At 44.0% G+C, this 230,686-nt stretch carries 214 protein-coding genes and 9 pseudogenes (1 of these 223 cut by a window edge); 128 read left to right on the forward strand and 95 right to left on the reverse strand.

Going from position 1 to position 230,686, the window contains the following annotated elements; genetic code table 11:
* Positions 1-50: 50 nt before the first annotated feature.
* The 5 genes from VTAP4600_RS18620 to VTAP4600_RS18640 form a co-directional block, all read right to left on the reverse strand.
* A complete protein-coding gene (locus VTAP4600_RS18620; protein WP_102524294.1) occupies positions 51-815 on the reverse strand; it encodes a substrate-binding periplasmic protein in 765 nt (254 codons plus the stop codon).
* A 230-nt stretch (positions 816-1,045) separates the two neighbouring features.
* Positions 1,046-1,408: a glutaredoxin family protein gene (locus VTAP4600_RS18625; RefSeq protein ID WP_102524295.1), complete on the reverse strand. Its 363-nt coding sequence runs from the start codon at positions 1,406-1,408 to the stop codon at positions 1,046-1,048.
* A gap of 185 nt (positions 1,409-1,593) precedes the next feature.
* The gene (locus VTAP4600_RS18630; protein ID WP_102524296.1) at positions 1,594-2,661 is read right to left on the reverse strand and encodes a PLP-dependent cysteine synthase family protein; all 1,068 of its coding nucleotides are present in this window, start codon (positions 2,659-2,661) and stop codon (positions 1,594-1,596) included.
* A 125-nt stretch (positions 2,662-2,786) separates the two neighbouring features.
* A complete protein-coding gene (locus VTAP4600_RS18635; protein WP_102524297.1) occupies positions 2,787-3,725 on the reverse strand; it encodes an alpha/beta fold hydrolase in 939 nt (312 codons plus the stop codon).
* 236 nt (positions 3,726-3,961) lie between these two features.
* The gene (locus VTAP4600_RS18640; RefSeq protein WP_197708690.1) at positions 3,962-4,864 is read right to left on the reverse strand and encodes a LysR family transcriptional regulator; all 903 of its coding nucleotides are present in this window, start codon (positions 4,862-4,864) and stop codon (positions 3,962-3,964) included.
* 236 nt (positions 4,865-5,100) lie between these two features.
* Here VTAP4600_RS18640 and VTAP4600_RS18645 point away from each other — a divergent pair, with 236 nt between their 5' ends.
* Complete coding sequence (locus VTAP4600_RS18645; protein ID WP_102524298.1) at positions 5,101-5,994, forward strand: DMT family transporter; 894 nt, start codon at positions 5,101-5,103, stop codon at positions 5,992-5,994.
* 25 nt (positions 5,995-6,019) lie between these two features.
* On the opposite strand, the gene VTAP4600_RS18650 is transcribed toward VTAP4600_RS18645, so the two are convergent.
* Positions 6,020-6,901: a LysR family transcriptional regulator gene (locus tag VTAP4600_RS18650; protein ID WP_102524299.1), complete on the reverse strand. Its 882-nt coding sequence runs from the start codon at positions 6,899-6,901 to the stop codon at positions 6,020-6,022.
* Between the two features lie 112 nt (positions 6,902-7,013).
* Here VTAP4600_RS18650 and VTAP4600_RS18655 point away from each other — a divergent pair, with 112 nt between their 5' ends.
* From VTAP4600_RS18655 to VTAP4600_RS18675, 5 genes are all read left to right on the forward strand, one after another.
* Positions 7,014-8,429, forward strand: coding sequence for an MATE family efflux transporter (locus VTAP4600_RS18655; protein WP_102524300.1), 1,416 nt, complete (start codon positions 7,014-7,016; stop codon positions 8,427-8,429).
* Between the two features lie 257 nt (positions 8,430-8,686).
* Positions 8,687-9,544, forward strand: coding sequence for a carcinine hydrolase/isopenicillin-N N-acyltransferase family protein (locus VTAP4600_RS18660; RefSeq protein WP_102524301.1), 858 nt, complete (start codon positions 8,687-8,689; stop codon positions 9,542-9,544).
* Between the two features lie 6 nt (positions 9,545-9,550).
* Positions 9,551-9,823, forward strand: coding sequence for a hypothetical protein (locus tag VTAP4600_RS18665; protein ID WP_102524302.1), 273 nt, complete (start codon positions 9,551-9,553; stop codon positions 9,821-9,823).
* A gap of 312 nt (positions 9,824-10,135) precedes the next feature.
* Complete coding sequence (locus VTAP4600_RS18670) at positions 10,136-10,954, forward strand: GNAT family N-acetyltransferase (RefSeq protein WP_102524303.1); 819 nt, start codon at positions 10,136-10,138, stop codon at positions 10,952-10,954.
* 158 nt (positions 10,955-11,112) lie between these two features.
* Complete coding sequence (locus VTAP4600_RS18675) at positions 11,113-11,961, forward strand: AraC family transcriptional regulator (protein ID WP_102524304.1); 849 nt, start codon at positions 11,113-11,115, stop codon at positions 11,959-11,961.
* Between the two features lie 44 nt (positions 11,962-12,005).
* Here the strand turns inward: VTAP4600_RS18675 and VTAP4600_RS18680 are convergent, their stop codons facing one another.
* The 3 genes from VTAP4600_RS18680 to VTAP4600_RS18690 all read right to left on the reverse strand — a co-directional run bounded on the left by VTAP4600_RS18680 (position 12,006) and on the right by VTAP4600_RS18690 (position 14,771).
* Positions 12,006-13,106 carry a DNA alkylation repair protein gene (locus VTAP4600_RS18680; protein WP_102524305.1) on the reverse strand — a complete coding sequence of 367 codons (1,101 nt, stop codon included), beginning with the start codon at positions 13,104-13,106 and terminating at the stop codon, positions 12,006-12,008.
* A 95-nt stretch (positions 13,107-13,201) separates the two neighbouring features.
* Positions 13,202-13,993: a ribonuclease H1 domain-containing protein gene (locus VTAP4600_RS18685; protein ID WP_102524306.1), complete on the reverse strand. Its 792-nt coding sequence runs from the start codon at positions 13,991-13,993 to the stop codon at positions 13,202-13,204.
* A gap of 55 nt (positions 13,994-14,048) precedes the next feature.
* Positions 14,049-14,771 carry a pyridoxamine 5'-phosphate oxidase family protein gene (locus VTAP4600_RS18690; protein ID WP_102524307.1) on the reverse strand — a complete coding sequence of 241 codons (723 nt, stop codon included), beginning with the start codon at positions 14,769-14,771 and terminating at the stop codon, positions 14,049-14,051.
* A 95-nt stretch (positions 14,772-14,866) separates the two neighbouring features.
* Between VTAP4600_RS18690 and pdxR the strand changes: the two genes are divergently transcribed.
* The 3 genes and pseudogenes from pdxR to VTAP4600_RS18705 all read left to right on the forward strand — a co-directional run bounded on the left by pdxR (position 14,867) and on the right by VTAP4600_RS18705 (position 19,713).
* Positions 14,867-16,297 (forward strand): MocR-like pyridoxine biosynthesis transcription factor PdxR, encoded by a 1,431-nt coding sequence (gene pdxR / locus VTAP4600_RS18695; protein WP_102524308.1) that lies wholly within the window; start codon positions 14,867-14,869, stop codon positions 16,295-16,297.
* 221 nt (positions 16,298-16,518) lie between these two features.
* Positions 16,519-17,969: pseudogene (locus tag VTAP4600_RS18700) on the forward strand (tryptophanase).
* Between the two features lie 412 nt (positions 17,970-18,381).
* Positions 18,382-19,713, forward strand: coding sequence for a methyl-accepting chemotaxis protein (locus VTAP4600_RS18705; RefSeq protein ID WP_102524309.1), 1,332 nt, complete (start codon positions 18,382-18,384; stop codon positions 19,711-19,713).
* A gap of 42 nt (positions 19,714-19,755) precedes the next feature.
* Here the strand turns inward: VTAP4600_RS18705 and VTAP4600_RS26750 are convergent, their stop codons facing one another.
* Together VTAP4600_RS26750 and VTAP4600_RS18715 are read right to left on the reverse strand one after the other, a co-directional pair.
* Positions 19,756-19,974 (reverse strand): GNAT family N-acetyltransferase, encoded by a 219-nt coding sequence (locus tag VTAP4600_RS26750; RefSeq protein WP_102524310.1) that lies wholly within the window; start codon positions 19,972-19,974, stop codon positions 19,756-19,758.
* 20 nt (positions 19,975-19,994) lie between these two features.
* Entirely contained in the window at positions 19,995-20,246 is a 252-nt protein-coding gene (locus VTAP4600_RS18715) for a hypothetical protein (RefSeq protein WP_102524311.1), read from the reverse strand.
* Between the two features lie 798 nt (positions 20,247-21,044).
* Here VTAP4600_RS18715 and VTAP4600_RS18725 point away from each other — a divergent pair.
* The 5 genes from VTAP4600_RS18725 (at position 21,045) to VTAP4600_RS18745 (ending at position 25,544) form a co-directional block, all read left to right on the forward strand.
* Positions 21,045-21,710: a winged helix-turn-helix domain-containing protein gene (locus VTAP4600_RS18725; protein ID WP_102524313.1), complete on the forward strand. Its 666-nt coding sequence runs from the start codon at positions 21,045-21,047 to the stop codon at positions 21,708-21,710.
* Positions 21,703-22,152 carry a hypothetical protein gene (locus VTAP4600_RS18730; protein ID WP_102524314.1) on the forward strand — a complete coding sequence of 150 codons (450 nt, stop codon included), beginning with the start codon at positions 21,703-21,705 and terminating at the stop codon, positions 22,150-22,152. Before VTAP4600_RS18725 ends, VTAP4600_RS18730 begins: the two co-directional genes overlap by 8 nt.
* 77 nt (positions 22,153-22,229) lie before the next feature.
* Complete coding sequence (locus VTAP4600_RS18735) at positions 22,230-23,459, forward strand: DUF3440 domain-containing protein (protein WP_102524315.1); 1,230 nt, start codon at positions 22,230-22,232, stop codon at positions 23,457-23,459.
* The gene (locus tag VTAP4600_RS18740; RefSeq protein ID WP_102524316.1) at positions 23,449-24,075 is read left to right on the forward strand and encodes an IbrB-like domain-containing protein; all 627 of its coding nucleotides are present in this window, start codon (positions 23,449-23,451) and stop codon (positions 24,073-24,075) included. Before VTAP4600_RS18735 ends, VTAP4600_RS18740 begins: the two co-directional genes overlap by 11 nt.
* A gap of 170 nt (positions 24,076-24,245) precedes the next feature.
* A complete protein-coding gene (locus tag VTAP4600_RS18745; protein WP_102524317.1) occupies positions 24,246-25,544 on the forward strand; it encodes an aromatic amino acid transporter in 1,299 nt (432 codons plus the stop codon).
* 82 nt (positions 25,545-25,626) lie between these two features.
* Here the strand turns inward: VTAP4600_RS18745 and VTAP4600_RS18750 are convergent, their stop codons facing one another.
* Entirely contained in the window at positions 25,627-26,547 is a 921-nt protein-coding gene (locus VTAP4600_RS18750) for a GlxA family transcriptional regulator (protein WP_102524318.1), read from the reverse strand.
* Between the two features lie 116 nt (positions 26,548-26,663).
* Here VTAP4600_RS18750 and VTAP4600_RS18755 point away from each other — a divergent pair, with 116 nt between their 5' ends.
* Positions 26,664-27,182: a cysteine hydrolase family protein gene (locus tag VTAP4600_RS18755; RefSeq protein ID WP_102524319.1), complete on the forward strand. Its 519-nt coding sequence runs from the start codon at positions 26,664-26,666 to the stop codon at positions 27,180-27,182.
* A gap of 89 nt (positions 27,183-27,271) precedes the next feature.
* Here VTAP4600_RS18755 and VTAP4600_RS18760 read toward each other — a convergent pair whose 3' ends face one another.
* Positions 27,272-27,886, reverse strand: coding sequence for a LysE family translocator (locus VTAP4600_RS18760; RefSeq protein ID WP_102524320.1), 615 nt, complete (start codon positions 27,884-27,886; stop codon positions 27,272-27,274).
* Positions 27,887-28,017: 131 nt separating this feature from the next.
* Positions 28,018-28,932: a LysR family transcriptional regulator gene (locus tag VTAP4600_RS18765; RefSeq protein WP_102524321.1), complete on the reverse strand. Its 915-nt coding sequence runs from the start codon at positions 28,930-28,932 to the stop codon at positions 28,018-28,020.
* A gap of 191 nt (positions 28,933-29,123) precedes the next feature.
* Between VTAP4600_RS18765 and VTAP4600_RS18770 the strand changes: the two genes are divergently transcribed.
* The gene (locus tag VTAP4600_RS18770; RefSeq protein ID WP_102524322.1) at positions 29,124-29,414 is read left to right on the forward strand and encodes a putative quinol monooxygenase; all 291 of its coding nucleotides are present in this window, start codon (positions 29,124-29,126) and stop codon (positions 29,412-29,414) included.
* 181 nt (positions 29,415-29,595) lie between these two features.
* Positions 29,596-29,967 (forward strand): hypothetical protein, encoded by a 372-nt coding sequence (locus VTAP4600_RS18775; protein WP_102524323.1) that lies wholly within the window; start codon positions 29,596-29,598, stop codon positions 29,965-29,967.
* A gap of 91 nt (positions 29,968-30,058) precedes the next feature.
* On the opposite strand, the gene VTAP4600_RS18780 is transcribed toward VTAP4600_RS18775, so the two are convergent.
* On the reverse strand, positions 30,059-30,985 hold the full coding sequence (locus tag VTAP4600_RS18780; protein ID WP_102525445.1) for a DMT family transporter: 927 nt from the start codon (positions 30,983-30,985) through the stop codon (positions 30,059-30,061).
* A gap of 286 nt (positions 30,986-31,271) precedes the next feature.
* Here VTAP4600_RS18780 and VTAP4600_RS18785 point away from each other — a divergent pair, with 286 nt between their 5' ends.
* The 5 genes from VTAP4600_RS18785 to VTAP4600_RS18805 all read left to right on the forward strand — a co-directional run bounded on the left by VTAP4600_RS18785 (position 31,272) and on the right by VTAP4600_RS18805 (position 34,731).
* Entirely contained in the window at positions 31,272-31,586 is a 315-nt protein-coding gene (locus VTAP4600_RS18785; protein ID WP_102524324.1) for a hypothetical protein, read from the forward strand.
* Positions 31,587-31,624: 38 nt separating this feature from the next.
* Positions 31,625-32,326 (forward strand): helix-turn-helix transcriptional regulator, encoded by a 702-nt coding sequence (locus VTAP4600_RS18790; RefSeq protein ID WP_102524325.1) that lies wholly within the window; start codon positions 31,625-31,627, stop codon positions 32,324-32,326.
* A 129-nt stretch (positions 32,327-32,455) separates the two neighbouring features.
* Positions 32,456-33,394 carry a CDF family Co(II)/Ni(II) efflux transporter DmeF gene (dmeF, locus tag VTAP4600_RS18795; protein ID WP_102524326.1) on the forward strand — a complete coding sequence of 313 codons (939 nt, stop codon included), beginning with the start codon at positions 32,456-32,458 and terminating at the stop codon, positions 33,392-33,394.
* Positions 33,395-33,500: 106 nt separating this feature from the next.
* Positions 33,501-34,220 carry a substrate-binding periplasmic protein gene (locus VTAP4600_RS18800; RefSeq protein WP_102524327.1) on the forward strand — a complete coding sequence of 240 codons (720 nt, stop codon included), beginning with the start codon at positions 33,501-33,503 and terminating at the stop codon, positions 34,218-34,220.
* Positions 34,221-34,314: 94 nt separating this feature from the next.
* Entirely contained in the window at positions 34,315-34,731 is a 417-nt protein-coding gene (locus VTAP4600_RS18805) for a MarR family winged helix-turn-helix transcriptional regulator (protein ID WP_102524328.1), read from the forward strand.
* Between the two features lie 57 nt (positions 34,732-34,788).
* Here VTAP4600_RS18805 and VTAP4600_RS18810 read toward each other — a convergent pair whose 3' ends face one another.
* A complete protein-coding gene (locus VTAP4600_RS18810) occupies positions 34,789-35,682 on the reverse strand; it encodes a LysR family transcriptional regulator (protein WP_102524329.1) in 894 nt (297 codons plus the stop codon).
* A gap of 100 nt (positions 35,683-35,782) precedes the next feature.
* Here VTAP4600_RS18810 and VTAP4600_RS18815 point away from each other — a divergent pair, with 100 nt between their 5' ends.
* The gene (locus VTAP4600_RS18815; RefSeq protein ID WP_102524330.1) at positions 35,783-36,448 is read left to right on the forward strand and encodes an NAD(P)-dependent oxidoreductase; all 666 of its coding nucleotides are present in this window, start codon (positions 35,783-35,785) and stop codon (positions 36,446-36,448) included.
* A gap of 26 nt (positions 36,449-36,474) precedes the next feature.
* Here the strand turns inward: VTAP4600_RS18815 and catB are convergent, their stop codons facing one another.
* Positions 36,475-37,107: a type B chloramphenicol O-acetyltransferase gene (gene catB, locus VTAP4600_RS18820; RefSeq protein WP_102524331.1), complete on the reverse strand. Its 633-nt coding sequence runs from the start codon at positions 37,105-37,107 to the stop codon at positions 36,475-36,477.
* A gap of 311 nt (positions 37,108-37,418) precedes the next feature.
* Between catB and VTAP4600_RS18825 the strand changes: the two genes are divergently transcribed.
* The 6 genes from VTAP4600_RS18825 to VTAP4600_RS18850 all read left to right on the forward strand — a co-directional run bounded on the left by VTAP4600_RS18825 (position 37,419) and on the right by VTAP4600_RS18850 (position 41,370).
* The gene (locus VTAP4600_RS18825) at positions 37,419-37,895 is read left to right on the forward strand and encodes a hypothetical protein (RefSeq protein WP_102524332.1); all 477 of its coding nucleotides are present in this window, start codon (positions 37,419-37,421) and stop codon (positions 37,893-37,895) included.
* 30 nt (positions 37,896-37,925) lie between these two features.
* Complete coding sequence (locus VTAP4600_RS18830; RefSeq protein ID WP_102524333.1) at positions 37,926-38,405, forward strand: hypothetical protein; 480 nt, start codon at positions 37,926-37,928, stop codon at positions 38,403-38,405.
* A gap of 80 nt (positions 38,406-38,485) precedes the next feature.
* Positions 38,486-38,962 carry a hypothetical protein gene (locus VTAP4600_RS18835; RefSeq protein ID WP_102524334.1) on the forward strand — a complete coding sequence of 159 codons (477 nt, stop codon included), beginning with the start codon at positions 38,486-38,488 and terminating at the stop codon, positions 38,960-38,962.
* 30 nt (positions 38,963-38,992) lie between these two features.
* The gene (locus VTAP4600_RS18840; protein ID WP_102524335.1) at positions 38,993-39,469 is read left to right on the forward strand and encodes a hypothetical protein; all 477 of its coding nucleotides are present in this window, start codon (positions 38,993-38,995) and stop codon (positions 39,467-39,469) included.
* A gap of 30 nt (positions 39,470-39,499) precedes the next feature.
* The gene (locus VTAP4600_RS18845; protein ID WP_102525446.1) at positions 39,500-39,976 is read left to right on the forward strand and encodes a hypothetical protein; all 477 of its coding nucleotides are present in this window, start codon (positions 39,500-39,502) and stop codon (positions 39,974-39,976) included.
* Between the two features lie 248 nt (positions 39,977-40,224).
* A complete protein-coding gene (locus tag VTAP4600_RS18850; protein WP_102524336.1) occupies positions 40,225-41,370 on the forward strand; it encodes a site-2 protease family protein in 1,146 nt (381 codons plus the stop codon).
* Between the two features lie 51 nt (positions 41,371-41,421).
* On the opposite strand, the gene copI is transcribed toward VTAP4600_RS18850, so the two are convergent.
* The 6 genes from copI to VTAP4600_RS18880 all read right to left on the reverse strand — a co-directional run bounded on the left by copI (position 41,422) and on the right by VTAP4600_RS18880 (position 49,537).
* The gene (gene copI / locus VTAP4600_RS18855) at positions 41,422-41,961 is read right to left on the reverse strand and encodes a copper-resistant cuproprotein CopI (protein WP_102524337.1); all 540 of its coding nucleotides are present in this window, start codon (positions 41,959-41,961) and stop codon (positions 41,422-41,424) included.
* Positions 41,962-41,998: 37 nt separating this feature from the next.
* On the reverse strand, positions 41,999-45,127 hold the full coding sequence (locus VTAP4600_RS18860) for an efflux RND transporter permease subunit (RefSeq protein ID WP_102524338.1): 3,129 nt from the start codon (positions 45,125-45,127) through the stop codon (positions 41,999-42,001).
* Positions 45,124-46,629: an efflux RND transporter periplasmic adaptor subunit gene (locus tag VTAP4600_RS18865; RefSeq protein ID WP_102525447.1), complete on the reverse strand. Its 1,506-nt coding sequence runs from the start codon at positions 46,627-46,629 to the stop codon at positions 45,124-45,126. Before VTAP4600_RS18865 ends, VTAP4600_RS18860 begins: the two co-directional genes overlap by 4 nt.
* 3 nt (positions 46,630-46,632) lie before the next feature.
* Positions 46,633-48,006 carry a TolC family protein gene (locus tag VTAP4600_RS18870; RefSeq protein ID WP_172443229.1) on the reverse strand — a complete coding sequence of 458 codons (1,374 nt, stop codon included), beginning with the start codon at positions 48,004-48,006 and terminating at the stop codon, positions 46,633-46,635.
* Between the two features lie 126 nt (positions 48,007-48,132).
* The gene (locus VTAP4600_RS25995) at positions 48,133-48,531 is read right to left on the reverse strand and encodes a hypothetical protein (RefSeq protein WP_172443176.1); all 399 of its coding nucleotides are present in this window, start codon (positions 48,529-48,531) and stop codon (positions 48,133-48,135) included.
* Between the two features lie 115 nt (positions 48,532-48,646).
* Entirely contained in the window at positions 48,647-49,537 is an 891-nt protein-coding gene (locus tag VTAP4600_RS18880) for a LysR family transcriptional regulator (protein WP_102524340.1), read from the reverse strand.
* 128 nt (positions 49,538-49,665) lie between these two features.
* Between VTAP4600_RS18880 and VTAP4600_RS18885 the strand changes: the two genes are divergently transcribed.
* The 3 genes from VTAP4600_RS18885 (at position 49,666) to yghU (ending at position 51,460) form a co-directional block, all read left to right on the forward strand.
* Positions 49,666-49,971, forward strand: a complete 306-nt coding sequence (locus VTAP4600_RS18885; RefSeq protein WP_102524341.1) for a monooxygenase — start codon at positions 49,666-49,668, stop codon at positions 49,969-49,971.
* 9 nt (positions 49,972-49,980) lie between these two features.
* The gene (locus VTAP4600_RS18890) at positions 49,981-50,361 is read left to right on the forward strand and encodes a hypothetical protein (RefSeq protein ID WP_102524342.1); all 381 of its coding nucleotides are present in this window, start codon (positions 49,981-49,983) and stop codon (positions 50,359-50,361) included.
* A 241-nt stretch (positions 50,362-50,602) separates the two neighbouring features.
* The gene (yghU, locus tag VTAP4600_RS18895) at positions 50,603-51,460 is read left to right on the forward strand and encodes a glutathione-dependent disulfide-bond oxidoreductase (RefSeq protein WP_102524343.1); all 858 of its coding nucleotides are present in this window, start codon (positions 50,603-50,605) and stop codon (positions 51,458-51,460) included.
* Positions 51,461-51,507: 47 nt separating this feature from the next.
* On the opposite strand, the gene VTAP4600_RS18900 is transcribed toward yghU, so the two are convergent.
* Complete coding sequence (locus VTAP4600_RS18900) at positions 51,508-51,942, reverse strand: MarR family winged helix-turn-helix transcriptional regulator (protein WP_102524344.1); 435 nt, start codon at positions 51,940-51,942, stop codon at positions 51,508-51,510.
* Between the two features lie 161 nt (positions 51,943-52,103).
* Between VTAP4600_RS18900 and VTAP4600_RS18905 the strand changes: the two genes are divergently transcribed.
* Complete coding sequence (locus VTAP4600_RS18905) at positions 52,104-52,592, forward strand: DUF2798 domain-containing protein (protein WP_102524345.1); 489 nt, start codon at positions 52,104-52,106, stop codon at positions 52,590-52,592.
* A gap of 26 nt (positions 52,593-52,618) precedes the next feature.
* Positions 52,619-52,933, forward strand: a complete 315-nt coding sequence (locus VTAP4600_RS18910) for a DUF3861 domain-containing protein (RefSeq protein ID WP_102524346.1) — start codon at positions 52,619-52,621, stop codon at positions 52,931-52,933.
* A gap of 114 nt (positions 52,934-53,047) precedes the next feature.
* Here VTAP4600_RS18910 and VTAP4600_RS18915 read toward each other — a convergent pair whose 3' ends face one another.
* Together VTAP4600_RS18915 and norR are read right to left on the reverse strand one after the other, a co-directional pair.
* A complete protein-coding gene (locus VTAP4600_RS18915) occupies positions 53,048-54,043 on the reverse strand; it encodes a 2-hydroxyacid dehydrogenase (RefSeq protein ID WP_102524347.1) in 996 nt (331 codons plus the stop codon).
* 219 nt (positions 54,044-54,262) lie between these two features.
* Positions 54,263-55,822: a nitric oxide reductase transcriptional regulator NorR gene (gene norR, locus VTAP4600_RS18920; RefSeq protein ID WP_102524348.1), complete on the reverse strand. Its 1,560-nt coding sequence runs from the start codon at positions 55,820-55,822 to the stop codon at positions 54,263-54,265.
* A gap of 265 nt (positions 55,823-56,087) precedes the next feature.
* Here norR and VTAP4600_RS18925 point away from each other — a divergent pair, with 265 nt between their 5' ends.
* The 4 genes from VTAP4600_RS18925 (at position 56,088) to norW (ending at position 60,157) form a co-directional block, all read left to right on the forward strand.
* The gene (locus VTAP4600_RS18925) at positions 56,088-56,861 is read left to right on the forward strand and encodes a ferredoxin--NADP reductase (protein WP_102524349.1); all 774 of its coding nucleotides are present in this window, start codon (positions 56,088-56,090) and stop codon (positions 56,859-56,861) included.
* A 14-nt stretch (positions 56,862-56,875) separates the two neighbouring features.
* Positions 56,876-57,211, forward strand: coding sequence for a TehB family protein (locus VTAP4600_RS18930; protein ID WP_102524350.1), 336 nt, complete (start codon positions 56,876-56,878; stop codon positions 57,209-57,211).
* A 271-nt stretch (positions 57,212-57,482) separates the two neighbouring features.
* A complete protein-coding gene (gene norV / locus VTAP4600_RS18935; protein WP_102524351.1) occupies positions 57,483-58,988 on the forward strand; it encodes an anaerobic nitric oxide reductase flavorubredoxin in 1,506 nt (501 codons plus the stop codon).
* Complete coding sequence (norW, locus tag VTAP4600_RS18940; RefSeq protein WP_102524352.1) at positions 58,988-60,157, forward strand: NADH:flavorubredoxin reductase NorW; 1,170 nt, start codon at positions 58,988-58,990, stop codon at positions 60,155-60,157. Before norV ends, norW begins: the two co-directional genes overlap by 1 nt.
* Before the next feature lie 94 nt (positions 60,158-60,251).
* Here norW and trpB read toward each other — a convergent pair whose 3' ends face one another.
* Complete coding sequence (trpB, locus tag VTAP4600_RS18945) at positions 60,252-61,451, reverse strand: tryptophan synthase subunit beta (protein WP_462889673.1); 1,200 nt, start codon at positions 61,449-61,451, stop codon at positions 60,252-60,254.
* Between the two features lie 59 nt (positions 61,452-61,510).
* Entirely contained in the window at positions 61,511-61,699 is a 189-nt protein-coding gene (locus tag VTAP4600_RS18950) for a hypothetical protein (protein ID WP_102524354.1), read from the reverse strand.
* Positions 61,700-61,897: 198 nt separating this feature from the next.
* Between VTAP4600_RS18950 and trhO the strand changes: the two genes are divergently transcribed.
* From trhO to VTAP4600_RS18970, 4 genes are all read left to right on the forward strand, one after another.
* Positions 61,898-62,878, forward strand: a complete 981-nt coding sequence (gene trhO, locus VTAP4600_RS18955; protein WP_102524355.1) for an oxygen-dependent tRNA uridine(34) hydroxylase TrhO — start codon at positions 61,898-61,900, stop codon at positions 62,876-62,878.
* 122 nt (positions 62,879-63,000) lie between these two features.
* Positions 63,001-63,786 carry a GNAT family N-acetyltransferase gene (locus VTAP4600_RS18960; RefSeq protein WP_102524356.1) on the forward strand — a complete coding sequence of 262 codons (786 nt, stop codon included), beginning with the start codon at positions 63,001-63,003 and terminating at the stop codon, positions 63,784-63,786.
* Positions 63,783-64,253, forward strand: a complete 471-nt coding sequence (locus VTAP4600_RS18965; protein ID WP_102524357.1) for an ASCH domain-containing protein — start codon at positions 63,783-63,785, stop codon at positions 64,251-64,253. Before VTAP4600_RS18960 ends, VTAP4600_RS18965 begins: the two co-directional genes overlap by 4 nt.
* Before the next feature lie 14 nt (positions 64,254-64,267).
* Positions 64,268-64,717, forward strand: a complete 450-nt coding sequence (locus VTAP4600_RS18970; RefSeq protein WP_102524358.1) for an NUDIX hydrolase — start codon at positions 64,268-64,270, stop codon at positions 64,715-64,717.
* A gap of 83 nt (positions 64,718-64,800) precedes the next feature.
* Here VTAP4600_RS18970 and VTAP4600_RS18975 read toward each other — a convergent pair whose 3' ends face one another.
* The 3 genes from VTAP4600_RS18975 to ulaR form a co-directional block, all read right to left on the reverse strand.
* Complete coding sequence (locus tag VTAP4600_RS18975; protein ID WP_102524359.1) at positions 64,801-65,043, reverse strand: hypothetical protein; 243 nt, start codon at positions 65,041-65,043, stop codon at positions 64,801-64,803.
* Between the two features lie 81 nt (positions 65,044-65,124).
* Positions 65,125-66,192 carry an L-ascorbate 6-phosphate lactonase gene (gene ulaG, locus VTAP4600_RS18980; protein WP_102524360.1) on the reverse strand — a complete coding sequence of 356 codons (1,068 nt, stop codon included), beginning with the start codon at positions 66,190-66,192 and terminating at the stop codon, positions 65,125-65,127.
* Between the two features lie 227 nt (positions 66,193-66,419).
* Positions 66,420-67,175: an HTH-type transcriptional regulator UlaR gene (gene ulaR / locus VTAP4600_RS18985; protein WP_102524361.1), complete on the reverse strand. Its 756-nt coding sequence runs from the start codon at positions 67,173-67,175 to the stop codon at positions 66,420-66,422.
* 367 nt (positions 67,176-67,542) lie between these two features.
* On the opposite strand from ulaR, the gene VTAP4600_RS18990 reads away from it, so the two are divergent.
* From VTAP4600_RS18990 to VTAP4600_RS19025, 8 genes are all read left to right on the forward strand, one after another.
* Entirely contained in the window at positions 67,543-69,303 is a 1,761-nt protein-coding gene (locus tag VTAP4600_RS18990; protein ID WP_102524362.1) for a PTS ascorbate-specific subunit IIBC, read from the forward strand.
* A gap of 102 nt (positions 69,304-69,405) precedes the next feature.
* Positions 69,406-69,885 carry a PTS sugar transporter subunit IIA gene (locus VTAP4600_RS18995; protein ID WP_102524363.1) on the forward strand — a complete coding sequence of 160 codons (480 nt, stop codon included), beginning with the start codon at positions 69,406-69,408 and terminating at the stop codon, positions 69,883-69,885.
* Positions 69,886-69,916: 31 nt separating this feature from the next.
* Positions 69,917-70,609 (forward strand): L-ribulose-5-phosphate 4-epimerase, encoded by a 693-nt coding sequence (locus tag VTAP4600_RS19000; protein ID WP_102524364.1) that lies wholly within the window; start codon positions 69,917-69,919, stop codon positions 70,607-70,609.
* A 4-nt stretch (positions 70,610-70,613) separates the two neighbouring features.
* Positions 70,614-71,435: a Cof-type HAD-IIB family hydrolase gene (locus VTAP4600_RS19005; RefSeq protein ID WP_102524365.1), complete on the forward strand. Its 822-nt coding sequence runs from the start codon at positions 70,614-70,616 to the stop codon at positions 71,433-71,435.
* 4 nt (positions 71,436-71,439) lie between these two features.
* Entirely contained in the window at positions 71,440-72,108 is a 669-nt protein-coding gene (locus VTAP4600_RS19010) for a 3-keto-L-gulonate-6-phosphate decarboxylase UlaD (RefSeq protein ID WP_102524366.1), read from the forward strand.
* Between the two features lie 8 nt (positions 72,109-72,116).
* Complete coding sequence (locus VTAP4600_RS19015) at positions 72,117-72,992, forward strand: L-ribulose-5-phosphate 3-epimerase (protein WP_102524367.1); 876 nt, start codon at positions 72,117-72,119, stop codon at positions 72,990-72,992.
* 207 nt (positions 72,993-73,199) lie between these two features.
* On the forward strand, positions 73,200-73,634 hold the full coding sequence (locus VTAP4600_RS19020; protein ID WP_102524368.1) for a hypothetical protein: 435 nt from the start codon (positions 73,200-73,202) through the stop codon (positions 73,632-73,634).
* A gap of 21 nt (positions 73,635-73,655) precedes the next feature.
* Positions 73,656-74,165, forward strand: coding sequence for a hypothetical protein (locus VTAP4600_RS19025; RefSeq protein WP_102524369.1), 510 nt, complete (start codon positions 73,656-73,658; stop codon positions 74,163-74,165).
* A gap of 62 nt (positions 74,166-74,227) precedes the next feature.
* Here the strand turns inward: VTAP4600_RS19025 and VTAP4600_RS19030 are convergent, their stop codons facing one another.
* Positions 74,228-74,599: a YybH family protein gene (locus tag VTAP4600_RS19030; RefSeq protein ID WP_102524370.1), complete on the reverse strand. Its 372-nt coding sequence runs from the start codon at positions 74,597-74,599 to the stop codon at positions 74,228-74,230.
* A gap of 158 nt (positions 74,600-74,757) precedes the next feature.
* On the opposite strand from VTAP4600_RS19030, the gene VTAP4600_RS19035 reads away from it, so the two are divergent.
* From VTAP4600_RS19035 to VTAP4600_RS19090, 11 genes are all read left to right on the forward strand, one after another.
* The gene (locus VTAP4600_RS19035; RefSeq protein ID WP_102524371.1) at positions 74,758-75,627 is read left to right on the forward strand and encodes a LysR family transcriptional regulator; all 870 of its coding nucleotides are present in this window, start codon (positions 74,758-74,760) and stop codon (positions 75,625-75,627) included.
* Positions 75,628-75,753: 126 nt separating this feature from the next.
* The gene (locus tag VTAP4600_RS19040) at positions 75,754-76,356 is read left to right on the forward strand and encodes a LysE/ArgO family amino acid transporter (protein ID WP_102524372.1); all 603 of its coding nucleotides are present in this window, start codon (positions 75,754-75,756) and stop codon (positions 76,354-76,356) included.
* Between the two features lie 16 nt (positions 76,357-76,372).
* On the forward strand, positions 76,373-76,852 hold the full coding sequence (locus tag VTAP4600_RS19045) for a GNAT family N-acetyltransferase (RefSeq protein ID WP_102525449.1): 480 nt from the start codon (positions 76,373-76,375) through the stop codon (positions 76,850-76,852).
* Between the two features lie 14 nt (positions 76,853-76,866).
* Positions 76,867-77,259, forward strand: coding sequence for a GFA family protein (locus VTAP4600_RS19050; protein WP_197708694.1), 393 nt, complete (start codon positions 76,867-76,869; stop codon positions 77,257-77,259).
* 284 nt (positions 77,260-77,543) lie between these two features.
* Complete coding sequence (locus VTAP4600_RS19055; RefSeq protein WP_102524374.1) at positions 77,544-78,248, forward strand: hypothetical protein; 705 nt, start codon at positions 77,544-77,546, stop codon at positions 78,246-78,248.
* A 95-nt stretch (positions 78,249-78,343) separates the two neighbouring features.
* On the forward strand, positions 78,344-79,366 hold the full coding sequence (locus VTAP4600_RS19060; protein ID WP_102524375.1) for a DUF1214 domain-containing protein: 1,023 nt from the start codon (positions 78,344-78,346) through the stop codon (positions 79,364-79,366).
* Positions 79,367-79,749: 383 nt separating this feature from the next.
* Positions 79,750-80,679 carry a LysR family transcriptional regulator gene (locus tag VTAP4600_RS19065; RefSeq protein ID WP_102524376.1) on the forward strand — a complete coding sequence of 310 codons (930 nt, stop codon included), beginning with the start codon at positions 79,750-79,752 and terminating at the stop codon, positions 80,677-80,679.
* Positions 80,680-81,119: 440 nt separating this feature from the next.
* Positions 81,120-82,211, forward strand: coding sequence for a calcium:cation antiporter (locus VTAP4600_RS19075; protein ID WP_102524378.1), 1,092 nt, complete (start codon positions 81,120-81,122; stop codon positions 82,209-82,211).
* Positions 82,212-82,278: 67 nt separating this feature from the next.
* A complete protein-coding gene (locus VTAP4600_RS19080) occupies positions 82,279-82,929 on the forward strand; it encodes a DedA family protein (protein WP_102524379.1) in 651 nt (216 codons plus the stop codon).
* Between the two features lie 9 nt (positions 82,930-82,938).
* The gene (locus VTAP4600_RS19085) at positions 82,939-84,330 is read left to right on the forward strand and encodes a magnesium transporter (protein ID WP_102524380.1); all 1,392 of its coding nucleotides are present in this window, start codon (positions 82,939-82,941) and stop codon (positions 84,328-84,330) included.
* Positions 84,331-84,436: 106 nt separating this feature from the next.
* A complete protein-coding gene (locus VTAP4600_RS19090; protein ID WP_102524381.1) occupies positions 84,437-85,087 on the forward strand; it encodes a MarC family NAAT transporter in 651 nt (216 codons plus the stop codon).
* Between the two features lie 544 nt (positions 85,088-85,631).
* On the opposite strand, the gene VTAP4600_RS19095 is transcribed toward VTAP4600_RS19090, so the two are convergent.
* From VTAP4600_RS19095 to VTAP4600_RS19115, 5 genes are all read right to left on the reverse strand, one after another.
* A complete protein-coding gene (locus VTAP4600_RS19095) occupies positions 85,632-87,431 on the reverse strand; it encodes a mechanosensitive ion channel family protein (RefSeq protein WP_102524382.1) in 1,800 nt (599 codons plus the stop codon).
* A gap of 742 nt (positions 87,432-88,173) precedes the next feature.
* On the reverse strand, positions 88,174-89,115 hold the full coding sequence (secF, locus tag VTAP4600_RS19100) for a protein translocase subunit SecF (RefSeq protein WP_102524383.1): 942 nt from the start codon (positions 89,113-89,115) through the stop codon (positions 88,174-88,176).
* On the reverse strand, positions 89,102-89,980 hold the full coding sequence (secD, locus tag VTAP4600_RS19105; protein ID WP_172443177.1) for a protein translocase subunit SecD: 879 nt from the start codon (positions 89,978-89,980) through the stop codon (positions 89,102-89,104). Before secD (VTAP4600_RS19105) ends, secF begins: the two co-directional genes overlap by 14 nt.
* Positions 89,973-90,863: a preprotein translocase subunit SecD family protein gene (gene secD / locus VTAP4600_RS19110; protein ID WP_172443178.1), complete on the reverse strand. Its 891-nt coding sequence runs from the start codon at positions 90,861-90,863 to the stop codon at positions 89,973-89,975. Before secD (VTAP4600_RS19110) ends, secD (VTAP4600_RS19105) begins: the two co-directional genes overlap by 8 nt.
* Before the next feature lie 10 nt (positions 90,864-90,873).
* Positions 90,874-91,227 (reverse strand): DUF1214 domain-containing protein, encoded by a 354-nt coding sequence (locus tag VTAP4600_RS19115; protein WP_102524386.1) that lies wholly within the window; start codon positions 91,225-91,227, stop codon positions 90,874-90,876.
* 392 nt (positions 91,228-91,619) lie between these two features.
* Here VTAP4600_RS19115 and VTAP4600_RS19120 point away from each other — a divergent pair, with 392 nt between their 5' ends.
* A complete protein-coding gene (locus VTAP4600_RS19120; protein WP_102524387.1) occupies positions 91,620-91,982 on the forward strand; it encodes a hypothetical protein in 363 nt (120 codons plus the stop codon).
* A 108-nt stretch (positions 91,983-92,090) separates the two neighbouring features.
* Here the strand turns inward: VTAP4600_RS19120 and VTAP4600_RS19125 are convergent.
* Together VTAP4600_RS19125 and VTAP4600_RS19130 are read right to left on the reverse strand one after the other, a co-directional pair.
* A pseudogene (locus tag VTAP4600_RS19125) lies at positions 92,091-92,223 on the reverse strand (IS3 family transposase); the annotation flags it as partial.
* A gap of 245 nt (positions 92,224-92,468) precedes the next feature.
* Entirely contained in the window at positions 92,469-92,954 is a 486-nt protein-coding gene (locus tag VTAP4600_RS19130; protein ID WP_102524388.1) for a VOC family protein, read from the reverse strand.
* Between the two features lie 234 nt (positions 92,955-93,188).
* Between VTAP4600_RS19130 and VTAP4600_RS19135 the strand changes: the two genes are divergently transcribed.
* The 4 genes from VTAP4600_RS19135 to VTAP4600_RS19150 all read left to right on the forward strand — a co-directional run bounded on the left by VTAP4600_RS19135 (position 93,189) and on the right by VTAP4600_RS19150 (position 98,417).
* Entirely contained in the window at positions 93,189-94,601 is a 1,413-nt protein-coding gene (locus tag VTAP4600_RS19135) for an ATP-binding protein (protein ID WP_102524389.1), read from the forward strand.
* Positions 94,579-95,226 carry a response regulator transcription factor gene (locus VTAP4600_RS19140; RefSeq protein WP_102524390.1) on the forward strand — a complete coding sequence of 216 codons (648 nt, stop codon included), beginning with the start codon at positions 94,579-94,581 and terminating at the stop codon, positions 95,224-95,226. Before VTAP4600_RS19135 ends, VTAP4600_RS19140 begins: the two co-directional genes overlap by 23 nt.
* The gene (locus VTAP4600_RS19145) at positions 95,226-96,059 is read left to right on the forward strand and encodes a DUF2861 family protein (RefSeq protein WP_102524391.1); all 834 of its coding nucleotides are present in this window, start codon (positions 95,226-95,228) and stop codon (positions 96,057-96,059) included. The genes VTAP4600_RS19140 and VTAP4600_RS19145 overlap by 1 nt, the downstream gene beginning before the upstream one ends.
* Before the next feature lie 75 nt (positions 96,060-96,134).
* The gene (locus tag VTAP4600_RS19150; RefSeq protein ID WP_415239699.1) at positions 96,135-98,417 is read left to right on the forward strand and encodes a glycoside hydrolase; all 2,283 of its coding nucleotides are present in this window, start codon (positions 96,135-96,137) and stop codon (positions 98,415-98,417) included.
* 122 nt (positions 98,418-98,539) lie between these two features.
* On the opposite strand, the gene VTAP4600_RS19155 is transcribed toward VTAP4600_RS19150, so the two are convergent.
* The gene (locus VTAP4600_RS19155; RefSeq protein WP_231897972.1) at positions 98,540-99,040 is read right to left on the reverse strand and encodes a hypothetical protein; all 501 of its coding nucleotides are present in this window, start codon (positions 99,038-99,040) and stop codon (positions 98,540-98,542) included.
* Positions 99,034-99,390 (reverse strand): DUF805 domain-containing protein, encoded by a 357-nt coding sequence (locus VTAP4600_RS19160; RefSeq protein ID WP_102524392.1) that lies wholly within the window; start codon positions 99,388-99,390, stop codon positions 99,034-99,036. The genes VTAP4600_RS19155 and VTAP4600_RS19160 overlap by 7 nt, the downstream gene beginning before the upstream one ends.
* Positions 99,391-99,573: 183 nt before the next feature.
* Here VTAP4600_RS19160 and VTAP4600_RS19165 point away from each other — a divergent pair, with 183 nt between their 5' ends.
* A complete protein-coding gene (locus VTAP4600_RS19165; RefSeq protein WP_102524393.1) occupies positions 99,574-100,617 on the forward strand; it encodes a helix-turn-helix domain-containing protein in 1,044 nt (347 codons plus the stop codon).
* A gap of 30 nt (positions 100,618-100,647) precedes the next feature.
* Here VTAP4600_RS19165 and VTAP4600_RS19170 read toward each other — a convergent pair whose 3' ends face one another.
* Complete coding sequence (locus tag VTAP4600_RS19170; protein WP_102524394.1) at positions 100,648-101,562, reverse strand: LysR substrate-binding domain-containing protein; 915 nt, start codon at positions 101,560-101,562, stop codon at positions 100,648-100,650.
* Positions 101,563-101,674: 112 nt separating this feature from the next.
* Between VTAP4600_RS19170 and VTAP4600_RS19175 the strand changes: the two genes are divergently transcribed.
* Positions 101,675-102,988, forward strand: coding sequence for a 6-phospho-beta-glucosidase (locus VTAP4600_RS19175; RefSeq protein WP_102524395.1), 1,314 nt, complete (start codon positions 101,675-101,677; stop codon positions 102,986-102,988).
* Positions 102,989-103,020: 32 nt separating this feature from the next.
* On the opposite strand, the gene VTAP4600_RS19180 is transcribed toward VTAP4600_RS19175, so the two are convergent.
* Complete coding sequence (locus tag VTAP4600_RS19180) at positions 103,021-103,740, reverse strand: helix-turn-helix transcriptional regulator (protein ID WP_102524396.1); 720 nt, start codon at positions 103,738-103,740, stop codon at positions 103,021-103,023.
* Between the two features lie 86 nt (positions 103,741-103,826).
* Here VTAP4600_RS19180 and VTAP4600_RS19185 point away from each other — a divergent pair, with 86 nt between their 5' ends.
* Positions 103,827-104,771 (forward strand): alpha/beta fold hydrolase, encoded by a 945-nt coding sequence (locus tag VTAP4600_RS19185; RefSeq protein ID WP_102524397.1) that lies wholly within the window; start codon positions 103,827-103,829, stop codon positions 104,769-104,771.
* Between the two features lie 186 nt (positions 104,772-104,957).
* Positions 104,958-105,341, forward strand: a complete 384-nt coding sequence (locus VTAP4600_RS19190) for a YdeI/OmpD-associated family protein (RefSeq protein WP_231897973.1) — start codon at positions 104,958-104,960, stop codon at positions 105,339-105,341.
* A 150-nt stretch (positions 105,342-105,491) separates the two neighbouring features.
* Here the strand turns inward: VTAP4600_RS19190 and VTAP4600_RS19195 are convergent, their stop codons facing one another.
* Positions 105,492-105,893, reverse strand: a complete 402-nt coding sequence (locus tag VTAP4600_RS19195; RefSeq protein WP_102524398.1) for a YgiW/YdeI family stress tolerance OB fold protein — start codon at positions 105,891-105,893, stop codon at positions 105,492-105,494.
* Positions 105,894-106,356: 463 nt separating this feature from the next.
* Here VTAP4600_RS19195 and VTAP4600_RS19200 point away from each other — a divergent pair, with 463 nt between their 5' ends.
* From VTAP4600_RS19200 to VTAP4600_RS26410, 3 genes are all read left to right on the forward strand, one after another.
* Positions 106,357-107,601: an NADH:flavin oxidoreductase/NADH oxidase family protein gene (locus VTAP4600_RS19200; RefSeq protein ID WP_102524399.1), complete on the forward strand. Its 1,245-nt coding sequence runs from the start codon at positions 106,357-106,359 to the stop codon at positions 107,599-107,601.
* A 245-nt stretch (positions 107,602-107,846) separates the two neighbouring features.
* Entirely contained in the window at positions 107,847-108,548 is a 702-nt protein-coding gene (locus VTAP4600_RS26405; RefSeq protein ID WP_231897974.1) for a hypothetical protein, read from the forward strand.
* Positions 108,549-108,638: 90 nt separating this feature from the next.
* Positions 108,639-109,487 (forward strand): sensor domain-containing diguanylate cyclase, encoded by an 849-nt coding sequence (locus tag VTAP4600_RS26410; protein ID WP_231897975.1) that lies wholly within the window; start codon positions 108,639-108,641, stop codon positions 109,485-109,487.
* A gap of 366 nt (positions 109,488-109,853) precedes the next feature.
* Here VTAP4600_RS26410 and VTAP4600_RS19210 read toward each other — a convergent pair whose 3' ends face one another.
* Positions 109,854-111,101 (reverse strand): C45 family peptidase, encoded by a 1,248-nt coding sequence (locus tag VTAP4600_RS19210; RefSeq protein ID WP_102524400.1) that lies wholly within the window; start codon positions 111,099-111,101, stop codon positions 109,854-109,856.
* A 129-nt stretch (positions 111,102-111,230) separates the two neighbouring features.
* Here VTAP4600_RS19210 and VTAP4600_RS19215 point away from each other — a divergent pair, with 129 nt between their 5' ends.
* From VTAP4600_RS19215 to VTAP4600_RS19240, 5 genes and pseudogenes are all read left to right on the forward strand, one after another.
* Positions 111,231-112,142 (forward strand): LysR family transcriptional regulator, encoded by a 912-nt coding sequence (locus VTAP4600_RS19215; protein WP_102524401.1) that lies wholly within the window; start codon positions 111,231-111,233, stop codon positions 112,140-112,142.
* A 335-nt stretch (positions 112,143-112,477) separates the two neighbouring features.
* The gene (locus VTAP4600_RS19220) at positions 112,478-113,692 is read left to right on the forward strand and encodes a serine hydrolase domain-containing protein (RefSeq protein WP_172443179.1); all 1,215 of its coding nucleotides are present in this window, start codon (positions 112,478-112,480) and stop codon (positions 113,690-113,692) included.
* Positions 113,693-114,162: 470 nt separating this feature from the next.
* Positions 114,163-114,448: pseudogene (locus tag VTAP4600_RS26755) on the forward strand (type 2 periplasmic-binding domain-containing protein); the annotation flags it as partial.
* Positions 114,449-114,604: 156 nt separating this feature from the next.
* Complete coding sequence (locus VTAP4600_RS26550; RefSeq protein ID WP_269459955.1) at positions 114,605-114,727, forward strand: hypothetical protein; 123 nt, start codon at positions 114,605-114,607, stop codon at positions 114,725-114,727.
* A 332-nt stretch (positions 114,728-115,059) separates the two neighbouring features.
* Positions 115,060-115,509, forward strand: coding sequence for a GNAT family N-acetyltransferase (locus VTAP4600_RS19240; RefSeq protein ID WP_102524405.1), 450 nt, complete (start codon positions 115,060-115,062; stop codon positions 115,507-115,509).
* An 86-nt stretch (positions 115,510-115,595) separates the two neighbouring features.
* On the opposite strand, the gene VTAP4600_RS19245 is transcribed toward VTAP4600_RS19240, so the two are convergent.
* Both VTAP4600_RS19245 and VTAP4600_RS19250 read right to left on the reverse strand, forming a co-directional pair.
* On the reverse strand, positions 115,596-116,345 hold the full coding sequence (locus VTAP4600_RS19245) for a TerC family protein (RefSeq protein ID WP_102524406.1): 750 nt from the start codon (positions 116,343-116,345) through the stop codon (positions 115,596-115,598).
* Positions 116,346-116,765: 420 nt separating this feature from the next.
* A pseudogene (locus tag VTAP4600_RS19250) lies at positions 116,766-118,658 on the reverse strand (methyl-accepting chemotaxis protein).
* A gap of 371 nt (positions 118,659-119,029) precedes the next feature.
* Between VTAP4600_RS19250 and VTAP4600_RS19255 the strand changes: the two are divergent.
* Positions 119,030-120,913 carry a PLP-dependent aminotransferase family protein gene (locus tag VTAP4600_RS19255; protein WP_102524407.1) on the forward strand — a complete coding sequence of 628 codons (1,884 nt, stop codon included), beginning with the start codon at positions 119,030-119,032 and terminating at the stop codon, positions 120,911-120,913.
* Between the two features lie 64 nt (positions 120,914-120,977).
* Here VTAP4600_RS19255 and VTAP4600_RS19260 read toward each other — a convergent pair whose 3' ends face one another.
* Positions 120,978-122,306: a CAP domain-containing protein gene (locus VTAP4600_RS19260; protein WP_102524408.1), complete on the reverse strand. Its 1,329-nt coding sequence runs from the start codon at positions 122,304-122,306 to the stop codon at positions 120,978-120,980.
* A gap of 517 nt (positions 122,307-122,823) precedes the next feature.
* Between VTAP4600_RS19260 and VTAP4600_RS19265 the strand changes: the two genes are divergently transcribed.
* From VTAP4600_RS19265 to VTAP4600_RS19280, 4 genes are all read left to right on the forward strand, one after another.
* The gene (locus tag VTAP4600_RS19265; protein WP_102524409.1) at positions 122,824-123,486 is read left to right on the forward strand and encodes a response regulator transcription factor; all 663 of its coding nucleotides are present in this window, start codon (positions 122,824-122,826) and stop codon (positions 123,484-123,486) included.
* A gap of 4 nt (positions 123,487-123,490) precedes the next feature.
* Positions 123,491-124,753 (forward strand): sensor histidine kinase, encoded by a 1,263-nt coding sequence (locus tag VTAP4600_RS19270; protein WP_102524410.1) that lies wholly within the window; start codon positions 123,491-123,493, stop codon positions 124,751-124,753.
* A gap of 86 nt (positions 124,754-124,839) precedes the next feature.
* Positions 124,840-126,255 carry a flavin monoamine oxidase family protein gene (locus VTAP4600_RS19275; protein ID WP_102524411.1) on the forward strand — a complete coding sequence of 472 codons (1,416 nt, stop codon included), beginning with the start codon at positions 124,840-124,842 and terminating at the stop codon, positions 126,253-126,255.
* 69 nt (positions 126,256-126,324) lie between these two features.
* Positions 126,325-126,987: a GNAT family N-acetyltransferase gene (locus VTAP4600_RS19280; protein WP_102524412.1), complete on the forward strand. Its 663-nt coding sequence runs from the start codon at positions 126,325-126,327 to the stop codon at positions 126,985-126,987.
* A 307-nt stretch (positions 126,988-127,294) separates the two neighbouring features.
* Here the strand turns inward: VTAP4600_RS19280 and VTAP4600_RS19285 are convergent, their stop codons facing one another.
* On the reverse strand, positions 127,295-127,633 hold the full coding sequence (locus tag VTAP4600_RS19285; protein WP_102524413.1) for a hypothetical protein: 339 nt from the start codon (positions 127,631-127,633) through the stop codon (positions 127,295-127,297).
* Positions 127,634-127,692: 59 nt separating this feature from the next.
* Between VTAP4600_RS19285 and VTAP4600_RS19290 the strand changes: the two are divergent.
* Positions 127,693-127,999, forward strand: a pseudogene (locus tag VTAP4600_RS19290) (nuclear transport factor 2 family protein); the annotation flags it as partial.
* A gap of 72 nt (positions 128,000-128,071) precedes the next feature.
* Positions 128,072-128,491, forward strand: coding sequence for a VOC family protein (locus VTAP4600_RS19295; RefSeq protein WP_102524414.1), 420 nt, complete (start codon positions 128,072-128,074; stop codon positions 128,489-128,491).
* Between the two features lie 87 nt (positions 128,492-128,578).
* On the opposite strand, the gene VTAP4600_RS26000 is transcribed toward VTAP4600_RS19295, so the two are convergent.
* The 8 genes from VTAP4600_RS26000 to VTAP4600_RS19335 all read right to left on the reverse strand — a co-directional run bounded on the left by VTAP4600_RS26000 (position 128,579) and on the right by VTAP4600_RS19335 (position 139,259).
* Entirely contained in the window at positions 128,579-128,767 is a 189-nt protein-coding gene (locus tag VTAP4600_RS26000) for a DUF2860 family protein (RefSeq protein WP_172443180.1), read from the reverse strand.
* Between the two features lie 133 nt (positions 128,768-128,900).
* Positions 128,901-130,427, reverse strand: a complete 1,527-nt coding sequence (locus VTAP4600_RS19305; protein ID WP_102524416.1) for a carboxylesterase/lipase family protein — start codon at positions 130,425-130,427, stop codon at positions 128,901-128,903.
* 153 nt (positions 130,428-130,580) lie between these two features.
* Positions 130,581-132,629, reverse strand: coding sequence for a TonB-dependent receptor (locus VTAP4600_RS19310; RefSeq protein WP_102524417.1), 2,049 nt, complete (start codon positions 132,627-132,629; stop codon positions 130,581-130,583).
* 392 nt (positions 132,630-133,021) lie between these two features.
* A complete protein-coding gene (locus VTAP4600_RS19315; protein WP_102525452.1) occupies positions 133,022-133,834 on the reverse strand; it encodes an ABC transporter ATP-binding protein in 813 nt (270 codons plus the stop codon).
* 34 nt (positions 133,835-133,868) lie between these two features.
* Positions 133,869-134,927 (reverse strand): FecCD family ABC transporter permease, encoded by a 1,059-nt coding sequence (locus tag VTAP4600_RS19320; RefSeq protein ID WP_102524418.1) that lies wholly within the window; start codon positions 134,925-134,927, stop codon positions 133,869-133,871.
* 1 nt (position 134,928) lies between these two features.
* A complete protein-coding gene (locus VTAP4600_RS19325; protein WP_415239702.1) occupies positions 134,929-135,852 on the reverse strand; it encodes a FecCD family ABC transporter permease in 924 nt (307 codons plus the stop codon).
* Between the two features lie 117 nt (positions 135,853-135,969).
* The gene (fepB, locus tag VTAP4600_RS19330; protein WP_102524420.1) at positions 135,970-136,890 is read right to left on the reverse strand and encodes a Fe2+-enterobactin ABC transporter substrate-binding protein; all 921 of its coding nucleotides are present in this window, start codon (positions 136,888-136,890) and stop codon (positions 135,970-135,972) included.
* 89 nt (positions 136,891-136,979) lie between these two features.
* Positions 136,980-139,259 carry a penicillin acylase family protein gene (locus VTAP4600_RS19335; RefSeq protein ID WP_102524421.1) on the reverse strand — a complete coding sequence of 760 codons (2,280 nt, stop codon included), beginning with the start codon at positions 139,257-139,259 and terminating at the stop codon, positions 136,980-136,982.
* Positions 139,260-139,540: 281 nt separating this feature from the next.
* Between VTAP4600_RS19335 and VTAP4600_RS19340 the strand changes: the two genes are divergently transcribed.
* Together VTAP4600_RS19340 and VTAP4600_RS19345 are read left to right on the forward strand one after the other, a co-directional pair.
* Positions 139,541-140,395, forward strand: a complete 855-nt coding sequence (locus tag VTAP4600_RS19340) for an AraC family transcriptional regulator (protein WP_102524422.1) — start codon at positions 139,541-139,543, stop codon at positions 140,393-140,395.
* Positions 140,396-140,472: 77 nt separating this feature from the next.
* Positions 140,473-140,670 (forward strand): annotated as a pseudogene (locus VTAP4600_RS19345) (VOC family protein); the annotation flags it as partial.
* Positions 140,671-140,757: 87 nt separating this feature from the next.
* Here VTAP4600_RS19345 and VTAP4600_RS19350 read toward each other — a convergent pair.
* From VTAP4600_RS19350 to VTAP4600_RS19370, 5 genes are all read right to left on the reverse strand, one after another.
* Complete coding sequence (locus VTAP4600_RS19350) at positions 140,758-141,786, reverse strand: DUF2860 family protein (protein WP_102524423.1); 1,029 nt, start codon at positions 141,784-141,786, stop codon at positions 140,758-140,760.
* 111 nt (positions 141,787-141,897) lie between these two features.
* Positions 141,898-143,493 (reverse strand): ATP-binding protein, encoded by a 1,596-nt coding sequence (locus VTAP4600_RS19355; protein ID WP_172443181.1) that lies wholly within the window; start codon positions 143,491-143,493, stop codon positions 141,898-141,900.
* A 10-nt stretch (positions 143,494-143,503) separates the two neighbouring features.
* Positions 143,504-144,223, reverse strand: a complete 720-nt coding sequence (locus tag VTAP4600_RS19360; RefSeq protein ID WP_231897976.1) for a winged helix-turn-helix domain-containing protein — start codon at positions 144,221-144,223, stop codon at positions 143,504-143,506.
* A 343-nt stretch (positions 144,224-144,566) separates the two neighbouring features.
* Entirely contained in the window at positions 144,567-145,136 is a 570-nt protein-coding gene (locus tag VTAP4600_RS19365) for an NnrU family protein (protein ID WP_102524425.1), read from the reverse strand.
* Positions 145,137-145,275: 139 nt separating this feature from the next.
* A complete protein-coding gene (locus tag VTAP4600_RS19370) occupies positions 145,276-145,731 on the reverse strand; it encodes a MarR family winged helix-turn-helix transcriptional regulator (protein ID WP_102524426.1) in 456 nt (151 codons plus the stop codon).
* An 80-nt stretch (positions 145,732-145,811) separates the two neighbouring features.
* On the opposite strand from VTAP4600_RS19370, the gene VTAP4600_RS19375 reads away from it, so the two are divergent.
* The gene (locus tag VTAP4600_RS19375; protein ID WP_172443182.1) at positions 145,812-146,963 is read left to right on the forward strand and encodes an Acg family FMN-binding oxidoreductase; all 1,152 of its coding nucleotides are present in this window, start codon (positions 145,812-145,814) and stop codon (positions 146,961-146,963) included.
* Positions 146,964-147,001: 38 nt separating this feature from the next.
* Here VTAP4600_RS19375 and VTAP4600_RS19380 read toward each other — a convergent pair whose 3' ends face one another.
* On the reverse strand, positions 147,002-147,586 hold the full coding sequence (locus VTAP4600_RS19380) for a TetR/AcrR family transcriptional regulator (protein ID WP_102524427.1): 585 nt from the start codon (positions 147,584-147,586) through the stop codon (positions 147,002-147,004).
* A 155-nt stretch (positions 147,587-147,741) separates the two neighbouring features.
* On the opposite strand from VTAP4600_RS19380, the gene VTAP4600_RS19385 reads away from it, so the two are divergent.
* The 3 genes and pseudogenes from VTAP4600_RS19385 to VTAP4600_RS19395 all read left to right on the forward strand — a co-directional run bounded on the left by VTAP4600_RS19385 (position 147,742) and on the right by VTAP4600_RS19395 (position 150,779).
* Positions 147,742-148,290, forward strand: coding sequence for a carboxymuconolactone decarboxylase family protein (locus VTAP4600_RS19385; RefSeq protein WP_102524428.1), 549 nt, complete (start codon positions 147,742-147,744; stop codon positions 148,288-148,290).
* A gap of 206 nt (positions 148,291-148,496) precedes the next feature.
* Positions 148,497-149,451 (forward strand): annotated as a pseudogene (locus VTAP4600_RS19390) (LysR family transcriptional regulator).
* A gap of 317 nt (positions 149,452-149,768) precedes the next feature.
* Complete coding sequence (locus VTAP4600_RS19395) at positions 149,769-150,779, forward strand: alpha/beta hydrolase (RefSeq protein ID WP_102524429.1); 1,011 nt, start codon at positions 149,769-149,771, stop codon at positions 150,777-150,779.
* A gap of 135 nt (positions 150,780-150,914) precedes the next feature.
* Here VTAP4600_RS19395 and VTAP4600_RS19400 read toward each other — a convergent pair whose 3' ends face one another.
* Together VTAP4600_RS19400 and VTAP4600_RS19405 are read right to left on the reverse strand one after the other, a co-directional pair.
* Entirely contained in the window at positions 150,915-151,286 is a 372-nt protein-coding gene (locus VTAP4600_RS19400) for a hypothetical protein (RefSeq protein WP_102524430.1), read from the reverse strand.
* Positions 151,286-152,308, reverse strand: a complete 1,023-nt coding sequence (locus VTAP4600_RS19405) for a hypothetical protein (RefSeq protein ID WP_102524431.1) — start codon at positions 152,306-152,308, stop codon at positions 151,286-151,288. Before VTAP4600_RS19405 ends, VTAP4600_RS19400 begins: the two co-directional genes overlap by 1 nt.
* A gap of 502 nt (positions 152,309-152,810) precedes the next feature.
* On the opposite strand from VTAP4600_RS19405, the gene VTAP4600_RS19410 reads away from it, so the two are divergent.
* The 3 genes from VTAP4600_RS19410 (at position 152,811) to VTAP4600_RS19420 (ending at position 155,406) form a co-directional block, all read left to right on the forward strand.
* Positions 152,811-153,161 (forward strand): phasin family protein, encoded by a 351-nt coding sequence (locus tag VTAP4600_RS19410; RefSeq protein WP_102524432.1) that lies wholly within the window; start codon positions 152,811-152,813, stop codon positions 153,159-153,161.
* A gap of 87 nt (positions 153,162-153,248) precedes the next feature.
* Positions 153,249-155,006 (forward strand): class I poly(R)-hydroxyalkanoic acid synthase, encoded by a 1,758-nt coding sequence (gene phaC, locus VTAP4600_RS19415; protein WP_102524433.1) that lies wholly within the window; start codon positions 153,249-153,251, stop codon positions 155,004-155,006.
* Complete coding sequence (locus tag VTAP4600_RS19420) at positions 154,996-155,406, forward strand: MaoC family dehydratase (RefSeq protein ID WP_102524434.1); 411 nt, start codon at positions 154,996-154,998, stop codon at positions 155,404-155,406. The genes phaC and VTAP4600_RS19420 overlap by 11 nt, the downstream gene beginning before the upstream one ends.
* A gap of 46 nt (positions 155,407-155,452) precedes the next feature.
* Here the strand turns inward: VTAP4600_RS19420 and VTAP4600_RS19425 are convergent, their stop codons facing one another.
* The gene (locus VTAP4600_RS19425) at positions 155,453-155,668 is read right to left on the reverse strand and encodes a hypothetical protein (protein ID WP_102524435.1); all 216 of its coding nucleotides are present in this window, start codon (positions 155,666-155,668) and stop codon (positions 155,453-155,455) included.
* Here VTAP4600_RS19425 and VTAP4600_RS19430 point away from each other — a divergent pair.
* The 4 genes from VTAP4600_RS19430 (at position 155,663) to VTAP4600_RS19445 (ending at position 161,769) form a co-directional block, all read left to right on the forward strand.
* Positions 155,663-156,511, forward strand: a complete 849-nt coding sequence (locus tag VTAP4600_RS19430; protein WP_102524436.1) for an ABC transporter six-transmembrane domain-containing protein — start codon at positions 155,663-155,665, stop codon at positions 156,509-156,511. The genes VTAP4600_RS19425 and VTAP4600_RS19430 overlap by 6 nt on opposite strands.
* Positions 156,512-156,538: 27 nt before the next feature.
* Positions 156,539-157,693, forward strand: a complete 1,155-nt coding sequence (locus tag VTAP4600_RS19435; RefSeq protein WP_102524437.1) for an efflux RND transporter periplasmic adaptor subunit — start codon at positions 156,539-156,541, stop codon at positions 157,691-157,693.
* Entirely contained in the window at positions 157,690-160,767 is a 3,078-nt protein-coding gene (locus VTAP4600_RS19440) for an efflux RND transporter permease subunit (protein ID WP_102524438.1), read from the forward strand. The genes VTAP4600_RS19435 and VTAP4600_RS19440 overlap by 4 nt, the downstream gene beginning before the upstream one ends.
* Positions 160,768-160,854: 87 nt before the next feature.
* Positions 160,855-161,769, forward strand: a complete 915-nt coding sequence (locus tag VTAP4600_RS19445; protein ID WP_172443183.1) for a helix-turn-helix domain-containing protein — start codon at positions 160,855-160,857, stop codon at positions 161,767-161,769.
* 58 nt (positions 161,770-161,827) lie between these two features.
* Here VTAP4600_RS19445 and soxR read toward each other — a convergent pair whose 3' ends face one another.
* Both soxR and VTAP4600_RS19455 read right to left on the reverse strand, forming a co-directional pair.
* A complete protein-coding gene (gene soxR / locus VTAP4600_RS19450; protein WP_102524440.1) occupies positions 161,828-162,250 on the reverse strand; it encodes a redox-sensitive transcriptional activator SoxR in 423 nt (140 codons plus the stop codon).
* A 467-nt stretch (positions 162,251-162,717) separates the two neighbouring features.
* Complete coding sequence (locus VTAP4600_RS19455; RefSeq protein ID WP_231897993.1) at positions 162,718-163,674, reverse strand: transposase; 957 nt, start codon at positions 163,672-163,674, stop codon at positions 162,718-162,720.
* 373 nt (positions 163,675-164,047) lie between these two features.
* On the opposite strand from VTAP4600_RS19455, the gene VTAP4600_RS19460 reads away from it, so the two are divergent.
* A complete protein-coding gene (locus VTAP4600_RS19460) occupies positions 164,048-164,803 on the forward strand; it encodes a substrate-binding periplasmic protein (RefSeq protein ID WP_172443184.1) in 756 nt (251 codons plus the stop codon).
* Between the two features lie 27 nt (positions 164,804-164,830).
* Here VTAP4600_RS19460 and recQ read toward each other — a convergent pair whose 3' ends face one another.
* On the reverse strand, positions 164,831-166,636 hold the full coding sequence (gene recQ / locus VTAP4600_RS19465) for a DNA helicase RecQ (protein WP_102524442.1): 1,806 nt from the start codon (positions 166,634-166,636) through the stop codon (positions 164,831-164,833).
* A 274-nt stretch (positions 166,637-166,910) separates the two neighbouring features.
* On the opposite strand from recQ, the gene VTAP4600_RS19470 reads away from it, so the two are divergent.
* Positions 166,911-168,107: an MFS transporter gene (locus VTAP4600_RS19470; protein ID WP_102524443.1), complete on the forward strand. Its 1,197-nt coding sequence runs from the start codon at positions 166,911-166,913 to the stop codon at positions 168,105-168,107.
* Positions 168,108-168,274: 167 nt separating this feature from the next.
* Here VTAP4600_RS19470 and VTAP4600_RS26555 read toward each other — a convergent pair whose 3' ends face one another.
* On the reverse strand, positions 168,275-168,397 hold the full coding sequence (locus tag VTAP4600_RS26555; protein WP_269459956.1) for a hypothetical protein: 123 nt from the start codon (positions 168,395-168,397) through the stop codon (positions 168,275-168,277).
* 248 nt (positions 168,398-168,645) lie between these two features.
* On the opposite strand from VTAP4600_RS26555, the gene VTAP4600_RS19475 reads away from it, so the two are divergent.
* Positions 168,646-170,331, forward strand: a complete 1,686-nt coding sequence (locus tag VTAP4600_RS19475) for an SgrR family transcriptional regulator (protein ID WP_102524444.1) — start codon at positions 168,646-168,648, stop codon at positions 170,329-170,331.
* 33 nt (positions 170,332-170,364) lie between these two features.
* Here VTAP4600_RS19475 and VTAP4600_RS19480 read toward each other — a convergent pair whose 3' ends face one another.
* Positions 170,365-170,715 (reverse strand): helix-turn-helix domain-containing protein, encoded by a 351-nt coding sequence (locus VTAP4600_RS19480; RefSeq protein ID WP_102524445.1) that lies wholly within the window; start codon positions 170,713-170,715, stop codon positions 170,365-170,367.
* Positions 170,716-171,097: 382 nt separating this feature from the next.
* On the opposite strand from VTAP4600_RS19480, the gene VTAP4600_RS19485 reads away from it, so the two are divergent.
* Positions 171,098-171,760: a hypothetical protein gene (locus tag VTAP4600_RS19485; protein ID WP_102524446.1), complete on the forward strand. Its 663-nt coding sequence runs from the start codon at positions 171,098-171,100 to the stop codon at positions 171,758-171,760.
* Positions 171,761-171,770: 10 nt separating this feature from the next.
* Positions 171,771-172,091 carry a YMGG-like glycine zipper-containing protein gene (locus VTAP4600_RS19490; protein WP_102524447.1) on the forward strand — a complete coding sequence of 107 codons (321 nt, stop codon included), beginning with the start codon at positions 171,771-171,773 and terminating at the stop codon, positions 172,089-172,091.
* A 182-nt stretch (positions 172,092-172,273) separates the two neighbouring features.
* Here VTAP4600_RS19490 and VTAP4600_RS19495 read toward each other — a convergent pair whose 3' ends face one another.
* On the reverse strand, positions 172,274-173,854 hold the full coding sequence (locus VTAP4600_RS19495; protein ID WP_102524448.1) for an ATP-binding cassette domain-containing protein: 1,581 nt from the start codon (positions 173,852-173,854) through the stop codon (positions 172,274-172,276).
* Between the two features lie 377 nt (positions 173,855-174,231).
* On the opposite strand from VTAP4600_RS19495, the pseudogene VTAP4600_RS19500 reads away from it, so the two are divergent.
* From VTAP4600_RS19500 to VTAP4600_RS19590, 19 genes and pseudogenes are all read left to right on the forward strand, one after another.
* Positions 174,232-176,214: pseudogene (locus VTAP4600_RS19500) on the forward strand (type VI secretion system Vgr family protein).
* Positions 176,214-176,780: a DUF6931 family protein gene (locus VTAP4600_RS19505; protein ID WP_102524449.1), complete on the forward strand. Its 567-nt coding sequence runs from the start codon at positions 176,214-176,216 to the stop codon at positions 176,778-176,780. Before VTAP4600_RS19500 ends, VTAP4600_RS19505 begins: the two are co-directional and overlap by 1 nt.
* The gene (locus VTAP4600_RS19510; RefSeq protein ID WP_102524450.1) at positions 176,777-177,079 is read left to right on the forward strand and encodes a PAAR domain-containing protein; all 303 of its coding nucleotides are present in this window, start codon (positions 176,777-176,779) and stop codon (positions 177,077-177,079) included. The genes VTAP4600_RS19505 and VTAP4600_RS19510 overlap by 4 nt, the downstream gene beginning before the upstream one ends.
* A 223-nt stretch (positions 177,080-177,302) precedes the next feature.
* Positions 177,303-178,727: a type VI secretion system protein TssA gene (locus VTAP4600_RS19515; protein ID WP_231897977.1), complete on the forward strand. Its 1,425-nt coding sequence runs from the start codon at positions 177,303-177,305 to the stop codon at positions 178,725-178,727.
* 36 nt (positions 178,728-178,763) lie between these two features.
* Entirely contained in the window at positions 178,764-179,285 is a 522-nt protein-coding gene (locus tag VTAP4600_RS19520; protein WP_102524451.1) for an Hcp family type VI secretion system effector, read from the forward strand.
* A gap of 19 nt (positions 179,286-179,304) precedes the next feature.
* The gene (gene tssB, locus VTAP4600_RS19525) at positions 179,305-179,808 is read left to right on the forward strand and encodes a type VI secretion system contractile sheath small subunit (protein ID WP_102524452.1); all 504 of its coding nucleotides are present in this window, start codon (positions 179,305-179,307) and stop codon (positions 179,806-179,808) included.
* A pseudogene (tssC, locus tag VTAP4600_RS19530) lies at positions 179,808-181,285 on the forward strand (type VI secretion system contractile sheath large subunit). The gene tssB and the pseudogene tssC overlap by 1 nt, the downstream one beginning before the upstream one ends.
* A 40-nt stretch (positions 181,286-181,325) precedes the next feature.
* Positions 181,326-182,720, forward strand: a complete 1,395-nt coding sequence (locus VTAP4600_RS19535; RefSeq protein WP_102524453.1) for a type VI secretion system contractile sheath domain-containing protein — start codon at positions 181,326-181,328, stop codon at positions 182,718-182,720.
* The gene (locus tag VTAP4600_RS19540) at positions 182,720-183,142 is read left to right on the forward strand and encodes a GPW/gp25 family protein (RefSeq protein WP_102524454.1); all 423 of its coding nucleotides are present in this window, start codon (positions 182,720-182,722) and stop codon (positions 183,140-183,142) included. The genes VTAP4600_RS19535 and VTAP4600_RS19540 overlap by 1 nt, the downstream gene beginning before the upstream one ends.
* A complete protein-coding gene (gene tssF / locus VTAP4600_RS19545; RefSeq protein WP_102524455.1) occupies positions 183,135-184,886 on the forward strand; it encodes a type VI secretion system baseplate subunit TssF in 1,752 nt (583 codons plus the stop codon). Before VTAP4600_RS19540 ends, tssF (VTAP4600_RS19545) begins: the two co-directional genes overlap by 8 nt.
* Positions 184,887-184,950: 64 nt before the next feature.
* Positions 184,951-185,880 carry a type VI secretion system baseplate subunit TssG gene (locus tag VTAP4600_RS19550; protein ID WP_102524456.1) on the forward strand — a complete coding sequence of 310 codons (930 nt, stop codon included), beginning with the start codon at positions 184,951-184,953 and terminating at the stop codon, positions 185,878-185,880.
* Between the two features lie 45 nt (positions 185,881-185,925).
* Positions 185,926-188,538 carry a type VI secretion system ATPase TssH gene (gene tssH / locus VTAP4600_RS19555; protein ID WP_102524457.1) on the forward strand — a complete coding sequence of 871 codons (2,613 nt, stop codon included), beginning with the start codon at positions 185,926-185,928 and terminating at the stop codon, positions 188,536-188,538.
* 98 nt (positions 188,539-188,636) lie between these two features.
* Positions 188,637-189,335 carry a substrate-binding periplasmic protein gene (locus VTAP4600_RS19560; protein WP_231897978.1) on the forward strand — a complete coding sequence of 233 codons (699 nt, stop codon included), beginning with the start codon at positions 188,637-188,639 and terminating at the stop codon, positions 189,333-189,335.
* A gap of 3 nt (positions 189,336-189,338) precedes the next feature.
* A complete protein-coding gene (locus tag VTAP4600_RS19565; protein ID WP_102524459.1) occupies positions 189,339-190,283 on the forward strand; it encodes an FHA domain-containing protein in 945 nt (314 codons plus the stop codon).
* Positions 190,280-190,762: a type VI secretion system lipoprotein TssJ gene (gene tssJ / locus VTAP4600_RS19570; protein ID WP_102524460.1), complete on the forward strand. Its 483-nt coding sequence runs from the start codon at positions 190,280-190,282 to the stop codon at positions 190,760-190,762. The genes VTAP4600_RS19565 and tssJ (VTAP4600_RS19570) overlap by 4 nt, the downstream gene beginning before the upstream one ends.
* A 23-nt stretch (positions 190,763-190,785) precedes the next feature.
* Entirely contained in the window at positions 190,786-192,117 is a 1,332-nt protein-coding gene (tssK, locus tag VTAP4600_RS19575; protein ID WP_102524461.1) for a type VI secretion system baseplate subunit TssK, read from the forward strand.
* A 4-nt stretch (positions 192,118-192,121) separates the two neighbouring features.
* Positions 192,122-193,318: a type IVB secretion system protein IcmH/DotU gene (gene icmH / locus VTAP4600_RS19580; protein WP_102524462.1), complete on the forward strand. Its 1,197-nt coding sequence runs from the start codon at positions 192,122-192,124 to the stop codon at positions 193,316-193,318.
* Between the two features lie 4 nt (positions 193,319-193,322).
* Positions 193,323-196,730: a type VI secretion system membrane subunit TssM gene (gene tssM, locus VTAP4600_RS19585; protein WP_102524463.1), complete on the forward strand. Its 3,408-nt coding sequence runs from the start codon at positions 193,323-193,325 to the stop codon at positions 196,728-196,730.
* Positions 196,720-197,448, forward strand: a complete 729-nt coding sequence (locus VTAP4600_RS19590; protein ID WP_102524464.1) for a protein kinase domain-containing protein — start codon at positions 196,720-196,722, stop codon at positions 197,446-197,448. The genes tssM (VTAP4600_RS19585) and VTAP4600_RS19590 overlap by 11 nt, the downstream gene beginning before the upstream one ends.
* A gap of 36 nt (positions 197,449-197,484) precedes the next feature.
* Here VTAP4600_RS19590 and VTAP4600_RS19595 read toward each other — a convergent pair whose 3' ends face one another.
* Positions 197,485-198,693, reverse strand: coding sequence for a hypothetical protein (locus VTAP4600_RS19595; RefSeq protein WP_102524465.1), 1,209 nt, complete (start codon positions 198,691-198,693; stop codon positions 197,485-197,487).
* 269 nt (positions 198,694-198,962) lie between these two features.
* On the opposite strand from VTAP4600_RS19595, the gene VTAP4600_RS19600 reads away from it, so the two are divergent.
* Positions 198,963-199,976: a manganese-dependent inorganic pyrophosphatase gene (locus tag VTAP4600_RS19600; RefSeq protein ID WP_102524466.1), complete on the forward strand. Its 1,014-nt coding sequence runs from the start codon at positions 198,963-198,965 to the stop codon at positions 199,974-199,976.
* Positions 199,977-200,104: 128 nt separating this feature from the next.
* On the opposite strand, the gene VTAP4600_RS19605 is transcribed toward VTAP4600_RS19600, so the two are convergent.
* The 4 genes from VTAP4600_RS19605 to VTAP4600_RS19620 all read right to left on the reverse strand — a co-directional run bounded on the left by VTAP4600_RS19605 (position 200,105) and on the right by VTAP4600_RS19620 (position 202,653).
* Positions 200,105-200,749 carry a hypothetical protein gene (locus VTAP4600_RS19605; RefSeq protein WP_102524467.1) on the reverse strand — a complete coding sequence of 215 codons (645 nt, stop codon included), beginning with the start codon at positions 200,747-200,749 and terminating at the stop codon, positions 200,105-200,107.
* A 122-nt stretch (positions 200,750-200,871) separates the two neighbouring features.
* Positions 200,872-201,219, reverse strand: coding sequence for a hypothetical protein (locus tag VTAP4600_RS19610; protein WP_102524468.1), 348 nt, complete (start codon positions 201,217-201,219; stop codon positions 200,872-200,874).
* A 266-nt stretch (positions 201,220-201,485) separates the two neighbouring features.
* Complete coding sequence (locus VTAP4600_RS19615) at positions 201,486-202,373, reverse strand: FAD-dependent monooxygenase (protein WP_172443185.1); 888 nt, start codon at positions 202,371-202,373, stop codon at positions 201,486-201,488.
* On the reverse strand, positions 202,312-202,653 hold the full coding sequence (locus VTAP4600_RS19620) for an FAD-dependent oxidoreductase (RefSeq protein WP_102524470.1): 342 nt from the start codon (positions 202,651-202,653) through the stop codon (positions 202,312-202,314). The genes VTAP4600_RS19615 and VTAP4600_RS19620 overlap by 62 nt, the downstream gene beginning before the upstream one ends.
* 230 nt (positions 202,654-202,883) lie before the next feature.
* Between VTAP4600_RS19620 and VTAP4600_RS19625 the strand changes: the two genes are divergently transcribed.
* A complete protein-coding gene (locus VTAP4600_RS19625; RefSeq protein WP_102524471.1) occupies positions 202,884-203,519 on the forward strand; it encodes a lipase family alpha/beta hydrolase in 636 nt (211 codons plus the stop codon).
* A gap of 68 nt (positions 203,520-203,587) precedes the next feature.
* Here the strand turns inward: VTAP4600_RS19625 and VTAP4600_RS19630 are convergent, their stop codons facing one another.
* Positions 203,588-204,502, reverse strand: coding sequence for a LysR family transcriptional regulator (locus VTAP4600_RS19630; protein WP_102524472.1), 915 nt, complete (start codon positions 204,500-204,502; stop codon positions 203,588-203,590).
* A gap of 114 nt (positions 204,503-204,616) precedes the next feature.
* Here VTAP4600_RS19630 and VTAP4600_RS19635 point away from each other — a divergent pair, with 114 nt between their 5' ends.
* The 4 genes from VTAP4600_RS19635 (at position 204,617) to rsgA (ending at position 207,704) form a co-directional block, all read left to right on the forward strand.
* Positions 204,617-204,913: a putative quinol monooxygenase gene (locus VTAP4600_RS19635; RefSeq protein ID WP_231897994.1), complete on the forward strand. Its 297-nt coding sequence runs from the start codon at positions 204,617-204,619 to the stop codon at positions 204,911-204,913.
* Entirely contained in the window at positions 204,907-205,308 is a 402-nt protein-coding gene (locus VTAP4600_RS19640) for a RidA family protein (protein WP_172443230.1), read from the forward strand. The genes VTAP4600_RS19635 and VTAP4600_RS19640 overlap by 7 nt, the downstream gene beginning before the upstream one ends.
* Before the next feature lie 280 nt (positions 205,309-205,588).
* Positions 205,589-206,296 (forward strand): aspartate/glutamate racemase family protein, encoded by a 708-nt coding sequence (locus tag VTAP4600_RS19645; protein ID WP_102524475.1) that lies wholly within the window; start codon positions 205,589-205,591, stop codon positions 206,294-206,296.
* A gap of 349 nt (positions 206,297-206,645) precedes the next feature.
* Positions 206,646-207,704, forward strand: coding sequence for a ribosome small subunit-dependent GTPase A (gene rsgA / locus VTAP4600_RS19650; RefSeq protein WP_102524476.1), 1,059 nt, complete (start codon positions 206,646-206,648; stop codon positions 207,702-207,704).
* 114 nt (positions 207,705-207,818) lie between these two features.
* Here rsgA and ltrA read toward each other — a convergent pair whose 3' ends face one another.
* From ltrA to tssF (VTAP4600_RS19735), 17 genes are all read right to left on the reverse strand, one after another.
* Positions 207,819-209,102 carry a group II intron reverse transcriptase/maturase gene (ltrA, locus tag VTAP4600_RS19655; RefSeq protein ID WP_102521018.1) on the reverse strand — a complete coding sequence of 428 codons (1,284 nt, stop codon included), beginning with the start codon at positions 209,100-209,102 and terminating at the stop codon, positions 207,819-207,821.
* 795 nt (positions 209,103-209,897) lie between these two features.
* A complete protein-coding gene (locus VTAP4600_RS19660; protein WP_145958599.1) occupies positions 209,898-210,914 on the reverse strand; it encodes a hypothetical protein in 1,017 nt (338 codons plus the stop codon).
* A gap of 44 nt (positions 210,915-210,958) precedes the next feature.
* Complete coding sequence (locus VTAP4600_RS19665) at positions 210,959-211,222, reverse strand: hypothetical protein (RefSeq protein ID WP_102524478.1); 264 nt, start codon at positions 211,220-211,222, stop codon at positions 210,959-210,961.
* A 9-nt stretch (positions 211,223-211,231) separates the two neighbouring features.
* Positions 211,232-211,858, reverse strand: a complete 627-nt coding sequence (locus tag VTAP4600_RS19670; protein ID WP_102524479.1) for a protein kinase domain-containing protein — start codon at positions 211,856-211,858, stop codon at positions 211,232-211,234.
* Between the two features lie 57 nt (positions 211,859-211,915).
* Positions 211,916-212,917 carry a hypothetical protein gene (locus VTAP4600_RS19675; protein WP_102524480.1) on the reverse strand — a complete coding sequence of 334 codons (1,002 nt, stop codon included), beginning with the start codon at positions 212,915-212,917 and terminating at the stop codon, positions 211,916-211,918.
* A gap of 110 nt (positions 212,918-213,027) precedes the next feature.
* Positions 213,028-216,483 (reverse strand): type VI secretion system membrane subunit TssM, encoded by a 3,456-nt coding sequence (tssM, locus tag VTAP4600_RS19680; RefSeq protein ID WP_102524481.1) that lies wholly within the window; start codon positions 216,481-216,483, stop codon positions 213,028-213,030.
* A gap of 1 nt (position 216,484) precedes the next feature.
* Positions 216,485-217,627, reverse strand: coding sequence for a type IVB secretion system protein IcmH/DotU (icmH, locus tag VTAP4600_RS19685; RefSeq protein WP_102524482.1), 1,143 nt, complete (start codon positions 217,625-217,627; stop codon positions 216,485-216,487).
* A 7-nt stretch (positions 217,628-217,634) separates the two neighbouring features.
* Positions 217,635-218,951, reverse strand: coding sequence for a type VI secretion system baseplate subunit TssK (tssK, locus tag VTAP4600_RS19690; RefSeq protein ID WP_102524483.1), 1,317 nt, complete (start codon positions 218,949-218,951; stop codon positions 217,635-217,637).
* A gap of 2 nt (positions 218,952-218,953) precedes the next feature.
* On the reverse strand, positions 218,954-219,415 hold the full coding sequence (gene tssJ / locus VTAP4600_RS19695; protein WP_102524484.1) for a type VI secretion system lipoprotein TssJ: 462 nt from the start codon (positions 219,413-219,415) through the stop codon (positions 218,954-218,956).
* Positions 219,412-220,344 (reverse strand): type VI secretion system-associated FHA domain protein, encoded by a 933-nt coding sequence (locus tag VTAP4600_RS19700; protein ID WP_102524485.1) that lies wholly within the window; start codon positions 220,342-220,344, stop codon positions 219,412-219,414. Before VTAP4600_RS19700 ends, tssJ (VTAP4600_RS19695) begins: the two co-directional genes overlap by 4 nt.
* Position 220,345: 1 nt before the next feature.
* Complete coding sequence (locus tag VTAP4600_RS19705) at positions 220,346-221,053, reverse strand: substrate-binding periplasmic protein (RefSeq protein ID WP_102524486.1); 708 nt, start codon at positions 221,051-221,053, stop codon at positions 220,346-220,348.
* A complete protein-coding gene (locus tag VTAP4600_RS19710; RefSeq protein WP_102524487.1) occupies positions 221,050-222,192 on the reverse strand; it encodes an ABC transporter substrate-binding protein in 1,143 nt (380 codons plus the stop codon). The genes VTAP4600_RS19705 and VTAP4600_RS19710 overlap by 4 nt, the downstream gene beginning before the upstream one ends.
* Positions 222,189-224,387: an MFS transporter gene (locus VTAP4600_RS19715; RefSeq protein ID WP_102524488.1), complete on the reverse strand. Its 2,199-nt coding sequence runs from the start codon at positions 224,385-224,387 to the stop codon at positions 222,189-222,191. Before VTAP4600_RS19715 ends, VTAP4600_RS19710 begins: the two co-directional genes overlap by 4 nt.
* Positions 224,388-224,396: 9 nt before the next feature.
* Positions 224,397-225,551, reverse strand: coding sequence for a D-alanine--D-alanine ligase family protein (locus VTAP4600_RS19720; RefSeq protein WP_102524489.1), 1,155 nt, complete (start codon positions 225,549-225,551; stop codon positions 224,397-224,399).
* A gap of 132 nt (positions 225,552-225,683) precedes the next feature.
* Positions 225,684-228,296, reverse strand: a complete 2,613-nt coding sequence (gene tssH, locus VTAP4600_RS19725; protein WP_102524490.1) for a type VI secretion system ATPase TssH — start codon at positions 228,294-228,296, stop codon at positions 225,684-225,686.
* A gap of 1 nt (position 228,297) precedes the next feature.
* Entirely contained in the window at positions 228,298-229,284 is a 987-nt protein-coding gene (locus tag VTAP4600_RS19730) for a type VI secretion system baseplate subunit TssG (RefSeq protein ID WP_102524491.1), read from the reverse strand.
* A protein-coding gene (gene tssF / locus VTAP4600_RS19735) for a type VI secretion system baseplate subunit TssF (protein ID WP_102524492.1) crosses the window boundary here: on the reverse strand, positions 229,266-230,686 show its 3' portion. 361 nt of this gene lie beyond the right edge of the window; the window shows 1,421 of its 1,782 coding nt (coding positions 362-1,782); its start codon lies beyond the right edge, outside the window; it ends in the stop codon at positions 229,266-229,268. The genes VTAP4600_RS19730 and tssF (VTAP4600_RS19735) overlap by 19 nt, the downstream gene beginning before the upstream one ends.

Below are 230,686 nucleotides of genomic sequence, written 5' to 3' on the forward strand. Positions count from 1 at the left end.
TGGCACTTTCTTCAAATCAACCGCCATCAGCGCAAGCCATCAGCACAGCTTTAAGGCTTAATATAGTCCCCTCGTTGAGACTCCATAAAATACTGGTCGTATTTGCCACTTTGTTTGAGCTTTCTTAGACCACGGTTAAATACTTCAACTAACTGTTTATTTTTTTCTACTTTCTTAGACAACATCAAGTGCATGCCTGCGGTTTGTAGCATCTTAGGATGATAAGTCACCAACGCGATGTCTTCCGGATGAACTTGTTGCAACGCGTAGTACCCTTGGTCTATGGTCGAGAGCGCAATATCAATGCGATTTCCATGCGCTAATTTGGTCATGTTCTGTTGATGAGTGTTAACTCGCTGAGTAGCGATTAATCCACTGGCATCTGCCTCATCGAATTCGTCGCTGTACGAGTACCCACGCAAAGCACCGATTTTCAGGCCTTGTAGATCTTCCATACTGTTCCAATCAAAATCGGTGCTTTTCAAATGAAAGAATACTCGCTTCTTCTCGAAAACGGGGTCGGAAAAGTAAAAGTGTTCAAGACGAGAGGACTTTTTTGTTGCATAACCCACTCCATCCAACTTACCTGCCAGAATATATTTATACGCTCTTTTCCACGGCAAAAATTTATAAGTGACTTCAACCCCTTCTAACGCGAACGCTTCCGTAACGATACGTGACACTACGCCATAGTGTTTTAAATTAGGTGATTGGTAAGGTGGATAGTTACCAGCGGTAAGGGTGATAGACTTCTCGTAACCAAAACTAAAAAAAGCTAACAGACTAAGAAAAGCGACAATAATTGATTTAAGCATTCACACACTCCGCTACTTTAATTATTGTTTAACCTTAGCTCACCCGTCTTCACGAGGTGTTTATTTTGCAAAATATCAATAGCAATCTCATTATTGAGATTATTTGTCTTACTTGACTCGGGAATAAAAACAAAAAAATCGCGACCTTTTGCAAGACCGCGATAGTTGTTTAACTGCTGTGGAGGTCAATAAAACCTGACAATGCAGTCAGCACTGTGGTTTAGTAACCGTTAAGCAAATTCGTTTTCTAGGTAAGTAACAATATCAGATGACTCATACATCCATATTGTTTCTCCATTCTCTTGGTCGATACGTAAACAAGGTACTTTAATTGCACCTCCGTTCGTCAATAAATCATTTCGATGTACCTGATTATTTTTGGCATCTCGAAGATCAAAAGTAACCGATTGACGCTTCATCGCACGGCGCACCTTGACACAGAATGGACAGGCTTCAAATTGATACAGCGCCATCGATTTCGACCGTTCGTCTACATTTTTCTGCAGCTCTGTTGTGCGTTTTTTGCCCTTAGGACTGAAAACAAAATTCAGCGTCAAAATAACCTTTCCCAAAAACCATCGAATAAACGCCATAACTACTCTTTCTGATAATGTATAAAATTCACAATAGTGTAACAGCGTTATCATCGGGGAAACAAATGGAATTCACATAATGCCTCTATTTCCTGTCTGTTCTTAAGATTAAAAGCTAACTTTTTCTTCAAAATTAGACAGGTACGACTACGTCATGGCTAACAATCTCTTACGCCTTTTTTAAGCTAGGTCATTTTCCCTGAATCGTTAAAGCGTGCTAGTTGGGCGTCATATTCGTGGGTATCTCCAATATTCTCAGCAACCCACTTTGCATTCTGGTACGTATCTAGGTATCGCTCACCACTGTCACACAGTAACGTCACAATAGAGCCACCGCCTTGTTGCTGCAATTCACTCGCCAACTGCAAGACTCCATACATGTTGGTCCCTGTTGATGGGCCAACTTTGCGCCCTAATATCTTCTCTAGCCATTTCATGGTTGCAAGACTTGCCGTATCTGGCACCGTCGACATGGTATCCACGACTCCGGCAATAAAACTTGGCTCAACCCTTGGCCGGCCAATCCCTTCAATACGGCTTCCTCTGTCTCCCGTTAAACTGATATCACCACTTTTAAAGTAATCGTGAAACACTGAATTTTCAGGATCGACGACATGCAGTTTGGTCGAAAACTTCTGATAACGAATAAAACGTCCAATGGTTGCGGAAGTACCACCAGTACCCGCACTGATCACAACCCAACTTGGTAATGGATAGCGTTCATATTTCATCTGTTCAAAAATGCTGTTAGCTATATTGTTGTTACCGCGCCAGTCAGTCGCTCGTTCTGCGTAGGTAAACTGATCCATATAATGACCATTAAGCTCTTTTGCCAAACGGCGTGATTCGCTGTAGATCTGATCGGTTCGTTCAACTAAATGGGCTTGGCCGCCATAGAACTCTATCTGTTCTATCTTCTTCGCTGCGGTGGTTTTTGGTACCACGGCAATAAACGGTAAGCCAAGCAGTCGGGCAAAATAGGCTTCAGAAACCGCCGTGCTACCCGATGAGGATTCAATAATTGTCGTTTTTGGACCAACCCAACCATTACATAGGGCAAATAAGAACAATGAGCGAGCTAAGCGATGCTTTAACGAGCCGGTTGGGTGCGTACTTTCATCTTTAAGATAGACATCCACATCTGGCAGGCTAGGAAGACTCATTTTAATCAGGTGTGTATCGGCACTTCGTTGAAAATCGGATTCTATCTTACTGATGGCGTGATTAACCCACTCTCGATTACATGTCGGCATAGTGTCTCTCTTATCGTTTAGCTGAAATACATCGCTTTGTTATCAATACGTTATTTTTATCATTAAAAACTACCACCGAACCTAATAATAAGCCATCAAACATTTCCAAAACTGACTGGTAGATATTAAGTATTCAGCGACGTTAGCCAGCACTGAACATCTTTCATGATGCTTTCTCGGTTTGTTTCATTAAACAACTCATGCCTAGCATCTTGATACAAATAATACGTCGTTTTACTGCAACCGTGTTGGTTAAGCTTATCGACTAACGCGCTGGTTCCTACTCCATAGCGGGTAATTGGGTCAGCTTCTCCGCCGATGACCAAAATGGCGAGATCATTAGAAATAGCATCAAAGGCTTGGTCTTTACTTATCTCTGCCAACCCACCTAGAAAATCAATCCAAAACTGGGCGGTACAGGTAAAGCCACAATAAGGGTCTTGGATATAAGCATCGACCATGTTTTCGTCACGGCTAAGCCAATCTTGCTCCGTTCTCACTACGCGAATTCCCTTGTTCGCATTGCCGAAACTTAGCTTTTCAAGTAACGGGCTCGATACGTTGTTACCAATACGCCACGACTCAACTCTGGCCGCAATCCGCCCGATTTGGAACAGTAATGGTGATTGATGGTTTGATCCACACAGCACCAATCCCGACAGCTTTTTTCCGTTCAAAACAGCGTAATGACGAGCAATAAACGACCCCATACTGTGGCCAATGAGCACCGGGCGAGGGTCATCTATTTCCAATTCGGCTTTAAGAAGTGACAGTGCCTGAAACGCATAGTCAACCACACAGTCCAAATCATCCAACACATATTGCCAGCCGTTTTCGTTAGAGAAATGCCCCAGTTGTTCCGCTTCTTCCCCGTGTCCTCGGTGGTTAATGCCACACAGCAAAGTCCCCGTACGAGTAAACCAATTCGCCAATTCTTCATAACGGTCAATGTGCTCAGCCATACCGTGACTTAATACCACGGCTTGCTTTATTGGCCCAACAGGCCACCAAACTCGAACCCTTAATACTCGGCTATTTTTAGAATTTAAGCTTACTACTTCCATACATCAATTCCTTAGCAATAATTTATGCCTATCATTGCACAACAACCACCAAAAATAACAACGAATAGGTCACTGTTATTGACGGTTTCTACTCAGACCCACGAAACTCAATGACAACCATATTGCCACCAATAAAAAAGCACAAAGGCCTCCAACCCAAATTAGAAAGTTACACAGTCTGGATTCATTAGGGGTAAAACCTTACTCGGTCTCTCTTATTTACCTGAATATTGAAATCAATTAGCAGAGGCCTGAAACCATTGTGCGAGCCGATCAGATACCACTCTGGCCGCCGAACGCTCTGTTTCTGATTCTCGAACCAATGCCGACCAATCAAGAGTTAGTTTCTCTTTGCCTAATGACGCTGACATCACCTTGCCACTGTTGATTGCTGACTGAACGGCCCATTGAGAAAGAATACTGACACCAAACCCTGAGGCGACTAATTCAACAATGGCATCGGTCACTTCAACAACCGTCACCAAGTACGGCACAACACCTGAGGGGCGGATAAATCGCTCGTATTCAAAGCCAGGCTGAGCCGATTTACTATAGGTTAGGTAATCTTCACCCTCTAGATCCCGTGCTTCGATGAAGTTTTTCGTGGACAACGCATGCTGTGGATGAGAGATGAGAACCAACTCATCTTGAAACACCGGCGTAGAATCAACACCCGGGATGACCAAAAAACCAGGAGCGAGCACCACATCAACGGAGCCATCTTGAAGATTTTTGAGTGGGAATTGTGTTGCAGAGGCAACCAACTCTAATTGAATATGAGGCTCTTTTTTTGACATGACTTTCAAAAAGGATGGTAGCCAGTAATAACAGCTATAAGCCGCAACACCGAAACGCACCACCGTCTTTTCATTTAGCGCCATTTTTTGAAAGTCAAATTCTGCTCGTTGTAAAACGGGAATGACTTGATTAGCCGTTTGTATCATGGCTCGGCCTGCACTGGTTTGCTTTAGCCTGCGCCCTTCTCGTTCAAACAGTGGCCCACCTAAACGTCTTTCTGCTTCCGCCAAGCGGTGGCTCAATGCTGACTGAGTAATACCCAGTGTATGCGCTGCTTGCCTGAGGGTTCCAGCATCATCAATCGCTTTTAGCATTTCCCAGTGCTTTATATCTAACCTCATACTGCCACCGAAATCCTTCGTTGAAATAAACCATCTTTTATGTGAACGCTATTCGCCACACCGATGCACACTTTTATTGGTACACATCTCTACTGATACACATACCTATTGATATACACACCTATCGATGAGAATTATTAATCAATAAGACGAATAATTCATTATTTTTATAATCAATGACACGATATCGTTCACTCTCTTATTTTTAGAAAGTGAATTGAAGGTTCTAAACAAACGTGAAAAACAACTCCACAATCAATGGGCAGTATTTGGTTTTAGCGTCGGCGTTCTTCTACGGGCTCAACCCTTTTTTTGCTCAACTGTTATTTAAGGAAGGGATTGGGGCTGAATTGGTAAGCTTATATCGCTTTATTCTGCCTGCTGTTTTATTCATATTCTTCTTACGAACTCCAAGACAGAACTGGCCAGAAGCAACACGCAGCCTATTGTTAGGCTTGGTAAGCGGCATTGCTATTTTCAGTTATTTCTATGCTCTGGAAACCGTTTCTGCCGCCACGGTTATTTTAATTTACTACAGCTACCCATTTTTTAGCGTTTTGATCGGTTGGGCTGTTTTTGGTCGCATCCCTTCTCAAAACTCATTGGTTTCTGCGGTATTAGTCGCCATTGCTGCCTCATTAACCGTACGGCCGGATTACCTGCCAGAAGGCTCACTATTGGCCATCGGTGGCTGCTTTTTAGCGCCGTTAACGGTCGCCACTCAAGTGCAATATTTATCTCGACCGAACACCGTTATTCCAACGTTGAATAGAATGGGATGGATTACAATGGGACATGTGGCGGTTCTACTACCAATAACAATATGGAACAACCCGACTCAGCTATTGCCTCAGTCTTCCACAGGTCTGATGGCAATGTTGGGGATTGCACTATTTGCGGCGGCCATTCCCCAATTCTTGTTTATGGTAGGAGCACCGCGATCATGTGCGAATAAAAATGCGGTAACAGGCTCACTTGAGTTGATCGTAGCACTGCTCACGGGCGCTATATTGTTAGGTGAAGAGTTAGACCGATTGGAGCTAACCGCAATGGCGCTCATGCTGCTAGCGTTATTTATTAAGCAAGCGAAACCTGTTCACATCAAACAATCTACGCTGGATAATTCTTAACTGGTATACAAATTAGCGTCACTCACTATTGCTCTGAGAACATCCTAATCATGGTTTGGTACATCCACTCAGCAACGGGGCCTTCTCGGCTATCGCAGCGCTTCACCAAACCCATTTCAACCACAAGTGAGTTAGGAATATGCTTAGTCGACAATTGAACCAATCGGTCTGCGTACCAGTCATCGTTTGCGACATGCTCTGGTACTAGTGCCCAACCAATACCCACATTCACTAATGACGTAATCGAATAATAGCTGTCGGCAAGCCAATGCAAAGAAGAAATGGGGTTAGATTGAGACTCGCCCATGCGATCTCGGATCACTAGCTGTCGATATCGATTAAGGTCGGTAAAGGTTGGCACTGGGATTTGAGCGAGTGGATGATCCTTACTCACAATTAACGATTGACGAAAGTGGCCTATCGATACAAATTCTAAGCTGTCTGCCAATTCACTTAAATGGAATAGAAAACCAATGTCGGCTTTTTTCTCATCAACCCACTTGGCAATATCATCTTGAGAGCCGTTTATAATACTCACCCTTAACGACGGGTAATTCAGAGCAATTTCTGCAAACACTTTTTCTAAGAAGAAAATAGGCACAGCTTCGTCAAGGGCAATAGTTAATGCCAGCTCTTGCCCGCTACTTACCGTCATCGCACGCGATTCTAAACGCTGACATTGGGAAAGAACGGCCTGTGCTTCAATGTAGATATCTGAACCTTGTGGAGTCAGCACAGGTAACCTTGCTGAACGATCAAATAAATCAAAGCCAAGATCCGCTTCTAAATTAGCAATCGCAGTGCTGACCCGAGATTGAGCTTTGCCTAACTTGCGAGCCGCCGCCGAAAACGAGCCTTGTTTCACAGACATGACAAATGCTTCTAATTGATCCAATGTCCAATTCATATTCTGATTCTTCGACCCTTCCGCCCATCCGAAATACAGATAGATACTAACTTTCATCAATCTCAAAAACAAGGATAATACGAAGCAATCATTTTTGAGTAAAGCAAACACAATGCAAAACGACATCACACAAATCGCTGGCAACGAATCTATCTCTCGCACATTTTGGCGCTATGCCATTCCCTCGATTGCGGCAATGGTGGTGAATGGGCTATACCAAGTAGTTGATGGCATGTTTGTCGGCCACTATGTTGGATTTGAGGGCTTAGCGGGCATCACATTGGCTTGGCCAATCATCGGGTTGATTGCGGGTTTAGGGATTATGGTGGGTATGGGCGGCGGAAGTTTGGTTTCCATCTTTCGTGGCGAAGCCAAGCCGCAAAAAGCAAAGCTAGCACTATCGACGAGCCTATGGCTTGTGGCACTTTGTGGCCTTCTGGCAATGATATTTATCATTACGCTCGGCGACGATATCATCGCAATGCAAGGCGCATCAGGCAATAGCAAAATCTATAGCTTAGAGTACATACAAGTGTTTGCTTGGGGCACCCTATTTACTATTGGTGGCGCCGCTATTCCTATGCTGATCCGTAATGATAACAGCCCAAATGTTGCAACAAGCCTAATGACAATAGGCGCAATCATTAATATCGGCTTAGATTACTTACTTATCGGACAGTTTGGCCTACGTTTAGAGGGTGCGGCCATTGCAACGTTAATATCACAGTTTATCGTTGCCTTACTTGGTTTTGGTTACTTCTTTTCAAAGCATGCTGAAATTAAGCTTGATTTACGCCAATTCGCTTTTAATCCGACCATCGCCGGGCGTAGCATTGCACTCGGATCTTCTAGCTTGTTTATGTTCCTATATTTCAGTTTCATTGCGGCGATACATAACAAATTATTTATGACTTACGGCGATGCGGTGCAAGTGGGTGCCTTCGCAATCGTAGGCTATTTAGCCACCATGTACTACTTGGCTTCAGAAGGCATCGCCAATGGTATGCAACCCCCCGTGAGTTACTATTTTGGCGCTAAGCAAGTAGAACGCATTCGTGCAACAGTATGGTTGGCGTTAAAGGTGATTTTAATTTCCGGGATAGCCACAGTGGCGATTGTTAACCTCTACCCTGAGGCATTAATTGGCATGTTCAGTAATGGTGACCAAGCGCTATTAGACGCCACCAAAAATGGCCTCAGACTGCATCTATTTGCTCTATTTTTAGATGGCTTTATCTTCTTAGCATCGGTTTACTTTATGTCGGTTAACCAGGGCGGTAAGGCTTTAGCTATTTCCATTGGTAATATGGTGATCCAACTGCCGTTCCTTTATGTTCTGCCTAAAATCATGGGCCTGAATGGCATTTGGATGAGTGTGCCGATATCTAATATCGTCCTTACCTTGATCATCGTTCCGTTTCTTTGGCGTGATCTCAAAAACATCAGCAATCAAAACGACGGACAGTCCGTCGGTAAAGAAGCATCCGTCAAGGAAGAACGGCCAACAAAACTGCAAACCAATACGTAATCGTCACGACTGAAATGGTTTAAAGTACTAAACGCTGTATCAAGCTAACAACGCGCCACAACAAATGCATTATTAATAAAAGCATTGCTGTGGCGTTTTTCGTTTCTAAAGCTAAAATTTCGTTGGCCTCTAGATCCTATGATAAAACCATAGGAAACCTATTTATTGATTTGGAAAATTTAGCGGATAATTCAGTCATACCTCAGGGGATGAGGTGAAAAACCTTCACTACGAATCAATTAATGAGGCACCAAATTATGAACAAATCTATCCTAGCTATTACTTTGGCACTGACTTTTTCAGCGGCATCAAACGCTTCAACTAACGTTGCAGGCGATGACCTCTCTTTCTTTGACGGGCAACGTGAAGCGGTTCAAAAAGGAGCCATTATCATTGATGTGTCTAATCAAGGCCAAGAAGAGTTGGCAAAAATAATGGCGAACCAACCATTAGGTGAGTTCAGCCCTGAAGTACTCAAAGCCTCGGAAAGAGCCATTGAAAACAACCGTAAAATTGCACCAAAATACGTTGCAATGATGGAACAAGCTGCTCAACTGCGCGGTGTCCCTGTTGCTGAAGTGTTTGCTTCGGTATCTCAAGTCGATTACAGCGTTAACCAATCAATTAAAACAAGCATGGACGCAAATGAAAATGTAGAAGAAATGAAAGGCTGTACTTCTATTGCCTTCAATAACGGCATCGTGGGTCAAACAAATGATTTAAGCTTAGCCACCAGCCTCACAGACCACACGACGGTAGTCAAAACGGATGATTCAATTTTTGTTATTGCCGACGGCGCGCACTTTCAAGGCATGGGTAAAAACGTGGGTATCGTGATCAACTTTATGGGTCAACCTTCCGGTACAGAAGGTATAGACAACGACAACTTAGTCACGGTTGATGCGATCTTTGCAGCAGCCACGGCCGCAAAAAGCGTCGACGCGTTTATTGAAACCATCAAAGATGTCAAAACCATCATTCCGTTCAACTTCACCGTTGCCGATAATAAAGGCGGCCACGCGGCCATCGAAATCACGGTAGAAAATGGCTTAACCGTTATGCAACACTCAGAGCGCGGCTCAGTACATGCAAATCACTCTGCTGATTTCAAATAAGCCTTTTTGCAAACCCATACTGCACTAGAGGCAAATACCGCTTTCTTTAGCACATTTGCTCGTGAAGACGCGGCTGCCAACTTCTTAGACTATTCACCAGAACTTACGGTTGAATCTATGCAATGGTTGTTTAGTCAACGTCCTATCAACATGACCAAATACAACGGCAAAGACTTTGTAACGGTCGAAGCGATGATTTTCGATACGGTAGAAGGCTGTGCTTATGTAGCCGGTGATAACCCTAACTTTGCAGGTTATTCTCAAGTATGTTTTGACTAATACACTGCCTACTAATACGTTAATTAGTCACTCAAATTGACCAAATAATGCCTCAACACCTATGTGCTGAGGCATTTATTTTTTGTACTTAAAGCCGTAACGCAAATAAGAGCAGCAGTGGCTGATGGACTCAGACAACAAATTTGACGCGACCAATCTAAGTACACGTCCATTTGTCACTTGTGTCGTTTTTATTCAATCTTTACGTTTTAGCTTGCTCTATTCTGATAAAAATCAGCGGACATCGTGCATAAGCTGCGCAATTTATGTCCCTGAGTTTTACCATACAAACGCCTATTATGAGTAACAGCAATGCTTAACATTAAAAAACTTTCAACACTAAACGAATTACACGCGCTAAAAGCGCAGTATTTCTCTTCATCTACCGCACCTCTTGACGGCATGTGGCATTTTGGTTTTGTTCCGATGTCGCCGCATTTTGGGATTTACGAAGACAACACACTAGCCGGTTTTTTTGTGGTAAATGACGACGGTTATCTGTTGCAGTTTTACTTATCGCCAAGTGCAACCAGCGAAGCTTCGCTGGCATTCACCTCAGCATTACATAGCGATCTGGCTGATATTAACGGCGCTTTTGTTAGCACCGCCGAGCCTAATTTTTTGTCGTTATGTTTAGACAATACATCCACATTCGAGATCAACTCGATGATGTACCAACTTCAGGGTCAAACCCAGCATCAAGCTAACACTATGATTGAGATGCAACAGGTAACCCCAAACCAACTCAATGAATTGGTACAATTTGCCGCCACCAATATTGGCGCTCCAGAGCAATGGTTATCTGGCTACTATGGTCGTTTGATTGAACGCAACGAACTGTGGGGCTACTGGCTTAATAACACCTTACTCGCAACAGGTGAGTGTCGATTATTTGATGAATTTCAAACACAGTACGCTGATTTAGGCATGATTGTCGCTCAGTCAGAGCGCGGTAAAGGCATTGCGACACAAGTGCTTCAGTATTTAGTACATGAAGCTCAAAGCAAGGGTTTAACACCAATATGTTCAACAGAAAACAACAACATTGCGGCTCAAAAAGCCATTGGTAAAGCAGGAATGCGCTCATCAAACCGCATAGTTCAGTTTAAGTTCAGCCGCAGTTCACAATAAAAACACCTTAACCGAATAGGCCCGTTAGCTTTTCTAGCGGGCATATTTTAACAGCTAAGCATCAATAAGATGACTCAACGAGAAGCGAGCAAACGCTGCAAATGACGGGTGAATGACATATAGTAAAGCGAACAAACAAAACAAGCTCTGAGAAACTGATGCTCAATTGGATCCAACCCCCACACTGTCCTGTCATCGCTAAATACGTTGAATGCTACTGGCTAATTGAAAAGCCAGAAGGGGCAAATAGCCATCAGTTCCCTAAATTAAACCCAGATCCATCCGCTCATTTGATCTTATCACCGTCTCAACAGGCTTTTAGCTACGACTCTAAAGTTGAAATAAGCAAAGGGAGTGGAAGCCATTGGTTGTACCCGCATCATCACACTTTGCAACTGGATCATACGCACGCCTTTGTTCACCTTGGCATCAAATTCCACATTGGTGCCTTGTATTCACTTAGGCGAACTGACGATACACAGCCCTTATTAGATCTGGTAAAGACAACCAGCCTCGCTCGTATTTTAGAGCTCCCCTCATTAGATAACTCAGTATCCGAAACATTAATTAATCTAGGACGTACGGATAAGGAAAACTGCCGAGATCAGTTAGATGCAATTTTATTATCTTGGATGCAAGAAGCGAAAGAGGATCAACACAGCAAGCTTACACGAAAAGCACTGCCTTTGATTAAAACCCACGCCATTTCTGAAATAGGCGATCAGCTACATTGTTCACAAAGAACATTGGAACGAAGTTTTAGCCGAGTTACAGGCTTAACTCTTAAACAATGCCAAACAATGAACAAGCTTGAAGCCATTCTGGAGTATTTATACCAACACGAGATGCGCAGCATTGACTGGGTAGACGTGGCGTTACAGTTTGGTTTCAGCGACCAACCGCATTTGATCCGGCAACTAAAAAAGCAGATAGGATTAACCCCCAAAGCATATGCAAAACAAGGTGGATTAACCATAGATGTGTATGGAGGAGTGAGTGATTATTAACACTCCTGATTGTTACCGATGCGCTACTTACCTGAACTCAACATTCATGACACTAAGGTAAAATCGAGTTTTTCTAACTCACGCCCGTTAAGGATGATCGACACTTGATGCAAACCTACGTGAAACTTTCTTGTTGTGATCACTTTAAAGCTCTGCTTGCGATCCACCGGGTACACCTCACCTGCGGCAATGTCTCGCTCACTGATTTTAAATACCTTTCTTGCCAACGTGCCATTGTGTTTCTGATAATAAACGCCGTACTCAAGGCGCAGTTTTTTATCTTGATCGCTGCAATTGTGCACCGTAAAAGAGAACGCTAAAGCATCGCCAATAGTCACTATCGGCGTATGTACAGAAAAACCCGACATCTCAATATCTTGGCTATCAAAACCAAACAAAGCCAATGTATTGGGCTCAGCTTGCTTTAGTAGAGTTCGGCAGGCATGTTTAATCAACTTGTCGAGATCAGTGTTATCGCCAAAATAACGGTTAGAGAAATCAATGACAATCTCAGGATTGTCTTTGGCTATATCGTTAAGATTATTAGCCACACTGCGCCTAACCACTTCACATTCATCGTCTTTGAGTGCATCGATAATTGGCATGATCGACGTTGGATCTTTCTTCAACTTCGTAAGCGCCATTCCCCACGGTAAACGTGGCCTCGCTCCCTCACTGGCAAGGCGACGCACTCTGCGGTTCGGGTGCTTTGTCCATTCGAGCATTTGGTCAATCATTTGCGGGTATTTAACGATAAAGGGGCGCACAGCAAATTCGCACGTGATAAAGGGCGTGATCACTTCAAAAGCATTGACGGACAACGGGTAATCATCGATACCGTAGCGCTCAACGTATTCAGGAATGAACAAATATTGCAAACCGTCTTTCGCTTCCTCACTGGCTTCAAACGTTCTCACCATCTCGAGCAGGTATCTCGAACCTTCTGAAAATTCGACGGGCATAAACTCATGTAAAACTTCGCTAGTACGCGTAATCCTTTGTTTCATTTCTAACGATTCGAAGCCATCGGCGAGCACCTTCTCGACGAATACTTGCTCATCAAAATTCGGCAGAATCCCTTTCAGGGTTTTCGCTAACCCACGATAAAACGATTCATTAAATAGATCTTTAAACAATGTACTCATGTAATCCCTTACGGTCGTATTTTATGTTTGCTAAAGCATAGTTGAGATGACCAAATGCAAAAAACCGTCACTCATGATGACGGTTTAGTGTAATTTTACCCCCTTCTGAGAGCGAGTAACCCTGCTACATCTATCTCTTTGGTGAAGCGAGTAAAATCGGTTTCCTTGGCTTCAATGGCGAGTATTGACATACGATCAGCCAATTCATTGCCTTCGACACCAACGTGCCCATTCACGTGATGGATCGCGATCTTAGGTTCGATCTGTAAATACAATGCATACATGATCTTTATTAGTTCTAAGTTCTTGATCTCCCCAGTCGACTTCTTCCAACCTTTGGCTTTCCAACCTTTAGCCCACGTTGTCATACACTGAATCGAGTAGCTTGAGTCACTGTATATTGCAACGGTTTTACCATGTTCGATGAGCGCTTTAGCCAAAATAAATGATTGGTGCAGCGCATTCAGCTCAGCGGTATTATTGGTTCCCATCGCTTCATACATGCCATACCAAAGGGCATCGACTTTATTATCACGATACACCGCCATCCCTGCGCCCGCTTCACCAGGGTTAGGCTCACACGCACCATCGGTATAGATTTTATACTCGTAAGGCATTTGGGCAATTTTTTCATCAGTCAAAGGCGACGATTTCGGCTTCTTTTTCGAGAAAGAGCCTGCTTTAGCACCCGACCCACTCGGTTTGCTCGCCGAACCACTAAATGGCGTTGTTGATGCTTTGCCAAACGCTTGCTCTGCTTCGGCTTGAGTCGGAAACGATTTGTATCGAGCACCCGCAAATTGATCAACTTGCGCTTTACAATCTGCCCAAGAAGTAAATATACCGGGTTGTCTGCCTTTCCAAACTACATAAAATTTTTTCGCCATTGGTAACCTATTGCATTGTTAATCTGCTATTGCAAGGCCGCCAGTATCTCACTATTCACGCTTCTCGACACCACCCTTCACCATATGCTTGGCTGTAATCAGGGGTTTCTATTTCAGGATTTAAATCGTCTGTCGCTTTTAACGGGCCTACCACGGTTCTGTAAGGTAAATACCCGGCCCACGTTGGTAGGTTCATGTCCGCCAAATCGTCACTCACGTCGACATTGCTTATTTTAACCGATGCTTCGGTCAGCGGCATGGCAAGCAACATGGTGGCATTCAGTTCTTTCTGGTTACTTAATCTCGCTTCATCCGTTCTGCCCGGTGCAATTTGTTCCACGAAGTGATTCAACAAGCGATCCTTTTCTTGGTTATCGTCAACAACGTCAAACGCCCCAAACACAACCGCTGAACGGTAATGGGCACTGTGATGAAAAGCCGACCGTGCCAATACCCATCCATCAAACAGGGTGAACGTTAAACAAGTTTGCACACCTTTTTTTAAGTTCCTCAACAAGCGGCTGTTATTGGCTCCATGGATATAAACTTTATCTTCAACACGCCAAGCCAACATTGGGATCACAATTGGGCCCGACTCTTCAATAATTGCCATATGGGCAATCAGACTTTCATCAATGATTTGATTCAAAGCTTGTGGGTCAAAACTGGCTTTTTTTACGTTTTTCTTAATTGTACTTCTGCTCGTGCTAGAAAGTTGAATATTAGAAGCTGGATTATCCGTGTCTGGATTATTGGTGTTATTCGTCGATGAATTCATGGCTTGTCCCTAATTATCATTACCTGTTGATTGCAATATAGCGGCATACTGGTATGTTTTTTAGAACCAGTTTATTTAAATAGTTAGGGCCAGTTGTGCAATTAATCGATATCGGTGATTTAAAGCTAAGTGATGAAAAAGGCTCAAGACAAGGCAAGCTGTTCAACGCCATTAGAGATAAAATTGTTCACAACCTTTGGCCTAAAGGAGGAAAACTTCCATCAACACGTAAACTCGCGACTGAGCTATCGCTTGGAAGAAATACGGTCACTTCTGCTTATGAACAACTTGTTGCTGAGGGATATCTAGAAAGTCGCCAAGGCTCTGGTTTTTACGTTGCAGTCGAATTGCCCGAACACTACTTACCCGCTCATTCTACGAACAAAAAGACGGTTAACCTCGCCTCGGCTCAAGACATCAACCGTCCCTTCGCACCAGGCGTGCCAGACTTAGCCCAGTTTCCGGTCTCAAAATGGCAAAAGTTATTACAAAGACATGCTTCAAGAACCGTCCTACTGGGTAATCAAGATGTACAAGGGAGCCCTGAACTTAGAACCGCTCTTTCTGATTACCTTGCCACCAGCCGTTCTGTCATTTGCAATCCAAACAGAATCATTATTACTTCTGGTGCACAACAGGCGTTAAGCATCGCTTTAATGGCCGTGATGCAAAAAAACGACTCGGTTTTGATGGAGCAACCCGGTTATACCCAAATGCGAAAAATCATCGATTTATTGGGGCACCAACTGCGCCCCGTAGACGTTACTCAGCCGTTTCACGAACAACTCGACACCATATTGAAAAGTGATGCGCGCGCACTCTATATTACCCCCAGCAACCAATACCCAATGGGCACTTCATTAAACATTGAGCAACGGCTTCAACTTATTGAATGGGCTCACTCAAATAATCGATGGGTTATTGAAGACGATTACGACAGCGAGTTTCAATTTGCGCACCGCCCTTATACCAGTTTACAAGGATTGGCGGGGCAAATGGGTCGAGATGAACACGTCATTTATATTGGCTCGTTTAGCAAAACCATGTTTAACGGTATGCGGGTGGGCTACATGGTCGTCCCTGAATCACTTGTTTCACGCTGTTTAATGATAAAAGACGCCATCACAGGGGACTCCCCGCCACACACTCAAGCGGCATTAACCGACTTCATTTTAGAGGGGGATTTAATACGCCACATTCGCAAAATGCGCCGTTTGTACAAATCAAAACACCAACAAATGGTCACGTCGATAGATACCCACTTCGGCTCTTCAGTAAACGTCATAAGCCAAGCTGCAGGTCTGCACGTGACATTAAAATGGACCAACGGCATTAACGAGAAACTCTGGGTAGAACGCGCTCAAGCGATTGACATCATTATGCGCCCTCTACGCTATTACGAATTAGAGCATGGGCCCTCAAGAGAGTGGCAAAGCGTAATACTAGGGTTTGGCAATATCGCACTTAAGTCCATTGATGAGAACATCAAAAAACTCGCGGATGTGTTTCACGCGAACTCCGAGTAATAACGAAACGGTCTTAACTGCACTCCCCTTAATAAAGATTGTTAAAATCTCCGTTATTAATAATCTTTATTAATACATTATTTACAATGAATTTAGTTTTCTCGCCGCCCCTTTAGGCGCATCGTTTATCTGTGCTTAACTTTTTGTCTTGTCACAATATTTCACCTTTGTGGCGATGCAGTTTTCACATATTAATTAATGCAACTCTAGGAGCAACACTTATGTCTGGATCGGAAATTCACCGTAAGAAATCTATTGTGGACTCACACTACCTACCTGAACCATACAAAATTCGAGTCGTCGAACCACTAAAAAGGACGAACAGAGAAGAACGAGAAAACGCACTCATCGAAGCCGGATATAACCCCTTCCTGCTAAATAGTGACAAAGTCTTTGTTGATTTACTCACAGACAGCGGAACCGGCGCGATTACCCAAGAAATGCAAGCGGCAATGCTAAAAGGTGATGAGGCCTATAGTGGTAGCCGCAGTTACCGAACCCTAAGCAAAACAGTTCAAGACATCTTTGGATATCAATTTACTATCCCGACTCACCAAGGACGCGGAGCGGAACAACTTTATGTACCAACACTCATCAATAAACGTGAACGAGATAAAGGCCTCGAACGGGATAAAATGGTCGCTATATCAAATTATTTTTTCGATACTACGCAAGGGCATGCCCAATACAATGGTTGTCGAATACAAAATGTCCCCTCCCCCAACGCCTTTAATACCGAAGTCAAAGGAGACTTTAAAGGCAACTTCGACTTAAATTGGCTGATCAAAACCATCGAAAAAGTGGGAGCCAAAAATGTACCTTATATCGTCAGTACGATTACTTGTAATTCAGCCGGTGGGCAACCCGTTTCGATCGAAAACTTAAAGGCTGTTTACGAGATCGCACAAAGCTATGACATACCGGTTGTAATGGATTGCGCACGCTTTGCGGAGAATGCTTACTTTGTTAAACAAAGAGAAGTCGGTTATACCACGTGGACAATTCAAGAGATAACCCACGAAGCATTTAAATATGCCGATCTCTTTTCTATGTCAGCAAAAAAAGATGCGCTTGTCCCTATGGGAGGGCTACTTTCCTTTAAAGATGATCGCTATCTCGATGTGCAATTGGAATGTAAAACCCTATGTGTGTTACTTGAAGGCTTCCCCACATATGGTGGCCTAGAAGGCGGTGCGATGGAGCGCTTGGCGGTCGGCCTCTATGATGGAATGGATTACGACTGGCTTGCCTCTCGTGTTCAACAAATCGAGTACTTAGTCAACGGGTTAGAGTTTAACGGCATTCCTGCCAACAAGCAGGCGGACACGCTGCATTTATTGATGCTGGAGCATTATTGCCTCATATTCCGCCGGAACAGTTTCCAGGACATGCATTGGCTTGCGAGCTCTATCTGGTTGCAGGAATTAGAGGAGCCGAGATTGGTTCACTATTGCAAGGGTGCGATCCTGAAACAGGCAAACAGTTACCCTGCCCTGCAGAGCTACTTCGGTTAGCCCTTCCAAGAGCGACTTACACCCAAGCACACCTAGACTACGTCATTGCCGCTTTCAAAGAGGTTAAAGATCGAGCATCGTCTATTTCTGGCCTGAAATTCGTCTACGAGCCTAAAGTTCTAAGGCACTTTAACGCAAAGTTAGCCCCTATCTCATAACTTAACATCCTCCTCAAAATCTGCTTTTGAGGAGGTTTTTCATCATGCCACAGAAACGCTAACTTTGATTAATTACACATAATTAAATACGAAACGCCTCGACCTTTTAATATTATAAGTTGATGTACTATTTTGACTCTGTGCCTCTTTAGGGAAAGGATGAAGCGGTTATCAGATGATCAGTCCCTCTCGATCTCCCCATACAATCGAGCGTCGCTGATCTCTGTTGCCCACTGCTTGCTGTCGTCCTATTTTTTAATTTTAATCTATAGCGAAACTCGTTATTTCGTTATAAGCATACTTTCACGAAGTGCATATTCGTTCGAGAAAAAGGAATAATCTATTTTTAAAATTATTATGCCCCTTTTAATTCGACCAACTAGCAATCATTTAATTAGGAAATGGTGGCCCCATGCCCTGGAAAAATTTACCACTCACAGCGCAAATCCTTCAGCCCGCATTCATTGCACTCAGTTTGATGGTGTTAGCAACCATCGTTTCTCACACTATGCTGACAAGCGCTTTAGAGAAAGCGGAAGCTTCACACATAATGTTAATCGAGTATGAGAACACGTTCGGTGAGCTTGAGAAATTGGAACAGAAAGCGAGTGCCTCTCTCGCCATCGTTATGGAGCTGGTACACAAGACAAAACGGGTACTGATTGGAACAACAGGGATCGCAATATTGATGGCTCTGATTAGCAGCATTTGGGTTTCAAAACGTATTAAGTTCCATATTGTGACCCTAAGCCAGATCATCGGAAAAATGGCCACAGGGGAAAACTCCAGAGACAACGTAACAAGCCAAACTCAAGATGAAATAGGTGTGTTTTGTTCTTTGAATCGATATACCAATACCACCTTAGATATTTTCGAAACCCTAGAAATTTTCGAAACCAATGTGAATGACTACAAAACCCTCGCCACAAATTTCGCTCATTTAACCACTCAATCCACAGACTCGTTAACCGCTTTAGAGTCGGGGCTGATACGCCAACAATCCGAGATACAGGCCACTTTATCCTCATTTTCAAGCGTCAAAACCACTTCTGAGCGAGTTGAGAAAGACTCTGAAGAAACCATATTATACGCAGAAAAAGGGGCGATTATTGCTCAAGCTGGTCTAGAATCCGCCCTTGCTCGCGCCATTTTCTCAGATGAACTGACCGAAGAACTCAATCGAACAGTGGAAATAGCGAAAAATTTGCAAAACCTATCGACCAGAGTCAGCGAGTTTCTAGAATTAATAGAAAGCGTCGCAAAACAAACCAACCTATTGGCACTCAATGCAGCAATCGAAGCATCCAGAGCTGGCAGTCAAGGCAAAGGGTTCTCCGTCGTCGCTGATGAAGTTCGACTCCTTGCGCAGAAAACATCACAAAGCACCGTGTCCATTCAAGAATTAGTGAATTCATTACAAGAGGGGGCAAATGAAGCCGTAAACTCCGTGCATACCTGTTTAGAAAAAGTGGTTGAAAACGCTTCTCTAGCCAACCTAAATACCGCTGATATGCAGACGCTGTTAGAAGGGATTGAAGCAATGATCGAGAAAAATCGCACTATCGCTCATTTTGCCAAAAAACAGCGGGCATCGATGACATCGCTTGATACCAAACTCCATCAGATCAATATCTCTTTGGATAAAAATCTACTTTCTCTGCAACAATCTGTCGAAGCGACTTCTTTTTTATCCAAGCTCGCGGAACATCAACAAGACAAATTATGCTTTTTCAAGACACATTGATTTACCATCTTGCTACCTCACAGCTGAACGCTGTGAGGCCCTCTATTTTTTAGTTAAATGAGCAATACCTTTAATATCACTTCTGTTTGACCATTGATTTAACGCGCCAATTAAAAGCTTGCCCAAACTCATCCTTTGATAAGAAGGTGAAACAAAAAATCGATGGATGTATAAATGGTGACTGTTTTTCACCAGCTTAAGCACTTTCGGGTCTAACCCGTTTGTTTTTGTTACTTGTTCAGCTATCAGTAAAGCGACCAAGTCTTTGTTTGTATTTTGCTCTAAGACACAAAAAAGACATTCTCATTATCCAGTAGCTGCTTGTACTGAGCACGCCCCGGAGCCACATCAAGACAAAACGGCTTCCTTTGTCGGAGGCAATATCGAGACACCTTGGTAGACCAATAACTGAGCTTCTTGTAAACCAAACACTGATGCTGAGCTTGTTCTAAGCACAAATTACGTACCGAGCAGAAGTCAGCGACCACCGCTTTACGAGCACTAACAGAGCCAACCACCCTCAATTGATTCATGCCGCTATTCCTGTCGCTTAATATGACTATAAATGCTATCAGGTATTACGTTAACCAAAGAGTAAGTTAATAGTAAATAATCATAAGAAAACCGACTTTCGTTATAATAGCTTTCGTCATGATAAAAACGATCAGAAAAATAATTAATTAACCATTAATAACTACAAAAATCAATAAGTTCAGCAATAATAAAATTAATAATATTCACGATGAGAGATGCCATTTATGACGACGTTAATTTGCAGGTCCATGCAGTCCTTTTTAGATCTGTGCGACAATAAATTGATTCTCAATATCAATGTACATTGCACGTTTCCCACCAAACACACCAAATGGATGAATGAGTATTTTTTAAAAAAAGGTGGACATGAACTTTCATTCAGCCCTGAGAGCCTATTCGTTCACTCAATTGACCGGGAGTCTTGATAGGTAACCAGATAAAGTGCAATGCTTCCCCTTTCTTTATCTATCTATTTACCCCCTAAAAAATCAGAAGTAACAATACAAAAACCACGCCAAAAAAATCAGATCATCATATTTATTTTAATTCACTCAATTTATCACCTTAAAAGACTGAAACTAGTCTCAGAATTATCTTAAATATCAAGAAAAACTTCCGTCGCTCCGCTTTACATTTCATATAAATTATATAAATTATATAAAATAACCCTACAAATTTATCAATAAATAAACAAAGATAACAAGCGCACAACGATGATGCTGTCCGCTCTGATGCATAGAGCGGTTCTTACAAACGGAAATAGTCCGATTCGATAAAACAGTAGTGAGGAATGTCCAATGAGAAGAACTGAGCCATTGATGCACTTAGAGGTTCCCGTAGGAGACTATGTACTAAAAAGAACAGACGTCAGCGCTGAACTTGTCCTTGGCAACGGTTCATCCTTCTCTATCACCATTCCTGAAAGTTGCATACTCAACAAATTATTGCAAAACGAAAATAAAGTGGTCACTAAAGAATCCCTTATTCTAGAGGCTTGGGGATGTGCTGATATCATTGGACCAAATTCACTTCCAGTCGCGATAACGAACTTGAGAAAAATATTGAAACTTGCCAATGTGACGATTGTGAATATTCCGAGAAAAGGGTATCTAATCGAACTCCCTGATGTCTATATTAATGCGCCAGTCGAAAATTCATCACACAAGGTTCAAGTTAAAAGCGACCCGACAGAGCACTCACTAAAATATTCTTCTAAACAAACAAGCCATGATTACATTTCTTCATTCTCATTTTACTCATCGCTCGTAATTATTATGTTTTTGTTGTACGTCTTATTTTACATCAAGCTATCATGGGTAGAAGAAGAATGCATAATGTTTGACGAAGGCTCCGTCTGCTTTATAAAAGGCAATGGCCCGAATATGACGACCATCAACAAACAAAAGGGATCGTATTATTTTTCTCAATCGACAGGGATGATTAAGGATAGGTTATATGATTAGAAAATACACAGTAGTTTGTTCAGGTATATTAAGTGTGATCATGATAATACTGGTCTCTTTTTCTTTTATCAATGGTACAACCTGCAAATACACCTTATCAATAAACACAACTGAACGGGAAACATTCCTAACTTGTTATCGCGGTAAAGTTGTTGCCTTACACTCTAATATTAATGGTGATTTAGTATCAGAATGGAAAGTGGAAGCGAGACAGTTCATTTTTCTTGATCAACTCATTTATTTTGTTTATTCGAGAGAAATGATCGTCGACGATAGAAATGAAGGTCCAAACGACAAATTCAATAGAATCTCTTCTGGATATCGCTTCTTGTTCTACCGATATGAGAGAGAAGGCGATGACATTATGCTTATGCAAGAATTTCCAGAGCAAACCATTATCTTCGGGAAAATAACGGGCAGGTTAAGTTACTTTCAGAAATAAATTAGTGTTTATTTATTTGTACTGTCTAAGCCAAAAACTCAATCTGAAGGAAACTAAGCTAACTAACCGTACTTCTTATGAAAACAAAAGCCAAGGTAACTCTTGATTACAACGTCCTTGAAGGAGCGAAGCGTCGCATTTCCTACATTTTTGACCATTTCAACCACTTCTACGTTTCCTTCTCTGGTGGTAAAGACTCCGGTGTCTTACTCAATTTAGCCATTGAAGAAGCAGCGAAAAAAAACCGCCTTCCCGTGGATGTACTTATTGTTGACTTTGAAGCTCAGTATCAAGAAACCCATGCCTTTATCGAACGAATGGTTCTAACGGGAAAGGTAAAGCCGTACTGGATTTGTCTGCCACTAAGCCTGAGAAACTCAACCTCGCAGTTTCAACCTAAATGGTTATGTTGGGATGCGTCAAAAACATCTCAGTGGGTCAGAGCAATGCCGCAAGTCAATGGGGTAATATCGAATCCAAATTACTTTTCTTTTTTTTATTCTGGCATGGAATTCGAAGACTTCGTTTTCGAGTTTGCGCACTGGTTTAAACAACAAAAAAATGAGCCCATCGCGGTTTTAATCGGATTGCGCGCCGACGAATCTTTACACCGTTTCAATACCATTAAAAATCGTCATAAGAAGAAGTTTAATAATAAGTTTTGGACCACTCAAATGCAGCCCGACATCTACATGGCCTATCCACTGTACGACTGGAAAACTCAGGACATTTGGATTGCAAATGATCGTTTCCAGTGGGATTACAACAAAATCTATGAATTGATGCATAAGGCGGGAGTTCCTCTTTCTATGCAACGGCTCTGCCAGCCCTTTGGCGATGAACAAAGAAAAGGATTGTGGTTATATCAAATTTTAGAACCAAACACGTGGCAAAGGTTAGTCGCCAGAGTCGAGGGGTGTAATTTTGGTGCGCGCTACTCCAAAGAACAAGGTCGAATTCTGGGGTATTACCGATTCCAACTCCCCCCAGGCCTTAGCTATCGGCAATACAGCAAATACCTGTTAAAAACCATGCCCCCTCATATTGAACAGCATTATCGAGAACGTATTTTTAAGTTCTTGTTATGGTGGCGAAAAAACGGAGAGCAAAAAGGCATTACATCCATTCCCGATTTTGCGGACAGCAAGTTAGAATCCCGAAAGCAGGTCCCAAGCTGGAGGCGAATCTGCAAAGTCCTCATAAAAAATGATTACTGGTGTCGTGGGCTCTCTTTTGGTTACAACAAATCTGTTGCCAAGCAGTATCACGCACTCTATGGAGAAGGAAAAAATACAAATGGAAAATGAAACCCTACAAAATTCCCTATCATTTGAATCAGATTTGACGAACAATCAAAACTATATTGATGAAAAGGTAAAAGTATTTAATACCATTGTCGACTTACTCAATAATCAGATTATCGCTCTGCCTCCTGCTTGCAAAGTGAACTTACTTCCAATCCACAAAATTCACGCAAATCACTATAACCCAAACAAAGTCGCCCCTCCTGAGGCCACACTGTTAAAACACTCTATCGATCAAAGTGGCGTCACGATGCCAATCTTGGTCAATCGCCTTAGAGGAATTACTGACCAATACATTCTGATTGATGGATTTCACCGATATCAACTTCTTCTAAACAATCCTGAATTGCAATCCATCCCGGGTTACATTCCTTCTGTGGTGTTAACCCTGCCAGAACAAGACTGTATTTCCACTTCGGTTCGACATAACTTAGCCCGTGGTTCCCACCAAGTAGAGCTCACGGCAAATCTTGTTATTCAACTTAGAGAAATGGGATGGAGCAATAGCAAAATTTGCGCAGAACTTGGGATGGATCAAGACGAAGTATTGAGAATGCAGCAAGTAACAGGACTCGCGGCAGCCTTTAAAGATCAAGACTTTTCCATGTCCTGGAAATAGGGCGTTTAATGGCATCATTAGGCGAGCAACGCAATGAATTACCTGTTCAATATTTATACTAAATTAACACTTAATTACTGTTTTACTTATGTATTCAGACGATAGTATTCCAGCTCCATCGCGCTCAAAGCGCCTCATCGTCACTACAAAAACATGACAGGTAAAATACTATGGAAAGCACAGAAAAAGGGAATATAAAAAATAAAGCGATAGACAAATTACAATCAGAAAATCCGCCCTCCCTTGTAGGCGGCGCATGCATTGTTGCTTGTATTTGTGTCGGTGCGGGGATGCTGGGCCTACCAGCTGCCGGAGCAGGGTCTTGGACACTCGGAGCCATCGCGGCTTTGATATTTACGATGGTAGTCATGACAGCAAGTGGCTGCTTACTTCTTGAGGTACTAAAAGACTACCCATATCGCTCTTCATTTTCTTCCATTACGAAAGATCTACTCGGTAAAAATGTCAATATTCTGAATAATTCGATGATCTACTTTGTTGGTGGGATTTTACTTTACGCCTATATCACATCTTCTGGATTGATCATTAACGGATACTTTGGAATTAACCCCAAAATTGCTTCCATTATCTTTGTATTGGTCTTTTCATTGTTGGTCTGGCATTCCACCAAAATGGTCGACCGAATATCAATAATATTGATGTTATTTATGATTCTCAGCTTTAGCTTTGGGGTTGCTGGCCTCTGGTTTAATATCAAGCTAGGCGTGCTCTTTGATTCTTCCCAGCTCAGTGTTGAATACTCAAAATACATTTGGGTGTTTTTCCCGGTCGCATTAACATCGTTTGGCTATCAGCACAGTGTTTCAACATTACGTGATTATTACTTGGAAGCAAGGCGGGCGCAAAATGCCATCGTAGGCGGAATGCTCATCGCTTTATTTATTTATATCATGTGGTTAGTCAGCATTTATGGCAACTTGCCAAGAGCCGATTTCACGGCCATCATCGCGTCTGGTGGTAATATCGATAGCTTATTAAGCAGCCTTCGAAGTGTGTTGGAAGAAGAGTCGCTATCAACGATAATCAGCGCATTTTCAGCCGCCGCCATTTTATCCAGTTTCATTGGCGTAGGGCTCGGGGTCTTTGATTTTTTGGCTGACCTATTTCAATTTGAATCTTCACCAAAAGGGCGCGGCAAAACTTGGGCTGTGACGTTTCTTCCGCCGCTCATATTCTCTTTGTTATTCCCATTTGGATTCTTGGCTGCGATTGGCTATGCCGGGTCTGCGGCGGCAGTTTGGGCATGCATTATTCCCGCCCTTTTGGTGCGAAAAGCGAGGCAACTGAGATCAAAAGAAGGGCAAGATCTCGTTGGAAATACAGAACAATATCGGGTACCAGGCGGCAATTGGGTTCTGGCTGGTGTCGCCATTTATGGGCTAAGTATCGTTATCATTAGTTTATTAAACATATTGGAATTACTGCCGACATTTACTGGCGTTGAATAAACGCATCGAGTGAAGCCGCAGCATCATGTTGGCTTCACCTACCTCACCACAAACATCGTTCGCCAAACCAAGGTTAATTAAGCTAATTTCTTGTAAACCTCGTACGAAATTCTTTTGGTGTCAGTCCCATGGTTTTGATGAAAATCTTCCGGCAGGCGCTAGCATCTTCATAGCCGACTTTGTTGGCAATGGTTTCAAACGAAGCTTGTGTGCTCTCTAATAGATCACACGCTTTTTGAATTCTTAACCTCTGCAAATAACGATTCGGATTATCACTGGTGGCTTTTACAAAACGACGCTGCATTGTTCTAAGCGTTAAGTTGGCCTGAGCGGCAAGCGATTGAATCGTTATATTCTGCATGTATTGCACATTCATGATCTGCTGAATTCGAACAATGGGCTGATCACCGTGCAAAAGAGAGGGCGTGAATTGTTGATAAAAACGTTGTTCCCTCGGAGCGGTGTCTACCACCAGTTGCTTTCCAAGCTTTCTCATTACATTGGCATTAGTGTACTTTTTAATTAACTCAAAGCCCAAATCCACCCAAGACATCATGCCACCAGCGGTGATCACGTCTCCATGATCAATCAGGATTTCATTACTTTTAAGTTCTATATGAGGAAAGGTCTGATGAAATAGCTCCGACAGGCCCCAATGAGTGGTCACCGCGCGCTTATCAACCAAAGACGTTGCAGCTAAGATAAAAGCCCCCGCGCATGCCGAAGCTATTGTGGAACCCTGCCCATGCTGGGTAATTAGCCATTCGAGATCATTAGAATTCGCACTAAGATACGCTTGGCTTTGTAAACTAGGCGGCAGCAAAATAACGGCAAACTTTTGGTCAATCGGTGGCGGAGTTTCGAAGATCACAGGCATAAACTTGGTGCCCAATTTCTGCTCATCACAAATTTGATTCGCTAAAAAAAACATTTCTTCTAACCCGTATATGGCCGATTTTAAGGCATTGGTGTAGTGGTAAATACCGATTGAGATTCGTTTCATGCAGAGTACACCTTTGTCGCTTTTGACTCATAATATGTCATTTTAGACTCTTAAGCACACTCCTATCTTTGGCGATAATCATTCTATCGAACACAGCCTCTATTTAGGAGATCATAATGAACAAGAAAGCACTCATCGTCATCGATTTACAAAATGACTATTTCGCAGGTGGTAAATTCCCATTGTGGAATACCGAACAAACACTGACTAATGTGAAAACAGCCATCGAGCTCGCCAATAGCCAAAATATACCGGTTATTCATGTCCAACATATTGCTGATCCATCTAACGGTGTCGCTCCTTTCTTTAATCAAGGCAGCGTCGGGGCCGACATTCATCCTGAAGTGTTGGCACTAGCGCCTAACGCAGAAGTGATCATTAAAAATTTTGCTGACGGATTTGAAAGAACCAACTTGGATGAGGTTTTACAGCAGCATAATATTGAAGAATTAATGATTTGCGGCATGATGACCCAAAACTGTGTTGCGCATACTGCCATCTCACCTGCAGCAGACAAGTATTCGGTGTCTATTTTGGTGGATTGCTGCACAACCGTCGATGAGATGATCCATAACATCGCTCTGCATGCGGTCTCTCCCCGCGTCTCGCTTGTCTCAACTGAACAGGCACTTTAGTACTCCTACACCAAGGGACTCTATACACCAAGGGGCAATCAACATTGATTGCCCCTTGCTCGATCTCTCTATTTCAAGACGAAAATACGCTATATCGTCACAACAACACGAACGGCAAGCAGTATTAAGAAGACTCCTGACAAACGGTCGATCAATACGGCTCGCGCTCTGATCCGCTCAACCACACGAGAACTGGACAACACCAAAGTAATCAAGGTGTACCACAAGCCATCTAATAATAGTGGCGTCGCGACAATGATAAGCTGGTTGCTTAATTCATTTCCTAGAGCCACAAATTGACTAAATAGAGCAATAAAGAACAGAGCAATTTTGGGGTTTAATATTGAGATCAAAAAACCTTCTCGTGCCGATTGCATCACACTGGTCTCTTCTCCCCCACCTAGCTTAGCCGCAACACCGCCTTTTGAACGAAGCGCATTCACACCAAGGTAGGCCAAGTACACGGCGCCCGCCAAGCTGATCGATTTAAACAACAACTCGCTTTTCTGCAAGACAACCGCCAAGCCAACCAAACTGATTATTGCGTAAATACCAATTCCTAGCGCATGAGCCCAAGCCGCGGCGATCCCATTTTTTCGCCCTCCAGCTAAAGAATGTTTAGCGACAACGGACAAACTCGGGCCTGGTGACATCGCACCTAAAAGGCACACGATAAAAAGTGACAACCAAACTGTTAACGTCATAAAAAGCTCTCCTGTTTGAGCCTAATCTACCAACAGACGAGCCATGAAAGGAAATCACATTTACTCATGAAGGTCATGATTTTGAATCATAGCCAAAGATAATCGCAACGAGGCTACTATCAAATCGGTCGCTATCGAATCGAATACTCAGCCAAGGCCATCACCGCCCGAATTTCTTCTCGCAGCCATTTATGAGCGGAGTCACTGTCGTATTTGGGATGCCACATGAGCCAATATTGGTGCTTGGCCATATCAATCGGCAAGGATTTATACTTCAAATCCCAGTGTTTACTCAAATTCCTTGCTATGTGCTCGGGTACGACCATCAAGTGCTCACTGGATACCAATCGGTTAATGGCAGCAGAAAAGAAAGGGACTTTTAACGTAATATGGCGTTCCAACCCCAGATTCCTAAGCGCCAGATCGGTGTGCGAATCTTTATCGCCCCCTCCTGTCACCTTAATATGTGAATAACGTATCAAGTCGTTCACTTCAAGATCAGGGTTATCAGCCAAAGGATGACTCGCACTCATCAGACAAACTGAATAGTCAGACCCAATGTTTATGCTCGACACCCCTTCAGGTTTCTCAGGGTACATAGACGAAGCAATATGAATCCCTGTTTCATGAAGTTTGTCCAACTGATCCGGCTGCCAAAGCCGGTAAGTCATATCTAACTGAGGGGCAAGATCACTTAAATGCGCGGCGATATCAGGCAGCACATACTGCGCCACGTAATCACTGGAAGCCAGTACGACCTCCCCTTGCCAGTCACTAGGAGCAAACGGCTTTTCATCCAACAGGTGATCAAATTCAGAAAACAAAGCATCTAATTTGCCTCGCAAAACGAGAGCTCTTGGCGTCGGTATGAGCAAATTACCCTGACGCACAAGCAGCGGGTCAGCACACAACTCACGTAATTGAGAAAGTTGGCGGCTCACAGCAGATTGACTTATATTCAACCTATTCGCTGTTCGGCTCACATGGCACTCTTCCAACAACACTTGTAATGAGCGCAATAAATTTAGATTAATATTATTTAACATACGCTACCTACTTAACTAAGTGACCAATTAACGCGATTTCTTCAGCCTTAATTATCAAATTTATTTTGATAATATTTCAATCATTGCGCTGTTTTTGTTTTTAAGATTTACTCTATCATAGCGCTCAACAACACAAGAGCAATCAAGATATTCGGACATTTTTCCCGTCAAATTTAATGATAAGGCAAAACATGACAAAGCTAACCATCGTCGCTAACATCGTAGCAAACGAAGACAAAATCGAACTCGTTCGCACAGAACTGCTTAAGTTAATCGAACTTACTCGAGCTGAAGAAGGTTGCATTAACTACGATTTACATCAAGACAACGACAACCCAGCCCATTTCGTATTTTATGAAAACTGGACCTCACGCGAGCTGCTTCAAGCTCATCTAGCTAGCCAGCATATTGCCGACTACGTAGCCGCTACTGAAGGTAGTGTCGCGCAATTTACCCTTAACGAAATGACGCATATTGGCTAGACAGCCCCTCATTACCTAAGCGTTCTTAAAGCTGGGTATCTCACCAAATAAGTAACAGGATCACTGTAACGTTATTTTTTTGCTGTTGCGTAGCTTTACTTCAATCCAAACGTTGATGTTAACGCGAGATAAAGCGTACACTGGGCTTAGTGATGATACCTAGTAAAAAGGACAACCAGTAATGACTCATGAAACGAAAACAATGGAAGTACCTGTCGCAATAGCGGAACGAGTACAGGCTTTGATTGATTCCTACGAAGCCCAAGAGAAGTTTAAGGCTGAACGCAAAGTCGTTGTAAATAACTTTCTCTCTATGGACAACCTGAGTTGTGAGATGGGCGTTTATAGCTTGCCACAAGGTGAGCTGCTAGACACGCTTAGGTATGTTTACGAAATCTCTGGTACTAACAGTCGCTTTATCAAAAACATCCTGACTCAATCAAGAGAGAACCCAAAAAAGGTTTTATCTGATGCCCAACGATCATCAGCTAAAAGCTTACTATTCAACCTGCTTAATGACCCATCAGTCATTTCTGCGATGAAAGAGATGTAACCACTTTTACACCGAGACTAAGCCAAGTTGTCTCATATTGGGACAACTTGTATTTATCCTATCCCCCTCATATCGACATGCGAAACCGTCGTCATTCACTGGCTATTATCTTCGAACGACGCCACAAGCGACCATCAATTGCAGACAAACCCAGCGCAATTAATGCCATACCAACGAAGTGGATCGGTGCCAATGATTCATTTAAAAATAACCACCCTAGTAAAATCGCTGACACTGGCACCAATAACGTCACCAACAACACGTTTGTCGCCCCTGCTCGTTCTAGGATTTTAAAATACACTACGTAAGCCAACGCCGTAGAAAGCACAGCTAACGCGATCATTGACCACCAAGTTTCCGTGCTAATTCTCGCCATATCTATCGCTCCGTCGGTATACAAGGTAATAGGGATGAGCACCAAGGTCGATGCCGTCACCTGCCCTGCAGCAATGATTATTGGACTGACACCCATGGCTTTAAAACGACGCCCATAAACACCCGCAAATGCATAAGACAATGCCGCACCAATAATGGCAAACTGGGCAAGTAAATTTCCGCCACCCACTAAGCTGGGAACTCCAAGCATCACAACAACCCCTGAAAAGCCCGCCGCTACGCCGACTAATTTAAGTTTTGTTACTCGCTCGTCTGGCAACAAAGTGCCTGCTACCACAACTGCAAAAATCGGCGTGGCGGCGTTAAGAATAGACGCTAATCCCGAAGCTATTTGAGTTTGTCCCCACACAATAAACGTAAATGGAATAACGTTATTCAGTAACCCCATACCTAGGAAGGCCAGCCAAACACTCGGCTTCTTGGGTGGTTTCAACCCAATAAGCAGTGCGATTACCCACAATGTTACCGCTGCCAGCCCAACTCTAAAGGTCACGATCGTGAGAGGAGGCAGTTCCGATACCGCCACGCCAACAAAGAAAAATGATCCGCCCCAAAGAATAGAAAGCAAAATCAGCATAGCCCAAACAGAGGCACTCATCGCGTTATTAATAGAGGTGTTCATAATCAACTCTTTATTATTTTGAAGGCGTAATGGTAGTAATGTCGAGCGAATGCAAAGGCTCATTGTTCGTTGTCTTGTGGCGTCAACCTAAGTGAATTCCATTCGACTGGAACGGCTCCCATCCGTGTACTTTTTAATCAAGCTCTCTACTATGAGTCAAAGTACCACCAATGCCAAGTCTCTTAACTTGTGCGCTCACAACAAAGATCGAATCACTCCTGACAGGTTCTGACAATCCACTTAGGTATCCTTAACTCGACCTCAACAACACTAATAAGGACATACCATGCAACAAGTTATCGAAATCGTATCGTATAAAGCCAATGAAAATGTGTCAGAACAAGATATGATCGCAGCATCAGAGCAAAGCCATAAGTTCATTGCGAGTCTTCCGGGTTTCTTATATCGTTCAGTGAGTCATAATCCTGAAACTCAGTCTTGGACCGATGTCGTTTATTGGCGCAACCTAGACGACGCGAAATCCGCAGGTGAACAATTTATGCAATCTGCTGACTGCCAACCATTGGTTGCGCTGATCAGCCAAGAGAGCCTATCGATGCAGCACCAGTTCATTAAAATGAGCGGTGAATGCCAAGCTTAACTTCGTAATACAGCTTCTAAGCCAGCAAAGAGGAAAACATGAGTAAATCGGAACGTTTATTTGAATTGCTCACTTTGCTGCGCTCAAAGCGCTACGCTGTAACGGCTGTCGAACTGGCTAACCGAATGCAGGTTAGCGAGCGAACCATTTATCGCGATATTCAGTCGCTGATCCATTCCGGTGTTCCCATTCAAGGGGAGGCCGGAATTGGCTATATCTTACAAGCCGGGTCTCACCTGCCACCGCTTATGTTTACCGAAAAAGAAATGGTCGCTCTTGAACTTGGCATGCGAATGGTTCGCGCTTGGTCTGATGCTGAATTGGCCGATGCCAGCCGCTCTGCTTCCACCAAAATACTCTCGGTATTGCCAGATAAACAGAAGAGTCAGGTAGAGAGCTTTCCCATCCTGGTGCCTAACTTTCATATTCAAACTCAGGCTGCAAAGCGCGGTCAGATGTTACGCCACGCTACAGATAGCCAACTCAAAGTGCGCATCGGTTATGTAGCAGAACACGGTGATTCAAGCCAAAGGGTTCTTCATCCGTTAGGCCAGGTATTTTGGGGCAAAGTATGGACCCTCATCGCGTGGTGTGAACTGCGAGAGAGTTACCGTAATTTTCGCCTAGATCGGATCGAGAAATTAGAAGTGCTCGATGAGAGCTTTGACATCAGTGAAACGAAATCTCTTACCCACTATATGTCCATTTATATCCCACCTGAACATCATGGTTCTCAGTAACCTTTAACGTTACTGCCCCTATCTAGTTGCTGTTCTTATCACTGATGGCCCCCGTTTATTGACAAGCTTTGATTACCAAACTACATTAACAATCAAACATTTTGACAATCAAACTAAATAGGTCACCTTTTGCAATTCTCCTCTGAACACAGCCACAATTTTAGCGCTCATAATCAAAAAGGTGAGCAACGTACCGTCTATGTACTCATATTGACCGTCACAGCAATGGTGGCAGAAATCGTAGCGGGCACCGTATATGGTTCAATGGCTCTGCTCGCAGACGGCTGGCATATGGGCACTCATGCCGCCGCATTTTGCATTACATTATTTGCTTATCGTTACGCCAAAAAACACGAAAACAGTGGTAAATTCTCATTTGGAGCAGGAAAAGTCAGCGTTTTAGGGGGCTACACCAGTGCTATTGCGTTAGGGAACGTCGCGCTAATGATGGTCATAGAGTCTGTCAATCGACTCTTTCACCCTCAAGATATACAGTTTAATGAAGCCATTATGGTCGCTATTATCGGGTTAATTGTAAACGTAGTGAGCATGTACCTTCTGCATGATCATCATGACCACTCTCACCATCATGATCACCAGGGCCATACAAGCCTTGAGCACACGAACGATGAACATAGCCACGGACACCACGACCACAACTTACGCGCTGCTTATTTACACGTATTCGCTGATACGCTAACGTCTTTACTCGCCATCGTTGCGTTACTGTTTGGTAAGTACTTGGGATGGAACTGGTTAGATGCCGTTATGGGTATTGTGGGTGCGATTGTGATTGCTAAATGGACAATAGGCTTGATGAAACAAACCAGTCCTATCCTATTAGATGAGAGCGGCACTCATACACATAAGCAGAAGATCATCGATGCACTCTCCCCATGGGCAAAAATCAAAGACTTACATATTTGGAAAGTGAGCAGCCACCACTATTCAGCCGCCATCATTCTTGAATCTGATAGTGATAAAACCGTTCAAGATTTCAAAGACATCTTGGCTCGCTTCGATTCCATTCATCACCTCACTTTGGAGCTCAACCCACGACTAAGTTAGGTCTCCCATTTCAGGTGCATTCAAGCGTATTAATTGGGGCTCGAGTTACCGTTTTGTTCAGTTCTTCCTATACTGAAAGTTAACTTAACTCTACTCGGTATAAGTGATGAAAACTTTCGCTCTTGGATTAACGTTCGTTCTCTTTAGCGTATCAGCATTCAGTGCACCTGTTGTACTCACAACACACAATTTGTCACCTTATGGCAGCTACCCCAGCGATGCCGAAATTCGTAAAATCGCTGATCATCAATTTACGGGCGTAGCGATAGACAGGTTAAGATGTACGTTTGAACGTATGGGCCAAGAGCTACAGGTATTGGTGGTTCCGTGGAGACGAGCCCAACATATGGCAGAGGCTCATGAAGTTGACGGATTCTTTGCTGGCTCACAAAATGCCTACCGAGATAGCTACGCCGTTATGTCTGACGTACTCGCCAGCCAAAATTGGCAATGGTACTGGGTTCCCAGTAATGATAGGCCAGCCAATACCAAAGTGAGCCGAGACAACCTCGGGCGAATCGGAGCATTTCAAGGATCCAATATGGCCAAATGGCTAGAGTCTAACCTGTACCCGATTAATAGCCGCCCTAAAACCACAGAGCAGTTAATGCTCCAGTTAAAGATGGGGCGAATTGATACCATCATGGCGAACAATTTGGCTATGGATCAACTAAGTAGGCAGTACGGATGGCAGGAAGTATTCGCAACCGAAATTGCCAAAGAAAAGCCACTTGGGGTTTACTTCACTAAACACTTCTTAAAACAAAACCCTGAGTTTATGGCAAAATTTAATACAGAGCTTGCGGTTTGCAAGCGTGAAGAATAGCCCGTCATTAGGTAGGATGTACTGCAGTAGTTAAACAAAATTAGCAGAAGTTTGATAACATCGACTTTACTGTTTAATCTCCCCTTGGCCAGACATGCTACCTATTGAAAAACTGAATCAAGCTTTAACTGAGTTCTACGACAAAATGTCGTCTTGGGAACAGTCCGTTGTAAAAGAAACGGGGTATTCACTTGCGCAAGTACATACCATTGAAGTACTTGGTAATCACGGTGCCTTAAGAATGAAAGAACTGGCACAAAAACTCAGTATCACCACCGGAACGCTCACCGTTCAAATAGAAAAACTGGTTAAGGCTGAGCTCATTGAACGTCGTCCTCACCCTGAAGACCGTCGAGCTATTGTGGTGACTCTCACCTCTGAGGGCGAGAAGATTCACCGTCATCACAATCAATTGCATCTAAACCTAGTTAAAGAGCTCACTGCCAGTATCCCTTCAGATCAGAGCGAAATTTTATTAACCTGTTTAGCCAAAATGAATCAAGAATTCTGAGCTTGCTATAACAACTTAAGCAAACTGACCTGAATTGAAAATTGCTCCGTCAGTCCATCACTCTGGGGAACTGAACGCGAGTTTTATCTCATCTATTAGCAACTTAGTTCGTCTTGCCATATGTAGACGCGCCGGATAAAGCAATGAAATCGACATCGACTGATGGCTCCAATCCGGCAATACTGGAATTAGCCGCCCCTTCGCCACTAGCACATTGCCCGTGTGTTCAGTCATCATTCCAAGCCCAAAGTTTTGTTCAATAAGTGGACTATAGCTAGCAACACTACTGGCGACATGTTGGTAATGAGGCCATAGCGTAAATTCGCCTCCATTTTGGGAAACCAGCTTAAATTGGCTGACTTTGGCATCTTCACTCATGGCTATCCACCGATAATCATTTAACTGTTCTGGGCTATCAGGAAGTGAGTCTTTTAGCTCTGGGCTGGCATAGACTTTAAGGTGAGTTTTAGCTAATGGCAGAGAGATCAGTCCAGAATCAGGCAGTTCCCCTGAGCGAATAGCCAAATCAATCGAATCATCAATAATAGATAATGGCAGCTCTGTTATTTGCAGGTCTAGCTCGACTTCTGGGTAATTTTGGCAGAATCGCTTCAAAATAGGCAGTAATAAGTGCTCATAAAAATCATTGGTTGTGGTTATGCGGATCTTCCCTTTTACTTCTTCAGCAAAACTTTTTACTTCTTCAACTCCCTCAACGCCGTGGCGCATGATATGACACACATGCTGGTATAATGCTTGCCCTTCCGGCGTTATATTGACTTTTCTGGTGCTTCGCTGAAACAGTTTTACTTCAAGGTAGCTCTCCAAACGGCTGATCTGTTCACTCACTTTTCCTCGCGGCATACCTAAGCGTTTACCCGCTAAAGTGAAACTGCCCGTTTCAACGACGGCTGCGAATATCGCCATTGGTTTAAGATAATTAAGTAGCATTAATTGATACCGTTTTAGAATCAAAGATAACCAATACTACCCCCTAATCATACAGATGAACAAGTGACATACTGTTGTTAAACCAAATAAGGAAGAAGCTATGACAGTTAAAACACTCGCGATTCTAGGCGGAACAGGGCTCGTTGGACAACAAGTCGTTAAAGAGGCACTTGCACTGAATTACCACTTAAGAATATTAGCGCGCACCCCCTCTAAGGTAAGCGCACACCCAAATATTACCGTTATTAAAGGAGATGCAAGAGACGAGAACGCTCTCAATTCATTAGTCAAAGGTGTTGAAGCCGTCGTATCAACACTGGGGCCTGCCGGCATGAATAAAAGCATCAAAACGGCAAAATTATCGGCCAAAGAGATGCCCTGTTTTAACAGTACACAAGCCTTGCTGCCAATACTGAAAAAGCATGGCATCCGTCGATTCATACTCACTAGCGGCGTAAGCTCTCGCGTTTCTGGAGACGATAATAATTTTATTATGAAGATCTTATTGAATAAAATCGCCCCAGCACTATTGGGAGACATTTATATAGATCGAGAAAAAGAATACCAGTTGCTAGCACAATCGGATGTTAATTGGACAATGGCCCGCTGCGGCGCTATGGACACCAACCCACCCAGTTCCTCACTTAAAACAAGTAGCACCACATTTCAGGGTGGTAAAATCAGCGTTCAACTGCTCGCCCGGTTTTTATTAACTCAGGTGGATGATCAACAGTTTATTGGCAAAGGTGTCTACCTTGCCAGCTAAGCCAACATCGGTACAGTAGGTCAGAACTATTGGGTAATCGTACGCTGCCAGTACGCGTGCAAACCAGTAATATCCGACGAGCACATTAACGCCATCGCCCCTTTCAATTGCTCGTCGCTCCATTGCCACCACTGCATTTCCAGAAGCTGTGCAATTTCTTGCTCAGAAAATCGAAAACGAATGTGTTTTGCTGGGTTTGAACCGACAACAGAATAAGGCGCCACATCTTTGGTAACGACAGCTCGGCTTGCGATGATTGCCCCATCCCCTACCGTCACCCCACTCATGATCATGGCTTCGCTGCCAATCCAAACATCATTCCCTATCACAGTATCGCCAGCACGCTGGAAACCATCTTTAGCACCGATAAAGTTTTCGTTATCTTGGTAGAAAAATGGAAAAGTGCTCACCCATTTATTTTGGTGACCTTGATTGCCTGCCATCATAAATACCGCGCCCGAACCAACAGAGCAATAACTGCCAATGATCAACTTATCCACATCGTCTCTGTCGGAGATAAGGTATCGCGCACAATCATCAAAACTGTGGTTATGGTAATACCCTGAGTAATAGCTGTGTTTACCCACGACGATGTTCGAATTGGTGATTTGATCGGCGATAGATACCCCTTTAAACGGGCTCTCGAAATAGTTGTTCATTGCTATCCTTAAAACTGTTTTTACATTAAGAACCAAAACACTGAACAAGCATTTTATGCTCATTTAAGCTCACGACAACCCCAGTTTTTTCTTCTCACCTATTGAAGTGCTTCGCATATAACAGCGAATCGACGCATAAGTTTTATATAGACTGGAAGTGACTTCACATTCATTTCGCTCGTTTAAAAACAATCAATATTGATGTTTTACACACCGAATTTCAGCATGTGATTATTTCCCCTTTAAAGCAAGGATGCGCCAATTGTGCCTAACCCCAGTAAATCAGCGCTTTTGAAAAGGATTGAGGAAGAATGACAGAGGATTTTTTTGAAAAGCACGAGTTATCACTCTGGATTTTTGCTTGTGGCATATCAAATGTCATCTTGCTCTTACTTGGTGGAGGGGGAGCGTGCTTCGTAGTGATAATCTCAATTCAAACATTCACCGGAGAATTATCTACAGAACAATTTGGAATATCGTTGACAATAATAGAAGTATTAATGGCCCTAGCCATAACTTTATCTAATATTTTCATTTTTCGAGGTAAGCCAAGAGCCTTGGTGGTGAATAAACTCATTGCCTATGTCCAAATCACTAGTTATTTCTTATTCGCGATAATATTTGAACACGAAGATAAATGGCTAGGCCTATTTTTCGGCGTATTGCCTCTAATGTCACTTTGGTTAATGTCCACCTCAAAGCATCGTGCCTTTGTCGGCTACCATGAAGCGCTTCATAAAGACCCTGTCGGTTTTCGCCAAAAACTACTGGATAGAGCTCTTAGTTAACCATCAGGATTTATGAGGAACTCGGAATCCATGACAGATAATTTCTTTAAAAATCACGAACTATCGCTATGGATTTTTGCCGTTGGAGTGTTAGTAATTATGACTATATTGATTGGCGGAGGTATTGCTGTGTTTTTATTGACCATTATCCTCGAGCGATATGTAGGTTACTTTTCCATTATGGAATACTTCGCTCTTGCCGGTATATTTTCGATTCTAATGGTTTTAATTACCTCGATAGCAAACTTACTCATAATTAAAGGGAAACCTCGTGCTAAGCAATTAAATATTATTAACATCTATTTTCAAATTGTATGCTATCTATTGTTTGCAATGACCTTTGAACACGAAGATAAGTGGCTAGGAGTGCTATTCGGAGTATTACCTCTCCTGTCTCTTTGGTTAATGTCCACTCAAAAATACCACGCTTTTGTCGCTTATTACGAAGCACTTTACCAAGACCCAGCTGGTTTTCGAGAAAAGTTACTACAAAGACTCAATAACTCATAAATAGGAACCTTGATTGATATTCACGGAATGTAACACGTCCAAGACTCAAGTTATCAGTATAGTCGAAGAGCTTGGTAACAATGAAAGATGATTTTTTTGAAAACCATGAATTATCGATCTGGATTTTTTTTGTCGGTATCGCCGTTATCATATCCATGATGATAGGGGGAGGCGTTACCATACCTCTGTTGCTATTTACACTAGAGCAGCTCATCGGAGAATTCACGCCAAAAATGTATGGTATTCACTTTGTACTACTAGTGATCACAATGACTCTTTTCACTGTTGTACCTAGTTTATTCATTATTCGAGGCAAAAAGGCACTCGTTAAGGTGAATAAAATGACCATTTTTATTCAGGTCGTGATCTATTGTTTTGCTTTGGTAATCTATGAACATGAGTATAAATACTTTTTCCTAAGCTTCGTCAGTTTTCCACTACTGGCCCTATGGCTAATGTCCACTCCAAAGTATCGCGCCTTTGTCGCTTACCACGAGGCGCTTCATAAAGACCCTATCGGTTTTCGACAAAAACTACTGGATAGAGCTATTGGTTAATCATCAGGCTCTATGAGGAACTCAGAAACAATGAAAAATGACTTCTTTGAAAGTCACGAATTAACGCCCTGGATATTTGTTATTGGTATATCCGTAATTATGACTTTGATCATTGGTGGAGGAGCAGCTTGTTTCCTACTGCTATTAACTGTGCATCAAGTACTTGGGTATTTTACGATTGGAGAGTACCTTGCTGCGGGGTACGTACTTGGCATAGTGATGACTATTTCAACTTCAATTACGAATATATTAATCTTCAGAGGTAAACCTAAAGCTACTATTATCAATAAGATATATTTGTACTTTCAACTAGCCGGTTATTTTATAGTTCTACTTATTTTTGAAGATGATTATAAGTGGTTTTTCATGAGTTGTTCGATTTTCTCCATTCTGGCGGGCTGGCTCATATCGACCCCAAGGTATCACTCCTTTGTCGCTTTTTACGAAGCTCTTCATAAAGATCCTGTCGGTTTTCGCCAAAAACTACTGGATAGAGCTCTTAGTTAACCATCAGGATTTATGAGGAACTCGGAACCCATGACAGATAATTTCTTTAAAAATCACGAACTATCGCTATGGATTTTTGCCGTTGGTATCACCGTGATCATGTCGATTTTAATTGGTGGAGGCATTGCTGTAATCCTTCTGACCTTCGTTCTTGCGCAACATATAGATTACTTTTCAACTATGGAGTACTTTGTTTTTGCTGGAGCACTAGGCGTAATAATGTCTCTGACCACTTCGATAACAAATTTACTGATAATTAGAGGTAGAGCTTACGCAGTAGGAATAAATATAATTAACATTTATTTCCAGATTTGTTGTTATATTTTATTTGCTGTATTCCTTGAGCACAAAGATAAATGGCAGGGGTTAGTTTTCTCAATATTACCTTTTCTTTCTCTTTGGCTAATGTCCACTCCAAGGTATCGCGCCTTTGTCGCTTACCACGAGGCGCTTCACAAAGACCCTATCGGTTTTCGACAAAAGTTACTGGAAAGAATCAGTGGTTAGAAGTCTCATATCCGTTCTCGTCACACTTGTAGCACAGCACTTATTCGCTAATGGGTAAGTGCTCCTAAAGCGCTTTGAATCCATATTAGTAAACTCATTGTCGGCCTTTTTCATTCGAATGATAAGTCGCACTATTAAATTCAGTCGTCGCTTTGCTAGTACACAGGTAATCTGCACGCTAGAATAGCGCACACGACTCGCGGCATGAGGTCATCGGCTGCTTTGTTATCAAATAGAGTGAAAATACATTGGAATTACTAAATATCGACTGCTTAGGCAAGCCACTGCGCCTTGAAGGATCTATGGCGGGTTGGCAACAACTCTTTTGGGACAACCAAGTGGTTTCCGTCATTCATGCTTCAAGTGATTATGAAGGCATCAAAGAACATCAATTTTCTCTGAGTACACAACCGACACATACCTCCGGGAATCTAGATGCCAATACGTTAGGTGAAGCCGACGTAGCTCAGCAAACCCAAACCATTAACGTGCGCTTGGTTACAGACCTAACTTGGCAGCCCTTTGCGATAAGCTACCAGCTTTTTGTTAATGATGAAGCCATTGTCGACGGCAGTCGAAATACCAAAGACATCGAACAGCAAACGCCTGTCACACCGATTGAAAAGCAAAACAAACTCAGCATTATTGGCTTGGCTTCACTCGGGTTCAAACTACTAAAAAGCGCCAAAGTCATTAAAGTGGTGTTAATGGGGGCCAGTGTCGCCGCCTATTCTTGGCTTTTTTCGTTTCAATTTGCGCTCGCGTTAATCGCCTGTTTAGTGTTTCACGAATACGGCCACATTCGTGCGATGCAATATTTTGGCATGAAGACCAAAGGCATTTATTTGATCCCATTTATGGGTGGCTTAGCACTAAGTGACGAGCGAATTAATACACGCTGGCAAGATGTCGTGATTTCAATCATGGGCCCTACTTTTGGCCTACTGATGTCTGTTGCATCTTTGCTCGCATATTGGGTCACGGGATCAGATTTCTTTGCAGGCCTTGCTGCATTTAATGCGTTATTGAATTTGTTTAATTTGTTGCCCATCTTGCCACTTGATGGCGGCCACATACTTAAAAGTATCAGCTTTTCGATGAACTCTGTTGTTGGTTTATCACTGTGTATTGCTGGCGCGGCATTTGGTGTGTTTTTAAGCTATTCATTGAACCTGACGCTACTTGGTTTTATGTTGCTCATTGGTAGTATCGAAATCGTGGTGGAATGGCGTACACGTCACCATAGCCATCTACTGCCTTTGGATCGTTCAGGACAGATCTTTTCGGCATGTTGGTATATCGCGACGGTCGCCTGTCTAATCGGAATCATCTGGTATTTGGCGGGTACTGGCGACGACATGCTTGGCTTGCCGTTGAAGATTTTGCAAAGTTAATGCTTGTTGATGTCAGCAGTAACGCCACCGAGCTACTGCTGATTTCTTCAATTAAAGAACCAAACTTTTCACCATGCCCGCCTCTGCATGGCCGGGGATATTACATGCAAGCTCTACGTTATTATCACCATGAAAATGCCAAAGTAACTGCTTGGCCTTACCCGGTTTAACCGTCACTGTACTGTCAGAATCATGCGCATGATCCCCCATATTTTTCATCATCTCTCTACAGTCTAACTGCTCTTTGACCGACCCAATAGAAAATTCATGATCTATTTTTCCGGTATTCATCACCACAAATTGCACCACATCATTTGGTTCAATCGTCACTGGTTTTTTAAACGTAATCCGCATGTCGTCACTCAGTATTACCGCCACCACTTTGTCTGGCTTGGCTCCAGCGGCTGGCATACCGACATCAGACATTGCTTGCATGCTCATCATCCCGTCCATGTCCGAGTGATCCATTGACTTCATTTCCATCATACTGTGGTCCATTTTCGAAGGATCCATCTTGCTATGATCCATCTCATTCGCCACTGCGCTAAATCCCACGATAGCCAAAGTAAGTGTTAATAGTGTCTTTTTCATTTTTTCTTCCTTAATTGTGTTGTTAGCTAGCACTCATTTATTCGTGCGTTGACGTTTCTTTTTGTTTCCATAGTTTGAAGACGGCAGGCAACACCAGTAAGGTAAGCAACAAGGCAGAGGCCATCCCCCCAATCATTGGCGCCGCAATACGTTGCATCACTTCTGAGCCCGTACCTTCGCCATACATAATGGGAATAAGTCCGATAATGACGGTGAGTACCGTCATCATCACAGGCCTTACTCGCAGCCCTGCGCCTTCACGAATAGCAAGCGTTAAATCGCTCGCTCGTAGTGGCTGATTGTTCTCTTCCGCATGCAATTTGGCGCCATGCCACGCTTGGTTAAGATAAACCAACATAATGACGCCAATTTCGACCGCCACCCCGGCCAAAGCAATAAAACCGACTCCAACCGCAATTGAGAAGTTAAATCCTAAGTAGTGCATCAACCATAAACCGCCAACCATTGCGAGAGGCAAAGTGGCCATGATGATCAGCACTTCCCCTACACGGCGGAAGCTGAAATAAAGCAACAGCATGATGATGGCTAAGGTAATAGGCACAACGGTACTTAGCCGTTCTTTAGCACGCTCCATATATTCATATTGTCCTGACCAAGCGATTGAGTAGCCTGCAGGAAGCGATAGTTGCTCGGCGACCACTTGCTGAGCTTGCGCAACATAAGAGCCGAGATCTCGCCCTTCAATGTCGACAAACACCCAGCCGTTTGGTCGCGCATTCTCAGTTTTGATCATTGGCGGGCCATCTTCGTAACGAATATCAGCCACATCAGCGAGAGCAATACGCGCACCGTTTGGGGTAACTAAGGGTAAGTTTTGCAATTTCACCACCGAGTCACGAAAATCTTGCGGATAACGCACATTAATGGGATAACGTTCTAACCCTTCAATGGTCTCACCCACATTCATTCCGCCGACCGCCGTCGAAATCACTTGCTGGACTTCTTTAATACTCAAGCCATAACGCGCCGCCGCTCGACGTTTTATATCAACGGTGACATAGCGCCCACCAGCCACACGCTCTGCATAGACTGAGGCAGTACCAGCAATATCACTTAGCATAGGTTCAAGCTGTGCCCCTAATTGCTCGATCACTTTAAGGTCAGGGCCAGATATCTTGATGCCAATCGGCGTTTTGATACCGGTCGCGAGCATATCGATGCGGGTTTTAATTGGCATCACCCAAGCATTGGTTAAACCTGGAAATTGGATTAGCTGATCGAATTCCTTGCGAAGCGATGCACTCGTGACACCCTCACGCCACTGGTCTTTTGGCTTAAATTGAATAACGGTTTCGATCATCGTCAACGGCGCAGGATCAGTTGCCGATTCTGCACGGCCAATCTTGCCCCACACCGTTTTGACTTCAGGAACCGTTTTAATCAATTTATTGGTCTGCTGTAATAACTCCCGAGCTTTACCAATAGAGATCCCTGGATACGTCGTTGGCATGTACATCAAATCACTCTCATCCAAAGGAGGGATGAACTCACTGCCAAGCTGACTGGTTGGGTAGTAGGCCGATGCCATCAAGGCGATAGCAAATACAATCACAGACTTAGGGTACTTCAGGCTCATAGTAAGCAGTGGTCGATACAAAGCGACTAAACCTTTATTAATCGGGTTTTTATGCTCAGGGAGAATTTTGCCACGAATGAAATAACCCATTAATACAGGCACTAGAGTAATGGCGAGTATTGCAGAAGCCGCCATGGCATACGTTTTAGTGAAGGCCAATGGCGAGAACATCTTGCCTTCCTGCCCTTCTAGAGCAAACACAGGGACAAAGCTCAAGGTGATGATGAGCAGTGAAAAAAATAACGGCGCACCGACTTCTTCTGCTGCTTTACCTATGACTTGCCAACGATTTTTATCCGTCAAGGGTGTGCGTTCTATGTGTTTATGCACGTTTTCTATCATAACAATCGCACCATCAACCATGGCACCAATCGCTATCGCTATTCCTCCGAGTGACATGATGTTGGCGTTAATGCCTTGCCAATGCATAACCACAAAGGCCGCTAATATCCCTACAGGTAAGCTTATCGCGATAACCAAGGAAGAGCGGATATGGAACAAAAACAATGCACATACAACAGCAACAACAATGAATTCTTCCGCTAATTTGTTCCATAAATTGTCAACGGCCGCATTGATCAATGTCGAGCGATCGTACGTTGCGACTATCTCTACCCCGTCAGGCAAACTGCGCTGCAATTCGGTTAGCTTTGCTTTTACGTTTTCAATCACCTCACTCGCATTTTCGCCAAACCGCATCACAATCACACCGCCAACGGCTTCCCCTTCTCCGTTGAACTCGGAAATGCCTCGGCGCATTTGCGGGCCAATATTGATGTCCGCAATATCACCGAGCAATAGTGGTGTACCTTTATCGGTCACCTTTAATGGCAAAGAAGCAATATCATCGATGCTCGTTAAATAACCCGTGGTACGCACCATGTGCTCGGCTTCTGCAACTTCGATCACCGAGGCTCCAGTCTCTTGATTGCCATTTTGTATCGCCATGTTGATCTGTTGTAGGGTTAAGTCGTAAGCGCGTAACTTGGCCGGATCAATTTGCACCTGATACTGCTTCACCATGCCGCCAACCGTGGCAATTTCAGACACGCCATCAACGGTTTGCAACTCGTATTTCAAAAACCAATCTTGCAGGCTGCGCAGCTCGGCTAAATCATGTTGGCCTGTTTTATCTTGCAAAACGTAGCTATACACCCAACCCACACCCGTTGCATCCGGCCCTAATGTTGGCTTAGCATCCGGTGGTAACTTAGGGGCGACTTGGCTTAAGTACTCTAAAACACGCGAACGCGCCCAATAAATGTCGGTATCATCGTCAAAAATGATATACACGTAAGAATCACCAAAGAACGAATAGCCGCGTACCGTTTCTGCCCCTGGCACGGCAAGCATCGCAGTAGTGAGCGGGTAGGTGACTTGATCTTCCACCACTTGAGGCGCTTGGCCCGGGTAACTGGTTTTGATGATCACCTGAACATCCGATAGATCGGGCAACGCATCGACAGGCGTATTTTTAACGCTGTAAAGCCCAGCGAGTGTGAGGAACAAAGAAGCAATCAACACCAAAAAACGGTTGTGGATCGACCAACGGATAATCGCACCAATCATTGCTGACCTCCGTTTTGCTCAACGCCCGTGGCTTCAAGCTTTGTGAGATTATAATCGTCGCCCGTTTTCGCCACTAGAAACCGAACGGTTTGTCCCTCTACAAAGCCTTGCAATAGGGCATTGTCACTAACGGAAAAATTCATTTCTCCTGCTTGCCATTGCCATTCTTCTACTGGTTGGTGTCTTAATGTGATCATGCCAAAATCGGCCATCAGCATGGATATGTCACCCTCCCCCCATACCTGAGTCACAACGTTGCTTGGCTCATTGCTCCTATCAGTACTTGATTCAATTCGCGCTAAATCTGCGGTTTGGCTCGACTCAGAATCAAGCAGAAAGTGCGCTGACGTAACAATACGTTGCTGCTCAGTTAACCCAGCTAACACTTCAATCTTATCCCCCGCTTCTCGGCCGACATCAATTCTCGCAGAGCGGTATTTGCCTTTCCCTTCAGCAAGCACGACACGGGTCATTCCCCCAGAACGGATCACCGACGCTTTAGGAATGGTCAGTACTTTGTTATCCGTTATAGGCTGCAAAGCAATATTGGCAAACATATTGGGTTTTAACTCGCCATCAGGATTGGGAAACTTAAGGCGAACTCGTAAAGTACGTGTTTTCGGATCTAAGATCGGATAGACGTAGTCAATCACGCCTTGCCATTGCTTGGTTGGCAACGCATCCAGAGTCATGGTCGCGCTGCTGCCCGCTTTCATCCATTGGGCTTGACGCTCAAACACTTCGGCATCCACCCATACTTCATCTAATGGGCCGCCACTTATTACCGCTTGAGCAGGAGACAAATAGCCTCCTTCTCGAATATTCAAACTGGCAATCACGCCATCCGCCACCGCTTTAATATCAATGGTTTGGGACGCTTTTCCGCGTCTGATGATCTGTTTTATTTGCCCACGGTCGACGCCCAATACCACTAAACGTTCGGTCGCCCCCTTAACCAAGCCACTGCGGCCTGTACGTTTAGCATTCAGTAACTCTTCTTGCGCTTTAATAAGCTCTGGAGAGTACAAGCTAAACAGAACATCCCCTTTATTCACCTTCTCTCCAACGGCATTGATATGGAGTTTTTCGACCCAGCCAGCTACGCGGACATTGGTTTGCCATAATTTACTTTCATCGAAAGCAACGTAGCCCACACTTTCGATCCGAGGAGAAAGATTGTCTTTAATAACCACTGCCGTTTTGACACCCAGATTATTTTCTACCGCAGGATCGATAGTCACCGTTCCAGCTTTACTGCTTTGTGTTGGTATCTGTTCTGCATAAACAGGGATTAGATCCATCCCCATCGGCGACTTACCCGGCTTATCTCGTTGGTAATTCGGATCCATTGGAGCCACCCAATAAAGCGGCTCATTAGCCCCTAGAACCTTGGTCGCCGATGCCATCTCTGCCATATCATGGCCGTTTAAAAGTGTGTTCGCGCCAAAACCGATAGCGCCCCCTATCAGCAAAGCGATAGTGGTGATTTGCATTGTTTTCATCATTTACTTCTCGCTTACTAAAGAGTATTTGCTATCCATTGATGAACGCGTTCCGTTAGGCTCAAACCCATTCATTAGTGCCGCTAAATTGCTGCTAACTCGATTAAAATCAGTCAAGAGTCGCTGTTGTTCGAGCTCTAGTGCCAACTCATCGTTAGCCGCGCCTATTACATCGTTAAACTGCGCCGTATTATTTTGATAGCCGCGCTCTACCGCTTCGGTACGCGCTTTCGCCTGCTTTAACAAAGAGGATTGATAGCGGGTTAATCTTTGCGACAAGTTGCTCCTATCCACGAGTAAGGCATTCACTTTCGCATTCATTTGAGCAAGAAGGAGATCTTTGGACGATTTTGCTGCCCCCACTTGATACTGCGCAGCGGCATGGCTTCTATCTTGTCGATCTTCAGTAAAAAGAGGGATGTCGAGAGTAAGGTAAGCGCTTACCAAATCCGACGCGGGCTCCCCCATCATGTTGTTTGCTTGACGATGGGCATACATGACTTCCACGCCAAACTGCGGTTTGTATGCTTGCTCGGCGATCTCGACCTGAGTTTGATTACTTGAAATCGCCACATCCGCCATTTTTATCATCGGATGCTGGCTGAGAACGGCATAGTGCTTAGTGGCATTACTTTGTGTTATTTGATTCTCTAGCAAGCGCCAATTGAGTTGATTACTCGCCACTAGATTTTGCTCTATCGCCAACCAATCTCCGCCCAACCATTCAGATAGCTGAGACATAATCCGTTGTTGCATTTGGCTATTTTCTTGAAGCTTATCTTCTAATTTACTCACTTGCAGTTGAGCGTTGAGTAAATCTTGAGCTTCATTGGTGCCAATTGAATAATTGGTTTGAATAAAGCCTTCCAACTCTCTCAGTAACCGCTGCTTTTCAACCAAAATCCGTGCAACTTGCTGTTGATAGCCAAGTTCCAGCCATAATTGAGTCACCGCATTAATGACCTCTAACTTACGAACAGAAGCTTGCAGTTCAATGCCATCGGCTTGTTGATTGGCTTTCTTAGCTTGCAATGCCAGAGTTGATCCGCGCTCAAATTGCTGCATTAAACCAATAGAAATATTGGTCATCGGATCTTGATCAAATTTGAAGCTGTCGGTCGGTAAACCGCCAAAACCCACTTTAATTTTGGGATCCATTAAGGTGGCACTGGCCACCGCCATCTCACGTGTCGCTCGGGACTGAGCATAAGACTGTTGAGTGCTAGCATCGGTTGATAACGCTTGGTCTATCAATAGATAAAGTGTATTGGGCACTGGTGCAGTTACCGAGTTCTCTGGGGCTTTTTGAGCAGAGAACACCGGAGTGGCAGCCAGTGTCACAGCACTGATACACAGTGCTAAGAAACTAGGTTTTATCATTATTAAATCCAATTTGTACCTGTCTAAAACAGACACGAAAATACGCTTCACAAGGCTGAACGTATCTAAAGCTTAAGGTGAAAAGCTAAATACTCGGCTGTGAAATGAAATAAAAAATCAGATTTAAGCTATCGGGGGGCGGTAGAGGGATCGCGCTAATGCAATTGACCCATCTCGCGGCTCTAGGGGGATGAGCGCACGTTGCGTCTTTACATCAACAAGTTGATTAACAGGAGGAAAATAAGCAAAAACACTTAAGCATGCCGCACCACAGCAATTGTGCATGTTGTCAGGATCAGAATCACAATCAACGGAAGGCGGCGTAGGTAATGCATTGTGATTCTCAAAGGTATCACTCAACGCAGTGTCACCCATACAATGCTCTGCAGCCATACTCATGGAGGGAGACGTGCTGGTCATTTGTATGCGCATGAAAGGCGCACTAGAAACCAACTCAGCAGAAAGCAAAGCTAACATGCTAAAGAGAGTAATCCAGAATATGCGAGATGTTGAGAAACGCATCTGATGCCTTTGATGATAAACGAACGCCGAGCATAAAGCTTTCCCCTAGGGGAAGGTCAATAACATTTATTCCGGCGAAGACATGGCTACTTGCTTAAATTGGAATCAAGCCTCTCTATTTCGATTGAACATCTAATAGAGCTTGATATAGCTGCTGAGCGGCAGGCCCCGTATTTATGCCTTTTGGCAGCACTAAATGCAACGGCACATGGTACTGACTGTTGTGCTCTAAATTAAGTCTAACCAATTGACCATGGTTACGCTTTTTTAGGATGTGCTCTGGCAGGCGGCAAAACCCAACATTGTGCTCTAACGCTCGAAAGGCATGATCGAAATTATCAACAGTGACCCGCTGCTGAGCCTTAAGCCAACCTACATTTTGTTCGGGCGATGTTTGATTATTGTCACCTAAGTCTCGAACGACTATTTGGCACGTCGTTGCGAGCTCCGCCAAGGTGATCATTTGTTTTTCAGCTAACGAATGCGTCACAGAAACCACAGGGATCATGGCCGTCAACGAAAACGCTTCGGCTGGATAGTTCGTAATAGGCAAAGTGACAATAGCAATATCAGCCGCTTCATTGGTGACCATTTCCGTCGTTTTAGAGAGTGACGTTTCTATAACCTGAACAGAGGTCATTGAGTTGTGCTGTAGGAATTCAGCCATCGGGTGATACAACAAACTTGGGTCACATAAGTGATCCATCGCCACCACGATTTCAGATTCTGCTCCCAAAGACATTTGCTGACTGAGTAACTCAAGGTCTCTTGCTTGTTCGAGCATGGCAGACGCCCGTCTTAACAAACCTTGTCCATAGTTGGTCAGCGTGGCCTTTCGACCTTTCACTTCAAGTAAAGGCACACCTAACTGATCCTCTAACTTTCTGATGGAGTAAATCAAGGTTGTATGGCTCTTATTCAACGCCATCGCCGCCGCTTGTATGCTACCCGCTTTCTCTATCTCTCTGAGTGTAGCCCACTGTTCTAAGGTTGTTTTTAATCTCACGCCGTCATACCTGTCAGTTTTTTGCACATATACTGAGGAAATTATGAACTTTTCTGTCTAATTATTCTAGAGGATACTTACTCTCAACGAAGAGAGAGGCGGTTCTCTCTCAAGAATAGGTAATCACCATGAAATTATTACAAGTCGATTTTGGATTTAATGGCCCATTTGGCAAAGCAATGTCTGAAGGTCTGGTGGAGCTTGCGAACTCTATCAATCACGAACCAGGCATGAAATGGAAGATCTGGACTGAAAACGAAACGGGCCAAATTGCAGGCGGTGTCTATTTGTTTGACGATGAAAAAAGTACTCAAGACTACCTAGCCATGCACAGTGCTCGTCTTAAGAAAATGGGGATTGCAGAGATACGGGGTGTCATTTTTGATGTGAATCAGCCGCTAACGCAAATTAACTCAGGCCCCGTATTCGAGTAGGTATTAATCATGAAAAACCAAACTTTCTTAACCGTCCATGGCGTAATTTATCTTGGGTTTACATTAGCACTGTTTTTTATTCCGACACTTATGTGGCCAATCTATGGTGTTGAAATAAACGACCAATACGCGCTGTTTCTGTCACAACACACCAGCATATTTCTGGGTGGAGTGGCCTCTGTTAGCCTACTTTTACGTGCTGTTGAACATGCAGAAACAACGAGACAGTTACTAAAAGCACTTCTCGTGACCAACCTGCTGGGCGTTGTCATCACTACTTACGCAGGGATCACGGGGATTTTTGTGGGGCTAGGTTGGAGTGATCCTATCTTCTTCGCCTTTCTTTCAATGCTTACCTACCGACAACTGGCCAAGAATCAGGCCACATAAAATTCACCAGAATGGTGCTGCCTAAGCAGAATCGCACCCGCTTTTCTGCTTAATCAACACTTTTCCGCAAGCTTGCAATTCAAGCTTCCGACACAAATTCGTTATACCGCCTTAATCCTATCCATAACCAATGGTTATTACTCTTTTCACTCCCATCGGTTTTAAACTCAGAAAATGCCCCGATATAAGTATTACCAACTAAGGTTGGTATAAGCACTTCCACCAATAAAAAGGAATAACAATGGCTAACGAATACACTCCACCGAAAGTTTGGGTTAACGAAGCTAGTGGTGGTAACAAATGGGCGAACATCAACAGCCCTGAATCTGGCGCAAGATATGAAAGAGACCTACCGCAAGGCCAGCACGCGCTGCAGCTTTATTCTCTTGCTACACCAAACGGCCAAAAAGTGACGATATTGCTTGAGGAACTGTTAGCACTTGGCATTAAAGAAGCGGAGTACGACGCTTACTTGGTCAATATTGGCGAGTCCGATCAATTTTCATCCGGATTTGTTGGTGTGAACCCTAACTCGAAAATCCCCGCTTTGGTTGATAAAACGGGCGATGAGGCTGTTAACGTCTTTGAATCTGCGTCAATATTGGTGCATCTGGCAGAAAAATTCGGCCACTTCTTACCAAAAGAAGGCACTGCGCGAAGCCAAACATTTAATTGGCTGTTCTGGGCGCAAGGTTCAGCACCTTTCTTAGGAGGAGGCTTTGGTCATTTCTACGCGTATGCCGATGAGAAGTTTGAGTACCCGATCAACCGCTTTGCTATGGAAGCGAAACGCCAATTGGATGTGTTAGACAAACAACTTGCTGATAATACCTTTGTTGCCGGTGAAGAATATTCCATTGCTGACATGGCTATCTGGCCTTGGTACGGTAACTTGGTGTTAGGTAACTTGTATGAGGCAGCAGAATTCTTGCAAGTAGAGTCTTACACCAATGTCGTTCGTTGGGCAAAGTTGATCGAATCTCGTGAAGCGGTACAGCGTGGCCGTATCGTTAATCGCGGTTGGGGTGAAGAATGGGAACAAGTCCCAGAACGCCACTCCGCCGAAGATATCGATAGCGTGCTAAAGTCTCGCCCTTAGCCGAAACTTGATACGCTCCAAGCCAGCCTCACCGGCTGGCTTTATTCCTATTCGGTTTTCTTTTGTAAATTGTTCGCCATCACTTCTGACATTCTCATGAACTCTCTCACCTCTTCTTCGGATAAGTTTTTCATCATCACCTGAGCTGTTTTCGCATCAACATGGGCAAGCTGGGTAATGATTTGTTCCCCCGACTCCGTGATTTTAAGAAAGTGACTGCGCTTGTCATTTGGATTAGGTTGCTTAACCACTAAGCCGCTCTCAATAAGCGTGTTCACTAAACGTGTCACTTGCGCTTTATCTCTTTGCAGAAAATTTGCAATGTCTACCGCAGTGCATGGTTTTAGCTTATCGATGATCTTCATTGTTCGTATATGCATGGGGGCCATTCCCATATCTAGCTGGTCCATTTGTTCATGCAACTCACGCTTCAGCATATGTACTAACTTAAATAAACCCTCTAGTGATTGATGCTCCGACATAACTTCTCCCTTAAAATATAGTTGACTTTATCAATCATAAATATATAGTTGACATTATCAACTTAATTACTAACAACAGCAAGCACTATGTCTTTAATCAACATTAATTTGTGCACTGTCCTTCAATCAGGCAGTAAACCGAGTAAAAAGTGGAGCAACACATGAATTCCGAACTCACCATCGACATTGAAAAAAAACAGCAAACTAAAGTACCTCTTATTTACAAGATACTGATCGTATTAGGAATGATGAGTGTGATGGCCGGTTCACTAACCGGTGTTATGACTTACATGAACCTTGGTTACACTGACAGCTTTGCCGCCGATTGGTTAGGCTCATTTGTATCGGCCGTATGTGTCATGCCTTTTGGTTTTGCCCTCATGAGTTTAGTAACCAATCAGGTCAACCACCTAATGCCGAACACGAGTGAAATTCGACGCAATGTGATTACCGGCTTGATCATGGCTTGTTTGATGGAATCGATCATGGCTTTTGCGACAGCGACGAACAACATCGGCTTCTCAGAACCGTCGGCATTCTTGACTGGCTGGTTAAACGGATTCCTTGCGGCACTCCCGCTAGGAATGGTGTTAGTGATAACCATGTCTTTGACCATCAAGCCCAAGATCGAGCGCATTCTAAAAAGCTAACCACCAAAAAAAGAGAGAAAAACAATATGAAATCAACACGAAAAGACAACCAATATCGCGTGACAATTGAACAAATAAACGGCGAATCCGCAGTACACAACTCATTAGAGTTTGAATTTCAAGATAGGGAAGACCTATTCAAAACCGTTGAACGCCTTCAAATCGGCAGTGGTTTAGAGAAGGAAACCGCCACCAAAACTGCCGTCGCACTTCGTTTGTTAGGACCATTAATGATGGTAAATCGCAAGCACCCGTTGTTTATCGACTTCATGCCACACTTTAAAGCGTTCATGGTGAACTTAAAGTCCACCGTAAAAACCGCAATTCAAGACCAAAAATAGCGTATAGATAGAGGTGAGCTGTTTTGGAAGAGCCAGCATAGCTGACTCTTTATTTAGCCCAAGGAAGCGAGTTTTCTTACTCACCACCAAGTCTGGTGTCTTGATGAAAAGCGCTTAACCTAAAAAGTTGCCATTCAGGTTTTGGTTAGCAAAAGCATCAATGTTATCCAACGTCGTTTGAGCGATGTTTTCCAAAGCGTCGACGGTTAAGAAAGCTTGATGCCCAGTAAACACCACATTGTGACAAGCAGACAGACGACGGAAGACGTCATCAACAATCACATCATTGGATTTATCTTGGAAGAACAACTCTTTTTCGCTTTCATACACATCTAATCCTAGTGCACCAATTCGCCCCTGTTTAAGAGCATCAATTGCCGCCGCCGAGTCGAGCAATTCACCTCGGCTGGTATTGATGATCATCACCCCGTCTTTCATCTTGCTAAAGGCCGTTTGATTTAACAGGTGGTGATTCTCTGGTGTCATAGGGCAATGCAAAGAAATGATGTCAGAGTGCTGAATAAGCGTGTCTAAATCACAATATGTTGCCCCTAATGCTTCAACTGCTTCGTTTGGATAAGGGTCAAAGCAGAGCACCTTCATTCCCAGCCCTTTTAAGATACGTATGGTCGCGATGCCAATTTTTCCGGTTCCAATGATGCCCGCCGTGCGGCCATGAAAATTAAAACCAACCAAGCCTTCTAATGAAAAGTTAGCATCACGAGTTCGCTGGTAGGCCTTATGAAAACGACGATTCAGGGTCATCATTAAGCCAACTGCGTGCTCTGCAATGGCTTCAGGTGAGTAAGACGGCACTCGAGCAACCACAATGCCCAGTGACTTAGCGGCTTCCAAATCCACGTTGTTGAAGCCGGCGCAACGCATCGCAATCATTTTCACGCCTCGATACGATAACTGCTCCAGCACAGGGCGTGATAAGTCATCGTTAACGAAAGCACACACAACTTCACAGCCCTTGGCCATCTTGGCTGTTTTCTCGGTTAACAAGAAATCGTAGAAATGATAGCGAAATGCCTGATCCGCTTGTTTTGCCTGTTCAAAGGCCGCTTCGTCGTAAGATTTAGTACTAAAAAAAGCAATGTTGAGCATAATTTTTCCTCACCGCATAAATTCTTAGATCTTTATAACACGATTGATGAGGCCAATTACAAGCGATTTTTATTCAATACAGTAGACCATAAGTCTTTGTTTTATATAGCCATACAAAAAACATTGTCTTTTATCACTTCCTTAAAAGAGTTCTGGGAAGCCATTTTTAAACCAAAAACTGTCCAAGAAATAACAAGTTAACCTAAGATCTAGATCACATTATTTTAGGTTGAGTCGTTTTAGCAACCTATGCAAATTTGCAGGATACACCCCCAACTGATTCGCTGTTTCCGATAGCTTTTTATCATTGTCCATATACGCCTTTTCAACAAAATGATGTTTGAACGCCTCCGTGGCGTCTTTGAGAGTCATTTTATGGCTCGTTGACATAGCCGACATATCGAGTTCTGATGTTTGAATAGGTTCTGATACGGGATTAGAGACGGAGGTCAGGTTATCCCCTAATTGAAAATGATGAGGATGCAGAACCAGATGAAGTTGCTGACTTTCTGCCTTGGCAACCACAGCAGCTCGATTCATTGCATGCTCCAGCTCGCGCACATTCCCCTCCCATCGGTAATTAAGAAGCAGCCCATGAACGGAACGGTGCAATTGGATACTAGAAACATTCAACTTATGCTGACAGCGTTCCGCAAAAAAACCAGCCAACAGAATGACGTCTTTTCCTCTTTCTCTAAGGGGAGGAACAAATATCGGGAACACACTCAGGCGATGATATAGATCCGCTCTAAACTGCCCCGCCTTAACTTCTTCATGTAGCACCTTATTGGTCGCAGCCACAATACGTACATCTACTTTTATATTGCGATCGTCGCCAACTCGCTGAATGTCACCATATTGCAGTGCCCGCAGCAATTTCGCTTGCAGACCAAGAGACAGCTCTCCGATTTCATCAAGAAATAGTGTGCCCTTGTTTGCCAATTCGAATTTCCCTTTTCGATGACTGATCGCCCCTGTAAACGCACCTTTAATGTGGCCGAATAGCTCACTTTCAGCCACAGATTCAGGCAGCGCTGCGCAATTCAAATACACAAAGGCCTCTTTGCTACGTTGTGACTCAGAGAAAATAGCTTGAGCGACCAGCTCTTTACCCACTCCCGTCTCCCCCAAAATTAGAACAGATAGATCGGTAGAAGCCACCGCTTCAATGTGATTCTTTAACTCAAGCATTCCCGTAGATTGGCCTATCATGTCTTGCTTATTGGAGTTAAAACGTTTTGAACGCGCAGGTGCTGAATTCAAATCTGCTGCTTTTTCTAGCTTCTCCATCAACAGCGCGGTATGCAAGCTATTCGATGCCAATGCGCTAATAAGTCGAAGATTATCATCATCAAATTGATCAAATTGAACGGGGTCAAACGCATCAATGGTAACCGCACCAATAAGACGTTCATCATGTAACAAGGGCAAGCCCACACACGCATGGACTTCAAGGTTACCGTCGTGATTAGGGATCAAGGCATCGTAAGGGTCAGGTAAGTCACTGTCGCTTGGGAACCGAACGATGTCTCCAGCCCTTGCAATGGCTTCAAACCTTGGATGTTGCTCAATCGCGAATCGCCGACCTAAAACGTCTTCACTTAATCCGTTAGTTGCTAAAGGAATGAAGTTTTGATCTTTGTAAAGAAGTAGCGCAGACGCATCACACAACAGCATATTGCGAATAATAGAAAGCAGCCTCTCGAAACGATCTTTTTCGGAAATACCCGATGTAATATCCAGAGCCACTTGAAGCCATTCATTTTTATACTGTCCCATACTATTTCCCTTTCTTACCCACTCTTCGACCAATTTATTATCAAAAGGATAACTTATTATCAAATGAATAACGCAAAAAACACATCAATTGGATAAGTACCATACATAAAATTAATTAACTCTTTGATTTTTATGACTGATCATTTTGGCATAGGCTGTGCAGTATCTTATACGTGGATAAAGGCAAACATTTCGTCGTAAGATGGGTTATACCTGTTTGAAAAACAGCTGTACGCATATCTTCAATCCATAAGGAGAAGTCACAATGCTAAAACCTTATGCCGGTTTCAATCATGCCGTCGTTACCTCCCGTACCGACTGGACTGACAATGTGTTTTCATTGCGAGTCAGTGTCGCAAAAACGCCTTATGTTGCAGGACAGTTTGTTAAATTGGCGCTTTATAACGAACAAGGAGAGCTCATACGCCGAGCATATTCCATTGTTAATCACCCCCAAGATCATAAACAAAGTGGCGCCTTAGAGTTCTTGCTCATCACCGCAGAAGATGGACAACTGTCGCCAAAACTTCACCAGCTTCAAGTTGGTGATGAACTACTTGTGGGCTGTGACGCGTCAGGGTTCATGACTCTTGATGAAGTTCCTCACCACGCAAAACAACTTTGGCTACTGAGTACCGGAACGGCTATTGGTCCCTACTTAGCGATGCTAGAAGATAAAGGCGTCTCAGAAAGATTCGAACGTATCATCTTAGTCAACGCCACCCGTTACCAAACCGAGCAAACCTATCAAGAGGATATTGCCCAACTAGCACAACGCTTCCAAGAGAAGTTTACCTATGTCCCCGTGATTTCTAGAGAATCGGTCATCGGAGCGTTATCAGGAAGAATTCCAATGTTACTCGACACAAATGTTTTACAGGATCATGTTGGAACCGAATTTTCTGAACAAACCAGCTTCGTCTATTTGTGTGGCAACCCGGCCATGGTTAAAGAGACAAGCGAATCTTTAAAATCGTTGGGATTAAACAAGCATTTACGCCGTCAGGCAGGTCAATTTAGTAGCGAAAATTATTGGTAAGAGAGGCACTGTATATGACTCATTTAAGAATCCCAGCAAACTGGACAATTCAACGCTCTACCCCGTTTTTCACATCAGAAAACGTACCCAAAGCGTTACTCACCCATCACAACACCGCTGAAGGGGTCTTTGGTCAGGTATGCGTCATGGAAGGCACCGTAACTTATTATGGCTTTGCCAATGCCGAAGCCACCGAGCCGGAAACCACCGTTGTCATCAAGGCTGGCCAATTTGCCACCAGCCCTCCACAATATTGGCATCGCATTGAACTCAGTAACGATGCTCAATTCAATATCAATTTCTGGTCTGAAACCGATAAACGTAACGAAAAATTGTTCAGCACCAAGTAAAGCCTTCAGAAACGTCAATGAATACACGCCAGTAACGGCATGTAAAAAAACATACCTCACTTCGGTGGGGTATTTTTTATCTTAGGATTATCCTAAGGATAAAAAATTATCATTTAGATATAAAAACAATACTATCAAAACGATAAGAAATGAACAAACCCAAACTACAAACAAGGTAAAAACAATAAGTTAAGACACATTTAAAACTTGGCACAAGCAATGCAATAAAGGAAGTAATCTCACTTAATGACATAGATTAAAAGGCAGTACTATGACGATTCACGTTAAAAACAATATCCATTGGGTAGGGCAACGCGATTGGGAAGTTCAAGATTTTCATGGCACCGAATACAAAATCACAAAAGGCACAAGCTATAACAGCTACCTTATCCGTGAAGAAAAAACGGTACTGATTGATACCGTTGACCATCGCTTCAGCCACCAGTTCATCCAAAACCTAGAGATGGAAATTGACCTGAACTCTATCGATTATATTGTCATGAACCATGCTGAAGAAGATCACTCCGGGGCATTATCAGCTTTAATGGCACGCATTCCAAATACGCCCATTTACTGCACTGAAGCCGCGATTGACTCTATCGTTGGTCACCACCACCACCCTGAATGGAATTTCCAAACCATTAAAACTGGCGACTCGCTTGATATTGGTAACGGTAAACAACTGGTATTTGTTGAAGCACCTATGTTGCATTGGCCTGATAGCATGATGACCTACTTAACTGGTGATGCTGTGCTATTCAGCAATGACGCTTTTGGGCAACACTATTGCGACGAGCGCCTATTCAACGATGAAGTTGACCAAACTGAATTAATGGATCAATGCTTGCGCTATTACTCAAACATCTTAACGCCGTTCAGTAGCCTAGTAACGGCTAAGATCCACGAAGTACTGAGCTTCAACTTACCCGTTGATATGATCGCTACTTCTCACGGCATTGTATGGCGCGACAATCCGACTCAAATCATTGAAAAATACTTAGAGTGGGCAGATGCATATCAAGAAGATCGTATCACCATTTTTTACGACTCCATGTCTAACAATACCCGTATGATGGCCGATGCCATAGCTCAGGGTATTCACGATGTTGATCCTGGTGTTGCGGTGAAGGTATTCAACACTTCGCGTCATGACAAAAACGAAATCCTTGCCAATGTCTTCCGATCCAAAGGCGTACTAGTGGGTTCATCAACCATGAATAATGTGATGATGCCAAAAATTGCAGGCATGCTAGAGGAAATGACGGGCTTACGTTTTAAAGAGAAAAAAGCGGGCGCATTTGGCAGCTATGGTTGGAATGGTGGCGCAGTCGATCGCATTCACTCTCGTTTAACCGATGCGGGTTTTCAGATGACGGAAGGCTTAAAAGCCAAGTGGAGACCCGATGGCAAAGCGCTGCGTGTATGCCGAGAACACGGTCAGCGTGTTGCCAAGTTATGGGCGCTCAACGCTATCAATGTAGAGCCGATCAACACTGAATCGAATGTGGACTTGCTTAATAATCAAGAAGCAATGCATGTGCCTTCAGAAGTTAGTGATACAACCACTTCTATAGAGACAAAGCAAAGCCACAGCCCTGACTGCCAATGCATGATCTGTACCGTATGTAATTGGGTCTATGACCCAAAAGTTGGCGAACCAAACCAAGGCGTAGAGGTAGGAACACCATGGGCTGAAGTACCTGATTATTTCTTATGCCCTGAATGCAACCTTGGCAAAGATGTGTTTGTTCCCCATAGCAAAGAGGAAGTGGCATAATGGCGGACTGCAACCCCAAAGCAAATAGCACGCAAGATCCGATTGTTATTATTGGCAGCGGTTTTGCGGCTTATCAATTGGTGAAAGCGATTCGCCGCCAAGACAAAAACATCAACATTGCAGTCATCACGGCCAACGATGGGCATGATTACAATAAGCCAGACTTAAGCCATGTATTCTCGAAGAAACAGGCAATACAAGATCTCATTGTTGCATCAGGAGAAGAGTTTGCTAAACAATATGATATTCAGCTATTGAGCCATAAGAAAGTAAGCGCCATTAATACAGATGAACGATACATCTGCTTTGATGGTGGCCAAATGAACTATGCAAAATTGGTGTTAGCAACAGGCGCAAACACGTTCATTCCACCCATTCAAGGGAACAATGCCCATTCAATTGTTACGCTAAATAGCCTAGAAGAGTTTGCGACTCATGCTGAATCAATCACCAATGCAGACCATGTTATGGTGCTTGGCGGTGGTTTAATTGGGGTTGAAATTGCGTTAGATCTTGCCAATGCTGGCAAACGGGTCTCGCTAGTTGAGCCTGCTTCAACGCTGATGGCAAATCAATTACCTGAGCTCATCGCTCTGAAATTATCTTTGCACATGCAAAACAAAGACATATCAATCTACACCGAATCACGCATAGAACGCATAAATGCACACGAAACGAAATCCTCAGTTTTGCTCTCTAGTGGTAAAGAACTTCACGTTGACCAAGTCATTGCTTGCGCTGGATTACGAGCCAATACCTCTCTTGCACGGGAAGCGGGGCTTAAAATAAACAAAGGCATTATCGTAGACGGTGCTATGCAAACGTCCACGCGGCATGTCTTTGCTATAGGAGATTGTGCAGAATTTAAAGGCGAAGTGCGGGCGTATCTACAACCGGCGTTAATCAGTGCAAATACGTTAGCCAAAACACTCTTAGGTGATAAAGCCGATGTTGTCCTGCCAACGATGATGGTGAAAGTAAAAACGCCAAGCTACCCAATCCAGTTTGGCGGAATTACCTCCGGGCAAGGGGTTGAACGCTGGCAATTGGAAGTCACACCCGACGGGATCGTTGCCAAAGCAATCAATAGCGAGAATAAATCCATTGGTTTTGTAACGACGCAACGCATGGTGCCGCAATCCTTTGCTCTTTTAAGGGAAATCGCTTAAACCTGAAAGGGGACGTGTATAGATAGCCACATCAAAGAGAGCGATACCGCTAGCTGACGACTGAGCAACTAGCGGTATTGGCGTGTTTGTAAGGTTAAATTAGGCTTTCGATACCATAATCACTGCCATAGTTTTCAACAACAAAGTCGATATCTTTGTCACCACGTCCTGAAAGATTTAACAAAATCGATCCAGACTCACCTTGCTGTGCTAACTTAATTGCGTAAGCGACGGCATGTGCAGATTCAATAGCAGGAATAATACCCTCTAAACGCGAAAGCTCGAAGAAAGCATCAATAGCCTCTTGGTCGTTTATATGACCATAACGAACACGACCGCTGTCTTTAAGATAAGCATGTTGCGGCCCAACCGATGGGTAATCTAAACCACTGGCCACCGAATACACTTCTTGTGGTTCACCATTGGGATCGGTGAGCATGTATGACTTAAAACCGTGCATTACACCAGGTTGACCTAAAGTTAGCGTCGCGGCATGCTCGCCAATGGTATGCAAATCACGGCCAGACGGTTCAACACCATAAATATTGACCTGCTCATCCTCTAAGAAAGCGCTAAACAAGCCCATCGCATTCGAGCCACCCCCGACACAAGCGACCAAATTATCTGGCAACGTCTCTGTCATTTCTTGGAATTGAATACGAGCTTCATTGCCAATAATCGACTGAAAATCTCGTACCATCGCAGGGAATGGATGAGGCCCGACTACAGACCCGATGGCATAGAGTTGAGTATGAGGGTCTTTCATGTAAGCTTCAAATGCGGCATCTACCGCCTCTTTTAAGGTTTTACGACCGTGCGTTGCAGGGATAACATTGGCACCCAAAATTCGCATGCGCACTACATTTGGGTGCTCTTTTACAATATCCACTTCACCCATATAAATATCACACTCTAGCCCCACCAACGCCGCTGCGGTCGCAAGCGCCACACCATGCTGGCCTGCACCCGTTTCTGCGATGAGTTTCTTTTTACCCAACTTCTTCGCAATCAGTGCTTCACCTAAGCAATGGTTGATTTTATGAGCGCCAGTATGATTTAAATCTTCTCGTTTTAGATAGATTTGAGCACCATACTTGTTAGACAAATTTTGAGCATGAAATATTGGGCTAGGCCGACCAACAAAGTGCTTATATAAACGGGCAAGTTCTGTTTTAAATGCGGGATCTTGACGACATTCATCGTAAGCGGCTCCGATTTCATCCATGATTTTTTTGAGTTCTTCCGGAATGAAACTGCCGCCATACTCACCGAAATAACCATCTTCATTCGGCATCTTGTGCTCAAACGTATTTTCCATGATCTTACACCTTACGTGAATTTAGGGTTATTTTGTTATAACGCAATCAAACTCACATGCACATAAGCTCTTAACAGAGTTGTGACTAATGGTGTTTTCAAGATGAGTATCAAAGACTGTTTTGGGATCTTGTTACTAATGGTGTGGAATATATCAATGACAAAGTAAGTCCTGATAGCCGCTTCGTCGTAAGATTTAGTAATAAAAAACGCAACGTTGATCATTATCTGCCCCTCATTTAGAAAGCACTATTTTTGTTACCTCCTCACAAACTACGAACCTCCCCCGATTAATTTCCCCACAAACTGTCTGTATTTGTCGAGTTATTGCTCAGTTATACTCCCGCCACACTAAAAAGGCTCTAACAGCCATCGCTCAACTGCTCTGGATTTACGTTCCAGTTCGCAAAAGGAAAACTCACCATGACTCAATACGTCGTTTGTGCTCTGTACAAATTTGTAAAACTTGAAGACTATCAAGACATTCGCTTACCGCTCACCGACCTACTAGAAGACTTAGCGATCAAAGGCACGTTGCTTTTGGCCAGTGAAGGCATTAACGGCACCGTTGCCGGCTCTCGTGATTCTATCGACAAGTTGCTCGCTTGGTTCAAACAAGATGCCCGTCTAGCCGATGTGGTATATAAAGAATCATTCAATGAACAACAGCCCTTTAATCGCACCAAAGTGAAACTTAAGAAAGAAATTGTCACTATGGGCGTAGAAGGCATAGACCCACGTCATGTGGTTGGTACTTACGTAAAACCCGACCAATGGAATGCATTGATTTCTGACCCAGAGGTACTGTTAGTCGACACCCGTAATGATTACGAAGTAGACATCGGTACCTTCAAAAATGCCGTGAACCCAAATACAGACACTTTCCGTGAATTTCCGAAGTACGTTGAAGAAAACCTAGACCCGGCAAAACATAAGAAGGTCGCCATGTTCTGTACCGGTGGTATTCGTTGCGAAAAATCGACGGCTTACCTTAAAGAGCAAGGCTTTGACGAGGTTTACCACCTTGAAGGTGGCATTCTAAAATACTTAGAAGAAGTGCCAGAAGAACAAAGTATGTGGGAAGGTGACTGCTACGTTTTCGATGGCCGAGTTGCGGTTAACCATCAGCTGGAAAAAAGCGGCTATGACGTTTGTAATGCGTGCCGTTTACCTATCACCGAAGATGAAAAACAATCAGACCAATATGAAAAAGGCGTAAGCTGCCCTAAATGTATCGACCAACATTCTGATGATCAAAAAGCCCGTTTCCGTGAGCGTGAAAAGCAAGTGTCCCTTGCAAATCAACGCGGAGAAACCCATGTTGGCGGTGATGCTGGTAAGCTCATTGAACAGCGAAAAGCAGAGAAACAAGCGAAAAAACAACAACAGCGCACATCAAAATAGCATACTGTAACAATTTGAATTTACTGTGAAAAACTCATCTTGGTATGAAACTAATATCAAGATGGGTTACAATTCGCGCTTCAGATCTCAAAGATTTGAAACGCCAGTTGTAAGGAGCACACGTGAATAAACAGGACGTTATAAACGCATACAATTTATATGAAAGACAGAACCTAGACGTTCCAGGTTGTAAAAAGTTAACGACCCGCGAACTGACTCGTTTTGTTGCACCACAAGATTATGGCAGCTTCATTTCTTACCATCAGTTTGATGAGCAAAGCACAGCCGCCATCATTGAGCGTGAGATTGAATTTTTCACACAAGAAAAACGCAGTTTCGAGTGGAAAACCTACTTATCAGATACCCCGACTAACCTCACGAAACAGTTAATCGCACGCGGGTTTTGTGCCGAAGAAGCCGAATCTTTCATGGTCTTTGATCTCCCTAAGATTACCCAGCCACTAGAAACAAGAAACCTAGCGGTAGAAGTCGCTGATGAAGCGGGCATTCGTGATGCTATTGATGTTCAAGAGAAAGTCTGGGGCGGTGATCTCAGTGGTCACTATCATCACCTTGTCACGTCTAAAAAACATGATCCCGAAGCACTTAGGATCTACGTGATCTATCAAAATGGAGAGCCCGTTTCCTCAGCATGGATCGTTTTCAATTCAGACAGTCCATTTGCCGGTATTTGGGGTGGCAGCACGGTTGAAGCATACCGAGGCAACGGTTATTACACAGAACTTCTGCATATTCGCATCAACCTTGCGAAACAATATGGCCGAGAATATTTGATGATTGACGCTTCAAAAATGAGCCGCCCTATTGTCGAAAGGCACGGCTTCGTATTTATCGACCAAACGACACCCTACATTTACAACGTCTCTAAAACGGCAGAAATCAAATGAAACCAGAATATCAGGCTTACATTGAGCAGTATTTATCTCAGCTTTCAGAACAAGAACGTAATGCCGTTCCTCAGTTCACTGCCGAGCATTTTTGCGCGGATGAGTTCAATGCCAATGAGTGCGCACGTCTTATCAACCAACGCATTAAAACCGCGAGTTGCAGCCTAAAACAAGGTTACGACATCGACAACGAGCCCCTACCAGAAGTAGGACGGCTAACCTTAGTGCTCGATTGGCAGCAAGATCCTGTTTGCATTATCAAGGTGACGGAGGTCTCGCTTTGCCCATTTGATCAGGTCAGCGATGCATTCGCCTATGCCGAAGGGGAAGGAGACCGAAGCTATCAGTGGTGGCATAAAGCCCACCTAGACTTCTTTACCCAATACGCAGCAGAAGTCGGCGCCGATTTTCAGCCGGATTCAGAATTAGTCCTTGAGCGATTCGAAAAAGTTTTTCCACTTAATTAAATTGGTATAACCCTATGATCCCAGTAAATACTTCCGTTGTCTCAGGTGTCGCTATCTCAGAAATTGATGGCGAACCTAAAATGCTATTAATGAAACGCGTCAAAGGCAAATTTTGGTGCCACGTTGCGGGCTCTATCGAGGCTGGAGAAAAAGGCTGGCAAGCCATCATCCGAGAGTTTGATGAGGAAACTAAAATCCCACCTCACGCCCTTTATAACGCGCAATTTATGGAGCAGTTTTACGAAGCCAGCATCGAGGTCATCCAATTGATCCCAGTTTTTGTTGTCATGTGCCCAGCCAATCAAGAAGTGATATTGAATGAGGAGCACACCGAATTCCGATGGTGTACATTGGAAGAAGCGAAACAACTCGCGCCATTTCCTAATCAGCACGCTGTATACGATCACGTTTGGGCATGGTTCGTAAATAGACAGCCAAATGAACGTTTTAAGATGAAACTATAACAATTTGGTCTAAGTCTAAGTCTAAGTGGATTATTTTGGTTTAATGGCTTGAGTACATCTTGCCATTAAACCAAAATCTCGAATCAAGCCAGTGTCGTCTCTATGGCTGCACGGTTAAAGCCAATATCTTTAGCCGCATTCATCATGGCATGCTGTGTTTTAAATAACCTGGGCTTTAAGTCTCGACTATTTTCTAGAAAGCTATTTACGCCCCACTTTTTACTTTTAACCATTAAGTAATACCCGTCACCTTTGGCAGATGGAACCGCAATAACATCATCTAAGTTCCCTTGTTTATAATGAGTTTTAAATTCTCTAAGCAACACGACAAAATATCCTTATTATGTAAACGTCAGATATAAAAAAGGAGCGAATACGCTCCTTTTAATTTTATATGATATATCTAATTATAAAAACGCTTTATAAGGCAATTCTGGTTCATTTGTGAATACATCAGTAAAGCCACGGAAGTGCTGGTAGTGCATACGCCCTTTGTCTGTTGGGTACGTATATTTACCACCAACCTGCCAGAAGAACGGAGCAAATCCATATTGCAGACGATCTTTCTTCATGTTCCATAACACTTCAATTTCTCGAGGATCATTTTGGAAATTTGCCCAGATATCATGATGGAATGGCATGACTACGTTACAGTCTAGTGATTCACCAGCACGTAAAATATCAGAAGCCGTCATTTTATCGGTTACGCCTCTTGGGTTCTCACCAAATGAAAGTAATGCTACATCGATATCGTAGTCGTTACCATGTTTCGCGTAGTAATTTGAGTAATGAGAATCACCAGAGTGGTAAACAGACCCGCCGGTCGTTTCGATTAGGTAGTTGACTGCACGGTCATCCATGCCATCCAAAATCCCTTTATCATAAGAAGACGTGCCTTCAGGCAAAGTAACAAGAGCGGTACGATCAAAGGAGTCCAGTACGCGAATCTTCATGTCTCCCACTTCGAGGACATCACCGACTTTAGCAACCACACAGCGATCTTCAGGTACACCCCAACCCAACCACAAATTAACACATGCTTGTGGGCCGATAAATTTCACATGATCTCCACAATTTTGCAGAACCGCAGCAGCAACATTCACATCAATATGATCAGCGTGATCGTGAGAGGCCAATACAGCATCGATTTCTTTAATGCCAAATGGGTCAAGAGGGAAAATAGCAGTACGTAAATTTGGCTGTAGGTTTTCAACACCGCCCATGCGCATCATCTGATGTTGATTTTTCATGAACGCATTCTTTTGAGTTTTTTTACCCGTGCCACACCAAAAATCAATCGATATATTAGTATTGCCTTCAGACTTAAGCCAAATACCAGTACAGCCTAACCACCACATTGAAAATGTATCTTTTTCTACTTGGGTGTTTTCAATTTCTTCATTAAGCCACGTCCCCCACTCTGGGAATGTGTTTAAGATCCAAGATTCACGTGTGATTTCATTTACATTACTCATATTATTACCTCTTACTTAATAAGTTATTGGATTATTTAGGATGTAGGGATCCTAACGCCTTATTTTCACAAGTCGCTTTATATTAATTTGGGTTATTTAGGATGTGATGATCCTAGCGCATTATTTTATTAAGGCGCTTAATTGCTCTATTTGACTAAGAATAGTGATTAACCAAATATATCTGTTGCTAAGAGTATTTATTAGCTATCACTATTCTTTTTATTTAATTAAACCAGTAAAACTTCGACACCTTGAGCTCTCATGGATTCTATAACCTTAGGGTCGGCATCTTTACCTGTGATCACCATGTCAATTTTCTCGGTCGGACAAAATAGCATACCAGTAGACTGGCCTACCTTAGAACTATCCACGACCACCACTAATTTGCCTATTTGCTCTAGCATCTGTTGCTCTGCAATGGCTGTTAGCATATCACTCTTATACAAGCCGTTTTCCGTCAATCCTTTACCACTGGTAAACATCCAATGACCGGCATAGCCTCCCAACGAATTAGGCGTCGGATTCAAGAAAATGTTCTGTGTTTTATTGTACTGACCACCGATGATGATGACATTGTCATGCTCTTCATTGATCAAGTAACTCGCCAACGGAAAGTAGTTCGTGACGATGTGAATGTCCTGCCCGCATAACTCTTGGCCTAAAAGAAACGCCGTAGACCCGCAGTTAATCACGACACTTTCTCCATCACCACAAAGTGATGCTGCTTTTACCGCGATTCTGGATTTCTCGTGGTAGTGATCCGTGCTGTCTATGTTTAAGGGAGTCCATGCACGCTTTTTACTTTCAATTCTTTGTGCACCGTTGCGGACTTTCTTTAGCTTACCTAGCTCATCTAACTTTGAAATGTCTCTTCGAGCTGTTGCTGGTGAAATCTGAAATTTATCGATGATGTTCGATACATTGATCGTTCTACGCTCATCTAATAGAGACAAAATTTCATGGTGCCTTTGCACTTCGTTCATAAATTATCACCTTATCTTTTCATCAAGTGATTACTTGGTGATTAATATTGATTTGTTATGATTGTATTGATGATTAAAAAATATGTCAATTTTCCACAGGATAAAAATGAGGCATTGCGCATGATTTTTTATAAGCTATTGATTTAACTCTTATTATTATTTTTATCAGTGATCAGCTTATCAGTTTTGTTCCTACCACCACCTCAAAATTGATCTCGATCAATGTAATCACAAATGTGCATTGAATGATTACAAATGATTGGTATGGTTTGTTTTGTGAGCAAATCTTGAGTCGATATCAGAACAAAGAACAACTGAATCACTCTGTCCTACACATAACTAAAAACACATAGATAAGGGGTAAGATATGGAGTTTCTTTACGATGCTTTCTATATTTTTTACAGCCAAGTAATGACAAAAGCGCCGTTACTGCTCGGTTTAGTAACGCTGATTGGTTACTGGCTGCTGCGACGCGATATCACCACCATCATCAAGGGAACCATCAAAACCATCGTCGGTTTTATGTTGGTTCAAGTCGGTGCTGGCACACTGGTAGCAGGTTTCAAACCGGTAATAACAAAACTTTCTGAATATCACGGCCTAACAGGTTCGGTGATTGACCCTTACACCACAATGATGTCGACCATGGAAACAATGGGCGACAACTACTCTTGGGTTGGTTACACCGTACTGTTAGCCCTTGGTCTTAATATCCTTTTGGTGCTTTTTCGCCGAATTACCGGTATTCGAACCATCATGCTTACGGGACATATCATGTTCCAACAAGCTGGTTTAATCGCTGTTTTCTATTTCATTCTTGGTACCAGCATGTGGGAAACCATCCTTTACTCTGCCGTATTAATGGCATTGTATTGGGGTATATCAGCCAACATCATGTTCAAACCGACACAAGAAGTTACAGGCGGAGCGGGTTTTTCTATTGGTCACCAACAACAAGTCGCTTCGTGGATCGCCACTAAAGTTGCCCCTAAATTAGGTGACAAAAAAGACAGCGTTGACCATCTAGAATTGCCTAAATGGCTGCATATTTTCCACGATAGTATTGCGGCAACCGCCATTGTCATGACCGTATTCTTTGGCATCATCTTGCTTTCATTTGGTCTTGATAACTTGCAAGAAATGGCAGGAAAAACCCATTGGTCTATCTACATTTTAGAAACAGGCCTTAAGTTCGCGGTTGCGATTCAAGTCATCGTTGCGGGCGTTCGCATGTTCGTTGCTGAACTGTCAGAAGCCTTTAAAGGTATTTCTGAGCGTGTCATTCCAAACGCAGTATTAGCGATTGACTGTGCGGCTATCTACGCATTTTCTCCAAACGCAATGGTATTTGGTTTCATGTGGGGTGCGATTGGCCAATTCACTGCGGTTCTCGCAATGTTGGCATTTGATGCACCGATCATGATCATCCCAGGCTTCATTCCTATGTTCTTCTCGAACGCCACCATTGGTGTGTTTGCGAATCACTTTGGCGGCTGGCGTGCGGTAATGAAAATCTGTTTCGTTATGGGCATCATCGAAGTGGTCGGTTCTGCTTGGGCTATCCACCTGCTCACTCAGCAAGGTGCCGAGTTCAATGGTTGGATGGGTATGGCTGACTGGGCATTAGTATTCCCACCAATCATGCAAGGCTTGTCTATGTCTAACCTGTTCTTCTTTGTATTGCTTGCTCTGGCTGGTGTGTACATGTACTTCGCTTCTAAACAGCTTCGTGCAGAAGAAGACGCAGAAGGTCTAGTACAAATCAGCGAAGAGCCAGAAATCGTAGAAGCGGTTGAGCGTGCTATCTCACAAAGCGACGGTGTTCGTCCTGTTAGCATCCTAGCGGTATGTGGCAACGGTCAAGGTTCATCAATGATGATGAAAATGAAAATTGGTAAATACCTAGAGAAGAGAGGCATCCCCCATGTTATGGACTCGTGCGCTGTCTCGGATTACAAATCGAAACTCGCTTCTACCGATATCATCGTTTCATCTAAGCACTTGTCGGCTGAAATGACGCCAGGAGAAGGCAAGTTTGTACTCGGTGTGCAGAACATGCTTAACCCAAATAGTTTTGGTGACGAGCTGCTAGATATCATCGACAAAAACTTCGTTCCAACTAAGTAAATCGACAACGATTAAGTAAACCTAAACACCCTACATATAACTAGAAATACCGTGCCAGTTAATGCTGGCACAACAATCGAACGACTAACTGGAGATAGAGCAATGGGTTTTAAACAATCACTGATCGACAACAATTCCATCTGTTTACAAGCGCAAGCAGGCTCATGGCAAACTGCGATAAAAGTCGGAACAGATATGCTTATTGCCTCAGGCGCAATTGAGCCAAGCTATCACGAAGCCATTATCAATAGCATTACAAAGCTGGGCCCTTATATTGTCATCGCCCCTAATTTCGCCATGCCGCATGCACGCCCTGAAGATGGGGTAAACCGCACCGCTTTTGCTTTAGTCACACTCGCGACACCTGTTTATTTTGAGGGAGAGGACGAACCTGTAGATGTGATGGTCACTCTTGCAGGCAGCTCTTCTGATGAACACATGGAAGGCTTAATGGAAGTCACCACCGTATTAGATGACGAAGACAGTGAAACCGGCGTTGATTTAGACAAGTTACGTCGCTGCCGTAGCAAAGAAGACATTTTTAATGTCATTGACGAAGCGCTAGCCGCTACCGTCGCGTAGCCAATTCGTCCCAAATTAATCAGGAGGACCTATGTATCAAGCACTTAAACAACGTGTACTAGACGCTAATCTCAAATTGCCAAAATATGGTCTTGTCACTTTCACATGGGGAAACGTATCCGAGATAGATAGAGAGTTAGGCGTCATCGCGATTAAACCTTCGGGCGTAGAATATGATGTGATGACGGTTGACCATATCGTTGTGGTTGATCTTGCTGGTAATCAACTGGAAGGCACACTTAACCCTTCAAGCGATACCGCCACACACCTTGAGCTGTACAAAGCCTTTCCTAACATTGGTGGGGTTGTTCACACGCACTCACGCAGTGCGACCATTTGGGCTCAAGCGGGCATAGACATTCCCGCACTCGGCACCACACATGCCGACTATTTCTACGGGGATATTCCGTGTACTCGTAAACTCTCACAGGCTGAAATTCGTGAAGAATATGAGAAAAACACAGGCTTAGTCATCATCGAAGAATTCGCACAGCGCAAGGTTGATCCAAAAGCCGTACCGAGTGTGATTGTGTCTGGTCATGCACCATTTTCTTGGGGCAAAGATGCAATCGACGCGGTACACAATGCCGTGGTATTGGAAGAAATATCCGCCATGGCGCTGGCAACACGCTCACTCAATAGCGGCATAAAAATCCAACCTGAACTGTCCGACAAGCACTACCTGCGTAAGCACGGTGAAAATGCCTATTACGGCCAAAGGTGATCTTATGTACAAAGTGTTGGCTCTTGATCTCGATGGCACCGTTCTCACGGATGAACATACGATTAACCCTGAAGTAAAACGCGCAATTCAAGAAGCAAGGCAGCACTGCCATGTTGTGATTGTCACCGGCCGTCATCATACCGCAGCGAAACCTTACTACGAGGAATTGGGGCTAACTACGCCCATTATCTGCTGCAACGGCACGTACATATACGATTACCAGAATGATTGCGTTGTACAACATAACGCAATTAGCAAGCAAGACGCTTTGTCTTTTATCTCTCTTGCTCATGAGTACCAGATGAAAATGGTCATGTACGTTACCGACTCAATGACCTATTCATCACATAACCCAATAACGTACATGCAAGCACTTGAAAGTTGGGCCGATCAATTTGAAGGGAATTCAAAGCCAAAAATCGAGCGAATCGACTCCTTTAGTGATTTAGTCAACAAGACTCAATACGTGTGGAAGTTTGTTGTAGAAGGGCAACCAAGTTCAGTCGAACGATTGCTTGAGCACGATTACGTTAAACGTAAGTTCAATGGAGAACGATCTTGGTCTAACCGAATTGATTTTGCCGCTTTAGGCAACAACAAAGGCGCACTGCTTGCAGAGTATGTCACCAATCTTGGCTATCACGCCAATCACGTGCTTGCTGTGGGCGATAACCATAATGACATTTCCATGCTCGAGTATGCCGGTTTAGGTGTTGCCATGAAAAACGCAGATGACACGGTAAAAAGTGCCGCCAGATTAGTGTGTGAAACAAATAACAATGAAGACGGCTTAGCTCGTCTGATTCGAAATAAAATTAAAGGATAACATCATGACTGTAACATCAACCGCCACCAATAAACCTATGATTCAAATCGCACTTGATCAAACGGATCTTGCGTCGGCAATTCAAGTGGCCAACAACGTAGAAAGCTTTGTCGATGTGATTGAAATTGGCACGATTCTGGCGTTTGCCGAAGGCATGAATGCCGTTCAAACACTGCGTAAAAACCACCCAGACCACATCCTCGTGTGTGATATGAAAACAACCGACGGTGGTGCCATTCTAGCAAAAATGGCCTTTGAAGCAGGTTCCGATTGGATCACCGTATCCGCCGCAGCCCACATTGCCACGATTGCTGCATGTAAAAAAGTAGCCGACCAATTTAACGGTGAAATTCAAATCGAAATCTACGGCAATTGGACCATGGATGACGCACAAGCCTGGGTTGACCTTGGCATCACTCAAGCAATTTACCACCGCTCCCGCGATGCAGAGCTGGCAGGGGTTGGCTGGACAGAAGAAGATTTAGTCAAAATGCGTAAGTTGTCTGAGCTAGGTTTAGAGCTGTCTATTACCGGTGGTATCGTGCCTGAAGACCTGTACTTATTTGAAGGCATCAAAGCCAAAACCTTTATTGCTGGCCGCGCACTTGCCGGAGAACAAGGCAAACAAACTGCCGAAGCACTCCGCGCCCAAATTGACCGCTACTGGGTATAGGTGATCATATGTATCAACACTTCGAACGACACCGAGTCGGGCTTTACGAAAAAGCCCTACCCAACGACCTCAGTTGGGATCAAAAACTAGAAAAAACCAAACAACTCGGATTCGATTTTCTAGAAATTTCTGTCGATGAATCTGATGACAGACGTAGCCGCCTTGATTGGGACGACACCACAATTTATGAACTTAGGGATTTGTGTATCAAACATGCTATCCCTTTGCAGTCCATGTGTTTAAGTGCCCACAGAAAGTTCCCATTCGGTTCTGCAGATGCTGCAATACGAGAACAAGCCGTCATCCACATGGAAAAAGCGATCACGCTGGCTTTCAAGTTAGGGATTCGTAACATCCAACTTGCAGGCTACGACGTGTATTACGAACATGCAAACAAGGAGACGCACCAGCGATTCATCGATGGAATGCGCCATTGTGCCAAATTAGCTGAACGGGCCGGTATCATGCTTGCCGTCGAAATCATGGATACTGATTACCTCAACTCGTTAAGTAAATTTGAGATCTTAAAAAGAGAAGTACCATCGCCTTATTTCACTGCATATCCGGATATTGGCAATATTTCGGGGTGGAATTACGACGTATGCACTGAACTTGCACTGAGCATGCCGCATATTACTCAGATCCATCTTAAAGACACTTATAAAGTAAAAGATGGGCATGACGGCCAGTTCCGAGATCTCGTCATTGGTGAAGGCGAAGTCGACTTTGATGCCATCTTTGTCACGCTCAAAGAAACCAACTGTGTTGTGCCCCTCGTGATTGAAATGTGGGCTCAAGATGAACAGTGGGAACACAACATTAAACTGGCGAAAAAAAGGTTGAATCAATCCTGCTTACGTGCCGAACTGCCAGTGCTTTTTTAAACAAATCCATGCTCCTGATGCCTAATAATAAAACTTAAGGCGTCACATCCCAACGTGGATAGCGCAGCCAAATCTTCTCTCCCCCGGGGATGTTTGCTGCGCTTTTTTTATGCAAGCCCACTCAGCAACCCATGCGTATTTTGTTGACAACCTAAGCGCGTTGCAGCAGAGTTGTGCACCTCATTGTTTATCCATTTAAGTCGACTTATGAAGCTGCTTCACCTACAACTCTTTTGGTTTGAAAAGCATCACGTGCTACTCGAGTTAGAAGATCTACCTGAGCTCACTAACAGCCAGCAAGCAGAGCTACAACAATGGATAAAAAGCAGAAGAAAGCTACTCAGCTTTGAAGTGCACCAGCAAGTATGGGTCAAAGTAAATTCAGATGGTTTTTCTTCTGAATTGATCATTAAACCAAATGGTACGTTGGTGGAAAAAGATCTGTTCAGTGACAAGAAGCTTAACGGACTATGGCAAGTGGTTGATGGTTTACTCTTTCTGAAAATTGTCAGTGGCGAGTTCATCGTTGAATATCAAGTCGTGGGCCATAATCAAGATAACATTCACAGTGGCGTTGAGTACATCAATGGCAAAGTAAGTGCTCATAGTCGCTTCGTACAAAGCAGACCAACGTCTTTATAAACACATTCCGGAGGCAGGATCATGCGGTACGTTTCTTTTTTATTTTTCGTATTATTGGTTGGCTGCCAAACAACTTCAGCCTCCAATAACACGCCTATCGGTTATCTCGGCTTTGCCAATCAGCAATCTTGGGCTGTTCAATTTAACGACTGTACCGTTTACGACCAACAAGGCGCTCTTCCGTATCTATGGCTAAACCGAACGCTCACAACCATTAGTTGCTATCAAGTTCAATCAAGCGATTTATCCTCATTCGATACCCCTCAGATTGCGCTTTATGATGAACCACGTTTTGATGCCCAAGTAACAAATGTCGACACACTTGAAGAGCTTTTCATCTCGGAGTCTGGCTGGGGAACTTTCCCTTTCGTTTACCAAGCCCTTCCAAGTAACTGGATACAATTAAAGGAAGGGTGGATTCATCTTTCTTCTAATGATCTCAATGTCGTACAGCTCCATCACGGAAGCCAAGATGATACAGCCAAAGCCAAAGCCAAAGCCAAACACGATGAGTATTATTTAAACCATTGATATCCATCTCAGCCGTTCCATCAGCCAGTCGACACTAAAAATACGCGACGTCCAAACGACGACTATCTTTCACCTAGCATCTCAAAATGGTCGCTGGCCAATCGTGCTTTACCGTCTGCTTCTACAACCCATAACTCACGATGAACAACACCAAACGCTTTGTTCATCGTCCAGTTAGAAGACAAGATATAGCCATTATCACCGTGAGCTTCCCATTTCACATTAGTGTATTGTACGTCCGCGAAACCTTGGTCCATAAAGCCTTGCCAAAACGCTTGAATAACCTCATTGCCTTCAAACTGCCCCGCAGGGTCTGCAGTCATAACGCAATTCTCATTATATTGATCTGCGCAACCTTTCGCATCTTGGCTATTAAAAGCGTTTTGCCAAGCCGTTAGACCTTGCTTACAGATTTCTAATACTTCATTAGACATGCTTTTCTTCCTTTCTATCGTTCGATTTAAACTAGCCGGTATGGCTATCCAAAGTGACTTACTTCACTCAGTTCTATTGATAGGGCTAGATTAGCTCTATCAATAGAACTGAAAAACAGCTAGATTAGAAATAACTGTTTAGAAAAATGGAACAATAAATGAATCGCCTACGTCAGATGTCGGTATTTGCCCATATTGTCGAATCTGGATCGATGTCAGCAGCGGCCGATGCTCTAGACCTTTCAAAGTCGGTCATCAGCCAACATTTGAAAGCTCTGGAAACGGAACTCGGGATTACTCTGCTAAAACGCACGACTCGAAGACAGGTACTGACGGTTGAAGGCGAACGTTTCTACCAAAGCTGCAACAAAATCAACCTCCTTGCAGACTCAGCTTGGAGCGAGGCATTAGAGTCGATAGAAGAGCCTAAAGGCCGAATTCGAATCACCGCTCCTAACGCGTTAATGGAAACCCTCATTACCCCTGTCATTGGCGAACTGATGCAACTGTACCCACAACTGAAGCCAGAACTCATAGGCAGTGATGAAAGATTAGATTTTCTGGAGCATGATATTGATTTGGCTATTCGTGTTGGGCAATCTGAAGACAGCGCCATCATTCAAAAGCGACTGGGAGAGTTTAAAGACGTCTTATGTGGCAACCTAAGCGATGAGCAAAAAAACACACCTCAGGAGCTCAGCTACATTGCCAACGCTTGGCAAGGTAAACGCATTAGGCACGAATTTAGCGGCCAGAACACCCATGCGTTTGTCTATGAGGCAGACGCTCACTGCATCACTAATTCATTTCATAGTACCTTGGCATTGATTAAATCGGGAGCGGGAGTAGGCATCGTCCCAGACTTTTATTTACCCTTAATAAATACCAAATTAGAACCTGTATTTCCAACGTACTCTCTTAAGGCCACCAGCATTTATGCCTTAAACCCTTTTGGAAAGAAAACGCCGTTGTCGGTAAGAGTCTGCACTCAAGCGATCCAAGAAAAACTCTCTACTTTGGTGACATGAGCAGGAACTGGCGTGGCAATAGCCGCTGGGTTATTCTATTTGGCTTGCTGATCAATACGATGAGCAAGCCGCCGTTTAGGAATTGAAACGGAGCAACCATTTTCATTGCAGGGAGCAATAAGTTCTATGTCTACCTATCTCGCTGGTTTTTCTTTAAGTCTCTCTTTGATCCTTGCTATTGGATCTCAAAACGCGTTCGTCTTAAAGCAAGGTCTGAAAAATCAACATATCTTCGCTGTATGCGCCGTGTGTGCGCTATCCGATGCCATTTTAATATCCGTAGGCATCGCTGGTTTTGGTGCAATGGTGCAGCAATTTCCATGGATTGAAGTGTCTGCCCGATATGGCGGCGCGGCGTTTTTAACCGTTTACGCCTTGATTAGCTTTAAATCTGCCTTGACCACCGATCATGCCCTAAAAGCTGACCAACACACTCAAACCTCTCTGGCGAAAACCATTGGTATTTGCTTAGCCTTTACTTGGCTTAACCCACACGTGTACCTTGATACCATGGTATTACTGGGGTCTATTTCTACTCAGTATCACCCTTTTGAGTCTCAGTTTGCCATTGGCGCAATTGCTTCTTCTTTCGTATTTTTCTTTTCTCTCGGTTACGGTGCAAGACTACTCACCCCATTATTTAAAAAACCCAAAACGTGGAAAATACTGGAGTTTGTAGTGGGAACCGTGATGTTGTTCATCGCTATTTCATTAGTGTTTAATGCTTAAAAACGAGGTCATCAGTTTGGTACATTTAAGAGCCATGCGACAAGAGGAATACCCCGATTATTGCCAGTATTTCATCGCCGATTACAGCCAAGAAATTGCCACCAATTATGGTCATTCGATGGAAATGGCGATTGAACTAGCAAAGGCCGATTTGTTGCGCTGTTTTCCGAATGGCTTGGAAACCGCAGAGCACGATTTACTTTGCATCGAAATCAATTCAAACGACGTAGCAGTGCCAGTGGGCTATTTGTGGCATAGCATCAACCAACACGATCATTCGACCTTTATTTACGACTTCTTTATATCCGAAGAATATCGCGGAAAAGGGATTGGCAAATCAGCCATTGAGGCGCTGGAACGCCAGCTTCTCCCATTGGGAATCAAGCAAATTAAACTGCGAGTGGCTTATCATAACTCGCGGGCTCTCAAACTATACCAAGAAGTAGGCTTTGCCATAACGGGCTATAATATGGCAAAAACCATAACATCGAATTAAGGAATGATAAGATGATAAAGCAAGTTGGCGAGACCAAAATTAACCCAAAACACAAAGCAAGCTGCCACTGTGGCGCGGTAGAACTGGAACTCTCCCTACCGAATGGCATTGAAAACCCACGTCGTTGTGATTGTTCAATATGTCGAAGAAAAGGGGCGATGGTTGGTTCGGTTGATTTAAGCGGAATTCGCATTGTGAAAGGTGCAGATGTTCTTAAGCTGTATCAATTTAATACCAATACAGCAAAGCATTACTTTTGTTCCAATTGTGGCATTTACACCCACCACCAGCGCCGTTCTAACCCCCATGAGTACGGATTCAATATTGGTTGCCTTGAGGGTGTTAATCCGTTCGATCTAGGTGACGTTGTCACTAACGATGGCGTCAATCATCCTGCGGATCGATGATCCGCAACTTCTAGAGATAACAACATCGCCGCAATAGTACAAAGCCCCCAATCATCAAGCTGGGGCTTTGCGCATACAAGCTGTGTTAAAGAAAACAGGCTTTACCAGGGTAAACTTACAAAACCGTGGCCAATTTTAGTTGGCCACTTACATATTAATAAGCCTGTAAACTCAAAGGCTGAGTAATTATATCAATTCCCTCCAATTATGAATCTCTGTAATTCATAGATTCTGTTTGTCTTCCTCAATAACATGATATCAACAACATGAACTTGAGAAAAACAATGAACCATAAATCACTGATTTTAATGTCTATTTCCCTATCATTATCGACTTCCGTGTATGCTGAAAGTTCGATTAAAAACTCTAACGATATTATTGACTTTTCGGACCCAACCGTCATTTATTCTTCGGTCGAAGCTGCATACGGAACTGAAGGTGCGACTCTCGGTTTAGGCTTAGCTATACCAATTAACGAGTCATGGGGAGCACTCACAAAATATGAAGCAAAAGAAGACTTGAACCTCCACAGAATCCGAGCGGCGGCAACCAATACGGATATAGGAACAGGCTTTATGCTTGATTATATATGGGACACTAATTTTGCAGATCTAGGTGCTAGTTCTCATTCTCTTGTCCTCAACGGTTTACAAGTTGTACCTCTTAGCGAGAAATTACTATTTGTTCCTATGATAGGAGCGGGGTTCACCACCAATGATTTTGCAGAAAACCAAGCTGCGATAGGTATGCTCCAAGCCATGTTGGTATATAACGTCACCTCCGACGTTTGGGTCAACATAATCCCTCAATACTCTTACAGCTTTAATGATCTAAGACTTGAAAATACAGCAAAAAAAACGATCCGAAAGTACGAGTTTGAATCGGTTGTAGGTTATCGATTTAACAATAATCAGAATATTCGTCTGCTCTACAAATACAATGAAAATAAAGACCATGAGGCAACCATTAGCTATACCTATGCGCTCTGACCATTAACCAACAAATGTGATTTTCTTTAATCTGAGCATCTAGCCAATCTAGTCCATATTGTGTCAATACCAAATAAATTTGAAAGAGGAATATTATGAGCACTAAAAAACGATTAAAACTGTCGGCCATCGCATTATCCATTTCATCACTTTCTGTAGGGACAGCCCTTGCTGTAGAAAATGTTAATGTCGATAACTTTGCCCGAGCAGAAAGTGACTCCATGATACGCTCTCAGTTATCAGTCATTGGTGACATTGGGAAGTTATTTCACATGAGAGGACCAATACCGCTCGATCAGCAAGCAATTATTCGGATGAATATGGATACTCTTTACTCTGGTATAATCCTTGATTTGAGCGAACCAGCGGTGATCACGTTACCAGACGGTGGCGACCGCTATATTAGTATGCAAGTTATTAATCAAGACCACTACATCTATGGCAATACCGAAGCCGGTACATATACATTGACAAAGGAAAGTACCGGCAGTCGTTATGTAACAGTATCATTTCGAGTGCTGGCGAATGCGAATGATCCTACAGATATAATGCTGGCTAACCAGCTGCAAAATCAGATCTCGGTTAATACCCCATTCGTAGGTGTTGATCTTGAATTACCTGAATGGGATCAGCGCCAATTAAAAATAGCAAGAGATGCACTAAATACTCTCGCTCTACTGGGCCTTGATGCATCTAAAGGTTTAGGCTTAGAAAACAAAGTAGATCCTGTTCATCACCTACTTAGCACAGCATCTGGATGGGGAGGGTTACCGATTGAAAATGCTGCGTATGAAATACTCAGTGTCGAAAATAACGAGGCTGATACACCTTATCAAGTCACCGTTAACGATGTGCCAGTGGACGCATTTTGGTCAATTACGGTTTACAATCGAGATGGGTTCTTAGAAGCTAATGATTTAGGCGTTAATAGTTATAATAGCTTAACAGCTAAACCCAATGACGATGGAAGTATCACCATTAACTTTGGTGACTGCACACCAGAAAAACGAAACTGTTTACCAATAACGAATGGATGGAATTACCTAGTTAGAATGTATGAGCCCCAAGCAGAAATAATTTCTGGAGAATGGCGCTTCCCTGAGTTAATTAAGATTTAAGCATTCGCTGCACATTATCAAAACCCAGCTGAATTTCAGTTGGGTTTCTTTATTTAGTTAAAGCGCTCGATGCATTTCATCGGGCGTTTTACATTTTAAGGCAGTAGTTATTCTCTTTCCACTATAGATCTCCATTTATTTAGGATCATTACTGATCTAACTTAGTCTATTCTTAACATATAATTGAGGTCATTGTGTGGACAAGCCTGAAATGAAAATCATTATTTTTAATGTTAGAGAATGTTACTCAATCTTAATCGTAAGAGCCGTAACAATGATAAGGGCAAAGATCTGATTTGAGCGTTCAGCGTCTTCGGACAAAAAGTTTGCGTCACTGTCGTTGCACACTACAATGGAAGACTCTCAATAGTTAAGGGCTAACGATGAAAGAACTTCGCGATTTAGATTTAAATCTACTAAAACTATTGCAAGCTGTTGTAGAAACACGAAACACACATCAGGCCGCAGACAAATTGGGAATATCACAAACTAGTGTCAGCCGCGGTTTAGCTAAACTCAGAGAGACCTTTGGTGATCAACTTTTTATTCGTAAAGCTCATGGTGTTGAGCCTTCTGAGCTTGCTGAGAAACTTGCCGAAGCCGCCGATGAAATGTTTACACCTCTAGTAAAAGTCGTCGAATCTTATCAAAATTTCGACCCTCAGCAATTTAAAGGTGAAGTATCGATCGCAATGAACATCTTCATGCTTGAGCAATGGGGAGATGGTATTTTTAGTGCTCTAAGCGAGGCATTACCTGCTGCCAGTTTTAAATTAGTTTATTGGCAAGAGCAAAGCTTAAATGAAATACTTAATGGCCAAATAGATTACTTACTCCTTTTTTCTCAGTTCCAATTGCCACAAGAGATTTACCAGCACCATTTAAAAGAAATAAAACTCAGCCTGATTGCTCGTAAAGATCACCCTGTACTTAGTAAGAGTACTGCCCTAGAAGACATCCATCACCTTCCTATCACTCGGATACTCGCTGATGGGATTAACTCAAAACGCGCCCCGGTTGAAGACTTTTATTTAGCAAGAGGGTATAAAGCAAATATCGTTCTAACGACTCACAGTATTCGAGTTTTACTCAATAAATTAAAACATTCTGACGCCTTGTCTTTTGGCAGTACGTTGGTAACTGAGAATGAGCCCGAATTGAGTTGTTACCCTCTTCCTACTATTCCAAAAGAGATGAGAACGATTCAAATTAACGGTGGATACCTGCAATCTAAACGCGGTTTTCCACTAAACCAACTGCTGCACCAAACAATACAAAATTTCTTCGATAAGATGATTCAGCCAGAGAAGTAACTCTTTATTATCAAGCAACATCATGATGTTTATCTATTTTCGAGCCTCTCGGAAATTAAAGACTAATTGATGTTCTTCTTGAAGAGTAAACCGCTCTCTTTGAGTGCACCTCCCGATTCACGCAGATCTGGAACGAGTCCATTCATAGAATCTCCATGAGACAGGCCATCATAAACATGACGTTCAGTCTCAACATCAGTGCAGTCATTGATGCATTCGAGTAACACAGCGAAGCAGTACCTGTTAAAAATATCGTCGATGAAAAAATTCAGATCTGAGGTAAACATTGGCGCATTTATGAATTTCTCTAATTCATATTCAACCTCTCCCCACAACCATAAACTATGAGCAAATCACTACCTTATGGAGGGCGTAGTGAACATTCGCGAATCAACACGTTACTTGGACCTTACGGTGTTGGTATCAACGAGAAGCTCAAAATGTATAAGACTTTAAAACAAGAAAAAACGCTGCTCCTCGGTATTTTGACTGTAATATTCTTCAAGACTTTAGGTGAAAACATGCTTACCTCAAGTCTCTCAATTTTTTCTTATGTCATCACTACCGCCGTACTCTTTTATGTCGCAATGACCGCAATTTTTGCGGTGGTTCGCCACTCAGACTCCTTAGCAATTAAGTTGGGAGACCCTTTCGGTACCCTCATTCTGACATTGTCGGTCATCTCATTGGAAGTGATCATGATCTCCTCTGTCATGTTGACTGGCGATCCAAATCCAGTTCTTGCCCGAGATACTATGTTCGCTGTGATTATGGCGGTATTAAATGGCTTTGTCGGTATTACCTTATTAGTTGGTGGGATGAAGTATCACACCCAGTCCTACAATTTGGATGGCATTAAAGCGTATTTGGTTGCCATTATTCCTCTTGCTATGCTTTGTTTGATCTTGCCAAACTTTACCAGCAGTAGTGACAATGGAAACATGTCATTGAGCTTGATGGGCACATTGGTTCTCGCATCCATTGCGCTATATGGCGTATTTCTATTCATACAAACACGTAGTCATACGCACTTCTTCATTGATGCCGACAATAAAAGTGAACACGACCACCACGGCCCTGTAAGCAGCAACCTATTTCACACTGTCATGCTCATTAGCTACTTGCTCATCGTGATACTTCTAGCAAAAGGGTTAGCCATTCCAATTAACGACAGTATTAGCGTTATGGGAGCTCCGGCAGCCCTTGGCGGCCTTGTCGTTGCCCTTATTATTCTCGCACCAGAAGCCGTTGGTGCCGTTAAAGCCGCTCTTACAAACCAACTACAGCGTGCTATCAACCTGTTTTTCGGCTCGGTCTTAGCAACGATTGCACTGACCGTACCGGCTGTCTTATTGATCTCTGGTGTAATGGATCAGCCCTTGAAATTAGGCTTAGAATCCGCAGAAATGGTGTTGCTGGCCGCCACACTTCTCATGACCAGCGTTAGCTTTAGCAGCGGCAGAACCAACTCGCTAAATGGTGCGACCCATCTTGTTCTCTTCTTCGCTTATTTAATATTGATGTTCGACTAACACGAAGCACAACAGCCAGATCATTAGACCGGGCTGTTACGCCGTTTGATACCATTAAGGAAAGAGTATGAATGAAATATTATCCGCCATTTGGGTACAAGATTTTGACACGCTACTTGAGATCAACTCACTCCATATCTTGCTGCTACTGCTTTCGGTTGTGTTATTTCTAGAGTCGAGTTTTGTGTTTTTGCCTCTCCCAGGAGACGGGCTGGTCTTGTTTGTAGGTGGGCTTGTTGGATTAGGTGCTGTGGATTTTTATACCGCCCTGACTGCTCTCAGCTTATCAGCTTGTTTAGGTACGATTGTCGGCTATCTACAAGGGCGCTGGTTAGAAGGTTCACGCTTCATGAACAAAATTGACGTCGTACTGCCTGACGATTCATTACCTAGAGCAAGGCGCCTTCTCAATAAATTCGGGTTCCTATCGTTGTTCGTATCTCGCTTTATCCCATTCGTTCGTGTTTTAACCCCAATGCTTATGGGTATTGCACACCTCAGCTTTATCCGCACAGTCATGATCAGCATGACCAGTTCCATCGTGTGGGTGTTAACCCTGCTTTATGCAGGAAAGTCCATTATGCGTCACCCGTTTCTACATCAACATCAAGAACTCATCACCAAGTGGTTTCTCTTCACCAGCTTAATGCTGATGACAATTGCTTTTATCACCTTGTTTATCCGAATAATTCGCAAACGTAATCACATTGCAGTGTAGCCCATTATTATGACCTTAATAACCGTTCCATTACCTAACACTGACGCCGAGCTGCTGTACTCCGAGTTAATTTCAGCAATGCAGTCCGGGACTAGTGATGGCATTATCAAACAAATAGAAAGTGCTAACCTGACCGACCTTCCATTCGTGATTAGAAAATTCACCAACGCACAATGTGAACAGTTTTGGGCGTTGCTTTGTACTCAAAAGCCTAATCTGGCTGCTGACTTTCTGGATTACCTAACAGAGCCAGAGCGTGCACTCTTATTTTCAAACCTTCCTATCGACAGCGCGAAAGACATTCTTTTACATATGCGTTCAGATGTTCGCCGCTCTCTATTACGTAGCTTACCTAAACCACTTCACAAAGCCCTTGAATCCTCACTGCCCGAAACTTGGGAAAACGAAGAAAAAGCCGCAATGTCTTTTCCTAATGGCTCCGTGGGACGTATTTGCAAGAATGAGATCATTAAATTGGAAAGCTGGGCAACCACTTCAGACTTAGAGAACGTCTTGCGTGAAGGTGAGCAAAGCTCTGAACGAATTGAATGGCGCTACATTTATTTACACGACAAACGCGGTAACTACTTAGGTACAGTCAAAACTCGAGAACTGTTTCTCGCTCAATCTTGGGATAGATTGCTCGATCATATTGATACAAGTGTCCCCACCGTACCTGCGGATTTTGATCTCCAATCATTAAAAAGTGTGCTCGACTCTACCTCACACTCTACCGTTCCTGTTATCAACGAACATGGCTTTCAAATTGGCATTGTTGGTCATACCCAATTAAACCAGGCGTTATATGAGAAATCCGAACAACAACAACGTGAAGCCAGCGGTATATTTGGCGGCGACGAGTTTCGTACGATGCCGCTATTACAGCGTAATATCCGACGCCTCACCTTCTTGCTCCCATCAGTCATTTTGAGCTATGCCGCCGTATCGATCATCGCTTCTTTTGAACATATTATCGAGCAAGTAGCTGTATTAGCGGCCGTTTTGCCTTTAGTGGCTAACCTATCGGGCGCAGCGGGCAACCAATCCGTTGCCGTTTCTATTCGAGAACTATCGACTAAACATATTTCAGCCAAAGACTGGTTATTTGTCGTCGCCAAAGAGTTGCCTATTGGCGCTATCAATGGCCTTGCTATTGGCCTGGTTATTGCCCTGCTCATGTTGGTTGCCCATGGCCAGCCAAGTCACTTATTACCGGTACTTGTTGCGGCGGCCTACACAATATCGTCCACTCTCGCAGTCATGATCGGTGGCGCTTTGCCCCTAATTCTAAAACGCGTAAACCTCGACCCGGCGATGTTATCTAGCCCACTGCTCACCACATTAACCGATGCGATTTCATTCTTTAGTGTTCTGTATCTTGCGCAGTTAATGCTTCTTTAACCTAGTTAGCTTAGCCAGTCACTTAGCCAATAATTTGAATCAATATTAAATCCACATTTATTAATTTAACCGCCACCCAATCACACAAAAACCTTAAGGGAAACTTATGCATTTAGAAACTTTATTCACCTATTTGACTCTCACCGTTCTCGGCTTGTTGCCGATGATGAACCCGCCTGCCGCTGCCACCGTACTTCTTGGTTTAAGTAAGGGCCGAGACAAGAGTTACATCGTTTCACAAGCGAAAACTGTTGGGCTCTACCTGTTCATCGCCATGTGCATTACTTTTTTCATTGGTGCTTCTGTTTTAGAGTTATTTAGTATTTCAATTCCGAGCTTACGCTTGGGTGGCGGAATTATCATTTGTGCGATTGGCTTCAACATGCTGTTTCCAAAACCAGAAAGCCTGGATGGCAGTGTCGGACAAGATTCTATTGCTTTAGTGCCCCTTACGATTCCATCACTGTGCGGTCCCGGCACAATGGCACTGATCATTAGCCTTGCGGCTGAAATCGCTTCTAGTGAAGAAGAGCTAGAAAAAATAAGTATTTATACAGGCGTGCTTGGTGGGTTTGGTGTTGTGAGCTTAGTTGCCGCTTTTATTCTGAGCATGGCTTACCCGTTACTCAAAGCTCTGGGCCAAAATGGGATAAACGCGTTTACCCGAATCATGGGCTTTCTTCTTATCTGTATGGGTGTGCAATTCTTTACTATCGGTATTACAGAAATCGTACAAGACATCGGCGCATTGCTGTAATTTCTCAAATTATAACTCCACGCTATAAATTGCTTATTGTGTGGGGTTTATTTTTAAATAAAGGCCTCTAATTCCGATCCAACAGACCAAGACGATTCCTCTCAAAATACCCACTCATACATTACTAAATGTCCATGAGTCTTTGCCGTGACATTTAAAGCCCCCTTTACCCGTTAAAGGCTTGCGCCTTCATGCTACTAAATGTATCGATAATAGCACGCATCTTTAATCGAACTTTGTTGTTAAGTCGTTTATTTCTTAACGGTTAATACAAAAAAAACTGATACCAACATTGTGACATCAACTTTCTCGTGAACAGCGTTAATAACGTGGCAAACCAAAGTCCGAATATGATGCTCACACCCATCGACTGGAAGAAGTCATCAAATACCAAAGGGACATATCTAGTGTCGTGTTAATTACCGCCATGCAGGCAACAGATTGAACACCTTGTAAACATAAGTATGCGTAAAGGACGAACACGATGAATTAGGAGCCTGTAATTCAAATTCTTGAGAATCACCTTACGGTAAAGAATATTCTTTTACCCATTCCTATTTGCGCGAACCGCTGAACTTTTCGCTGGGTACATGATGCTATCTTTGATCCCATCTTTAAATTCATAGCTAAAGTCAGGGAATGGGTAATTATTGTTATCCTGCCACTGCTTTACTGTCTCGGTCGCTTTCTCTTTAAGTTCATCATCTATAGGGTTAAGTGCCTGCGTGAGTTGGTATTGATTGGAGAATGCCAACTGAGCGCCTACCGCTTCAATTTGCTGCATTACTGCAAACATCACATCCTCTTGCACTGCAAGAAACTCTTCATGATCTTTGCATATGATATAAGCGAGCAGATCGATGTTAATTGCAAACTCACCGACACCCACAAACCTTGCTCTCACTGGCTCTTCATCGAGTTTAGGATGTTGTAAAAGCAACCGCCTGATACCAACAACCAAGAGTTTGAGTTGGTCTTGAGTTAGTTCCGAGCGCAACCTCAAACGGTGACTCATCCGGCGCTTATCCCGACGTTCTAGATTGTCAATTTCCATGTTGGCAAATTCTGAATTAGGAATCGTGATTAAAGAACGTTCTAATGTTCTGATTCGCGTAGACCGTAACCCTATGCTCTCAATAGTACCCAGGTTATCGCCATAGCGGCAAAGTTCCCCAATTTTGATACCACCATCAGCATACAAGGTAAGCCCATTAATCACGTTTTCCAGTACCGGACGAATCGCGAGCGCTACCGCCAAACCACCAACCCCTAAACCCGTCACGATAGGCGAAATTGAGAAACCCATGAAATCGACCACATAGATGCCCAAAATAGCAATCGTGAGACCGCCAAAAATACGCGCGAGTACCGTAATTAAAGAAGAGTCGACATACTTACCTTCGTGTTTGTTAAACACATACAGTTCAGCGAAGTAATTAAAGATGGTCATGATCAACCAGGCCACGAAGAAAAACTGACCTATCAAGAATGAAGTCGACAGAAACTGATAGATCCCTCCGGTGATCCATATCCCGTCATCAATCACTTTTCGGGTAATAAAAAGAATACAGACGACCCCAATCAGAGATAACTGGCGGCCAACCTGCCATTTCAATCCATTTCGATACCAATGTAAGTTCCAACTTTCACCAAGAGAAAAGCTGACTTTAATCATAAATCGACATAACAAAAATACGCTCACCAAAGCGAACCATTGCCAAAGAGGAATCGATGCATATAAGTTATTGAAGCTTTCTGGTAAAGACTGAATCAGTGACTTCGGAAACAGTGGGCCAGGACGAATTAAAAACTCATGGTACAAGTCAACTTCATGTTCACTTTTCTCAATAGACGCTGATATCAGGCGATACCATTTTGAGAGGCTATTAACGGAAGTAGTCGTAAATAGATATTGGCCGATCTTCTGATCACTGGTCTGCCTAGCAATTAAGATGTCTGTATTCGCGAGACGCCATTGGTTGCCAGCGTCCCCCGTTGGTGACATTATTTCTGAAGGATGTAATTGAACGTCTTGCCCTAACCTATTAAGAATTTCATGCAGCAAAATAATCCTTTCCATCACGACCACAGTTCGACTGCGATTGGGAAGGTTTGACAAATCCATGGTACGCGTTACTTGGGTATAAGCATGCTTCGCTTCAGGTAAATGGAGCTGTTCAAGCTGCCAATACTTAATTACGAGTTCAGAGTACGTAACAAAACCAGACAAAGTGCTTTCAGGCGTCGCCGTGTCCACAAAATTGAGGTTTTCTTGGCCGTGAGTGAATGAACTAAACCAAACAATTTGGATTGAAAAGAAAAGCGTTAAAAGTCGAGCGACCATAATTGACCTTTGATTTAGTAGAGGAACTCTCTCAGAGAGCATACGATTCTTACTATCAACATAATTAGTTAGAAAATTAAGAATGATTCACTATCAACCAGGGGGATAATGAATTTCTCTAATTCATGTGCTTTGTGAAGAGTTTATGCGATAAATAATCATCAATAATCGATGGAGATAAACCATGAAATACATCCCACTTATTACCGTTATTCTTGGTTATTTAATTTTTATGTCACTCTTAACCCTACGAATGTCATCATAAATATACTTTACCTTTAACTATCGCATAGTAGACCACTTCACTATGCGATTAAACTGACCAATAAAAGCCATTTCATCTTAACTCATCACTCTTGCCATAGACAAAAAACCACACATAGCAATCACATAAAAAGTCAAACCAAAATAAATGTATTTGAAAGGTACTTTCCCGTAAAGAATTCTTGGTCGATCGGTTATATTTTTCATATATTTTCATGCCTATCATTTAATATTATTAAACACCATGGGTAACTAATAATAATTTTGGTAATTGATTATTGGTTGCTTCATGAGCTAAACATACGACTCATGAAGTAACCACAACCAAGTAAATCACTTAAATTCAGACGCTTAATAAAGTATAAACATTCCAGTTAATTATATCTAACCAGTTATTGTTTATGACGAATTACAGAACTTTAAAATAGAGATTACTGTAAATCATCATAAAAAAAACCTATTAACTATGCCACGTCAATTAGCTATGAATAGGATTGCCACCTTCATCTAACAAAGGCGCTTTTGGCTTATAATGCTCAGAAGACAAACCGATTCTTTCCGGTATTGCAGTACCAATCACTAATGAAGACCAAGTGCCTACAATAATCCCAGCAAACAATGCAAACGCAAATCCACTTAATGTTCCGCCTGCGATAAGGCCAATACTGCTTACCGTCAATAACGTCGTTCCAGAGGTCACTAGAGTCCTAAATAATGACGCTCGTATCGCTTGATCCGTAGATTCACTGGTACTCTGATTCGGCCTGCGGGCCAGGTACTCACGAATTCGATCTCCGATCACAATAGAGTCATTAAGCGAGTACCCCACCACTGCAAGTAATGCCGCAAGAGCGGTGAGATTAAATTCAATCGAAAACACGACAAACAATGCTAAAACCACCAGCACATCATGCAGTAGAGCAACAATCGCCCCCAGGGCTAATCGCCATTCAAAACGCACAGTTAAGTAAAACATAATGGCGATAGACGCAACAATCAGGGCCAAACCACCTTGCTCAAATAATTGCTCACCCACTTGCGCGCCAACAACCGAACTCGACACGAGATTAAGCGGATGCCCTAGCTCCAGTTCTACAGCTCTTAACCACTGCAACAACTCCAATTCACCCGCTCCGCCAATAGGAAACTGTAACTGCCAAGTTTGGTAAGTAACATCAGGCACCAGATTGGGTAATTCATCAAACACCGTCCTCAAGGCTGACTGCATCGCTTCCAAGCTAACAGGGACATCAGCATTGACGACATGAGAAATACCACCAGTAAACTCAAGCCCAAGAGTAAAACCTTTGGTTGCTATCAAGACAATTGATGTCAACATCAACCCTAGTGAAACTAATAAACCGTTCCACCTTACTTTGGACCACTGAATATCCGCGACTCGTTGGTTAAGCTTTGTCATTGTCGTGCCCCCAAAGTTTTGTCATCCACATTTGGCTAAACAGTAATCCTGTTAACATACTGGTTAACAGTCCAATTCCGAGCGTTATTGCAAAGCCCTTAACCGCACCATAGCCAATCGCAAACAAAATAATTGCTGTGATCAACGACGTCAGGTTTGCATCAATAATCGTACTTCTTGCCTCTTTGTAGCCTCTTGGTATCGCGCTCGCTAGCGGCCTTCCTGATCGCATTTCTTCTTTGATTCGTTCAAACACTAGAACGTTAGTATCAACCGCCATGCCCATTGTGAGTACAAGACCCGCAATACCTGGCAAAGTGAGCGTGGCACCCGGTATCAATGATAGAAAACCTACAATCATGACAATATTGGCGATCAACGCGGCACATGCGATAACACCGAACTTTCGGTACAAAACCAGCATCGACACAAATGTCAGAGCTAAACCAACCATCACCGCAAGAAAACCCTTTTGGATATTTTCTTCACCTAGGCTTGGACCAATCACTTGCTCATCAATAATGGTCACAGGTACGGTCAATGACCCAGAGCGTAGAATTAGCGCAAGGTCTTGTGCATCGGAAATTTGCCCGATACCCGTTATTCTAAAACGACTTCCTAATTGGCTTTGGATCGTAGCAATGTTGATCACTTCATGGCGTTGAACAAGTTGGTTGTTATGATCTTGATGATATTCGCTGTATAAGGTCGCCATAGGTTTACCTATGTTACTACGAGAGAAGTCAGACATTTTGCTGCCTCCCGCACTGCTCAACACTAGGTTCACTTCAGGTTGTCCAAACTCGCCAACCGATGCAGATGCACCAATAATGGACTCTCCAGTTAACACCGGTTGCCTAGACAAGCGTACAGGATTCCCCATCACGTGTAGTATGAACCTGTGCAGCTTGGATTGAATCAACAACCGTATGAAAAGAGATCGTTGCTGTTGCACCAATAACACGCTTCGCTACCTGAGGATCTTGAACGCCCGGAAGCTCTATCAATATACGATCAGCACCCTGACGTTGGGTGACAGCCTCAGTAATACCTAAAATTTCAATACGCTGGCGCATGATATTTAGGGTTTGCTGCATAGCGAGGCTTGCCTGCTCTTCTTTAATGCTTTCATCAAGCGTAAAACGTAATACATTGTTGTTTACATTGATTTTCCATTCAGAAAACTGTGAACGCATGTAGTCGGTTACGCTTTGAATACTGCTTGAATCATGACTACTTAAATTAGTAATAATGACTGAAAATCCATTGTTATCTATGTCAGTAATTCGACTGCGTATTCCTTCCGCACGAGCCACGTGACGAGCATTAACCGATGTCGCTTCTACCAAACTTTTCACGCTGTCATCTATTTCAACTTGCAGCATGAACTGCACGCCACCACGAAGATCTAATCCCAGGTTAATTGGTGTTAGCCCTACCTGACTAAATAGCTGAGGTGCTGCACTGACGAATGAAAAATGAGAATGAGTTAACGGAAACGCCAATGACAGTACCTGTTGCGCTTCTCGCTGTTCCTTTTTACTTTCAAAGATTAACGTAGTTTCGTCTTGTTGGTTCTCAACACCTAGCGGAGTTATCTGATTTTTAACTAATGTGCTTAACAAAGACTCAATGGGTAATGAACTATCAGCGTGGTTAAGAACCAATGCAGGCTTTTCGCCAAAAAAACTCGGTATAGCACTAATCAATAAGAGGATTAGCAGGAAATAGGCAAATATTTTTTTCATGCTCTCTACCTTATAAGTACACATACTTCACGAGATAAAAACTACCTTCTGGAGCCTGTAACCAGTTAGTCACAATCACATCATCAGGTCGGTACTTCGATATTTTTATAAGTAAGCTGCCATCGAGTTCTCGATGAAAGTTCATATTGTCGATATTGGTAATCAATTTCTGACCACCATCTACTATCTCATTATTTTCCCCATCCACGATCACAATCGACCATAAATCACTTTCGGCTTCTTCCTTTGTAATTCGATACGTCAGAGATTGATTCTTTCTGATTTGTTTGATGTCACTTGTCGCTTCAATTCGAGGTTCACTGTCATAAATAAGTTTGGCTATTGAAGAGACGTCATTCAACATCGAGCTCGAAGACCATGCAATACTTGAAAACAAACCACTTACAAGAAGGGAGAATAAAAAAAGATATTTATTGATATTTTTCAATTGATTAACAACTTTTGATTGATGCTGCTTAGATTCTTTTTTGAATCTGTCTCCTTTGCTTCATTAGGTTTCCTTTCCTAGAAAACCATGAATGCAGTGATCATAAATAACCAACCGTGTTCTGGATATGGTTTACAGAAATTCAAATATGACTTGAGAGATTCACATTTGAATTTCTCTAATTCTTTGAATCTTTAAGTGAAGTTAATCAAACTCAATTCAAACAACATTGAGTTAAAAATTAACGTCTAATCCCAACTCAACATTTTCATTTTGGCTGACTATTTAAATCCCGAGGAATCGATAACATGAAGTTCAATATTATTTATCTCAATGATCGACGCTATAAGATCTACGATATCGGAGAGGGCCAAAGTGTGATGTTTATTTTCCACAGAGAGAAAAGCACATCCGATTTAGAAGATATTGTAAGATTGAAGCTAAAAAATCATCAAAGAGTGATCATTGTCGATCTCAGTGATGATTTCCCTAGTGATATAGCAAAAGTGACTGAAGAAAATTGCCAAGCATTGATTGAAGATCTTCACCTGCTTGCCGATATCTACTGGCTTGACGACGTAGCAGTAGAAAGCGATTACATTAACAAACCAATGATCGCAACGTTGTCGACTCTGTTAGGTAACAGGTGCGTTGCTTTGACTACGTTATAGTTGTGTCGAGGGGGTTTAGATACTCTAGCGCACTGTGCCTTCTACTTTCATTGAGTTGAAGAAGCTTTCAACACAGGCGTTATCCCTGTAATTTTCCTTCCTACTGACGGCTTTACGCCATCCATGGATTTTAGATTCATACAACGATAGCGGCAACAGCGACACCGACTTTGTCTGCTAACTTAAGCGCTTCGGCTTTGAATTCAGGAGCATGCTTGATTCGTGTTTTCTTAGTTGTAATTGTTCACCTCGTTAGTGATTGTGCTCACGTAACTCAGTGTCCAAAACTGCTGGTGCGGATCATTTACTCTGGTCAACTCCAAACGTACATTTCCTTTAGAGAGTTTTCATTGTCATTTAACACATCTTTGTAAAATTATGATTAGCCTCTGCACTTCTTCCCAAATACAAAAAGAGGATGAGTATCTCTACTAATCCTCTTTAGGTCGATTGCCCTTCTACCTTAATGGCGGCAAGGGCTCACCGTTACTCGTAATCTGACGCGTACGTCTCTTCGTATGTGTGAGAGTAAAGCTCAAACAAGTTACCGAACGGGTCTTCTAGGTAAACCATTTTCGCTGGTTTGTTATCATCTTCTGGGTGGTAACGCATGATGTCCATACGCACTTTACCGCCAAATTTTTCAGTACGTTCGATCGCTGATTCGAAATCGTCCGTTTGAAGACAAAAATGGAAAATACCTAAGCGAGAGAAATCCACTTCGTGACGTTCTTGGCGCTCTTTCATTTCAAACAATTCAACACCGATACCATCAGTCGTTACCAAGTGAGCAATATTGAAACCTTTAAAGCCTTCACCGAATACCGCAATGCACATACGGCCAATCGCTGATTCGCGTTCTTCGATAACTTTGGTGTTATTCATCACGATTTTTAAGCCGAGAGCCTTAGTATAAAACTCGACAGCTTTGTCCATATCGCCAACCATGATGCCTACGTGATTCATTTTCATTTTGCTCTCCAAACTCGGTTAATTTGTCGTCTCTTGTTTCGATGAGGAGAGTATATTCAAAATCAATAATTACTAGAAATTATCATAATTTATTATTTTGATAATTTAAATTTATATCAAGACAGCCATTGTCCGGCGTCTTTCGTAACTCGCACCAGAATGTTGACATATAGATTACAAATCTCTGGAGAATCGTTCTAAAATTCTCACATCATGAAAAACAGAGTGTCACCAATGATTGGGCGTCTATACATATTGTGTCTGGCAAGTTTGTTTTCTGGCGTCACATTTGGCCAAAATTTGCAAAGCCAGTGGCAAGCGCTTTACCAGAATTTATGGCAAAAGACGCCGCTAACACTCTCACAAAATGCGATCAGCGAATATCCCAATGCACTATGGATGGATGCATCGCGTTACCCCAATTTCGAGAACATTAACTGGCATGACTTGCGAACTCTCAATAGTGTCGCATCTCAGTGTCGTCCAGTAGAGCAAGCTAACAACGCGCTGCAGCCAGCGATTGGCTTTGAACTGGCCTTATGTCGAGGAACGCCTTTAAGCGAAGATTGGTTTGCGATCAACGATGTTTTACACCCTGCAGGCGGGAGCTATGCCGATCGCTACCTTGCTAACCGTGGCAAGCTTGCGCAAAGTTCCTCAAATAAGATATTAAGATTCACCAGTATCTCTAACCCGCTCAACCCTCTTCATCACAAGCTTTCCTCCCTTTCTGAATCGGGTAAAGAAGCATTAATTAATGGCTATCGAGCCTGGATGGAAGGTGACACATTGTGGCTATCAGGTGAAAGCGGCTGGAAGGCGGTCCCCACTAACATTTGGCACCCGCTAGTAACGGAGGCAAACATAACACTCCAAGGTGACAGCTGCACTTTTACCTACAGCAATTTATGTATTAGCAAGAAACAACCCTTGGGTGTCTCGATACAGGTCTTACTGCTATTTCTCGGTTCAGTGCTGTTGGCTTTTTTATTGCGTCTTAGCTATTTGAAACACAAACAACGCAAAGAGAAGCGTTTCATTTTACAGTTGCTGACTCACGAACTGCGAACTCCCATTACCAGCTTGGGGTTAACCATTGATATGTTTCGTCACCACTTTGATTCGCTCGATGACGACGTACAAGACGTTTTTTGGCGGTTGGTCTCCGATTACCAAAGATTGTCGCAACTCACTCAAAACAGTAAAGCCTATTTAAGTGCTGAAAAATCTACTACTTTGCTGTATCAAACAGGCCCACTTGGTGATTGGCTGAGTCACCATTGTGATAAACATGAAGTGCAATACAGCCTGAATAAAGATGACGAGATAAGCCTGCCTTACTATTGGCTAGCGATCTGCTTAGAAAACTTAATCAGAAATGCAAAGCAACATGGTAAAGGCGTGGTCACCGTTACCGCGCATTTGACCACAACCTTAGTGATTGAAGTGAAAGATGAAGGCGAATTCCCCACCTTATGGCAAAAAATATTTCAACAACGAGAAGCCATTAAAAATAACGATAATATGGGCATTGGCTTAGACATTGTCGAACACTTAATACAGATGGTAAATGGCAAAATGACCATCCATCGCAACCCCACACGCTGTATTTTGGAGCTGCCGTATGAGCACAATTCTACTGATTGAAGACGATGAACTATTAGGTGAAGGCTTAGTCACTTTTTTCAAGAACAATAAATTTGACTGTGTATGGGCAACGAGCGCCAAACAAGCCACTAAGCTCTGGTATAAAGCTGATTTAGTCATTCTCGACCGACAGTTGAGCGATGGGGATAGCCTGCAACATTTAGCTCAGTGGTTACTACTCAAAGCGGTGCCTGTTATCGTTTTGACGGCCAAAATCGATGTTGAGCAAAGAATTGAAGGGCTAAAGGCCGGGGCCAAAGACTATGTCACTAAGCCATTTTCAAGTGACGAACTGCTTGCCAGAGTGAATACCCAATTGCGCCCATTAGGCTCGAGTTTACTAACGTATGCAGATATTGAAGTCGATTTAGGGCAGAGGATCGCTAAAGTGAACGAAGTAAACGTTGCTCTGAAACCTAAAGAATTTCAGCTTTTGTTGCTGTTTGTACAACACCAAGGTCGTGTGTTTCACCGTGATGAATTACTCAATAAAATCTGGGGCTACGAGGTATTCCCGAGCACGCGAACCGTCGATAATCACATTTTACACCTAAGACAAAAGCTACCCAGTTTGGCCATTAAAACCCACCGAGGTGTTGGTTATCGATTGTTAGAGGCCAAGTAATGAAAACCATCAAACAGCAACTAACATTGGCTTTTTTTGCGTGCACCCTACCTAACTTCGTGCATGCCAACCTATTTACCGATACGCCTTTGCAACATGCGTATCAGGCGCTGGCGACCAACCAGCCTCGGCTCGCTTGGCAGGAACTTAACTTGGCCCTTAATCAGCACACGATAAGCAGCCAACATTGGCAACCCATTAAGCGCGAGATCCTCAGTCAAACGGCATGTGGAACAGCCCTACCGCTAGAGGTCAAGCTTGATACAAAGCTACGGTTGAGTGTCATAAAACGCTCAGGGCTTACGTCTCAGGGCTACCAAGTTCGGCTTTCAACTGAAGCGAGCCCAGTTAGAGAAAAGATTTTATTAACCTCACCTAATGGCGTTGTGTTATTGGAAGGAAGTCTTGCAGCAAGCCGCCAATACCAAGAGCTTGAGAGCCCCGAACTTTTGCATAAACCAGCATCAGGGTTGTTTACGCTATCAGTAGGAGATAAACAAGTTACCCTGCTACTTTCAATGGACTTACTTTCAATGGACAGGCACACGTCATGGCTAACCCAAAGCCAACAGACCAATCGAGCACAAGTATCACTCGACTTACCAGCACATATCGACGGGTGCCCAGTTGCTGCGGCAAGTTGGCAATGGTTCGATAAAAACTACAACATGCTGGGTTCCAAAATCCCGTTTCAATACGCTCAAGAGAATCGCCCAACTGCTCTACCTATCGCCTCTAAAGCAAGTTACCTGAGCGCCAGTGTTGAGCTTGTCGAGTTTCAACAAAGTATTCGCATTGAATACGTTCAACGGCTCGCCATACCTTATCAATAAAATAGAGACATATAGGTGACATGACGGCTCCAAAATCCAGCTTAAATACCGCTAAGATTAATTTGGAGTTATCTCATGTTACATAGCAAAACTGAGCGACGAAACACCGCGACCCTACGGGTACTGATGATGTGCCCGTTCCTATTCTTTTCCGCAGTCAGCGCGGCAGACACCATTCAATTAAAGAGCGATCAAGACCAAATATCTATCTCTCCTAGCACTCTGGCTATCCGCTGGAATGGGCTATCTGTGAACGACGCGGCACTGACCATCAACTCACAAGCACAAAAAGACTATCGCATACTTGCGCAATCCGAAGATCAGATCAGCTGGGAAGTATTACCTAGTGGTCTACATATCACAGCGTCATTAACTGATAGGAAACTCGCACTGTCTTTAAAACCAAAACATGAACAGGTCATCTCTCGCCAGCAGCCTGCTACGGTAAATTGGTTCAATCTGAACGAAACCAAGAGCCAAACACTACTACTGCCTTTTAGCGAAGGCATGCGAGTGCCCGTTGTCCACCCTATTTGGGCCCAATTTCTTGCCAATAACTACTCAGGGTCTAATACGGCTCAAGATCTAAAAATGCCATTTTGGACCGTTGAACAAAATGGCACGTTTATCAATTATCAATTACTGGAAGCAACCAACAACCAGTTAACTTTTACCGACCAACAAGGCCGCGTGGATATGGCAGCAACGCATCAATTTACGCCGCTAAACCGCACCGAACCGTACAAGGTACAGATCGCTTTAGGAGGTAACCTTCTCAGTGGTGCTAAGCAATATCGACAGTGGCGAGAACTCAACAACCTTGCAGATCCTTTAAGCGCTAAAGCGTCTCGCAACAGTGAGGTTACGAAGCTAATTGGGGCAAGTCATGTGTACTTGTTTGGTAAAGACCCGCTCAGTCGTAGTGATGTCAAAGATTGGTGGGGACTAAAACACTGGTATCTTGAATTATCCGGCCTAACCATTGCTAAATCTGCAGCAAAGGAGTTGGCTGGTTTACACAAACAGCAAGGGTGGTTTAGCGCGTATCATAAACAACTGCTGCTAGAGTCGATTAATGCGTCTCTATCTTACCCATTCACAGTAGGTTATCCGACCTTAAGTGATAATACGATTGCCGCTCAATACCGCGCAGCTCAGTCTAAGGTCTCTTGGTTAGCCAAGCACGCAGGCGATTACTTAATTGAACCTAATCGTTGGGGGCAAGCACTTTCAATCGATATGCTCAAAAGCTTTAAACAGGCTGGGCTCAGTCGCCTATGGCTGGGTTTTGATAACTGGATGCCAAGCTTTTACAATACGGAAGTAATAGAAAAAGCCAAACAACAAGGCTATTTGGTTGGCGTGTATGATTCCTATAACACCGCAATTTCACCCGGCAGTAACGACAGCTGGTTAACGGCCAATTTGCCAAAAGAAATGCGCTTTGGCTGCGCTATCGAGATGGCGAGCGGCAAGAAAAAGTCTGGTTTTCGTAATAACGGCTACTACCTAAACCCTAACTGTCATTTGGATTATGTAAAACAACGAGTACTGGATATCGTCAAGTATGGGCGTTTTAACAGCCTATTTTTAGATGTTGATGCAACCGCTATGGCACGTGAAGACTATCGCGATAACAGCAGTGAAAATGACATGCTCCACGCGTTCAATCAACGTTTAGCTTGGCTTGGCGAGCAAACAGGCATTGTTTTGGGATCTGAAGATGGCAATGCCCTAACAACTAGGGGAATGGCGTTTGCTCATGGACTAGAAACCGTCGGCTTTGGTTGGACAGACGCAGACATGACCAAAAATAGAAAATCGAAGTATTATTTAGGCCGTTGGTACCCTGATAACAAGCCAGAATATTTCTTTAAATCCGCGCAAGTAAAACAGCCGTACCGTTCTCTGTTTTTTGCGCCACAATATCGCGTGCCTTTATACCAAGCAGTATTCCATGATGAAGTAATCAACAGCCACCATTGGCATACCGACAGCTTGAAATTTAGCGATGTAAAATCCAGCCGAGACCTCACCGCAATGCTGTACAACACGCCTGCGATGGTGCACCTCACCCGCGATGAAGCGCTGTCTTCACAAAGTAAGAGAGTGCAAGCGCTTAAACATTATCAAACAGGCTTTAAGCCAATCCATGAGCAACTCTGGGACAAAAAGCTAATGAGTTTCACATGGCTTGATTCTAAAGGATTCGTTCAGCAAACCACATTTGAAGATGGCAGCAAAATTATTGCCAATTTCTTAACTAAACCATACAAGCACAATGGCATCACCATTGATAGGCAATCAATTTACGCCAAGCTTGGTAACGGTGACACCATTCAATGGGCAAGCAAATAACCCCGCAAAGCAGAACATAATGAAAGGAAGAAAAGCCAACTCAGTGAACCGAACTCCAATCGTTGGCTTTTCTATTTCTCAATTCAAGCATCATATCGAATACGACGGTTCACAGGGTTATGTTATAAGCACACTTCACTCGACTTATCGTCTAACAACCAAGAGACCCAACGCCTTCTTGAATTAAGCACAAACCCTTCACTCGGCTCTAGCCCACTTAAAACGTAACCATCCGAATTGCTTACACCTTCATTTTGGCTAAAGACCCAATCGGTGCTATTAATTCGGCCGCCGCTGACCAGCTTTTCGCTTAACTCGGAATTGGTAATCACGATGGCGATTCCATTAGAAGAACGCACACTTATTTGAGCCTCTGAAAAGGCACCAATCGCAACAGGCACTTCTAGGGTACAATGTCGACCCTTCTCGTCGATACGGGTATATTTCCCTTCCCCTACCCGGCCTTTTAGCCACATGAGACGCCCTTCTGTCATGTGTTTTACAACCAAAATGCCGACGATTTTCTGAGATTGAAGATCGGCTTGAATGTTCTGTGCCAATGACAAGCCGCTCACCATAGCAAGCGCTACAGTTATTGTTTTTAACATAAGCGATTTCAACATGAGTACCCCCCCTCAACAATGGCATCTTCACTATGTTTGCATAACAAATAAATTAACCAGAAAGGCCCGATAATCGGCAGCAAGAATACCCAACCCCACCAGCCTGAATGACCGACATCATGCAAGCGGCGAACAATAAACGCGAACATGGGAAATAAGCTAATGATGCTATAAAACAGATCAAAAAAACCACCTGACAGCACCACCACATCCAAGATGATGAGCAGTAAGCTTATGACGAAATGGACGGCCATAAACATCCAGAACTCGTGCCTATAGGCTCGCCCTGAAAAGTCGAAACAGTGTCGCCATCCGCTTAGGTAACCAATCCAAAAATCATGTATCTTCATTAGGAGTCTCCATTTAAGTTGGTGAACCTAATATTGGTGTAAGCCAGAGTCAATAACGTCCTAATACCTGTTTTAGGACGTCCTGATACCCGTATTTGTTCGATTGGTGCTTTTTTGTATCGCTGCAAAACGTTAAGCTGATACTTCAATTTCCCCTTGGTTTCACAACAAGCAGATTTCTCTATGTTGGCTATACTGGTTCCTTTTGTTGTCTCAATGCTGCTGGCTCTGTTAGCCATTACTTTGTATTTTCGTTACGAAGATCGAGCGAAAACGGTCTGTTTGTTTTTAGGGTTGTGCGCATCAACAACGGCCATGGTCGGCCTAAGATGGACATTAAATATAGACGCCTTCGCAATTGCGCAGCCTATTCTGGCTTCCACCATTCCAATTGCTGCTTGGTATACGTTTGCTCATGCAAGTCAGGGGCAAGGCTTCTTACCATTTAAACACTTTATTGCACCTCTATTCGTCGTTATTAGCGCGACGACTCAACCTTGGTTAACTCTTCCGTTAGATGAAGTATTAACCTTGATTTACGTTGGTTATGGAGTGGCGCTCATTCGTTTTTCATCTAAAGAAACGCTGTTAATTAACGTCTCGCTTGGGAACTGGGAAGGCGTAAAAAAAGCAGAAAATGTTGCTGGGTGGATGCTGATTTTCTCAGCGTTTGTCGATACGTTCATGTCGTGGGATTTTACATTCAACCAAGGAGCGTTTTCCCTCTATATTCTCACGACAGCGCACTTAGTTCTTTTGCCGGTTTTATCATTGGCTGTGGTGGTCGCTGGTATCAATACGCCCGTGGCAGAGGAACCACAATCACACAAAAACGACATCAAAAATGAGGAGCCAGTCCACCCCACCACAATGACCAATGAACGAGCTCATGAAATTGCCACCATGCTAGATCAGAGAATTCGCCAAGACTCCCTATATCTTGATCCTGAGCTCACTCTTTCTAAGTTAACGCGTAAATTAGGCGTCCCTGCCAAGCAAATTTCAATTGCCGTCAATCAAGTCCATGAGCAAAATATTTCCAAGCTCATCAATGAATATCGTATTAATCACGCCAAACATTCTTTGCTCACCTCTAAAGACACCATTACTCAGATCTTCATGAATTCCGGTTTTCAGACCAAATCTAATTTTAACCGCGAGTTTTTAAGAATGACCAAAATGACTCCCAGTGAATTCAGAAAAAATAAAGCGGATCACATGGAGTAATGTTTACGCCTATGGTCAGAAACCTGACCTTCACAGCTGTGTTTCAAGCCACTCTATAAACGCCGCTATTTTGGGCCTGTGCTGCTGATCGTTTAAACAAATCAAATCATAACCTCGGCCAGAATCGACTCGCTCAAATGGGGCGACTAGCTCACCGTTAGCGATACTGCTGCGTACTAAAGACTCCCGTGCAATACCGATTCCCATGCCGTTTTTAGCCGCGGTCATCGCCATGTCTGAGTGATTAAATAAATAGGTTCTGTCCATCACGTTTAAAGGCTTAAAGGCCTCTTCTGTCTGATTTTCTAACCATATTTTCCATTCAAGATTTGGATCACTTGCTTCTAGGGATTCAGTACAGTGAATAAACGTTGCAGACGTCAATTGCGCGGCAAAACTTCTGCCACCAGCAAAGTGCGTGTCAAAATACTCGGGGCTACACACGGGCACAAGCTGCTCATCAAACAATCTTCGGTGATAAAAACCTGGGTGCTCGCTGTCGCTATAATAGATGGCAATGTCGACGGGTTCGTGTTGAAAATCCAAACGGCTGGCTTTGACTCTCAGCTTAACATTGAGGTGAGGATACAAGCGTTGAAAGTCTGCCAGTTTGGGTAATAACCAGCTTTGAGCAAACGTTGGGGCTGCGCCAATATAAAGCTCTCCACGCAGTTCATTGAATTTTATCTCTTCCAGTTCCGAGAATATAACGTCAAAAGAGTGGTTCAACGCATGTAACAACCGTTCTCCCTCTTTCGTTAGGTCTAACCGCCGCGTCATACGGACAAATAAGCTAAAACCTAATTGCTCTTCTAATGATTTTATTCGCTGGCTAACCGCCCCCTGAGTAATAAACAACTCTTCTGCCGCTTTAGTAAAACTCAGAAACTTACCGGCCATCGCAAAAGTGTACATGTTAGACAACATCTGTTGCTTTCGATCCATAACCCACCCCATACATTAGCAGTGCTAATTCATAGCAAGGTTTAATTGGTTTGTATAGCCAACACCAATCATTTTTAATCAATGTTACTTATCCATAACGAGAAACATCACAATGAATAATAATCTCAAAATTACCATTATTGGGGCGGGCTCTAGCTACACGCCAGAACTCATTGAGGGCTTAATCAAACGAGGTCACGAGTTGCCTATTGGTGAACTTTGGTTGGTTGATATCCAAGATGGCGCTGAAAAAGTAAACATCATTGCCGACTTAACGCGACGCATGCTGGCTAAAAACAACCTGTCGCACATTGACGTACACGTCACTTTAGACCGTGCGCCTGCACTTAAGGGGGCAGACTTTGTTTGTTCTCAATTCCGAGCGGGTTGCTTGGAAGGCCGAATACGCGATGAGCGCATCTCACTTAAATACGGGATGATAGGCCAAGAAACCAATGGGCTTGGTGGGTTTGCTAACGCTTGCCGCACGATCCCCATCGCGCTAGAGATAGCGAAAGAGATGGAAGAGTTGTGCCCAGAGGCATGGCTGTTGAACTTCACCAACCCATCAGGCATGGTGACTGAAGCCATATTGAAGCATAGCAAAGTGAAAACCGTCGGGTTGTGTAATGTTCCTGTCATCATGCAAAAAGGCATTGCGAAAATGCTGAATACCAACGAACAAGACTTTGTATTACAAGTGGCGGGGTTAAATCACTTTATTTGGGCTCGCCAGATCTTGCACGACGGCCGAGACAAGCTGCAAGAAGTGATGGAGGAAATCTTATCGGGCAATGACCCATTAGTGCCACAAAACATCCCACCGTTCGAATGGCCAGCGGAGTTGCTTCGCAACATGGGCATGATCCCGTGCGCTTATCTTCGTTACTACTACAGCGCCGAAGATATTCTGGCTCAAGAACAAGAAGAAGCCAGCAGCGAAGGCACTCGCGGTGAAGTCGTTAAAGCGATGGAGAAGCGTCTGTTTGATATCTACAGCAATCCAGAATTAAATGAAAAACCAAAAGAGTTAGAAAAGCGTGGTGGCCAATATTACTCAGAAGCCGCCTGCGAATTGATGAGTTCTATATTCAATGACAAACGTACCATCATGCACGTAAACACCCATAATAATGGTGCCATTAATGGCTTACCTGACGACTGCGCCGTAGAAGTAAGCTGTATGATCACCAAAGCCGGCCCTGTACCATTAAACGTAGCGCCCTTCCCATTCGACACTCTGCGCCTGATTCAACTAATGAAAGAGTTTGAATCACTTACAGTGGAGGCGGCTGTTATGGGCGATCGCAATGCTGCTCATCGGGCATTGATTTTAAACCCACTGGTTACAACAGGTACCGTTCTAGAGAGAGCACTAGAAGAAACCATTGAAGCAAACCTAGACTACATGCCTCAATTTCGTTAATCGAGATCGCATCATCACGTAGTTGAAGTAGATCATCGTGCAAGGTTGCGCACTGGAGAGACATGATCTTCAAACGGCACATGGCGACGTAAAAAAGTCGCCCCTTGCACGCATTCCGGGTCACTTATCCGATCCATTCTAAAATGACGAAAGTCGTTACGTTCAGGGTCCCATGCCACTAGATACCATAAGGGTGGCAAGATCAGCATCGCTTGAGGTTCGACATATCGTTGAGTTATGGCTCCTTTGGCATCGCAATATTGAAAACGTAGATGTTGGCGTTGCAAAAACGCGGTTTCGAAAGCTGGCAACAGCGCTTCATCCATTTCTCCCATCCCAGAAGTATCCACCTGTGGAGCCAGTCGACTAACAAACAAGCAACCCAATAGGCGGCGCAAATCATGCAATTTGTCGGGCGGCAGGGCTTTTTCTATTTTAGCCAGTGCACCATCAGCAAGCCCCGAAAATGGAATACCCCCAATAGCAGCCATTGATGCAACACTGATCAACAGCGCAAAGACTTCTGCTACCGACAACTTCACTGTCGTTTGAACCGAACGAGGGTCAAGTTGCAGCCCGCCTCCTCGACCAGGTTCAGAGTGAATAACAAAGCCCTCATCACGCAATGCACTGAGATCGCGTAACACGGTACGTCTGGATGCACCAATCTCCTGAGCTAACTCGGCAACCGTTGAAGTCCCGCTTCTGCGAAGACTACGTACAATGGCGTCTTGTCGTTGGCGAATATTCATTTTTTAAGATTACCTTTTAAAGGTGCCAGTATTTGTCACCATTACGATATATAAATTAGTCGTCAACGTCAGTAAGGAGACGCAAAATGTTTGATCCAACCAAATCTCCACAACCCACTCAGATTTCAGTTAATGGAGTCACACTCGAAGTTTTCGAAGCCGGTCAACACAATGCTGGTCACCCTATCGTGCTCTGCCATGGCTGGCCAGAACACGCCTTTTCATGGCGCTATCAAATACCCGCGCTTGTTGAAGCGGGTTATCATGTTATTGTGCCAAACCAACGTGGGTATGGAAATTCCTCACGTCCATCCGATATTACAGATTATGATTTAGCCCATTTGACTGGCGATCTCGTCGGCCTACTCGACCATTATGGTTACCAAAATGCCACGTTTATCGGTCACGATTGGGGGGCAATGGTCGTTTGGGGGTTGGCATTATTGCATCCAAGCCGAGTCAACAAAGTGATCAATCTAAGCTTACCTTACCAAGAAAGGGGGGAAGTGCCTTGGCTCGAATTGATGGAACAATTTCTTGGGACCGACAACTATTTTGTCCACTTTAACAGGCAACCCGGTGTCGCAGACGCCGTATTCGAACACAATACGTTTCAATTTCTCCGTAACCTGTACCGGAAAAACCAAGCCCAGCAAGAACCGGGGCAAGGCATGGCAATGATCAATCTCGCACAGGCAGGAGAACCGACAGGGGAACCTATAATGAGCGATGACGAGTTGGCCATTTTCGTTTCTGCATTCGAGCTATCAGGCTTCACTGGCAGCATAAATTGGTATCGAAATCTTGACCGAAACTGGCACTTATTGGCCGACACTAATCCAATAATTCAATGCCCTACACTTATGATCTATGGAGAGCGAGATGTGATCCCCCCATCTGAAAGGCTACCGACATTCGTGCCGAATGTGGACGTAATTAGCCTAGATTGTGGTCATTGGATCCAGCAAGAAAAGCCAGAAGAAACCAACCAAGCCATTGTGTCATGGCTAACGTCACAAACCCCACTCTAACTGCATAGTAGAGTCAAAACACCCACCCCCTCTCACCAAGTAGGGGGGCATTGAGTGTCAATATTCGAAGCCTAAATAACAGGCAAGTAGAAAGGAATACCCAAAAATGACAGAGCTGATTTTTTTCAGAACCCAAGAAGAATTTAGCCTGTGGCTAAAAAATCATCATAACGTCACCACTGAGTTGTGGGTCGGTTTTTACAAAAAAACACTGACCGAACCAGTATTACTTGGTCAGATTCTGTTGACGTCGCGCTGTGTTTGGGTTGGATAGACGGCATCAGGAAAACGATTGATTCTAAAAGCTATAAGATTCGCTTTACACCACGTAAACCAAACAGCGCGTGGAGTGCAGTGAACGTTAATAAAGCAAAATCACTGATACAACTTGGCACAATGAGGCCTGAAGGCGCGGTTCTCTTTAACAACAGATCCGATGATCTCGGCTATAGTTCAGAACAACGAAATGTAGAGCTTGCCAAGGAGTATGAAAACCAGATCAAAGCAAACCAAACTGCGTGGCAATTCTTTACTCAGTTAGCCCCCTCCTACAAAAGAAACTCGGTCTAGTGGGTTATGAGTGCGAAGAAAAAAGAAACCCAGCTCAAGAGGCTGGGTATATTGATTGAATCGTCTGAATCGGACTTGAAAAGCCCAATGCTAAGAAAGAAATAGGCCAACAATATTTAATTATTATTTTCGGTCACCAAGGAACGTTTATTAATTTGCCAATGAAATGCGGTCTACGTCGACTTTTACGGTTGTCCAACCTTGGTCTACTTCACCTTGAACAATAAGTTTAGTATCTGCTGTCACATTAATACCGTGCCAATCTTCGTGTTCTATTTCCACAACAATTTGACCCGTCTCATCACTAAACGTATATAGCTCATGACCAATTTGTTCTGTGATGTTGCCAGTAAGAGTCACATAAGCATCGTCTCTTGCTTCAGAAGCAGCCTTAACCGTATCCGGATTCGCAATATTGCCGTTAAAACCAACCGATGATGATTGATTAGACGCATTCGCCTGATCCGAAGAGAACCCACCCTGCGCAAATGAGCCAGCACTGGTTAACGTTACTAGAGTTAACACACTTGAAAGCAATAATTTATTTTTCATGATAAACCTTATTTAATTTAAATAGATACGAAGGAATTCCATATCTAGTACGTCTTGATTTAGGTCTATGCTAATGAGTCTGTAACAAAATGTGTAACCAGTAAGCATTCGAAAAACGAATACACGAGGGTTTTGGCATCACAGCACTCGATCATATGAAGGCTTTTGAATAATACCGTGACGTATTAGTGAGTCTGCTCATACGGCGCAGACCAAATCGTCGTTTGTGATAACCCTCTATTCGGTGAATACTCACAAGTTTGCTTCTACTAATACTCCGTTCCTACTATTTATTAGCCTGGCCACTGTGCCAGGCTTTTTTATATTGACCACCTTCAGATAGTTCAAAGTTAGCTAAAAGCCGTTACTTACTGCAGAGTTTGACGCTAAAAACTCGGAATCGTCGATAAAGTCAGGCATATTGAATCCATCTTACAAAATCATTATAACTGCCAGAGCACATATGAATTCAATCAACCTCAGTGAACCGTTCTCCCTTTCTAATGGCCAAGTGATTAAAAATCGTCTGTTTAAGTCTGCAATGAGCGAGCAACTTGCGGATAAACAACATAATCCAACTCCCGGCTTAGCCACCCTATACCAACGCTGGGCCCAAGGAGGCATTGGGCTATCGATTACCGGCAACGTAATGGTGGAAAGAAGTGCTCTTGGAGAACCAAACAATGTGGTATTGGATGAACAAAGTGACACAGCATTATTTAGCCAGTGGGCTGACGCGGGAAAGCAAAATGGCGCGCAAATATGGATGCAGCTTAACCATCCAGGAAAACAAATCCCTAAGTTTTTATGCGATAAACCCGTCGCACCATCCGCCATTTCCTTAGGCCGCGGGCTAGAAAAGGGCTTCAATACCCCACGCGCTCTGACTGAGAGCGAGATCCATCAAGTGATTGGTAAGTTTGCCACCAGCGCTAAACTATCGAAACAAGCCGGCTTTACTGGCGTACAAATTCATGGTGCTCACGGCTATCTTGTCAGCCAGTTTTTATCCGAAAGGCACAATCAACGAGATGATAAATGGGGCGGATCACTAGAAAATAGATTGCGATTTGTACGAGAAGTGTATCGCGCTATCCGCAATGAAGTAGGTGATGACTTCCCTGTTGGAATAAAGCTCAACAGCGCCGACTTCATGAAAGGAGGCTTTACTGAAGAAGAATCGATGCAGGTTGTTCAAGCATTGAGTGACGACGGTATCGACTTAATCGAAATATCAGGAGGAACCTACGAAAGCCCGTCGATGATGGGGGCTAAAAATAAAAATGAACCCATTAAAGCAAGCACCATAAAACGCGAAGCCTATTTTCTCGATTACATGGTAAAGGTGAGAAAACTGGTGAGCACACCACTGGTCGTGACCGGTGGTTTTCGAACGGCTCCGGCAATGAATGAAGCCTTAAACACATCAGCCACTGATTTTGTTGGCATTGCTCGAACCATGGCAGTCGACCCCGACTTCCCCAATAAATTAATTGAAAACCCAGATTATGGCATGCCACTGAGCGAACCGACCACAGGTAAACCAGCGCTCGATAAAATGGCCATGGTTGGGCTAGTATGGTACGAACACCAAATGTGGCGTATTGCCGCAGGTAAAAATGCCAAGCCAAACTTGAGCCCGCTTGGCGTGGTAATAAAAACCATCCTAAGTGCGGGTTGGCATACGCTTAAACAACGTAGAGCATAAAGCCATTATTGATTACTAACGAATAGCCCTTCCGGATTGCGTCATTCAACCAGTGACTTCACTTTATTGTGAAGTCACTGCTCTTTGAAACATTGTTCTCAGGGATCTCTTAAAGACGAACCAGTGCTTAACATTGCACATAAGAAACACCTTTCGACATAGTTAATACTAAGAAGCCCGTCGATTAGCTTGGATTGTTATTTATCAACTAGACTTATAAACAGTGTGGTTGTTGAGGTGCAAATATGGCTCGTCGTCCATTGAATAAATTTCAATATATTCCCGTTATTGCTTTGGCACTTTCTTTTGTTTTGGGTGGCTACGTATACAGCAGGACTCTCGACGAATGGCTAACGGACATCGTTAACAGCTATATGCTTGATTTATTAAAAGATGTTAATCATGAAATAAAGAGAGGCAAACTCCACCTTTATGACTTTACCCCCCACGAAATAGATCAATTTTTAGATAACTTATCCCAATCGTCTTCACAACGCCGATTCACTATCATCCATGAAAGTGGGAAAGTACTCGGTGATTCAATACTGACCAAGAAAGAGACTTACCATTTAGGGAGTTTTAGCCAACGCCCCGAGGTGGTGTCTGCCTTAGCCACTGGGCATGGGATTGCAAAGCGACATAGTGAAACCAACCATCAAGAAGTTCTTTATGTCGCTGCTCGGCTAGAAATTGACGAACACGATCACTTGATGGCCAATAAATCGGTAATAGAGCCAAAAGAACACGAACACGACGACCACGAAAAGCCAAATGTTGCAGAGCAGAATGAGCCTGATATGCACAGCTCTGTTTACATTCTTAGGCTAGCCATGCCGATGACTTCGCTTCGCAGCATGTCCGAGACCTCAGGTTTATTCTCTTCTTACTCATGGGCTGTTCTATGGGAGTGCTTATTGCTTCTTCATGGTTCAGTCAGCGAAAGATAACACAGGTGATTAATGAAGAAAGGCAGCAACAGCAAACGAGAATAGACAAAAGCACCCGGGGAAATTGAATTACTGCGTCAACTAGCCAATATGCTTGCAGCCTGTAAAGACATACACGAAGCACAACTTGTTGTGAAAGACATTGTTCCGAGATTACTTGGTAACGTCAATGGTTGCATTTCCATCATGCGCGAATCTCGAAACTTACTGGAAGTAGAAATTGACTGGGGAGAAAAGTGGCCAGCCGCCACCGCATTTTCTCCACAAGATTGCTGGGCCATGAGAAAAGGCAAAGCTCACTTGTCGCATGATAAACATCAGAGTTTAAATTGTAACCATATGAGCAGGAAAAACACGAAGGACACCACACTGTGTATTCCCCTTACCGCTCACGGAAACACCGTCGGGATCATCCATCTTAATTTCCTCAACTCCGGCTCTTTAGTGCCCGATGATATCCAACAGTTAGCCTTTACCCTAGCGGAACACCTTGGTCTTGCACTGGCTAATCTTCGTCTTCAGGATAAGCTTCGCTCTCAGGCATTGCGCGACTCGCTAACAGGGCTATACAACAGACGATATTTTGAAGATAAACTCGAAAAAGAATGGTCACTTGTTTACCAAAGTGACGCCCCGCAGCCCTTATCCATCATCATGTTAGATCTTGACCATTTCAAACGATTCAACGACAACTTTAGCCACGACGCAGGCGACTATGTACTCAAAGAGCTAGCAAGCTTACTGATGCATTCGATAGATGATCGAAGTGTGCTATGTCGGCTTGGCGGCGAAGAATTTTCTGTTATTTTACCCAATACTTCAAAACCGGAAGCCATTGCCGTAGCCGAGACCATTATCCAGAAAGTCAGAGAGCTGCATCTTAATATCAAAGGACTTTCACTTGGCCAGTTAGGGATCTCTGCAGGGATCTCTACTTAGACATTTGCGTGCCTGAAGAAGAGTTGGTAAAGCTCTCTGATACTGCGCTCTACAAAGCAAAAGAAAGAGGACGCGCTCAGGCTGTACATGCCAACCACCTACAAGACTATGAGGACGATTAAAAAAACCATAAGCAGCAGAGTTAGAAGGCTCGCTGTCTATGGTTTGAGGCTGTAACAGATTCTGTGTAACTGCCATTTAGTTAACGTGTTTATCGAGACGTTCCTCGAACTCGATAATAAAGTGGATCACTGAGCTGTAGGTCAAAATACCCAATCTAAACTAAGCCCACTTGGTGTGCCGTAAGTTTATGTGCTAGCAAAAAAACCACACTTACTAGCACTTATTAGGGCTTACATTTACACGTTATTTGTCAAAACAGACTTTTGTGTATTCTTGCATTGTTGGTAGCCAGGTCGTGCCATAGCTACAACCTTCATTAAGATCATGGATGACCGAATTGGTTGTAACGAAACCATTTCCCTCATACGGAGCCTTAACCAATGGTTTTTGACTGAACACTTCCTTAAGAGCCATAACATCGCGAGTTGGGCTATATTTCGCATGAGTCTCAGCCACTTCATTGCGCCATAAAGTCGTTTTAATTGCGTAATCAAACAGTTGAGTCTCACCGTTAGCATAATAATCCACTAGAGCTTGCTCTTGACCTAGGGGATGATTTGAGTGAGTCACATATCCTTTTCGGCTACCGTCGATCGTCACGTTTGTGCCAAGTTGGTTTTCAACCGTGACAATATTACCTTTAAGATCAGAGTAGTGAGTCGAATATGCGGCGTTCACTTCAATGCTATCTAGCGTTTCTTTCGCTTGCATAGCATTATCAAATTTAGCGACCATCGCCATTGAGAGCCCGCTAACAGGAACACCTTGTTCCAGAGCACCTTTTGTGAATAAATCTACTGTATTCAAAACGGTTGAAACTTTACGTCCCATTGCCATCGAATTAAAGAAAGGTTCAGCAGCGTGGACAATTAGCGTATCACTTTTCCAAATCACACCTTTGCCAGCCAGTGAAATAGGCATATCCTGATTTTGGCCAAGTACCCCATTGTTCCACCCAATTGCTGTACATCCTTTCATTTCATCTGTTGCGCTTTTTAAGGCATCTAGACCGTCTTGTGCTACTGCATTAGCCCACTTAGCGAATAAACCATCAGAGGCCCAGGCTGCCATGTAGACTTGTTCAAGTGAATGTCCTGTAGCGTGACCAATACCGGCATAGAACTCTAAGAGCTCAGGGAATTCCGATTTAAGAGTACCCATCGTTGATATTATTTGAGCTTTACCTACATCATCATATTCAGCTTCAATGCTTGCTAGCTTTTCAGTAATCGTAATTAACATCACATCTTCGTTAAAAGCCTTTTTGTAACCAGCAACAATCTGTTCACCACCACGTTGACTTAATCCGTCAAACTCCAAAATAGGGGTTGTTTCCTGCAGCATTTGAGATTCATTCGGTTCATAGAAACTGCCTTTTAAATCAATAGTGACGCCATTTAAACCTGTTTGAGTGGTTTCGTCAGCTGCATGTATTGCTGAGGAAGCCAAAAGAGCTGCTGCAACGGATAGTACGAGAATAGATTTGTTCATATTGTGCCTACTAAATTTTAAACGATGTATTTGTTGGTGTAGGGCCAATATGAACTCAAGTATGGTAAAGTCATAACACAAATCGTTCCACTATTGGAACGATTTGATGCGATAGGAGATCGACTGCTTATGCGTTATCAATTACCTCTTCTCAATATTCATTCATTGGTTTGTTTTTCGACGATCGCAGAATTAGGAAGCTTACAAAAAGCAGCCACCCGTTTAGGAAAATCCAAATCAACAATGAGCCGCTGGCTTTCCGAGCTAGAAGATACTCTTGGGTACCCTGTCTTTGAACGAAAATCCAATAATTTGGTGCTGGAAATCAATCAACAAGGCATGGCTTTACTACCAAAAATACACTCCGTACTGGCGTCGTACCATCGTATGGAAGGGTTCGCTCTTGGACAAGATGCCAATGTGTCACCTTCAAATTTGGTATTAAGTTTTAACCAGTTAATATCGAACCAGGGAATAGCAGAACAAGTCGCTCACCTAAACACTCTTTATCCAAACATGGACCTCACTATCCTGCCGAGCAATGAGACTATTGAATCTACAACCTTTAAAGATACAGGAGTGGACATGGTGCTAGGTCTAGAACCCTCTTATGCCGTACCTGAAGTGGGAGGGTTAGTTGTCGGGGAAGAGCAAATGATGTTCACCACTCATCCTTTACACCCCTTAGTCGGAAAGTCATCTGTTGATATAAATCAATTAGTTGCGCACACATTAATTGCCCCTCATTTTTTACAACAATTGGGTTACAGCGAATCGATCAAACCTGTCAGTGTAACTGAAACACCAGACTTTCAACTTTCAATAGAGCTGGCTAAGCAAAACTTAGGTATTGCTTATACACCAGAATATGTTGCACGAACGGCCCTAAAGAAACGAGAAGTGGTTGAACTTTCAATAAATTGGGAGGAATTTAGCCAGTTCATGCCATTAATGCTTTTCTTCCCTCTAGACTTCGCTTACCCCGAGTTAAAAGATAACTTAGTATTAAGCCTAAGAGATTGGTTTGGTTATAATAACTAACTGATAATAATCGCTAAATGTGAACTTGAAAGATCGAGCCGTCTCAGTTCTAAGCTCATTCTCAAACCAGTCAATGGCGCTTGTCGATTCAAGCGCCCTGCTACTAGCATGCCTTACACCAACCATCCTAGATATGACGTCATTGTCGCAACCTATTCGATTTTCGATTAGATTTTATTTTGTATTAACCAAATAATAAATACATCATAGCCACACAGCAAACGGAACAGCATGGCTTAACAGAGTGTAACGTTGCACATAAGTCTGCTTTGATTACGACTAACTGAATATCGACCGCATCGGTGGATCACGATACTAAAGGCAAAAACATGAAGATGAAAAATACAGTCCTAGCAACAATTCTGGCAGCAACGACTTTTGGTGCTACCACTACCGCCTCGGCCGCAGACGCAGTCCCTTTGTCTAAGTTTTACGAAGGTTATGCCGTTGAAGAGATCCCAGCGGATGCATTCCAACAATGGCCTTACTACACTTATGCTTCGGCGCATATTGAAGACTTCTTACGCTATGGCGTTCACAAACTACCTGCATCTGCTAACCCAGTACAAGTAGAGCGCGTTGGTGGCTTTGATATCTCCCCTGAACTACGTAAAGACCTGATCGATACACAAGTGAAAGCTTTCGTAGTAATGAAAGACGGTAAAGTTCTAGCGGAGCATTTCGATAATGGCTTTAAAGTTGGAATGCTAAATAACTTACAGTCAGCAGCTAAGACTTACGTGGGTGTACTGTTAAGCCATGCCGTCGACTCTGGAAAAATTGCACTTGATGAGAAAGCCAAAACTTATTTACCTGAATTGGAAGGTTCTATAATCGGAGAAGCGACCATCAGCGAAATAGCGACAATGAACTCCGGTATTGAACCACTTAGCGACTACCACACCCCTGGCTCTAATGGCTACGAGTGGGAGAAAGAAATCGGACTGCAAAATGCGGGTGAACCGATCGGTCACTTGAATGCAATTAAGGCTGCTAAAGCGACACCAAACAAGCGTGGCACTAACTGGGATTACACCGACCAAAACTCTGACACCCTAGCGCTTATTGTAGCAAAAGTGGAAGGTAAACCATTTGAGCAACTGCTTGCTGACCTGCACAACAGTTACGGTGGCAACAACGAAATTCAAATTGCTAAAACGTCCGATGGCACAACGTCTCCTGCGTATGGCATCAACATAAGCGCATACGATTACGCACTATTCACAGGGTATATTGCGCAAGGAAAAGCAGGGAGTTCTTTCTATAAAGAGTTGAAAGACCCTTCTAACGACGTATTAAATGTAACCCCTGTAGTTAAAGATATCTTTGCCGCAGCTAGCCCTACGACGTATGACATGCAGTCTTACACAATGCTCGATGAGGAGATCATCTACTCGCATGGCTCATTCGGTCAAACTGGCTTTTCTGACACGAAGTCCGGCTATTCTGTAATCTACCTATCCGATTGGTACACAAATACAGACGCCCCGAGCCTACAGAAACAGTTAATCAATGCCGTTGATGTCATTAATGAGCTACGCGCTAAGTAATCAATTTCGTTGACTAACAAATCGAACTGACCAACCTAAAAGCAGAGTGATATCACTCTGCTTTTCTTTTATTCACTTTAAGTTAATACGTTACCGTCCCACCTAAAGCGACCCTACTCTTACTTTGGTGATAACACACTCAGTATTAATAGCCCTTCCGAAACACAAAAAAAGCCGAAGGAAACAAACCAATCCATACTCGATTGGCTAAGCAACAAAGTAAAATCAACGCCACCAGCGCTTAAAACAAAGTTACCCTTCGAGCCGTCGGAAGGTAAGGTAATGACATGAATCAGGTAACCCTCAGCATTTCCCCTACGCATTAGCCTTGCAATGAATGCATACCCCTTTCTAATAACGGTGAGAGAAGCAAAAGAGACAACAAAAGTGTCACACCCGAAGGTATGGCTTCTTTCCATGTATCAAATCGAAAATGAAAAAACATCGCGCCGATTGAAGTTAACGCAATAAAACACGCTTGTGTATCCGGGGTTCTGACTCTCTCTGTACCCAACGCATTTAGCGTTCAACAACTGGCTACACCACTCAGTCGTTTTCTAGATCTGCACCCTGACCTTTCAGTTAACGTCTCAGTGTCAGATAGGTTTGTTGATTTCGTCAAAGGGAATGAGGGTGTGGCGATTTAATGATGGAAAGGAAATCATGAAAATTAAAGTAAACGAGCACATTCGCAGTGATAGCCCAGAGACGTTAGTGAAAATGGCAAAGATGGGTCAAGGTATCGCAGCCATGCCGATTAAACACGATGACGATTAGAAAGCAGGATTAGAAAGGACAAACTAAAAAGAAAAAAACGTCTGGGGAACCATTAATGAGCAATCAAGAGTTGGAGGTTTTCGTGTCTTCGTTCGAATCATCCACCCTAGTCTGATGATCTATGGAGAGCGGGATGTGATCCCACCGTCGGAAAGGTTACCGATGTTCGTGCCAAATGTAGACGTCGTTAACCTAGATAGTGGTCATTGGATTCAGCAAGAAAAACCAGAAGAAACTAGCCAAGCTATTTTCACTTAGCTGAAACAACAAAACGAAACCTAGCAGCAATAAATCAAACCTACCTTCCGACAAAACGGACGGTAGGTTTACCCACCTATTCCTCAACAGAAACAACGAACATTAGCCTCGGCCTATTCGATGAATTATTGATTGAGCAATCTCATTCGTTCCACATCTACTTTTACGGTTTTCCAGCCTTGATCAACCTCTCCCTGAAGAAGCCGTTCAAGCGGATACGAGATTTGTTTTATGAAATAGAGTGAGTCTTAACCTATGTTAATGAATAAACAATTAAAGCCTTGTTAGTATCTAATCAAATGACAACAATGCCATTAATTTGGAGAAATACCATGCCATCTCATATCAGTTTTAAGGCTTTTACACCAAGTAATAAAAATGCGTGTCTTCGTATTTTTGATGCCAACTGCCCTACCTATTTTGCCGAAAATGAAAGAGCAGATTACGCTGCTTTTTTGGAGAATAACCCAGAAGGGTATGACGTCTGCGTTTACAACAATGATATCGTGGGTGCTTATGGCTTATGTGGAAGTGATCAGGAGTTTCGTGAGCTAAATTGGATTTTGATTTCTCCTAGCGCTCAAGGCATAGGAATTGGCCATGAGTTTTTAAGCAGGGCGATAGAATCAGCTCGAAGCTTAAATTTAACGCAAATAAAAATTGCGGCTAGCCACTTATCCGCGCCATTCTTTGCTAAGTACGGCGCACTAGAAATTTGTGAAATACCGGATGGGTGGGGTCTCGGCATGCATCGCATCGATATGGAACTGAACCTGTCCTAAATAACTAGACCAACATTCTGATAGTTACTCACTGCCTAATGAGAAAGAGGAGGATTAACCTCCCCTTTCTCTACGTTTAACGTGAACTAAGACACGTCGACTAATGGACGAATTTTAACGATGTTTATGCGCTGTTTTTTCTTCAATTGAATATGGCAAAGCTCTAGAGCCAAACCAAATGCCATCGCAAAATAGATATAGCCTTTATTCACATGAATCGCGAAGCCTTCTGCCATTAACAAGCCGCCGAGTAGAATTAAGAACAATAGCGCCAAGGTTTTAAAACCTGGATATTTTGTTACTACGTTATTAATCTTCTCTGCTGTTAACACCATAACGAAGGCCGATGAAATAATCGCGGCTATCATAATAGGAATATCATTAGTTAAGCCTACCGCCGTGATCACCGAGTCCATCGAAAATACGGCATCGACAGCGACGATTTGAAGTAATACCACAGCAAGCCCAGTCCTTACACAGGTTGAATGCCCCATTTCTGTATGCATTAACCAACCCCACAGCTCTTTCAAACTTTTACCGAGCAAGAACGCACCACCAAAGATCATGATGAGATCTCGGCCTGTGAACGCGTGATTTGCAATACTCATTAGTGGCTGGGTAAGAGACATTAACCAAGAAATAGAAAAGACCAAGACAATTCGAGCCATTACCGCTAAGGCAATGCCTAAGTTTCGGGCTAATTTACGTTGCTGTTGTGGCAATCGTTCGCAAAGTATCGAAATAAAAATAACATTATCGACCCCAAGTATGACTTCGAGTGCGAATAACGTTACGAATATTGCCCAGGTTTCTGGTTGTAGAAATAGTTCTATCATAGTGATGCCTCCGAGGAGTGGAAGCGTGGTGAAGTGTTCAGTCGACTAAAGGGGTCGTCCATTAATTTTTGTACCTCTGTTACTTAAGAAAGCCAAGTAAATCACTAAACTTCACCTTCAGCAATAGTCAATTTTAACCGCCAATGCTCTGTAACATTAGAGGTCAAAATAGTTTATAGACTCCCTGGTTCTTAACGCTATATAACAGAATCACTGCCAGATAATTTCAACAACATTATTTATATCGTGTACTAAGGGTTCGCTTAGAAAATAAACGCAAATGTAACTGACTCCAAAGCTACATAGAGCAGCATAATCCATCGAATCGCCTGAAGATTTTCATCTCTACACATGTAAAAAAGCGGCTTAACCAGAAGGTAAGCCGCCTTTACTATCGCTCATAAAGACCAATACTCAGCACTAACTCAATTTGAAATTCGCCACTTGGCGCTTAAGATCGTCATTCGTATCATTAAGTAGCTGGGTCGCTTGCACGGTATGCTGACCACTGCTTACTAATGATTCAACAATATCTCGAATCGACAGCATATTACGACTTAGCTCTTCAGCAACCGTACTCTGTTCTTCTGTCGCTGCAGCAATCTGAGTACTCACATCGTCGATTTCATTTACCGATGCACTCATGACCGTCAAGCTCTCAGACACTTCCGCCGTTTTGTCGGCTGTCTCTTGGCACTGCATTTTGGTTGAATCCATTGCTTTAACAACCGTCTCAGTTCCACCCAGCAATTGATTAAGCATGTCTGAAATTTCCATTGTGCTGTTTTGCGTTCGGCCTGCAAGCGCACGAACTTCATCAGCCACAACCGCAAAACCGCGACCCTGCTCCCCCGCACGAGCTGCTTCGATGGCGGCATTGAGCGCCAGCAAGTTCGTTTGTTCAGAGATATCGCCGATCACATTGAGTACACTGCTGATTTTATTCGCGTCTTGATTCATCCGAAGAATGCTATTAGACATACCCTCAACTTCACTGACCAATGCAGTGACGGTGCTGACCGCATTATTGACAATAGACAAGGATGATTCCGCTTCTTTACTTGCCTCATCCGTAATGCGATTCGATTGATTCACATTTTCAGCAACCGTCCGTGCGCTTTCACTCATCTGCGTAATGGCGGTAACCACTTGTTCCGTTTCACTTGAGTGAGTCACGAGCCTTGCTTCGTTCTCACGCGCCGTCGTGCCCAACTGGTTGGCACTGACCGAGATATTTTGACTTGCTTGAGAGATATGCAGCATCATCTCTTGAAGGTTTTCTACAAATCGATTAAAGCCCTGGCTGATTTGAGCTAAGTCGTCATTGCCTTCTATTTTTAGTCGTTGAGTGAGATCGCCCGTACCATGAGAAAGATCAAGCACCGCACTTTTCAATTTCAGTAGTGGTCGATAAGCCTATTGTAAAATAACAAAAATCGCACCGAAACTGACAAGCAGAAGCAAACCACCTGTCACCAGTGAGTCGTACATTGCGGCGTAGACCACGGTGAGTGCGCTCTCTTGATCAACAAATACCATCAACGTCCAATACATATCGGGGCTCAGATTTACACGCTCAAAATAGCCGTCAAACTGAATTCCAAGGTAAGGAAAACTCAAATTACCGGATTGCTGAGAAAAAAACTGACGCTCCATCTCCGCGAAGTTTGCACTAATTTGAGAGGGGGTTTTTCCGATATCATTGGGATCATCACTGGCAAAAAATACCGCCTTGTTATCCGTCAATGTCGCCGCGCCACCCGCAAAGCGCATATTACTGACCGCGCTTATCACCTCACCCAGCGGTATATCACCAAGCAGAACACCGATAGCCTGCCCCTCTTGAGTTACGGGCATCGTGACGCTAACGACTTTCTCTTGAGTCACTTGGTCTTGATACACGCCAGTAATCATAACGTCACGGGCACTTTTCGCATTTTTATACCAATCACGCTGACGAAAATCCGGTTTATCTCCGGCTAACGACATGAACGCACGACCATCTTGATACGTCATGATGACATTAGAGAACGACGAGCTTTGCGCCAATAGTTCGACTAAACGTTGGTTGTCCTCACCCGTCAGTTGGCGATTAAAACTTTTCGCTCCATTCTTAATAGCCAGACTCTTAAACGCCATCATCTGTTCCAGCTCCGTAACATGGAAGCTGAGCTTGTCTGACGTTTTCTCCACCAGAGAGCCAACCATGTTGTCTTTCATCGCTAGTATATTAAGCGTCCCTAGCACGATGAGTGAAGCGGCAACGAGTACCCCGACACCAAAGTAAATCCTCGATTTAAAACCTAAATTCATCCTATACCTCACTGTTTACGTAAGTGTTAGAGCGATATTTTGATGATGCTGGTCATTTATTTTTATTTCACGTAACTGAGCAATCAGCACATGAGGACTGAAACCAATCTATCACCTAGCCATGACAACCCGTTTGCTTATATGCAACTAAGCCGTCAATAGACTCTAGTTGCTGGCAAGTAAACGATCAACGTTTATGCGATTAATTTTATAAAAATATGCACTTTGATTGGTATTTTGATATTCATTAGGCCTCATAATAAATAAAGTGCCTATAGTTAGCGGTACACGAATATTTCGTGGTTGGCTAAGTAGCAAAAAACTCTCGCTACGGTTCCTAATAAACAATCTTAAAAACATGGAGCGACACTATGAGTGACAAGGCAAAAATCAAATACGGCCCAAGGCGAAAGCCATGGATAGAGCAAGTACCAGAATTCGCGTTAGGAAAAATATCCCCACCAACAGCAGACCCTACAAAGGTTTATGCAGAACGAAACTATGACTTTCACTACACCGAGCAGGCCGTTGACAACTTTGATGTCGAGCTGCCTCCGATAGGACAAACCACCGGAGAGCAAGATCAGGTTTATCAACAGTTACTTTCGTATGTGGATGTTCAAAAACAGCATTTTCTTGGCTACCAAACAGAAGAAAGCATCTGTTATGAAAAACGGCTCGCTCCGTTTCTTGACGTTAGCCTAAACAACGTCGGCGACCCGTTTGTTAACGGAAACTACACCATTAACTCAAAATGTGTTGAACGCTCCGTTCTCGATTACTTTGCGTGTTTATGGAATGCCAGATGGCCCTCACAAGGTCCGTACATTGATAAGAACGACCAATTTCAACCCGGAGATCCGGAAAGCTATTGGGGCTATGTTCTCACGATGGGCAGTACGGAAGGAAACTTGTATGCCATGCTCAATGCGCGGGATTATTTAAGCGGTGTGATGTTGTTAGAAGAAGAAATAAGGTCGGAAACGGTCACCGGTGCAACCTTGGTTAACAATGAGGTATACGCACATTACCCTTGCCCACCGCCGAAACACACCAATGCCTACACTCCGGTGGCGTTTTTTTCCGAAGATACCCATTACTCGATAGTAAAGGCCATGGCGGTTGAGAAAATCGACACCTTCGGCGATCTTGGTAACCGACTTTACCCTAATCAAAACCCCGTCGAACCAGGTAAACCTTGGCCAAGAGAAGTTGAATCAGAAATGCCAACGCCTGAGCTTCCCGCAGGTTCTGGCGCAATTGACGTTGAAAAACTCGTCAAATACGTCACGTTTTTTGCTCAAAAAGGCTATCCCATTTTATTGGTGTTAAATTGTGGGACAACCTTCAAAGGTGCTTATGATGATGTAGACCAAATAACGTCTCTGTTAGAGCCCATTTTAAAAGAAAATGGCTTATGGCAACGAGAAGTGCCTATCGACCCACAAGATCCCAATAGTGACTTTGAAGTCCGGACTGGCTACTGGGTGCATGTTGATGGCGCTCTTGGTGCCAGTTATCTACCCTTCATAAAAATGGCAAAAGAGTGCCCTGAATACCAAAGCGATTTTGCCCATCACGGTGATAACACAGGGCCAAATTTTGACTTCAAAAATGCGATGATTCACTCCATTGTCACCAGTGGACATAAGTGGCCAGGAGCACCATGGCCGACGGGTGTTTACATGACCAAGCAAAAATTCATGGTTTCTCCTCCCGATAACCCGGAATACATTGGCTCACCCGACACCACTTTTGCAGGTTCGCGCAACGGCCTTTCTCCAATCGTACTTTGGGAATATTTTGCCCGGAACAGTTATCAGAAACAGATAGAACTTGCCATGCAAGGGCAAAGGATGGCGCAGTATGCTTACGAGCAATTATTATTAGTCGCTGAGCATTGGCGCGATAAAGGCACTGGCTTACCGGACGGGTTGTGGCTGCAAAGGACTCCGTTGTCACTCTCGTTGATATTCTGCCAACCAAACGAGGAGATTATTTTCCGTTATTCGCTTGCCAAAGAGAGCACCAGTATTGGTGAGCAAGATACCGAGCAGCGGCATTATGTTCATCTTTTTACTATGTGGGATGTAGACAAATCCCTAATCGACAGTTTATGCCACGACCTTACACAGCCGGGCGCATTCAACGGCCAGTTATTTGAATCCATCAAACATAGTAAGGTAAGTAAACCCAGAGTCACAAACACACTCAAACAAATCCGATTACCCCTTAGGGGCCGTTCATTTCGTTGAGGAAATGCAGCTTTATTAGACATCAATATCGCCTCGAATTAGAGGCGATATTGTCTCGGTAAGGTTAATTAAAGTCTTGAGTCCAGTAAGACATCTTTGCTAAATCGCTTTTACTGCTCTTATACCCAATCCCCATTTTCGTATGCTTACTATTCATAACATTTTGACAGTGCCCTGCATGGCCTGCCCAGCTATTGAGACCCGCATCGTTAACCTTGCCATCGCTTCTTGGGCTTGTGTAACCAAAGATAGGGCTTATGGCGGTATTAGAAGATAAAACAAACGCATTTTGGCCGGCACTATTGACGACGAAATGACCTTGTGCATTTCTTCGGTACTGCTCGTCTGAATTCAATTGAGCATTGCTGGCCGTGCCGTTATCCCATGCGATCGGTGGAACTGATGGGTAGTTTCCACTTGAAAATGACGAGCCAAACAAATCACAGTAGCGCAATGTCGACCTTGCGCAATTAGTCGAAATGATTGATTGATACTTGATACTCTCCTGACTTAAATCATCGGGAATATTCACAATTTTGCACCATTTTTCGTCTGCGACACCTTGCCCTGCCATGCCCCAAATCGAGCCATTCAGTATTTGGTGTTTATCCAGAGAGGCAAAGTCGATAAGCGCATCATTATTGAGCGAACCTAGATTCAAATGGATATTCCCAGAGGACGCATCTAATGCAAACATCCGAGCGCCTACGTCTTTTGCGGCTGCATCAATTTTGTTTCGCTGCATCAGCTCCCATGCATCGCCAAATCGCTGTTTTGACTGGTGACCATAAGCCAATGCTATAAATTGGTAAGTGGGTAAATTCACCTCAATACCGCTCTTGTTTTTTGTTACCACACTTCCAACCGTTGCAAACGTTAAGGCGTTATCAAAGACAGCATTGTTGAATACATACGTTCCTAAACTCTCGCTCGAGCAGGCGTTGGTTTTCATGTCGTATCGATATTCTGAAATGACACCATCAACAAATAACTGATGGTTTTTTCTTTGTGCGGTTAATCCAACGGCTTCGTAACAGTGCCAATCGTTAACTAGATTACTCCCGTTATCGATGATGATCGTCGGTACAGGAATGGTTATATCAACCTTTGGGGTATCTCCCCCCTTAAATGCCGGAAGATTGGCGTTAACAGGAATCGATGAATATGGATTTATCGCCCCTCCCTTTTCAACAAGACCTTCAATAGCAAAGATCATATTGCTCTTGAGTATCTTAATATCTGGCTGCTGAACAGTGACTGTTGATGATCCTCCAGGGTTACTCGAATGACTCGGTTTCGCATTCTTACTGCCCTCCCCTGATGAACTTTCGCCACCACATCCTGAAATGGTAAGTGCAATTAGCCCTACGGCTAATAAATTTTGGTGATCCATTAGTTAATCCCTAACCATACATTATTCTTTAGGGTTGGGATGTTGCCTCATAGCCTTAGTTTGAATTTCAGGTGAATGTCAGAGAACCCAAAAACTGACATTCAATTAACAATGAGAGGGGGATAAAGCAGGGAGAGAATCGTAGGCGTCACATGTAGTTAGGTTAGTGTCGGTTGTAGTGACACTGAATCGAACAACCGCCTTGCTTGCTTGTTCCCTGAGCAAAGCACGTTTCTAGCTCACTTTTACCCCATTATGAGGTGGCGAGATTACTATCCGATAAATCTCGGCAAAGCTTTCCCTACATTTTCTAATGTCTTACACCCATCGGGACGTGTACGTTTTGGGATTAAAGGTGAGTGGCGTATATGAGATGTTAGCTTACTAATGAAATGTCATTGATAGCATACGTGTAAAAATGTTTGTTCTTTTTAGTGAGAGCCCCCGTTAACCTTTTAAGAACTATTTGCGTGATATAATGGAAAGATCAATATAAGAATGATTAGGAAGTTCCACCATGCTTGTTTTATTGGTTGAAGACGACAAAGTTCTAGCGTCTGCGTTAAGCGATTACCTAGAGCTTGATAACATTGAATGTGATTTTGCATACAATGGTATTACTGGCCTTAGTTTGGCGATGGAGAACCAATACGACATCATCATTCTAGATGTCATGCTTCCCAAGTTGAGTGGATTCTCAATCTGCCAATCATTGAGAGACAAAGGCGTTGAGACTCCTATATTAATGATGACCGCCAAAGACTCATTAGATGACAAGCTTGAAGGTTTTCAGGTGGGTACCGATGATTATGTGACGAAGCCTTTTGCTATGGCTGAACTAAGTGCAAGGCTAAAAGCCCTTGCGAATCGAAGTACAGGAAGAGTATCGAAAGTCATCCATATTGGTGATCTTAGCGTGGATATGGCTTCACATACGGCACACCGTGGTTCTATAAAATTAAGTTTGTCACCACTTAGTTGGAAGTTGCTTAAGTCTCTTGTAAAACACAGCCCAAATGTGGTGGCTAAGGAAACGTTAGAGCATGAGGTTTGGGGCGAGGAAACCAGCGACAATAATCTGAAAGTTCAGATTCACAAGCTACGGCAGGCTATCGATAAGCCTTTTTCTTCGTCGCTTGTCCACAGTGTTCCTAAAGTCGGTTTCGCCCTGAGAGAATAATAATATGCCGAGCCTTCGTAAAAGAATTTATACCTTTTTAGCACTATCTCTTGTGACCATTTTAATCTTTCTCTGTGTATTAGGGTACGTGATTCAAAAGGCCAGTATTCATACCGATACCAAAAATATGATGGTCTATTATGGATTATTCATTGAAGAAAACGCCCTAGAACAAGATTTAGCTAGCCTTCAACGAGGAGGGTTAATAGCGGCTTACCACGATGTTAATCAGCTTCCATCTTATATCCGAGAAGCCTTCCCATGGCAAAGCATGAGCTCTGAGTCTTTATACGAAAAAGAGTTAACGAATTTAGATAATGAAAATGTGTATGCCTACGCCCTAAAGTATCGCCTAAAAGATCAACGAGGCGATGTATTCATTACCTCCGAGTATCTTGAAACGTTAGAAAACCAGATGCAATATGAGCAATCGATTTGGTATGAGAATACACTCAAATTACTCGTGGCAGGTTCACTGCTGATCACCAGTATTATTCTGATTTTCCTATTGTTTTATTACATCCTAATAAAACCTATACGTTCACTATCTTTATGGCTCTCAGATCCGACGCAACCAATCCCCCATAACAGAATCAAATATCAAGAGCTGCTTGCTATCGTTCAAAGCTACGAAAATAATTTAGAAAAGCAGAAAGAAATAATAGAGAAAGAGGAGCTATTTCTTAGCACGATGAGCCATGAGTTGAGAACACCAATTGCCATAATTTCTTCAAGTGTCGAGCTATTAGATAGATTAGGTGTTGAAGAAAAAGTGTCTAGAATTAACAACCGAATATCCTACGCCATTTCCAATATGAATTATCTAGCAAAAACGTTGTTGTGGCTTTCCCGAAAAAACAATCAGCCACTCAGTACCGAGAGAGTGGATTTGTCCGAGCTTATTTATCAAGTAATTAAGGATAATGAGTATCTGCTTGAGGGAAGAAACACTGAGCTCTCAATCGCATGTAGCATTGAGCCAGAATACGAAATACAGGACAACTATGGTGCTGTGCACCTAGCTATCGTCAACCTCATCCGGAATGCGCTTCAGTACAGTGCTGACGGGCAAATTTTGGTTGTTCTTGACGGTGGTGTTATGACTGTCGAAAACCCGTATGAAAAGGATTTTGAGCAAGCTAACGATATAGAGTCATATGGCTATGGCTTGTATCTGGTCGAAAAAATATGCGTTGCTCGAGGGTATCGTTTTTCCATTGACTATCAACCTGAAAGTGTCGTCGCTACCTTACGCTTAAAATGCTGATAACCGATTGGTAACCGCTCCTCGTTTATACTTATTTGTGTCGAAAATCTAAGTTCACATTTAAGTGATTCAAGCAGCAGGCATCTATGAAGATTATCCAACTATCAACAATGATTGCATTAACCACGACGCTATTCACAAGTAACGTATTTGCAGACGAACCCCAATATGAGTACGTCGTTATTGGCGCTGGCTCTGCTGGTCTATCAGCCGCTTACAAATTACATAGTTTGGATAAAGAGTTTATTGTTCTAGAGAGAAACACACGCCCTGGGGGCATTGCAGAGAATGGAGTCCGAGGAAGTTTTCATTACGCCAAAAGAACAGAGTACCTTGGAAAGCCTGAAGGCTATTTAGCAGACGTTATTCACGAGCTAAAGATCCCGATGGTTGAGATACCCACACCTATGGATGCCAGTTTATTTCAAGGAGAGATGTATATCGGTGGCCAAGAGTTGGCCCGCTTAACCATTGAACAAGCCGGAGAGCAAGAATTTCAGAAGTTTATCGAACTGTTGAATACTGCTAAAGATCTGAAATTTAGGGAGTTACGTAAACTCGACAATATTACGGCTAAACAATGGCTTGATGACAATCAAATCCCTCTCTTTATACAGCAACGATACAACGTTATGTCTCGAGGATTGTTTGGTGCCAATTTAACGGATATATCCGCTTTAAGCTTCATTCCCGAAGCAATCTTTGATTATGTCGACGTCGAAGAGGTGTCAGATTTAATGGAGCCAGACACAAACGGCCACTCAGAATCTTGGACAACGCAAACTGGCATCGCCACCATCGCAACAAGCATTGCTAAAAACCTTGATGAACATATTCGTTACCAGTCTAGTGTTAAGCACATAACCAAGATAAAGGCCGGTTATCAGATAGAATTTAATGTCGACGGTAAAGTACATACGCTAACTACTGAGAAAGTCATTGTCGCAACACCCGCTCCGGTTGCTACTTATATTGCGAGTGATGTTCTGACGGCCGAGCAGATTCGCATACTGGAGCAAGTTAACTATGCACAGTATGCCACTGTAGCTCTTTTTTCTGAGACTCCCATATTCAACAAAGCCTTTGACCTCGCCATTTTAGATGGGAAAGTGATCACCGACCTTTATGATGCCACATGGGTAGAAAGACATCACAACCCCGCGCTTAGCGATGTCAAAGAATATATCGCCAGTGTGTATTTAGCGCCTCAAGGTGTCGCTGATAAATCACTTTTGAAAAACAGTGACGCCGAGATAATGGACATTATCTTCACAGAGCTAAACGCCGCAGTTCCGGATATCAAAGACAAGGTCAGCGGGTATGATATTAAACGATTTTACCACGCATACCCAGTTTTCAACAAAGGCTACTTCACCCGTTTACATCAATTAAAATCAAGTTTCTCTGGTGTTTATTTAGCGGGAGATTACATGTCTTACCCAACATTTGATGCCGCATTTGAATCTGGTTTTGAAGCTGTAATACAAGCTGAAGGCGAGTAATCACTCTTCATACTATCTATGTAGTGTGCTGTACTAGCGCACTATAAAATAAGACGCACGGGAGAGTGTATGTCTGCGAAAACAAATCGATTTGTACCTTATGAAGAAAAACACTTCTTTGGCTGTGTAGACCTTGTCATGTCAACTTGGAACTTCCACTCAAGCTTTATGGACGTTCCTTGCAACAGAATTATCTACGAGTATTACTTAAAAACCTGCCTCAACTGGAATCATCATTTGGACGTCATTGTTGATGAACACGAACAAGTGATCGGTATTCTATTTGGGAGCAAAGAAGATACTTCGTTTATCGAAGAGCTCAAATTTTCCAGAAAAGACAGGCTCAATAACAAATGGAAAAATAAGAAGATTCAGAGTGGACACTTCGGTAATAAAGAAGTGGCGAACAGAGAGCTAGCACGATTCGCGATGAACGATGTTCTAGGGGAAAAAGATGCAAGCCTCTTTGATGGTGAGGTTAACCTGTTTATTGTGAGCCAAGCTTATCAGGGGCAAGGGTTAGGTAAACAGTTAATGGATCGCTACCTAAATTTTTGTCGAAGCAACAAGTTAAAAATCGTGTTCCTATGGACTGATGAAGATTGTAATCATGCTTTTTATTCTCGTTATGGGTTCTCGCTGCACAAGCGTTTTAATACCTTTACTAGCTATAGAGTAAAAAGCCTGACTGAAAACGGGATGGTTCTTTCCCTCCCAGTCCGTGGATTGTAACTTCTTCTGAAATAAGTGCTCTGAAATAGAAATACTGGGCAGTTAATTAAGTGATTTTCCATACTTGTAATTATTCATATATTGCTAATTTAGAAAAATCACAGGCAAACTTTTGTCCACCTCCGAGTCAGCGCAAGCACACCGACTCATCTTTCCCACCTTCCAAACCCTTGATTGAGCTTTCACAGAAACCGATTAAGTTCGAGTTTTTATAATGTCCGATATCGAGAACCAAACGCTCAAGGCCACCGAGCTGCTTATCAATCCCACTTCTTGAATCGAAGGCTTTGAATACAACGCCTTCGATTCAAACAAGTAAGAAATAGCGGGGATGACTGACAGTCATACAGACCGTCAGCACAGGCTTAGTAACCTCCATACCCTTCTGAAGTAAAAAGAATGGAAGTACGAAACCAAACACAGAAAGCACGAACACCTCTATTACCCCTACTTCCCCACCAATACTCGCACCCGTAGAAAAGGCCACCTCAGTCGCGACAACACCTGATAATAGAAAACGAAACGCCAAGATCTCATCAATAGATAAATCACCCATAAACTTAGCATTCGACTTAAGAGAAATCAGTGCTGATCCAATTCCGGCTAACGCCGCGAGAACTAAGCCCAGCAACAATGTGGCATCCATAGCGTTCGCCTTTACTGCAAACAAAAGAGTTAGCAAAGCAATGGTGAAAGCCTGCGCCTAATAGAAACTTACCCGACAAAGTAACGGGCTTAGTTGCCTTTCTTGAGGAATTTGTCGAGGAGTACTCCGGCTACACTTACGACGTAAAGCATATATACGTCGATTGCGATTACGTGATCTTCCATTCTCATGCCACGTTAGATAAAGAAGGCAGAGGAAACGATCAAAAAGGGATGAATTTTATCGACACCTGCCGAATCGAAGAAGGTAGGATTATTGAGCATTGGGACTCAATCCAAGCTCTTGATCTCTCCATGAGGCTTTATTCTCTTTTTCAGCGGCGGCGATATCGAAAATTCAAATTAACCCTTTACCTAAGGTTAACTTGAGGTTTTATCATGTCCATGTTGATTAAAAATACACGTAAGGGAGAAACGTATGATCAAACTTGAACATGTAAATCTAGTCGTGAAAGACATTCCTGAGATGCTGAAATTCTATCAAGCGGCCTTTCCACATTGGTACGTCCGTGATGAGGGCAAGGGAGAATGGGCTGGTAAACCTCGTAACTGGCTGCATTTTGGTGATGAATATCAGTATCTTGCTTTGAGTGATCATGGCGAAGGTGAAAACAGGGAGTTAGCCGGGCATCAAGTGGGGCTTGCTCACTTTGCGTACGTAACCCATGACATTCAAGGCGTAACCGAGAGGCTAACCCAAGCCGGTTTTTCTATTGTGAACCCGGGAGCAACAGAGCCTTATCGCAAAAACGTCTACTTCGTTGACCCTTCAGGCTTTGAAGTAGAGTTTGTTGAATACCTCAGCGACGATCCTAAGCTGCGCAATAGCACAAACTAATTTGAACACAAGAATATGGCATAAACCTAAAGACAGCATGAATAAAAGAAGGATACCCAAGAGACTTACGTCACTTGGGTATTGGATTTAAAAGTAGTAATTCACACCGGTTGAAATGTAGGTCGATTTCACATCATGGAAGTTGATGTCTGAATCTTCATTGCTGACACCACCAATAACGCTCGCACTGACGTCTTCCCAGCCAAAGGGTTGTTCGTAAGTATACACACCAAATAAATTGGTAATAGTCGTATCTGGAAATGGCGGGACAGACACCTTAGGAATCTTACAAGTTGAAAAATCCCCCCAAACAGTCCATTTATGGCTTTTTTGGTGTTCATAGGATCCTTGCCTACGCAGCCTTTTGCCTCGAAAAATGTAATGCCACCATTTAAGTCTTAGATTGCATTCAAAGATGCTTCAAATAACCTTTATTTTTTGAAAATTCCTTATCGTATAAGCGGTGTAAAGCCGTTTCTCGTTTATCAACTTTGGCTTCGGTTTTACTGTCAAAAACCATGATGACGTCATCTTTATTCGAGTATGTAGGCCATAGAGGTAAGCTACCACCATTCGGATTGCCTGTTTTAGCAAAATTAAACCAAGCGCTCGACATCAACTCAGCCAGCTCCCTATCCTCTTGGGTCCAAGGTCTATCGACGGCATCAAGATTGTTAAAAGCATAAACTAAATCTCCCATATGATAGGCGCCATGCAGTGCGCTAAACTCACCTGGAGGGGCTTTGCTAAATGAATAAAGATAGATAGGCTCGCTACCCGAATTTTTTTGCTGTTTTGCCCACTTTCGCGTCGCCCAGTGGATTGACTCGGTTTTTGCTGAAACAAAGTTGTCTCTAGCTTGTTCATCTGTCTTGGCTGGATTGAGTTTCAGATATTCTTCTGCGTAATCACCAAATAAGCTTTTCGCCCAGAATTCAAGTGTGTCTAGTGTGATTACATCATGCGGTATGGTCGCCGCCTCCTCTGATGTGCCACCAATGAGCATAGGTACATCCATTTGCTGACCTTTTTCATACGCCTTAGATACGCTCTCCGGTAGTAGCCAACCATCTACAACGGGCCATGCTTTATAGGGTTTCGCCATCAATTCTTCAGGTGAGAACTTTCTAAGTTGATTAATTGAGCTCACACCTAAACTGTTAGCGTATCGAATACCGGCTGCTTCGTTGTTTTCAAGCGTTGCATGCCCTTTCATCGCAAAGACTGAGCCACTTTGTGCAATAATTTTGTGAAATAACCCCTTTGCCCTCGGTGATGCAGACAAAAGGTGCGCGCTAATGGCACCCGCTGACAGCCCAGAAATCGTGACGTTAGTTTTGTCACCACCAAACTGAGTGATATTACGCTGCACCCATTTTAACGCTGAAATTTGATCAAGTAGGCCATAATTTCCGGATGTGTTATTAGGCGATTCCTTTGTTAATTCTGGGTGTGCCATAAATCCCAAGACACCAACACGGTAGTTTATGGTAACCACAACTGCACCTTTTCTTGCAAGTGCTGTCCCATCAATTGAGTCATCGCTGCCCGACCCCCAAACAAAGCCGCCGGGGTAAAACCACACCAATACGGGTACTCGTTCATTAGTTCTGACTTCGGGCGCCCATACGTTGAGATATAAACAATCCTCATCATAAGCATGAGGTTTAGGCAAAAATTCTTTTTGATAGAAAGACCCTTTTTCAGGCAACGTTTGGATACTTGATGCGCCATATTCTTTGGCTCTGCGTACCCCTTGCCACTTTTCAATAGGTTCAGGTGCAGCCCAACGTAAATTACCGACAGGCGGTGCAGCAAAAGGAATGCCCTTAAAAACGGAGATCTTGGTATTGCGGTTAACGCTTCCCAATAACAGGCCACTATCAATTTCAATTTTTTTGTCGTGTACGTCAGAAAAAGCTAAATTTTGATACATAAAAGAGCACTCTAAAGTAGCGTAAGAATTGATTTATTTTTAACACCAGAGGTGCGTGGGTTAGGAAGCGACTCAACTCATAAATTGAAAGTACACTAGGGGATCTGAATTCAAAAAGAGGCCAGCATCATCAATGCTGGTCTGCGTTTAGGTTTAGAAGTCAAGCTGTACCAATAAACCCACTGTACGCGACTTTTGTAGAAGCGGAGAGTCTGTATATACCTGTCCTCGGGCTTCGTAGAGGATGACGTCGTTCGAATCGAACAGGTTGTTCGCAAATAGCTTGGCATGACCATAGTCGAACACATAGGCAATCGAAGCATTGACCGTTGTATAGCCAGAGATCTTTCCAACTTCGTCATTGTCTGTCGTTGAGTAGTAATCACCAACGTACTGAACATTACCATTAAGCTCAAAATCACCTAGCCAGTAGTTCAATCCAGCGGCTCCTGTCACCCCTGGCGCACGTGCAAATTCTTTGCCCTCATAGACGCTCTTGGCTCTATCACTAATTTTAGTTTTCAATAGGCCCATGTTTGCAAAGACACTCAAGTCTTGTGTTGCATACCAATCCATTGTGGCTTCGGCACCATAAGACTTTGCCTCATCCAAGTTCGAGATCTCTGCGCCGGTTAATTGTTGTAAATTGTCGTAATCGTTATAGAACACATTGGTTGTCAATTGAAGGCTTTGATCCATTAAGCGGTGACGCGTAAAGAATTCATAGTTCCAAACAGATTCCTCATCAAACGTGTACGTTTTTCGTGCAATGAAATCAACCCCGGCGCCACCGGACCCAAACCCTTTTGAGGCACTCACACCAAAGGTGTTATTTTCATCTGAGTTCCACGCTAAGGCGAGCTTAGGTAAGAAGTCGTTATAGGTCTTATCAAGCTTCAGAGCAAACGGACCATCCCCCCCTTGCCTAAAACGTTTCTCACTTTCATAACGGCCGACTGCCGTGAGTACCAGGCTTGGGGTTAGGTTATAAATGGCTTGTAAGTAAGCCGATTGGGTCTTGGTTTGATCCTCGTATGAACCCATGCCATCAATAAAGTCATCTTGGTTGTTACTGAAGTATCTTGCCCCAACTAAAAGATCCAGTTGCTCAGAATCAGAAACATATCTAAGCGTTGGCTCAATATGGTATTCCTTACCTTTAATTTCTGCAGTGAATCTATCACCAGTTGGAACAATACGTTTAATTTCAAAGTCGGTATAATTGGTGTTAAATGCTAGCTCAACGTTAGATGTGAGACCATAAGTTACGTCCCAAACGTAGCTATTCGAATTGCCTTCAGACACCGGACGCTTCGAAGGGAATGGGGCAAACGGCGAGTCATCAGGCTCATACTCTCCCTGCGGAGCACGATGGTCATTACGAGAAATGCTCAGTGTTGAAGACAGTTCTGGGATTTTACTTGGCTCGACCAGTAACTTAGCTCGAATGATATTTGACTCAATTTCTTTGGAATTTCCTGCAGGTGCATAGCTAACCAGTGCTACGGCACTTTCTTGATACTGCCTATCAGCACTGATACGAAAGGCGACCTGATCATCCACAAGAACATCGTTATATACGATGGCGGTCTGCTGGAAACTATTATTTCCCAAACCGCCTTTAACTGAAAATTGACGCTCAAAAACGGGCGCGTTAGATTTCAATACGACCGTTCCGGCAATGGAGTTTCGACCTTGGATATAGCTTTGCGGGCCAAGATAAACCTCTGCCTGCTGTACATCCCACATTGAGTTTTGCCCATAGGCGAGTTCATTGTAGGTCAGTGCTCGTCCATCTAAAGAGACATTTAGCCTAGGCTTTGAACCGGAAATGAAAGCAGCGGCACCCACGCCAGGGCCAGAACCATCAACCCCTCGTACTGTCGCAATCTGGTTGCCATAGCCAGTATCAACAATGTTTGGGCTCATTCTCAGTAAGTCCTGAGTCGTATTAATGCCCTTCTCCTGCATTGAGTCTTGGTCATAAACGACAACACTTGCGCTGGTTTCTTGGAGTGAACGTTCAGATTTGTCACCGTATACCACCATAGAAGGAACGACACCTTCTTTGGTCTCTTCAGCGGCAACGGCAAGCCCCGCCTGCATACCAAAACATGCAACGGCAATTGATGCTGCGAGGGTACTGATAGGGTGTCTGTTCGGTTGGCTGTTTGCTAAGCGCCCCATGCGCAATAATTCCATTTGGTCATTCTCCTAGAGTTTGCCGATCGCCGTATTGCAAGCCCTTGTCGCTTGCATTACCTCGATTGTCAGTTCGTGGTGGATACGGCTTCGCACTGCTTTGTTAAGTTTCGACACGTATGCCACGTGGCAATAGTAATAAGGTCATGCTCTATATAAGTACATTTAGCCCAGATATTGGCTTACTTTTAGTAGCGCATGTCCTTGACTCGTATGGCCTAGTTATCGCGTCATATGCATTATGCCTTTGATAACCATTCTCATTTACTGCACGTATATTACTAAGGGTTATCAGTACATACTTCTGAATTTGTGCTTTTCGATCGGGCTAGTTATTCGGGTGTCGGAGATTGCAGCAATCGCGAGATAAGCGAAACCTGTTATCGAGTCAACTACTGCTCACACACATCAGGTATCAAAGGTGCTTTGGGCACAACCATCGGGGAACCAGTCACTGGGTCTGGCATTATTAGGCTATCTAAACCGAACACTTGCTTAACCAAGGACTCGGTCATCAGTTCGTTTGGGGGGCCTTGAGCAACAATTTTCCCACCACTTAATACAATCAGGTTGTCGGCGTAACGGCAGGCTTGATTAAGATCATGCAGTACTGCAACAACGGTATTGCCCAGTTTTTGCTTGAGCTTTTTAAAGAGTTCAAGCAATTCAAGTTGGTGGGAAATATCTAAATAGGTCGTTGGCTCATCTAACATTAGAATTGGCGTTTGCTGTGCCAGTAGCATCGCAATCCAGACCCGCTGCAATTGCCCACCAGACAGGGCGTCAACTGTATGATCGGCAAACGCTTCGATACGTGTAACATGCATCGCTTGCTTTACTGCGTGTTCGTCTTCTATGCTCCATTGGCTAAATAACCCTTGATGAGCATGGCGACCACGTGCAACTAACTCTGCTACCGTAACCCGTTCTGGCGTAGAAGAACTTTGGGGCAGAAAGCCTAACAATTTCGCGATCTCTTTGCTTGGTATGCGCTGGATCTGTTCACCATTTAGGATTACATGCCCCTGCTTTGGCTTTAGCAATCGGCATAGGCATTTTAGAAGCGTCGATTTTCCGCAGCCATTTGGCCCAACGATGACCGTTAATTTCCCACTCGGTATCGTGACATCGAGCGCCTCACATATGATTTTTGAGCCATATCCAAGCGTTAGATTTTCAGCGCTGAGTGTTGGATGTCCATCCATTTCGGAATCAAAATTAGTCATAATAAGTACTGAGTTATCGGCTTCTAGTAATAAGCCAAAGTAAATAAAACCCACCAATAATTCCGCACACTCTCCCTATAGGTAAGTTCACATCAATGGGCATTAGTTGCGTAATAAGGTCGGCGATAAGCAGTATCAGCGCACCCATCACTGCAGATGAAATAATGGGTAAGTTTGCCGTGTTTCTTAACCGAATCACCAGTTGCGGGGCCGCCAAGGCGATAAAAGCAATAGGCCCAGTAGATGCAGTTACCAACGCTGCGAGTGCGACACCTATTAGCGTCATAATCAAGCGCAGTTTTAACACCCGAATCCCTATCGACTGGGCTCGTAATTCCCCAAGCTCTAGCCCAGATATTGCCGCGGAAAATAGCTTGACTAACGGCAGAAGCAAAACGCACCCTATTAAAACGGGAAGGGCGTGATCCCATGTTCGGGCATGCAGCGACCCAGCCAGCCATAGATTGCCTGTAATAGCGCTATCTATATCTCCCTTTACCAGTAACAGGCCGTTAAATGCGCTGAGTATTGCACCAACACCAATACCGGTTAATACCAGATTTTGACGCTTGATGGTGCCGCGTTGATAAGATAGAGCCAGTACTACCGCAGCGGTGGCAAGCCCGCCGACAATCGCGCCAATAGCGACTTCAATAGAACCACCAGAAAAATATATGATCTGAATTAGCGCCCCAGCAGCAGCTCCTGAAGTAAACCCTATAATATCGGGAGAGCCTAATGGATTGCGGGAGATAGACTGGAAGACCGCACCAGAAACTCCTAGCGCTGCACCAGCTGACACAGCAGTAATGACCCTAGGCAGACGGATATCCCATAATATTTTGGCTTGAAATCCCGCTTCAGCGCGCTCTGAAGACAGCAGCATCTCCAAAACTTGATGAATAGTGATGGGTAATTTACCCACACTCAGGGCGAACAGAGTAAGAACGCATAAACTCAAAACCATGATTGCTGCGATCGATACATTCTTTATATTCACCACGACGGACACTGACTTGCATCGCAAGGCATACAAATGTCGAGAAGAAAGCACTTTAGTAACGGTCAACACACTAACGCCTAATCAAGTACAAGAAAAATGGCCCACCAATTAATGCCACCATGATCCCGGCACTTATTTCATTTGGGTAACCGACGATACGCCCCAATATATCGGCAATGAGGAGCAATAACGCTGAAATCGACATAGAGGCAGGGAGGAGCTTTTTATGATCGGTGCCAACGATTAACTTGGTGATATGGGGGGCGGTCAAACCAAGAAAGCTAATTGGACCCGCAGCTGCCGTCGCGCTACCCGCCAATATTGTCACAACAATAAATGAACCACCCCAGATCAATGCCGGATTGACTCCAAGTGTCAGACCTTTTTCAAAACCCAGAACAATTGAATCTAGCGGCTTAGCTAATGCCAACGATAACAACAGCCCAACAGCAATAAATAGTGAAACAGGATACAACACATCATAGCCACGCCCTTGTAACGACCCGACCGACCAATGGCGATACTGGTGAAATACGTCTTGATGGCTATTAATGGTGATTAGGCTGGTAATAGCCAAGAGCATAATCGTCAACGCCGTACCTGATAAGACGACTCTCACTGCATCGACCTTTCGCCCTTTTCCAGCAATAAGGTAAACCATAAACCCTGTCATCGCCGCGCCTAACAATCCTAACCACACATAACTTGATAGGCTCGTCATTCCAAATATGGAAATACCCAGCACGATCATAGTCATCGCTCCTGCATTCACACCAAGGATCCCAGGCTCAGCGAGTGGGTTGCGAGTGAGCGCTTGCATTATGATACCCGATACACCGAGCGCCGCGCCCACTATCACAGCCAGCAAGGTCCTTGGAATTCGCAAATGGTGAACGATGAGATGCTGAGAGTTGTTGGCATCAAAATGAAACAGAGCTTCAAGGGTTGTTGCCACGGCAATATCTCGGGAGCCAATGAATATGCTGATTAGCATTAAAGTTGGCAAACTGATAAGGGTAGCAATCAACACAATGTTGACTTGTCGCTTATTTCTTCGAGCAATAGGATGAGCTAATTGAGTCATTTCAATTGGAATGCCGCTTCTGACACTTTAGCGACCAAATCGCGCAAGCATATTTTTGATGATCTCTCTCGAGCTATAGAGATCCACTCGAAAGGTGTTCTCCCCTAGCCCATACACTTGATGGTTTTCTACCGATGGTAAGTTTTTTAGTACCACGTCGGACATCAAACCCTGAGCGCGCTCATCAGAAGCCTCAAGCAAAAAGCTCATTTCGGCCCTAAGCTCGGTCAATTTCTCATAGTTCACTAACACAAAATCGTTGTGAAAAGTTGGGCCCGAATGCCAATTACGATCCGGTGGTTCGAGTTCAAATCCCAACGCCGACAATAATAACGCATGCGCCCCTTCTGATGTTGCCACAGCACTGGTCACTCCCGGCCCATGGTAGCTAATAACGTTGGCTCTGCCCTCTGGCAAGTTTAATTGAACCTTTGCATCCTTAACCAACTGTTCAAAATCGGCGACCGTTTTTTCAACATGCTTTTCATTGCCCAATGCTTCACCCAGTTGCTTGGCCAGTTCCTGCCACGATTGAATGCTGTAATCGACCACAATGGTTGGGGCAATAGAACGAAGCTCTTTAACCTGATTAAGCGCAGAGTCTGCACCAGATTTAGATACCACAATTAAATCTGGTTGCTCAAGGTAGGCAGATTCCAGATCCACACTACCAGCAGGCCACAATTTCTTCACCGAACGTTGATTGGCAACCGACTGCCATTGTCCAAAAAATCCCCCAGTCGTATCTGTCGCTGTTGCGACTAATGGTGCATCAATAGCAAGTAAAGTGCCTGTAACAGTCACTGAGGTCGATAGCACCCTAACGGGTTTAGCTGGAATAATTGTCGTGCTTCCATCGGCATTAACAAAGTTCTTGGGCCATGCTGACGCAGTTGCTGAAGCGGTTACTGTGAGTACAGCGACCAAAGTTAAGATTATCTTTTTCATCAATAATTAAGACTCATAAATATGTGTTTAATAACAAAGATTTAAGTTCAATAGATTACAAAACTAAATCAGCACGGGTAATCGTAATTTTATCGGTAATCTTGGTGCTCTCCCAATGCGGGGGGGCTAAAAGGCATTGAGTACAGTTTTTTATCAAGGAACATCTGCAACTGACATGTGCGTGCTTTTGAATCAACCCCATCGCGCTGACCGTCTGCCAATAACACCTGCGGGCAAATCATGCCATGTTGCCATTGAGTTAACTGAAGATAAGCAGTGCCAAACAAGATGTAGTCAAAACCATCATGGGTTAACTCGGCGGGCATTTCTCCATTGAGAATACCTTGCTCATAAGATCCGCCATGCATTGCGACGTGTTGGTTTTCCGCCGCCTGATAGAGAACACTCCCCCACGCAGTATCCAAGGCAAAGTTAAGTTGCTTTAACTCTGCAATGGATTGCTCCAGTGCAGCCAATATCACTTTCTGACTTTGCGGAGTGGTTGAGATCTCTGAATCCACTTCTGGGTCACCAAAGCCTGTCACCTTAACCAGCTTGGCCTGAACAAGCTTGCTCCACAGCTGATGAAACAATAGCGCCCCACGACTGTCTGCGTTGTTCCTTCTATCCCAGTTTGCTAATACCTGAAATGCTTGCTTGGCTGTCGTTGAGCAATCATGTGACTCTAGAGTCAGGATCCAATCAAGAAACGTCTCAGCAGCATAGTTTCGGTTATCAAACACGACCTCTAGCGCCTGCAGAGCATTTATCTTGCCGTTCAAGCTGATCTCCTGCATTCGCTTATACGACATTATCAGGCGAGGATCATAGTCGAGCCTAGCCGCTGCCAATGTACGCTGCTGTTTGTGTTGACCAAATACCGATGGATAATCAGGCTGCTGCTGACCAAATTCGCTGTACTTATAGCTATTGTTGGTATTATGAATGATGCCACGAGAGATGATGTTGGGATAAAATGATGTAGCGGCTTGCAGTGGTCTCTGGTTTTGATCACGGAACGAATTTTTTGTTTGGCTACCATCCAAGACGTTAAACGCAACGCCTTCAACCCCTAAATGAGCGCTTGCCATCGCTTCGTCAGTGATCGGTGGAACGTTACCCGCTACCACATACCCCACATCACCATGCTTGTCTGCGATAACAAGCTGACACAGCACTCCGCGGTACTGCTCTATCTGCTCGATAAACTCTCTGGTTGAACGTGCCTTCGCCGCCGATAAAAACTGATCCAAGCCCTTAGCATTTCTCTCACCGGGATTAGTAATTGCATACCAACCCGGTGGCTTATTTGGCGTTCGAGGAAGCTGGAAAAGGGTCCCTAAATGTGACTGTGCAAACTGATAGGATTGAATGGTAATATCACCTGATTCTTGCAAGGTTTCAATCTCGATGCTGCGTATAGTCGCAGATTGGTAGTCACCATCCACCAAATACTTAATCGAGTCTTGTTCCAGCTTAACGTCCATAAGCTGCATAACGTATGGCGTTACGGTTGCTGCATCCAAGATGCTCCAAGAGACATCGGCATTGTACCCCGTCAGAGGTAACGGAAAGCCTAAGAAAGTGGTGCCGGCTACATCAAGTACTCCCGGAATCGTGAGGTGGCACTGGTGCATGTAAATACGTAATTGATGCGAGTTTCTTTGCCAAGCTGAATGAGGATTACCAAGCAAAATGGCACTCCCACCTTCAACTACATCGCCCCCGTAGGCCCACGCATTGCTACCAAAGCCCCCTTCGACTTCAACTGGCGTGCGATGGAACGAAACCCTATCGGTCGGAGTGCTTGTGTTAATGCAATTGGCTGTTGCAACTAGATGTGGGCCAATTTCAATCAACTCCTTCATTACCCCAAAGCGCATGGTAAAGCGTACAACGTCGTCGACTTCAAATCGAACCATAGGTTCTTGGCCAACGATCTGCTGATATTGTGTCTCTGATAGATGATCAACAAAGTAATTTAGGCCATTTACATAACCAAAGATATAATCTTGAGTCTCTCTATTTAGCCGTTCAAACTCTTCTTTTACCCATTCGTTAGGAACCCTGAGCTTGAACATTAAATCAGAATTGAGGTTGGTCGTTTTGAGGAATCCTAAGGTCGAGAAGGCTTCTGGCCCATAATATCTAGAGCGCTGACCACGCATTGCAATCGCCTGCCCTACGAGTTCAATCAGCCTATCTCGGGCATGTGCATAACCATAACCAAACCCTAAACTTTCATAGTTATCTGCTCGAATACGAGGGACATCTTTGTCGTTCCAAACTATCTCTACTTGGTCAAATTTTCCTTTTTTTTCATAGGTTAGTGTTTTGCACTCAGGAACAGATTGAGAAAACTGGGTCATGCTGTTTTTTTATTCCTAATACTTACGGTTACCTGACACTCGCCCAGCAACTGGTTTAAACAACAAGCACATCCATTTATTAATTTCAAAGCGGCTTCCCCAACGTCCTTCCTTTTTGATATGATAATCATTATCATTACCAAGCTGTGATAGTACGATATTTGATATCTCTTTACTTCTGAATTTGTGCTTTTTCTTTCCAAAATTAAATGGCAGAGAATACTAGGAGGAAGTATCTAGTCGCACAGAAACAAATTACTGATATACGAAACGACCTTTATATGGAAATTGCAAATAAAACCATTAACAATGCCATTGAGTACATTTTCAACAATCTAACCTGTGACCTAGGTGTAGAAGAAGTTGCAAGTCATTGCAATTTGTCAAAATTTCACTTTAGTCGGTTATTTAAGAAATCTACTGGCGAGAGTATTTACTCGTTAATCAAACGCCTGAAGATGGAAGACAGTGCTATCGTGCTAGGTACTAATACAAGCAATAGTATTACTAATATCGGCTTAGGCTACGGATACAGCTCATCCAACTACAGCTCAGCATTTACTAAGCACCACGGGATCTCTCCAGCAAAATTTAGAAAACTCAAGAAAGAAAAGAAATTTGACTTGGTAAGCCATGTCGACGGGAAAGAAATTCTATACCAAAATTTTGAATACTATAATAAAAGTGTGGTAATTAGAGACCTTGAGGATATACGAGTACTTTACCGACGCTACATTGGAGACTACGACGATCTTATCCATCATTGGCCAAAGTTCATTGATGAACATAGTAACCTAGTCCATGACCATTCACAGTTAATTGATGTATGTTATAGCGACCCAAACATCACAGATAGACATCGTTGTATCTATGATATTTGTATAAAAATAGATTCAGATATTCTCTTACCGCCACATATCACTACCGATACCCGTATTATTAAAGGTGGGAAGTTTGCATCTTATTCAGCTAAAGGCAGCCCAAGTGTCATTTCCCATGATTATAAAGGTGTATTTAATGTCTGGTTGCCTAACAGCGGTTATAGCTTGGACAATAGAATTCGGTTTGATTCATATAAATTGCTTAAACCAGACGATCAATATTTCGAAGTTGATATTAATCTCCCAATTCAGTAGAAAAAACGATCTTTGTTATTCTTAATAGACCGACTCATAGCCTGACGCTTACCCGGCTCAAGACGGTTAGCGATAGGCTTGCTCATTTTGCGTACGTAACTCATGACATTCAAGGCGTAACCGAGAGACTAACCCAAGCCGGTTTTTCTATTGTGAACCCGGGAGCAACAGAGCCTTATCGCAAAAACGTCTACTTCGTTGACCCTTCAGGCTTTGAAGTAGAGTTTGTTGAATACCTCAGCGACGATCCTAAGCTGCGCAATAGCACAAGCTAATTTGAACACAAGAATATGGAATAAACCTAAAGACAGCATGAATAAAAGAAGGATACCCAAGAGACTTACGTCACTTGGGTATTGGATTTAAAAGTAGTAATTCACACCGGTTGAAATGTAGGTCGATTTCACATCATGGAAGTTGATGTCTGAATCTTCATTGCTGATCCCACCGATCACACTCACACTGACATCTTCCCAGCCAAAAGGTTGTTCGTAGGCATACAGCCCGAATAAATTAGTAATCGTGGTATCTTGTTTCTTATCAAATACTGGGTTGTTGGCGTCAAAACCGCGTTTGGCAAAGCCTGCATGAGTAACAAAATTGTGCTTTCCAAAGGACATATGCAGCCCAAGCTCTCCACCAAGCTCTTTAAAGCTATGGGCTTTACCATCTGCGTCTCGAATGGTGTATCTCACTGCAGGTAACAGGGCGATGTTGTCGCTAATCGGCACGACGGTTTCAACCCCCACCCTTTGATATAGGCTGTTTCTTTCTAGCATTTTCATGTTCTCAGCCGACAGGTTCTGCCCTTTACCTAGCTTGTCGTTTTCCACTTCATATTGTACGAATGCGTATCGAATGGTTAGCGGCAAAATCAATTCAGGCGAATAAGCAATCCGGCCACCATGTGCATTTGACCCGGTTTTTTTACGAGCAGAGCCGACCAAATAAGCATCTTCCCACACTTCACTGACCCCAGGAACTTTTGGGAAATACGCGGCGTTCAATAAACCTACGCCTTCCATATAGTGATTCACCCCAATTTCGGCTTGGAACTGTTCACTGGCGACCTGATCTTCACTTTGTCCTAAGTAAAACTGGGTGTTTCCGCTATCTAAGGTGTACTCAACTCGGACAAAAGGGAACAGGCCAAAACCAGAGGTTGATTTACCACTGCTCTGCAATGAATCGGTGGTTTTATTATCATCATCAGTATTGAGCTGAGATTGTTCACTACCCACGCCAACGTTGGCCGATAACACAAATTGCCAGCCAGGTTCAAAAGTGGATTCTTGCTCTGTGGATTCTTGCTCTGCGGTTTCTTCGTTTGCTGCCAGTGGAGCACTCAGTATTAAGCAGGTTAATCCAACGGTTCTGTTCAGATATTTCATCCCTGTACCTTTTGTTCATTGAGAGAGTCGGCTTAATATGTTTGATTTCAAGCGACAGTTCCATGCCAGAATAAAGACTAACTGTGACGGTTTGTGACGGCAGGCATACGGTTAACTGCCTGTGCGCATCACATCCCAACATAAGGTGAACTTAGCGCCCCCCAGCGCAGATTGCGAAACGAATGCATCCCCTTCATGCCAAATGGCAATCTGCTTCACTATCGCTAAACCTAATCCGTACCCTGTTGTGGTATTTCTTTCTTCATTATCGACCTGAGTAAAGGGATCAAAAATCGATTCCCATAAGTCTTGTGGAATGCCGATACCATCATCTTCTATGATTAGAACCCACCCTTTAGTATGGCGCTCAAAAGTAACGTCGACCCTGCTTTTAGCGTATCTGGCAGCGTTTGAAAGTAAGTTATTCATCGCTCGGATCATGGCTCTTTGGTCGACCATCACTTCTTCTGATTCAATTAATGTGGCGCAATTAAACTCCACAGACAACGATGGGTGCTCTAAATGAAAATGGTTTATTTCAGAGCGTAATATGGGCTGTAATACACATGGCACGATTTGGTTAGCATTAGGCGCACTGCGAGAATAGCGAGAAAGGATCAAGGTTTGATTGATGAGATGGTCGAGGTCATCCATGCTTTTATCTACCGATCTGTTGTATTTTTCTTTGTTCTCTTTGGATATTTCATTGTCCTTCAGCATCTCTAAAGCAAATCGCAGCCTATAGAGTGGCGTTCTTAAGTCATGTGCAATTGCATTGGTTAGGTCACGATGCCCAAGTACCAGCTTTTCGACGTTATTGGCCATTTGGTTAAATGATGTGCCCAGTTGAGCAACGACGGACCATTTAGACGTTTTTGCACGAGCTTGCAGATCACCGTTACCATATTGGTTTGTTGTCGAGACGAGGCGTTTTAAATCGCGCCATAAAGGAATGGCCCATAACATCATGACTGCCGCAATGCACAGCATGATCCCCATAACAATCGCCCCCATGAACAGTATTTGGACAGACGTCGATTGATCATCGATTACCCGTAAAATATCCTTATCTTCAATGAGAGCAAAGAGGATCTGATCTTCGTTTTCGTTAATTACAGACGCAATTTCTCCGGCCAGAAGCAGAGATTTCTGATCTTCGGGCAGTTCTATCGAATCAAAGTGTTCAATGGTGGCGGCGACTGGCATTGATAAGGTGATTTTATTCAATTGAACACTGCGCTGATCTCGGGGTAATTTTTTCATTTCACGCACGAGTAAGAATATCGGCCCGCTGGCCTGCAATTTTCCATAGTCATCACTCGCTAGATCCATCGCGAGATATATCGCTTGTTCACTTTGCTTTATGCCCATAACCAAAGCTGAAGGATCGGCAATATGGTAGGCCATTTCTCCTTCTTTGATGCTTGTTAAGTTCGCAGGACTTAACGGGAGTTCTGCTATATCGACAAGTTTGAGTTGCATACCAAAATGAGGCTGTAGGTTTTGTATGGTTTGTTGCCAATCTTGTGGAGGCTGGGAAGTTAAGTCTTCATGGATTGTTCGTAACGTCGGCCCGTAAAGCTCTTGATAGATATCTTTGGAAATTATCTCGCTGATTTTGGTGATAGGGTTAGCCGTAATGGGGTTAAAGAAAAACGCGATGAGTATCAGTATCACCAACCAAAGAAGAGAAAATGCCTTAATCATGAGTGCCCCATTAGCGCTTGTTTGGACAAAGTTGATAGCCTTTACCACGAATCGTTTTGATGATTTGTGGTTTGTTAGGATCATCTTGAAGGGTTCTTCTTAAACGAGATATCCGTCGGTCTATTGATCGATCCAACCCATCGTACTCATACCCTCTGATCTGCTGAACAATATCGTCTCTCGATACGACTTGTCCTGAGTTCTTGGCAAGCAAATGCAACAGCTCAAACTCGGCGGTAGTTAACCGTATTTCATTGTTATTTAGCGAAACCCGTCGTTTCTGCAAGTCTACTTTCAATGCACCGAATTCGAATATTGATGAGGGATCTGAAGATGTGCTGATGCGTTGATTTCTTCTTAGGAGCGCGCGTATTCTAGATAAAAGCAGCCTTGGTTGTACTTGCTTTACGATGTAATCGTCGGCACCTAACTCCAACCCCATCATTTGGTCAATGTCGTCATCTAGGGCGGTTTGCATCAGGATCATACCGAGATAATCGGCTCTCACTGCGCGACAAACATCCATACCTGACTGGCCAGGAAGCATGACATCTAATATCACTAAGTCCGGTTGTTCCTCGACAATTCTGTTCGCAGCCTCTAAGCCGTTACTAACGTGCGTGACGTTAAATTCATAATTTCTCAGGTAATCGCAAATGAGCTCAGCCAGTTCCATGTCATCTTCTACGAGCATTAATCTGTAATGGCTAGCAGGGTTCATTAGGTACATTTCCTCTCCTTAGATATTGGTGGGGATTTTATTTCAATCTTACCGAGCGGACTGTGACGATTTGTGACGTACCTAACCGACTTTCCCGAGCTAAATACGATGAATTCGCCTTCGAAAAGTGCTTATGGCGATAGCTATGGTGAATCTAAGTAAAGGTTATCATTGTTTTATAAAATAGATAGTCGGTATTTTGAGACAAGAAGAGTCGACAAAAGAAATAACAAGGGGATTCGAGGCGGTGGTGCAGAAGAGACCATGGAACGTTAGCAACATCAGAGCCAGAACGAAAGCTGTGGTATCGCTCGTGAACTCTGATGTGTATTCGAGGTTACAAATTGATAGCTCAACCCACCAGTGGCATACCAATCAAAATCTTGTGCAGATACATCACAAATACGCCGGTTAAGGCCACACCAATGATAATCGCAAAAATGTCGTTTACGCCATTTGCTTTCAGCCCTGGGACGGGGCGCGATTCTCTCTTTTTCATCGAGATTCTATCAACAACAGCCCAGGCCAAAAATGCGCCAAAAAGTATCACGTCGGCTAGCATGCCGTTGACCAGTAAGTGGCTGAACGCCCATAGTTTTACCGCGACTAGCTGTGGATGTTTAGTGACTTGTTTTATCTTTCCCGGGAAGTAAGGAGCAACAAACAGCACCATCGCTGGCAACATCAATAGGTAGGTTAAGTGCCTCGTCCAAGACGGTGGGACATACAAGACAATAGGCTCAAGGCGAAGTGCAGCATAACCCTGTGCGATGAGCACAATGCCAACAACGGAGATGAGTGAATAGAGGATTTTCCACCCGCCTTCACTTTTCGCAACCATCCTGTTTCTCGCATCTTCTGCAAAGATTGAGATTGAATGAATTCCGAGAAACAAAAACAAACCAGCGATTAAACTCAACATAACCTATTTTCCTTAAAGCCGACAAATTAACACTCACTATAGTTTGTTGTTTAATAACATTAATATCGCGCAAAATCAAATTGCACACAATCAAACTTATGGCAAGGTCACAGTTGTCAAATATCCTCATCTCCCACCGCTAAATATCGCGATTATCGTCTAGCCACTGCTGCAATCGCTGTGAATGAGCAAGCATTTCGCTTACGTGTTTGTCATCCCACTCTTCAAAACAGCGATCGACCATTGGCAAAAAACTCATAAAGGCGTTTTGCGTTTTATCTAAGCCGCTTTGATTAATGCTAATCCATTTTTTTCTTCCATCGTGGCTGTCTTTTCGAATATCGACCAGCCCCATTTCTACTAGCTTGTTCACGACCTTGGTGATGCCCGGTTGGTTCATCTGCATCACTTCTGCAAGTTGACTGATCGTTTGCTCTCGCTCTGGGTGATGAGAAAAGTGAGTCAGTAGATTGAACTGCGATTGATTGATGCCAAGCGGTATCAAGGCTTTACTCAACCATGCATCGGTCAGCTGATTTATTATTCCTAATGATGTCATTAGCTTAAGTGATATCTGTTGTTTTTCTTCCAACATTTTTTAAAAACCTCTTGAATTGCATTCCTAGGAATGTAATATTTATTCCATGGAATAATTCTAGCAGGTAAGGGCATATTATGAACAGAAGAAACTTTATTAAAATTTTAGGCGCGAGTGGCGTCGTACTCGCGGCAACCCCAATCATCACTCACCAATTATCAAGTAACGAGACCCTAAACATAAGGCCAACCCACACGTATGATGACATAAGAAAAACACTATTAAGCTATGCCATGCTGAGTGCGACCCCCCATAATACTCAAGCTTGGAAAGTCGCTCTGCCAAGTAACGACACGATCTTGCTGTATGTTGATCCTGAACGTCTATTACCGCAAACCGACCCTATTTATCGTCAAATTCATATCGGGCAAGGTGCCTTTATTGAAAGCTTGGTCATCGCCGCCAGTCATTTTGGTGTTCGAGCACACGTCGATTACTTCCCACAAGGGGAATACGACAACCAAAGTTTGGAAGCAAAGCCAGTGGCTTCAATTACACTCATTTCTGACCCCACTGTTGTCGCCGACCCACTCTTTCATTATTTGGTTACTCGCCAATCAACCAAGACCCCTTACGCCGCCGAAGTCATCCCTAAAGAACAGTTAAGCCGCCTGACTCAAGCAACCAATAACCCGACCTTTCCAGTCAGGTTCGTTGATGCCGCTAGTGATGATGGACAAATGAGCCACTTCTTGACAGATTCGATGCGCATTGAAGAACACAATGCTTCGCGGAGTTTAGAAACCATTGGTATGTTCCGCTTTAATGATGAAGAATTTGTTACTCACAGAGACGGATTCGGACTAGAACAAAATGGGGTGAGCGGCGCTAAACGCTGGTTTGCAGAGCGGTTTTTTATCAGCCGAGAGCAGGCAGAAGCCGATCCTCAAAGTTTTGGTAAGGAAGGAATAAAGCTGACCAAGAAAGTGGCCGACAACGCACCACATTTCGGTTTACTTATCAGTAATAACAACCGCCGATTGGATCAAGTTGAGTCTGGCCGCATCTACCAAAGAATGAACCTAGTCACCGCTTCAATGGGGTTAGTACAGCACCCAATGAGCCAGATATTACAAGAATATACTGACATGTTGCCACTGCAAGCTGAGTTTAAGCAGCACTACGGAATTAAACCAGAGCAAACCGTGCAGATGCTATTTCGTTTAGGAAAGGCACCATTGACTCCTTCATCTCCACGCCGAGAAGTCAGTGACATTGTATTGGGTTAAATCGCAGGCATGTGAACAGTTCATGAGAGTGATGCGAGTTAGAATGGGTAGTGGCTAAATACCTCTTCCACCATTTGTTCTAATGGGGCATCACCATCATTGGCTTTTGCGTAAATACGCAGACCTGAAATTTGCACCTGAACATGGCGCGCTAACTGCTCGGCACTTTTCTCTTTACTTACTTCGCCCATTTCTTGCGCTTCCACAATCAATTTGGCGAATTCAGCTTCCATTGTTTTCAGAGAACGCTTTGCTTCCGCCAATAAATCAGCGTGATCGTCGGTAAGCTCCGCAACGGTTTTTGCCAACATACACATGCCATTAGGCGCATCACGTTGTGTTTTCAAAACCAGATGCTTTACAAACACAGTTAACGCTTCAATCGGCGTTGCACTTTCTGCTCGGCATTGTGCCAATTGAGCAATACCCAGTTCGGTATAACGGGCTAGTGCTTCTTTAAAAAGCCCTTCTTTACTGCCAAATGTCGCGTAGATGCTACCCGGGCGCATATCAATCACATCTTGCAAGTTACGCATAGATGTCGCATGAAAGCCTTTTTCCCAGTACAGATCTTTCGCTTTATCAACGACTTGCTCGCGATCGAATTTAGTGTTTTTTCTCATTATACTTTCTCACTAAAAATTAACTTTGAACGACTGTTCAATTTTATCTTGAACGATCGTTCAAATCTAGTTATATTCTCAATCACACCAACGGATGACTTCACTAAGGTATTCAGTTGATGCTCTTATTAATGATGAAAAATAGGATATAAATGATGAGTAAGTTTGAAATTCACACATTAGAATCAGCACCGGAAGCAAGTAAATCAGCGGTACAAGCCTCAATTAATGCGAATGGTCGTCTGCCGGGTTTACACGCGATAATGTCAGAAGCGCCGGGGCTGTTAGAGGGCTATCAAGTTCTGCATAAACTCTTTACTGAGTCTTCATTTGATGCAGAAGAACTCACCGTCGTTTGGCAAACGATTAATGTCGAGCACGAGTGTGGTTATTGTGTACCAGCCCACACTGGCATCGCACATATGATGAAAGTTAATCCAGCATTGACTGAAGCGCTACGCAACCGTGAAGCCATGCCAACGGCTAAGCTTCAAGCACTGCACGACACAACCCTTGCGATGGTTCGCAACCGCGGTAACCTGACAGAAGTGGAACTAGACAAGTTTTATTCCGTCGGTTACGGCCAACGTCAGGTGTTAGAAATTGTCTTGGGCTTGGCACAAAAAGTGATGAGTAACTACACCAACCATCTTGCAGAAACGCCGGTAGACAAAGTATTTGAAAAGTTTGCTTGGGAAAAATAACGGCAGGCAATCGCCAAGGATTTAACAGTATACGCACGATCTTCATGCCCACTTTAGCGTGGGCTTTTTGATCCTCTTACACGTATTTTATTAATAACAGGCAAGGCACGCTTTCGTAAACGAGCAGTACAAGCCAACAAGCGTAGAAAATGAGATCCCCCAAAACCATGCTATAGTCAGTTCAAGTCTGAAACTCATTAAAGATTATGTTATTAGAAGATCTACAAGTCATTTTTAAAAGTGGCCGAATTTCGTAGTATTACCCAAGCCGCCGCCAACTTAGACATGAGAACCGCAACTGCCAGTGCTGCGGTGAAACGTGTAGAGGCCGCGCTTGGCGTCGAGCTTTTTATTCGCACCACTCGCAGTTTACGCTTATCGAGCGCAGGTGAACGCTACCTACCTCAGTGTGAAGAAGCACTGCAAATGTTAGACAAAGCCAAACTCAATATGAAAGGTGGTCTCGACATTATTGATGGTGAATTGCGAATTGCCGTATCCAGCGACTTGGGCCGAAACCTGGCCATGGGCTGGTTAGATGAATTCATGGATCAATACCCTAAAGTTAGCTTGCGAGCCAACTTAAGCGATAGCAACGTGGATTTCTACCGCGACTCCATTGATATGGCTCTGCGCTATGGTTCACCGTCTGATTCGAGCCTATACGGTTTTAAAATCAGTACCATCCCCAAGATACTCTGTGCAACACCTGAGTATTTAGCTAAGTACGGCACGCCGACTCACCCCAATGATCTTCATGAGCACAATGGCTTGCTATACCAAGTGCGCGACGTCATTCACGATGTGTGGGATTTCCAACACGTCGATAGCCAATCGGAATCAAGCGAAAACTACAAAATAAAAATGACGGCCAATCGCGCTTCAAATGATGCCGATCTCGTTCGCCGATGGTGTGTTGCTAGTAAAGGCCTTGCGATTAAATCAGCACTGGATATGGCTAACGATTTACTGGCCGGAAATTTAGTCCATGTCATGCCAGATTATCAAGCTAAACCTACCGAGTTGTGGCTTGTTTGCCCAAGCAGGCAGTCGATTACTCCTGCCGTACGTATTTTGCGTGATAGTTTTCGAGACAAATCGAAAGCAATTTTGCAACAATTGGTCGACCGTAAAATTCTGCATTGCAATCACCTTCTGTAGCCTTGCCCCTGCATCAGGGGCTGTTGCCTTCTCACCACAATACGCTTCCAACCTATTGCTAAACTCCCCCCCTCAGATACTTGCTGCTGAACAATACTTAGTTGGCGATCCTATAGCTTTAAAGGACATTATTTTAAATGGATTCAAAGGACAGGCATCGAAATTATCCTGAATCCCGCAGCCTGAGATCGCTAAAGAGATTTGCCACACAGCTCACAAATAATACGTCATTGTTAATCCCTACTTATATACCACTTTACGCATATTACGCATCTGATGTACATTGGTTTGATATAATACAATTGAGGATTTAACCGATGAAAAGAACACTTTTAGTGGTAGGTATAATGAGTTCATTTAGTGCATTTGCAGCTGACTTTTATGTTCCTGAAACGATATCAAATGAAGGTCAGACATTTCTAAAAGAGAATTTCACCCAAGCTGCGAAAGATGCTTCCATCATTCCTTCCGGATTAGATGACGATGGTTGGAAAGCCCTACAGAAATCGAGCGATGAACAAGTTCAGCCACTTAATGATGCCGCTGTTGCTATGTATCAGCCGAACATAGAGAAAGCGGTAATGGCGGGCATTCCAGTATTGGATATTCGCCCAAAGGATTGGAAAGACAACGGTAAAGTACTGGTTTACATCCACGGCGGGGCTTATGTCGCCTATCACCCAGAATCTACGTTGGCCAGTAGCGTACCTGTCGCGGCCGATACCGGACTACGAGTCATTTCTGTCGACTATACTCTGGCACCTTTTGCTCAGTACCAAACCATTACGGATCAAGTGATTGCCGTAATGGAGGCACTGGTTGCTCAAGGTTACAGCATGTCAGACATCGCAATGTATGGAGATTCGGCTGGTGGTGGTTTGGTTGCAGGCTCTGTTCTGAAAATGCGAGATTTGAAGCTAGATTTACCTGCCGCCATCGTTCTATGGTCGCCTTGGGCTGATATCACCGAAACAGGAGACAGTTACCAAACACTTAAGGAAGCTGAACCACTTTATCGCTACGAATTGCTGCTCAAGCCATCTGCCGATGCTTATGCACCCATCGCTGATCAGAAACATCCCTATGTTTCTCCGGTTTACGGCGATTACAGCAAACCCTTTCCTCCAGTACTCATTCAGGGGGGCACAAAAGAGCTATTGCTAAGCGGAATGGTGCGACTTTACCAAGCAATTGATACTCAAGGAGGAGAAGCCAAACTGGACCTTTATGAAGGGATGTGGCACGTATTTCAGGCCTACTCATTTCACATTCCTGAAGCGGTAGCTGCGCGCAAGAAAATGGGACACTTCCTGACTGCCCATTTATGATCGTTTAAAAGATCATTGAACGGACACACGCTTTAAAATAGAGCTCCTCTACTTTGAAGCATGCGTTCTTTATTCTTCGATAACAAGGAGCAAGATGGGGCAAGTCACCTTTCGGGAAATTATAAATAACGCACTTTAAGTTAGTATCACTTCAGTAATGAATACCGACAACCCCATCAGAAAGCAGCTAAACATACATAAAGAAAAGGACAAAATAAACTTCCTCTGAACACTTAAAGGAATGGTTTTTATTTTTTCATCCATACCGTACCTTTTTGCTTGATATTTAACTAGAAAAACAGTGCTGTAATGTAGAACACCTTGCATGGCAAATAATAAAGTTAACGAATAAAATCGAACACCATTATCAAGATTATCTTCCAATAACAACATCCACTTATTCTTAAGGTATAATACTGTAGCAACCCAAATAAATACACCAATGCACCCTATAAAAAAAACGAATGCTGAAATTTCTAAAAATAAATCATAATTATCACTTTGCATTATTTTATACCGTAAGATTTATATAGTAATTCACCTGTAGATTCACCATATTTCCCAGCCATGTTGCCACCTACATACCCGCCAGCTCCTCCTGCAACAACTGCACACCAAAAAGCGCTTGTACCTCCCGTTGGTAATCCAAACATCAAAGTACAAACTCCCCATGTAGCAACACCGCCACCGACCAAGCCGCCAGAAATACTGCCGGTCGCCTTGCCAATTTGAGTATATTTAACTTTACTACATTGTGCTTTACTCTTCGTTAAACAAGCTTTTTTAATATTGGCTGTTGCATCAACGCCAGTCAAAGCAATACCAATATACCCAACACGTTTCAAATTGCGTGACATACTTGCAACAGTTGCATAATTTTTAGAGAAGTTAGGGATACTTGTAACACCTCCCTTTTGTTGTCCCCAATGATAGATTATGCTTCTACTACTAAGTCCTAGATTTTTTCTTATATCACCAGCAATTATTCTACCGCCCATCTTAGGTTGACCAAACCGACTTAGTGCCGAATCTAATCTCTGAAAGTGCATATTACGCTTTGTGAAAAAAGCACTATTGCTCAAATTACCATTGTTTTTGTAGCTTGATACATAGCTCTTCTCTAAGTCCTTTAGAATAGACTTAACTTGGCTAACTTGAGCATTCCAAGCGTTATGACTCAAACCGAGTAAAAGACCATTATAGTTCGCCACATTAGATAAAAAATCATACCTTTTAGCTAAGGTTTCACGCTCAGAGCGATCAAGAGCGATAAGTGTTCTATCTACTGATTTAGCAATATCCAAGAATTGCGCTTCTTCAAGCGTGCAGGTATTACTTTCTGCCGGCGATAGCAAAACAATCTGCCCCACTTTAACCAAGTCATCTTTCAAATGAGAATTTACAGCCCTGAAATGCTGATAAACAATTTCGCTTGGTGAGTTATACATAATCATCACCAGTCGATCTATTGGCATAGTCTTTTCAACAATATGGATCGCCATATTGTTTTGTTCTTGCATTGTCGCCATTCGCAAACCTCACTAAATTCTTAGATACATGAAATTAACAGTAATCCAAGCATAACCAGATTATGCACCGTGATGTATAATGAATTTGTTCGCATTGCTTAGAATGCGAATCACCACAAATATTTGTGCAACATCGAAAATAAATCAAATGAGTGGCATTAATCAGGTAAAAACGTCAGAACACAAAATGAGACAAATATCACAAATACAGCATTACAATAAAATGACATCAATTGCGTATGAAACGCCCCACCCTATATTCATCTAGGTCAATATCCTTATCGGCCGTGCTTATTGCGCCATTTTTTATTTAAAATTAAAACGCATCAACCAAATGGACCATTTCCTCACGCTAGAACACTGTATTTTATTGGATGACATCTTGTTAAAAGTGCAACAAGATGAACACAATTCAAACAGGTGTTTAACAAAATTCTAGGGCTACCATGCCAGCCTAAAAAGTTACTTAGATCGGAACTAACAACCACAAAAGGAAATAAACATGTCTAGTCAGGAAACCTTCAAAGCCTTTACGTCACAAGTCGAATCTGTCGTTAACCCTTTTTACAGCTTCAACCAACTGGTTAGTAAAAACATAGAAACACTTTCAAAGATCCAACTGGAAAGTGTTCAAGCGTACAGCTCGCTAGGAAATGAAACACTACAAAGCCTAGCAAACATCAAGCAACCTCAAGATCTTGCTTCACACAGCACGAAGCAAATGGAAGTCATGAGTAAATTTAGCCAACAACTGCTTGAAGATGGCCAAAAGTTATCTCAACTTGGTCAAGACTTCAAAACGGCTGCAGACGAGCTTGCTGCGTCTTCGATTCCTGCGACAAAAAGCGCATAAAAGGGTCATTGTGTGGCGCGTTAGCGAGAACGCTTAAAACAACGCGCCACCTTTTCATTGGTTTTATTTGCCAGTAAGGACGCCATCATGGAAAATAAATCGCCCTTTCAAGACGCGGTCGACAATGCAATGCAATTTGGCCAAGCATGGATGGACAGCTTCGGCCAGCCGACTCAATCTCGATTAGTACAAACGCAAGCGGAAGATTGGGCACAATGGATGCGCTCATCCCTAGAACATCCAGCCAACCCGATTGAGCAACAAATGAACTGGTGGGGGCAACAAGTCAATCTCTTCAATGACTGCATCATGAATAGCCTGCCAACAGAAAAAGAAACAGACCGTCGATTCAAAGATCCAGCTTGGAACGAACAAGCCCTGTATAAATACATCAAAGAAAGCTACAAGCTGGCTTGCAACAATATTCAAACCTCCCTTGAAAACACGGAAGGACTTGACGATGAAACACGTCAACGCTTGTCCTTTTTTACTCGTCAGTATCTCAATGCCATGTCACCCAGTAACTTTGTGGCGACCAACCCAGAAATAATGAAGCTGACCATCGAAAGTAAAGGGCAAAATTTAATCAAAGGGCTTGAGCAATTTCAGCGCGACTTAGAGCAAAGTGCAGACACCTTAAACATTCGCATGACAGACAAAAATGCCTTCACTATCGGTGATAATATTGCCGCAACGCCGGGTAAAGTCGTGTTTAAAAACGATCTGTTTGAGCTAATTCAATATCAAGCAACTACGGATCAAGTCTATAAACGCCCTTTGTTAGTCGTGCCTCCTTTTGTGAACAAGTACTACATCATGGATCTCAGCCCCGAGCGTTCTTACGCACAATGGTTAGTTAACCAAGGGCATACCGTCTTCATGATATCTTGGGTGAATCCCAATGCAGAAATGGCAACAATCGATTTTGGAGATTACGTCACCGAAGGCATCATCCCGGCTTTAGATGCCATAGAGACTGAAACGGGAGAACGAGAAGTCAATGGCATCGGCTATTGCATTGGCGGAACGGCATTAACCGCAGCCATGGCTTATCTCGCCGGAAAGCGCCGTAAGCAAAGAATCAAATCTGCTACGTTACTCACCACCATCTTAGATTTTGGTCAACCCGGCGAACTCGGTGTCTTCATAAACGACCCAATCATCAGTGGCATCGAAGCGCAAAATAATCTCAATGGTTACATGGATGGCCGACAAATGGCCGTGTCGTTTAGCCTACTACGTGAAAACAGCTTGTATTGGAATTACTACGTCACCAATTACCTAAAAGGTGAGAGCCCGATGGCCTTCGACCTACTGCATTGGAATTGTGATAACACCAATATTACTGCCGCGACACACAACCAGCTGTTACGCCAAATGTACCTTGAAAATAAACTGCAACAACCCGGTGGCGTGACTATTGATGGCGTTAAGATCGATCTTGGTAAGGTAAAATCTCCGAGCTACTTTTTGTCTGCTATTGAAGACCATATTGCGGTATGGGAAGGCACCTATCGCGGTACAGAATTACTCAGTGGTAACAATACCTTTGTATTGGCAGAAAGTGGACACATCGCAGGGCCAATGAATCATGCCAATTCAAATAAATATGGGTTCTGGACCAATTCCAATCATGATCAAACCGCACCGCAATGGCTTGCGAGTGCCGATAAACATCAAGGTTCTTGGTGGTCACATTGGCAAGCTTGGATTGACGAACGTAACTTCTGCGAAAAAATCGAAGCTCGTGCGTTAACAGGTGAATTAGATGCGCCAGGCACCTATGTAAAACAACGTATTCAAGATGTTCTCGCACCAAAAGAGGAGGCGCAACATGACGCTTAAAGTTGGCCAAGTCGCCACCATTGAAAAATGCCTAGACAAAAACTCGGTGGCTCAGTTTGCAACACTGGCTGAAGATTATAACCCCGTCCATTTGGACGAAGAATTTGCTGCTACCACTCCATTTGAACGTCCAATTGTTCATGGCATGCTAGCATCTAGTCTTGTTTCCGGAATACTCGCTTCAAAATTACCAGGATCCGGATCCATTTATCTAGGCCAAACGCTGAAATTTGTTTGCCCAATCTTCGTTGGCGAAACGATTACCGCTAAGGTAGAAGTAACGCATATCCGAGAAGACAAACCCATCGCAACGCTTGCAACCCAAATCTTCAATCAAGCGGGCGAACTCGCTGTAAGTGGTGAGGCGACCGTACGCTACCCTGTGGTTAACAACGAATAAACACGCTAGAATGAAGGTATGGAGTAAATGTTACTTCGTACCTTCATCATTTATTCTTCTCTTCATTGATCTTCTTTTTATTCTGACCCGTCCATTTCATCGGCTCTCTCGCCTTCTGATAGCCCAAAATTGTCGTTATTGAGTCTGTTTCGTAATCCGAAATCATGATTAAACCCATCGACTGAGCAATCTGAGACACTTTTTTTGCATTCACCCGAGTGATAATCCTGCTGCCGACCATAACAGGAGAAAAAACGTGCATCAGGCGTCTGCCATCACCCTTTCAAGCATCCTAAGCAAGCACCGCTATAAAGTGGGTGTGACTTGGTTAATGGTCATTCTAGAGAATGTACTACTGGCACTGTTACCGCTATTTATCGGTTATTCGATAGACAGCTTGCTAGCAGGCCAACACCACGACCTGATCATGCTGTCTGTCATATTGACCTCACTGATCGTCCTATCGGTACTACGCAGAATTTACGATACAAGGGCGTATGGTGAAATTAGAGTCGAAATTGGCATGCAGGCGGGCAGTCAACTCCGTAACAAACCCATTACCACCCGAAATGCACGCTTAACGATGTCACGCGAGATAGTCGACTTTCTTGAAGATGATCTGCCACCGTTACTCACTGCCATCATCCAATTGTTTGTGGCCATTATTATCTTGTCAAACTTCAACCATTGGTTGGGGCTCGCAGCGATTTTAACCGGTGTAACCATGCTGCTAATTTACAGCGGTTTTCACCAGTCGTTTATTCGCCTTAACGCCAAGTTGAACACCCAAGTAGAGCGCAAAGTCAACGTGTTGTCTTATTTGCCATTAAGTGGATTACGCATTCATTTAAATAAGCTTAAGCGCAGAGAAATTCATCTTTCAGATACGGAAGCGATCGTTTACGGGCTGATTTTTCTGCTGTTGTTTGGCTTTGTTGTCATCAATCTATTGCTGACTACTCAGCTTCTAACCCCCAGTTCCGGGGCGCTATTTTCAATCGTGACTTATTCTCTCGAATTCGTTGAAGCCGCCATCATGCTGCCTATTACTTTGCAAACCTTATCTCGCTTGAGCGAAATTAATCAGCGTTTAAACGTAACCTAACTAAACCTAAATAAGAGCAACTCAACCATGAAACGAAAGCTGCCTATTTTCATTGGATCCGTTATTTTCGCACTGGCTGTTGTCACCGTAATGGTGCTCGAACCAGAGCCTACCGTACCCAAAGAACCGCAAGACACTTTGCCTCCTGTTACGGTACAAACGGTTCAACTCAGTAACTTTAGTCCAACACTTTCTATGCTTGGCACTACATCCGCACGTTGGATCAGTGAGTTAAAAGCTCAAAGCAGTGCCAAAATCGTGTGGCTTAATGAAGAACTAGAACCTGGAAGCCTGATTAAAAAAGGGCAAACTCTAGCCAAACTAGAAACAACCCATCTTGAAGCGCAAGTAGCGCAAGCACATGGCTTGGTGAAACAGGCCGAGTTACAATTGCGCAAAGAAAAGCACGAGCAAACCGTCGCCCTCAAAATGCTGCAAGGAAAAAACAGCTCTAGCTATGCTCGAAAAGAACCACAAATTGAAGCGGCTAACGCCACGCTAACCCAAGCTAAAACCGCTTTGCTAGATGCGAAAAAACGCCTATCAGAAGCACATATACGCGCGCCATTTGACGCCATCATACTGGCTCGGAATATCAGCCCTGCGCAATATGTCGATCAAGGCCAAGCACTATTCAAGTTGGCTTCCAGTAAAAGTTTGGATGTGGTGGTGCCCGTTGCAGAACAACAATGGCAAGCCATCAGTGCGGCGTTACACACTCCGTCCATCACTGTGAAAGATCGCCAAGATAAACAATGGAATGCTAGCGTGCGTCATTTGGCTCCAGAAGTGGATCAAGCGACAAGGCAAAGACAAGTCGTTCTGGCCATCAAGCAACCGTTTTTAAGTAACCCTCGCCTGTTGCCAAACCAACAAGTGCGTGTCGATGTGACGCTAGAAGATCAGGAAAACAGCCTATTAATTTCATCAAGCAGTATCACTCGCGACAGTCAAATATGGCTGGTTGATGATCACGACACCTTAGTCAAACGCAGCGTGAATTTACTGCAAAGACTCGATGACGACCGTGTTTGGGTGCAGTTAGTGACTAAATCCAACATAGCCAACATGCCAAACCAAAAAGACGTCATCCAAGATACCTATCAAGTGGTGATGTACCCACTACTTTCCATGTTACAGGGCATTGAAGTCACCCCTGTCTATGAAGGAGATGATGAATGAGCTGGTTAACCAAATGGTTCATTGACAACCCTGTTGGTGCGAACCTACTCATGATCGCCATTCTCGCGGCCGGTGTTTTGTCGGTAGGGAGTTTAAGGGTTGAGTCCTTCCCACAAGTGGCGCCTTCCAGTTTGGTTATTCAAGTCGCCTATCCGGGAGCAACAGCAAAACAGATCGATCAAAGCATTACCCAACGTGTTGAAGAGTCGATAAGTGGCGTTGCTGGAATTAAACAAGTCGTGAGCAGTTCAAGCGATGGATTGGCATCCATTCGTGTCAAAAAAACCTCCGCCACCAATCTTGATCGGCTAATCGAAGATATACGCAATCAAGTCAGTGCTATTGCCAACTTTCCAGTCAAGGCGGAACGTCCTCAGGTCGTTCGTGAAGAGTTCACTAACTTGGCGGCTTTTGTCATCATCTCTGGCCAACGTTCCGATGAAGAGCTGCAACCAATCGCACGCCAAGTGTCGTTGGCACTAAAAAAACACCCCAAAATCGCCAAAGTCAGCAATTGGGGAGCAAGACAACCACTACTTATCATTGAACCAGACATCACTAAGCTTGAGGGCCTAGGGTTTAATCTTGAGCAACTGGCACAAAAAATTGAGCAACGCTCGTTAGAGGGCACAAGTGGGCTGCTCAAAGGTAGCCAAGGCCGTATCACTATTCGTGGTGATGGCTTTGCGGATAACATTCTAAAACTTAAAGCGTTAGAAATCGTATCTACCAAAGGTGGCTCTATACATTTAGGCGACATCGCCACCATTTCTCGCAGCTATGAAAGTAATGAATCCATAGTGCGAAACAACGGGGAAACAGCCATTGCCTTGTTAGTCAGCACTGGCCAGCAAGACAATTTATTGCAAGTCAGTGAGGCGATTACCGAAACACTCGCAGAGCAGCAATCTAGATTACCGGCAGACATTCAACTATCCGTGATGGCAGACATGGCGCCTTACATCAGCGATCAACTCAATCGGTTAGGCGAAAATGCATGGCAAGGCTTGATCATCGTCTTGATCTTATTAGGGATCTTCTTAGAAGTCAGATTGGCTTTCTGGGTGGCGCTGGGGATCCCCATTTCACTGTTTGGTACGTTGGCCGCGATGAATGTGTTTAACTTCAGTATCAACGATATCACTCTATTTGGTTTTATCTTGGTGCTGGGTATCTTAGTCGACGATGCGGTTGTTGTTGGCGAGAGCATTCACGGTGAACGAACCAAAGGACACACACCTAAAAAAGCCGCGTGGCTAGGGGTAAAATCCGTATCCGTTGCCACGGTGTTTGGTGTTTTAACCACCATCGCAGCCTTCTCGCCTATGCTGTGGATCAATAATGAGTTTGCTAAGGTTTTAGCTGGGTTTTCTGCCGTTGTTATCATGGCTTTAAGCTTTTCTTTAATCGAAAGCAAGTTCATATTGCCTTCACATTTAGCCAGTTCCACAGGCAAAACATGGGGCTGGTTTGCCTCTATACAATCATGGTTTCAATCCGGGTTGACCTGGTTTATTGAAACCCTATATACCCCAGTGGTACGTCACGCTATTCGCAATAAAATAGCGACCTTGTTGAGTTTTGTTGCCTTCATTGTTTTGGCGTATGGCTTGTGGGCTAAAGGCATGATTGGCAGCGCTATATTTCCCGAGATCCCAGGGCGTTACATAACAGCGAAAATTGATCTAGAAGATGGCGCACCATTGCCTCTACAAGCAAAAGCACTGCTTCAGTCCGAACAAGCGGCTTTAAGCGTAAATACGGCCATTCAAAAAGAATACCAACTCAATCAACCACCCCTGACCAATCTTCTTAGCTGGTCAGATGGTTATGGCCAAATTGAAATATCGGCAGAGCTCACCACGGAAGCACTAAGCCGATTACCAGCCAATGCGTTGGTTGCCCAATGGCGAGAACTCACTGCGGAAGTGGAAGGGGCGTATTCTGTTCGCTTCTCTTCAGCTGAATCTCCAGCAGGAGGAAGTGCGCTGACCATTTCGTCATCCGATCGAGAGCTCGCTATTCTTGTCACAGAAAGCCTTTCTGATGAACTGGCTTCGTTTCCTGGGGTAGACGATTTGTATCATGATGGTAAGGATGGTCAACCGCAGATTCGACTAACCCTCAATCAATTCGGTCGCCAGTTAGGCATAACCAAAGGCCAATTAGCCAACCTCGCTGGGGATACGTTTGGGCAACGAGAAATACACCGAATTCTTGAGCAAGGCCAGGAGACCAAGCTGATTGTCCGTTTACCCGAAAAACAAAAGCGTACACCAGAACAATTGATGAATACCCCTGTATTTGTTGCTGAAGGAAAAACCGTATTACTTGGCGATGTTGCAGACATTCAATTTACCCGTCAACCAGACGTGATATACCGACGAGACAGAGAGCAAGTGATCAACCTCTCTTGGAGTCAAAACCGAACGGAGCAATCACCTGAAGCAACGTTACAGCAACTTGAACCGGTTCTTGCTCAATTAAAAGTGCAATACCCGAATGTCACCATTAAGCCAGCAGGAGAGTTTGAAGAGATAGGCGAAGTCCAAAATGGTTTCAAACAGGCCATGTTATTTACTGTATTGTTGATTTACATCCTGCTAGCCGTACCACTGAAATCCTACTGGCAGCCGCTTATCATTATGGCGGTGATCCCCTTTGGTTTTGCTGGCGCTATCTTTGGTCACGGACTCATGGGGCTGCCTGTTAGCCTACTTTCATTGTTTGGCATGATGGCCATGACCGGTATTGTGATTAATGACTCCTTAGTCTTGATCACCCGATTTAATGATTTTTATCGTTCGGGTATACCTCTTGAAGAAGCTTTGATTCGTTCGGCCACCAGCCGATTTAGGGCCATTTTTCTGACAACGGTAACCACTGTCTGTGGCCTATTACCCTTGTTAAGTGAATCTGCAGAACAAGCGCAATATCTCAAACCCGCGGTGGTGTCTTTGGTATTTGGTGAGTTGTTCGCCACAACGATTACGCTAATATTAATACCTGTGTTACTTGGCAGTACATCGAAAAAGCAGCATCAAGAGCAAAGCGCAGAAAAATCACTGGCTTAATAATGGAGCGCTGTACACGTTACGGCGCACAAAAGCCTGATACACAATAATCCGATGCACCATAGAATAAACCAAATAGGAACACCCATGATGTCCGAATTCACATCAAAGCCTTACAGCCTAGTACCAGAAGCAAGCCTCATTGAGACCCTTCCAGAGCATCAACGAAAAAGGTTTGTGAAGGCGTTGGATCTGATGCATGAAGATATTGGAGAAGCGATCAGTTGGGAGGAAATAGCCACGCGCAGTGCGATTTCCCCCTTCCATTTCCATCGCCAATTTACACAGCTTTTTCATGAAACGCCGGGGCATTATTTAGGCCGGATTCGGCTGCAACACGCGGTGTCCATGTTGTTTGAAAATCAAGAACTCAGTGTGACGGACATTGCTCAGTATTGTGGTTTTTCTTCCTCTCAAGCCTTAGCAAAAGCCCTTAAGCGCGATTTAAGTATGACGGCTAAAGCCATTCGTAAGCTTGGTAACGACGGGAGCGCAGATGATATAGCGGACTTATTTGATAAACTCGCTCACAAAGACGGTAATGACGAGTCAATAGAGAATCAGTTGGCCGAAAACATGCCTTGCCGAGTGACGCATTTCCCACAACGAGCGATCAAAACTCGCGTATTACCCGACGTCGATTTCGAGACACTATGTGAAAAACTTGGTGCGAAAATGCTCGATCTGGTGTTTGTTACTCCAATTAAAGATCTCGATAAATCTTGGAGCGACGACAATCATCAAGCGGGAGCGTGGGTTGCACCGAGCCAAGCCGATCCAGAGCATGATATTCATATCAAAGCAGGGCACTTTATTTGTGCAGAGGTCTACGTCACCTCTGACATCGGCTACGTCGCGGCTTTGGATGGCATATATTACTACGCCGAGAAATACGGCTTAGAAATTAACCCTGATGGTCAGTGCCTTGAGCAATTGAAAGACATTGAATGGACATCAACCGGTGGGGTCGTGATGTCAATGCAGGTATCCATTTTAAGTTAACCAAGCGTCGCCACAGCACACCTCATCATACGTCTTAAAGAGCTAACTCGAGCCAGTTTTACAGTAAATTGGCTCCACCGCCCTGCTCTCCGACGACATCTTCTGGATTTCTTAAATTGCATTTTTCAAGCGATAAACAACCACAACCGATGCATCCTCCTAAGTCGTCTTTCAAAGAAGTCAGCTTCTGAATTTTCAGTTCCAGAGCATCATGCCACTGGCTCGCCATCTCTTCCCATTCTTGTTTATTCGGCGCTTTATTCAACGGCAAATGCGCCATGGCTTGAGTGATTTCTTCCAAACTCAACCCCACTTGTTGAGCCGATTTTATTACCGCTACACGCCTTAACACACTGCTATCATAACGACGCTGATTACCTGCATTTCGCCAGCAAGTAATTAGGCCTTTCTGCTCATAAAAATGCAGCGCAGACACCGCAACACCCGCACGCCTCGCCACTTCACCCACACTGAGTTCCATTCATTCCGTTCCTTTCATTCTCTTAATACAATAAGCCACAGTGAAACAAAAAGTGGCCAACCTCAAGTTAACTTCAGGACTAAATAGGCGCAAGTTTGATTTGTTATTATGAGTGATTTGGCACATTGAAAAGACTTTTCTGAAAGGACACACGCTTCAACACAACACTCTGCCCGCTAAACTGCTAAGAGAAATTGCTGAGAGGACACACACTTCAATACTAAGACTTTCCTGAAAGGACATACGCTTCAAGACTAAAGCTAACTAACTACCTCGAAATATTAAAAGACACGCCACGAAGCACCACTTCAAAGGCATTCTTCTGTATTACTTACAATTTAAAAGATTGATGAGAGTCCGAAGGGGAGTAAAAAGTAAACATACTGCAAAGAGAAGGCGATCTGGGATGGGATGAGGTCTGAATTACACGGTAACTCACTGGATAGGCGGTATGTGGATATCGCTTATCATCGATCTAAACGAAACCCGTTCACCCGCGAGTGATGACTTTGAAGCCGCTGCATATTCGTGCTCCGGCCGACATAACAGGCTCGTTTACGTTCAAGCGTAGAGCATGCTTTTAGCCACTGCATTTGGTTAAGGGAAAGACGATCCAAAATAGGTGGGATATCATGGCCAATCGCAGCTTTGTCGTGGCGATACTGCCTGCCGCTCCAGTCTAGCAATTCAAGATAGTCGATTAAGCGAAATGGAATGCCTTTTACCGATTCGTGACTTGAACCGCCAATAAACACGGCTAACCCTGGGGCTGTTTGTTGGTTTTGCGATAACGATTTTAAGCGCTGTTTGATAGATGTAAAGTCAGATGATTCCGGTGTTTTGGCGATCCCTGCACGAATGGGGTTTAAGTCTACATACGCCATTGCGGCGACTAGGGCTGACTCATCTAATAGTGCTTGGCTTTTAAAGCGGCTTTCCCAAAAGTGGCCGGTACAGTTATCCTCTTTATTGGCTTGGCAGGCAATACCATAATTGAGCTCTTTCATAAACCAACTTAGGTTAAACAGACGAGAGCGCCATTGCTCAATGATAAGCTCACATGCGTCTCGCTCCGCTTTACTGGTTAACGCCCCCTTTAGCCAACGAGTGATAATAACAGGCAACTTGTGCGCCATTCCCCAGCGTTTGACCACCTCGTCGAGGCTAAGCCGTTCGGCTCCTTCTTTATCAACACATACCACCAGATGATAATGATTACTCATGATCGCGTAACTGCAAATATCAATGCAATATATTGAGGCCAGTGCATACATTTTCTGCTCAATCCAGTCTCGACGATGATGATAGCTTTTTCCTGTCAGCTCATCTTCCCCACACAAGAAAGAGCGGCGTACACAGCGAGAAACACAATGATAATAAGCGGTGGTGTTTAGGTCGACTAATCGGCTTCGAGCGGTGGTCATCATGCTGCCCTTTATCTCTTCATTCTATGATAAGAGCAGATTTCTTTGTTCAATCAAACCAATAGACAACAAATACCCCACTGACCGCTCCAATCATCATGCTTTTTTCATTCTTAAGATGCCTGTCCTTTGAAGAAAGAGGAAAAGTGAAGAAAGAAAAAGACAGAGGAAAAGAGAATGAAAAGAGCGCTCTTGAGGTGTGTGTCCTTTTAAAGAGACACATAACAGAAACAAATTAGGTACAAAAAGGAAACAAAAGTCGTTTGGATTATCTTATAATAGTGAGTAAATGTGACGATTTCTGTAGCTAACAATTCAAAGCTTAATGAGTTTAATCAGTACCACAGTATTATGTCTTCAGCGGTTAGCGAGTATGTTTCGTAGGTTAGTGGTAGCACTCGTGTTGTCCACCTTAGGCTTTCTACCTATTTCGGCGGCGCATGCCCAGCCAGAAATGTTAGTGGTTCGAGGCGATGGGAATTGGCCTCCCTACGAAATGACCATCGAAGGAGAGCTCACGGGTTTTCATATCGAGTTGGTGAAAGCCGTTGCTCAAGAGGCTGGTATTCGAGTGAAGTTTGTAAGCTATCCGTGGGCAAGAGCATTGAAGATGGCGCGAAAAGGGCAAGTGGATGCAATAACTTATATCGCTATCAATCATGAACGACAGGCGTATATCGACTTTCACTCTGAGAATATCCTATCAGGCACACAACACTTTATTGTCGAAAATAAGTATCGCTCGGATATCACCTACAATGGTAAGTTGGAACAGCTACTTCCCCACAGCATAGTGCACATATCGCAATACTCTTATGGTGAACCATTCGACAGCAACACCGATTTGATTAAAACGGCAGTGAAGTCTCCGTTGCAGATCGCCCTATTGATTGCAAAAAACCGCTACGACCTGGGTATCTTAACCAAATCGGAACTGGAAATGCTCCGCCCAGCTCCTTTTATTAACGACCTCGAACTCTTAGAGCCGCCTCTCCATTCCACCAATGTCTACTTAGGGATTTCGAAAGCAAGCACAAACCAACAATTGATGGCCAATTTCACCGACTCAATGCGAGCTTTTAAGCAGACCGAACGCTATCAAATTCTGCGTAACACCTTTGGTTTATAAGACATTATATTTAGCGTTGCCAAGGCATCACTTTGTCACATTCGGCTCAACCACCGCCAACAACTGCTCACCAAACTTACTGACTTTGCTTTCTCCAAAACCGGAAATTTGGCTCAACTGCTCTAATGTTTGTGGGCGATGTGTTGCGACCGCTTTTAAACTGGCATCGTGACAAATAATGTATGCAGGGACATTTTGCGCCCTTGCTAGGCTAGCTCGAACTTCTTTGAGTGCTTCGAACTGTGTGGTATCTGCTGGCGATAGGTCAATAAGCTGGCTCGATTTCGATGCTTTTTTCGGTTTGTTATTACGCAGTTCACGCAGTTGTACTGTCTGTTCTCCTTTGAGAATAGGTCGGCACTTCGGTGTGAGTTTTAAGCTGTTGTAGTCACCTTCGACCCGCAAGTAATTGCTTGCAATCAACTGGCGAAAAACGCCCTTCCATTGGTTGGCATTCAACTCAGAACCAATACCAAATGTCGATACTTTATCGTGACCAAATCGAATCATGCGTTCATCACTTTTACCCATCAATACATTAATGAGATACGTCACACCAAACCGTTGATCGCAACGATACACCGTCGAAAGCGCTTTTTGCGCGGCTTGTGTGCCATCCCAAGTTTTAGGCGGGGTTAAGCAATTATCACAATTACCACAAGGTTCAGGAAGCACCTCATCAAAATACGCCAAAATGGTCTGACGTCGGCATCCTACTAATTCGCAGTAGCCCAATAATGCGTTGAGTTTTTGGTTCTGAACCTGTTTATAGGCATCGTTCCCGTCTGAGTTTTCTACCATTTGGCGCTGCATCACCATATCTTGCATGCCGTAAGCCATCCACGCATTGGCGGGCTCACCATCTCGGCCTGCACGCCCGGTTTCTTGGTAATAGGATTCCATACTCTTAGGCAAGCTAAGATGCGCAACAAATCGTACGTCAGGTTTGTCTATACCCATACCAAAAGCCACCGTCGCGACAATCATAATGCCTTGTTCACGTAAAAAACGTTGTTGGTGTTCATTACGTATTTCAACCGGCATACCAGCATGATACGCCAAAGCCATTCGGCCTTTACTTGTTAGCCACTGTGCCGTCTCTTCCACTTTCTTACGTGACAAGCAATACACCACCCCGGCATCGCTGGCATGGTGGGTGCTAATAAACGACCACAAATCATTTTTAGCGTTAGTCGGTTCATTCACGTAATAGCGAATGTTAGCGCGATCGAAACTGTGCACAAAAACTTGTGCTGCCTCCAAACCTAACTGGCTAATGATTTCTTGTTTCGTTCGCTGATCGGCCGTGGCGGTCAGCGCAATTCGAGGTACACCAGGAAAGCGTTGATGTAAGACTGAAAGTTGTTGATATTCAGGCCTAAAATCGTGTCCCCATTGGCTAACACAGTGCGCTTCATCGATAGCAAACAATGAAATTCTGCACTGCGCTAATAAAGACAATGTGGACTCCATCATCAGGCGTTCAGGTGCGATGTACAAAAGCTGTATTTCTTCATTTCGGATGGCTTCTTCAACTTCACGTTGCTCGAAACTGCTCAATGTGGAGTTCAAGTACGCCGCAGCCACACCGACTTGGCGCAGCGCATCGACTTGATCTTTCATCAGGGCAATCAGAGGAGAAACCACCACACCAACACCGGGACGAACAATCGCAGGGATCTGATAACAAAGCGACTTTCCTCCACCTGTTGGCATCAAAGTCAACACATCACCTCCATCTACTAAGGTATCAATAATGGCTTGTTGTTGATGACGGAAACTATCGTAGCCAAAAACGGATTTTAACACCTCTATAGGGGTCGGACGCTGCATGAGGACTCTTCTTAATGACGTAAAAACGCCTAGACCTTACATCAGGTTAGGCCACAGATCACTAGCTTATGACAAATTGAATCGGATTGCCGCGCTTGGTTTGAATAGTCTCCGGTTTTCTCACCCACAACCCACACTTTCTCTCATTCACAAATTGAATCCAGTAGATTCAATAACTTTCAAAAAACAGTAACGGTCAAAAAACACTTTACCTCAAGTAAGGTTGAGGTATTAGAGTGGCGCCACTACCCCATCAATTCGCAAAGGAATCGCGATGAAAAACCGAACTCTTCCCTACTTATCTGGCCGATTTTTTGATGGCATCAGTTCTGGGCTATTTATGATGGCTCTACCTTGGTTGATGCTTCAAACACCCAACATGGGCACCTTTGTGGCTCTCACGGCTCTGACCTGTACCGCCATTTCATTTTTGGTCACGCCATTTTTTGCCAATTTGACCGATCAACATTCTCGTAAGCATGTTCTAATTTCGGTACAAGTTGTACAAAGCGTCACTGCCGGATTCGTCCTGGTGATTTACCTATCAGGCTTAGGGTCAAACTGGGTACTGGCGGTATCGCAATTGGTGTTTTGGGTTTCCAGTAACATCGCATGGCATGTGAATAGTGCCTTCACACAAGAGAACTATGAAAAGCACGAATACGCTCAAATTTCGGGCTATCAAGAAGTGGTCATGCAGGGAACCACTCTTGGTGCTGGTGCACTTGGTATTGTGCTGCTCGAACATTGGGGGATGACTCAATTTGCCCTATTTGCGGCTATTGCCTCTGGATTAGCAGCACTTTGTTATGTTTTTACCCCTTACACCCGAAAAATACAGCCTTCAGCCAAAACGCCATTTATTAAGCAGACATCGGAGATTAAACAGCTATTTATGGCGCAACCTGCTTTTTATGGCTTCCTGCTTATCTCATGCCTTTCTTACCCAATATTAACCTTCTTGGGCAAGCTGATCCCCATCTGGTTTGCAAAACAAGGCGTCTCGGGAGAATGGGTCGCATGGTATAACATTGCCTTTGGTTTAGGCTCTTTAATCACAGGACTGGCTGTGTCGTACATTTTGGCTTTGGTAACTCACATTAGGATCATGCAGTATTCAATGCTCATTCTTGCGCTTATTTTGCTGACCATGAGCCAGTTCATGCAACCTATTCACATTGTCGTGCTCACCCTAGCTTTTGGTTTTTTTAACGCACTTAACCGAATTGCACGGACCAACTGGATGCACCATGCCGTTCCAATGCACCAAAGAGGCAGAATTGATGGCGGTTTAGGTATGTTTGCTACGACGGTACAAAGCCTTAGCTACATGCTGATCGCCATGCTAGCCAATTACAATATTGAGGAATACGGGTTCTTGGTCGTGGCGGTGATAATGCTTATCGCCAGTGTGTGGATGTTCCGATTAGGCGAAAAGCTAACGCAGAGCCATAAACTGGCGATTCAATGACACATCAATTTTCCAAGTCATTGACCTAATTCCTCTGTCTATGCGTAAATAATTAGGCTGGTCAAAAGAGCATTGGGGGGTGTTTTTTCAGCCAGCCTAATCCGTTTACTTTAACTTTTTATTTCATTTGGCCTTTGAACCACTCTGGTCATCTTGTCTCCTCGAATTTACCAATGGCACAACTGGATAAGAGAGATAATGGCTAAGCGCTCTATCCAATTTTGACTGTGTTCGAGTTTGTGGTGATAAAACTCAACCATGTGCTTTTCTTTACTATAAGTAGGTAACATAGAACCTCCTCAATAAACCTGATGTTTAGGTTGCTTGGACTTACCCATCTATAGTGCGACGAAAAGAGGATTACTAAAACAGATAAGGTGAATTTATATCGTTCCTCTATTTGGGAGATAACGCCTAATTTGCTCGAATATGAATAACAAGTGGAATAAACAGGAACAAAAGTAACGTCTCTCTTCTGGGTATTTTGAATGATTATTAGTTATGATGGTTATTATTCTCCCATCCCATGGTCACTACGATGTCTGAACAGAGTCTAATGCGGTACTACTCACGCTTGCTGCCACTAGGCGTAGGAGGAGAAATAAAAATCTCCCTTGCTGAAGTCTCGGAGGCACTTTTCACGAGTGTCCGCCATGCTCGTACCCTACTCAATAAGATGCATCATTTAGGCTGGTTAACTTGGGCTCCCAAACCGGGCAGAAGTCAACGTTCATCGTTATTTTTAAGATTAGAATCTACGGACCTCAAGTCTCAACTGGCTACCGCACAAATAGCACTAGGCCAGTACGAAAAAGCCCTGAAATTTCTAGATGGCGATCAAGCTCTATTTGGACAATTGCTACAGAACACCTCAGGAGCGTCTATCCGAGAAGGGTTATTGCATATTCAATTAACCTATAAACGATCATTCGAACAAATCGTTCCGCATCATCTACATCGATCAAGCGAACGGTTTTTCATTCGTCAGCTGTATTCTTGTCTCGTAAGTAGTAACGATGATGGTGAATTAGAAGGGCAACTAGCACATCATTGGGTTCACGATGACTTGCAATGGCGATTCTACCTACGCCCGAGCCTCTCATTCCACAATGGCAGTCCGATAACTGCGGAGTCCATCGCGGCCTTATTTAATAAGTTACAAACTCTAGAGGCTTATAAACAAGAATTATCTCATGTGAAAAGCATTACAGCCGCCACATCTAATCAGATTCTGTTTACTCTGTCTCAGCCCGATCACGGCTTTGGCGGATTGTTATCTGACGTAAAGTATTCAATTCAGCCACCAAGCCAAATTAATGATTCTGCTGTACGAAAAGTAGTAGGAAGTGGGCCATTTAAGCTTATCGAGCACAATGAAGAACAACTAAAATTAGAAGCCTTTGAACGATATTTTGGCAACCGAGCACTGCCTGATCAAGTAACGGTTTGGCCCGTGCCTGAGTCTAACGATGGTCTGTGTGAATATCATGTTTCGCAAGTTTATTCTTACCATCCCCAGCAAGACACCCAACACAGCCAAGTAGAATATGGCTGTATTTTTTTGCTCTTTAACCAGAAACAAAACAGCAAGCTTAGCGACCCACAACATCGTTACCTCACCACCGTTCTGTCTTCACAAGCATTAAAACAACACACAGACAAAACAGCATTCGGCGGGGTGCCTGCGGGGAATATGCTTCCGGTTTGGCATCCGGTGGTTCGTCCTGATTCTGTGCAGGTGCCACTGCCAGAAAAACTGTCCATCGCGATATACGAATATTCAGCCTTGGATATTTGTGCCACGGCCGCTGCCAATATTTTGGAGAAGCTAGGGGTAGAAATTACGGTTAACCGTTATTCTTACCGACAACTCATGCAGTCAAACCAACTCGATGAAGAACTCATTATCACCAACATCAACTTAGATGATAACCGTCATGCGTCGGCCTTCAGTCATTTATGGGCAAACCCGATACTGCATAATTACTTAAGCACATCCGCTAGTCACTGGCTTAAATCCGAATTGAGCGAGCTAAGAAGCACGACACCGCTGGCTCAATACCTAACTCAACTCGAACCCATCGCATCCACATTGGTGACTGAGTATTGGTTAAGCCCTCTTTTTCACCATAAGCAAACCTTGCGATTTCATGGCGTACTCAAAAATGTCGCGCTGACCAACTGGGGCTGGCCAGATCTGCGCAATGTATGGTCAACTGAGTAATGCAAAGCCTGCGGATCAAGCCGTGCTTGTATATTAATGGCTAATGGTGTGAGCGTATTCCACTACAACTTGGCTATTCTCTACGTACACTCGCTGAATAGCGCCATCCACACTCATACGGCTTTCTAGGTAAACCACACTCTGTCCTTCGGAGCCATTGGTCATGAGCGATGGAATATAGAGTTTAGGGTCAACATGCAATAACCGGCAAAACTGACTCACAAATGTCATGCTCAATTCAGAGTTCCCACGTAATAAGTTAGAAAAATCCAATTGGGTCATGCCCAAGCGCCTAGCGACGTCCATTTGGGTGAGTCGCATTTTTGCTTTTTGAGACATCCAAATATTGTAAAGCGCATCTCTGTCGTTTTGATTAAATTCCACTGCCGTTCTCTCTCTATTCTTTATATGGCAAGGATTCTGGCAATTCCCACATTTGTCTTGTCAGTTAAGTGTGAATTTTCTTTCAGAGTTCTGACATGAAAAACACGAATCAATTACTTAGCAAAAACGTCGTCTTTACATCCTCCATTTATTAAAAAGTTCCCTCTCTAAAACAGTTTCCACTGGCTTCTCCTGCTCAATTATTAACCCCAATTGACACAAAACTCAATTACCAGCCTAATATTAACATTGCTCTGACTTAACGAGACATTCCATTCGAATATCGAATATCGAATAGTTCCTATTTATGGTTTATGCGATTCCATTGCTAAATTTGCCGCACCTAACAAGTCCTAGGTAAACAAATTCAAAGGTATTAGTAATGAACAAGAAAATTTTAGTAATCGCATTAGCTTCAGCAATGACAAGTGGTTTTGCCGTTGCCGAAGGTGTTAATGCAGGCATCGAGCTAGAAGTTAAAACACGCGTAGGCTCTGCAGCTGGTAACGCGGATTCAGGCGCAAAAATATTCGCAGGCTACGAAGGCTTTGGTGCTTCAGCAAAAAGCAATCGCAACTCAGACCGCGAATACAACCTTAACTACAAGCACGACTTCGATGGCTTTTACCTAAAAGGCGAATACGAGTTTGTAGATAAGAGAACGTCAAACAATCAACAAAAGTTTGGCATCAGTGCGGGTACCAATGTTGGCGGTTACTTCGATACGTCGCTTCGTTTGCGTAAAGATTTAGATACTGAACATAAAGCTGACTCTAATGGCAAAGGCGACGTAAACCGTTTTGACTTCGCTGTGGGCCGTCAATTCGAAAATGTTTACCTAAACACGAAAGTGGTTGGTCAAAAACAAAACACCGCTTCTCGCGTTGGTTCTAATGCCAAAGACACCATCTACAACTACGAAGCACGTTTAACGTTCACCAACATCCACGGGTTTACCCCATACTTTGAAGCGGGCAATGAAGCTAGCTTTGATAACTCGAAACGTAATACTTATGGAAAAGTCGGCGTTGTATTCCCTTTCTAGTGAGTAACGTATGATGAAAAAAAGTCTTATCGCTTTGTTAGCCATTTTTTCTGCTAATACCTTTGCTTTATGTGAATCTGGTAATTCCATAACAGACGCGGTTGAAGGTGCGGTAGTTGGTGGTGTCGTCGGCGCAGTCGTCGGAGACGCAGGAGCTGGTGCAGCTATTGGTGCAACAGCAGGTGTTATTGATGGCGCTTACGCAGATGTAGAATGCGAAGAAGCAATTGGTGATCACTTAGTCGCTGATGCCATTGAAGATGAATATGAAAGAGAGCTAGTTGAAGACGCAATTATTGAAGATGCGATAATTGAAGACGCACTTTACTAAACCTTTCATCAAACAAGCCCCCGTTAAATTAGGCCGCCATTTGGTGGCCTAGTTTATTTGCACCAGTGTCAACTTGCGCCTTCCCTCCTATATAAGCAAGTTGATAACGCTCCCCCCCCACTTTGTCTTCATAGACAGAACTGAAATGGAGGAATAGCCCTCCCCCGGCCAATTTAAATCTTTTAACCTGCAGCTTGCAGTACCAACTGCGATGTCATACCGCACTCTTGTACAAAATCTGCATCATGGCTTATCAACGCAAATCCCCCTTGATAGCTGTTTAGTGCCTCAGCCAATAAATGTTTTGAGTCTAGGTCTAAATGGTTATCAGGTTCGTCCAACAGCAAAAATGGTTGCTCTGGTTGATGTGTGACCACCAGCATAGACAACTTCATCTTTTCACCGCCACTTAAGTTCGACACTTGCCTAAACACAGAGTCTTTACGAAAGCCAACACCGGCTAATAAAGTACGAGCATCACTTTCAAGAATGCCCTCACAAAAGTGCCGCATTGTATCAAGTAGGCTAATTTTGTTGTCGAGTAGACTAAAGTTCTGATCAAGATAGTGCATTTCTGTATTAACACGCAGTTCACCACTTAGCAGCGTAACTTTTCCCTGCAAAACCTGCATCAGTGTCGATTTCCCGCTGCCATTCGGGCCCATAACATGAACTCGGCATTGGCTGGAAATAGCAAACGTTAATGCCTCGTTAGCGACATACGGCAATACGGCTTGATCCAAGAAAAAGGCATCCGCGCTTCTTTGCTTGCATGAATCAATATACAACCTTTGCGCTTTGACTTGCTCGTAACGATTGCTTAAAGATTGCGACGTTTTAGCCAGCATTTCACTACGGCCACTTTCATTCTTCAGCCGATTAGAAACACTTTGCTCGGCGCTGTTTTTCATGCCATCTAATAAAATTTTAGGCTGACTGCCGTCCTTACGCATTCGATTTCCTTGCGAGGCTCGTTGCTCCGCTTTTTCTCGGTTTTTTTGCGCCTGTACTTCTAATTTCTTTTGCTGTTTTTGTACGCTTGCCATTTGCCTTTCTAGCGCACTCACCGCCTGTGCTTTTTGCTCTGCATAGAAGTCATAATTGCCTCCAAATTGAGTGAGCCCCAAACTGGATAACTCCCAAATCTGTTCCATCTCACGCAGTAACATGCGATCGTGGCTGACCAAAAGAATATGCCCTGAGAACCGCTGCATTTGCTCAATCAGCCAAGTTTTGGCATCAAAGTCTAAGTGATTAGAAGGCTCATCAAGTACCAGTAGATCCGCGGCCGATTGAAATAGCTTCCACAATTGCAGTTTTGCCAACTGACCGCCACTTAGCTTATTACATACTAAGTCTAAATCTTGGGGTAAGCCCATTTCAGACAACATCGTTAACAACTCACTTTTGAGTTGCCACTGCTCGCCAATTAGGTCAAATAACTGCGTACTGCATTCGCCGTTTTCTATTCGTTTAAGCGCATTAAGTACCTCGCTAACCTCGAGGTACTCCGCAACCGTTATGTCTGTTCGCAATAGATCTGATGGTAACTGAGAGTAAGTAACCACTTTCCCATTAAGCCTTACATAACCTTGTGTCGGTGTTTTTTGTTCTGTAAGTAGAGCAACAAGCAGTGATTTACCACAGCCATTTTTTCCAACCAAAGCCACTCGGCTAGCCGTCATAGAGCAGTTAATGTTGTGTAAGATTTGATGACCATCAGCGAACTGATAACCAAGTTGATGAGTAAATAATATTGGCATAATGCCTCCTGTGATCAGGGACATTAGACGAAGCTAAATGTGCAGGTGCGTTCAGCCTAATACGTTAAGTAAGGCCAAATATTTTATGCAAAGTGCAAGCAGAACTAAAGCTACGCCTACTAACCCTGTGAATCCAATAGATGATATGAAAATGGATGACAGGTATTAGTGCTTCATTATGGCGTAGACCTCTGGGGAAATGATGAGGGAATTTTAACCAACAATTCATTGCAAATGCAACTGATTAAAAGGTAAATCAAACCGAAAAAGTGTGATTTCACGCTCATCCCCATGAGCTAAACTAGTAGTTGGTTTACGATATGCTAATGTTTTTCTAACATTTATTAAAAATCACGTTCCATTTTCAAGGATGAATGATGGCTGATCAGTTTTCCTCCACTGCTGGCACAATGGCTGCCACCGATTCAAACAATCAAGAGCATTTTGTCAGTCACTTCTCTGTCACTGAAGCCTTGTCTGAACCATTTTATCTAGAGCTAACCTTAGTCTCGAAAAATTTCTCTGCCCAGTCTCAATTAGGTCAATCGCTCACCGTTCATCGTTATAGCACGAGCGACGGCAGTTTAAACCTGCAACAGACGTTTAATGGCATCGTGACTAAAGTTACCCACCAAGGGTTAGACGCAAACCTGCAATACACCAGCTACAAAGTTGAATTAAGGCCTTGGTTTTGGCTACTTAAACACACGCATAACTTTCGTGTTTATCAAAATCAATCAACCAAAGAAATCATCGGAGACATCTTTGATAACTCTGGAGTCAGTACCTCTTACTCCGCAAATAACTTGCCCACCACCAAACGGGAATATTGCCTTCAATTCAATGAATCTGACTATGATTTTGTCTGTCGTTTGCTCGCGGAAGAAGGTGTCCATTTCTATTTTGAGCACACAGACGGCGATCATCAAATGATGCTGCATGATGCTCAAAAGCCATTTAATCAGGCCGATATAAACAAGTTTGACATGGTTGAAACGCCATCGGGGAAATACCCCGTTATCGAAAAGTGGCAGCCAGAAAGTGAATTTCACGGAGCCAGTGTAGAATTAACTAACTACGACTAGAGCCAAACCAAACTGATCTCTAGCGGAGTGAAAAAAACGAACCATACCATTGCCAACGGAACCAAATTAGCCGTCAGGCATTACCCAAGTCATGGTATTAGTGGTGATATGACCGATTTATCGAGCAATTTGGTTAAGCGCAGAATAGAACAATTAGAGCAGAATTATCTGCGTATCAATGCCACCACGACGATAGATGCTTTCGATATAGCCACATGGTTTTCGTTATCTAGCCATTTAGACACCAGCCAGCTTGGTGATTTTTCTGTGGTCGCCATTTCTCGTCAATTTGATAATAAAAACCTGTGTCAAATACAACTGAAGCTGGTGCCTAAAGATACATCCTATTACCCAAGTCCCCGAGCAAAACCCCAAGTACATGGTTTACAAAGCGCCATTGTGGCAGGGTCAAATGCAGGAGATATCAATCAAGATGACCAAGGACGAGTGCGAATTCAATTTTACTGGGACACCGTCACCACCGGAGATAAAACCAGTTGTTACGTCCGTGTCGCTCAAGCAATGGCAGGAAATGGCTATGGCAGCCAATTTATTCCAAGAGCAGGTCACGAAGTCATGGTTGCATTTCTGGGGGGAGATCCAGACAACCCAGTGATTACAGGGAGCGTTTACAACAGCACTAATCCGCCACCCTACAAAGAAAGCAACAGCACAAAAACGGGAATTTCAACCAAGTTACAAGGTGAATCCAATGAGCTTTACTTTGATGATAAGCAAGACAATGAACAGATCTACTTACACGCCGCAAAAGACCTACTAGAAGAAGTCGAAAATAATCTTACCCAAACAATAAAGGGCGAAGTCGCACAAACGGTGACCAAACAAATCGCCATTACTACCGACGACAATTACACATTGTCAGCCAAAGAAAGCTTAACGGAAAGTGCGAAAACCATCTCGATAACCGCAGATGACAAAATAGAGTTAGCCGTTGGCTCAAGTAAAATCACCCTAACCAGCTCAGGCATCACCATAGAAGCGAGCAGTATCGATATCAAGGCCGACAATGCCCTTAACTTGCAAGGCATGAACGTTGAAAGCAAAGCAACGTCTGCCAACAAAATCTCAGGGACCACCACATCCATTGAAGCGACCAGCTCAAACGATATTAAAGGCATGAGTGTCAGCCTTGATGCTCAAACCACCTTAAGCGCCCAAGGGCAACTAAGCGCCGAATTTAAGTCTGGCCTAAAAGCCACATTTGATGGCGGTGTAATGGGTGAGTTAAAAGGCGCTATTTTAAAGGTTAACTAATGACTTATCGAAAAATCCCATATCCTTTGGGCCAACAAGTTTTACAGCGCTTCACACCAAGTGAAGAAGCGCTTGCGCTTATTTTGGACGAACAACCGACCGACGTTTCGATTGAACAGCTAATAGAGCACCGTCTGCACAACGACCTAATGCAGTTCATCGCGCACGCTCTCCCCGTTCGAGAGGCAATATGGTGGGCAGCGCGTACATTAGATCAACGCCAAGATATTTGGAGCCCTATGCAAATTCAATGTATTGACACAGCAAAGCAATGGGTTCAATCACCATCCGAAGCATTACGTCGAAAAAGTGAGTTATTCGCACAACGTCTTGACCTAAACTGCGGGCCCTCTTGGTTAGCACAGGCCGTTTTCTGGAATGGCGCTGGCAGTATCGTCACCCCCGATCTTCCCGTCGTATTACCGGATCCATTTTTGTATGCAAAAGCGGTGGCGGGTTCGATTAACCATGCAGCCGCTTTACCGAGTTGGGACAAAAGCGAGCAGTATTACCAAACAGCGACTCAGCTCGGATTGGAAATAGCTAAAGGAGAATCCAACCAATGACTTTACCTGCAGCGCGTCTAACCGATATGCACGTCTGCCCCATGCAAACCCCCGCTGTACCGCCTATCCCTCATGTAGGAGGGCCAATTGTCGGCCCTGGAGCCCCTACCGTACTCATTGGGGGCATGCCAGCAGCTACGGTTGGAGATATGTGTGTATGCGTGGGTGCGCCCGATAGCATTGCGATGGGCAGTGCGACGGTTTTAATCAACAGTAAACCCGCCGCTCGCATGGGAGATACCACGTCACATGGTGGTTCAATCGTGTTGGGTATGCCTACCGTTTTGATTGGCGGATAACCTATTTTCACCACTCTTTCAGCTTAATTTTTAAGCGCTGTTTAATTTCTAGACACAGTTCAAAGTTTTTAAATAATTGTTAATTTTTTTAGCCATTTAGCGGGAAATATTCCATTTTATGACTTTAATGTTAACAAAGTGTCTATATTGTTGAGTCTGCATCTTGATTCTTATCATGGATACAAAAACTTAAATTCACTTAAGCATTAAAGAAAGGATTCTTATGAGTGATGTCAGTGGCATAGGTAAAATGGCCGGGTTAACCCTTCCCATTTCAGACGATGCCTCGTGCGGTAGCTATCTCAAACTTGACCGTAGCGCCTACAGAAGCATTAGAAACAGTTACAACACGGCTCAATCCAGTTTTCGACAACTCATTGAAACGCCGGATGCTTCATCAGACTTATCACTTGTCGCACAAAATCAAACCAATTGGTTGGCATTACACGATGCAACGTTTGAGGCGTTAAGCAGCAAAACCAAAGACATAGAAATCCTTGGCTGGTTCATTTCTAGCCAACTCTACACCGATAAACCCATTTCAAATTTGGCAAGTTCACTAACCCTACTGCAATCCTTAATCGAAGCCTACTGGGCTGAATTGCATCCAAAGCCACCCGTTGAAAGACTAAAGGCTGAAACTGAACAAGAAAAGTTACGCGAGTGGACTGAGTACCGCACCCGGCCACTCCTGCAATTGGTCGGCGAATCTCCTGATTCAACCGCGCTTTATGTGCCGCTACAAATGCAACCAATCATCGGCCATATCACGTTAGCCGATTACCTAAAAGCCGAACGCACTAACACCATGGCCTCACTAAAAGAAGAGGCGCTGCAGCAGTACTCGCAGCTTACCGAACAAACCGTTATGTCGCTCGCACAGTGCTATAAAGCGCTCGACTCAAGCGAGAAGCTCGTTGCTAACCATTGCCTCGAAGCAGGGATTACAACCGTTAGCTTTAAGTTCATTAAATCCAATATCGAAGAACTCATCAATGCAATCCACTTTCTCGTTGCCCAAAAATTCTCTCCGTGGCCACTTGATGAGCACCTACAACCAATAAATGAGCAGCCCACTAGTGCACCAACACCATCCTCTAAACCAGTGAATCCAGAAGAAACACTCACAACGTCAGTTCCTTCGCAAAACTCACTCAATGATGGAATGACTGCCGAACCACTCACCAATACGCAAAGTGACATTTCGATCACAACTACGAGTATTAACGGCATTCAAAACCGGGATCATGCTTTTCAACAAGTACGAAGAATTGCTGATTACTTCCAACAAACCGAACCGCATAGCCCCGTCACCTTTTTGCTTGAACGAGCGATCAGATGGGGTTACCTCAGCTTGCCTGAGTTAATGCAAGAAATGGTCGGTAGCGAACAGAAAGCCCTCAACCAAATAAATCAGGTAAGCGGAATGGATCATCTCGACAAACATGATCTGAGCAACCTATCCACGGTCAGCACCGACATTGACCCATTCACATTACCCACTCTATCGGCCCCTGAGCATAGCATTCCAGGTACCGAGCAACCCTCAGAGCAACCTTATCGCTCTGATAACTCTACTCATACCTCACCCGATACCGCTACGACTAGCCAAGATTCAAATGGCTCCGTATCGGAATTTAAATGGTAATGATCTAAAAATGCTAATAAGCGAAGGAGAAACAAAATGGCTTCTATTTACATGAGAATTGACGGTGTTACACCAAAAGGCGCAGCTACCGTTGAAAAAATTGGCGGCAAAGACGGATTCTTTGCCATCGATACCATCACTTGGGGCGCCGTTCGAGGCGTTGGTATTGACGTTGGTAACGCAAACAATGCCGACCAAGGCATGGTTGCCCTAGGAGAAGTCAACGTCAGCCGTGGCTGTGATGGCGCAAGCCCATATTTAACCACCTTTTTATACGCACCCGGTGCCGATGGCAAAACCATTGAAATCGTCATGACCAAACCAAACCGTGAAGGTTCAGGTGCCGATCCATATCTTATCTTGACCATGAAAGAAGCGCGAATGGCGAGCTACAACATGTCAGGCAGCGATGGATCACTGCCAAATGAAGCTTTCAGCCTAGTTTACACTGAAATATCAAAATCTTACTACATTGAAGCCGAAGGCGGAAAAATAGAGAAAGGCCCTGAAGTTGGCTTTGATGCAACAACAGCCAAAGTGACATCGACTGCATCATAATAGTTTAAGGAGAAGGATTGTGGCGTTAAATTCCCAACATAAACGCGTAAGTAAGAACCGCGTCAGCATCACTTACGACGTAGAAACCAATGGCGCAGTAGAGACCAAAGAACTGCCATTTGTTGTCGGCGTTATTGGTGATTACTCCGGTCATAAACAGGACAAGGAAGATGTCGAAGATCGCACATTTTATAACGTCGATAAAGACAATTTCGATACGGTAATGAAGCGTGTCGGACCTGAACTGTCAATGAAAGTCGACAATGTCCTTGGTGACGACGATAGCCAATTTGAAGCAAATCTGTCGTTTTCTTCAATGAAAGACTTTGAACCCGAAGCCATCATTGACCAAGTGGAGCCACTCAAGCAACTGGTCGAAACTCGTAATCAGTTAAAAGTGCTGTTATCCAAAGCAGATCGTTCACGCGATCTTGAGAAGCTCCTCAAAGAAGTATTACAAAGTGCCGACACTATCAATGCTCTTTCTGACGAGCTCGGCATTAAGAAAGAAGGGGCTGAGTAATGAGTACTGAAGCAGAAAAATCCACGCAACCCGCAGCCGAAGCGGGCGATCTTAGCTTTCTCGATCGAGCAATTAGTGCAACCACACAAACCCAAAAGACACCACGAAAGAGCTGTTCTCTGTTTTAGCTGAACAAGCACTTTCAGGAACCGTCACTTGGGACAAAAACCTCACTAAGACGATTGAAAACGCCATCGGCCAGATCGATAAACAGCTTTCCAAGCAATTATCGAAAGTCATGCAGCAAAAAGATTTTCAAAAGCTAGAAGGCTCATGGCGAGGCTTACAGAAACTGGTTAAAGAAAGTGAACTTGGCCCAGACCTAAAAATCAAGATGGCCGATTACAGCCAAGAAGAGTTGCTTGAGCAATTTGAAGATGCTCCGGCCATTGACCGTAGTCCATTATTCAACACTTTATATCAATCAGAGTTTGGTACTGCCGGTGGCGCACCGTATGGCACATTTATTGGCGACTACGAGTTCAGTGCCAAAGATGAAGATGTCGCGTTACTGCGTTACATGGGTGAAGTAGCCGCTGCATGTCACTCGCCTTTCATTGCAGCCGCTAACGCTGAAATGTTCGAATTTAATGATTTCACAACCTTCTCTGAAGGCAAACCGGTTGCCGCTGGATTCGACTCTCCTGCGTATGCTGCTTGGAATTCATTTAGAGAAAGTGACGATGCTCGATACGTCACCTTAACGCTGCCCCGCACCCTTGCTCGATTACCTTATGGTGACAAAGGCATTGGTACTAAAGTTTTCGACTACGAAGAGCTGGATACCGACATGGACGGTAATCCAAAACCAAGCAGTAACGATGAGTTAGTTTGGTCTAACGCCGCATATGATCTTGGCCTTAAAATGACCCAAGCTTATACCGCATACGGTTGGTGTACTGCCATTCGAGGACTAGACAACGGTGGTAAAGTTGAAAACCTACCGAATCTGACTTACAAGTCCGAAGCCGGCGATCTTCTGCAGCAATGCCCGACTGAAATTAATATTACTGACGAGCGAGAAAAAGAGCTCAGTGATCTTGGTTTCTTGCCTTTGGTGCATTACAAAAATTCCAATTACGGTGTTTTCATTGGCGGTCAAACGACCCAAAAACCGAAAACGTTCACCGATCCTGATGCCACAGCAAACGCCGCAATTTCTGCCCGTTTACCTTACATCATGGCAAGTAGTCGCATCGCGCATTATTTAAAAGTAATGGGACGAGACAAACTTGGCTCCAACTTAGAAGCTCCAGACGTACAAAGAGATTTGCAACTCTGGATAGACCAATACACCAACGCGGGTGCCATTGGTAATGACCAAAGAGCAAAAACTCCGTTAGCGGAATCTCGAATTGAAGTCGTAGAACAGCCTGGTCGTCCAGGTTCGTATTCTGCAGTCGCCCACCTTAGACCTTGGTTGCAACTAGAAGAGCTGACGACGTCAGTTCGCATGGTTGCTAAAATACCAGGTTAATCTGATTGGCGTGGCCGAAGCAATTCGGCCACGGTTGTACATGCAGATACCGACAAACTGGCAACAAACATTCACCGCCTTAGACAACAAAGATAACGCCTTTCTTAAAGAGGCGTTATCTTTGTTCTTGGAACTCGACAAAAAATCCCTCAATAACCGAGGCCTCTTGTTGGCCACCATTGCAAAGCTAATCGCAGAAATCGATCTTCGCTTAACCAAGCAATTAGATACCATCATTCAAGACGACGACTTCCAGCGACTGGAACGAAATTGGTTGAGCTTAAAAGGGCTGGCAACACTGCCAATCAATTATCAACGTATTCGGTTGAAAATTCTGGACATGTCGTGGCATGAAATTTCGGCAGATGTTAACCAAGCTTACAACATTAAGTCTTCGGAGCTGTTTAATAAAATCGGCAACCAAGAGCTCAACACGCTTGGCGGGCATCCTTTTGGTTGTATTACCTTTGCTCATCGTATCTCCATGGACATCGGTATTGATTCCGACTACGACGACCTTTTCACGCTCGAATTACTCGGAAAACTAGGTGAAGTCACGCTATGTCCTATGCTCTTTTCGCCTAATAGCCAATTCTTCGCCAATACAGGCGCAGACTGGATTTCCGACATCGACCGGATTGAAAAAATACTGTCTGGCCCAGATTATCAAGCATGGCAAGCACTCCGAAATAAACCCTGCGCACGTTTTATTGGCTTAGTGATGCCATTCGTTCGTTTGCGAGCGCCTTATCACAACTTTAAGTCTGGCTTTATCTATAACGAGTCAGGCCAAGGGCTCTGGGGCAATGCGGTTTTTCCATTTGTTTCGACCATCATGCGTGAGTACCAGCGTATTAACTGGTTTGGTTTTCTAAAATCTCGCTGGAACGACAAATACCAAGGCGCCGTAGTCAACCTTCCTAACCACCCAATCGCGGCTCACTATATTCAAGCTCCGGAAGCGGATATTCCATTATTTGGCCAACTTTCAAGTTTCTATGCACAAAATGGCTTTATTCCTCTGACCAAAAGCCCTTTAACCGATAAATATTACTTCAATGGCAACAACTCGATTTGGCAGCATCAAAACATCGACAAAGAACAGGTATTGACCCAAGTACAAACCAGTTTGATGTCCTGCCGGATTGCCCACTACTTGAAAGTCCAAGTACGAGAAATGATCGGCAGCTTTAACACCGCAACTGAGTGTGAGGTGTACTTAACTCAATGGATTGAGAACTTTTCCAGTAATGTGGCGCTAGCCAATGAAGAAACACTCGCAAAGTACCCATTAAGTTTCGCAAAAATCACCGTCAATGAGTCCAGTCACCACCCCGGCAGTTTTGTCTGCACCCTTAGAATTGTTCCTCAGTATCAATACGACCACTTTAGTGGTGAGGTGATCTTAACCACTGAACTTGATGAGGTGGCTTAATGAGTTTTTGGAGCACGTTTGCAGCCAGTGAGGCCCCTATTGCCCATAACGAAGTGGCTGATATTAAATATCACTTAACCAAGCTTTTAGAAGCCGAAGCACCGTTAACATCCCTTGATGATCGGCTAACGCAAGTCAATTGCTCGAATATTAAATTTGGTATCGAAGATATCCAGTTACTCAGCGCAAATCTGGATAAAGCCCAACTGGCACTCAAGATTGAATCTTGGGTTCGGAGTTTCGAACCGCGTTTTTGCAATGTTAGCGTTGAGCTTGTTGATCGGAAAGAAACTGAAAATGCGGTGTTCTTTAACATTATTGCCAGTATTCCCACAGAGTTTGGCGAAAAAGAATTGATCTTCGATTCAAAAATAGCGCTTGCTGATCTTACGACTCAATTAAAAGAGGAAAATTATGACTGATCCTCTATTAAGGTTTTATGAACAAGAACTCACCTTTGTTCGCAGAGCATTAGGGCAATTCGGCCAAGACCACCCCGCTCACGCAAAAAGCCTCAATATTCATCAAGGCCAGATTGAAGACCCAAGCATGGCCCGCTTACTAGATGGCGTGGCACTACTGAATGCCAACGTAGAAAAGCAGCTTTCTGAGCAGCTACCCGAGGTCATTGATGGCTTGTTGAGCGTGCTTTATCCCTCATATTCTCAGGTTGTACCTAGTATCGTTTATCTAGAACTCAACAAAGAACAAGCCAATACTGAAACCGCAACGCTCCCGAGAAACGCCCAGTTCGTAGGTTTTAGTAATGAAAAAGAACGTACCTTTTCAACCGTCGATAAACTTGAAATTACCCCCTTCTCCCTAATCGACGTGAATGCCATTAGTGCACCTTTTAACTTTAATCGCCCTTCTCACGCGGCTCATACGACGGCCGCGATTCAACTGACACTCTCTACCGGTGATCCTGATTTACACTTCAGCCATCTTGATTGCAAAGACCTAGATTTCTTTGTGCAAGGTTTTGAAAAAAATGCCGACTCATTGGTTGAATTACTATTGGCAAACACGGCAGCGATCTCTATCTCAGATGAAGAGTCTGGACAACATTATCCCATCGATAGTCAGCAATTGAAGAGCAGAATAAGCGACCTTGAATTTCGATTTTTACCAGAACGAGGCAATCAGTTTTCTGGCTATCAATCCATGGCTGAGTTCTTCTATTTTAAAGAAAAGCGACAGTTTTTCCGCTTAAAGGGCTTTGGTGATCACAGTCGAAAACTCGCGACATCGACTTTAAAAATCAACCTGTTCATGACGTCACTTCCCACGGAGTTCGTACGCCTATTTAACAAAGACGTCTTCAAGCTTAACGTTGTGCCAGCCATTAACTTGTTTAGACAGATGGGAGAGCCCATCAGTTACGATCAACGCCAACTCACTATTCCCGTTAACGCAGACGCACATAGTGACGACACAATTGACGTCGTCGATGTGATGGAAGTCTACGAAATAACGCCCAGTGGGGAAAAAGCACTTATCCCATTGTTTAAAGATAAATACGCCAACAACAAAAGCTACGATTATTGGCAGTGTAAAAGAGACCTCAATGATGGCCTGCACCTTGCCATAACCTTGTCCAACCAACCAAGCATTGAGTTTAATAAACTTTATGGTACTCGGTTGCTCTGCAGCAATGGCAAACAAGCGTGCGATATTGGTGCGCAACTCGAGTGTTTAGAAAGCATCGATCTACCGGGGTCATTCAGTGTCATTTATCCTCCATCAGCCCCGATTGAAAGAGAGAAAGATCAGAATTTGCACTGGCAATTTATCGGCTTATTAAATTGTAATTTCACCTCGCTGTTACAAGCAAAACACCCTGAAGAAGCGCTGAAACAAATGCTCAAACTGTGTAGCCGAAATCAGATTTCAGCGACTGAGATCCAGATGATTCACGCGGTTAAGTTTAAGTCATTGGTATCGGCCTTACGGGTACTAGGTAAAAATGTCTTTTCTCCGGGCACAGAAATCGAAATAACCTTAGATACCACCAGCCCCTACATGGCTTTTTGTGATGTTCTCAATCGCTTTTTCCAACAATTTTGCAGTTTCGACCGTTACGTCCAACTAAAAATACGCATTTACGGTAGAGATGGCATCGTTAAGCAGTACCCGAAAATCCACGGGAGCCAATCATGCTTATAGCCAGTCTTGCTTTTGTTCGATACCAACTAAATTCATCCTCAACGTGTTTGGGCAAGGTTGTACGATGAATTTCATTTACGATTTGGCCAGCCAGCCTGAAAAATACGATTTCGTGCAAGCCATGAGGCTGCTGTCTCGCCATAAAGAACGTGCTTCCAAGCCGTTTCAACTTGAACTCAAGGCAGAAGCCGTGCCCACGGGCGCTGCCAACCCAATTCAGTATTTCTCGTTAAAAGGCAATAAGGCAAAACTAAGACTCGCTAAACAAGCGCTATCTGGTGTTAAAGGGGTATTGCCTAATTACATTTACGAAGAACTGCTAAGCGCTCTCTATCGAGATGACCACGCCTTGAAAGATTTTCTCGATGTGTTCAATCAACGTCAATTTGAAATAGCCTACAGTGTCGAGACTCAAGGCTGGTTGCTACTTGAGCAAGAACAAGCCCCTGAAAAAGTCGCCCTGCTGCGCCATCTTTCCGCTTTACAAAGCGAGCATAAAAACTTTTTCCAATACGCCTTATTGCTCGGTCAATCCAATCGAAACTTGGCGGTTTTAAAGCAAATACTTAACGACTATTTCCCTTACCAAATTAACGTCGAATGCAAACTGTCAGAACGTCGACAGTTACCGTTAGATTCATTAACCACCCTTGGTTGTTTTGAATCAAATAACAGCCGTCTGGGGCAAGGTTTCTTATTAGGAAAAACCTGTACTGCTCACTTCAATCATGTGCTTATTTTTGTAGAGCCTCAGAGCCACCGCGAATTTACGACGATCCAAGCTGATAACCGCTTTGCGGCAACCATGCTTGATCTTACGCAGCATTATTTACGCGATAACACTCAAGTATCCATTTACCTAAGCGTAAAACGTGCTTACTTAAACCAGCCGATTTTATCGGCCAAAACATCCAACGCAGCTCGTCTTGGCGAAGTAGATTGTCTCGCTCCTGAGCGCCACCCAGAAACCATGATGAAAATACTGCTCATCTAACTTGTTACAACAACAATACAGAGAGCTAGGAGAAAGGAACCTCACATGACTCAGGTAACACTTACAAACTTGGTTGGCAAACTGTCTATCGAACTTAGGCAAGCGCTAGAAGATTCCGTCGGTTTTGCCGTCAATCAAAATGTTTCTGCTGTAGAAACAGAGCATTGGCTATTACAAATCATCGCATTAAAAGATGCCAAACTTATCGCCTATTTAGATAGCCAGAAGATAGGCCAAGAGCAATTGGTTAAAGAATTGACCAATAAAATAAATCAGCTTCACGCCGGGAATGAAGGCCAACCGACACTAAGCAACGCGCTAACAGAATCGATGAAAGACGCGTGGCTTATCGCGTCGGTGAACTATGGGCACGCGGAAGTTGTAAGCTTGCATCTTGTCCAAGCCTTAATGCAGCAAAATGTATTAGGAGTGAGTAACCTTCAGTTAGAAAGCCTGAAAAATGCATCACTAGAAGCCCTACAAGGCTTAATTAGACAAACACCGATAGCACGAAAAGAAGCGCTCGGCGCCGATCCATCGGCCCCTTCGTCTGCCGGTCACGATGCCTTAAGTAAATACACGATTAACCTTACCGCCCAAGCACTTGCCGGCGACATTGACCCAATTTCTGGCAGAAATACTGAAGTACGTAAGGCCGTAGATATTTTATGCCGAAAACGTCAAAACAATCCAATACTGGTGGGCGACCCCGGTGTTGGTAAAACCGCAATTGTTGAAGGATTGGCCCTGCGGATCGCCGCCAATGAAGTGCCGTCTGCATTGCAAGGGGTTCAAATTCATTCACTTGATCTCGGCCTGTTACAAGCTGGCGCCAGCGTGAAAGGTGAATTTGAAAATCGACTTAAAGATGTCATCAACGAAGTCAAAAACTCCGAGCAACCAATCATCGTGTTCATAGATGAAGCGCATACCTTAATTGGTGCAGGAGGTGCGGCTGGCCAAAATGATGCCGCTAACCTTTTAAAACCAGCCTTAGCCAGAGGCGAATTCAAAACCATTGCAGCAACAACTTGGGCTGAATATAAAAAGTACTTTGAAAAAGACCCGGCAATGACACGTCGTTTTCAGGTGGTCAGCATTGATGAACCCAATGCTGAAGACGCAATGCAAATGCTACGAGGAATCGCCGCATCTCTTGAAAAGCACCACGGAGCTTTCATTACTGAGTCTGCCATTGAAGCGGCAGTAAGCCTATCAATTCGATACCTACCAAGCCGTCAGCTACCAGACAAAGCCATCAGCCTGCTTGATACCGCGAGCGCTCGTATTGCGCTAACACAAGGTGCTAAGCCAGAAGTCATTGAAGGCCTAGAGCAAACCATTCGCTACCAGCAAAACGAGAAGATAGCGCTCGAAAAAGAACATGCGCTATTCGCCAACAGCGAAGACGAAATAAAGCAGTTGGCCGACTTAATTACCGCAAACCAAGCGCGTCTTGCCGACTATCAATCTCGCTGGTCAAAAGAAGTCGACTTAGTTAATCAGGTGAAAGCCCTACAAACGGATATTTGCAACAACGAAGAACAAGCCGATTCAACCCCAGACCCACAAAAGCAAACACAACTCAATCAATTGCGTGAACAGCTTCGCCGAATACAGGGTGAAGAGCCTTTGGTTTACGCCTTAGTTGACGACGGTGCCATCGCTCAAATCGTTGCTAACTGGACTGGCATTCCTATCGGCACCATGATGACTGATGAACTCAATAAACTACTTAGCTTGGAGCAAGAACTCGATAAACGGGTGATCGGACAAGATGTTGCCAAACAAGAGCTCGCCAAAGCCATTCGCATTTCGCGGGCTGGGCTCACCGACAGCCGTAAGCCAATCGGTGTCTTTTTGATGTGTGGCCCAAGTGGTGTAGGTAAAACTGAAACTGCCATGGCACTTGCACAGCAACTATATGGAGGCAGTAATGACCTAACGGTTGTCAACATGACCGAGTTCAAAGAAGAGCACAAGATTTCAATGTTACTTGGCTCGCCTGCCGGATACGTTGGCTATGGTGAAGGGGGCATTTTAACGGAGGCAATCCGCCGTAACCCATACTCTGTCTTACTGTTAGATGAAATGGAAAAAGCCCACCCAGGCGTGCACGATTTATTTTATCAAATTTTTGATAAAGGAAGCATCAAAGACAGTGAAGGCCGCACCATCGACTTTAAGAACACCATTATCATCATGACCTCGAATGCCGCTGATCAAGCAATTTGCGATATTTGTGCTGAAAACAGTGAACGGCTGGAAAACGAAGCCTTACTCGAAGCCATTCGCCCCGATTTGCAACACTACTTCAAACCGGCATTCTTAGGGCGAACCACCATTGTTCCTTACTACCCATTAAATGACAGTGAGCTGGGTAAAATTACGGCAATTGCACTCAATCGCATTAAAAAGAAACTCGCAGAGCAGTACCAAGCTAGCTTTACGTGGGATCAAGGGTTTATCGACTATGTCGTCAGTAAAAACACCGATCCAACCACAGGCGGTCGTGCGGTAGAGCAAATTATCAACCGCTCACTCATGCCAAAGTTAGCAGAAGAATGTATTGGTCGCTTAAGCAGACAAGAAAGCATTAGCCAAGTGACGGTCAGCGTGGACGATTCCGCTTCTGACTTCACCTTAACGATTAAATAAGAGGTCAAGAAATAGCAATGATACGAGCAGTATTCCCAAAACCTTGGCTGTTAACACTTAGTCTGTTAGCACCTAGCCTGCTAACACCTCGTCTGTTAATGCATGGGCTGTTGGTTGGGATAAGCATCCTCTGGTCAATAACCCTCGCAGCTCAACCTAACGTTGGGCCTGCTCGCTTATTGCTAACAACCCAAGACTGGCCTCCATATCAAGAATATAAGGAGGAAAAAATGCAAGGGCTGGCGTTGAATAAAGTCAAATGTGCACTGGGAAAAATGGGGCAGCCCTACCAGATTACAATGACCGATTGGGCCGATGCGCAGCTTAGGGTTCAAAATGGAGCCTATCATGGCTTCTTTTCGGCTTCACAAACCGAAGAGCGAAATGAATACGCGCAATTATCCGCAGCCATCTCACAACAAAAGCTCAACTGGTATTTTGGTTCAGGTGTGCCCACAACTCTTGATGAGTTATCCAAGCTCAATCTCAAATTTAGCGCCAAATTTGGCTCTAGCAAATGGTTCTGGTTGAAACGAAATGGGTATAACGTCGTGAAACAGCCCAGAGATGCTAAAGTTTTATTAAGGCTTTTAAAACAAAGAGAAATAGACGTTATATTAGAAAACGAACTGGTATTTCAACGAGCGCTGACCGCCGCCTCCTTGCCTACCGATTACTTCAAGCATAAACAAAACGCCATCCAGGAAATGGGCGTCTATTTTTCGCATCAATTTCTAAAGCAGTATTCTGGATTTCTAGAAAGCTTCAATGCCGCTATTGCTAAATGTGAGGTATAAACAATGACCATTAGCGTACATTTGATCTCTATTCCTGAACAAGAGGTTGTTTCATCTCGCGTCGTGTTTTTACCAGAAAACGGCGGAGAGTTTGGTCGTGGGCCACTCTGTGACATTTCACTGCCAGACCAAACTAAACGTATTTCTCGAGTACATGGTCACATCAAACGCAGTGACAAAGGTTACGTCATCGTCGACTCCAGTAATAATGGCTCTCAACTTAACGAACGAAAACTTATGTCAGGAAAAGAATACCCGTTAAACGATGGTGACATCCTCAAAGTAGAGAATTACACCATGTTGATAAGCACTCTCGACACAGCACCAAACCAAACCGTCAGTCAACCTCAAGATACCCATACTGCCCCCTCTTTTTCGCTTGATCTCGAAGAGGATGAGCTCGACTTTCTAGACAATGAAATATCGCCTATTTCAAAGCCTGAGCCTGCACACTTTTCAACCGACAATGTGTTTAATAGCGACCCGTTCTCGATGGATCCATTTGAAGATCTCGATCCCCAAGAGGTAGTAAACAATATTGAGCCGAATGAAACCCCACAGGCGATCAATAGCCAACCTCCTGTGAGCATGGAGTACTTACCCGTAAGTAGTGAAGCGACGGCGGAAGTGAGCGCTTCTATCGAGCAATTATTGCAACTGACTAAAGAAAACAACCAGTTCTTACAAAATCCCAACTTACAACAACAGAAGCTATTTGAAGCGCTCGAACAAACCGTCGATCAATTTTTAACAGAATTGGCGCCAACTCTTTTAGAAAAGCAATTTAGTGACTATATGAGCCATCGTTTGTTCAGCAACAAAGACAAGCAATATTGGCGGATCTATCGCAAACACTTTAAACACAGACAAGAAAGTGGTGAGTATCGTCGCCAATTCAAGGCGATGTTTATGGAAAACATGCAAAAACAAAATGAGGGCAAACCATGAAAAAGTGGCTCTTAATTGGCTTGTTTATTTTGGCTGGGTGTTCATCGTCAACCGTCCCCGTGATTAGCCAGATGAATTTGGACATAGTGACGGACGCAACAACGAATCCGACCTCGAACTCTGAGGCGAATCCTGTGGTTGTGCGTGTATATCAGCTTACCGACAAGCAATTATTTAACCAGACACCTTTCATTGATTTGTACAATAACGATACAACGTCATTAGCAAGTAATGTTATTTCCAAACAAGTGCTGCCTATCGTTCTGCCTAATACCAGTCAAACCATAGTATTAGACGTCAATAAAAACACTCTGTACTTAGCCGTTTTGGTTGAGTTTGTTGACTATCAAGAAGCGACCACCAAAGCGGTGGTTCAACTTCCTCAAGATGGCAGCCAATACCCCAAGTTATCATTGAGTGGCACTCAAGCAACTCTCGAATTGATCGCCGCGCCTTCCAGTTGGTGGCAAATTTTTTAAACCCAGATTTATAGGGAAATAATGTGGACGCGTTTAAGAAAGTAGTATGGCAAGAAGGGATGTTTATCGCCCCTCAACATTTTCAACAGCAAGACCGCTATATTCAAAACTCCATTCGTCAAAATGTGGAGACACTGGCGGGCTTTTCGCCATTTTACGGTATCACTGATTTCAGTATTAACACGGATTTATTAAGAGTAGGAAAGCTCTCCATTACTCATTGTTCCGGTGTATTTCCTGATGGGACTTATTTTGACTTTAAACAAGAAATAGTCATCGACATACCGAATGGTTCCATTGAAAAAACCGTGTATCTCGCCTTGCCTATTTCATTACAAGGCAACAATGATTACAGCGATAACGAACAAGATCAAAGCCGATACCTTACCCATACCGTCAACGTATTTGATACCTCAACAACAGAAAATGCCAGTGTTGAAATTGACGTCGCCAATCTCAACATCAGCCTAAAGCTTGAAGGGGACGACACATCAGGCTTTACGCTTATTCCTGTAAGCAAAATTCTGGAAAGCTCTGAATCTGGAGATGTTATTTTAGATAGAGCCTTCATCCCTGCCTGTATCCATTACGGCGCCTCTAAATTTTTGACTGAACGTTTAAAAGAGATCCATGCTCTAGTCACCAACCGGGGCAAAAATTTACTGCAGAGAATTGAAGCTGGGCAAGGTCAAAAAAGCCCGCAATCTATGATGCAAGATTACATGTGGTTGCAAACACTCAATAGTTGGCTTCCGTGGCTAGAACTGTCCATTGCCAACCCAAAATTGCAAACACACCAGCTGTACATTGAATTAAAGCAATTTGAAGCTCAAATATTGGCTCTGAAGCCCGCACTGCCAGAAATATGCAAACCATTGCAACATCACAATTTATATCAGAGCTTTAGTCCGTTATTTTCTAACCTAAGAAACATGCTCACACTGGTGCAACAAGACTCAGTGATAGAGTATTACTGGGATAATAGCTTATTTGAAAAACGCCGCTTGCTACGCACCATAATCAAAGATGCAGCCAATGTGAGCAATCGACGTTTCGTCTTAAGCGTTAAATCAAACCTCAGTAATAATGAGCTCAAAGAGCTTTTTCCTATTGCGGCTAAGTTGAGTAATAACGCCAAGATTGTTGATATTGTTAGAAACGCACTTTCTGGCATAGCCATAACCCCTTTGCCCCTTGCTCCTGTTGAGCTAAAGCCCTTACAAGGGGTCGCTTACTTCGAAATAGACAGCAACGATCCACATTGGAAAGAAACCTTAGAAAACCGTGAAGCGATTGCTTTGCACGTCGACTCACGGATTGCAGAACTTGAACTGGTTCTCTACGCACTGAGATAGCACAATGGAATTTCTAGACGAAGACACCCTAGTTTGGGATAAAAACGACCGACCATCTTTGGATAAAACCGGAGCAGAGCCGCATGCCTCTCGTTCGGTTCAAGTTCGCGCAACCGTCGCTCAAAATGAGTTTCTTAGTCACTTCGATAAAGCAGAAAATCAGTTACTCAATATCAGTAGCGGCCTACTTGCGACAACGTTGAAAATAGCAACGATAGCGGAACCCGATGATCTAACCTCACTGAGAAATAAGCTGATTGACGACATCAACCACATCAAATCCCGTGGGGCTGAACTTACCTACCCAATTGCAGTAATAGACAAACTGTGTTTTCTCTATGCTGTGGTGATCGATGAGTTCATTATTTATAGCCAATGGGGAGAGAAAAGAGGTTGGGAAAACAAAACCTTACTAAGCCAATTATTTGGCATGAGAAATGGTGGCGAGCTATTTTTCTCGGTCGCTGAAAAAGCCATCAGGCAACCCCACAAGTTAATCGACCTTTTAGAGATTATCTACCTATTCATCAATATTGGCTTTAAAGGCCAATATCGTGGTCAGAACAGCGAACAACTCAAAATATTTACCCACCAGCTTGAGCAATTGATCAGCCAGTACAGGCAGCCAAGTAAGGTCTTTTGTCATACTCGTATCAAGTTACCTAAAATTCGTCAGCCCATACGTAAACAGCGCTTCGTCTCTCTTACCCTGTTGTTTTGTGGCTTAGTCATTACCTGCGTAGGCATCACCGAGTTTTGGTACCACAACACACATCCACAGCGAGTAAGAGATTTTGAGTTACTAGAAGAATATAGCCAGCGGTATGTTTTATCCGGCGAAGTGAAAGACATTGTCTTTATTAGCAGTGACAAAGACTTGGAAGTCGCTCCTAAAAAGGCCAGTAAAGTGGAACTGGTTGATACACCCGCGCCCCCAAGCATGACAACAAGTCATTCCTCTTGGCTTGTTCAGCTCGCCACTTTTTCTAACCAGCAGAATGCCTTGCTATTTTCCAAGCATTTATCGCCTTCTGCCTACGAGCCAAGTGTTGAACCTTTTAAGAATTACTACCGCGTTATTGTGCGTACCAATACCTCAGAACAAGCACTAAAAATAAAAAACTGGTATCAGGACAACGATCAAATTAACGCCATCATTGTTCGTAACAATGGAACGCAAAACGACAAGGAAACCAAATAAGATTATGTCGGCTACCCCATCAAACAGTACAACCAAAACCACTCATACCAGAGCCCTTATCTGGGCCTGCGTTATCGGGCTATTTTTCTATCTCGTCTGGGGAGGCGCACTGTGGTTTATTGGTTACCGAACACACCTTATCGCCGCTTTAGCCATTGGGTTTATCATCACATTACTCATTGGATGGTTCAGTTTTTGGCTCATGACAAGGGGGAATAAAAACAGTGCCCCTGATGATACTGACGCGCTCATAATAAAAAAACATACCAAACTGATCGCCATGCACTTTCTGCGCATGTTGAAACTACAAAAGCAGAAGAAACACTTTGCGAGCCGCTATGATCAGCCGATTTACCTGCTGTTAAGTGACGACCCATTAAAAGATAAAAACGTAATTACGCAAATGGGATACGAAGCCTACAAAGTGGACGAATTTGGTAATGATATCGACTTTCCCATTCTCTTTTGGGTGAGTGAACACTCTATTCTTATCTATGTCAGCTTGGGGAAAGATCAGCACCCAGAGTATATTAAAGCGCTGTGTACCTGCCTAAATAAATGGCGCCCAAGACAGGCTCTTAATGGTGTTTTACTTACCACGGACGTCGCTACACTGCTAAAAAGTGAAGAGCAAATATCTCAATACGCCGATAGCCTCAAGGCTGACATCAACATATACAAACGTACATTTGGCCTCAACTTACCCATTTATAACATCATCACTAATATGGGGAACATCAGCGATTTTTGTCAGTTCTTTTCCGCCTTTGATGAAAACAAGCGAGACGATGTATTTGGTGCAACGGCTCCGTATCAAGAACACGGTGGGATTGATGCCAATTGGTACAATCAAGAATTCGACCATCTCATTAGCCAGCTGATCGCCAGTATGTCTACCGCGCTAGCTGGTCAATTGAACCAAGATTATCGCAACTCCATTGCTAGCGCACCGTACCAATTTGGGCTACTTAAACAAAGCTTATGGTTGTTATTACGCCGGCTCTATCGTGGTGATCAGCTCACCGATGGATTGATGTTTCGTGGTTTTTATTTCACTCATGATGCACAAGCGCATCAGCAAAACGACCTACTCGCTGGCGTAATTAACTATCAGTTGGGTAATGAATCTCACCTACAAACAACGCAAATCCCAGTACAACAAACCCTATTCGCACAGCACATCATGACCCATGTCGTGCTCAACGAGCACGAACTCGTGGGAACAAATAAACGCAAAGAAAGCTTTTTGTGGTTATCTCAAATAGCCTATACCAGCACCTGGATTGTCATTCTTGGTGTGGTGATGGCCGTCATTAAGTTTGATTTTGACTACCAGAGCGCTAGAGAAGCACGTGCTGACCGCATGTTAGAAAACTATAAAGAAGCCATTTCGGCCTCCCCTTATGACATTGAGAATATGGTTGATAACATCCCTAACTTATATGCTATGCGGTCAATTTATTCGCTCTATACTCAGCCAGAACCATGGTTTTCATTGTCATTTCTGCCGGACTCAAGCATCAAGCTAGACGTCGAGAAAGCCTACGTACGGGAATTACAACAAGTCCTGATTCCATCATTAGAGAACACCATAGAAAAAGATCTTTTCGTGTATGTGAGCCTAGAAGAACAAACGAAAACGCTCTCGCTACTTAATAATTACCGACTGCTTTTTGATAAACAACGTTCGAACACGCAACAGTTAAAAAGCTATTTTATTGAGACTCTCAATCAACAAGGCGAAGCCGATAGCACTAATGTGGCTCAATTAGGCGCTTTGCTCAATGACATATTTGCTCAAGAGCTCGCCCCTACCAAAGTAAACAACGATCTAGAAAGCTTGGCAAAGAAAGTTATCAGCCAAACTGGCGTAGAAACGTTACTTTACGAGCACATCAAAAACAGCACAACGTTTTCCAATCGCATTGATGTACGCAACGACCTTGGCAATAACTTTACGAAGCTATTCGCGTTCTCTCCACAATATGTCGGTTACTTAGTTCCTTATATTTATACGCCAGCAGGGTTTAATGAGCTGGATCTGTCTGTCAGTTCGCCGCTAATCGCGCAAGCACTTCAGACGTATCAAGGGGTAACTGACAGTACACCAAGCGCCTCTGAAATGTATCGCATCAGCCGAGACCTAAAACAAACTTACCAAAATGACTACATCAATTATTGGCGAGACTTTATCAGCCACGTTTCCATTAACTCCGTATCCAACTCAGCACAACTTGATAGCACCTTAAAAACCCTATCGATCGCTTCGGCAAATCCGCTGAGCGCCTTCTACCAAACGATTACCAAGTACACGACGGTAGATATTCAAGTTCAAGCCGCTACATCGAGTACCAAAGGAGCGTCAACAAATCAGGAAACAGCACCGCAAGATATTGATAAAAAAGAATCTGCTCAGCAAATCACCCTGAGTTTTCAGGCTTACCACCAGCAAGTCTCCGTTAATCAACAAAATCAAAAACCATTAGATGAACTGTTAACCAAAGTGGCACAAGCGAAAACTTGGCTTGACCAATACTTCCAAGCTAACGACCCGGAACTGCTGGCCTATCAAACCCTCACCAATAGTGTGAAACAAGACGATCCCATATCAAGCTTGGCAACGTTAGCGGATCAACAACAACCATTAATAAAACAATTACTTGAAGACATAAGCACCCAGTCCAATGATGTTGTACTTTTTCTCGCTCATGAGTACTTAAACACATCTTGGCAAAATGATGTTTATAACCCGTATCAATCAACACTGGCGTCGTTTTACCCTTTCAAAGCCACTGCTGGTAGCGACGCTAGCGTCGTCGATGTGACCGCCTTTTTTAAAGAAGGCGGTATGATAGATAGCTTTAACAAAACCAAGCTTAGTCGCTTTGTGATTGATGGTAGCGGTCACCCTTATTTAGATGGCTTGATCCCGAATACTGGCCTTGCGCTTGCTCCAGAGCTATGGACGGCGATTGAAAAAGCAAACAAGATTAAGCAAGCTTTGTTTCTGGTCGACCCAAACAAAGCGCAAATCTCATTTCAATTGGAAGTCGTAGAAATGAGTTCAAACTTAACGCAATTTACTATCTCAACCACCAAGCCTATTTTTTCTTATCAGCACGGGCCGGTACTATGGAGTGACCAACTATGGCAAGGGGCATCAACGTTAACCGATACACTAAACGTGAATGCTATTTCTCCCACGGTTTCAACCAGTAAAGTGAGTTACAAAGGGGACTGGAATTGGTTTAAATTGATTGAGCCTAACCTTGTATCCACCTCGGAACAAAACACAACAGTGCAATTTTTGTACGGAAAAGATAAAGTCCAGCTTGGTATCAAGACTCAAGGACAGGTTAATCCTTTTCAATCGGCATTCTTTGCAAGCTTTACACTGCCCAATGACATATAGAAGCAGCTCAGACACCAAACCGTCAAAAGATCTTTGTCAGTCACGCTTAGGGCTTATCCGTCGTTTTTATCGGCAACAGCTCGTTCTGAGTAAACAGGTCAAAACCAATGTCTATTTTGGCTATCATGCAGACTTTGGCGAAGTGGTGATTAAATTCGCAGACACAGAAACAGAGAAAATACTGTTACAGCGAGAGACCAAATTCTTACATCGTTGCCCCTCTTCTTCGTGGCCAAAATGGCGAGACTACCAAAGCTTATCAGGCACCGATTGCTTGATATTAGAAAAACTGCCAGGTGATCCCTTGAAAATCACGGAATCTCTGGCGACACAGCCATTACAGTGGTTACATAACGTAGAACACACGTTAGTGTCCTTGCACCAACAAGGCATGATCCACGGAGACATCAAGCCCAGCAATATTATTGTCGACTGCACAGGCAAAGGGAAGTTGATCGATTTTGGCGCAACACAAGTAATAGGCTCCGCACCAAAAGCGCCCATCGCAAAAAGCCGCTTTTTCTACGACACTCAAACCCGCCATATTACCGCCGCTAAACAAGACTGGCAGGCGTTAGCCATCACTGTTGCCACCAGCTTAAACATAGACCCATTTCAATCGCTACCGCTCGTTCAAGCTAAACAAACCCGCATGACACCAAACACAAAGGGCATACCCTCTAAGTATGCCCTTTTGCTTAAGCAAGCCTTGTGTTAAACCCGCCATATATTGAACAAGTTATGCATTAAACAACTACACCATGTTAACCAGCGCCGCTGAGATCCCTTGAGTGGCAAAAATATTATTGTCTAGCACGTCTCGATGATGCCGATTAACCGCACCTCGATAGTCTTTGGTGATTCCAGGATATTGAAAACGATGAGTCGGTATACCCATCCACGATTGCCGCTTTTGACCTATGCGATCTTTGCCTGAGGAAACTCGTCGATCTTTTATCGTATACACTTCGTTATGCTGATCTTGATATAGATCTCGATTACTGAACATTTGGATGTAGTAGTTCAATATATTGGCTCTTCTTAAGTGCAACATACTGCTTTGCTTAAGCCGAGTTCCCCAGCCAGTAAGCACTTTTTCCATAAAGTCGCGAGTCACTTTGCCAGGCCCCGTGAGGTCGTTGCGACCACCACTGCCTCCATCCCAATGTGCATTACCTACAAGCGTTGCGTGTCTGCCCGGCATTAACGTAGTGTAATACTTAGTTTGTGGGTGCAACCTTGGCATACGCGCTTTAAAGGCCAGTGAACGCTCATCTTGAGCAAATACACAGACAACCTGTTTAACATTTGGACCTAACGTTTTGTAGTCTTTAAACGTGTTCATGCCGCCAGGTACAGGATCACAGGCAAAAATATTCACTTCAATATCACGTAGCCTACGATCATTTTGCATGCGGTTAGCCAACTCAAAACAACTCACCCCGCCACGGCTCCAACCAACAATGTTGACACGTGTGATAGGATCTCGTCGCCTTTCAGCGGAAAAATTTGCTCGCTGCAAGGACATTGCGTGTTTTAAGTCCTGAGATAGGTCTCTTGTTTGGCGCTGCCAGTCTTTATAAGCTTGAGTGGTGTTCCAGTGCCAGAATTTGGCTTTTCTATCTGGTTTTATATCAGCAAGTAAGCTCTTGCTACGAGACAAGTAGTCTCCTTTATCTTCCTCATCGCCTCGTAGAACACTCAGAACATGGTTCATATTGCTATTTATCCCATGACCTCCGAGCTTGCCACGAATTTTCATATATGAGTCATCTTTACTGTGCTTTCGCCACTCACTCAGGTTGCCACTGCCAACTCCATCGACTTGTATATAATCGAGTGTCTCCTGACCAACCGCATTTTTCGCAAGCGTTGATATCAGTTCACCATCGACGTAGTTATGGTGGCCGTGATCTTCCGATTGCGACCCCGTTCCACAGAAAAACACCGTAAAAATTGCCATTGTTAACATCTCCTTGTTTACACATATAGTGGCATTGCAATAAGTGTAGAGCAGCACTGACGTTTTACAAATCATATGAAACTAAGAAGATGTTAACTGCGTCGAAAATAAAATGGATATCGCTAAGGGATTTTAGGGTTCGATATTAACCTTTGATTTTAATGAATTAATCTAGATCGCTATTGACAAAAAACTTACTTAAATCTGTCATAAATAGTTAATAGTCAATCACTACTCTTATCGCACTTCATACAGTTAGGCTTTATTCCATGAAAAAGACAGCACTCGTCATCGCTCTATCTCTTACTTGCGCATCCGCAGCCGCGTTTGACCTAGGCAACCCAACAAATAACGACACGTCTAACCTAGTTTGGACTGGCCACATAAGCCCAGATACCGACACGGTGACTTCAGCTATTGCAGCCGCTCATATCTATGGCGGTCAAGCGGTAGTCCCGGAGCAAATTAATCCCGAAAGTACCTTTGTGTTGGAATACTGCAAAACACAAACGCCGCCCGTACTGAATGACTTTTCAGGCAAAAAAGTCGGCCTAGTCGACTTTAACCAAAAAACTCAATTGCAGAAAACCATTGATGAAAGCAGCATTGTCGCCATCGTTGATCACCACGCAATCGGTGGACAGCCAGTGAACCTGTCTCAGGTAGCAACGCTTGATATTCGTCCTTGGGGTTCAGCCGCCACGATATTGGCAGACCGAGCAGAGAAAATGGGGAAAGTGCTTTCGAAGCAAGTGGCGTGTACGACGTTAGCCGGGATTTTATCTGACACCGTCGTTTTAGAATCACCGACCACTACTGAATACGATCACAAATACGCGAAATCTCTGGCGAAACAAGCAGGCATCAAAGATCTGCATGACTTCGGCCAAAAAATGCTGATCGCTAAGTCGGATCTTAGCCACCTGAGCGCATTAGAGATCCTGACAATGGACTATAAGAATTTTGAATTTTCAGGCAAGAAAGTCGGCATTGGTGTGGCTGAAACGCTAACGGCGGATCAACTGATTGCTCGTAAAGATGAGTTTATTCAAGCGATGCAAGCCCATAAAAAAGCCAAAGGACTCGATCACTTGTTTTTCTCCGTCACTGATACCAAAAATAAGCAGGCAAACCTTATTTGGATTGACGCAGCGGATGCTAAAGTCGCACAACAAGCGTTTCAACACTCAGAGATAGATGCTTGGTTAACATTACCAGGCGTGACTTCTCGTAAGCGCCAAATTGGGCCATCGATTCAAAAGGCCGTTGCTAGCCTTAACTAACATCCCAGTAACGCCTATCGAAAAGCATAAAAGAACAAGCCAATGATATTTGGCCTGTTCTTTTTTTATAGTACAGACACGGGTTACAAGCACTTGTCATGGCTTTTCATCACCAAGGCTTCGTCACGCTATTTATCTGATAACGCCTGCTCTTTATCGCTCAACGCATCCATGATGTTTTTTTGTTGAATCGTCGTGCTCTCTAGCGCCTCAGAGGTTGTTTTTACTGCAGAAGCCATAGACGACATATTATGAGTGACTTTCACTAGCGTGCCTTGCATAGGGCGCAATAGAAACCAATAAACACAGAAAACGGCAATGACTAGCAGTAATAATGCAGCCACAAGCACGATCAGCACTTTTAGCTCTAGGTCGGCGAGAAAGTCCTGACTTGCTAAATTGATGGCTCGTGCTGAAGTTTCAATTGTGCTCGGCAGCATTTCCATTGAGGTTTGGCTGACTTCTATCAAGCGGTTAATGTTGATTACAGTATCATCCAGTGCACCCTGTTGTTCCAGCGTCAAACTCGTACTATTTGCAATCGCATCCAGTGACATCGCCACTTCACTCAAAGACTCACTGGTTTTATGAATCGAGCGCTCTATTCCATCAAGTTCTAACGTGACATTGATATTCACTAACGCCTGTTCAGCGAGCTCTTGAGGGTAATTATGAGCAGCAGATCCGGTAACCGGCTCTTGCGTGGTAGAGTGTGCAGGGAGCGAAAGTACGAGTAAAAAACTCAACACAAATACGCTAAAATTTCGAATCATGGACGACCTCAATATTGATTGCATAAGGTCTAGGCTAGTTGTTTTTTTGATAAGATGCCAGATCAAGTTAGACATTAAATATAAAAGCGAGATCTTATTGTTTGTTGATTATTTCCAAGCATTTAATCTTTATCAAATACAACACAATCCACTTCATGCCGGCGAGCACATTCATTTCGCTTTTGATTTAGCACTTTGCGATTAATATCCATGCTCTGCCACTCTTTATCAGAGACCAAGCGTGTTCCATCCCAAAAATCTAACAGGACTTCAGAAGATTCATCCTCATCTTCCCAAATGGATTTCTCATAAACAAAGGGTTTATTTTGGTAGGAACATTGGTGACTGCGCACATCATCTGATGGCAGCGTGCACGGGGAGCTTTCAAGCAAAACAGAATCGATGTTGGAGGAAGCCAATGCTGAACTAGAAAGCACCAATAATAACGCTACATTCAATTTGTCTTTCATTTTTTCTTCCCTTGCTTTTCATCTCCATTATTTTATAAATCACCGAAATTTTGTCAACCACTCTCGTTGTATCTCAATGTGCCATGGTTAAAGTTCAACAGAATCAAAAATAGAACTGACCATATATACTCTTTCAATTGCCCCCGAATTTCAAAAAGACACGATTGCGGTAGGGGCGATTGCAAGCGCACTAAGCTGGCGTCCAGAAGATTAAAAGCAGCTAAAAACTTGGTAAGAGAGGCGAAAGGATGTGCCTCTCAATCGACTTAAACATCCGCTAAGGTAAATAATTTCCGCGACTGCATTTCGTTTAGCTTATCAGGCATTAGACGAAACAAAGCATTACGAGTTTTTGCTAAGACAGGGTGTTGCCATTGCGATACTTTACCCATTTTCCAACTCGTGTTCACGACATAGTGAGCCTTAGAAAGACGCAGCTGTTGGTATTGTGCTAACGCATGCTTTAAAGCCTGCCTGTCTAACGGGGCTTCTTTCGGAGTGTTTGGCTCTAAGTATCTAGCCAGACAATGAGCTAATACGTAAGCATCCTCTATCCCCTGACAGGCCCCTTGCCCCAAATTAGGCGTGGTTGCATGAGCAGCATCACCAACTAACACCAAGCTTTCATCAAACCAGTGCTTAATCGGTGCCAAATCTTTAATGCCATTGTGGAAAATTTTTTGGTTGTCCGTTTGTTCAATCAAGCTCATGACGATAGGGTCAAAGCTTGAAAACAATTGCTCAAATTCAATATTAGCAGCATCATCGTTCACCAAAGCATACCAATATACTTCAGTATCAGAAATAGCCACAAAACCAAAACGACTGCCTTGTCCGCCCCATAACTCGTTTAACTGCCCATGATATTTATTGGGTAACGAAGCTTTGGCCACGCCACGCCAGCAAAGTTGGTGGGCATTCCTATACACGGCAGGTTCTAAACAGTGTAATGACTCGCGTACTTTAGAATGAATACCATCAGCACCAATAACAATATCGCAATGATGCTGCGAGCCATCACTGAATGTCAGCTGCGTTTTGCGGCATTTTTCTAAATCCGTTAATGTTTTACCGAGCGAAACGGAACGAGAATCAAGCTGTGCAAGCAAAGTAGATTGTAAGCGAGAACGATGAATCGCAGTGTTTTTTTGCATTAAAATGGTCGTTAAATTGATCAACCTTAATGGAAGAAATATCGACACCTTGACCATCTAGAATATTCACTGAATTCAGAACTTTTCCTTGTTGTTCAAGTGAACCAGAAAGCCCCAGCATAGTGAACACCTGCATCGCGTTATGCGCTAAAATAATACCAGCACCTACCGGCATTATTTCTTCGGCTTGTTCAAAGATTTGGCACTGAAAGCCCAATTTTTCTAGACACAAAGCCGTCGTTAAACCGCTAATACCCGCTCCGATTATCGCAATATCCATTTGCTTTGTACCACGTCAGCTACACCAATCTGTACCATAAGGGATTTTGAAACACTTTGTAAGCTCGGGCTGGCAAATCTGATAAACTCGGAAGTCTTTGATGTAATTGACTGATTCGTTAGTTACTTTGATGAAATCAATCTTTACAAAACTGGAAGACAACACCGCTTTGTTCTGGTAATTCAATATCGTATAGTGACTTACATCATGTTGATTTGAGGTCCTTGGAAATGAAGATAATTATACTGCACGGCTTGTATATGCATGGTTTGGTCATGAAACCGTTAGCCGATGAACTTCGTACACTTGGATATCGCACAAAGATCATTTCTTACAACAGCGTGGCGATCAATGAAAGACGTGTTTTTGCCGCCATCGATGCAGCGCTAGATAGAACCAAAACCAACATTCTTCTTGGCCATAGTCTTGGTGGTATTGTTATTAAGCGTTATCTCGCGAGCAGGCAACCATCACCCACTCTCGTCTCTCATGTTGTTACTCTTGGTTCTCCACTTAAAGGAGCCTCCATAACGGACAAGGTCACCAGCCTAGGGCTCAAAAAAATTCTTGGCAACTCACCCGAATTTGGCTTGAACAAGCACCATGACCAATGGGAATATGCACAAAAGCTGGGATCTATTGCGGGCACAACAGCAATTGGTATGCGTTCACTATTGGTTTGGGACGACAAAGCCGAGTCCGATGGCACGGTGACGGTCGATGAGACAAAAATTGACGGTATGACCGACCATATTGAAGTAAGCAGCAGCCACACGAGCATGATCTACAGCTCGCTTGTTCCAAAGCAGATCGATCACTTCATTAAGCAAGGTGAATTCAAACACAAACAATTTCACTATCAATAAAATTGAGAACAGGTTTTCCTTTCTCAATTGGTACGACAGCTCGACGGGTACGGCGAAGTCTGCCTAATCTAGGGGTTTGCAACATATCCTGATTCAGCGCGTACTTTAAGAAGGTCAATAAACGCGCGGATTCTGGTAGGTACTTGTAATCCATAATTATGAACAGCGTAAAAGGACGCTTTGAGCGTCAGTTCTGCTGGGAGTATATTCACCAACTCACCACGTTGTAGCTCGTTTGCGATTGCCAATTTAGGCAAACAAGCGATGCCTAAACCTGCTAGAGCCATCATACGAATAGTTGGGACACTGTCCCCTATTCGACTTGCTCGAAATTGAAAAGTTTTCTGACCATCTTTGCCAACATCAAAACATCTTTCACTGTTCATGCCTTCCCATTGGTTCGCAATATAGTCGAACTGAGTAAAATCGGTGGAAGTAATAGGTAAGGATATTTCGCTATTCACCAAATATTGAGGGTGGCAGCACAGGACTTGTTCAAGATTACCCAGCTTTACCGCGCGAGAAGTAGAATCAGGCAAATACCCCACCGTAACCGACAAATCTATGTATTTATCGATAAGATCTAACCGCAGGTCGTTAGCCAATAAGTGAGGTTCGACCCGAGGGTGCTCTTGCATAAATTCACACATCGCAGGCCCAATAAAGTGTGTCATCAGTGTATGTGGTGAAGTGATGGTAATTGTACCGGCAAAATCAGCGCAAGATTCACGTACTTCTTCTTCTGCCTGCGACATTAGTTTTCTCATTTCCAAACATCGCAGATAAAAGCGTTTACCGGCATCAGTCAACGATTGACGGCGAGTTGTACGAGTAAGCAACTTGACGTCAAGATGCTGCTCAAGCCCTTGCAGGTGATGGCTGACAACCGATTTTGAGAGTTCTAGTTGTTCTGCTGCTTTGGTTATAGAGCCAGATTCTACAATTTGGGCAAATACTTGCATCCGGTGTAGTTCGTTTTTCATCGCTTTCGATTGTCTTATTTTTTAGGACTATATGTAAAATATTACTGTATTTATCTATTTTTATAAACAAGTAGACTCCTCATTGTTCCCTAATCAATCGAACAAACGGAGAAAATCATGACTATTTTAGTGCAATTTACGCTCAACCATACGGCCGAGAATACAGATAAGATCATTCGCTTTTTTGCAGAGATATTGCCAGATACTCGAACTTTCGCTGGCAATATTTCTGCCGAACTATTTAAACAAGATCAAGATGGTGATGCACTTAATCTATTTGAAAAATGGGAAAGCGCAGCGCATTTTGAGAAGTACATTGAATGGCGTAAAAGCATCGGTGACTTTGATCGTTTAGGCTCAATGCTTACGGATACGCCAATGATTACCATAATGGACAAGCAAGCATCATGAATAAGATATGGAGCCCTAATTCAGTGCCTCCCCCTGCTGCCAATTATCATCAATGCGCTTTGATACCAACAGGATCAACTCGACTGCATATTGCAGGGCAGTTAGGTATCGATGCTGACGGTAAGGTAGCAAAAAATGCTGAAGACCAAATTGTCATGGCTTGGCGCAATGTTAAAGGGGTACTACTGGCTAACAATATGGATATCGAGGATTTAATTAGCGTAAGAATATATCTAATTAACCGAGATGATCTAGCTGAATATCAGGCTGCTAAACAACGATTACCTTTCGATATCGGCGGACTTCCAACCACATTATTGTTCGTGAACGGTCTATTTGATGAAAAATGGAAAGTTGAAATTGAAGCAGACGCCGCGAAATTTTTTGAGCAGTAACCCCCCTCATCTTTGACAGCGACGAAATGTATCAGCTTTGATGTGATGGCAACGCTATTAATTTAGTATCAAGATACCAGATTAATGGTGTTGCCATTAAAAACAGCAGCAGCCGGTATAATCTGCAACTCGCTAGTCTCTAACCAGCTCGGTCACTTCATTAAAAAAACGAATTTAAACACAAATAATTTCACTACAAATAAAGCAGATACGAGGTTTACCTTTCTCAGTTTACAGTGTAAATATGGTCATATATTGAACATTTTTCTTAGGGATTTGTATGAAAACGATAGGAATGATCGGCGGCATGAGCTGGGAGTCAACGCTCAGTTACTACCAACAGCTTAATCAAGGAGTAAAACACGCTCTTGGCGGGCTGCATTCCGCCAAAATCTGCCTATACAGCGTTGATTTTGCGCCTATTGAACAGCTTCAACATCAAGGTGACTGGGATAAAATGGCCGATATTCTCATTGATGCGGCCAAGCATGTACAAGCTGGCGGCGCGGATTTTCTCCTCATCTGCACCAACACCATGCACAAAGTCGCCCCTCAAATTCAAGCCAACGTCTCGATTCCACTACTGCACATCGCGGACGCTACGGCTAAACAGCTTAAAATAGACGGCATCACTAAAGTAGGGTTGTTGGGGACCATGTTCACCATGGAGCAAGACTTCTATAAACAAAGGTTAATTCAAAACTTCGGCATTGATGTCGTTATCCCAAACTCTGCATCTAGACAAATCGTGCATGATGTCATTTATCAAGAACTCTGCTTAGGGCAGATTTCACCAGCCTCTAAAAACGCTTATTTAAACATCATTAATGAATTGGCATCTGAAGGTGCGCAAGCCATTATTCTGGGCTGTACGGAAATCGCGCTTTTGGTGAGTCAGAAGGATACTGACATCCCACTCTATGACACGACAAGCATTCATGCCAAATCCGCCGTTGAGTATGCGGTTGGCAATGAACTTTTGCTCTAACGAGTAATCTGCTCCAACGAGCTACAAACGCTACATTGAGTTCAATTGACAAGTTAGAAAATGGTGCAATAATGCAGGCTAATTCATACGCAAAAAAAGAGAGGACAAAAATGATTGTATTAAATATCCACCCGGCACAAGAAGGCGCTAAGGCTTAATTACTATTAGTCGCATTGCGACATTGCCTACAAATTCCCTTCTATTGCCCGGTGTTATCAGACCGGGGTCTCGTTAATGCTCTATAACTTTGCGATCTTTCGCCAAGTACTATTTTGCATTAGCACTGCACGTTTTTCAGTCAGTACCCGACCTCATACAAAATTTATGCTGTTTTTCAGTAGGTACTATCATGAATACTATTTTTACTCATCCAATCACATTAACTCAACTTGGATGGCAACCATTTTTTACCCAACAACTCGCACTTGAAGATTACGATAATTGCGTTGTAGGCCGGGTGACAGAACACCACAAAAGTGGTTATGTTGTCGCAACCGAAGCCAAAACGTTTCACTTAGATGCCCATATCAACCTACCCGCAATGACCGTAGGTGACTGGATATTATTAAATAGCGAGACCTTTCAATTCGATCGCATGCTAGAGCGTAAATCTCTGTTTAAACGTAAAGCGCCTGGGCCAAAGCTCAAAGAGCAGTTTATTGCAGCCAACGTTGATACGGTTTTTATCGTGATGTCTCTCAACCAAGATTTTAACCTCAGCCGGGTCGAACGCTATTTAGCTCTGGCAAAAGAAGCAAAAGTTGAACCCGTTGTGGTTCTGACCAAAGCAGATTTATGTGACGATGCGGATGACAAACGAGCCGAAATCCAAAATCTAGATGCTTTTTTACTTACCGAAGTGGTTAATGCTCTGGATACCAGCACCTTACAAGGGCTGCGCAGTTGGTGTAACTCGGGTCAAACCGTGGCATTTATTGGTTCATCAGGTGTGGGGAAATCCACCCTCGTAAACTCCTTAATTGGTGATGAAAGCCAATCAACAGGAGGCATCCGAGAGGACGACAGCAAAGGACGACATACCACCACATCAAGAACCTTACTTCCTCTTCCTGAGGGCGGTTTATTGATGGATACTCCGGGAATGCGCGAATTGCAGTTGTCTAGCTGTGAAGAAGGTGTATCAGAAACCTTTGCTGATATTGAAACCTTGGTCTCACAATGTCGATTTTCTGATTGTCAGCATCAAGAAGAACCCGGATGCGCGGTACGCAAAGCGTTAGACAATGGTGATATTGATAATCGTCGATTAGACAATTACAACAAACTGCTCCGTGAACAAGCCAGAAATGGCGCATCCATTGCAGAAAAACGAAGTGCAGACAAAAAGTTTGGCAAGATGTGTAAAACCTTTATGTCGGCAAAAAAACAATCTAGGCATGGTGGCTAATACCATGACGTCATGACGTATAGTTAATACAACTATCCTCGATGCATCGAGTAGGGTGAGGCGTCTCCGCCTCATCCCTCTCACAGAACCGTACGTACGGACCTCGTATACGGCTCATGCACATTTCCATTCAGCATAATGGCTGAACACATATCCTGTCCTAACGTGTTCAAGATTCACTAATCCAAGGTCGTTAAACCATTGATTTGGCATCGAGTAACTGGCTAATGGACTCGCAGCATTTCTCCAACTATCCATACAGATATACCTGAATGACCCTTCGTAACCTAGCTGTCTTAGCCTGCGGTGGAGTCGGGTCGGTTTTTTCCATAATCGTAATTGGACGCTGCGAAGTCTTCGCCTTAACCACGCGGCCAGTTTCTTAAACTCCCTGTTGGCATTCGCTATTCGAAAGTACTGGCTGAACCCTCTCAGAAGTGGATTCAGTTGTTTAATGACTTCTAACAATGGCTTACCGCCATTGCGTCTTGTCACTCGCTTCAACTTTCCTTTGAACGTCGACATTTTCTTTGGCTGAATACGGCTATAATGGCTACCGATTTCTATTCCAAGGAATTTCACACCTTCGCCGCTGTGCGCTATGTGTGATTTGGTTTCGTTCACCGTTAACTTGAGCTGTTTTTCCAGGACCTTCGTTGCCTGTACTTGCGCATTTTCTGCACCTTTACGGCTGCGACAGAAGATCAGTATGTCGTCGGCATAACGGACTATTCGATGTCCTCGCTTTCGCATCTCTTGATCAAACGCATCCAGATAGATGTTCGCTATCAGTGGGCTTATTACTCCACCTTGCGGACTACCTATCTCGGTATGCTGCCACTCTCCATCAACCATTACGCCACTTTTCAGGAACTGTTTGATGAGCTCCAGTACGCTACTGTCTGTGACTCGTTTCTTAATGCTTTTTAGAATAAGCTCGTGGTCGAGCTTATCGAAGCACTTCGATAAGTCCATATCTACGACGTGTTGCATTCCGTATCGACGGATGAACATCGTCGCTTTGTTTATAGCATCGTGACAACTTCGATTCGGTCTATACCCAAAGCTGGATGGGTGAAACTGCTCTTCGAAGATTGGGGTTAATAGATCATTTAGAGCTTGTTGGACAACTCTATCCCGTACTGTTGGGATCCCAAGTAATCGCACCCCACCATCATCTTTCGGTATTTCTACCCGTCTGACGGGTTGAGGGGTGTATCGCTTGGTTTTGAGTTCCAGAAGAAGTTGATCTAGGTTATCACTCAGATTTTGAGCGTAGTCGCTTAGGCTCTGCCTATCTATTCCGGCCGCGCCTTTCGCTTTCCACACTTTTTTAAATCCTTTATAGAGTCGCTCTTTGTGGAGCAAGTGACCATATAAACTGTAGTAAACTCTCAACTGTTTCCTTTAGATTGTGTGCCGTGTGGGGACAAATGCTCTCTCACAGTGTTGGTGTATTTCACTCCACTCTCTAGCCTTCTAGCTCAATGGCAATTTACTAGAGTGAGTCAGAGTTACTCCCTTGTACGGTTTCTCGCTTCAGTGCTTTGCTTTCACAAAGACCGAGACGGAATACCTCGATAGCTAATCAACTTGTATACCACTGAAAAAAAAACATCTGCTCATCACAGACTTAAAATGTACTTCATCCCTTCGCAACACCAGATTGCTTTTGGCAAAATGTTGTCCCATCAGACGTGTTACTGATGGTCAGCTCAGTTTTATCCTCCACACCATTACTGGGCTTCACCGGCCGAGCTTTACTCACTACTACGGATTCATCTGCCACCTCGCACCAACATAGATCTTGGCTCTCGCCTTGAGTTTATGCTTCCGACGTTTGCTCGGATGTGGTGTCAGGCTTCCCCAGTTACTGCACTGGCTCCCTGTTAACAATGCCACCCTCAAGCACAATCTAGGTCTGATTGAGTATCGGGCTTCACGCTATTTTGCACGCTTACCCACCTAAATTGCCGAATCAGGTTCACTTTCGTTGTGTACTGTTAACTTCCTATCGCTTCCTTCAAACCCTGCCGTTGGCCAGCAACGCCCTTGCGATTCGGATTATCTTCCCCTCAATCAGGGTGATTTAGGCTTCTTTCAGCCTAATGGGTTTGCCAGCTTCGCTGGGCAAACAAAAAAGCCAGCAAACAGATATGTTTGCTGGCTTTTATCTACCGAGTATTCAGATCACTAAATTGCGGGTCTACCACGGAATGCATTAGCACGCTGTAACTTAGGCGGATGACGGCGAATCGCATTTTGACGTTGTAGTGGTTGGAACTCAGGACGCTTCACATCAGAAGTAATGACATGCGCTCCTTCCAAACCTTGCTGCTGCTTCAACAATTCATTTTGCCACGAAACGTCGCTGGCAAAGATGACGTTGTATTCCGCCGTGTATTCACGAATGTAACCGCCAGAGGCCTGCTTCATGTTTTCAATATGCTTAGACCCCTTAGTGTACTGAAGCTGCGCATCGGTACGCACACGCCCTAACCTATCCAATAAAGATAAGAAACTATATGGGTGAGCGATAGCTCCTGAGTGCATCAGTAGTGCACCTAATACAGGGCTCAGTGCCAAGGAGTTAGTAAACCAATCATTGAATCGCTTCGCATCCAAAGCTATCGAAGAACAGTTGAGCAAATTACCTTGCTCTTTCTTCGCTTTCTTCAACACTCGGTGTAAATTCACGCGTTGAATAATGAAATCAATCAGCTTAAAAATCTTCTGCAATGCGGTGGCCACATAACTTAGAATCGATCCAATTCCGATGGTGTCGCCAGTCGCGGTAAGGGCAATTTTACCAACGGACACGCCCGCATCTTTTGCACCCAATAGCGCTTTGGCCGTCATATGCGAGCGCAGATCTCTTGCAATGATTTCTGGGTGACCACTCTTTAGAGAAACCCCACGTCCAGATAATTTCAAAGACACGTAAGTGGTCACGCCTTCAACGGTTGTTTTTAACCCTTTATACAAATCAGAAGCACTTTGCACATAAGCCCAGACTGGAATAGCGTTCGTAATGTCGGCTTTTAAAGACGCCACTAACCACCCTGCAACCTCCGTAATAAAAGAGGTCACCCAAGCGATATCGGAATAAGCTTTCTTGAAAAAGCTCATCATTTTACTCACGAATTTTTCCAATAATTCTTCGATTTTTCTTTTGATTTTATCAACCGCTTTGGCAGCTTTATCGGCCATATTTTTTAAAGCTACAGCTGGTCGACTGTTAGTAATCGCAGTTCTTACACCTTCAGCCACCTGAGAGATTTTGTGGCCAGCTTTGGTATACAGCAGCCTTTCTTCAATAACGCCGTGGCGTCATCTAGAGGTGTTGTATCGACCAGAAAATTTGCCATCGCATCCGATGCGAACACCGCTTTTTTTTGCACTTCTAATGACGATAAATAATTCACCACATTCACACGCGCATATAAGGTTTCTATCTCTTGGATATTCCATCCAGTGGTATCTACCACGTTTTCAACGTCAGCAATTGAAACAGGCATGGTGCCCTCCTAGTTATTGTTATGGGTTGGTTTAGCCACCTCAGAGCGGCGCAACCAACCATCGAGCGACTCTCTAATTGAAACCGCCGTCTTTCTTTGCTTATGCCCTATGGGAGAGCGAACGAACTGATTGATCATTTTTTTTAAGGCGTGCCAATCGTCCGCCTGAGTAACGACACCTTCTCCTCGCCACTGCTCAGAAGAGGCGAAGGTTTGACTTGCTTGCCAACACGTTAAGTCTTCTCTTCGTGTCCCTAGCGGGTAACTCGCTCCGAAATCAATCAACAAAATCGAGTCCAAATGAGGAAGAAACAAAATATTGCTTGGCTTAATATCCCCGTGCACCCAACCACATTGATGACAATGGTGAATAGCACGAATGATGATAGGTAACATACCGACAAAAGTTTCAGCGTCTTGGAACTCGAACCTCGACAATGGCTTGGCCTGCTGCTCGTAAACCAGATGCATCACCTTTTTATCCGTATCGAATTCAAGCGCCTTTTGCACGTACACCCCCGCACATGCCGTCAACGCTTGCCACTCTCGACTCATCGCTTGTTGATTCGAATAACGCTTTGTCAGTCGTTGTAGACACCAGTCCTCTTCCACCGAGTGGAAAAAAGTCCTTTGCATCGAAGTCTCTTCCGAATCGCACGTAACAGACTGATGTTTAAGTGTCATCAATTGGCCTTAAAAACTCTTCATGATGTCGCTTTCAGAAGAGTCGGTAACCTGCTTCAAACCTTCCATATAGGTGTTGATGGTAAACGCCGTCGCTTCCATCGCTTTACACATGTCTGAGACTTTTTCTACGTAATGCTTCACCTCATACAAGCTCATTGCCGCGTCTTCACGACTTTTCACCAAAGCGCGCACATTCGCCGGATTATTAGGATCTTGTGCGTGTTTTGCGCTGCATAAGTTCAACTGCTGCTTGCGTGAATTTAAGATCTCTACTGACTGCTTTAATTTATAAAGGTTACGCTGGATCTTCGGCCCCAAATCCGCAATGTCTTTCGACTGCCATTTGGCTTTTTCTCGGTTATATTCTTGCTTACCCAACTTGGCTTCAAGCATCTGGCGATTGCCATCTGAGGTATATTCGTTTTTCTTACGATCTCGCCTTGCACCAGCAAATTTCCCGACCACATATTCGCCACCTTTAATGGCAAACTTAGCGACTTCACCTAATGGCACAATGCTCAATGGGACTTTTGCGACCTTGATAGGGTTCTTTTTCAAGCCACGCGCTTTGTCTTGCAATTTGCGCTGCATCTTATAGAAACGTTCACCCTGATGCTTTTTGTAAATGCCTTCTGCACCACTTAGCCAATCTTGGCCTTTTTTCCCTTGAAGTGCGCCGCGTCGGTCTTTAGATAACACCGTTGGCGTGGTAAACGCAGAAACGGAGTTGGCAGTTTTTTGGCTGACATAGGCATGGAATTTTTGCTTTACGGTTTCGACAACCTTGGTCTTTTCAATTTTGCCGAATCCGCCTTCTACTAATTCAACCGGAATATCAATGGCCTTTCCTAGCGGCGTGCTATCAAGTAGGCCTGTGCCCAAATCAAACGCACCCTCTCCAATTGCCAAACCATTCAAACTAGTTTTTGAATCGCCGTCATTTGCATTGCCGATTTCGTCGTATAAAGTTTTACCAAAAGAGGTGGCGTTACTAATGTTGTCGAGCATGTTGCTTCTCCTAAATGAAGTATCGAGCGGTGTCGGCCATGATGTAGCTCCTCATGACCTTCACACTCTCATTCGCTGGCAGAAAAAATAGCCAGTGTTAAATCATAAACTTACAAATGTTTGGGCAGCGCAAAACTGGTAAACAATGATTTATCCAGTGTTTGGTTTGAATCCCGTAGGGTGTAATCAATTACGATGCGATTGTCGTTAAGCTTATAATTGAGCTTCCTGACTAAACGAGTCGCTGTTTTGGTTGAATCGCCATCAAATAGCGCTCTGAACAGAGCCCATTGCCCTGTATAAGATCGGGTCGCTACGCGATTTTCACCTTGATAGAAGTTAGTCGTCAGGTATCCCTCAACCCCCGTAGTAGGCCAACTCACTTCCGTCCAAACTCGTGGGCCGTGACGGTAGTCGAACACACTCTCTGCTTCGCGAATTTGAAACTGAGTGACTGAGGTGTTCATCGAGCTCGCTCGAAGTGCAAATTTGAGTGCCAACTCCTGACCTGTTGGCCCAAAGAAAGTCTGACTTAACTTACGAGCTTGGCGAAGCTGGTTTCTTGCTTGACCACTTAACGGCAAGGTTAACCCGTCGACTTCGTTGAGTTTTAACGTCCCGTTGTCCCAATAAACAAAAGGTTTCAACATCTCGTCAATGAACTGCTCTACCCGGCCTTGCGGTTTAAAGAAGGACGCGAAATCAGTTAAGTCCACTTCTCCACGGCCATGCTTAGCAAATGGGAAGCGTCCTTCAATCGCTGCGACATAAAACTGATACACTCGCTCATCCCATTGCTGATTGAGGTAACCAACGCTGCCAGAGACGACTTGACGCCAAGCCTGCTGCGCCAAGTTCTTGGTCCATTTCGCCACTTGATTTGGCGCTTTACTGCCCTGTCTTTGAAATAACACAATGGCATCTTGGCTACCCGCAGCATGTGCTAACGCATACGCGTGCATGGCTTTACCAGGATCAGCACTGGAAAGGGCGTCATCAAAGTAACCATTAAGAGAATCAAATTGTTGAATGAGCCCATCCAATGGCACGGAATCTCCCGCCTTTCCTGTGCCATTGATGTAATTGGCGTAACCAATAAAGGCCTCATTTACGACAAAAGAAGGCTGTAAACGAATCAATTTCCCGCCTACAGCGCGGTTAATTTTGTCAGCTTTAGACAAGCCTTTAGCCACTTTTTTCAGCCCTAACTGACTTGCTACTCGTTTGTTGCCTCGTGTATCTGGCTGCTCTTCAACTGCAAGAGTGGTATTGACCACCACAGCGCCAAGCACATCCAACACTGGGCTGGTGACTGGCTCACGGGCCGCTTTTAGCGCGTACGCAAACTCAACAGGTGAATTGAATTGTTTGATGTGAATGTTGTTCACCAAGTCTTTCCAGTAATAGATGTAGTCTGCAAAGTACAAACGCTGGATCTGCTTACTGAGGTCGGTTAACTCCGTTATGGAAGCGCCAGACATATCACCTTGAATCGATTTAAACTCACTCAACTGGCGGCGAAGCAATTCAGATTTGGCACTCAGATCCAACTGGCTATAACCTTGCTTGGTAAATATTTCCGGGATCAAATAGCCATGAAATCCTTCTGAAAACTCAAAGCTGGTGTCGAATTTATCTCCAAGCTGGCGGCGAATATCAACTTGGCTTCGATATTGCGGCAGCCCTTTAATACGAGCATAAATAAGGCGCTCTGGCGACAAGCCTTCTAAGTTGTTTGCTGCGACCGAAATCAAGGCCGCGTTCGGCTCTAGACGGCTCGCATAATCGCTGTTAAATAAGTCTTCAATGAGCAACGCCAAAACGTTGATGTCATCTGAGGAGACATCGCCCTGATCTTTGAGGTTATCCAACAAGTAACGTTGCATTTCATCAATGTTTAGTTGCTGTTTATCAAACAGCATTTGGTAATAACGCAAAATCTCGAAGACTTTACTTGGGTTACCTAAATTGACGTAAACGTAGAGCTCCGAGCTGATCAGCTCTTCAAGCTTGGGCAGTAAAATGACATTTAACTGCTCTTGGTAAGTAGAATAAATGCGCTCTGCTGTATCACTTTGCTTGGTACTCACCAATTGATACCAGGCTTTAGGTTCAATCCCGGCCGCCGCAACACTACGCAGTTCATTGAGCACCGCAACCATGTCAGACAACGAATAGTTATTTTCCAAACGGTGAATATCAACGCCGTAAAGTCGCAGTTGCGTCATGGCATCCGCTCGCCACTGCTCATCTTGATTCCAGTTGTCTTTTAGCAGTAAACCAACGGAAGCAAGTGATGCGATCACCAATAGAATCATCATACTACGCGCCGCCAAATAACCCATATGGCGTATCTGATTTACGCCTGTGATGCCACTTTCAGGCAGGATCACATGGCTAAACAAGCGGGTAGAAAAGTAGCTACGGCGGCTCGGAAACTGCTCACGAGTACTTTGGCTGTTAAATTCTGCGCGGTCAGCAACCACTTGAGTCAGCAAGTCATGTTCATTGCCTTTCTGACCACAAGACAGAAGGTAAGCACCCCTTAGCCATACCGCTTCACGAACTCGGTTTTCTCGGCCAATATCCGTCAGCAGTTCGTTCACTCTTTCAAAGAAAATACGCAGTTGATAGGGCAATGCGATCACAGAGCCCGACTTTTCTTTGCTGATGTTCCGCAGCAGTTCAAATTGCTGCTCTGCCATGGATTTCACCAAGGCTTTGCTTTGTGCTTCAAATTTGTGTTTGTCAAAACGACGCTGTGCATCACATGGGAAAGTGAGGCCAAATGGGTTTTCAACATCGCAACCCGAATAGCTTTCAAAAAACTCGACAAAATCAGCAATGGTATCGGCTTTCGAAAACACACTGTAAACAGGCAAAGTTAACTGCAAAGTGCTGCCCATAGATAGCACCGCTTCTTGATAGATACTGCTGAGCTTCTGGCGAGCTTTACGATCCCCTTGCAGCAATCGGTCGCAGCCGATCACCGAGACAACACCATTCAACCCTTGGCGAGGGCGGTACTTAAGCAATTGGTGTGCGAGCACATCCCATAGTCGTTCATCCACCCCTTCACTATCAAAAAGACGATGCCCGACTTCCACGATCACCACATGATCGTTGCTCCAAAATTTCAGGTATTGCTCGGTATCGCTGTCTCCCAAATGCTTGTCCAAAACGGGCTCTAACCCGTTTTGTTGTAAAAAGTAGCTCTTGGCGTCTTTCTCTCCGCCGATCACCAAATACCACGGCAAGCTATACAGGCTGTCTAACTTACTGCGCCCACGGCCACGAATTTTCTTACTAGCCAGCTTAAATAGCTGCTGAATGACCTTGGTGTCTTGTTTGAGCAATAACTGTTGATCGTGTTGCTCTTTTGGTTGATGGCTTTTTTTACGTTGCTTGAACCACCACACCACGACCACCAGCAATACCAATGCAGCCAGTGCGGTAACACTGTATTTAACAAGGTTCATTTCTGGTTCTGGGTAATACCACCAGCAAAACGCAGCAGCTATTATCATTAGAGCTGCGAATAGCATCGCGACTGTTTTCTTCATCATGTTATTTCTGTGCTCTTCTAATCGTCGCATTGAGACCAAAACGAACGTTCAATTCATTTTTCAGTTTTCGGATCAGGGTGAGGTTGTCTCCGGCACGTAAGTAGAGCTCAATGCCGTGCTCTGTCTCACGCGTGAATGACTCGTAACCCGCTTTTTGCAGCTCCGAGACAAGACGTACAGCGTCGGACGAACGAGTTAAAACGGCTAACACGACCTCCCATTGCTGCGCCACCGGCACAACTTGAGTGCTTTGTGAGGTTTCCGCCTCAGCAGTGGCTAATCCTATGTCCGATTCCGTACTGACATACACCAATTCGTTGTTGGCTTTTTTCAAATTAACGCCAGACATATCGATGCTGCTAAACTGCTGTAAAATCGGTTGGCTGCGGTTGAAATACCAATACTCAGACGCTGCATAAGCACTGCCAAGGCACAATGTGGCTAACGTCAACGTTTTGGGTAAACTCAACATCCGCCAAGGCCGCTTGCCTTCAATCAGTTCAGGTGTTTTCGGCACTGGTAAAACACTTTCACCACGATAATGACGAATGACGGTGTAAACCCGAGATTGGATCTCATGTAACTCACTCTCATCTTCGTGACGGTAACGCCCTTTAAAACCCAGCATCAACAACACGTATTGCAGCTCTAAGAAATCCACCAATTTGGCGGGTTGCTGGCTGGCTTTGTCTAATAAAGAGAAAAACGCTTCGCCACCATTTCGTTGTGAAAATACCGAACTTAATAGCGAGTGATTTTCCCAGCGTGCGCGTTCGCCCCAACTGGTGTAGAGAATCGCCTCATCAAAGGCGGCACAAAGCACAAAACAGCTTTTATCAATGATGCTTGGATGGTAGTCCAAATAAAGGCCACGCTGACGGAACGCAGAAATCGCATCCAATAAACGTTGGCGGAATCGCTCAATATCCCTTGGTTCTCCTTGACGCGGCAAAGTCACTAAAATACCGAACAGCTCCGTTGCGCCATTGAGCAACGGGCAACTGTACACCGCCAAGTTATCAATAAGGCGCTCGGTTCCTGAAAGGTCGACCCCACTGTTTTTCAACCCTTGAGGTTTGGCTTTAGGCTGTTCCTGCCGGCGGTGAATTTCCACCGTCGGCTCTTCATTAAATAGTCCAGTCACTGTTCACCTACCTGATCACGTGGAATTCAACGTGGACGTCTTCGATTCGCTCATCAATGTGCAAAGCGATCGGTTCGTCTTTTTTCACCAAGCGTTGCCATAAGTCCGATTTGGTATCCACCTCAAAATAAGCAGCATCATGTTTCGATTTAAGCTCGGAAGGAGCGTAAGGAAGATTGCGCAGCGCAACACCTGATAATGCGTTACGCACCAAAGCAGCAATGTCACTGTTGCCCGCCAGTTTCGTCGCTTTAGGAAATTCTTCGCTCAATCGTGATGCCCCTATTGGCGATGTGGCCACCAAAATGAAACGCCCTTGGTTATAAACGCTACGATCTTGCACCAGCGTTCTTAACAATCTGCGGCTCACAAACAACTGGGTATCCCACACAAGGCTTGTCACGTTATCAATTTGAACTTCACGAAGTAGAACCAACAACTCTGAAAATACGGCAGAAAACACGCCATACAGATCGTGTTGGTTCCACGTTGCAAACGACTTAGGCATCTTCCCTTCCAGCCCCTGCATTTGCCCCGCCATTGATAAACATTCCAAGTAGAGCTGCTTAGTCAGGAACGTTGAATCTTCATTCCATTGCTGCAATTTTGGCATCCAAGCACCCAAGGCTTGTAGCCACAAGTAATCACGCATTAACGCTTGGTAGCTCTTACTTCCATCTTCGGCTTGTAAACGGGTCGAGATAGCACGCGCGCGGTATTGCACTTGCGCGTACACATCCGCAACGCAATCTTTCAGATAATTAGAAACACCAAAATGCAGGCTCTGTGGAACAAAGGCTTGATTTAAAATAACCGCCCCTTCTGATTTGTGCTCACTCACATCCGCGATGGCAATCAGGGTGTAATCTTGCAGCTCTTCGCCTTCTAACTTGAGTTCAATATTCAACTCGGCCAATTCAAGCGGTACAGGATCACTGTGCTCACGGCTGGTATCAAAAACAGAGTGTTCAATCGAGGCATGTCTCAGCCGTTGATCCTCTCCGACATCAACCGCTCCAGGTCTGGTGACAGGAAGCGCCAAATAGACTTTTTTACTATGGGTGTTTTTATCGATCTCTAGTATCAGGCTCTGATTGATCTCAAACGGCGTACCATCAGGAAAAATGCCTTTTGCTCGACGCACGGCCACTTTGCCAATGTTCAGCATCGAGCGATCTAAATCCAATAGAGTTAAGCCAAAGCACTGTGGCACCATTTGACCAGCAAATTCACGAGTGAATGATTCAACGTAACGCTCTTGCTGCTGAAAATGCTGTGGCGAAAGAAACATACCTTCGCTCCAAACCACTTTTTTATTGTCCATGACTAATCCTCTTCGCCTGTGACCGATAAATTAACGCCATCTAATTGGATATTGATGACCGATGAACCCAACACCACAGGCTGGTAAATAACTTTATTTTTTGCTTCACGGTAATCGGCGAACCCTGCGATCACGCCTATGTACTTAGTCTCAGAGGCCATAGGAACGACTTCTTTTCGGTTCTCACTTGGCAAGACACTGGCCAATTGACGCGCAATCAACAATTCGGCTTTCAACACACCTTGGGCATCGCTGTATAACTGAATGAAGTCGGCTTGATTGAACGCCTGACTGTCACTAAGCTGGTAAATTCGGACTTCAACCGGAGACGGTTTGCCTTCCACATTTGGATTTATGTTGGCTGCAGCTTGAATATTGATCACCAATTGAGGTGCTAAGTCGTTGCCCCAAAAACTGCACCCTGAAAGCAACGTGGCCAACAAAAGTAAACCGATCTTTCTCATGAGTTTTGCCCTCCATCTAAGTTACGCTGTAAGCGCATCGCATCATGAAAATAGGCATGAAACTTTATTTGCCAGTCACGATTTTCTACTTGGCGAGTGAAGTAGCGTTTGTACATGTCCCAGTACTTGGGTTTACCGCCCCAAAACGTCGGCGCAGAAAGGTCATCAAACATGGTTTCAACAGCTTGCGGAGCGATGTCGGACAACAGGCGGTTTAGAGCCATTTCTAGCGCTTTGTCCGTTTGCTGCTGCAAGCGCTCTTCCGCATGCTGATAAGCGGCTAACTCGTGGCGAGATGAGGTAGTGTTATGAACGAGCGCTTCCATTGGAGTAGGCAAATTTGCGTGCAAATCTGTGTCTGCTAAAGGATCATCATCGATCGCAGAAAAGCTTAAGTTGAACTCGTTAGTTTCAACTCGACGTGGCGCAACATCACCTAGAAACGGGTCATCATCTACAACGTCAAAAGCCGATGCCGTAAAATCCGGTTCAAGCTCGGTTTCAGTAAAAGGCGTCGCTAATGGCTCGTTATCGCTGCTAAACGGATCGTCGCCAAATAGGCCTTGACGCAGGTTGGGCTCTTCACTTTTAACGCGTGCCTGTTCGGGAATAAAACACGAGACCAACAAACGGTAGCGGCCAACATCCAAGACGTCGCCATCACTTAATGTCGATTGGTTGCCTTTGCCTAACGGCGTATCTGAACCGTTGATATACAAACCATTCGTACTGTTATCCAGCACTTGATAACCACGGGAAGTTTTCTTGATCAACGCGTGAGAACTTGACACTTCTCTGCGAGCGTCACTCAACTGCATCGTCGCCCCAAAAGCGCGACCAATTTCGCCTCCTTCATCTGGAAACGATTTATTCCATTCTGAAATGCTTTCGCCATCAGGAGAGCTAATAATTCTGATTGATAGAGGCATATTATTTACCCTTACATTGTGCGTTAGCGCGGTTAAATTCAGTTAAAAATTGCGGGTACTTTTCGGTAAATGACTTCGAAAAATAGACGCCTAAAGGCTGAGATTTCATCCGTGTTTTGGAGATAGCTCGGTAGCTTATGCCCATTTGTTTGATCGTCTCTTCAATCACGGCATCGTTGCCTAAGATGGCTCCAACCCCTCCGTTCAACATCAGTTTCAGCATGGCTTTAGCGCTGCGCGGCTTCATCGACACTCGATAGCCATTCTTTTGCAGCCAAAACCACTTGTTTGAACCAAATAACGCGGCGACTTCCACTTGATTTTTGAACATCGCGCTGTTGACATCAGTGGCATCAGAAAGCGAAAACCAGCTCCAATTTTGCTCTGCCACGGCATCAGACGTGATCGCGTATTCGTCACGCTTGTTGTTGTTGTGAGAGGCTAAGAAAAATCCATGCTGGCTGCCGACTTCCGTCAACAGCTGGGCACGATCCCACTTAGTCATAGTGAATTGATATGGCTGGCGCATCACCCGCATCACGCATTTGATTTTTTCAATGCCAACCCCTTTCATCTGTCCATTCTCTTGATACTGATAGGGAAACCATTCTTGGGTCGCTAACAACAAACGCTCTGGACGATTGAATGCGTGAGCAACGTTCAAGCTGCTCATCACCAGTAATAGACACATCACTATTGACGGCTTCATGGCTTGGTTTTCTCCATACTCATACCGGCGGCTCGGATCATCTCGCCATCTTCGGCATAGATATCGCTGGCCATTTCGATCAAAACAAAAGGCAATTTGGCGTTAAGGCGGTCGGCTTGTTTAAAGCTGATAGAGATGTCCGGTGGCGATAATACGCCGACAGGCAACGCACTCGGTGACTTGCCATCACGCAATATTTGAATGCCATACAGCGCCGCTTGGTGAGCATTGTTTTCAAATCCGACCCCCACCGACATCAACGCACTGTTTGCGCTGCCATTAACGGCATCAGGTACCACAGTTAACAAAGGGGCTTGCTCCGTATAGGCGTAGATCTCTTCCATGCGCTCTAGCAAACTGGAACTGCCCGTTAACCAAAGAATCGAATGTTCTAGTTGAGGATCGGCTTGCTTAATCGCTAACATTTGCTGCTCCATAACCTCGCCTAAGCCCCCATTAGGGTCGTTTTCGTCGACTTCGAAGCCAAACACCGTAATGCCCGACTTCTCTGCTTGCGCTTTGAGGGGCAAATACTGAGTTACGTAAGCGCTGGTATTGCTTTTAGCGTATAAAATGCCGATTTGGCGCAACTCTGGATTAAAGCGTCTGAGGAAGCTCAACGTGATATCCGCTGGCAAATTAAGCGACGTATAAGCAAAGTTATTACCACGGGTACGGTAGTTATCGGTTAAACCAAGTAACACGGGATCTTTGGCATTCACCGATACCACAGGTAAGGTTCCACCCGCATAAACATCATGCAATGCAACGGTCGCCTTAGAGCCAACGACATAGATCAAACTGGCATTACGCTCTGCTTGTTTTAACCAAAGACGCAACGCGCTAGGTGTCTCAGGAAGCAAAAACACTCGAAATGACGTTGCACTCAGCTCCTGCTTATACACTTTGAGCATGGTTGCAATTGCGGTGTCATAAGAGCGAGCTTTACGTGATACCAACACCCAAACACTCGGTGTTTCACGCACAGGAAGAAATGCTACTGAGTGCTCACTGCTACTTACCTGCCAGGATGACGTTTGGTTTAAGTCCTGACCTAACCAACTCGGCCATTCCGCTCGTAGCTGACAAGACAGTAAAGCGACCACTAAACACAGACCGTAAATAGTGCGTTTTATCATGCTGCTACCTCACTGGCTTTTTGACGGTCCAATAGCAACATCAAGACACTGGCAAAAATGAAGAACACACCAATGGCCCAAAATGCATACAAGTGACCCAATGACGCCAGTAATTGACCCACCACAATCGCACCTGCAACATGGCCGAATCGTTCCAAAAATCGATACGTTGCTGCAACAGAATTGGCATTGTGCCCTTCGGTTGCTTTCACCACGTGCGTCACAACCGGCGCATTAATCAAACCATGCGCCACGCCCATTACCAGCATTGAAATTGTCGCCAGTGACACCACAAATTCCGCTTCAACCAATGAAAAGGCAGCGCCTAACACCCCAAGAGACAATGCCGCAACGGCATTACCTAAACACAAGGCCCACTTGCTTGAACCAAATCGGTCGATAAGAGGCGAAACACGGCCACTGATAAACAGCACAGCAAACGCATAAGCCATGAGCACTTGGCCTATGCTTTCTTTCGCCACGCCTTTATCACTCAATAACAAAGGCACGGCGAAAGACACCACACCCGTTAGCATCATTTTGGTTGGCATACCAACTAACAACATGGTGCGCATAAACGCAGGCACTCGAATCAAGGTTGCAGACTCGTGCATCATCCCTTTAATGTTATCAAGCAAGCTGTTTTGCCCGGTACACACCGCTTTCATGGATGGCAGTAACATGCCGAACATCAACATCAAGCCTCCAATCAACGCTGATAACGCGAAAATGCCCTGAATACCTAATGTGTCTGCCAACAAAGCGCCGATTGCGGCTCCTGAAATAAAGCCAGCGTTAAAGCAAAAGACGATGATTCCAGCCGCTTGTGTTTTGTTCGACTGATCGCTAAAGCGCAGAATGTAGCCTTGCACAGCAATGAAGATGATGGCTTGCCCTACCCCTGAGATAAAACGCGCCACTAAAACGCTGGTCAAATGGCTGTCATAAGCTAAAAAGGCGCAGCCTAAGCTGGAAAGAATCACCCCTGCACTCAACACTCGTCGAATATCAAACATTTCTATCAAGCGAGAAGCGGGCAACAATGTCGCAGCAAAGCCAACAAAATACAGGGTAAAAAAGTATGAAGACCACGCTGCACTGCCACCGTTATCCAACGCAATTTGCGTCAGGTATTGAGGCAAAACAGGCGCCATCAGGGACTCCATCAGGACGGTAACGAGCAAGAGCGGTTTCACTTGTGCCAAGACCACTTCTGAATGGCTCTGGTTTTCTGAGCGACTCAGCAAACGAATGAAAGCAAAACAGATGAAGGCACAGCCGGCAAAAAGAATGGCAAAGTTTTTCAGTATTTTGAGTAATTGAGAAAGCAGCACCTTAGGGTGGAAAGCAATCGTCACCTTGTTGCCACGCTCATCTGAAATTGGGAATTCCGCCATCCCTTCGACAGACATCAACGCTTGCTGTGCCTGACTGCTGGCAATTGTGCGCGCTTGCTGTTCAACAACAATGCTTGATACTTCTTTATTGGTTTGACGAAAGCCATCTAGCATTTCATCTACACCACTGATACGTTGCGGAGAAATACCCCACACCAAAACAGGAGCTAAACGCTGTGTCACAATGCTAGCCATCGAGTTTGCTTTACTCTCAAGGCCCGATTTATAGAGCGCACCAACCATCAACATCACGCTTAATGACATAGTCAAAAAGACAATGCCAAACGCGGTAAAGTAGATGGCTCGATTATGCGCTCGCAATACCATGAATACGAACAAGCCGACTAAGATCCCCACCAGCCAAATCATTGGCACAAAGCGGGCACTGATCTCGCGCTGAACTTTTTCGTCACTGACAACAATCTCTAGCCGCCCCACTTGGGTAAACTTGTTGTGAAGCGCGATGCTAATCACGCTGCCTTCAAATTCACTGTCGGTGTAACGGTAAAGCTCTTGCTGTCCCGAGATCATTCGAATGTCGACCACCGCCTTATCAGACAATGCGATTGGTGCTAGCACCTTTTCTAGGCCAGCAATGTCATGTAATGGCACACCAGAACTTAAGATCTGCTCGATCCCCATTCTTGCGGCGTCAGTTTGCGCGATTACCGCATCGCGGCTTTGCTGCTGATAACTCTTTAGCGCCTGCGCATACCCCACCACAAAAATCAGGGATAAAGACAGCACCACAAGTAGGGCGCCCAGCAGAAGTCGACTGTGTTGCTTAATCGTATTCAACCTTGGCTCCTAAACGTCGCCAATCAGGTCGAATTGTTCATTCAAACAATGCGCCAATGCCATTGGACGTTTGGCTTTCAAAAACGACAAACGATTAAAAACCAATGATTGAATGAGGTCGGTATAGCTCATCCCTTCACGTTGTAAATCATGACAAACTAAGCTGACCTTATCGCCTTCCGGACGCTTTAGATCGGGCTTAGGATTGGTCTCTAACACATACAAATTGCCGGCGTTATCCATACGCATATCGACTCGAACCAAGGTTTGTAAACCCAATTGGCGGTAGATTTTCTGGCCAATTTCCGCCAATTGATCTCGCAATGGCTGTTCGGTAACGGCAATCAGTCGGTCTTGCGTAATGGGTTTAATATCCATCGAGGTGAAAATAGGTTCATCGGCGCCCAATACACGTTCGGTGATCGAAAAAGCCATCGGTTTGTCTGACTGAGTCAATTCGCCTTGTTTAAAGGTGTACTCTCCTGCCACTGCCACGACAAATTCACGCCCGCCAAGAAACGGTTCAATCATCACGATGTTATTACTCGCTTGACGCACTTTCTCAACCGTACTTGCCAGTTCACTGCGATCAAACACTGGGTACACATGAATAGAAGCTCGCCCAGAAACCGGCTTAACAATGAACCCTTGTGGGAAACGACGTGCAATGTCGTCCAGTGCGCGCTGGTTGCTTTCACTCGCAAAATCTTCGTCGATACCAATAGTAATGAAAGGCGCGGTGGGCAGGCCGGCTGCTTTTATTTCATGTTTAAATAGGTGCTTATTGTCTAACAGGCCTGCTGTCATTGGTGAGTGACCCACATACGGCACGCCCAACATTTCTAGCATTGAAGGTAAGTGACACATAGAATCAAAACCTTGCAGACCACCGCTGTTGGTGATCACCAAATCTACTTGCTCCTGACGCAGGGTTTCCGCCAGATAAATATCTTCGGCCAATACCGTAACCAGCTGGAAGCCGGATTCACGCAGCGCGTTAGCAATATCGTGTGCCACGGCTTCATAAGTTTTGGTTGAACGAGGGCTCAGGTTTTCAAAAATAAAACCTCGAGGCTGTGCTTTGTCTCCACCGTGGATCACAGCAATTTTCAATTTGTTGCGAATCCAATTCAGTTGTGCAGGCGAAAAAATAAAGTTGGTCATCTTGTATTACCTATCAATGGGTTACTCTCAAAAAGTGGAGTAACAAGTTTTTACGATGTTGTTTTAATAGTGTTTGGGAACGTGTCATGTTTATCGGCAGGCTCCCATTCGACCTGCCGATAAGGTGTTGAATTAACTGATATCAATAACAAACTGGCCCTGTTGTACAGAAACAGAAACCGAATGAATTGGCTGAGACATACTCATACGAACGATGCATTTGTTCGCCAATTCAGGCATCAATTGTCGGTTGATCAATTGCTCAATCGCACGGGCACCCGTTTCTGGCGACAGGTTAAGGCTGACCAAAAGATCCACCACTTGCGGGTCATATTGGAAAGTAGCGCCATAATGCGATTTCACACGTTTTTCGATTCGGCGTAGCGACAATTGCGCAATTTTTCCCATCTCTTCATCATTCAATGGGAAATATGGCACTATGGTCGCGCGACCCAAAAACGCAGGTTTGAAGAACTGTTGTAGCTCAGGGAAAATGGCTTGAGTCAGATCAGGAATCGACGGACGGACGGTCGCACAGGCGTTCACCACCGCGCTGTCTGCCGCATTGGATGTCATAATGATGATGGTGTTGCGAAAATCTATCTCACGCCCTTCGCTATCTGAAATCGAGCCTTTATCAAAGATTTGGTAGAAAATATCGTGCACACCTGGGTGTGCTTTTTCCATTTCATCCAGTAATAGCACCGAATAAGGATTCCGACGCACGGCTTCTGTCAGCACGCCGCCCTTACCGTAACCCACGTAACCTGCAGGCGATCCCAATAGCATCGAGACTTTGTGCTGCTCTTTAAACTCGGTCATGTTGATGGTGGTAATGTTGCGCTCGCCACCATAAAGCAGATCAGTCAAAGCCAAGGCGGTTTCCGTTTTACCAACGCCACTTGGGCCACACATCAGGAACACGCCCACCGGTTTACGCGGATCCGTTAACCCAGCTCGTGCCATACGAATCGCTTGTGAGATTTCAGCAATGGGTGTGATTTGCCCAATGACTCGTTCACCAATGTGATTTTCAAGGTGCATTAGACGCTCAACTTCCTGTTTGAGCATGTTGCCAACCGGTATCCCAGTCCAAAGCGAGATCACTTCAGCCACGGTTTGTTGGTTAACTTGTGGTAACACCAAAGGTTGTTCGCCTTGCATTTCGCGCAGCGCATTCATCTTGCTTTTCAGCAACGCTTTTTCTGGGTTTTGCTTTAGATCTTCCCCAGCGACAAACAAAGCATCCAACTGAGTTTGAAGCTCGATGATCTCGTTAACTAACGACTTCTCTTGCTCCCAACGCAGCTCAATCGCTTGATGCTCGCTTTGCAATGCCGCCAGTTTTTGTTCAACAGCGTCACGACGCACGTCATCAATCGACCAAAGTGCCGCTTCGTGATTGAGTGTCTCGATTTCATTTTCAACGTAACGAATTTGCTCAGCAATGGCTTCCAACTGGCGCGGCGCAGCACTTTGGCTCAGGCCAATGCGAGAACACGCCGTATCAAGTAAGCTGATGGCCTTATCGGGTAGCTTACGCTCAGGCAGGTAACGTACAGAAAGCGCGACAGCAGCATCAATCGCTTCTTGCATCACTTTAACGCTGTGGTGTTTTTCTAGGCTTTTTTTCACGCCGCGTAGCATGTGAACCGCGTCTTCTTCACTTGGTTCACCAATAGATACGACTTGAAAACGTCGGGTTAACGCCGCGTCTGACTCAAAATACTGCTTATATTCTGCCCACGTTGTTGCCGCGATAGAACGGAACTCGCCACGCGCCAATGCCGGTTTTAGGATATTGGCAGCGTCGTTTTGTCCAGCGGCACCGCCTGCACCGATCAAGGTGTGAGCTTCATCGATAAACATGATGATTGGCGTCGCCGACTGTTTGATCTCGTTGATGACGTCTTTAAGACGGTTTTCGAACTCGCCCTTAATACTTGCGCCCGCTTGCAAAGCGGATAAATCCAAACTGCGTAGCTCAACGTTAGCAAGCGCAGGAGGCACATTGCCATCAACAATTTGTTGTGCGAGACCTTCTACAATCGCCGTTTTACCCACGCCCGGGTCGCCCACTAAAATAGGGCTGTTTTGACGGCGGCGACACAGAATGTCCACCGCTTTACGGACTTCATCACCACGACCAGAAATAGGATCAAGCTCGCCGTTACGAGCGCTCTGCGTCAGGTTTTGCGAGTATTTATCCAGTGCTGGCGTGTTGCCATCGACGAACTCGCTATTGACCATGCTTGGGGAAGTCGGCTTTTGTGCGCTAGGAGCAGTATTTGCCAACGATTGAGAGCGTAACCATTCAGATGACAAAGCGTTAAGCCAATGAGAGAGTGAGCCGTTGTATGCGCCTTGTTCGATTCTCTGCTTAAGCACCATGAGAAGATGATATTCATTGACCGACAGTTGCTTATGGTTAAGCGAGGCGATCATCCATGCGTCTTTTAACAGTTCAACTAAAGAAGGGGATAACGATGGCGATGTATTATTACCCTGTGCAAGCCCCGCCAAGTGATTATTCAGTTGCTCGATTAGCCCTTGCGGTGCTACACCCGCTTGCTGTAATGCTTGTTGCCAACCCATGGATGAGTTTTGCAGCAATTGAATGAACCAGTGCTCTAACTCTATGGCAAAATGACCACGATTCACGCACTCGCCAGCCGCAGATTCCAACGACGATTTTAGGTTTGGGGTTAGCCGAGTTACTAGGCTTTGTAATTCAATATTGATCATTTTATTCACTCGCGGTTAATGGCATTTCTACGAATTGCTGTTGATTGGTACGACTATTCATCCAAGCAGATTGACCGACTTTCAGGCCGCTTTCAGCACTACTCGCGAGCTTAACGCGCGGTAAATAACGACTGTCTACTTTCATGTACAATTTGTATTTAATGTTGATTCCCATGTAACTTCTTACTAGGTGCTCTATCGCTCGAATCATCTTTTGGTCACTTCGAATACTCAAATAATGACGGTAGTTCTTTGGGCACAATTTGATATTGAGTTTTTGACCAACCATTGGCGCATGTTTGCCCAACAATGCGCCCATTCCGAGCTGGCGGTTTTGGCCACGCCCCCCTAATTGAGTCAGAGAACACGGAGTTAATGGCTGATATTCAAGGCCACTCGGTTCAATCACGAACTGCGCACCAAAATAATCCTCTAGCAGGTGCTTTAACGCATGAGGGCAAGTTAGCTTTAACCCCAACAAGCCGCTGTACTGAATCAAGTGTGATTTTGGTACTACGTCAGTGGCTTCATGTTGACCACCAAAGCTCGACAACATGGTGGTCACAGACTGTCTATGCTGATTCCAACTGAAGGTTTCTTCTTCTAACTGGCTGCATAGGTCGTGCTTAAGCTCTGTCTGACAATACAAACGAAAATAGCGATTATTAAAGCTATCGAAAAAGTCCAGTGCCGCCTCGTCACCAAGATCAAACTGGGCGGTCAAAGCCTGACGGTACATAGTACGAGGCATAACGCCGCGACTGCCCGCTAACGCCATCAATGGTGTTTTCATCACGTAGTGGCCTTGGATATCGCTCGAGACACTGGTCACTTGTGTTTGATAATGCGCAGGAAGAGATTCCGCACTAAAGCGTAATTTAGGACGAATGCCACGATGCTCCGCGCGATGCTTGAACATCTGCCACGCTTTATCGAGTTCTACATGAAATTGACCCGTCGCTAGGCGCTCTAAAGCAGACTTTTGCATCCAGCTCTCCTTGGGAAGGTCATGAACTGGCCATCTTGTCCTTCAAGTTTAATTTCAACCTGAGTAAAGCTGTTAAAGCCGGCAAAATAGGAGAAAAATCGGTCAAGCAGATGGCTGAACAAAGTGACGCCACCATAAATGTTGCTGCCATCAAGCGTCACGGTAATTTTGGTACCATAAGCAAAACACGTTTTGCCCGATACGCGGATAGGAGCAACGACTTGCTCTTGCTCGATACCAACTATCGACTCGATGTACACATGGTTTTGCGAACTCTGATTATGGTTATAAAGCTCGAACACGTTTTTTAATGTGGCTTTAGGATCATCGGTTCCCAAGATTGCGTGGTAGTTAAAATGCAAATGGCAAAGCAACGACCAGACGTTTCTGTTGGCGTCTTTACTGCGCATCGGTAAAGATGGACGACGCAACAATTCCATTTTTGCTGGAATGGTCAAAGACTCTCGGCACTCCACTTTACTGGTGACCGGCAGATAGCCCGCTTTAATGCCGTCACTTACCGTGCCATTAACCAACCAAGTACGAGGCTCACTTTGAGCACTGATATGATCAAGGTCTGCCACTTTTAGGCTGCTCTCCAACCCACCACTTTCGTGCAATGTTTGCACCAGCTGCCAACGCAAACCCGAGTGGTTTGGCGAGAATTTCTCACCATAAACTTGGGCAATACTGACAGGGGTGGCTTGGGTTACATCCAAAACGTCATCAACTGAAAACAGCTCTAAGTCATGATCTTGGCTCGCATCAAGCACGATTGGATAGTGCTTCTTAAAGAAGTCAATTTCGACAGCATCAGACACCGCTTGGTGCAAGTTAACAATCGGGGTGGTAAACAGGCAAAAGTGTTCTTCGCTCAAGGTTCTCGCCAAGTCGACACTCAATTCATCAATGAACAGTTGCAGCTTAAATTGATGGCCGCGAACTCCTTTCAAAGCATCAGAGAAATCAAATCGGAATCCGTTAAAACGTTCTGAGAACATGAAGAATTCAGTCAATAACTTGAAGCCACCAAAGCTGGCTGCTTGATACGGTAATATGGTGTCGTCAACGTCGAAGCCGACGGGTTGCATCGCGTCTCGACCTAATTCAGATCGAGAGCCTTCACTCGCCACGCACACTTGAGCGGTGCCTTGTGACAACAGGTCGTACAATCGCAAAGCAAAACTACTGTCACCCTTTAGGTGTACTTTAAGGCTATCAATATCAAGTTCAGATAATTCAACACCCGAGTCGATGGCTGAAATAGTAATTTCTATCAAAGCTTTGGCATGTTCGGCGCCACGAGGTTTCGCAAATTCGAATGGGGCAAACGCAACGTTCACTTTTTCAATTTTTAGTGGGTACAAAGCAACGTTTTCAGTGGTACGAAAAATCGCACTTT

The sequence above is a fragment of the Vibrio tapetis subsp. tapetis genome (genome assembly GCF_900233005.1).
Classification (GTDB): Bacteria; Pseudomonadota; Gammaproteobacteria; order Enterobacterales; family Vibrionaceae; genus Vibrio; species Vibrio tapetis.

Coding starts and splice junctions, on each gene's coding strand:
- VTAP4600_RS19315 (WP_102525452.1), bottom strand. CDS start 133,834: ATGGATGGACATCCAACACTCAGCGCTGAAAATCTAACGCTTGGATAT.
- VTAP4600_RS19210 (WP_102524400.1), bottom strand. CDS start 111,101: ATGAACAAATCTATTCTCGTACTATCCGTTGCAGCAGCTCTTTTGGCT.
- VTAP4600_RS19675 (WP_102524480.1), bottom strand. CDS start 212,917: ATGCTCGACAACATTAGTAACGCCACCTCTTTTGGTAAAACTTTATAC.
- VTAP4600_RS18640 (WP_197708690.1), bottom strand. CDS start 4,864: ATGAGGTTAGATATAAAGCACTGGGAAATGCTAAAAGCGATTGATGAT.
- VTAP4600_RS19540 (WP_102524454.1), top strand. CDS start 182,720: ATGAGTTTTTGGAGCACGTTTGCAGCCAGTGAGGCCCCTATTGCCCAT.
- ulaG (WP_102524360.1), bottom strand. CDS start 66,192: ATGAGTAATGTAAATGAAATCACACGTGAATCTTGGATCTTAAACACA.
- VTAP4600_RS18730 (WP_102524314.1), top strand. CDS start 21,703: ATGATTAGAAAATACACAGTAGTTTGTTCAGGTATATTAAGTGTGATC.
- VTAP4600_RS19630 (WP_102524472.1), bottom strand. CDS start 204,502: ATGAAAAACGAACTACACCGGATGCAAGTATTTGCCCAAATTGTAGAA.
- VTAP4600_RS19015 (WP_102524367.1), top strand. CDS start 72,117: ATGTATCAACACTTCGAACGACACCGAGTCGGGCTTTACGAAAAAGCC.
- VTAP4600_RS19365 (WP_102524425.1), bottom strand. CDS start 145,136: ATGTTGAGTTTAATCGCTGGTTTGTTTTTGTTTCTCGGAATTCATTCA.
- VTAP4600_RS19620 (WP_102524470.1), bottom strand. CDS start 202,653: ATGGATATTGCGATAATCGGAGCGGGTATTAGCGGTTTAACGACGGCT.
- VTAP4600_RS18900 (WP_102524344.1), bottom strand. CDS start 51,942: ATGTCGGAGCATCAATCACTAGAGGGTTTATTTAAGTTAGTACATATG.
- VTAP4600_RS19115 (WP_102524386.1), bottom strand. CDS start 91,227: ATGTTGAATGACGTCTCTTCAATAGCCAAACTTATTTATGACAGTGAA.
- VTAP4600_RS19325 (WP_415239702.1), bottom strand. CDS start 135,852: ATGCTAATCAGCATATTCATTGGCTCCCGAGATATTGCCGTGGCAACA.
- secF (WP_102524383.1), bottom strand. CDS start 89,115: ATGACAAAGCTTAACCAACGAGTCGCGGATATTCAGTGGTCCAAAGTA.
- VTAP4600_RS19660 (WP_145958599.1), bottom strand. CDS start 210,914: ATGGCCGATAAAGCTGCCAAAGCGGTTGATAAAATCAAAAGAAAAATC.
- VTAP4600_RS18860 (WP_102524338.1), bottom strand. CDS start 45,127: ATGATTGGTGCGATTATCCGTTGGTCGATCCACAACCGTTTTTTGGTG.
- VTAP4600_RS18780 (WP_102525445.1), bottom strand. CDS start 30,985: ATGAACACCTCTATTAATAACGCGATGAGTGCCTCTGTTTGGGCTATG.
- VTAP4600_RS19370 (WP_102524426.1), bottom strand. CDS start 145,731: ATGTTGGAAGAAAAACAACAGATATCACTTAAGCTAATGACATCATTA.
- VTAP4600_RS19260 (WP_102524408.1), bottom strand. CDS start 122,306: ATGGATCACCAAAATTTATTAGCCGTAGGGCTAATTGCACTTACCATT.
- VTAP4600_RS26410 (WP_231897975.1), top strand. CDS start 108,639: ATGCTTGCAGCCTGTAAAGACATACACGAAGCACAACTTGTTGTGAAA.
- VTAP4600_RS19505 (WP_102524449.1), top strand. CDS start 176,214: ATGACTTATCGAAAAATCCCATATCCTTTGGGCCAACAAGTTTTACAG.
- VTAP4600_RS19495 (WP_102524448.1), bottom strand. CDS start 173,854: ATGCCAATATTATTTACTCATCAACTTGGTTATCAGTTCGCTGATGGT.
- VTAP4600_RS19165 (WP_102524393.1), top strand. CDS start 99,574: ATGTTGGCTATACTGGTTCCTTTTGTTGTCTCAATGCTGCTGGCTCTG.
- VTAP4600_RS18830 (WP_102524333.1), top strand. CDS start 37,926: ATGACAGATAATTTCTTTAAAAATCACGAACTATCGCTATGGATTTTT.
- VTAP4600_RS19350 (WP_102524423.1), bottom strand. CDS start 141,786: ATGAAATATCTGAACAGAACCGTTGGATTAACCTGCTTAATACTGAGT.
- VTAP4600_RS19040 (WP_102524372.1), top strand. CDS start 75,754: ATGTCTACCTATCTCGCTGGTTTTTCTTTAAGTCTCTCTTTGATCCTT.
- VTAP4600_RS19275 (WP_102524411.1), top strand. CDS start 124,840: ATGAAGATTATCCAACTATCAACAATGATTGCATTAACCACGACGCTA.
- VTAP4600_RS18745 (WP_102524317.1), top strand. CDS start 24,246: ATGGAAAGCACAGAAAAAGGGAATATAAAAAATAAAGCGATAGACAAA.
- VTAP4600_RS19130 (WP_102524388.1), bottom strand. CDS start 92,954: ATGAAAATGAATCACGTAGGCATCATGGTTGGCGATATGGACAAAGCT.
- VTAP4600_RS19600 (WP_102524466.1), top strand. CDS start 198,963: ATGAAAAAGACAGCACTCGTCATCGCTCTATCTCTTACTTGCGCATCC.
- VTAP4600_RS18840 (WP_102524335.1), top strand. CDS start 38,993: ATGAAAAATGACTTCTTTGAAAGTCACGAATTAACGCCCTGGATATTT.
- VTAP4600_RS19065 (WP_102524376.1), top strand. CDS start 79,750: ATGAAAGAACTTCGCGATTTAGATTTAAATCTACTAAAACTATTGCAA.
- VTAP4600_RS19080 (WP_102524379.1), top strand. CDS start 82,279: ATGAATGAAATATTATCCGCCATTTGGGTACAAGATTTTGACACGCTA.
- norR (WP_102524348.1), bottom strand. CDS start 55,822: ATGGGACAGTATAAAAATGAATGGCTTCAAGTGGCTCTGGATATTACA.
- catB (WP_102524331.1), bottom strand. CDS start 37,107: ATGAACAACTATTTCGAGAGCCCGTTTAAAGGGGTATCTATCGCCGAT.
- VTAP4600_RS19385 (WP_102524428.1), top strand. CDS start 147,742: ATGAGTAAGTTTGAAATTCACACATTAGAATCAGCACCGGAAGCAAGT.
- VTAP4600_RS18735 (WP_102524315.1), top strand. CDS start 22,230: ATGAAAACAAAAGCCAAGGTAACTCTTGATTACAACGTCCTTGAAGGA.
- tssK (WP_102524483.1), bottom strand. CDS start 218,951: ATGGACAATAAAAAAGTGGTTTGGAGCGAAGGTATGTTTCTTTCGCCA.
- VTAP4600_RS18825 (WP_102524332.1), top strand. CDS start 37,419: ATGACAGAGGATTTTTTTGAAAAGCACGAGTTATCACTCTGGATTTTT.
- VTAP4600_RS19590 (WP_102524464.1), top strand. CDS start 196,720: ATGACATATAGAAGCAGCTCAGACACCAAACCGTCAAAAGATCTTTGT.
- VTAP4600_RS19200 (WP_102524399.1), top strand. CDS start 106,357: ATGAATTCAATCAACCTCAGTGAACCGTTCTCCCTTTCTAATGGCCAA.
- VTAP4600_RS19255 (WP_102524407.1), top strand. CDS start 119,030: ATGAGTGACAAGGCAAAAATCAAATACGGCCCAAGGCGAAAGCCATGG.
- VTAP4600_RS19170 (WP_102524394.1), bottom strand. CDS start 101,562: ATGGATCGAAAGCAACAGATGTTGTCTAACATGTACACTTTTGCGATG.
- VTAP4600_RS18930 (WP_102524350.1), top strand. CDS start 56,876: ATGACTCATTTAAGAATCCCAGCAAACTGGACAATTCAACGCTCTACC.
- VTAP4600_RS19665 (WP_102524478.1), bottom strand. CDS start 211,222: ATGCCTGTTTCAATTGCTGACGTTGAAAACGTGGTAGATACCACTGGA.
- tssJ (WP_102524484.1), bottom strand. CDS start 219,415: ATGAGAAAGATCGGTTTACTTTTGTTGGCCACGTTGCTTTCAGGGTGC.
- VTAP4600_RS19595 (WP_102524465.1), bottom strand. CDS start 198,693: ATGGCAATTTTTACGGTGTTTTTCTGTGGAACGGGGTCGCAATCGGAA.
- VTAP4600_RS19340 (WP_102524422.1), top strand. CDS start 139,541: ATGGAAATTGCAAATAAAACCATTAACAATGCCATTGAGTACATTTTC.
- VTAP4600_RS19025 (WP_102524369.1), top strand. CDS start 73,656: ATGCGGTACGTTTCTTTTTTATTTTTCGTATTATTGGTTGGCTGCCAA.
- VTAP4600_RS19435 (WP_102524437.1), top strand. CDS start 156,539: ATGAAACGAAAGCTGCCTATTTTCATTGGATCCGTTATTTTCGCACTG.
- icmH (WP_102524462.1), top strand. CDS start 192,122: ATGGAATTTCTAGACGAAGACACCCTAGTTTGGGATAAAAACGACCGA.
- VTAP4600_RS19310 (WP_102524417.1), bottom strand. CDS start 132,629: ATGGAATTATTGCGCATGGGGCGCTTAGCAAACAGCCAACCGAACAGA.
- VTAP4600_RS18995 (WP_102524363.1), top strand. CDS start 69,406: ATGGGTTTTAAACAATCACTGATCGACAACAATTCCATCTGTTTACAA.
- VTAP4600_RS18635 (WP_102524297.1), bottom strand. CDS start 3,725: ATGGAAGTAGTAAGCTTAAATTCTAAAAATAGCCGAGTATTAAGGGTT.
- secD (WP_172443178.1), bottom strand. CDS start 90,863: ATGAAAAAAATATTTGCCTATTTCCTGCTAATCCTCTTATTGATTAGT.
- trpB (WP_462889673.1), bottom strand. CDS start 61,451: ATGCCGAATGAAGATGGTTATTTCGGTGAGTATGGCGGCAGTTTCATT.
- VTAP4600_RS18690 (WP_102524307.1), bottom strand. CDS start 14,771: ATGAATTCATCGACGAATAACACCAATAATCCAGACACGGATAATCCA.
- VTAP4600_RS19405 (WP_102524431.1), bottom strand. CDS start 152,308: ATGGCGACAATGCAAGAACAAAACAATATGGCGATCCATATTGTTGAA.
- VTAP4600_RS18885 (WP_102524341.1), top strand. CDS start 49,666: ATGAAATTATTACAAGTCGATTTTGGATTTAATGGCCCATTTGGCAAA.
- VTAP4600_RS18800 (WP_102524327.1), top strand. CDS start 33,501: ATGAAAACTTTCGCTCTTGGATTAACGTTCGTTCTCTTTAGCGTATCA.
- VTAP4600_RS18835 (WP_102524334.1), top strand. CDS start 38,486: ATGAAAGATGATTTTTTTGAAAACCATGAATTATCGATCTGGATTTTT.
- VTAP4600_RS19560 (WP_231897978.1), top strand. CDS start 188,637: ATGCATGGGCTGTTGGTTGGGATAAGCATCCTCTGGTCAATAACCCTC.
- VTAP4600_RS18865 (WP_102525447.1), bottom strand. CDS start 46,629: ATGAAAACAATGCAAATCACCACTATCGCTTTGCTGATAGGGGGCGCT.
- VTAP4600_RS19285 (WP_102524413.1), bottom strand. CDS start 127,633: ATGGATGCCACATTGTTGCTGGGCTTAGTTCTCGCGGCGTTAGCCGGA.
- VTAP4600_RS18965 (WP_102524357.1), top strand. CDS start 63,783: ATGAAACCAGAATATCAGGCTTACATTGAGCAGTATTTATCTCAGCTT.
- VTAP4600_RS18675 (WP_102524304.1), top strand. CDS start 11,113: ATGCTCAATTGGATCCAACCCCCACACTGTCCTGTCATCGCTAAATAC.
- VTAP4600_RS19360 (WP_231897976.1), bottom strand. CDS start 144,223: ATGTACCTAATGAACCCTGCTAGCCATTACAGATTAATGCTCGTAGAA.
- VTAP4600_RS19510 (WP_102524450.1), top strand. CDS start 176,777: ATGACTTTACCTGCAGCGCGTCTAACCGATATGCACGTCTGCCCCATG.
- VTAP4600_RS19120 (WP_102524387.1), top strand. CDS start 91,620: ATGAAGTTCAATATTATTTATCTCAATGATCGACGCTATAAGATCTAC.
- VTAP4600_RS26555 (WP_269459956.1), bottom strand. CDS start 168,397: ATGTTACCTACTTATAGTAAAGAAAAGCACATGGTTGAGTTTTATCAC.
- VTAP4600_RS18685 (WP_102524306.1), bottom strand. CDS start 13,993: ATGGCGAAAAAATTTTATGTAGTTTGGAAAGGCAGACAACCCGGTATA.
- VTAP4600_RS19625 (WP_102524471.1), top strand. CDS start 202,884: ATGAAGATAATTATACTGCACGGCTTGTATATGCATGGTTTGGTCATG.
- VTAP4600_RS18715 (WP_102524311.1), bottom strand. CDS start 20,246: ATGAATCAATTGAGGGTGGTTGGCTCTGTTAGTGCTCGTAAAGCGGTG.
- rsgA (WP_102524476.1), top strand. CDS start 206,646: ATGAATACTATTTTTACTCATCCAATCACATTAACTCAACTTGGATGG.
- VTAP4600_RS19085 (WP_102524380.1), top strand. CDS start 82,939: ATGACCTTAATAACCGTTCCATTACCTAACACTGACGCCGAGCTGCTG.
- VTAP4600_RS19245 (WP_102524406.1), bottom strand. CDS start 116,345: ATGATAGAACTATTTCTACAACCAGAAACCTGGGCAATATTCGTAACG.
- VTAP4600_RS19380 (WP_102524427.1), bottom strand. CDS start 147,586: ATGAGAAAAAACACTAAATTCGATCGCGAGCAAGTCGTTGATAAAGCG.
- trhO (WP_102524355.1), top strand. CDS start 61,898: ATGACTCAATACGTCGTTTGTGCTCTGTACAAATTTGTAAAACTTGAA.
- VTAP4600_RS18905 (WP_102524345.1), top strand. CDS start 52,104: ATGAATTCCGAACTCACCATCGACATTGAAAAAAAACAGCAAACTAAA.
- VTAP4600_RS19305 (WP_102524416.1), bottom strand. CDS start 130,427: ATGTATCAAAATTTAGCTTTTTCTGACGTACACGACAAAAAAATTGAA.
- VTAP4600_RS19395 (WP_102524429.1), top strand. CDS start 149,769: ATGAAAAGAACACTTTTAGTGGTAGGTATAATGAGTTCATTTAGTGCA.
- VTAP4600_RS19410 (WP_102524432.1), top strand. CDS start 152,811: ATGTCTAGTCAGGAAACCTTCAAAGCCTTTACGTCACAAGTCGAATCT.
- copI (WP_102524337.1), bottom strand. CDS start 41,961: ATGAAAAAGACACTATTAACACTTACTTTGGCTATCGTGGGATTTAGC.
- VTAP4600_RS18625 (WP_102524295.1), bottom strand. CDS start 1,408: ATGGCGTTTATTCGATGGTTTTTGGGAAAGGTTATTTTGACGCTGAAT.
- VTAP4600_RS18970 (WP_102524358.1), top strand. CDS start 64,268: ATGATCCCAGTAAATACTTCCGTTGTCTCAGGTGTCGCTATCTCAGAA.
- VTAP4600_RS19140 (WP_102524390.1), top strand. CDS start 94,579: ATGAGCACAATTCTACTGATTGAAGACGATGAACTATTAGGTGAAGGC.
- VTAP4600_RS19670 (WP_102524479.1), bottom strand. CDS start 211,858: ATGCAAAGGACTTTTTTCCACTCGGTGGAAGAGGACTGGTGTCTACAA.
- VTAP4600_RS19215 (WP_102524401.1), top strand. CDS start 111,231: ATGCGTTATCAATTACCTCTTCTCAATATTCATTCATTGGTTTGTTTT.
- VTAP4600_RS19270 (WP_102524410.1), top strand. CDS start 123,491: ATGCCGAGCCTTCGTAAAAGAATTTATACCTTTTTAGCACTATCTCTT.
- VTAP4600_RS18680 (WP_102524305.1), bottom strand. CDS start 13,106: ATGAGTACATTGTTTAAAGATCTATTTAATGAATCGTTTTATCGTGGG.
- tssM (WP_102524463.1), top strand. CDS start 193,323: ATGTCGGCTACCCCATCAAACAGTACAACCAAAACCACTCATACCAGA.
- VTAP4600_RS19135 (WP_102524389.1), top strand. CDS start 93,189: ATGATTGGGCGTCTATACATATTGTGTCTGGCAAGTTTGTTTTCTGGC.
- VTAP4600_RS18790 (WP_102524325.1), top strand. CDS start 31,625: ATGAGTAAATCGGAACGTTTATTTGAATTGCTCACTTTGCTGCGCTCA.
- VTAP4600_RS18760 (WP_102524320.1), bottom strand. CDS start 27,886: ATGACGTTAACAGTTTGGTTGTCACTTTTTATCGTGTGCCTTTTAGGT.
- tssH (WP_102524490.1), bottom strand. CDS start 228,296: ATGATCAATATTGAATTACAAAGCCTAGTAACTCGGCTAACCCCAAAC.
- VTAP4600_RS18750 (WP_102524318.1), bottom strand. CDS start 26,547: ATGAAACGAATCTCAATCGGTATTTACCACTACACCAATGCCTTAAAA.
- VTAP4600_RS19475 (WP_102524444.1), top strand. CDS start 168,646: ATGTCTGAACAGAGTCTAATGCGGTACTACTCACGCTTGCTGCCACTA.
- VTAP4600_RS26405 (WP_231897974.1), top strand. CDS start 107,847: ATGGCTCGTCGTCCATTGAATAAATTTCAATATATTCCCGTTATTGCT.
- norW (WP_102524352.1), top strand. CDS start 58,988: ATGGCGGACTGCAACCCCAAAGCAAATAGCACGCAAGATCCGATTGTT.
- VTAP4600_RS18815 (WP_102524330.1), top strand. CDS start 35,783: ATGACAGTTAAAACACTCGCGATTCTAGGCGGAACAGGGCTCGTTGGA.
- ulaR (WP_102524361.1), bottom strand. CDS start 67,175: ATGAACGAAGTGCAAAGGCACCATGAAATTTTGTCTCTATTAGATGAG.
- VTAP4600_RS18620 (WP_102524294.1), bottom strand. CDS start 815: ATGCTTAAATCAATTATTGTCGCTTTTCTTAGTCTGTTAGCTTTTTTT.
- VTAP4600_RS18770 (WP_102524322.1), top strand. CDS start 29,124: ATGACAAAGCTAACCATCGTCGCTAACATCGTAGCAAACGAAGACAAA.
- VTAP4600_RS18655 (WP_102524300.1), top strand. CDS start 7,014: ATGCAAAACGACATCACACAAATCGCTGGCAACGAATCTATCTCTCGC.
- recQ (WP_102524442.1), bottom strand. CDS start 166,636: ATGCAGCGTCCGACCCCTATAGAGGTGTTAAAATCCGTTTTTGGCTAC.
- VTAP4600_RS19175 (WP_102524395.1), top strand. CDS start 101,675: ATGAATAATAATCTCAAAATTACCATTATTGGGGCGGGCTCTAGCTAC.
- VTAP4600_RS19355 (WP_172443181.1), bottom strand. CDS start 143,493: ATGATTAAGGCATTTTCTCTTCTTTGGTTGGTGATACTGATACTCATC.
- VTAP4600_RS18950 (WP_102524354.1), bottom strand. CDS start 61,699: ATGATCAACGTTGCGTTTTTTATTACTAAATCTTACGACGAAGCGGCT.
- VTAP4600_RS19280 (WP_102524412.1), top strand. CDS start 126,325: ATGTCTGCGAAAACAAATCGATTTGTACCTTATGAAGAAAAACACTTC.
- VTAP4600_RS18660 (WP_102524301.1), top strand. CDS start 8,687: ATGAACAAATCTATCCTAGCTATTACTTTGGCACTGACTTTTTCAGCG.
- soxR (WP_102524440.1), bottom strand. CDS start 162,250: ATGGAACTCAGTGTGGGTGAAGTGGCGAGGCGTGCGGGTGTTGCGGTG.
- VTAP4600_RS19090 (WP_102524381.1), top strand. CDS start 84,437: ATGCATTTAGAAACTTTATTCACCTATTTGACTCTCACCGTTCTCGGC.
- VTAP4600_RS19335 (WP_102524421.1), bottom strand. CDS start 139,259: ATGACCCAGTTTTCTCAATCTGTTCCTGAGTGCAAAACACTAACCTAT.
- tssM (WP_102524481.1), bottom strand. CDS start 216,483: ATGATGAAGAAAACAGTCGCGATGCTATTCGCAGCTCTAATGATAATA.
- VTAP4600_RS19145 (WP_102524391.1), top strand. CDS start 95,226: ATGAAAACCATCAAACAGCAACTAACATTGGCTTTTTTTGCGTGCACC.
- VTAP4600_RS19400 (WP_102524430.1), bottom strand. CDS start 151,286: ATGCAAAGTGATAATTATGATTTATTTTTAGAAATTTCAGCATTCGTT.
- VTAP4600_RS19610 (WP_102524468.1), bottom strand. CDS start 201,219: ATGAAAGACAAATTGAATGTAGCGTTATTATTGGTGCTTTCTAGTTCA.
- VTAP4600_RS18805 (WP_102524328.1), top strand. CDS start 34,315: ATGCTACCTATTGAAAAACTGAATCAAGCTTTAACTGAGTTCTACGAC.
- VTAP4600_RS19425 (WP_102524435.1), bottom strand. CDS start 155,668: ATGCACGTTTTTTCTCCTGTTATGGTCGGCAGCAGGATTATCACTCGG.
- VTAP4600_RS18630 (WP_102524296.1), bottom strand. CDS start 2,661: ATGCCGACATGTAATCGAGAGTGGGTTAATCACGCCATCAGTAAGATA.
- VTAP4600_RS19705 (WP_102524486.1), bottom strand. CDS start 221,053: ATGAAGCCGTCAATAGTGATGTGTCTATTACTGGTGATGAGCAGCTTG.
- VTAP4600_RS19095 (WP_102524382.1), bottom strand. CDS start 87,431: ATGGTCGCTCGACTTTTAACGCTTTTCTTTTCAATCCAAATTGTTTGG.
- VTAP4600_RS19000 (WP_102524364.1), top strand. CDS start 69,917: ATGTATCAAGCACTTAAACAACGTGTACTAGACGCTAATCTCAAATTG.
- VTAP4600_RS18890 (WP_102524342.1), top strand. CDS start 49,981: ATGAAAAACCAAACTTTCTTAACCGTCCATGGCGTAATTTATCTTGGG.
- VTAP4600_RS18910 (WP_102524346.1), top strand. CDS start 52,619: ATGAAATCAACACGAAAAGACAACCAATATCGCGTGACAATTGAACAA.
- fepB (WP_102524420.1), bottom strand. CDS start 136,890: ATGAAAAAGATAATCTTAACTTTGGTCGCTGTACTCACAGTAACCGCT.
- VTAP4600_RS19030 (WP_102524370.1), bottom strand. CDS start 74,599: ATGTCTAATGAAGTATTAGAAATCTGTAAGCAAGGTCTAACGGCTTGG.
- VTAP4600_RS19150 (WP_415239699.1), top strand. CDS start 96,135: ATGTTACATAGCAAAACTGAGCGACGAAACACCGCGACCCTACGGGTA.
- phaC (WP_102524433.1), top strand. CDS start 153,249: ATGGAAAATAAATCGCCCTTTCAAGACGCGGTCGACAATGCAATGCAA.
- VTAP4600_RS19605 (WP_102524467.1), bottom strand. CDS start 200,749: ATGATTCGAAATTTTAGCGTATTTGTGTTGAGTTTTTTACTCGTACTT.
- VTAP4600_RS19615 (WP_172443185.1), bottom strand. CDS start 202,373: ATGCAAAAAAACACTGCGATTCATCGTTCTCGCTTACAATCTACTTTG.
- VTAP4600_RS19060 (WP_102524375.1), top strand. CDS start 78,344: ATGAGCACTAAAAAACGATTAAAACTGTCGGCCATCGCATTATCCATT.
- VTAP4600_RS19075 (WP_102524378.1), top strand. CDS start 81,120: ATGTATAAGACTTTAAAACAAGAAAAAACGCTGCTCCTCGGTATTTTG.
- VTAP4600_RS19195 (WP_102524398.1), bottom strand. CDS start 105,893: ATGAAAAATAAATTATTGCTTTCAAGTGTGTTAACTCTAGTAACGTTA.
- VTAP4600_RS19160 (WP_102524392.1), bottom strand. CDS start 99,390: ATGAAGATACATGATTTTTGGATTGGTTACCTAAGCGGATGGCGACAC.
- VTAP4600_RS19565 (WP_102524459.1), top strand. CDS start 189,339: ATGACCATTAGCGTACATTTGATCTCTATTCCTGAACAAGAGGTTGTT.
- VTAP4600_RS19700 (WP_102524485.1), bottom strand. CDS start 220,344: ATGCCTCTATCAATCAGAATTATTAGCTCTCCTGATGGCGAAAGCATT.
- VTAP4600_RS25995 (WP_172443176.1), bottom strand. CDS start 48,531: ATGCGTTTCTCAACATCTCGCATATTCTGGATTACTCTCTTTAGCATG.
- VTAP4600_RS19005 (WP_102524365.1), top strand. CDS start 70,614: ATGTACAAAGTGTTGGCTCTTGATCTCGATGGCACCGTTCTCACGGAT.
- VTAP4600_RS18765 (WP_102524321.1), bottom strand. CDS start 28,932: ATGTTAAATAATATTAATCTAAATTTATTGCGCTCATTACAAGTGTTG.
- VTAP4600_RS19730 (WP_102524491.1), bottom strand. CDS start 229,284: ATGCAAAAGTCTGCTTTAGAGCGCCTAGCGACGGGTCAATTTCATGTA.
- VTAP4600_RS19440 (WP_102524438.1), top strand. CDS start 157,690: ATGAGCTGGTTAACCAAATGGTTCATTGACAACCCTGTTGGTGCGAAC.
- VTAP4600_RS19515 (WP_231897977.1), top strand. CDS start 177,303: ATGAGTGATGTCAGTGGCATAGGTAAAATGGCCGGGTTAACCCTTCCC.
- VTAP4600_RS19220 (WP_172443179.1), top strand. CDS start 112,478: ATGAAAAATACAGTCCTAGCAACAATTCTGGCAGCAACGACTTTTGGT.
- VTAP4600_RS19055 (WP_102524374.1), top strand. CDS start 77,544: ATGAACCATAAATCACTGATTTTAATGTCTATTTCCCTATCATTATCG.
- VTAP4600_RS19520 (WP_102524451.1), top strand. CDS start 178,764: ATGGCTTCTATTTACATGAGAATTGACGGTGTTACACCAAAAGGCGCA.
- VTAP4600_RS18925 (WP_102524349.1), top strand. CDS start 56,088: ATGCTAAAACCTTATGCCGGTTTCAATCATGCCGTCGTTACCTCCCGT.
- VTAP4600_RS19485 (WP_102524446.1), top strand. CDS start 171,098: ATGAACAAGAAAATTTTAGTAATCGCATTAGCTTCAGCAATGACAAGT.
- VTAP4600_RS19020 (WP_102524368.1), top strand. CDS start 73,200: ATGAAGCTGCTTCACCTACAACTCTTTTGGTTTGAAAAGCATCACGTG.
- VTAP4600_RS19240 (WP_102524405.1), top strand. CDS start 115,060: ATGCCATCTCATATCAGTTTTAAGGCTTTTACACCAAGTAATAAAAAT.
- VTAP4600_RS19490 (WP_102524447.1), top strand. CDS start 171,771: ATGATGAAAAAAAGTCTTATCGCTTTGTTAGCCATTTTTTCTGCTAAT.
- VTAP4600_RS18650 (WP_102524299.1), bottom strand. CDS start 6,901: ATGAATTGGACATTGGATCAATTAGAAGCATTTGTCATGTCTGTGAAA.
- VTAP4600_RS18740 (WP_102524316.1), top strand. CDS start 23,449: ATGGAAAATGAAACCCTACAAAATTCCCTATCATTTGAATCAGATTTG.
- VTAP4600_RS19710 (WP_102524487.1), bottom strand. CDS start 222,192: ATGATAAAACGCACTATTTACGGTCTGTGTTTAGTGGTCGCTTTACTG.
- VTAP4600_RS18705 (WP_102524309.1), top strand. CDS start 18,382: ATGCCCTGGAAAAATTTACCACTCACAGCGCAAATCCTTCAGCCCGCA.
- VTAP4600_RS19035 (WP_102524371.1), top strand. CDS start 74,758: ATGAATCGCCTACGTCAGATGTCGGTATTTGCCCATATTGTCGAATCT.
- VTAP4600_RS18990 (WP_102524362.1), top strand. CDS start 67,543: ATGGAGTTTCTTTACGATGCTTTCTATATTTTTTACAGCCAAGTAATG.
- VTAP4600_RS19375 (WP_172443182.1), top strand. CDS start 145,812: ATGAACAGAAGAAACTTTATTAAAATTTTAGGCGCGAGTGGCGTCGTA.
- VTAP4600_RS19420 (WP_102524434.1), top strand. CDS start 154,996: ATGACGCTTAAAGTTGGCCAAGTCGCCACCATTGAAAAATGCCTAGAC.
- VTAP4600_RS19295 (WP_102524414.1), top strand. CDS start 128,072: ATGATCAAACTTGAACATGTAAATCTAGTCGTGAAAGACATTCCTGAG.
- VTAP4600_RS19460 (WP_172443184.1), top strand. CDS start 164,048: ATGTTTCGTAGGTTAGTGGTAGCACTCGTGTTGTCCACCTTAGGCTTT.
- VTAP4600_RS19535 (WP_102524453.1), top strand. CDS start 181,326: ATGCAGATACCGACAAACTGGCAACAAACATTCACCGCCTTAGACAAC.
- yghU (WP_102524343.1), top strand. CDS start 50,603: ATGGCTAACGAATACACTCCACCGAAAGTTTGGGTTAACGAAGCTAGT.
- VTAP4600_RS18915 (WP_102524347.1), bottom strand. CDS start 54,043: ATGCTCAACATTGCTTTTTTTAGTACTAAATCTTACGACGAAGCGGCC.
- VTAP4600_RS19155 (WP_231897972.1), bottom strand. CDS start 99,040: ATGTTGAAATCGCTTATGTTAAAAACAATAACTGTAGCGCTTGCTATG.
- VTAP4600_RS19455 (WP_231897993.1), bottom strand. CDS start 163,674: ATGACCACCGCTCGAAGCCGATTAGTCGACCTAAACACCACCGCTTAT.
- tssF (WP_102524455.1), top strand. CDS start 183,135: ATGACTGATCCTCTATTAAGGTTTTATGAACAAGAACTCACCTTTGTT.
- norV (WP_102524351.1), top strand. CDS start 57,483: ATGACGATTCACGTTAAAAACAATATCCATTGGGTAGGGCAACGCGAT.
- VTAP4600_RS19550 (WP_102524456.1), top strand. CDS start 184,951: ATGAATTTCATTTACGATTTGGCCAGCCAGCCTGAAAAATACGATTTC.
- VTAP4600_RS18775 (WP_102524323.1), top strand. CDS start 29,596: ATGACTCATGAAACGAAAACAATGGAAGTACCTGTCGCAATAGCGGAA.
- VTAP4600_RS18810 (WP_102524329.1), bottom strand. CDS start 35,682: ATGCTACTTAATTATCTTAAACCAATGGCGATATTCGCAGCCGTCGTT.
- VTAP4600_RS18670 (WP_102524303.1), top strand. CDS start 10,136: ATGCTTAACATTAAAAAACTTTCAACACTAAACGAATTACACGCGCTA.
- tssH (WP_102524457.1), top strand. CDS start 185,926: ATGACTCAGGTAACACTTACAAACTTGGTTGGCAAACTGTCTATCGAA.
- VTAP4600_RS19445 (WP_172443183.1), top strand. CDS start 160,855: ATGATGTCCGAATTCACATCAAAGCCTTACAGCCTAGTACCAGAAGCA.
- VTAP4600_RS19180 (WP_102524396.1), bottom strand. CDS start 103,740: ATGAATATTCGCCAACGACAAGACGCCATTGTACGTAGTCTTCGCAGA.
- tssJ (WP_102524460.1), top strand. CDS start 190,280: ATGAAAAAGTGGCTCTTAATTGGCTTGTTTATTTTGGCTGGGTGTTCA.
- VTAP4600_RS18785 (WP_102524324.1), top strand. CDS start 31,272: ATGCAACAAGTTATCGAAATCGTATCGTATAAAGCCAATGAAAATGTG.
- VTAP4600_RS18755 (WP_102524319.1), top strand. CDS start 26,664: ATGAACAAGAAAGCACTCATCGTCATCGATTTACAAAATGACTATTTC.
- VTAP4600_RS18845 (WP_102525446.1), top strand. CDS start 39,500: ATGACAGATAATTTCTTTAAAAATCACGAACTATCGCTATGGATTTTT.
- VTAP4600_RS19185 (WP_102524397.1), top strand. CDS start 103,827: ATGTTTGATCCAACCAAATCTCCACAACCCACTCAGATTTCAGTTAAT.
- VTAP4600_RS19470 (WP_102524443.1), top strand. CDS start 166,911: ATGAAAAACCGAACTCTTCCCTACTTATCTGGCCGATTTTTTGATGGC.
- VTAP4600_RS19645 (WP_102524475.1), top strand. CDS start 205,589: ATGAAAACGATAGGAATGATCGGCGGCATGAGCTGGGAGTCAACGCTC.
- VTAP4600_RS19010 (WP_102524366.1), top strand. CDS start 71,440: ATGACTGTAACATCAACCGCCACCAATAAACCTATGATTCAAATCGCA.
- VTAP4600_RS18725 (WP_102524313.1), top strand. CDS start 21,045: ATGAGAAGAACTGAGCCATTGATGCACTTAGAGGTTCCCGTAGGAGAC.
- VTAP4600_RS19720 (WP_102524489.1), bottom strand. CDS start 225,551: ATGACCAACTTTATTTTTTCGCCTGCACAACTGAATTGGATTCGCAAC.
- VTAP4600_RS19265 (WP_102524409.1), top strand. CDS start 122,824: ATGCTTGTTTTATTGGTTGAAGACGACAAAGTTCTAGCGTCTGCGTTA.